Source organism: Acinetobacter modestus, from assembly GCF_014636095.1.
GTDB classification, from domain to species: domain Bacteria; phylum Pseudomonadota; class Gammaproteobacteria; order Pseudomonadales; family Moraxellaceae; genus Acinetobacter; species Acinetobacter modestus.
The window spans coordinates 57672-288357 of the sequence record NZ_BMDV01000003.1 but is presented as its reverse complement, the minus strand read 5'-3'; the positions used below and the strand labels follow the sequence as shown (position 1 = coordinate 288357).

214 protein-coding genes, 8 tRNA genes, 4 pseudogenes and 1 riboswitch (1 of these 227 running past the window's edge) are annotated in these 230686 nt (G+C 39.3%); of the genes and pseudogenes, 74 read left to right on the top strand and 152 right to left on the bottom strand.

Annotation, left to right across the window (positions count from 1 at the left end):
* Positions 1 to 111: 111 nt before the first annotated feature.
* Positions 112 to 1062, bottom strand: a complete 951-nt coding sequence (ispH, locus tag IEV17_RS09525) for a 4-hydroxy-3-methylbut-2-enyl diphosphate reductase (protein WP_004660189.1) — start codon at positions 1060 to 1062, stop codon at positions 112 to 114.
* A 104-nt stretch (positions 1063 to 1166) separates the two neighbouring features.
* On the opposite strand from ispH, the gene gmk reads away from it, so the two are divergent.
* The 6 genes from gmk to bfr all read left to right on the top strand — a co-directional run bounded on the left by gmk (position 1167) and on the right by bfr (position 6115).
* On the top strand, positions 1167 to 1790 hold the full coding sequence (gene gmk / locus IEV17_RS09520) for a guanylate kinase (RefSeq protein WP_004660188.1): 624 nt from the start codon (positions 1167 to 1169) through the stop codon (positions 1788 to 1790).
* 70 nt (positions 1791 to 1860) lie between these two features.
* The gene (gene rpoZ, locus IEV17_RS09515; protein WP_004660187.1) at positions 1861 to 2139 is read left to right on the top strand and encodes a DNA-directed RNA polymerase subunit omega; all 279 of its coding nucleotides are present in this window, start codon (positions 1861 to 1863) and stop codon (positions 2137 to 2139) included.
* A 208-nt stretch (positions 2140 to 2347) separates the two neighbouring features.
* Positions 2348 to 4456 carry a RelA/SpoT family protein gene (locus IEV17_RS09510; protein WP_004660186.1) on the top strand — a complete coding sequence of 703 codons (2109 nt, stop codon included), beginning with the start codon at positions 2348 to 2350 and terminating at the stop codon, positions 4454 to 4456.
* A gap of 172 nt (positions 4457 to 4628) precedes the next feature.
* Entirely contained in the window at positions 4629 to 5018 is a 390-nt protein-coding gene (locus tag IEV17_RS09505; RefSeq protein ID WP_004660185.1) for a RidA family protein, read from the top strand.
* Positions 5019 to 5190: 172 nt separating this feature from the next.
* Positions 5191 to 5385 (top strand): bacterioferritin-associated ferredoxin, encoded by a 195-nt coding sequence (locus IEV17_RS09500; RefSeq protein WP_004660183.1) that lies wholly within the window; start codon positions 5191 to 5193, stop codon positions 5383 to 5385.
* Positions 5386 to 5650: 265 nt separating this feature from the next.
* Positions 5651 to 6115 carry a heteropolymeric bacterioferritin subunit Bfr gene (gene bfr / locus IEV17_RS09495; protein ID WP_004660182.1) on the top strand — a complete coding sequence of 155 codons (465 nt, stop codon included), beginning with the start codon at positions 5651 to 5653 and terminating at the stop codon, positions 6113 to 6115.
* A 62-nt stretch (positions 6116 to 6177) separates the two neighbouring features.
* Here the strand turns inward: bfr and IEV17_RS09490 are convergent, their stop codons facing one another.
* The 18 genes from IEV17_RS09490 to IEV17_RS09405 all read right to left on the bottom strand — a co-directional run bounded on the left by IEV17_RS09490 (position 6178) and on the right by IEV17_RS09405 (position 27988).
* Positions 6178 to 7812 carry a PglL family O-oligosaccharyltransferase gene (locus IEV17_RS09490; protein ID WP_004660180.1) on the bottom strand — a complete coding sequence of 545 codons (1635 nt, stop codon included), beginning with the start codon at positions 7810 to 7812 and terminating at the stop codon, positions 6178 to 6180.
* A 75-nt stretch (positions 7813 to 7887) separates the two neighbouring features.
* Positions 7888 to 8631 carry a TfpX/TfpZ family type IV pilin accessory protein gene (gene tfpZ / locus IEV17_RS09485; protein WP_004660178.1) on the bottom strand — a complete coding sequence of 248 codons (744 nt, stop codon included), beginning with the start codon at positions 8629 to 8631 and terminating at the stop codon, positions 7888 to 7890.
* A gap of 24 nt (positions 8632 to 8655) precedes the next feature.
* A complete protein-coding gene (locus IEV17_RS09480) occupies positions 8656 to 9186 on the bottom strand; it encodes a pilin (protein WP_004660176.1) in 531 nt (176 codons plus the stop codon).
* Between the two features lie 200 nt (positions 9187 to 9386).
* Entirely contained in the window at positions 9387 to 9926 is a 540-nt protein-coding gene (locus IEV17_RS09475) for a pilin (RefSeq protein ID WP_427832714.1), read from the bottom strand.
* A gap of 413 nt (positions 9927 to 10339) precedes the next feature.
* Positions 10340 to 10900, bottom strand: a complete 561-nt coding sequence (locus IEV17_RS09470; RefSeq protein ID WP_004660173.1) for a TPM domain-containing protein — start codon at positions 10898 to 10900, stop codon at positions 10340 to 10342.
* Positions 10894 to 11901, bottom strand: coding sequence for a TPM domain-containing protein (locus IEV17_RS09465; RefSeq protein ID WP_427832713.1), 1008 nt, complete (start codon positions 11899 to 11901; stop codon positions 10894 to 10896). Before IEV17_RS09465 ends, IEV17_RS09470 begins: the two co-directional genes overlap by 7 nt.
* Before the next feature lie 85 nt (positions 11902 to 11986).
* Positions 11987 to 12577 (bottom strand): LemA family protein, encoded by a 591-nt coding sequence (locus tag IEV17_RS09460; RefSeq protein WP_004660169.1) that lies wholly within the window; start codon positions 12575 to 12577, stop codon positions 11987 to 11989.
* A 181-nt stretch (positions 12578 to 12758) separates the two neighbouring features.
* On the bottom strand, positions 12759 to 13649 hold the full coding sequence (locus IEV17_RS09455; protein ID WP_004660167.1) for a metal-dependent hydrolase: 891 nt from the start codon (positions 13647 to 13649) through the stop codon (positions 12759 to 12761).
* Positions 13650 to 13816: 167 nt separating this feature from the next.
* Entirely contained in the window at positions 13817 to 15238 is a 1422-nt protein-coding gene (locus tag IEV17_RS09450; protein ID WP_004660164.1) for an FAD-dependent oxidoreductase, read from the bottom strand.
* A gap of 71 nt (positions 15239 to 15309) precedes the next feature.
* Positions 15310 to 19788 (bottom strand): glutamate synthase large subunit, encoded by a 4479-nt coding sequence (gene gltB, locus IEV17_RS09445; protein WP_171062399.1) that lies wholly within the window; start codon positions 19786 to 19788, stop codon positions 15310 to 15312.
* A 463-nt stretch (positions 19789 to 20251) separates the two neighbouring features.
* On the bottom strand, positions 20252 to 21118 hold the full coding sequence (locus IEV17_RS09440) for a hypothetical protein (RefSeq protein WP_004660161.1): 867 nt from the start codon (positions 21116 to 21118) through the stop codon (positions 20252 to 20254).
* Positions 21119 to 21137: 19 nt separating this feature from the next.
* Complete coding sequence (gene aroB / locus IEV17_RS09435; RefSeq protein ID WP_004660157.1) at positions 21138 to 22220, bottom strand: 3-dehydroquinate synthase; 1083 nt, start codon at positions 22218 to 22220, stop codon at positions 21138 to 21140.
* Between the two features lie 24 nt (positions 22221 to 22244).
* Positions 22245 to 22811, bottom strand: coding sequence for a shikimate kinase AroK (gene aroK / locus IEV17_RS09430; RefSeq protein ID WP_087535970.1), 567 nt, complete (start codon positions 22809 to 22811; stop codon positions 22245 to 22247).
* A gap of 10 nt (positions 22812 to 22821) precedes the next feature.
* The gene (locus IEV17_RS09425) at positions 22822 to 24999 is read right to left on the bottom strand and encodes a type IV pilus secretin PilQ (protein WP_004660153.1); all 2178 of its coding nucleotides are present in this window, start codon (positions 24997 to 24999) and stop codon (positions 22822 to 22824) included.
* A gap of 16 nt (positions 25000 to 25015) precedes the next feature.
* Positions 25016 to 25543 (bottom strand): pilus assembly protein PilP, encoded by a 528-nt coding sequence (locus IEV17_RS09420; RefSeq protein WP_004660150.1) that lies wholly within the window; start codon positions 25541 to 25543, stop codon positions 25016 to 25018.
* The gene (locus tag IEV17_RS09415) at positions 25543 to 26289 is read right to left on the bottom strand and encodes a type IV pilus inner membrane component PilO (RefSeq protein ID WP_004660145.1); all 747 of its coding nucleotides are present in this window, start codon (positions 26287 to 26289) and stop codon (positions 25543 to 25545) included. The genes IEV17_RS09420 and IEV17_RS09415 overlap by 1 nt, the downstream gene beginning before the upstream one ends.
* Positions 26286 to 26930 carry a PilN domain-containing protein gene (locus IEV17_RS09410; RefSeq protein WP_004660140.1) on the bottom strand — a complete coding sequence of 215 codons (645 nt, stop codon included), beginning with the start codon at positions 26928 to 26930 and terminating at the stop codon, positions 26286 to 26288. The genes IEV17_RS09415 and IEV17_RS09410 overlap by 4 nt, the downstream gene beginning before the upstream one ends.
* Positions 26930 to 27988: a pilus assembly protein PilM gene (locus IEV17_RS09405; protein ID WP_004660139.1), complete on the bottom strand. Its 1059-nt coding sequence runs from the start codon at positions 27986 to 27988 to the stop codon at positions 26930 to 26932. The genes IEV17_RS09410 and IEV17_RS09405 overlap by 1 nt, the downstream gene beginning before the upstream one ends.
* A gap of 162 nt (positions 27989 to 28150) precedes the next feature.
* On the opposite strand from IEV17_RS09405, the gene ponA reads away from it, so the two are divergent.
* Positions 28151 to 30721, top strand: a complete 2571-nt coding sequence (gene ponA, locus IEV17_RS09400) for a penicillin-binding protein PBP1a (protein WP_004660138.1) — start codon at positions 28151 to 28153, stop codon at positions 30719 to 30721.
* Between the two features lie 19 nt (positions 30722 to 30740).
* Here the strand turns inward: ponA and IEV17_RS09395 are convergent, their stop codons facing one another.
* From IEV17_RS09395 to IEV17_RS09360, 8 genes and pseudogenes are all read right to left on the bottom strand, one after another.
* Positions 30741 to 31559: a methyltransferase gene (locus IEV17_RS09395; RefSeq protein WP_004660137.1), complete on the bottom strand. Its 819-nt coding sequence runs from the start codon at positions 31557 to 31559 to the stop codon at positions 30741 to 30743.
* Positions 31560 to 31618: 59 nt separating this feature from the next.
* Entirely contained in the window at positions 31619 to 32737 is a 1119-nt protein-coding gene (mraY, locus tag IEV17_RS09390) for a phospho-N-acetylmuramoyl-pentapeptide-transferase (RefSeq protein WP_004660135.1), read from the bottom strand.
* On the bottom strand, positions 32738 to 34147 hold the full coding sequence (locus IEV17_RS09385) for a UDP-N-acetylmuramoyl-tripeptide--D-alanyl-D-alanine ligase (RefSeq protein ID WP_004660132.1): 1410 nt from the start codon (positions 34145 to 34147) through the stop codon (positions 32738 to 32740). It lies immediately after the preceding gene.
* Positions 34148 to 34169: 22 nt separating this feature from the next.
* Entirely contained in the window at positions 34170 to 35669 is a 1500-nt protein-coding gene (locus IEV17_RS09380; RefSeq protein ID WP_004660124.1) for a UDP-N-acetylmuramoyl-L-alanyl-D-glutamate--2,6-diaminopimelate ligase, read from the bottom strand.
* Positions 35670 to 35672: 3 nt separating this feature from the next.
* Positions 35673 to 37506 (bottom strand): annotated as a pseudogene (gene ftsI / locus IEV17_RS09375) (penicillin-binding protein PBP3).
* A gap of 10 nt (positions 37507 to 37516) precedes the next feature.
* Positions 37517 to 37855, bottom strand: a complete 339-nt coding sequence (gene ftsL, locus IEV17_RS09370) for a cell division protein FtsL (protein ID WP_004660120.1) — start codon at positions 37853 to 37855, stop codon at positions 37517 to 37519.
* Positions 37855 to 38778, bottom strand: coding sequence for a 16S rRNA (cytosine(1402)-N(4))-methyltransferase RsmH (rsmH, locus tag IEV17_RS09365; RefSeq protein ID WP_004660118.1), 924 nt, complete (start codon positions 38776 to 38778; stop codon positions 37855 to 37857). The genes ftsL and rsmH overlap by 1 nt, the downstream gene beginning before the upstream one ends.
* Positions 38779 to 38975: 197 nt before the next feature.
* Complete coding sequence (locus IEV17_RS09360) at positions 38976 to 39971, bottom strand: sulfate ABC transporter substrate-binding protein (protein ID WP_004660116.1); 996 nt, start codon at positions 39969 to 39971, stop codon at positions 38976 to 38978.
* A gap of 464 nt (positions 39972 to 40435) precedes the next feature.
* Here IEV17_RS09360 and IEV17_RS09355 point away from each other — a divergent pair, with 464 nt between their 5' ends.
* The 7 genes from IEV17_RS09355 (at position 40436) to IEV17_RS09325 (ending at position 44455) form a co-directional block, all read left to right on the top strand.
* Positions 40436 to 40681 carry a DUF4179 domain-containing protein gene (locus IEV17_RS09355; RefSeq protein WP_413772447.1) on the top strand — a complete coding sequence of 82 codons (246 nt, stop codon included), beginning with the start codon at positions 40436 to 40438 and terminating at the stop codon, positions 40679 to 40681.
* Positions 40682 to 40786: 105 nt separating this feature from the next.
* Positions 40787 to 42295 (top strand): glutamate--tRNA ligase, encoded by a 1509-nt coding sequence (gene gltX / locus IEV17_RS09350; protein WP_004660111.1) that lies wholly within the window; start codon positions 40787 to 40789, stop codon positions 42293 to 42295.
* 58 nt (positions 42296 to 42353) lie between these two features.
* Positions 42354 to 42429, top strand: a tRNA-Ala gene (locus IEV17_RS09345).
* Between the two features lie 26 nt (positions 42430 to 42455).
* Positions 42456 to 42531, top strand: a tRNA-Glu gene (locus IEV17_RS09340).
* A gap of 117 nt (positions 42532 to 42648) precedes the next feature.
* Positions 42649 to 44055 carry an amino acid permease gene (locus IEV17_RS09335; protein WP_004660109.1) on the top strand — a complete coding sequence of 469 codons (1407 nt, stop codon included), beginning with the start codon at positions 42649 to 42651 and terminating at the stop codon, positions 44053 to 44055.
* Positions 44056 to 44266: 211 nt separating this feature from the next.
* Positions 44267 to 44342 (top strand) — tRNA-Glu (locus IEV17_RS09330).
* Positions 44343 to 44379: 37 nt separating this feature from the next.
* A tRNA-Glu gene (locus tag IEV17_RS09325) sits at positions 44380 to 44455 on the top strand.
* A 42-nt stretch (positions 44456 to 44497) separates the two neighbouring features.
* Here the strand turns inward: IEV17_RS09325 and IEV17_RS09320 are convergent.
* From IEV17_RS09320 to IEV17_RS09305, 4 genes are all read right to left on the bottom strand, one after another.
* Entirely contained in the window at positions 44498 to 45433 is a 936-nt protein-coding gene (locus IEV17_RS09320) for a hypothetical protein (protein ID WP_004660107.1), read from the bottom strand.
* Between the two features lie 179 nt (positions 45434 to 45612).
* Positions 45613 to 47223, bottom strand: coding sequence for a hypothetical protein (locus tag IEV17_RS09315; RefSeq protein WP_004660106.1), 1611 nt, complete (start codon positions 47221 to 47223; stop codon positions 45613 to 45615).
* Positions 47224 to 47241: 18 nt separating this feature from the next.
* Positions 47242 to 48042, bottom strand: a complete 801-nt coding sequence (locus IEV17_RS09310) for a J domain-containing protein (protein ID WP_004660103.1) — start codon at positions 48040 to 48042, stop codon at positions 47242 to 47244.
* A 44-nt stretch (positions 48043 to 48086) separates the two neighbouring features.
* Positions 48087 to 48455, bottom strand: a complete 369-nt coding sequence (locus IEV17_RS09305; protein WP_034600873.1) for a hypothetical protein — start codon at positions 48453 to 48455, stop codon at positions 48087 to 48089.
* Between the two features lie 515 nt (positions 48456 to 48970).
* Here IEV17_RS09305 and IEV17_RS09295 point away from each other — a divergent pair.
* Positions 48971 to 49309: a zinc-ribbon domain-containing protein gene (locus IEV17_RS09295; protein WP_004660100.1), complete on the top strand. Its 339-nt coding sequence runs from the start codon at positions 48971 to 48973 to the stop codon at positions 49307 to 49309.
* Between the two features lie 31 nt (positions 49310 to 49340).
* On the opposite strand, the gene IEV17_RS09290 is transcribed toward IEV17_RS09295, so the two are convergent.
* The 7 genes from IEV17_RS09290 to ettA form a co-directional block, all read right to left on the bottom strand.
* A complete protein-coding gene (locus tag IEV17_RS09290) occupies positions 49341 to 50285 on the bottom strand; it encodes a cation diffusion facilitator family transporter (protein ID WP_034600869.1) in 945 nt (314 codons plus the stop codon).
* A gap of 127 nt (positions 50286 to 50412) precedes the next feature.
* Positions 50413 to 53577, bottom strand: a complete 3165-nt coding sequence (locus IEV17_RS09285) for an efflux RND transporter permease subunit (protein WP_004660097.1) — start codon at positions 53575 to 53577, stop codon at positions 50413 to 50415.
* Positions 53567 to 54814, bottom strand: coding sequence for an efflux RND transporter periplasmic adaptor subunit (locus IEV17_RS09280; RefSeq protein ID WP_004660095.1), 1248 nt, complete (start codon positions 54812 to 54814; stop codon positions 53567 to 53569). The genes IEV17_RS09285 and IEV17_RS09280 overlap by 11 nt, the downstream gene beginning before the upstream one ends.
* A gap of 3 nt (positions 54815 to 54817) precedes the next feature.
* Positions 54818 to 56245, bottom strand: a complete 1428-nt coding sequence (locus tag IEV17_RS09275) for a TolC family protein (RefSeq protein WP_004660094.1) — start codon at positions 56243 to 56245, stop codon at positions 54818 to 54820.
* A gap of 54 nt (positions 56246 to 56299) precedes the next feature.
* A complete protein-coding gene (locus IEV17_RS09270) occupies positions 56300 to 56698 on the bottom strand; it encodes a cation efflux protein, CzcI-like (RefSeq protein WP_212749450.1) in 399 nt (132 codons plus the stop codon).
* 210 nt (positions 56699 to 56908) lie between these two features.
* The gene (locus IEV17_RS09265; protein WP_004660089.1) at positions 56909 to 57502 is read right to left on the bottom strand and encodes a hypothetical protein; all 594 of its coding nucleotides are present in this window, start codon (positions 57500 to 57502) and stop codon (positions 56909 to 56911) included.
* Between the two features lie 223 nt (positions 57503 to 57725).
* Positions 57726 to 59387, bottom strand: coding sequence for an energy-dependent translational throttle protein EttA (gene ettA, locus IEV17_RS09260; protein ID WP_004660087.1), 1662 nt, complete (start codon positions 59385 to 59387; stop codon positions 57726 to 57728).
* Positions 59388 to 59684: 297 nt separating this feature from the next.
* On the opposite strand from ettA, the gene IEV17_RS09255 reads away from it, so the two are divergent.
* Positions 59685 to 60962: an O-acetylhomoserine aminocarboxypropyltransferase/cysteine synthase family protein gene (locus IEV17_RS09255; protein WP_004660085.1), complete on the top strand. Its 1278-nt coding sequence runs from the start codon at positions 59685 to 59687 to the stop codon at positions 60960 to 60962.
* 249 nt (positions 60963 to 61211) lie between these two features.
* The gene (locus tag IEV17_RS09250) at positions 61212 to 62099 is read left to right on the top strand and encodes an SDR family NAD(P)-dependent oxidoreductase (protein ID WP_004660083.1); all 888 of its coding nucleotides are present in this window, start codon (positions 61212 to 61214) and stop codon (positions 62097 to 62099) included.
* A gap of 57 nt (positions 62100 to 62156) precedes the next feature.
* Here the strand turns inward: IEV17_RS09250 and IEV17_RS09245 are convergent, their stop codons facing one another.
* On the bottom strand, positions 62157 to 63266 hold the full coding sequence (locus tag IEV17_RS09245) for an SDR family oxidoreductase (RefSeq protein ID WP_004660080.1): 1110 nt from the start codon (positions 63264 to 63266) through the stop codon (positions 62157 to 62159).
* A 103-nt stretch (positions 63267 to 63369) separates the two neighbouring features.
* Between IEV17_RS09245 and IEV17_RS09240 the strand changes: the two genes are divergently transcribed.
* Both IEV17_RS09240 and IEV17_RS09235 read left to right on the top strand, forming a co-directional pair.
* Positions 63370 to 63747, top strand: a complete 378-nt coding sequence (locus IEV17_RS09240; RefSeq protein WP_004660079.1) for a heavy metal-responsive transcriptional regulator — start codon at positions 63370 to 63372, stop codon at positions 63745 to 63747.
* A 202-nt stretch (positions 63748 to 63949) separates the two neighbouring features.
* Positions 63950 to 65242 carry an MFS transporter gene (locus IEV17_RS09235; protein WP_004660078.1) on the top strand — a complete coding sequence of 431 codons (1293 nt, stop codon included), beginning with the start codon at positions 63950 to 63952 and terminating at the stop codon, positions 65240 to 65242.
* Positions 65243 to 65307: 65 nt separating this feature from the next.
* Here the strand turns inward: IEV17_RS09235 and IEV17_RS09230 are convergent, their stop codons facing one another.
* Both IEV17_RS09230 and IEV17_RS09225 read right to left on the bottom strand, forming a co-directional pair.
* The gene (locus IEV17_RS09230) at positions 65308 to 66069 is read right to left on the bottom strand and encodes an HD domain-containing protein (protein WP_004660077.1); all 762 of its coding nucleotides are present in this window, start codon (positions 66067 to 66069) and stop codon (positions 65308 to 65310) included.
* Between the two features lie 100 nt (positions 66070 to 66169).
* Positions 66170 to 67054: a LysR substrate-binding domain-containing protein gene (locus IEV17_RS09225; RefSeq protein ID WP_004660076.1), complete on the bottom strand. Its 885-nt coding sequence runs from the start codon at positions 67052 to 67054 to the stop codon at positions 66170 to 66172.
* Positions 67055 to 67162: 108 nt separating this feature from the next.
* Here IEV17_RS09225 and IEV17_RS09220 point away from each other — a divergent pair, with 108 nt between their 5' ends.
* On the top strand, positions 67163 to 67918 hold the full coding sequence (locus tag IEV17_RS09220) for an SDR family oxidoreductase (RefSeq protein ID WP_004660075.1): 756 nt from the start codon (positions 67163 to 67165) through the stop codon (positions 67916 to 67918).
* A gap of 48 nt (positions 67919 to 67966) precedes the next feature.
* On the opposite strand, the gene IEV17_RS09215 is transcribed toward IEV17_RS09220, so the two are convergent.
* The 5 genes from IEV17_RS09215 to IEV17_RS09195 all read right to left on the bottom strand — a co-directional run bounded on the left by IEV17_RS09215 (position 67967) and on the right by IEV17_RS09195 (position 73076).
* Positions 67967 to 68284 (bottom strand): AzlD domain-containing protein, encoded by a 318-nt coding sequence (locus IEV17_RS09215; RefSeq protein ID WP_004660074.1) that lies wholly within the window; start codon positions 68282 to 68284, stop codon positions 67967 to 67969.
* Positions 68281 to 68991 carry an AzlC family ABC transporter permease gene (locus IEV17_RS09210; RefSeq protein ID WP_004660073.1) on the bottom strand — a complete coding sequence of 237 codons (711 nt, stop codon included), beginning with the start codon at positions 68989 to 68991 and terminating at the stop codon, positions 68281 to 68283. The genes IEV17_RS09215 and IEV17_RS09210 overlap by 4 nt, the downstream gene beginning before the upstream one ends.
* Positions 68992 to 69067: 76 nt before the next feature.
* Positions 69068 to 69898, bottom strand: a complete 831-nt coding sequence (locus IEV17_RS09205; protein ID WP_004660072.1) for an AraC family transcriptional regulator — start codon at positions 69896 to 69898, stop codon at positions 69068 to 69070.
* Between the two features lie 102 nt (positions 69899 to 70000).
* Positions 70001 to 70510, bottom strand: coding sequence for a hypothetical protein (locus IEV17_RS09200; RefSeq protein WP_004660071.1), 510 nt, complete (start codon positions 70508 to 70510; stop codon positions 70001 to 70003).
* A gap of 208 nt (positions 70511 to 70718) precedes the next feature.
* Positions 70719 to 73076 carry a Tex family protein gene (locus IEV17_RS09195; protein ID WP_004660069.1) on the bottom strand — a complete coding sequence of 786 codons (2358 nt, stop codon included), beginning with the start codon at positions 73074 to 73076 and terminating at the stop codon, positions 70719 to 70721.
* 318 nt (positions 73077 to 73394) lie between these two features.
* Between IEV17_RS09195 and ompR the strand changes: the two genes are divergently transcribed.
* The 3 genes from ompR (at position 73395) to scpC (ending at position 77302) form a co-directional block, all read left to right on the top strand.
* Positions 73395 to 74159, top strand: a complete 765-nt coding sequence (ompR, locus tag IEV17_RS09190) for an osmolarity response regulator transcription factor OmpR (RefSeq protein WP_004657337.1) — start codon at positions 73395 to 73397, stop codon at positions 74157 to 74159.
* A gap of 17 nt (positions 74160 to 74176) precedes the next feature.
* The gene (locus tag IEV17_RS09185; RefSeq protein ID WP_004660068.1) at positions 74177 to 75640 is read left to right on the top strand and encodes an ATP-binding protein; all 1464 of its coding nucleotides are present in this window, start codon (positions 74177 to 74179) and stop codon (positions 75638 to 75640) included.
* A gap of 147 nt (positions 75641 to 75787) precedes the next feature.
* A complete protein-coding gene (gene scpC / locus IEV17_RS09180) occupies positions 75788 to 77302 on the top strand; it encodes a succinyl-CoA:acetate CoA-transferase ScpC (RefSeq protein ID WP_004660065.1) in 1515 nt (504 codons plus the stop codon).
* A 60-nt stretch (positions 77303 to 77362) separates the two neighbouring features.
* Here scpC and IEV17_RS09175 read toward each other — a convergent pair whose 3' ends face one another.
* The 16 genes from IEV17_RS09175 to IEV17_RS09100 form a co-directional block, all read right to left on the bottom strand.
* On the bottom strand, positions 77363 to 78622 hold the full coding sequence (locus IEV17_RS09175) for an OmpP1/FadL family transporter (protein WP_034600859.1): 1260 nt from the start codon (positions 78620 to 78622) through the stop codon (positions 77363 to 77365).
* Between the two features lie 496 nt (positions 78623 to 79118).
* Complete coding sequence (locus tag IEV17_RS09170) at positions 79119 to 84026, bottom strand: DEAD/DEAH box helicase (protein WP_004660060.1); 4908 nt, start codon at positions 84024 to 84026, stop codon at positions 79119 to 79121.
* A 133-nt stretch (positions 84027 to 84159) separates the two neighbouring features.
* Positions 84160 to 84387, bottom strand: a complete 228-nt coding sequence (locus tag IEV17_RS09165) for a hypothetical protein (protein WP_004660057.1) — start codon at positions 84385 to 84387, stop codon at positions 84160 to 84162.
* Positions 84388 to 84430: 43 nt separating this feature from the next.
* Positions 84431 to 85057 (bottom strand): hypothetical protein, encoded by a 627-nt coding sequence (locus IEV17_RS09160; protein ID WP_004660055.1) that lies wholly within the window; start codon positions 85055 to 85057, stop codon positions 84431 to 84433.
* Positions 85058 to 85840: 783 nt separating this feature from the next.
* Positions 85841 to 88294 (bottom strand): DUF927 domain-containing protein, encoded by a 2454-nt coding sequence (locus IEV17_RS09155; protein ID WP_004660052.1) that lies wholly within the window; start codon positions 88292 to 88294, stop codon positions 85841 to 85843.
* On the bottom strand, positions 88291 to 88596 hold the full coding sequence (locus IEV17_RS09150; protein WP_004660051.1) for a hypothetical protein: 306 nt from the start codon (positions 88594 to 88596) through the stop codon (positions 88291 to 88293). The genes IEV17_RS09155 and IEV17_RS09150 overlap by 4 nt, the downstream gene beginning before the upstream one ends.
* The gene (locus tag IEV17_RS09145; RefSeq protein WP_004660050.1) at positions 88589 to 88897 is read right to left on the bottom strand and encodes a hypothetical protein; all 309 of its coding nucleotides are present in this window, start codon (positions 88895 to 88897) and stop codon (positions 88589 to 88591) included. Before IEV17_RS09145 ends, IEV17_RS09150 begins: the two co-directional genes overlap by 8 nt.
* A 9-nt stretch (positions 88898 to 88906) precedes the next feature.
* Positions 88907 to 89275, bottom strand: coding sequence for a hypothetical protein (locus IEV17_RS09140; RefSeq protein ID WP_004660047.1), 369 nt, complete (start codon positions 89273 to 89275; stop codon positions 88907 to 88909).
* Positions 89268 to 89822 carry a BRO-N domain-containing protein gene (locus tag IEV17_RS09135; protein ID WP_004660046.1) on the bottom strand — a complete coding sequence of 185 codons (555 nt, stop codon included), beginning with the start codon at positions 89820 to 89822 and terminating at the stop codon, positions 89268 to 89270. Before IEV17_RS09135 ends, IEV17_RS09140 begins: the two co-directional genes overlap by 8 nt.
* Positions 89819 to 90028, bottom strand: coding sequence for a helix-turn-helix domain-containing protein (locus IEV17_RS09130; RefSeq protein WP_171062398.1), 210 nt, complete (start codon positions 90026 to 90028; stop codon positions 89819 to 89821). The genes IEV17_RS09135 and IEV17_RS09130 overlap by 4 nt, the downstream gene beginning before the upstream one ends.
* Before the next feature lie 5 nt (positions 90029 to 90033).
* Complete coding sequence (locus IEV17_RS09125) at positions 90034 to 90327, bottom strand: helix-turn-helix transcriptional regulator (RefSeq protein WP_004660043.1); 294 nt, start codon at positions 90325 to 90327, stop codon at positions 90034 to 90036.
* Between the two features lie 126 nt (positions 90328 to 90453).
* Positions 90454 to 91317, bottom strand: coding sequence for a hypothetical protein (locus IEV17_RS09120; protein WP_004660042.1), 864 nt, complete (start codon positions 91315 to 91317; stop codon positions 90454 to 90456).
* A complete protein-coding gene (locus tag IEV17_RS09115; RefSeq protein ID WP_004660040.1) occupies positions 91301 to 91951 on the bottom strand; it encodes a hypothetical protein in 651 nt (216 codons plus the stop codon). The genes IEV17_RS09120 and IEV17_RS09115 overlap by 17 nt, the downstream gene beginning before the upstream one ends.
* Positions 91952 to 92106: 155 nt before the next feature.
* The gene (locus IEV17_RS09110) at positions 92107 to 93321 is read right to left on the bottom strand and encodes a tyrosine-type recombinase/integrase (protein WP_004660038.1); all 1215 of its coding nucleotides are present in this window, start codon (positions 93319 to 93321) and stop codon (positions 92107 to 92109) included.
* Positions 93322 to 93908: 587 nt separating this feature from the next.
* Positions 93909 to 94466, bottom strand: a complete 558-nt coding sequence (locus IEV17_RS09105) for a hypothetical protein (protein ID WP_004660036.1) — start codon at positions 94464 to 94466, stop codon at positions 93909 to 93911.
* 53 nt (positions 94467 to 94519) lie between these two features.
* Positions 94520 to 94843 carry a hypothetical protein gene (locus tag IEV17_RS09100; protein ID WP_004660034.1) on the bottom strand — a complete coding sequence of 108 codons (324 nt, stop codon included), beginning with the start codon at positions 94841 to 94843 and terminating at the stop codon, positions 94520 to 94522.
* A 280-nt stretch (positions 94844 to 95123) separates the two neighbouring features.
* Between IEV17_RS09100 and IEV17_RS17190 the strand changes: the two genes are divergently transcribed.
* Both IEV17_RS17190 and IEV17_RS09090 read left to right on the top strand, forming a co-directional pair.
* Positions 95124 to 97199 carry a hypothetical protein gene (locus IEV17_RS17190; protein ID WP_004660033.1) on the top strand — a complete coding sequence of 692 codons (2076 nt, stop codon included), beginning with the start codon at positions 95124 to 95126 and terminating at the stop codon, positions 97197 to 97199.
* Positions 97192 to 97596 (top strand): hypothetical protein, encoded by a 405-nt coding sequence (locus IEV17_RS09090; protein ID WP_004660030.1) that lies wholly within the window; start codon positions 97192 to 97194, stop codon positions 97594 to 97596. Before IEV17_RS17190 ends, IEV17_RS09090 begins: the two co-directional genes overlap by 8 nt.
* A gap of 13 nt (positions 97597 to 97609) precedes the next feature.
* Here the strand turns inward: IEV17_RS09090 and IEV17_RS09085 are convergent, their stop codons facing one another.
* Together IEV17_RS09085 and IEV17_RS09080 are read right to left on the bottom strand one after the other, a co-directional pair.
* Positions 97610 to 98470, bottom strand: coding sequence for a hypothetical protein (locus IEV17_RS09085; protein WP_004660028.1), 861 nt, complete (start codon positions 98468 to 98470; stop codon positions 97610 to 97612).
* Positions 98471 to 98563: 93 nt separating this feature from the next.
* Positions 98564 to 99448 (bottom strand): annotated as a pseudogene (locus IEV17_RS09080) (hypothetical protein).
* A 192-nt stretch (positions 99449 to 99640) separates the two neighbouring features.
* On the opposite strand from IEV17_RS09080, the gene IEV17_RS09075 reads away from it, so the two are divergent.
* A complete protein-coding gene (locus IEV17_RS09075) occupies positions 99641 to 100411 on the top strand; it encodes a hypothetical protein (RefSeq protein ID WP_004660021.1) in 771 nt (256 codons plus the stop codon).
* Positions 100412 to 100891: 480 nt separating this feature from the next.
* Here IEV17_RS09075 and IEV17_RS09070 read toward each other — a convergent pair whose 3' ends face one another.
* The 13 genes from IEV17_RS09070 to IEV17_RS09010 all read right to left on the bottom strand — a co-directional run bounded on the left by IEV17_RS09070 (position 100892) and on the right by IEV17_RS09010 (position 108496).
* Positions 100892 to 103045 carry a DUF3987 domain-containing protein gene (locus IEV17_RS09070; RefSeq protein WP_427832712.1) on the bottom strand — a complete coding sequence of 718 codons (2154 nt, stop codon included), beginning with the start codon at positions 103043 to 103045 and terminating at the stop codon, positions 100892 to 100894.
* The gene (locus IEV17_RS09065) at positions 103014 to 103310 is read right to left on the bottom strand and encodes a hypothetical protein (protein WP_004660015.1); all 297 of its coding nucleotides are present in this window, start codon (positions 103308 to 103310) and stop codon (positions 103014 to 103016) included. Before IEV17_RS09065 ends, IEV17_RS09070 begins: the two co-directional genes overlap by 32 nt.
* Before the next feature lie 2 nt (positions 103311 to 103312).
* The gene (locus IEV17_RS09060) at positions 103313 to 103609 is read right to left on the bottom strand and encodes a phospholipase D-like domain-containing protein (protein WP_004660013.1); all 297 of its coding nucleotides are present in this window, start codon (positions 103607 to 103609) and stop codon (positions 103313 to 103315) included.
* A gap of 2 nt (positions 103610 to 103611) precedes the next feature.
* Positions 103612 to 103893, bottom strand: coding sequence for a hypothetical protein (locus IEV17_RS09055; RefSeq protein WP_034601010.1), 282 nt, complete (start codon positions 103891 to 103893; stop codon positions 103612 to 103614).
* A gap of 347 nt (positions 103894 to 104240) precedes the next feature.
* A complete protein-coding gene (locus IEV17_RS09050; protein ID WP_004660009.1) occupies positions 104241 to 104456 on the bottom strand; it encodes a helix-turn-helix domain-containing protein in 216 nt (71 codons plus the stop codon).
* Positions 104457 to 104464: 8 nt separating this feature from the next.
* Entirely contained in the window at positions 104465 to 104845 is a 381-nt protein-coding gene (locus IEV17_RS09045; protein ID WP_004660007.1) for a hypothetical protein, read from the bottom strand.
* On the bottom strand, positions 104829 to 105116 hold the full coding sequence (locus IEV17_RS09040; protein ID WP_004660005.1) for a hypothetical protein: 288 nt from the start codon (positions 105114 to 105116) through the stop codon (positions 104829 to 104831). Before IEV17_RS09040 ends, IEV17_RS09045 begins: the two co-directional genes overlap by 17 nt.
* 2 nt (positions 105117 to 105118) lie before the next feature.
* Positions 105119 to 105325 (bottom strand): hypothetical protein, encoded by a 207-nt coding sequence (locus IEV17_RS09035; RefSeq protein WP_004660004.1) that lies wholly within the window; start codon positions 105323 to 105325, stop codon positions 105119 to 105121.
* A gap of 138 nt (positions 105326 to 105463) precedes the next feature.
* On the bottom strand, positions 105464 to 106105 hold the full coding sequence (locus IEV17_RS09030; protein ID WP_004660001.1) for a hypothetical protein: 642 nt from the start codon (positions 106103 to 106105) through the stop codon (positions 105464 to 105466).
* Positions 106106 to 106259: 154 nt separating this feature from the next.
* A complete protein-coding gene (locus IEV17_RS09025) occupies positions 106260 to 107486 on the bottom strand; it encodes a tyrosine-type recombinase/integrase (protein WP_004660000.1) in 1227 nt (408 codons plus the stop codon).
* A 233-nt stretch (positions 107487 to 107719) separates the two neighbouring features.
* A tRNA-Phe gene (locus IEV17_RS09020) sits at positions 107720 to 107795 on the bottom strand.
* A 138-nt stretch (positions 107796 to 107933) separates the two neighbouring features.
* Positions 107934 to 108009, bottom strand: a tRNA-Phe gene (locus tag IEV17_RS09015).
* Positions 108010 to 108118: 109 nt separating this feature from the next.
* Entirely contained in the window at positions 108119 to 108496 is a 378-nt protein-coding gene (locus IEV17_RS09010) for a GNAT family N-acetyltransferase (protein WP_004659998.1), read from the bottom strand.
* Between the two features lie 103 nt (positions 108497 to 108599).
* Between IEV17_RS09010 and hisB the strand changes: the two genes are divergently transcribed.
* From hisB to hisA, 5 genes are all read left to right on the top strand, one after another.
* Positions 108600 to 109193 carry an imidazoleglycerol-phosphate dehydratase HisB gene (gene hisB / locus IEV17_RS09005; protein ID WP_000194096.1) on the top strand — a complete coding sequence of 198 codons (594 nt, stop codon included), beginning with the start codon at positions 108600 to 108602 and terminating at the stop codon, positions 109191 to 109193.
* Positions 109193 to 109810, top strand: a complete 618-nt coding sequence (gene hisH / locus IEV17_RS09000; RefSeq protein ID WP_004659996.1) for an imidazole glycerol phosphate synthase subunit HisH — start codon at positions 109193 to 109195, stop codon at positions 109808 to 109810. Before hisB ends, hisH begins: the two co-directional genes overlap by 1 nt.
* Before the next feature lie 181 nt (positions 109811 to 109991).
* The gene (locus tag IEV17_RS08995) at positions 109992 to 110531 is read left to right on the top strand and encodes a DUF805 domain-containing protein (protein ID WP_004659994.1); all 540 of its coding nucleotides are present in this window, start codon (positions 109992 to 109994) and stop codon (positions 110529 to 110531) included.
* Positions 110532 to 110626: 95 nt separating this feature from the next.
* Positions 110627 to 111289 (top strand): 3'-5' exonuclease, encoded by a 663-nt coding sequence (locus IEV17_RS08990; protein WP_004659992.1) that lies wholly within the window; start codon positions 110627 to 110629, stop codon positions 111287 to 111289.
* 66 nt (positions 111290 to 111355) lie between these two features.
* Positions 111356 to 112087 carry a 1-(5-phosphoribosyl)-5-[(5-phosphoribosylamino)methylideneamino]imidazole-4-carboxamide isomerase gene (hisA, locus tag IEV17_RS08985; RefSeq protein WP_004659990.1) on the top strand — a complete coding sequence of 244 codons (732 nt, stop codon included), beginning with the start codon at positions 111356 to 111358 and terminating at the stop codon, positions 112085 to 112087.
* A 43-nt stretch (positions 112088 to 112130) separates the two neighbouring features.
* Here hisA and IEV17_RS08980 read toward each other — a convergent pair whose 3' ends face one another.
* On the bottom strand, positions 112131 to 112682 hold the full coding sequence (locus tag IEV17_RS08980) for a helix-turn-helix domain-containing protein (protein WP_004659989.1): 552 nt from the start codon (positions 112680 to 112682) through the stop codon (positions 112131 to 112133).
* 63 nt (positions 112683 to 112745) lie between these two features.
* On the opposite strand from IEV17_RS08980, the gene IEV17_RS08975 reads away from it, so the two are divergent.
* Entirely contained in the window at positions 112746 to 113675 is a 930-nt protein-coding gene (locus tag IEV17_RS08975) for a DMT family transporter (RefSeq protein ID WP_427832711.1), read from the top strand.
* A 22-nt stretch (positions 113676 to 113697) separates the two neighbouring features.
* On the opposite strand, the gene IEV17_RS08970 is transcribed toward IEV17_RS08975, so the two are convergent.
* The 4 genes from IEV17_RS08970 to IEV17_RS08955 are packed head-to-tail and all read right to left on the bottom strand — an operon-like array spanning position 113698 to position 116024.
* The gene (locus IEV17_RS08970; protein ID WP_004659987.1) at positions 113698 to 114009 is read right to left on the bottom strand and encodes an antibiotic biosynthesis monooxygenase family protein; all 312 of its coding nucleotides are present in this window, start codon (positions 114007 to 114009) and stop codon (positions 113698 to 113700) included.
* Positions 114010 to 114021: 12 nt separating this feature from the next.
* On the bottom strand, positions 114022 to 114414 hold the full coding sequence (locus IEV17_RS08965) for a DUF4870 family protein (protein ID WP_004659986.1): 393 nt from the start codon (positions 114412 to 114414) through the stop codon (positions 114022 to 114024).
* Between the two features lie 31 nt (positions 114415 to 114445).
* On the bottom strand, positions 114446 to 115063 hold the full coding sequence (locus IEV17_RS08960) for a DUF1294 domain-containing protein (RefSeq protein WP_004659985.1): 618 nt from the start codon (positions 115061 to 115063) through the stop codon (positions 114446 to 114448).
* A 4-nt stretch (positions 115064 to 115067) separates the two neighbouring features.
* Positions 115068 to 116024, bottom strand: coding sequence for a homoserine kinase (locus tag IEV17_RS08955; RefSeq protein ID WP_004659984.1), 957 nt, complete (start codon positions 116022 to 116024; stop codon positions 115068 to 115070).
* A 101-nt stretch (positions 116025 to 116125) separates the two neighbouring features.
* Here IEV17_RS08955 and hisF point away from each other — a divergent pair, with 101 nt between their 5' ends.
* Together hisF and IEV17_RS08945 are read left to right on the top strand one after the other, a co-directional pair.
* Positions 116126 to 116884, top strand: coding sequence for an imidazole glycerol phosphate synthase subunit HisF (hisF, locus tag IEV17_RS08950; protein ID WP_004659983.1), 759 nt, complete (start codon positions 116126 to 116128; stop codon positions 116882 to 116884).
* Positions 116885 to 116937: 53 nt separating this feature from the next.
* Positions 116938 to 117333: a hypothetical protein gene (locus IEV17_RS08945; RefSeq protein WP_004659982.1), complete on the top strand. Its 396-nt coding sequence runs from the start codon at positions 116938 to 116940 to the stop codon at positions 117331 to 117333.
* A gap of 296 nt (positions 117334 to 117629) precedes the next feature.
* Here the strand turns inward: IEV17_RS08945 and IEV17_RS08940 are convergent, their stop codons facing one another.
* Positions 117630 to 118274 (bottom strand): sterol desaturase family protein, encoded by a 645-nt coding sequence (locus tag IEV17_RS08940; protein WP_004659980.1) that lies wholly within the window; start codon positions 118272 to 118274, stop codon positions 117630 to 117632.
* Between the two features lie 115 nt (positions 118275 to 118389).
* Here IEV17_RS08940 and IEV17_RS08935 point away from each other — a divergent pair, with 115 nt between their 5' ends.
* On the top strand, positions 118390 to 119397 hold the full coding sequence (locus tag IEV17_RS08935) for an AraC family transcriptional regulator (RefSeq protein ID WP_004659979.1): 1008 nt from the start codon (positions 118390 to 118392) through the stop codon (positions 119395 to 119397).
* Between the two features lie 177 nt (positions 119398 to 119574).
* Positions 119575 to 120264, top strand: coding sequence for an aquaporin Z (aqpZ, locus tag IEV17_RS08930; protein ID WP_004659976.1), 690 nt, complete (start codon positions 119575 to 119577; stop codon positions 120262 to 120264).
* Positions 120265 to 120304: 40 nt separating this feature from the next.
* On the opposite strand, the gene IEV17_RS08925 is transcribed toward aqpZ, so the two are convergent.
* From IEV17_RS08925 to IEV17_RS08915, 3 genes are all read right to left on the bottom strand, one after another.
* On the bottom strand, positions 120305 to 120547 hold the full coding sequence (locus IEV17_RS08925; protein ID WP_004659975.1) for a hypothetical protein: 243 nt from the start codon (positions 120545 to 120547) through the stop codon (positions 120305 to 120307).
* A 71-nt stretch (positions 120548 to 120618) separates the two neighbouring features.
* Positions 120619 to 121692: a DNA/RNA non-specific endonuclease gene (locus tag IEV17_RS08920; RefSeq protein WP_034601006.1), complete on the bottom strand. Its 1074-nt coding sequence runs from the start codon at positions 121690 to 121692 to the stop codon at positions 120619 to 120621.
* Positions 121693 to 121855: 163 nt separating this feature from the next.
* Positions 121856 to 123733 (bottom strand): potassium transporter Kup, encoded by a 1878-nt coding sequence (locus IEV17_RS08915; RefSeq protein WP_004659972.1) that lies wholly within the window; start codon positions 123731 to 123733, stop codon positions 121856 to 121858.
* 122 nt (positions 123734 to 123855) lie between these two features.
* Between IEV17_RS08915 and IEV17_RS08910 the strand changes: the two genes are divergently transcribed.
* Together IEV17_RS08910 and IEV17_RS08905 are read left to right on the top strand one after the other, a co-directional pair.
* A tRNA-Ser gene (locus IEV17_RS08910) sits at positions 123856 to 123945 on the top strand.
* A gap of 183 nt (positions 123946 to 124128) precedes the next feature.
* Positions 124129 to 124224: pseudogene (locus IEV17_RS08905) on the top strand (Arm DNA-binding domain-containing protein); the annotation flags it as partial.
* A gap of 28 nt (positions 124225 to 124252) precedes the next feature.
* Here IEV17_RS08905 and IEV17_RS08900 read toward each other — a convergent pair.
* From IEV17_RS08900 to IEV17_RS17330, 3 genes and pseudogenes are all read right to left on the bottom strand, one after another.
* Positions 124253 to 125278 (bottom strand): HNH endonuclease family protein, encoded by a 1026-nt coding sequence (locus IEV17_RS08900; RefSeq protein WP_004659969.1) that lies wholly within the window; start codon positions 125276 to 125278, stop codon positions 124253 to 124255.
* Positions 125279 to 125295: 17 nt separating this feature from the next.
* Complete coding sequence (locus IEV17_RS08895; protein WP_004659966.1) at positions 125296 to 125883, bottom strand: class I SAM-dependent methyltransferase; 588 nt, start codon at positions 125881 to 125883, stop codon at positions 125296 to 125298.
* Between the two features lie 74 nt (positions 125884 to 125957).
* A pseudogene (locus tag IEV17_RS17330) lies at positions 125958 to 126065 on the bottom strand (AlpA family transcriptional regulator); the annotation flags it as partial.
* 122 nt (positions 126066 to 126187) lie between these two features.
* Here IEV17_RS17330 and IEV17_RS08890 point away from each other — a divergent pair.
* Positions 126188 to 126263, top strand: a tRNA-Thr gene (locus tag IEV17_RS08890).
* Between the two features lie 52 nt (positions 126264 to 126315).
* Here IEV17_RS08890 and IEV17_RS08885 read toward each other — a convergent pair.
* The 3 genes from IEV17_RS08885 to IEV17_RS08875 all read right to left on the bottom strand — a co-directional run bounded on the left by IEV17_RS08885 (position 126316) and on the right by IEV17_RS08875 (position 129746).
* Complete coding sequence (locus tag IEV17_RS08885; protein WP_004659964.1) at positions 126316 to 127149, bottom strand: SAM-dependent methyltransferase; 834 nt, start codon at positions 127147 to 127149, stop codon at positions 126316 to 126318.
* Between the two features lie 2 nt (positions 127150 to 127151).
* Positions 127152 to 128450: an FAD-dependent oxidoreductase gene (locus IEV17_RS08880; RefSeq protein ID WP_004659962.1), complete on the bottom strand. Its 1299-nt coding sequence runs from the start codon at positions 128448 to 128450 to the stop codon at positions 127152 to 127154.
* 429 nt (positions 128451 to 128879) lie between these two features.
* Positions 128880 to 129746, bottom strand: a complete 867-nt coding sequence (locus IEV17_RS08875) for a pirin family protein (RefSeq protein WP_004659960.1) — start codon at positions 129744 to 129746, stop codon at positions 128880 to 128882.
* A 288-nt stretch (positions 129747 to 130034) separates the two neighbouring features.
* On the opposite strand from IEV17_RS08875, the gene ycaC reads away from it, so the two are divergent.
* Together ycaC and IEV17_RS08865 are read left to right on the top strand one after the other, a co-directional pair.
* The gene (gene ycaC, locus IEV17_RS08870) at positions 130035 to 130661 is read left to right on the top strand and encodes an isochorismate family cysteine hydrolase YcaC (protein ID WP_004659957.1); all 627 of its coding nucleotides are present in this window, start codon (positions 130035 to 130037) and stop codon (positions 130659 to 130661) included.
* Positions 130662 to 130730: 69 nt separating this feature from the next.
* On the top strand, positions 130731 to 131657 hold the full coding sequence (locus IEV17_RS08865; protein WP_004659955.1) for a LysR substrate-binding domain-containing protein: 927 nt from the start codon (positions 130731 to 130733) through the stop codon (positions 131655 to 131657).
* A gap of 74 nt (positions 131658 to 131731) precedes the next feature.
* Here the strand turns inward: IEV17_RS08865 and ssb are convergent, their stop codons facing one another.
* The 3 genes from ssb to IEV17_RS08850 form a co-directional block, all read right to left on the bottom strand.
* On the bottom strand, positions 131732 to 132316 hold the full coding sequence (gene ssb / locus IEV17_RS08860; protein WP_004659954.1) for a single-stranded DNA-binding protein: 585 nt from the start codon (positions 132314 to 132316) through the stop codon (positions 131732 to 131734).
* A gap of 51 nt (positions 132317 to 132367) precedes the next feature.
* Complete coding sequence (locus IEV17_RS08855) at positions 132368 to 133732, bottom strand: MFS transporter (protein ID WP_034600843.1); 1365 nt, start codon at positions 133730 to 133732, stop codon at positions 132368 to 132370.
* Positions 133733 to 133883: 151 nt separating this feature from the next.
* Entirely contained in the window at positions 133884 to 134966 is a 1083-nt protein-coding gene (locus tag IEV17_RS08850; RefSeq protein WP_004659950.1) for a DUF475 domain-containing protein, read from the bottom strand.
* Positions 134967 to 135137: 171 nt separating this feature from the next.
* Between IEV17_RS08850 and tenA the strand changes: the two genes are divergently transcribed.
* Positions 135138 to 135812, top strand: coding sequence for a thiaminase II (tenA, locus tag IEV17_RS08845; RefSeq protein ID WP_004659948.1), 675 nt, complete (start codon positions 135138 to 135140; stop codon positions 135810 to 135812).
* Positions 135813 to 135968: 156 nt separating this feature from the next.
* Here the strand turns inward: tenA and IEV17_RS08840 are convergent, their stop codons facing one another.
* From IEV17_RS08840 to IEV17_RS08830, 3 genes are all read right to left on the bottom strand, one after another.
* Positions 135969 to 136322 (bottom strand): DUF1304 domain-containing protein, encoded by a 354-nt coding sequence (locus IEV17_RS08840; protein ID WP_004659946.1) that lies wholly within the window; start codon positions 136320 to 136322, stop codon positions 135969 to 135971.
* Between the two features lie 71 nt (positions 136323 to 136393).
* Positions 136394 to 137371 carry a zinc-binding dehydrogenase gene (locus tag IEV17_RS08835; protein ID WP_004659944.1) on the bottom strand — a complete coding sequence of 326 codons (978 nt, stop codon included), beginning with the start codon at positions 137369 to 137371 and terminating at the stop codon, positions 136394 to 136396.
* A gap of 3 nt (positions 137372 to 137374) precedes the next feature.
* A complete protein-coding gene (locus tag IEV17_RS08830; RefSeq protein WP_004659941.1) occupies positions 137375 to 137977 on the bottom strand; it encodes a TetR/AcrR family transcriptional regulator in 603 nt (200 codons plus the stop codon).
* 367 nt (positions 137978 to 138344) lie between these two features.
* On the opposite strand from IEV17_RS08830, the gene uvrA reads away from it, so the two are divergent.
* Positions 138345 to 141176 carry an excinuclease ABC subunit UvrA gene (uvrA, locus tag IEV17_RS08825; protein ID WP_004659939.1) on the top strand — a complete coding sequence of 944 codons (2832 nt, stop codon included), beginning with the start codon at positions 138345 to 138347 and terminating at the stop codon, positions 141174 to 141176.
* Here the strand turns inward: uvrA and IEV17_RS08820 are convergent.
* A complete protein-coding gene (locus IEV17_RS08820; protein WP_004659936.1) occupies positions 141156 to 141863 on the bottom strand; it encodes a hypothetical protein in 708 nt (235 codons plus the stop codon). The two genes, uvrA and IEV17_RS08820, sit on opposite strands and share 21 nt — an antisense overlap.
* A 101-nt stretch (positions 141864 to 141964) precedes the next feature.
* A complete protein-coding gene (locus IEV17_RS08815; RefSeq protein WP_004659934.1) occupies positions 141965 to 143686 on the bottom strand; it encodes a GGDEF domain-containing protein in 1722 nt (573 codons plus the stop codon).
* A gap of 1065 nt (positions 143687 to 144751) precedes the next feature.
* Here IEV17_RS08815 and omp33-36 point away from each other — a divergent pair.
* Positions 144752 to 145621 carry a porin Omp33-36 gene (gene omp33-36, locus IEV17_RS08810; protein WP_004659933.1) on the top strand — a complete coding sequence of 290 codons (870 nt, stop codon included), beginning with the start codon at positions 144752 to 144754 and terminating at the stop codon, positions 145619 to 145621.
* A 118-nt stretch (positions 145622 to 145739) separates the two neighbouring features.
* Here omp33-36 and IEV17_RS08805 read toward each other — a convergent pair whose 3' ends face one another.
* Positions 145740 to 146390: a response regulator transcription factor gene (locus tag IEV17_RS08805; protein ID WP_004659931.1), complete on the bottom strand. Its 651-nt coding sequence runs from the start codon at positions 146388 to 146390 to the stop codon at positions 145740 to 145742.
* A gap of 351 nt (positions 146391 to 146741) precedes the next feature.
* Between IEV17_RS08805 and msuE the strand changes: the two genes are divergently transcribed.
* Together msuE and sfnG are read left to right on the top strand one after the other, a co-directional pair.
* Positions 146742 to 147482 carry an FMN reductase gene (gene msuE / locus IEV17_RS08800; RefSeq protein ID WP_004659930.1) on the top strand — a complete coding sequence of 247 codons (741 nt, stop codon included), beginning with the start codon at positions 146742 to 146744 and terminating at the stop codon, positions 147480 to 147482.
* A gap of 27 nt (positions 147483 to 147509) precedes the next feature.
* Positions 147510 to 148616: a dimethylsulfone monooxygenase SfnG gene (sfnG, locus tag IEV17_RS08795; RefSeq protein ID WP_004659929.1), complete on the top strand. Its 1107-nt coding sequence runs from the start codon at positions 147510 to 147512 to the stop codon at positions 148614 to 148616.
* 75 nt (positions 148617 to 148691) lie between these two features.
* Here the strand turns inward: sfnG and IEV17_RS08790 are convergent, their stop codons facing one another.
* Positions 148692 to 149105 carry an Lrp/AsnC family transcriptional regulator gene (locus tag IEV17_RS08790; protein ID WP_004659927.1) on the bottom strand — a complete coding sequence of 138 codons (414 nt, stop codon included), beginning with the start codon at positions 149103 to 149105 and terminating at the stop codon, positions 148692 to 148694.
* Positions 149106 to 149209: 104 nt separating this feature from the next.
* Here IEV17_RS08790 and IEV17_RS08785 point away from each other — a divergent pair, with 104 nt between their 5' ends.
* Entirely contained in the window at positions 149210 to 149752 is a 543-nt protein-coding gene (locus IEV17_RS08785) for a cysteine hydrolase family protein (RefSeq protein ID WP_004659926.1), read from the top strand.
* 55 nt (positions 149753 to 149807) lie between these two features.
* Here IEV17_RS08785 and acs read toward each other — a convergent pair whose 3' ends face one another.
* Positions 149808 to 151751, bottom strand: a complete 1944-nt coding sequence (gene acs / locus IEV17_RS08780; RefSeq protein ID WP_004659924.1) for an acetate--CoA ligase — start codon at positions 151749 to 151751, stop codon at positions 149808 to 149810.
* 282 nt (positions 151752 to 152033) lie between these two features.
* Between acs and IEV17_RS08775 the strand changes: the two genes are divergently transcribed.
* Both IEV17_RS08775 and IEV17_RS08770 read left to right on the top strand, forming a co-directional pair.
* Complete coding sequence (locus IEV17_RS08775; protein WP_004659921.1) at positions 152034 to 152603, top strand: DUF805 domain-containing protein; 570 nt, start codon at positions 152034 to 152036, stop codon at positions 152601 to 152603.
* 134 nt (positions 152604 to 152737) lie between these two features.
* Positions 152738 to 153709, top strand: a complete 972-nt coding sequence (locus tag IEV17_RS08770; protein ID WP_004659919.1) for a mechanosensitive ion channel family protein — start codon at positions 152738 to 152740, stop codon at positions 153707 to 153709.
* Here the strand turns inward: IEV17_RS08770 and IEV17_RS08765 are convergent.
* Together IEV17_RS08765 and IEV17_RS08760 are read right to left on the bottom strand one after the other, a co-directional pair.
* Complete coding sequence (locus IEV17_RS08765) at positions 153698 to 154411, bottom strand: 16S rRNA (uracil(1498)-N(3))-methyltransferase (protein WP_004659918.1); 714 nt, start codon at positions 154409 to 154411, stop codon at positions 153698 to 153700. The two genes, IEV17_RS08770 and IEV17_RS08765, sit on opposite strands and share 12 nt — an antisense overlap.
* Entirely contained in the window at positions 154408 to 155724 is a 1317-nt protein-coding gene (locus IEV17_RS08760) for a 3-deoxy-D-manno-octulosonic acid transferase (protein ID WP_034600837.1), read from the bottom strand. The genes IEV17_RS08765 and IEV17_RS08760 overlap by 4 nt, the downstream gene beginning before the upstream one ends.
* Before the next feature lie 154 nt (positions 155725 to 155878).
* Between IEV17_RS08760 and IEV17_RS08755 the strand changes: the two genes are divergently transcribed.
* Positions 155879 to 156895: an SRPBCC family protein gene (locus IEV17_RS08755; protein WP_004659914.1), complete on the top strand. Its 1017-nt coding sequence runs from the start codon at positions 155879 to 155881 to the stop codon at positions 156893 to 156895.
* Between the two features lie 52 nt (positions 156896 to 156947).
* Here the strand turns inward: IEV17_RS08755 and IEV17_RS08750 are convergent, their stop codons facing one another.
* From IEV17_RS08750 to prfB, 3 genes are all read right to left on the bottom strand, one after another.
* The gene (locus tag IEV17_RS08750) at positions 156948 to 158012 is read right to left on the bottom strand and encodes an alkene reductase (protein WP_004659912.1); all 1065 of its coding nucleotides are present in this window, start codon (positions 158010 to 158012) and stop codon (positions 156948 to 156950) included.
* 26 nt (positions 158013 to 158038) lie between these two features.
* Positions 158039 to 158341, bottom strand: a complete 303-nt coding sequence (locus tag IEV17_RS08745) for an ArsR/SmtB family transcription factor (protein WP_034601002.1) — start codon at positions 158339 to 158341, stop codon at positions 158039 to 158041.
* A gap of 162 nt (positions 158342 to 158503) precedes the next feature.
* A protein-coding gene (gene prfB, locus IEV17_RS08740) for a peptide chain release factor 2 (protein WP_152630136.1) occupies positions 158504 to 159599 on the bottom strand; the annotation gives its coding sequence in 2 pieces (ribosomal slippage) (positions 158504 to 159526 and positions 159528 to 159599; 1095 coding nt in all).
* Between the two features lie 388 nt (positions 159600 to 159987).
* Between prfB and IEV17_RS08735 the strand changes: the two genes are divergently transcribed.
* On the top strand, positions 159988 to 160755 hold the full coding sequence (locus IEV17_RS08735) for a putative porin (RefSeq protein ID WP_004659907.1): 768 nt from the start codon (positions 159988 to 159990) through the stop codon (positions 160753 to 160755).
* A 45-nt stretch (positions 160756 to 160800) separates the two neighbouring features.
* On the opposite strand, the gene recJ is transcribed toward IEV17_RS08735, so the two are convergent.
* The 11 genes from recJ to IEV17_RS08680 all read right to left on the bottom strand — a co-directional run bounded on the left by recJ (position 160801) and on the right by IEV17_RS08680 (position 174527).
* The gene (gene recJ, locus IEV17_RS08730; RefSeq protein ID WP_004659905.1) at positions 160801 to 162501 is read right to left on the bottom strand and encodes a single-stranded-DNA-specific exonuclease RecJ; all 1701 of its coding nucleotides are present in this window, start codon (positions 162499 to 162501) and stop codon (positions 160801 to 160803) included.
* The gene (gene pdxH / locus IEV17_RS08725; protein ID WP_004659903.1) at positions 162502 to 163155 is read right to left on the bottom strand and encodes a pyridoxamine 5'-phosphate oxidase; all 654 of its coding nucleotides are present in this window, start codon (positions 163153 to 163155) and stop codon (positions 162502 to 162504) included. It abuts the gene before it with no gap.
* A gap of 12 nt (positions 163156 to 163167) precedes the next feature.
* Positions 163168 to 164505, bottom strand: a complete 1338-nt coding sequence (glmM, locus tag IEV17_RS08720; RefSeq protein WP_004659902.1) for a phosphoglucosamine mutase — start codon at positions 164503 to 164505, stop codon at positions 163168 to 163170.
* Positions 164506 to 164631: 126 nt separating this feature from the next.
* A complete protein-coding gene (gene guaB, locus IEV17_RS08715) occupies positions 164632 to 166098 on the bottom strand; it encodes an IMP dehydrogenase (protein ID WP_004659900.1) in 1467 nt (488 codons plus the stop codon).
* Positions 166099 to 166239: 141 nt separating this feature from the next.
* Complete coding sequence (locus IEV17_RS08710; protein WP_004659898.1) at positions 166240 to 166605, bottom strand: YkgJ family cysteine cluster protein; 366 nt, start codon at positions 166603 to 166605, stop codon at positions 166240 to 166242.
* A gap of 104 nt (positions 166606 to 166709) precedes the next feature.
* Positions 166710 to 167507 carry an oxygen-binding di-iron domain-containing protein gene (locus tag IEV17_RS08705; RefSeq protein WP_004659897.1) on the bottom strand — a complete coding sequence of 266 codons (798 nt, stop codon included), beginning with the start codon at positions 167505 to 167507 and terminating at the stop codon, positions 166710 to 166712.
* Positions 167508 to 167664: 157 nt separating this feature from the next.
* Positions 167665 to 168240, bottom strand: a complete 576-nt coding sequence (locus IEV17_RS08700; RefSeq protein ID WP_004659895.1) for a TMEM165/GDT1 family protein — start codon at positions 168238 to 168240, stop codon at positions 167665 to 167667.
* 83 nt (positions 168241 to 168323) lie between these two features.
* Positions 168324 to 168465: riboswitch (yybP-ykoY riboswitch) on the bottom strand.
* A 34-nt stretch (positions 168466 to 168499) separates the two neighbouring features.
* Positions 168500 to 168787 carry a hypothetical protein gene (locus IEV17_RS08695; protein ID WP_004659893.1) on the bottom strand — a complete coding sequence of 96 codons (288 nt, stop codon included), beginning with the start codon at positions 168785 to 168787 and terminating at the stop codon, positions 168500 to 168502.
* Between the two features lie 136 nt (positions 168788 to 168923).
* Positions 168924 to 170891 carry a 2-oxo acid dehydrogenase subunit E2 gene (locus IEV17_RS08690; protein WP_004659890.1) on the bottom strand — a complete coding sequence of 656 codons (1968 nt, stop codon included), beginning with the start codon at positions 170889 to 170891 and terminating at the stop codon, positions 168924 to 168926.
* 2 nt (positions 170892 to 170893) lie between these two features.
* Positions 170894 to 173617 (bottom strand): pyruvate dehydrogenase (acetyl-transferring), homodimeric type, encoded by a 2724-nt coding sequence (gene aceE, locus IEV17_RS08685; RefSeq protein WP_004659889.1) that lies wholly within the window; start codon positions 173615 to 173617, stop codon positions 170894 to 170896.
* Between the two features lie 205 nt (positions 173618 to 173822).
* The gene (locus IEV17_RS08680; RefSeq protein ID WP_004659886.1) at positions 173823 to 174527 is read right to left on the bottom strand and encodes a M23 family metallopeptidase; all 705 of its coding nucleotides are present in this window, start codon (positions 174525 to 174527) and stop codon (positions 173823 to 173825) included.
* Positions 174528 to 174633: 106 nt separating this feature from the next.
* Here IEV17_RS08680 and IEV17_RS08675 point away from each other — a divergent pair, with 106 nt between their 5' ends.
* Positions 174634 to 175074, top strand: a complete 441-nt coding sequence (locus tag IEV17_RS08675; RefSeq protein ID WP_004659883.1) for a hypothetical protein — start codon at positions 174634 to 174636, stop codon at positions 175072 to 175074.
* Positions 175075 to 175172: 98 nt separating this feature from the next.
* Here the strand turns inward: IEV17_RS08675 and lpxC are convergent, their stop codons facing one another.
* The 9 genes from lpxC to IEV17_RS08630 form a co-directional block, all read right to left on the bottom strand.
* Positions 175173 to 176075, bottom strand: coding sequence for a UDP-3-O-acyl-N-acetylglucosamine deacetylase (lpxC, locus tag IEV17_RS08670; RefSeq protein WP_004659882.1), 903 nt, complete (start codon positions 176073 to 176075; stop codon positions 175173 to 175175).
* A 111-nt stretch (positions 176076 to 176186) separates the two neighbouring features.
* A complete protein-coding gene (ftsZ, locus tag IEV17_RS08665; protein ID WP_004659880.1) occupies positions 176187 to 177371 on the bottom strand; it encodes a cell division protein FtsZ in 1185 nt (394 codons plus the stop codon).
* Between the two features lie 167 nt (positions 177372 to 177538).
* Positions 177539 to 178801 carry a cell division protein FtsA gene (gene ftsA, locus IEV17_RS08660; protein WP_004659879.1) on the bottom strand — a complete coding sequence of 421 codons (1263 nt, stop codon included), beginning with the start codon at positions 178799 to 178801 and terminating at the stop codon, positions 177539 to 177541.
* Between the two features lie 65 nt (positions 178802 to 178866).
* The gene (locus tag IEV17_RS08655; protein WP_004659878.1) at positions 178867 to 179724 is read right to left on the bottom strand and encodes a cell division protein FtsQ/DivIB; all 858 of its coding nucleotides are present in this window, start codon (positions 179722 to 179724) and stop codon (positions 178867 to 178869) included.
* 6 nt (positions 179725 to 179730) lie between these two features.
* Positions 179731 to 180657, bottom strand: coding sequence for a D-alanine--D-alanine ligase (locus IEV17_RS08650; RefSeq protein WP_004659877.1), 927 nt, complete (start codon positions 180655 to 180657; stop codon positions 179731 to 179733).
* Positions 180658 to 180703: 46 nt separating this feature from the next.
* Entirely contained in the window at positions 180704 to 182149 is a 1446-nt protein-coding gene (gene murC / locus IEV17_RS08645) for a UDP-N-acetylmuramate--L-alanine ligase (RefSeq protein WP_004659876.1), read from the bottom strand.
* 13 nt (positions 182150 to 182162) lie between these two features.
* A complete protein-coding gene (gene murG / locus IEV17_RS08640) occupies positions 182163 to 183260 on the bottom strand; it encodes an undecaprenyldiphospho-muramoylpentapeptide beta-N-acetylglucosaminyltransferase (protein ID WP_081399778.1) in 1098 nt (365 codons plus the stop codon).
* A gap of 226 nt (positions 183261 to 183486) precedes the next feature.
* A complete protein-coding gene (gshB, locus tag IEV17_RS08635) occupies positions 183487 to 184431 on the bottom strand; it encodes a glutathione synthase (protein WP_004659872.1) in 945 nt (314 codons plus the stop codon).
* A gap of 223 nt (positions 184432 to 184654) precedes the next feature.
* Positions 184655 to 185137, bottom strand: a complete 483-nt coding sequence (locus IEV17_RS08630; protein ID WP_004659870.1) for a glutathione peroxidase — start codon at positions 185135 to 185137, stop codon at positions 184655 to 184657.
* Between the two features lie 177 nt (positions 185138 to 185314).
* Between IEV17_RS08630 and IEV17_RS08625 the strand changes: the two genes are divergently transcribed.
* Together IEV17_RS08625 and IEV17_RS08620 are read left to right on the top strand one after the other, a co-directional pair.
* A complete protein-coding gene (locus IEV17_RS08625; RefSeq protein ID WP_004659869.1) occupies positions 185315 to 185767 on the top strand; it encodes a MarR family winged helix-turn-helix transcriptional regulator in 453 nt (150 codons plus the stop codon).
* Entirely contained in the window at positions 185768 to 185956 is a 189-nt protein-coding gene (locus IEV17_RS08620) for a DUF3565 domain-containing protein (protein WP_004659866.1), read from the top strand.
* A gap of 69 nt (positions 185957 to 186025) precedes the next feature.
* Here the strand turns inward: IEV17_RS08620 and IEV17_RS08615 are convergent, their stop codons facing one another.
* Positions 186026 to 188020 (bottom strand): DNA cytosine methyltransferase, encoded by a 1995-nt coding sequence (locus IEV17_RS08615; protein WP_004659865.1) that lies wholly within the window; start codon positions 188018 to 188020, stop codon positions 186026 to 186028.
* A 333-nt stretch (positions 188021 to 188353) separates the two neighbouring features.
* On the bottom strand, positions 188354 to 189004 hold the full coding sequence (gene pyrE / locus IEV17_RS08610; RefSeq protein ID WP_004659863.1) for an orotate phosphoribosyltransferase: 651 nt from the start codon (positions 189002 to 189004) through the stop codon (positions 188354 to 188356).
* A 41-nt stretch (positions 189005 to 189045) separates the two neighbouring features.
* Between pyrE and IEV17_RS08605 the strand changes: the two genes are divergently transcribed.
* Complete coding sequence (locus tag IEV17_RS08605; RefSeq protein WP_004659860.1) at positions 189046 to 189870, top strand: exodeoxyribonuclease III; 825 nt, start codon at positions 189046 to 189048, stop codon at positions 189868 to 189870.
* A gap of 441 nt (positions 189871 to 190311) precedes the next feature.
* Positions 190312 to 190662, top strand: coding sequence for an arsenate reductase (locus IEV17_RS08600; protein ID WP_034600829.1), 351 nt, complete (start codon positions 190312 to 190314; stop codon positions 190660 to 190662).
* A gap of 71 nt (positions 190663 to 190733) precedes the next feature.
* On the opposite strand, the gene IEV17_RS08595 is transcribed toward IEV17_RS08600, so the two are convergent.
* Positions 190734 to 191171 carry a DUF2147 domain-containing protein gene (locus IEV17_RS08595; RefSeq protein WP_004659856.1) on the bottom strand — a complete coding sequence of 146 codons (438 nt, stop codon included), beginning with the start codon at positions 191169 to 191171 and terminating at the stop codon, positions 190734 to 190736.
* A gap of 187 nt (positions 191172 to 191358) precedes the next feature.
* On the opposite strand from IEV17_RS08595, the gene IEV17_RS08590 reads away from it, so the two are divergent.
* Positions 191359 to 192270: an alpha/beta hydrolase gene (locus IEV17_RS08590; RefSeq protein WP_004659855.1), complete on the top strand. Its 912-nt coding sequence runs from the start codon at positions 191359 to 191361 to the stop codon at positions 192268 to 192270.
* Between the two features lie 289 nt (positions 192271 to 192559).
* Entirely contained in the window at positions 192560 to 193744 is a 1185-nt protein-coding gene (locus tag IEV17_RS08585; protein WP_004659852.1) for a GGDEF domain-containing protein, read from the top strand.
* A gap of 47 nt (positions 193745 to 193791) precedes the next feature.
* Here IEV17_RS08585 and IEV17_RS08580 read toward each other — a convergent pair whose 3' ends face one another.
* From IEV17_RS08580 to IEV17_RS08560, 5 genes are all read right to left on the bottom strand, one after another.
* Positions 193792 to 194487: a glutathione S-transferase family protein gene (locus tag IEV17_RS08580; RefSeq protein ID WP_004659850.1), complete on the bottom strand. Its 696-nt coding sequence runs from the start codon at positions 194485 to 194487 to the stop codon at positions 193792 to 193794.
* Between the two features lie 2 nt (positions 194488 to 194489).
* Positions 194490 to 196337 (bottom strand): protein-disulfide reductase DsbD, encoded by a 1848-nt coding sequence (gene dsbD, locus IEV17_RS08575; RefSeq protein ID WP_004659847.1) that lies wholly within the window; start codon positions 196335 to 196337, stop codon positions 194490 to 194492.
* Positions 196338 to 196419: 82 nt separating this feature from the next.
* Positions 196420 to 197187 carry a transporter gene (locus IEV17_RS08570; protein WP_004659845.1) on the bottom strand — a complete coding sequence of 256 codons (768 nt, stop codon included), beginning with the start codon at positions 197185 to 197187 and terminating at the stop codon, positions 196420 to 196422.
* Between the two features lie 31 nt (positions 197188 to 197218).
* Entirely contained in the window at positions 197219 to 197764 is a 546-nt protein-coding gene (locus tag IEV17_RS08565; protein ID WP_004659843.1) for an ankyrin repeat domain-containing protein, read from the bottom strand.
* Between the two features lie 130 nt (positions 197765 to 197894).
* A complete protein-coding gene (locus IEV17_RS08560; protein ID WP_004659842.1) occupies positions 197895 to 198269 on the bottom strand; it encodes an HPF/RaiA family ribosome-associated protein in 375 nt (124 codons plus the stop codon).
* A 370-nt stretch (positions 198270 to 198639) separates the two neighbouring features.
* Between IEV17_RS08560 and IEV17_RS08555 the strand changes: the two genes are divergently transcribed.
* The 3 genes from IEV17_RS08555 to IEV17_RS08545 all read left to right on the top strand — a co-directional run bounded on the left by IEV17_RS08555 (position 198640) and on the right by IEV17_RS08545 (position 200816).
* Positions 198640 to 199365 carry an outer membrane protein OmpK gene (locus IEV17_RS08555; RefSeq protein ID WP_004659839.1) on the top strand — a complete coding sequence of 242 codons (726 nt, stop codon included), beginning with the start codon at positions 198640 to 198642 and terminating at the stop codon, positions 199363 to 199365.
* Positions 199366 to 199458: 93 nt separating this feature from the next.
* The gene (locus IEV17_RS08550) at positions 199459 to 200004 is read left to right on the top strand and encodes a GNAT family N-acetyltransferase (RefSeq protein ID WP_004659838.1); all 546 of its coding nucleotides are present in this window, start codon (positions 199459 to 199461) and stop codon (positions 200002 to 200004) included.
* 71 nt (positions 200005 to 200075) lie between these two features.
* Positions 200076 to 200816 (top strand): hypothetical protein, encoded by a 741-nt coding sequence (locus IEV17_RS08545; protein WP_034600822.1) that lies wholly within the window; start codon positions 200076 to 200078, stop codon positions 200814 to 200816.
* Between the two features lie 26 nt (positions 200817 to 200842).
* Here the strand turns inward: IEV17_RS08545 and urtE are convergent, their stop codons facing one another.
* The 8 genes from urtE to IEV17_RS08505 form a co-directional block, all read right to left on the bottom strand.
* Positions 200843 to 201541: an urea ABC transporter ATP-binding subunit UrtE gene (gene urtE / locus IEV17_RS08540; protein ID WP_004659834.1), complete on the bottom strand. Its 699-nt coding sequence runs from the start codon at positions 201539 to 201541 to the stop codon at positions 200843 to 200845.
* A 9-nt stretch (positions 201542 to 201550) separates the two neighbouring features.
* Positions 201551 to 202378: an urea ABC transporter ATP-binding protein UrtD gene (urtD, locus tag IEV17_RS08535; RefSeq protein ID WP_004659832.1), complete on the bottom strand. Its 828-nt coding sequence runs from the start codon at positions 202376 to 202378 to the stop codon at positions 201551 to 201553.
* Complete coding sequence (gene urtC, locus IEV17_RS08530; protein ID WP_004659830.1) at positions 202379 to 203449, bottom strand: urea ABC transporter permease subunit UrtC; 1071 nt, start codon at positions 203447 to 203449, stop codon at positions 202379 to 202381. It abuts the gene before it with no gap.
* A gap of 4 nt (positions 203450 to 203453) precedes the next feature.
* Positions 203454 to 205076 (bottom strand): urea ABC transporter permease subunit UrtB, encoded by a 1623-nt coding sequence (gene urtB, locus IEV17_RS08525; protein WP_004659828.1) that lies wholly within the window; start codon positions 205074 to 205076, stop codon positions 203454 to 203456.
* A gap of 91 nt (positions 205077 to 205167) precedes the next feature.
* Positions 205168 to 206448 (bottom strand): urea ABC transporter substrate-binding protein, encoded by a 1281-nt coding sequence (urtA, locus tag IEV17_RS08520; protein ID WP_004659826.1) that lies wholly within the window; start codon positions 206446 to 206448, stop codon positions 205168 to 205170.
* A 200-nt stretch (positions 206449 to 206648) separates the two neighbouring features.
* Entirely contained in the window at positions 206649 to 207221 is a 573-nt protein-coding gene (locus IEV17_RS08515; protein ID WP_004659823.1) for a DUF6714 family protein, read from the bottom strand.
* On the bottom strand, positions 207221 to 209104 hold the full coding sequence (parE, locus tag IEV17_RS08510) for a DNA topoisomerase IV subunit B (RefSeq protein ID WP_004659820.1): 1884 nt from the start codon (positions 209102 to 209104) through the stop codon (positions 207221 to 207223). Before parE ends, IEV17_RS08515 begins: the two co-directional genes overlap by 1 nt.
* Positions 209105 to 209121: 17 nt before the next feature.
* Positions 209122 to 209709, bottom strand: coding sequence for a YqiA/YcfP family alpha/beta fold hydrolase (locus IEV17_RS08505; protein ID WP_034600987.1), 588 nt, complete (start codon positions 209707 to 209709; stop codon positions 209122 to 209124).
* Between the two features lie 261 nt (positions 209710 to 209970).
* On the opposite strand from IEV17_RS08505, the gene IEV17_RS08500 reads away from it, so the two are divergent.
* A complete protein-coding gene (locus tag IEV17_RS08500; protein WP_004659815.1) occupies positions 209971 to 211317 on the top strand; it encodes a PGAP1-like alpha/beta domain-containing protein in 1347 nt (448 codons plus the stop codon).
* 51 nt (positions 211318 to 211368) lie between these two features.
* Here the strand turns inward: IEV17_RS08500 and IEV17_RS08495 are convergent, their stop codons facing one another.
* Together IEV17_RS08495 and gshA are read right to left on the bottom strand one after the other, a co-directional pair.
* The gene (locus tag IEV17_RS08495; RefSeq protein WP_004659814.1) at positions 211369 to 211872 is read right to left on the bottom strand and encodes a disulfide bond formation protein B; all 504 of its coding nucleotides are present in this window, start codon (positions 211870 to 211872) and stop codon (positions 211369 to 211371) included.
* An 18-nt stretch (positions 211873 to 211890) separates the two neighbouring features.
* Positions 211891 to 213468, bottom strand: coding sequence for a glutamate--cysteine ligase (gshA, locus tag IEV17_RS08490; RefSeq protein ID WP_004659811.1), 1578 nt, complete (start codon positions 213466 to 213468; stop codon positions 211891 to 211893).
* A gap of 193 nt (positions 213469 to 213661) precedes the next feature.
* On the opposite strand from gshA, the gene IEV17_RS08485 reads away from it, so the two are divergent.
* From IEV17_RS08485 to IEV17_RS08475, 3 genes are read left to right on the top strand one after another with little or no spacing between them, the layout of a single operon-like run.
* The gene (locus tag IEV17_RS08485; RefSeq protein WP_004659809.1) at positions 213662 to 214201 is read left to right on the top strand and encodes a DUF924 family protein; all 540 of its coding nucleotides are present in this window, start codon (positions 213662 to 213664) and stop codon (positions 214199 to 214201) included.
* A 40-nt stretch (positions 214202 to 214241) separates the two neighbouring features.
* Positions 214242 to 214799, top strand: a complete 558-nt coding sequence (locus IEV17_RS08480; RefSeq protein ID WP_004659808.1) for a CC0125/CC1285 family lipoprotein — start codon at positions 214242 to 214244, stop codon at positions 214797 to 214799.
* A gap of 18 nt (positions 214800 to 214817) precedes the next feature.
* Positions 214818 to 216125 (top strand): DUF445 domain-containing protein, encoded by a 1308-nt coding sequence (locus IEV17_RS08475; RefSeq protein ID WP_004659806.1) that lies wholly within the window; start codon positions 214818 to 214820, stop codon positions 216123 to 216125.
* 130 nt (positions 216126 to 216255) lie between these two features.
* On the opposite strand, the gene IEV17_RS08470 is transcribed toward IEV17_RS08475, so the two are convergent.
* Positions 216256 to 216693, bottom strand: a complete 438-nt coding sequence (locus IEV17_RS08470) for a hypothetical protein (RefSeq protein ID WP_004659805.1) — start codon at positions 216691 to 216693, stop codon at positions 216256 to 216258.
* A gap of 317 nt (positions 216694 to 217010) precedes the next feature.
* On the opposite strand from IEV17_RS08470, the gene IEV17_RS08465 reads away from it, so the two are divergent.
* Together IEV17_RS08465 and IEV17_RS08460 are read left to right on the top strand one after the other, a co-directional pair.
* On the top strand, positions 217011 to 218165 hold the full coding sequence (locus IEV17_RS08465) for a methionine aminotransferase (protein ID WP_004659802.1): 1155 nt from the start codon (positions 217011 to 217013) through the stop codon (positions 218163 to 218165).
* Between the two features lie 99 nt (positions 218166 to 218264).
* Complete coding sequence (locus IEV17_RS08460; RefSeq protein WP_004659800.1) at positions 218265 to 219632, top strand: MATE family efflux transporter; 1368 nt, start codon at positions 218265 to 218267, stop codon at positions 219630 to 219632.
* 62 nt (positions 219633 to 219694) lie between these two features.
* Here IEV17_RS08460 and IEV17_RS08455 read toward each other — a convergent pair whose 3' ends face one another.
* Complete coding sequence (locus tag IEV17_RS08455) at positions 219695 to 220522, bottom strand: SDR family NAD(P)-dependent oxidoreductase (protein ID WP_004659799.1); 828 nt, start codon at positions 220520 to 220522, stop codon at positions 219695 to 219697.
* Positions 220523 to 220827: 305 nt separating this feature from the next.
* Here IEV17_RS08455 and IEV17_RS08450 point away from each other — a divergent pair, with 305 nt between their 5' ends.
* The 4 genes from IEV17_RS08450 to IEV17_RS08435 all read left to right on the top strand — a co-directional run bounded on the left by IEV17_RS08450 (position 220828) and on the right by IEV17_RS08435 (position 224420).
* Positions 220828 to 221505 (top strand): TetR/AcrR family transcriptional regulator, encoded by a 678-nt coding sequence (locus IEV17_RS08450; protein ID WP_004659796.1) that lies wholly within the window; start codon positions 220828 to 220830, stop codon positions 221503 to 221505.
* A gap of 250 nt (positions 221506 to 221755) precedes the next feature.
* A complete protein-coding gene (gene phoB, locus IEV17_RS08445; RefSeq protein WP_004659793.1) occupies positions 221756 to 222466 on the top strand; it encodes a phosphate regulon transcriptional regulator PhoB in 711 nt (236 codons plus the stop codon).
* 8 nt (positions 222467 to 222474) lie between these two features.
* Positions 222475 to 223833, top strand: coding sequence for a phosphate regulon sensor histidine kinase PhoR (gene phoR, locus IEV17_RS08440; protein WP_004659791.1), 1359 nt, complete (start codon positions 222475 to 222477; stop codon positions 223831 to 223833).
* A 122-nt stretch (positions 223834 to 223955) separates the two neighbouring features.
* Positions 223956 to 224420, top strand: coding sequence for a DUF2147 domain-containing protein (locus IEV17_RS08435; RefSeq protein WP_004659789.1), 465 nt, complete (start codon positions 223956 to 223958; stop codon positions 224418 to 224420).
* A 138-nt stretch (positions 224421 to 224558) separates the two neighbouring features.
* On the opposite strand, the gene IEV17_RS08430 is transcribed toward IEV17_RS08435, so the two are convergent.
* Positions 224559 to 224999, bottom strand: coding sequence for a PACE efflux transporter (locus tag IEV17_RS08430; protein ID WP_004659787.1), 441 nt, complete (start codon positions 224997 to 224999; stop codon positions 224559 to 224561).
* 94 nt (positions 225000 to 225093) lie between these two features.
* Here IEV17_RS08430 and IEV17_RS08425 point away from each other — a divergent pair, with 94 nt between their 5' ends.
* The 3 genes from IEV17_RS08425 to IEV17_RS08415 all read left to right on the top strand — a co-directional run bounded on the left by IEV17_RS08425 (position 225094) and on the right by IEV17_RS08415 (position 228209).
* Positions 225094 to 225987: a LysR family transcriptional regulator gene (locus IEV17_RS08425; protein ID WP_004659785.1), complete on the top strand. Its 894-nt coding sequence runs from the start codon at positions 225094 to 225096 to the stop codon at positions 225985 to 225987.
* Positions 225988 to 226474: 487 nt separating this feature from the next.
* Positions 226475 to 227383 (top strand): LysR family transcriptional regulator, encoded by a 909-nt coding sequence (locus tag IEV17_RS08420; protein WP_004659782.1) that lies wholly within the window; start codon positions 226475 to 226477, stop codon positions 227381 to 227383.
* A 466-nt stretch (positions 227384 to 227849) separates the two neighbouring features.
* On the top strand, positions 227850 to 228209 hold the full coding sequence (locus IEV17_RS08415) for a tetratricopeptide repeat protein (protein WP_004659781.1): 360 nt from the start codon (positions 227850 to 227852) through the stop codon (positions 228207 to 228209).
* Positions 228210 to 228301: 92 nt separating this feature from the next.
* Here IEV17_RS08415 and asd read toward each other — a convergent pair whose 3' ends face one another.
* The 3 genes from asd to pncB form a co-directional block, all read right to left on the bottom strand.
* Complete coding sequence (gene asd, locus IEV17_RS08410) at positions 228302 to 229153, bottom strand: archaetidylserine decarboxylase (RefSeq protein WP_004659779.1); 852 nt, start codon at positions 229151 to 229153, stop codon at positions 228302 to 228304.
* Positions 229150 to 229998, bottom strand: a complete 849-nt coding sequence (locus tag IEV17_RS08405) for a sulfurtransferase (protein ID WP_004659777.1) — start codon at positions 229996 to 229998, stop codon at positions 229150 to 229152. The genes asd and IEV17_RS08405 overlap by 4 nt, the downstream gene beginning before the upstream one ends.
* A 375-nt stretch (positions 229999 to 230373) precedes the next feature.
* Positions 230374 to 230686, bottom strand: the 3' end of a protein-coding gene (gene pncB, locus IEV17_RS08400) for a nicotinate phosphoribosyltransferase (protein WP_004659775.1). 902 nt of this gene lie beyond the right edge of the window; the window shows 313 of its 1215 coding nt (coding positions 903–1215); the start codon falls outside the window, past its right edge; its stop codon occupies positions 230374 to 230376.

The window sequence follows — 230686 nt, the reverse complement described above, 5'->3', positions numbered from 1 at the left end:
TACTTTATATTAAATCTTATTTTTACAGAACCAATACAAAGCAGATAAACTCTATAAAAAAACGGATAGGCTGTACCTTATCCGTTTCGAGTTCACATTTTTCTATAGGAATTAGGCTTGTATCACCTGAATACGCAACTCCTTGGGTAAGCTAAACGTAATATTTTCTTCTCGTCCATCCAACTCTTTAGGAGGGGTTGCACCCCAATCTTGTAACCGTTGAATCACTTGTTTGATTAGTATCTCTGGTGCAGATGCACCTGCAGTCACACCGATTTTACTTTCTTGCTTAAACCATTCTTTTTCAAGCTGATCAGCATTATCCACGAGATAAGCAGATTTACCCATCCGCTCTGCCAACTCCCGTAAGCGATTTGAATTCGATGAATTCGGAGAACCTACCACCAATACAACATCACATTGTTCAGCCAAATCACGTACGGCATCTTGACGATTTTGAGTGGCATAACAAATATCATCTTTTCTCGGACCTTGGATCTTAGGAAATTTAGTTCTTAATGCATCGATGACCTTAGCAGTATCATCAATCGAAAGCGTCGTTTGAGTGACAAATGCAACTTTATGAGGATGCTCAACCACTAAAGCCTCAACATCTTCTTCATCTTCAACCAAATAAATCTTTCCACCACCAGATTTATCATATTGCCCCATTGTACCTTCGACCTCAGGATGCCCCTCATGCCCAATTAGGATTGCTTCAGTTCCTTCTCTGGCATATTTCGTGACCTCAATATGTACTTTAGTCACTAAAGGACAAGTTGCGTCAAATACTTTTAAGCCTCGACGATCCGCTTCTTGTTGTACAGCTTTTGAAACGCCATGAGCACTAAAAATTACAATCGAGCCATCTGGCACTTGGTCCAGCTCATCAACAAACACTGCACCACGCTGACGTAGATCATCAACCACAAACTTATTATGCACCACTTCATGACGAACATAAATTGGCGGATTAAAACATTCTAGTGCGCGATTGACGATTGCTATCGCACGGTCAACACCAGCACAGAAACCTCGCGGATTGGCCAATACAATTTCCATAACATCCTCTCTCTTATCACCTGAATATTTATGCCAAACTATTTCGTTTAATGGCACGCTACACTACAATAGCCAAGATATTTTATCATATCAGGAAAAATATCATGTCGGGTCTATTGTTTGTCGTTTCTGCGGCATCAGGAACAGGCAAAACATCTCTCGTTAAAGCCCTACTCGATCGAGTCAGCAATTTACACGTTTCTGTCTCTCATACTACACGCGGTCAACGCCCTGGTGAACTTGATGGTGTTCACTATCATTTTACTGATACTGAAACTTTTTTAGCTCAAGTAGAACAAGGTGGTTTTATTGAGTATGCAGAAGTATTTGGTAATTACTACGGTACATCTCAAGCCAAAGTCAAAGAACAATTACAACAAGGTCATGATGTGTTACTCGAAATTGACTGGCAGGGTGCTGATCAAGTTCGTCGACTTTTTCCTGAATCAAAACAAATTTTTATCTTACCGCCAACTCAATATGATTTAAGACAACGATTATCTAATCGCGGAACAGATTCAGTTGAAGTAATTGAACATCGTTTAAGTTGTGCTGTAGAAGATATGCGTCATTTCGCAAATTTCGATTACATCATCATCAATGATGATTTCAATAAGGCTGTTCATGATTTAGAAGCAATTATTACAGCAAATCGTTTAGTTACCTTACAGCAAAGTGCTCGTCACCAGCAATTAATTGAAAAGTTAATCACCCTTAATCGCGAATAACTTGAGTCTTATTTAAAAGCCTTTTATACTATTTAGTCTTTTCAAATGTAATGTTCAAACGAGACAACTTATGGCACGTGTAACCGTTGAAGATTGTTTAGACCACGTAGATAACCGTTTTGAGTTAGTACTGGTAGCGAGTAAACGTGCACGCCAATTAGCACGTCAAGGTATGGAACCAACTGTAGAATGGGATAATGATAAACCAACAGTCGTTTCATTACGCGAAATTGCGGCAGGTCATGTCACTAAAGAAATTTTAAAACAACGCGATCAAGATTATCAGACTTCAAATCTTGATATGGTGTTGTCTACAAACTCATTAAATTTAGAAGGCTTCTCTTTCTAAATTGGATTTGCTTTGTCTAAAAGCCCATTGTGAATACACTGGGCTTTTTTGTTTGTTGAAAATTTCAGCGCTATATTGGTAAAAACAATATATTTCATTGAAAAAATTTACGAGTTTTTCTAATGAACAAATTGACAAGTTTCACAATATGCTTTTCATTAGAAGCTAGTCTTATTTATTCCTGAATTCATGTTATAAAAGGTGTTTTATGCCAGGCGAAGAGGTCAGCCAAGCCAAGCAACAACTCAAGGTCATTATTGAAGCCTATCTTAAAGATAGTGATATTCAGAGTGTACTTGCTGCCTGTGATTTTGCTGATTTAGCACATAGTGGTATTACGCGAAAAAGCGGTGAACCCTATGTTCTTCATCCTATTGCTGTGAGTTGCATTCTGGCACATATGCGTTTAGATGCTGATACGCTTATGGCAGCGTTATTACATGACGTGATAGAAGATACTGAATTTAGCAAAGATGAGATTGGTGAAAAATTTGGATCTGTGGTTGCCGAACTTGTTGATGGTGTGACTAAACTCAGCCATTCCAGTGATAAAGAATATAACAAGGCAGCATCATTCCGCAAAATTCTACAAGCCACCTTACAAGATCCACGTGTCATTATTATTAAATTAGCAGATCGCTATCATAATATGACGACTTTAGGCGCATTACGTCCAGATAAACGAGCACGCATAGCCCAAGAAACCTTTGATATTTTCGTACCCATGGCACGTCTTGTGGGTATGAATGAGATGGCCGACAACCTAGAACATTTGTGTTATCAAAATCTTGATTTGGATATGTTTAATGATGTGCAAACTGCATTATTAGAAACCAAACCTAAACGTTGTGAATACCAAGCGGTATGGGAGCAAAAATTATCAGATTTGCTTAAAAAATATAATCTACAAGGGCGTATTAAGAAGAAAAATAATAACATCGAACTACTACGTCATTTTGTAAAAAATGAAATTGATTTAAATGAATTAAGTCATAGCCATGCTTTTGAAATTATTCTGCAAAGTATTGCTGATTGCGACCGTCTAGTTGAAGCACTCAAAGATAATTTTCAAGTCTTACAGTATAATGATCATATTCGCCGTCCTTTACCAGGTGGCAATCAATCATTAATGATTAAGCTAAAAGGTGAAAAAACAACATTATCTTTGACGATCCAAACCGAATTAATGCGTAAAGCTGCTCGTTTTGGTGTAGTACTCGGGGAGAATGCACCTCAAGCATGCCGTTCAGCAATTCAAGCTTCGATGCAGAACCTGAATACGCTCATTGATAGTGATTGTGCAAAAACCACTTTTAGTGACTTACTTGATTATTTACATCAGGAAAAAATTTGGGTCTATACGCCACACGGCCAATTACATGAGCTTCCTCAAGGCGCGACTGTTGTTGATTTCGCCTACTCAGCTAGCCTATTTTTAGGCAATCATGCTGTTGGCGCAAAAGTGGATGGTGAAATCCGCCCTCTTTCAACTCCATTGCATAGCGGACAAGTAGTTGAAATTATCACTGACGTATTAGCAACACCGAATCCAGATTGGCTCAGTTTTATTAATACTCAAAAAGCACGTCGTGCATTACAGAATTTGCTAAGAGAACAAGACATTGATGAGCAACGTCTTGTCGGTCAACAAGCTCTTAATCGTGCTTTAAAACTATTTCATCGCTCTATAGATGACCTTTCAGCAGAAGACTGGATTAGTGTACTTGAGTGGCGACATTTAGCTGATAAAGATACGCTATTTGAACAAATTGCAGTTGGGGATTTATTACCTCAATTGGTTGCAAATCATTTATTTGCTCAAGATTATCACTCTCAGCATCATGAAACTTCCGATCGCTTGATTTTAGGAACTGAGGGTGTTGATGTAAAATACGCACACTGTTGTAATCCTGTGCTTGGAGATCCAATTCAAGGGCATTTATCTCGACGTGGTTTAATCGTACACCGTTCACGCTGCCGTAATTTACTGCATGAACAACACCTACATCCCGAAAACATTATGCCTTTACACTGGCAATCAGAAGAAATTGATGATGTTCGCTTTAGTGCATTCTTATGTATTCATATGATGATGAGTGACGAACAAATTTCTGACCTGATTTATCAATGCCGAAAGGCCAAAACAGGCGTAGAAATGGTCTATTCACAAGACCAGAAAACCTATGTGAATATAGTCGTGAGCAATCGAAATCAAATTGCCCAAATTATTCGTGATTTACGCATGCATTTTGGCTTCCCACGGATTGAACGCTTAAATATGCCAACCGCCCAACCAGAGGTTGCAAAAGTTAGTTAATCGTTTAATACACGATGTTCGCCCAGACCTAAAATTGTAAGATTCCATATTCTTAAAGCTAATGAATCATTTGCAAACAATTGCGACTAAACAGTATTCGACCGTTTCCGAGCCAAACTTTTGTGTTAAAGTCACATTGTTTAAGATAGAAACAATGACATAGGAGAGCTTAATGTCACGTCAAGTTATTCATACTGAACACGCCCCTGCTGCTATCGGAACATATTCTCAAGCAATTCTTGTTGGCAATACGCTCTATCTTTCAGGTCAAATTGGCTTAGACCCATACAGTATGGAACTTGTAGAAGGTATTGAGGCTCAGATTCGTCGTGTATTCGACAATCTAAAAGCAGTATGCGCAGCCGCAGGTGGCAGCTTAGCAGATATCGCTAAATTGAATATTTTCCTTACAGATCTTTCTCACTTCCAATTGGTGAACCAAATTATGGGCGAATATTTTGCTCAGCCGTATCCAGCTCGTGCAGCATTGGGTGTAGCAAGCCTACCTAAAGGTGCACTAGTCGAAATGGATGGTATTGTTATTATTCCAACACAGAATTAAATACTATATTTATCAAATAGATAAAATGAAGAAAGAATACTACCGATCAGGTGGTATTTTTTTATTCAAATTCTCAATAAGAATATATTCACTCTAAGAATGAAATTCATTGACAAACGATAACAATTATCAATAATATCAATTATCGCATTAATATTTGTGGATCACTCCCATGTATGTCTGTTTATGCCGTGGAATCACAGATCAAGATATCAAAGACGCTGTTGCAAACGGCGCTGAAAGTTATCGTGAAATTCGTGATTTACTCGACTTAGGCACTTGCTGTGGTCGCTGTGCACCCGAAGCCCGTTCTATTATTAGTGATGAGCTCGCAGAAATAGCTGCTCGTATTTCAGTTGCTGCATAATTTAAAGTAATCCAACACCTCAACAACCTCATTTAACTATCTGTTTACGACTCCACCGCTTCTTGTCGAACTTTAACCATTCCTCAGATAAGCGGTTTTTTTATTTCAGTTATTCACTTTAGTATAAATCCAAAATGCTTTTCGTATTTTGATTGTGATTTTCATTTGCCGTTCTATAATTTACTCGTCAGATTATTATTTGTTGATTAAAATCATATAAATTGCCTTAAAAACTAGGGCATCATGGTGTTATGGAGTAAGTGCAATGAAAGGCAATCGAGACGTGATTAATCAACTGAATCAGGTGCTTTATCACCATTTAACTGCAATTAACCAATATTTTTTACACTCTCGTATGTTTAATGACTGGGGAATTGAAAAACTTGGCTCCGCTGAATATAAAGAATCAATTCGTCAAATGAAACATGCAGATAAGGTGATTGAACGGATCTTATTCTTAGAAGGTCTACCTAATTTACAGCATCTAGGTAAGTTGTATATTGGACAACATACCATTGAAGTCCTCAATTGCGACATTCGTAAAGTAAAAGAAAACATTGAAGCGATTAAACAAGCTGTTGAACTTGCTGAAGTACAACAAGACTACGTTACACGTGATTTAGTTCAAGAAATTTTAGAGAAAGAAGAAGAATATTGGGATTGGCTCGATACACAACTTGATTTAGTTGAAAATGTTGGCATCGAAAACTATATCCAAAGCCAAATTTAAAGCATGTCATCTACTTTATCCCTTATATCCCTTAAAAGATAAAGTAGATGAATTTTACAACTTTATTTATTATTTAATTCCATAATTTCTGCCAAACTTATTTTTTGCTTATACAATTGTTGTAAAACAAATAATTGTTTCTCCGCTTCATCAAGCTTATGATTATAAACAAGTAATTGTGCATATTTTTTTAAATTATAAGGTGTAGCCTTATTTTCAACCATTTCGCCAATTACGCTAAGATCTGAATCAGACAGCAATGTTTGAGGCTTCAAAGCAATCCAATCTAATCTTTGCTGAAATTGAGTAAGTATCAATATTTTAGAACTGCCCAATATCTCTTCTGAAGCTGGTTTTTGCTTAAAAACCAATTTACTATTATCTTGGAACAGTTTGTAATCTCGCCAAATCAACAGTAAGACAATCAGAGAAACGAGCCATACACAACGAATAATATTTCGATGTAAGCTAACACTTTTTAAATTTGGTGTTTGGGCTTGAATTAACCCCAACAAAAAACCCATTGGCAATAAAAAGTAAGCATAGCGTTGTGGAAACTCCAACATTGCATGCATCAAAATTGCGCTGACCATTAATATTGCCACAATCGAAATTGTATCTTTTGCATTTTTACTTAACCAAAACAACCATATCGCAAAGTATGCAATAATTAAAAAGCCTAATGGCAAACCATTCCAAACCAATAGATCTAACAGGATATTATGTGCGCTATTAAACCAAACTTGTACGGTATTAAAATGGATACTTTCCACAACCGCGACACTTGTTTGATTCCAGCCATAACCAAACCACGGACGCTCACCTATGGCATGTATAATTTGCATCCACATCCCAAGACGCTCATGCCCTGAACCTGCCCGTTGTGCTAGTGATGCTGTATGGGTTACCGCCTCTCCAACACTTGTCGTCATGACTTGTGCGATAATAGGCAATAAATAACCCGCAATTAAAAAATAAGTAGCAGCCCAACCAAATAACTTAATAAAATTAAGCCTTGGTTTATTGTTATATTGCTTAATCACCCAATAGATACAAATAAAAATACAGACTAGCCAGGAAGTACGTGACTGCGTTAAGCAAATCGCAAATAAGATAGATAAGCTTGATGGGATAAGTAGCCACAAAGATGCTTTATGCTTTTCATATAAGAACAACGCACCCATTAAACCTACAATCAAAAATGTAGCTAAATTATTGGGTTGACCAAAATTCGCATATGGCCGACTTCCCTTTAGTTGAATAACCCAACTAAAATTTGACTCTAGATTCAACCATTGAACAATCGCAATCAAACTACTTATAAAAGCAAAGCTCAGTACTACATAACTCACTCCTTGCATAGAGCGTTGACGATTTTCAGATGTATAGGACAGGTTATATCCACATATCATCATCAACCAAAACATAAAAACATATGAAAAGCTTAGCAATGCAACACTAAAATCTGGAACGAGTCCAAATAGCCATTGAAATACAGGAATCAAAAGCAAAGGCAACATCAAAAGTTGAGGTTTAGGAATTTTAATATTTTGTTTGAGTAGAGCACCCAGTAACGCCAAAGCAGCTCCGAAGCTTGCAAGCTCACTAGAAAATGTCACCCAAGGATAGGTATGAAATGGCGACAGCCAGGCAAAACTAATCAGCAATGCTGCAACTAAACTACAAAGAATTTGCATATCGACATAAAAAAATGAGCTTCGATAGATTATACATCGAAGCTCATTTAAACAAATTTTCAAAATCGAATAAATTTAATTTAATTTCCAAGGTCGTAAATCTACAATTTCAATTACCTCGGCAGTTTCTTTATGAATTAACACAGTCATATCCACTGCATTTGCTTTTAATGGAACAAAAGCATTTGCTTTTGGATATCTATTTAATATCTTTTTCACAGAATCAGGATCATTATATTGCTGCAATAACGCTAAATTTTGTGCTCGCTTTTGAATCTGCGACTTTGCTTTATCAAGCTCCATATAACGCTCTGGGCGTTGAGAGATCGCAACACCACCCAAAATTTCCTCAAACATATCTTGATTCCGCTGCTTTGGATCTTTCGAAAACTCAATTGCTGCAAACTGTGGTGTTAACCAAGATGTTTGTTGATATTTTTTTTGAGCATGGTGAATATTTTTTGTATAAAGCTCATTATTCCTAACAAGATCAAATCGATCAACACTATACACAATCCATACTGGACGCCCTTGTGCAATATTATAAATTCCATAACCCAGTGCAGCGATTTGGATCAAAATAATAACTACTAAATCAAATACTAAAGTCTTTTTTCCTTCTTTATAAACCAACCAAGTAAAAAAGGGACCTAAAACAATATCTATTGCGAGCATCATTAAAAAAATATGCGTGACTCCAGTCGCTTTATTCAAAGGCAACGGATACCAAAAAACAAAAATAAGCACGACGACGCATAATGCAACACACAATGAAAAAAATAAGTGCGTTATTACAAATTTTGTCTTTGCTGATCGCATTTTTTAATTAAATTCCTTTTAAAATCATCTACATGCTGCTGGAACATATTTTGGCTGAATTGTGCCTAACGTTGCTCCTGGCATGCCTTGCATTATAGCAGATTGTTGTGTTTGCGATGAACAGGCCCAGTCAACTGATCCGCTGCGACCTGCAGTCAAAGCAGCCAATAAAGTTAGTGCATTACCATTGGTTGCCCGAATATAAGGGCTCAGCATCAACGTATTTTCTGTTGCAGCAATACCGACTTGAGTCGGGTTGAATGTTATTTCAATTTCACCTGTCACTTCATCAACTTGTATACTATTCACGTATTTACTATTTGCCCCAGTACCTACAGCTTGTGCATTCCAAGCCTGCGCTACACGCTGTAAATCTGCTGCCGAAATAATCGCTTCAATCGATATTGCCTGTTTTGCTTGATCAGCCAAACCAAGCCCCTCCACGACACGAGTACGAACCGTATAATCCTGATACGCAGGCATTGCGATTGCAGCCAGAATACCCACAATTGCAACAACGATCATCAACTCAATAAGTGTGAATCCCTTTTGCATACTCCACCCCATAATCCCATTTATTATTATTTTATAATCAAAAAGCGTACCACAAATTAAAATTTTATTTTACAACAACTTATGTTTATCAAAAAAAAGGGGGTAACCTAAAACGTCACTTTATTCGTATTTTTATTACATTCAAGCATTTATAATGAATAAAAAAAAGCAGCCCTAAGGCTGCATTTTTTAGGAATGTATTAACGGCAAGCTGCTGGAGCGTATTTAGCACGTACACCAGCATTGCCTAGAGCAACTACAGTAATACCACTTGCTGTTGCTGTTGCATTTGTTTCAGAAGCACAACCCCAGTCAATCGTACCAGTACGACCACCAGCAATCGCAGCTGCTAAAGATTCACCAGCACCTGCAACACCACTACGTACCCATGGCGTTAAAGTAATTGTATTCTCGGTTGTTGCCAAACCAACTTGGGTTGGGTTATAAGTGATCGTAATCAAACCTGTTGTATCACTCATTTGAACAGAGTTTACATATTTAGAGTTTGCACCAGTACCAGCAGCTTGAGCATTCCAAGTGTCAGCTGTACGATCAAGATCCGCTGCTGATGCAGAACCGTCCGTTTGAATCGCTGATTTTGCAGATTCAGCCAAACCTAAACCTTCAGTAATACGCGTACGTACTGTGTAGTCTTGGTATGCAGGAAGTGCAATTGCAGCCAAAATACCAATGATCGCTACAACGATCATCAATTCGATAAGAGTAAAACCCTTTTGCATTGATTTCATAACATTTCTCCAATGTATTAAATTTTTATAAGCCTTTTCAGCTACTTTGTATTTAGCATGTTCTATGCCAATCCTTAGCTTAGCCAATTTTAACTCAAAAAAACAGAGACTTAAAAGAATATTATTGCAGATTAGTTTTAATGCAATTATCACTCTTTATGGCAATAAATGACAAAAAATGTCACCTTTCACAACTTATTTTCAAATCCCGTATGAATTAAGCATGATTTCTATCGAAGAGGCGTAAAATTGAGCGAAACAAATCACATAAAAATTATGAATATTAATATAACCGTTTATCGGAAGATAAAAAGGTTTATTTCTGAAATGGCTCTTTACAGGGCTATTTACAACATAAGTCTACTCTCAATGTGTAAAAAAAGATCATAAAACTATTAAATCGTTCAATTTAGAATGATAGGCTCGTTTGGCAATTCATTTTTGTTATCCGCTTCAGAATGAAGATAATAATGGTCCAATACTTGACCAATCTCTTTAATTCCGTTTTTGATCGCTTCTAGATGTTGTTTTTGAGCAAGTTGATAGACAATACGCTGACAAATCTGATTCCAAATCTCAGTTTGAGTCGCATTTTTAAGACCACGATCAATCACAATCTCAACTTTGCGCTCACAAAGATTCAAATAAAGCAGAACCCCACTATTCAATTCAGTATCCCATACACCTAATTCAGCAAATAGCTGCTGAGCACGTAGCCGTGTGTTCTGATGATAAGCCTGTGAACATGGTATATGCCCTTCTATTACCACTTGAATTTCACCGACATGCCCTTTCTCGGCTTGCTGCACAGCTCGTGCAATATCCAAGCGGTCTTTTTTATTAAAAAAACGATGTGCAGAAGAAATATAGAAAAAATGTTTGAACCAGCGTTTTAAACTAGGTTGTGCATATTCTTCCAGTTTCGATTGCGTAATGATTTCCGTTGTATCCGTCTTTGTCACCATGAACCTGATGCTCCTCCTCCACCAAAACTACCGCCACCGCCACTATATCCGCCACCGCTTCCTCCACCAAAACCACCGCCACCTCGCCCCCCTCCAGATAGAAAAGTTTGAAAAATAAGCTGAGCTAGTGAAGTAATCAGTAAAAAGAAAATACCAAAACCAAGCAATAAGCTCATCAAAATACCAGCGCCATTTAAAAGTCCAGCAGCAGCAGCGGTAACGCCAGCTGTAGCAGCGCTTAAACGATTGCCAACAATGAATGAACCGACAACACCAGCTATAAGGATAAATAGCGCCATAGTTAGCGTATTATCTTTAGCTTGTTGCTCACGTAAAGCTTGTTCATGACGGTCTTTTAATTCTTGGGCAGCCTGTTGTGCAATTTCTGGATCTTGATTCACAACATGGCTTATCTCATCCAAACCTGATGAGATTCCTTGAGCATACCAACCTTGTTTAAAATAAGGTGTTATTTGATTACGAATAATGCGGCTCAGTACCACATCGGGTAAAACACCTTCTAATCCATAGCCTGTTAGAATCTGAATTTTGCGATCATTGACTGCAATTGCCATCAACAAACCATTATCACGTTTAGCAGAACCTAATTGCCATTTTTCACCTGTACGTAAAGCAAAATCAAAAATAGCTTCCTGTCCAGTGGTTGGTACAATAATCACCCCAATCTGGGCTTTACCCTGCTGATACAACGTCAGTATTTTTTGATTGAGTTGCTGTATTTCCGCCTCACTTAATATTTTGGCTTGATCTATGATAGGCTGATTTAAAGTCGGTAAACCACGTATGGATTCACCCTCAGCCATATCATTGGCAACTTGGGGTAAAATAGGTGCTTGTTGTGTTGTAGTGTTTGGCTGTGATTGATTTTGTTGTGGCTGCTGAATCATTTTACCTGCAACAACTAAATCAGTTTCATCTGTTGCAGTCGCAACCTCAGCCCAAACTGTATGTTGAAAAAATAGTGTTACAAAAACAATCATGAGAACAGCCGAAAGCTGCTTAAGTTTTTGTCTAATTTCTTCCAACATATGGCAACTCCAAACCCATCAAGAACAATTTCAAATCTTAATTAAATGAAACTGTTGGCGCTTGTTGCGCAGATTGCTCTGCTTTAAAGTTCTCTTTGGTTTTCATACCAATGACTTTTGCCGTCATTGCTTGTGGAAACTGACGCACATATGAATTATAGTCTTGCACGGTCGTAATATAGCGATTACGAGCAACCGCGATTCGATTTTCTGTACCTTCCAATTGTGCTTGTAAATCACGGAATTGTTCATTAGCTTTTAAATCTGGATAATTTTCAGAAACAGCAATCAAACGAGATAATGCACCAGTCAATTGACTTTGTGCTTGTTGATATTTTTCGAATAGCGCTGGGTCTTCTAAAACTTCTTTATCTACTTTTAAACCCGCAACATTAGAACGAGCTTGCGTAACCTCTGTGAGGACTTGTTCTTCATGTTTAGCATAGCCCTTAACCACATTGACAAGATTAGGAACAAGATCTGCTCGACGCTGATATTGATTTTGCACCTCAGACCATGAAGCACTTACGGCTTCATCTTTCACTTGTAAAGTATTATATCCACAACCTGTGAACAACAAGGTGCTTGTTAATACTGTTGCTAATGCGGTTTTCTTAATAACTTTCATAAAAATTTATCCTCAGGTTTTTCTTTATATTTTTTGCAATAATTCATTGTAATGTGATTTTTTGTTCGCTGTGTAACATTTATTAAAGTTACTTTATACGTATTTAAATAAAAAAAGACATTACTCAATGGCCTTGAGCAATGCCTTGTTAAGCACAACGTTTATGTTTATAAAAAATGGATTAACTATATAATTTTGAAACTTTTTCTTCTTGGAAACTGACCATACTATACTCATCCGCCATACGTGCTTTCCAATAATTCACTAATTTTGTATAGTCGTGCTTTGCAGGATGGAAATCTGTTTGATAATACGATAAGTATTCAGGAATAAGCTGAATTAACATTTTTCCAAGTAAATACATTCCAAATAGATTACCACCAACTTTCGGCAAGCTTTTCCACTTATCTTGCCAAATCAAACGTGATGTTGCATAAAAAGTGAGACTTGCAAATCCAGTGGTCACGCTACGCATCAACAGACGACGAATTCGGTCATCACCATAGACCTCTTGATAGACATCAAAAGCAACCGAGCGATGCTCGATTTCTTCAATTGCATGCCACACCCATAATTTCATTGCATCATCATCTAAAGTACTTAGAATCTCTGGATGCTTCAGAATATAACCACCTAACATCGCTGTAAAATGTTCAAATGCACAGGTCAACGCAAGCTGTAATTTTGGATGAATGTTTCGTAGTGCATCATCACGTTTTGCAAGCCATGCTTGAAAACGATCAAGGTTATAATCCTCTTTACGCCATGCATCATTGAACTCAGTATGGGCTTTAGAATGCATCGCTTCTTGCCCGATAAATGCTGCAATTTGTGCTTGTAACTGTGGCTCTTGGACTTTATCCCTAACATTCCTCACGCTATTTACAAAATATTGTTCACCGATTGGAAATGTTGAAGACAAAGCGGTTAAGAGATGTGACATTAGTGGAGAATTAGCGAAATAATGTCGTTTAATTTTTTTTGGATTAAACTGCAAACGACGTACCGTAATACCCAAAGCTTTTGGTCTATTCAAATAGGTTTTTTCAGCATTCACATTTGCAAGAGCCATTTTTATTGCCTGCACAATTTCCTGATTGGTCTTCGAGTATCATGCTGAAAAATGATCAGGGACAGGGCAAAAAAGCTTACAAGATTTGCTAAAACTACCAAAAAGATAAGATGAAAAAATAAAGCCTGCTTAAGCAGGCTTTATCGCAATCAAACTATAAAGATTAATTAGACACCTAAGTAATCTAAAATACCTTCTGCTGCTTGGCGACCTTCCCAAATTGCAGTAACAACAAGGTCAGAACCACGCACCATATCTCCGCCAGCGAAGATTTTAGGATTAGACGTTTGGAATTTAAATTCTTGTTGTTCTGCCGCAACGACACGACCTGAACCATCTAAACTTACATTTGCAGAACCAAACCAATCAGCAGGACTTGGACGGAAACCAAATGCAAGTAATACCGCATCTGCTGGCAAAATTTCTTCAGAACCTGGAACAGGTTCAGGGCTACGACGACCACGGCTATCAGGCTCACCCATTTGTGTAGTGACAACCTTAACACCAGTCACCTTACCGTTTTCACCAACAACCTCAATTGGCTGACGGTTGAACAGGAATTTCACCCCCTCTTCATAGGCATTCTTCACTTCGCGCGCAGAACCCGGCATGTTGCTTTCGTCACGACGGTAAGCACATGTCACATCATGCGCACCTTGGCGTAATGAAGTACGGTTACAGTCCATTGCAGTGTCACCACCACCAAGAACAATCACCTTCTTACCATCAACACTGATGTATTCGCTTGGATCTTTTTCCCAACCTTGGCAACGATTGACGTTAGCGATTAAGAAATCTAAGGCATCGTAAACACCATCAAGATCTTCGCCAGGGAAACCACCTTTCATGTAGGTATAGGTTCCCATCCCCATAAATACGGCATCGTATTCAGCAAGGAGTTGTTCAATCGTTACATCGACACCGATTTCAGTATTTAAGCGGAATTCGATACCCATCCCCGTGAAGATTTCACGACGACGTTTCATCACATCTTTTTCCATTTTAAATTCTGGAATACCAAATGTAAGTAAACCACCAATTTCAGGGCGTTTATCAAATACAACTGGTTTCACACCGCCACGGGCAAGAATATCAGCACAGCCTAAACCTGCTGGACCCGCACCAATGATGGCAACTTTTTTATTGGTCCATTTAACGCCAGACATATCCGGACGCCAGCCCAAAGCGAACGCTGTATCATTGATATATTTTTCTGCATTACCAATCGTGACCGCACCAAAACCATCATTTAAGGTACATGCACCTTCACACAAACGGTCTTGCGGACAAACACGACCACATACTTCTGGCAAGGTATTGGTTTGATGACAAAGCTCAGCCGCTTGGAAAATTTGACCTTCTGCAATCAGCTTTAACCAGTTTGGAATGTAGTTATGTACTGGGCATTTCCATTCACAATACGGGTTACCACACCCTAAACAACGGTGCGTTTGATTAGCAGCAACTTCCGCAGTAAAGGGTTTATAAATTTCCACAAACTCTGCTTTGCGGACAGTAATATCTTTTTTCTCTGGATCTTGGCGTGCTACATCCAGAAATTGAAAGTCATTATTGAGGCGTTCTGCCATGTCTCTCTCCGTGGGTAGGCGCAGTGGTGTCCTTCACCTCTGCACCTGCCTATGTCTTTGCAGTCGTGGAATTATTGTGGATCAGCTTGGGTTGTTTTCAAAAGCGATTGCAAATTAGCAGCTTTTGGTTTTACAAGCCAGAACTTACGACTATAGAAGTCGAACTCATTACGGATTTTGTATGCCCAAGCACTTCCCGTCTCTTGAATATGTTCATCAAGAATACGAAGGAGGTTTTCTTTATGATCTTCCATCGACTCGGTAGAGATACGATTTAGGTCAATCAGCTCATGGTTGTAGTAGTCAACAAAGTCATTATCAAGGTCAAGTACATAAGCGAAACCGCCTGTCATACCCGCACCAAAGTTATGACCCACTTTACCTAATACAGTTACCACACCACCTGTCATATATTCACAGCAGTGGTCGCCAGCACCTTCAATTACCGCAAAAGCACCCGAGTTACGAACAGCGAAACGCTCACCCGCAGTACCAGCAGCAAATAACTTACCGCCAGTCGCACCATACAAACAAGTGTTACCGATGATTGCAGTATTTTGTGTTTGGAACGGTGAACCTTTTGGTGGGAAGATCGAAACTCGACCACCTGCCATGCCTTTACCAACGTAATCGTTCGCATCACCTTCAAGTTTGATATGCAGACCACCTGCGTTCCAAACACCAAGTGACTGACCAGCTGTACCAACAAGATTCATTACAACTGGGCTGCTTTCCATCCCTAAGTTGCCGTAGCGACGTGCGATCTCACCTGAAATACGTGCACCAATCGAACGATCACAGTTACCAACAGTAAAATTAAACGAACCGCCTGTACCTGCTTCAATCGCTGGTAGCATTTCAGCAACCATTTTCTCAGCCAATACACCTTTATCAAATGGCGCATTACCTTGAACTTGGCAATACTGAGCTTTACCTTCAGCAGATGGATGTGAAGTCAATAACGTGCTGAGATCAAGATGAGCATGCTTTTCAGTTTCACCTGGTAAAACCTCAAGCAAATCAACGCGACCAATCAAATCTTTAAGTGATGCAACACCTAGAGCAGCTAACCATTCACGTGTTTCTTCTGCAATAAACTTGAAGAAGTTAATCAACATTTCTGGTTCGCCAATATAGTGTTCTTGACGTAAATGATCTTGCTGAGTTGCAACACCAGTTGCACAGTTGTTCAGGTGGCAAATACGAAGATATTTACAACCTAATGCGATCATTGGTGTAGAACCGAAACCAAAGCTTTCAGCACCTAAAATTGCTGCTTTGATCACATCCAGACCTGTTTTTAATCCACCATCAGTTTGTACACGAACCTTACCACGCAAATCATTTACACGAAGTGCTTGATGCGCTTCACTTAAACCAAGTTCCCAAGGCGAGCCCGCATGGTGAATCGATGAAAGTGGAGATGCTGCTGTACCACCGTCATAACCTGAAATGGTAATGAAGTCTGCATAGGCTTTTGCAACACCTGCCGCAATCGTTCCAACACCTGGCTCTGATACTAGTTTTACCGATACCATCGCTTGAGGATTGACTTGCTTCAAGTCAAAGATTAATTGTGACAAATCTTCAATTGAGTAAATGTCATGATGTGGAGGTGGAGAAATCAAAGTCACACCCGGTACTGAGTAACGTAAACGTGCAATTAAGCCATTCACTTTACCACCTGGTAACTGACCACCTTCACCTGGTTTTGCACCCTGTGCAACTTTAATCTGCAACACTTCAGCAGAGGTTAAGTACGCAGGAGTTACACCAAAACGACCTGATGCAATCTGTTTGATTTTCGAGTTACGAATAGTGCCGTAACGTGCAGGATCTTCACCGCCCTCACCAGAGTTCGAACGACCACCAATCGTATTCATCGCAATTGCAATTGCTTCATGTGCTTCTGGAGACAACGCACCTAAAGACATTCCCGCAGAGTCAAAACGAGGTAGAATCTCTTCAATCGTTTCAACTTGATCAATCGCAATCGAATCTGTTGTTTTTAACTTGAATAAGTCACGAATCGTAGCAACTGGACGGTTGTTTACTAGCTCAGCGTATTCTTTAAAGTCTTGATATTGACCTGAACGAACAGCTTTATGCAATGAGTTAATCACATCAGGGTTGAACGCATGATACTCTTTACCGAATACGAACTTGAGTAAACCACCTTGATCAATTGGCTTGCGATTTTGCCAAGCAGTTGTCGCCAATTTTTTCTGGTCATTTTCTAAATCAGCAAAAGTCGCACCTTGGATACGGCTTGGTACACCAAGGAAACATTTATCAACCACTTCAGATGATAAACCAACAGCTTCAAACAATTGACCGCCACGATAAGAAGCAACTGTCGAGATCCCCATTTTAGAAAGTACTTTTAATAAGCCTTTCTCAATTCCCTTACGGAAGTTTGCTTGCGCATAAATTGGGTCACCCAACAATTCACCTTTCGCAACCAAATCATTGATCACGTCATAAGCTAAATATGGGTAAATTGCTGTTGCACCAAAACCTAGTAGTACTGCAAATTGATGTGGATCACGTGCGAAACCGGTCTCGACCAAAATATTTGCATCAGTACGTAAACCAACTTGAATCAAGTAATGATGTACTGCACCTGTTACCAATGCTGAGTTTGCTGGCAAGAAACCTTCACGAATATTTTTATCGGTCAAAACGATTAAAGTTTTGCCATCACGAACCGCTTGTGCAGCTTCTTCACAAATACGTGCAACTGCGGCTTGTAAACCTTCGGTTTCTGCATAATTCAGATTGATATCAGCAACAGCATAACCCGCACGTTCTTTTTCAACATCACGAAGCTGCTGCATTTTTGAATGTGACAATACAGGGCTTGAAATAATGATGCGGTCAGCGTGTTCAGGACCCTGTTCAAATACGTTTTGCTCACGACCCAAACATGTTTCCAATGACATTACGATCGATTCACGTAATGGATCGATTGGTGGATTGGTCACTTGCGCAAACTGTTGACGGAAATAGTCTGATACATGGCGAACTTGACGAGACAAGACTGCCATTGGTGTATCATCACCCATTGAACCAACAGCTTCCTGACCACTTTCTGCGATTGGACGCAAAATCTGATCACGCTCTTCAAATGTCACCATAAACATTTTTTGAGCCGCTTTTAATGCATCACCAGTTAAACCTTGATCACTCAATTGTTCTTCAAGCTGAGGATCTGCTTTCAAACGAATCGCATGGTCACGCAACCATTCACGATACGGACGCATGTTTTTAAGGTGATTGCTAACATCTTTCGTATCAAGGACTTTGCCTGTCAAAGTATCTACAACTAAAATTTGACCAGGACCAACACGACCTTTAGACACAACATCTTCTGGTTCATAACCCCATACACCAATCTCTGATGCAAGCGTGATGTAATCATTTTTGGTGATCACCCAACGTGCAGGGCGTAAACCATTACGATCCAACATACAAATCGCGTGACGACCATCTTGAATCACAAGACCCGCTGGACCATCCCAAGCTTCCATATGCTTAGAGTTGAATTCATAGAATGCACGTAGATCAGCATCTAAAGTTTCAACATTTTGCCATGCAGGTGGAACCAACATGCGAAGTGCACGGAATAAGTCCATTCCGCCACCAACAAGAATTTCAAGCATATTGTCTAGGCTTGATGAATCCGAACCAGTACGGTTTACAATCGGATTTAACTCAGTTAAACCCGGCAGTAATGGATTTTCAAACTTTGGCGTACGAGCCAGTGCCCAGTTACGATTTGCCGTAATGGTGTTAATTTCACCATTATGTGCAAGATAACGGAATGGCTGAGCCAATGGCCAACGTGGCAAAGTATTGGTTGAGAAACGCTGATGGAACACCACAATATGCGATTTTAGACGTTCATCAGCTAAGTCTGTATAGAAGTCAGCAATTGCTGCCGGCATCATTAAGCCTTTATATGTGATGACAGTTGTTGCAAGTGTTGTCACATAGAATAATGGGTCGTTTTGTAATTGTTGTTCTGCACGGCGACGAGCTAAAAATAACTTGCGGTTAAATTCAACTTCTGTCAAACCCATTGGGCAGTTAACTAAAATTTGTTCAAATGCTGGGAGTGATTGCAATGCAATTTCACCTAAAGCATCATTATTTGTTGGTACAACACGCCATGCCGCAACCGTTAAACCTTCTGCTGCAATTTCTTTATTTAAAATGTTCTTTGCATTTTGAGCTAAAGCAGGGTCAATATTCAAAAATACTGTGCCTGCAGCAAAAATCTCAGTTAGATTACTGCCTAGCTTCTGAGCTTCTTCACGGAAAAATTGTTTTGGCATTGCCAATAACAATCCGCAACCATCTCCTGTTTTACCATCCGCGGCAATACCACCACGGTGCGTCATGCAACTTAAACTGTGAATCGCAGTTTCGACCAGATGATGGCTTGATTCACCCTTCATATGGGCAATCAGACCAAAACCACAGTTATCCTTAAACTCATCAGGCTGATATAAGCCTTGAGCGGGAGCTACAGTATTAGGCGATGGCATGTGCATAGCGTACCCTTCTTTCAACATGGCTCTTTCGAGCAACAAACAATCAATTCATTTTCTGCGATATTGCCGATCAACTCATATAAAGTTCAATGCTTCGCAAAAACATTTTTCCTGGCGGATTTGCAATATACGCCTTTCTTTAAGAAGAAACAGCGTACTCAAGCATATAAAGTGTTTTCAGTTATTACACCTTCACCAATGTTTGTAAAGCACAAAAACTTTCCATTTCACTAAATTAATTGGGTGTTTAGTGTGAAAAAGTGCAATGAGCAGATAAATTAGCACCACAAGGAAGCAAAAAACATACCAATTAATTATAAATTTACTAAATCATTAAAAAAATTAAAATAACCTTAATTTATAATAGGCTAAAGCTATATCTTATCAGGTTTTTTTGCACCAAAATAAGTCATTTCGCCTTAAAAAAGCGCCAATAATGCTCAAAATTAGTGCAATACTAATTGAATGGATCTACCACATCGCGTTTAGAAGAATCTGAATTTTCTTTCAATTTTTCAGGGTTTTGTGTTGAAGATTGGCTTTGTTTGACGTTTACCACGTTACCTTGAGCATCACGCTGTGTGACTGTTGTCTGAGTTGCTATTGCAGGATCAACTGCTGGCTTTTCTGAACTAACACCCAAACTGCCTTGTGAAACCACCGCCCCTGCAGCCAACAAACTCTCGTCCACTTTAGGTAGCGCTGCGGGTTTTAACTGAATATCATAAAGCTGATTTGTCGCTGTTTTTAATTCATCAAACCCTAAATCATTCACAAACTCTGCATATTTTGATAATTGCTGGGCTTTAGGTTGCACGGATTGAGGAAGTACCAAATTCAATTGAGCAAACTGACGATTTGCTTCCTCCATATTCGGTGACATACCATAAGCAAGAACATATTGTTCTGCCTGATCCTCACCAGTTAAGCGGAAATAAATAAACTTTTTCCGATCTAATCGACTCAACAAAAAATTTTTAACAATTGCTTCATCTGAACTACGAAAAATTTCCATCGTCCATTTTTGCTGATTTTCTTTAATAAATTTAGTGCCACGAAATTCTGGTGCATGCTCATTAGAAACAACAACTCTGGTTGTTAAATCTAGCGGCTTCACCTCATTAGAAAAGGCACCTAGATGAGCAGTTGCAGTCACTTTTTCAGGTTGAATTTGAACCTCAGTTTTAGCTGGTTGATCTACCTCAACCAAAGCATCTCCATCAGTAATTCCCCAAAAGACCAATGCAGCAATCAAGCATACAATTGCAAGCGTGAGCCAGCTGTATTGTTGAATATTTTGCCAGATTGATCTAGAAATAAGCATATTTTTCTCAATATATTGATTATGAAGATTGGTTCGCAAGAATCGTTTGCTTCATTAAATCCACATCAAAATCTTTGGTAATGATGGCCTGGCCTAACTTTTTAAGTAAAACCAAACGTAATTGGCCATTGAGTACTTTTTTATCATGCGACATATAAGCCAAAAATTCGTCGAGTGGAATCTGTGGACATGATATCGGTAAATGGGCACGTAGAATAATTCTTTTTGTACGCTCAACATCTTCAGCAGATATCCAACCTAAGCGATGTGACAAGTCTGCCGCCATGACCATACCTGTTGCAACCGCTTCACCATGTAACCATACCCCATAACCTAGATAGGATTCGATTGCATGCCCAAAAGTATGCCCTAAATTTAGAAGTGCACGCTCACCCTGCTCTTTTTCATCATTAGCCACAATTTTAGCTTTATGTGCGCATGAACGATAGACTGCTTCTGCGAGTAAATTCGCATCACGTGCAACAAGCGCATCCATGTTCTGTTCTAACCATACTAGAAAATCCACATCACCTAGTAATGCATATTTAATCACTTCAGCCAAACCAGCAGAAAGTTCACGGTCTGGTAAAGTATCAAGCTGTGCCATATCCGCTAATACAACTTGAGGTTGCTGAAACGCACCCAACATGTTTTTACCTAATGGATGATTGATTCCTGTCTTCCCACCCACACTTGAATCAACTTGAGATAATAATGTAGTTGGTACTTGAATAAAATTCACTCCGCGCTGGAAACAAGCTGATGCAAAACCAGCCATATCACCAATGACTCCACCACCTAATGCAAGCACTGTGCAATCACGATTAAAACCTGATTCCAAAAGCGCATCAAAAATTAAATTCAAATGTTCAATGTCTTTAAATTGCTCACCGTCGGGTAAAATACATTGTGCAATCTGTTTATCTAACTGGCGCAATCCATCAACATAATGTTGCAAATATAATGGTGCAACGGTTGTATTGGAAACCAACATCACTTGTCGACCATGAATATATGGCGCTAGCAAATCTCTGGGATTTAAATTACTTCCAATAAAAATAGGATAGCGACGATCACCCAATTCAACATGTAGTGTTTGCATAAAATTAGACCAACAAGAAAATTACTAAATTTGTTTAGATAAAATAAGCTGTAGAATTTTTTGCGCTAAGTCTCGCGCTGCACCCTGATTTGTTTCAACAATGAAATGTGCAACCTCACGATAAAGTGGATCTCGCACAGTTAACAAATCTCTTAATTTCTTTTCTGGGTTTTCTACTTGCAACAATGGACGATTCTTATCGCGATGAGTTCGCTGTAGCTGAAGCTCTACAGGAGTATATAGATAAACAACGATACCTCGCTGTTTTAAAAACTTTCGATTTTCCGATTGTGTTACCGCACCACCACCAGTCGCCAAAACAAGGGCAGAACGTGCAGTTAGGTCATTTAACACATTAGTTTCACGTGCTCGAAAACCAGATTCGCCCTCTTTTTCAAAAATCCAAGGGATTGTAGCACCTGTTTTACGCTCAATTTCATGATCACTATCAATGAATTCACGCCCCAACAATTCTGCTAAATGTCGACCAACTGTTGTTTTTCCTGCCCCCATCGGCCCTACCAAATAAATATTTGGTAGGGTTTCAAACGCTTTGCCTTGCAACGCGCCACCTATATTAATTGCGATTATTCAAAATATATTAATGATTTCTCGTCAAAGTGTCATTAACAATTCTTGGTGTCACAAAAATAAGTAGTTCACGTTTATTTTCAGTTTTCGAATCACGACGGAATAATTTGCCCATGAAAGGTAAATCACCTAAAAATGGCACCTTGGTTTGTTTGTTTAGATTTTCTTGTTCAAAAATACCGCCTAATACCACCGTTTCACCATTATTAACCAAGACATTAGTATTCACCATGTTTTTATTAAAATAGAATTGTCCTTGAGGGGTTACACCAGCAATACTATCTTTCTTAATATCAAGATTCATTTGAACCTTTCCATCTGGTGTAATACTCGGCGTTACATCTAAACTTAATACCACATCTTTAAATTCGATTTTCGGCGTTGCATTTGCCCCAGTACCCGTTGAGGATGAAAAAGGAACTTGAGTACCTGACTCAATTTTTGCAGTTTGTTTATCCGCAGTCATAACTTTAGGCGTTGAAATGACTTCACCATAACCATCCGCCTGAACCGCAGACAGTTCTAGATCCAGCATAAAATCTGACAAACTGATTAAACCAAAAGCAATACGACTCGCACCTACTGCTGTTGCCCCCAAATCAACATTTAGGTTACTTGGACGTTCAATTTCATATTTCCACCCCCCTGTATCACTATCTTTAGTAGGCTTTCTTAAGTTCCATAAAGTAGTATTACTACCACCTACTAACAAATCATTATTACTAGTAATACCTTGCGATAGAATACCCCATTTAACACCCATTTCTTTCGTAAAATCGGTACTTGCACTTACAATACGTGCCTCAATCATTACCTGCTTAACTGATACATCTAACAAATCAATCAACTTCCGTATTTTATCAATATTCAGGGCTGTATCATTGATAATTAAAGTATTAGTACGAGTATCTGCTACGGCACTGCCACGAGAACTTAATAGACTTTCTAAAGCTAATGAGTCAGAGTTAGCTGTTCTATTTGATGTTCCACCTTTACCATCACGAGACTCTTCAATTAATTTGAGTACATCTGCAGCTTTTGCATAACTCAACTTAATATATTCTGTTTGTATTGGAGAAAGTTTAATACTTTGTGCAATAGCTTTTGCCTCCTCTTCTTCAGATTTTATTAATTCTGAGACTGGGGCAATCCACATTACATTGCCATTACGACGCTTATCTAAATTCTTGGTTTTAAGAACAATATCTAAAGCTTGATCCCAAGGTACATCTTTCAGACGTAAAGTAATATTGCCTTGAACCGTATCAGCTGCGACCATATTTATACTAGTGAAATCTGCCAGTAACTGCAGAACTCGACGTACTTCGATATCCTGAAAGTCTAAGGATATCTTATTTCCAGTATAGACTTGTGCTTTAGCCTTCGCAGGAGACTTATCTTCAGGGCGTTTTAGGCTAATCGTTAATTTATTTTCCGCTTGGTAAGCCATGTACTCATAACTACCTGCCGATTGAATTGTAATAACACCGTTTCCTTTGTCATTATAAGCATCTACGCTTGCAACAGGTGTTGCAAAATCATTGGTATTTAAACGGCGAGCTAAATGCATAGGAATTTTATTACCCATCGTACGGATAACAATTTTACTACCTTGCTGTTGCACATCTACAGGTGTATTACTGCCTAACAAATCTACAACAACTAGTCCTTCACCTTGTGCACCACGCTGGAACCCAATATTCGACACACCTTGCTGTGGTTGTCTAGCAATAGTTGTATTACGTGAATTATTTATAGGCTGCACAGAATTAATTTTTAGAACAAAAGTATTGCCTTCAATGCGCGTAGTAAAAGCTCCTGCCTCTTTTAAATTGACCACTAAACGTGAACGTTGATCATCTGCTGCAAGGTCTATAGATGATGCTTCAGCAGTTGATACAGGGATCGATTTTTGTTTTAGATTTTGTTGTGCCTTATCAAAATCTAAAATCAATCTTGAGGGTTGCTCTAATTGATATGCCTGCGGTTGTGGTGGCAGACCATCAAACATCACACGGATTTCTGTACCTTGGTCAGCCAAACTCATTGGAACAATATTCGTCATACTCACCTGTGCAGATGCAACTTGCATAATTGCAATCGCGACTGCACCCATTGAAAATTGACGGAATGCATGGCTCATAGTCTTGACTTCCCCAAATAAAGAATTTTTAAACTGTTTTTTCATTGTTATTCCCTTAATCCTAAGATATTGGCCCAATTAAAACGAGCGTCCGTGGTCTTTCAACATAACCCTCTCGCCCATCTGGCACAATCTCTACTAAATCAATTTGAGTCGGGTTGATCTTAATGATTCGCCCTTGGTTCATTCCTAGATAGCTACCAACTTGAACACGTTCAATCTGTCCATCAGGTGTTTGGATCAAGGCAATAGTTTCATTCGCTTTACCACGCATCGTACCTTTCATATTTAAAGCTTCTAATGCATAACTTTCTAATGGTTGAGGTTGACGATTAAGGTTTGGATAAACACGTTTACCTGCCATTATTCTTAATTCTGCAGCTAATGAACTCGGCATAAATGGGCTTTTTAATTGATGAGCTGCATAATTAAATAATGGTACAGGAGTAAATATCGGTGCAGGCTCAATAGGTAACGGAGGTAAATTACGAATATCTGCCATTTGTTGATTTACGGCATCAATACGAGAATCACAACCAACCAAGCTTATGGTAATAAATAGAGCAGATATTATTTTATAATTATTCATCAGTGCTGCCCTCCTTGAACTGCTGGAGTTGTCGTTGTAGCTGGTTGAGTGATAGATTCTTTCTCAACTTGCTCTTCAGGACTAATATAACGATATGTTTTTGCTTTAATTGAGTAATTTACGACAGGAATGTCTGATGCCTTTAACGAATCTGCTTTTCCAGCTTCAACAACAAAATCATGCAACGTTACGATGCGCGGCAATGCAGCAATCCCTGTAACAAAAGCACCAAAGGCGTGATAATCACCCGTAGCTTCGATACTAATTGGCTGCTCAATAAAAAATTCTTGTTTTACTTCACTTTCCAAACGAATATTTTTGAACTTCAACCCAGAGTTAACACCCGTTAAATTAATATCTTCAACCAAGCTTGGAATTTCAGTTTCTTTCGGTAGTTGCTCTAATTGTTGATTGAAATTTGCTTCCATTTCTTGTAATTGAGCTTGGTATTGCTGCAAATTACGTAATTTAGAATCTTTTTCTTTAAATTCATTTAATAAATTTTGCTCTTGTGCTTGCGCGCTGGTTATATTGTCAAGTTGTTTTTTAATGACAACAAAATATCCTAGAGCAATAACTGCTAGAAAAACGAAAATCCAACAAGTGATTTTTACAGATAGAGGCCAGCCACCATAATTATTCATGTCCAACGTATTAAACTGTTGGAAAAATTGCTCGAACGTCATCTTCTTTTTCTTTACAACAGCGACTTCCTGATTTAAATCATCCGATTTCTCTAAGTTCATTTTGTCACCCCTGCTGTCCCTGATGCTGCTGCTTCTAAAGTTGAGTCAGCTTCAGCTGTTGTCCCTATCTCCCCCAAATCGACAGTAACCAGAAAACTACCATAATTTTCTTCAATTCGAGGAACTAAAGAACTTGCTGTTTTATCTTTTTGATCACTTGCTGCCAAAAATGAATTCATAAACGCATTACGATACCAAGGTGAAGCTTCTAGATTTCTTAAAAGCTCAGCAACGGTATTTGGGCTTTCTGCTTTACCCTCAATGGTAAACTTATCACCTGTACGGGTAAATTTTGTCAAGTACATTGTAGGTGGTGTTACTCGCACTAGCTCATCAACTAAACGCACTGTAATAGGACGCTGTCCCTGTAAGCCTTGAATTAACTTCATACGCTCAATAATTGCATTACGTCGTTCTTGCAAACCATCTAATGACTTAAGTTGAGTATCTAAATTCTGATTGGTACTTACAATCAACTGATTTGCCTGCTCCTGATCATTCAATTTATGATCAAAGTACATCCATCCAGAAAAAACCGATACTACGCCTAATGCTGCCACCCCAGCACAAAATGCAACGAACTGTTTCTTTTTTTGTTCTCTTAGCTCATCACGCCAAGGGAGTAAGTTAATCTTTGCCATTAATCAAAACTCCTCAATGCTAAACCACATGCAACCATCAATGAGGAAGCATCATTTTCAATTTTTTTAATATCAATTTGCGGAGAAAAGCCCATTTGTAAGAATGGATTGGCAATCGTGACGCGATAACCTAGTTTTTGCTGTAACAACTTGGCTAAACCAGGAATATTGGCATTACCACCTGCCAATAAAATATGATCAATCTCATTGAATTGTGATGATGAAAAGAAAAATTGAAGTGAGCGAGCTGCCTGTTGAACTACGGCATCTAAAAAGGGTTCAAGTACTTCAGTATCATAGTCATCCGGAAGTGTTCTTTCTTTTTTCGCGCGCCCAGCCTCTTCAAAAGACAAACCATAACGGCTCTGAACATCTTGGGTTAGCTGTCGACCGCCAAATACCTGTTCACGTGTATAGATAATTTTACCTTTCTGCATGACAGATAAGGTGGTCATAGTATGACCAATATCTAAAATACCAACTGTGTTTGCACCCATTGGTAAAGTATCTGCGAATACACTGAAAGCGCGTTCCATGGCATAGCTTTCGACATCAGCAATTTTTGCAGATAAATTAGCCAGTTCAAGAACTTCTACACGCGTGTCAACATTTTCTGTACGCGTTGCCACTAACAATACATTTACACGATTTGGGTTTGCTAGTTTGTCAGATAAGACCTCAAAATCTAGACTTACTTCATCTAATGGGAACGGAATGTATTGCTCAGCATCCATACGAATTTGAACTTCTCGTTCATCGGCTGTCATATCTGCATCCATTTCAATGATTTTATTAATTACCATTGAAGTTGGCACAGCTATAGCCACATTCGTCGTACGCGGATTCGCAAGGTTAACGACTCTTTCAAGCGCGTCACCAACTGCTTCTGGATTGAGAATGCTTTTTTCTACGACACTGTTTTCAGGCAGTGGCATCACAGCATAGCTTTCAACCCAATATCTACCGTTCTTTACAGAGAGCTCCAATAACTTAACAGTTGTCGAACTAATATCGACCCCTACTAACCCCTTATTTGGTTTACGATATAACCTGAGCACAGTACATTCCTATTTATTTTTTTATCCCCAAAAATACAACTCACTAATTTGTTTTGGTCTTTAATTGATACGGATACAATATCTCATCTAACAATCCGTAAGGCTAAAGGATATACTGACCATAATTAGTTTGCCATTCGCTCTTATTAAAACTTACTTATTATGAAAAAGCTATCCAGTTCTGGTATTGTTCGTCCATTTTTTTTGATGCTTATTATTATATTAGTCTCACTTCCGATGGGATTTTATGGCATGTATCTCTATCTAGCACCCTCTTTGCCTGATATGAGTTCATTAAAAAAGGCGCCTTTACTAAAACCATTGCAAGTTTACACGGCAGATAATAAGTTAATTGCAGAATATGGCGGCAAACTTTCCATTCCAGTGAAATATGAACAGATTCCACCAGCGTTTATTCATGCATTTCTAGCAGCAGAAGATTCGTCATTTTTTGAGCATAATGGGATTAGTTTTAAGGGCTTGGGGCGGGCACTAACAGAATCTATTACAGGGTCAGATGTACAAACTGGTGGTTCAACCATTACCATGCAGGTAGCAAAAAATTATTATTTGAGTCCAGAACGAACACTTAAACGCAAACTAACTGAAGTTTTTCTTGCTCGCAAAATCGAGCAAAATCTCACCAAACAAGAAATTCTAAGCTCATACGTCAATAAGATCTTCTTAGGCAAAAATGCTTACGGAATTGCTGCAGCTGCACAAATCTATTACAACAAAAATATTAATCAGCTCACCATTGCGCAAATGGCAATGATTGCAGGATTACCTAAAGCACCATCAAAATACAATCCTGTCGTAAACCCAGAACGAGCACTTGAACGCCGGAATTGGATTTTAGGGCGTATGCTACAACTTGGCTATATTAATCAGAGTCAATACCAAAAAGCTGTTGCTGAGCCAATCAACCTTAATATGATTGATCGCTCTGTCAGTAATGTTTTCCCTTATGTTGGCGAAATGGTTCGTTCAGAATTGGTTGAAAACTTTGGCGAGCAAGCAATTGATTCAGGGTACAAGGTGTATACGACGATTGATAGTAACCGCCAACGTTACGCTGAAGAATCAATTCAAGACGGTTTAGAAGCATATGATCGCCGGCATGGTTGGCGTGGACCAGAAGCACATGACAAACCTCTTAACCAGTTTGTTCCATATGCAAATACCTATCCAGCACAAGTCATAAAAGTTAATAACAATTCTTTTGATGCTTTGATGCAAGATGGCTCAACAGTTACCGTAAATTGGGCAGGAATGTCATGGGTTCGCCCTTATCGGAATGCTAACAGTGTAGGCGGCGCTATGTCGAATGCTTCACAAATCGTTAAAGTGAAAGATATTATTCGATTACGTCCAAATGAAAACAAAACTGTTTGGTCTTTAGTACAGGTTCCTAAAGTTCAAGGTCAATTGATTGCCTTGAATCCAAATGATGGCTCAATAGAAGCTGTTGTTGGCGGCTATAGTTTTTATCAATCTAAGTTTAATCGTGCATTACAAGGGTGGAGACAACCCGGTTCCACTATTAAACCATTTGTTTATGCATTGGCACTTGAACGTGGTATGACACCTTATAGCATGGTCAATGATAGCCCCATCAGTATTGGTAAATGGTCTCCCAAAAACTCAGATGGGCGTTACTTAGGCATGATTCCTCTACGTCGTGCATTATATTTGTCAAGAAATACGGTCTCTGTTCGTTTATTACAAACTGTGGGAATTGAACGCACACGCCAACTATTTATGGATTTTGGATTACAAGAAGATCAAATTCCTCGCAACTACACAATCGCATTAGGGACACCTCAAGTACTCCCTGTTCAAATGGCAACAGGCTATGCCACTTTTGCAAATGGCGGTTATCGCATTCAACCCCATTTTATTAAACGAATAGAAGATGCTTCAGGCAAAGTAATTTATGAAGCAAGTCCAGAATATGCTTGTATCCCATGTATTAGTGATCCAAATGCCTATGCAACAGCCGACGCTGTTCAAGAGCAAGATGCTGTAAATGAAATCACCAATCAAACTTTAGATGATGTATCTGCCGCATCTGAAACTGTAGCATCTGATCCCCAAACAGCCGCAACGACAAATAGTAATTATCGCCAAGCTCAACGCATTTTAAAATCCAGCTCAGCTTATGATATGGCTAACATTTTACGTGATGTGATTCAGCATGGTACGGGACGAGCAGCACTTAAAATCGGTCGTGACGATTTAGGCGGGAAAACAGGAACAACCAATGACGCCAAAGATGCATGGTTTGCAGGTTTTAATGGAAAATTAGTTGCAATCGCTTGGGTTGGTTTCGATCAACCACGCACACTCGGTCGACGTGAATACGGTGGAGTTGCTGCTTTACCAATTTGGACAAATTTCATGGCGAATTCACTTAAAGATACACCATCGGCTTGGGTACATTTCGATAAAGACGCGAAAGATCCAATTTCATTCGACAAGTTACAACTGGAGAAAAATGAAGGGCAAAAAGAATATCGTGCTTCACCACCATTAGCACGCCCACTTTATCGTCCTGCTCCAGTTGCACCAACTCGCTCAGCGCAAACTGACTTCTCAGATTTACCAGATACAACACCATCTGATGAAGAGCAAATTATTGTTCCCGCGAAAAAACAGCCGCCAGCGATGGGAACAGCATCACCTCAAAAAGAACATGATGGTATTGAAAATTTAATTAATAATATTCAATAAGTAAATTCAAAAGAAGCCATCAATTTGATGGCTTCTTTCTTTTTTGGAATACATAAATTTGAAAAGCGGCTGTTACCAAGAAATGCTGTTCTTGTTCTAAAATCATTCTTCGTTCAGGATTCGCTTTATAAGCATAAGGTGTCATAGCAATCAAATTTTTTAGCGCTTGTTGATCTAACTCGATTGCACTCTCTACAAGCTGTTGTTGCTGCAATTCAAATTGACCATCTAGCTGTTCTAAAAATTTTTCTGGTTCGTGTAAGTTTACTTGCTCAAATAAAGCTTCACGCAACCTATAGAGATGTCGAGGTGCAGGTGTCACCACAATCAGATGACCATTCCCTTGAAGAACACGCGTGATCTCTTCTTGTGGAATTGGACTAAATAAACTAGTGCATACGTCGATTGAATGATCCTGTACGGGCAATGTTGCACCCGTCCCAACAACCCACGTGACTTTGGAGTTGAGTTTTGCGGCTCGTTGTACAGCAGTTTTAGCAATATCCACACCTATACAGTGTTGAGTATGCGCTTGCATCGCACTGGTGTAATAACCTTCACCACAACCAATATCTAAAATAGTTTTCGGCTTGAGCCGCTGCAACAGTTCAACAATCGCCTGCTGTAACGGCTGATAAGCACCTGTTTGCAAAAATTCACGACGGGCCAATACCGACTCTGCAGTATCCCCTGGTGTCTTACTATGCTTATGCTGTACCACATGTAGATTGACATAACCTTGTTTGGCGACATCATAATGATGGTCTTTTTCACAACGCCAAGAACGCTCAACCAAATTCAATGATTGGCGACAAACAGGACACATCAATAAATTCATCTATTTTCTCCAAACATAAAAAAAAGCTGGTGATCACCAGCTTCTTTTTGAATCATGGTTTAACGCAACTTTAAGGTCATTAAGCCTAACACAACAAGGAAAATGGTAATAATCCAAAAACGAATAACAACCTGTGTTTCCTTCCAACCTTGTTTTTCATAATGATGGTGTAAAGGTGCCATCAAGAAAACGCGCTTATTTCGCATTCGCAATGAACCAATTTGTAAAAATACAGAAACGGCTTCCATTACGAATACCCCCCCCATAATCGCAAAAACGATTTCTTGGCGGACCATAACAGCAATTGTACCCAGCATCGCACCAAGTGCCAAAGCTCCGACATCACCCATGAATACTTGAGCAGGATGCGCATTATACCAAAGGAAAGCCAGACCTGCGCCAACCATGGCTGAACACACCACAACCAGTTCAGAGGTATATTTTACATAGGAAATATGCAAATAATTGGCAAAACGAATATCACCTGATAAATAGGCAAATACGCCCAAACCTGCTGCAACCATGACAATTGGCATAATTGCCAGTCCATCCAATCCATCCGTCAGATTGACTGCATTTGATGCCCCATTAATCACCAAATAAGTGAAAACAATAAATGCTAGACCAAATGGCACCGCTGAAAGTGGAATGGAGAGATTCTTAAAGAAGGGAATCAGCAAATCTAGCATATTTGCAGTATTCATTGGATTATCTTGTTGTTTTGCAATTAGATATAAAGCAATACCAGCACCTAATGATGCCACAGAAGTCCAAAAGAATTTTTTACGTGCAGGTAAACCAGCATTATCTTTATAACGCACTTTAATCCAGTCATCTGCCCAACCAACAGCACCAAAGACCACCATAACACCCAATACAATCCAAACATAAGGGTTTGATAAATCAGCCCATAATAAGGTACTAATACCGATTGAGAGCAGAATTAAGATCCCACCCATCGTTGGTGTTCCCATCTTCTTCGCATGATTTTCAGGAGCAAATGAGCTTACTGCCTGACCATATTTTAAGGCTTGTAATTTACGGATCATCACAGGTCCTAAAGCCAAGCCAATGGTCAAAGCAGTTAATACACTCAACAAAGAGCGTAATGTTAAATAACGAACCACTTGGAAAGAGCTGTTATAGCCTGCCAATTGTTCAAATAACCATAACAACATTTAAATCTTCTCCATCAAGTCAGCCATCAACGTTTCCATATGGGTATAGCGAGAACCTTTAAATAGGAAACTCATGTGCTGGGGTTGATGTGTCTCTACTAAACTCATTAAAAATGACAAAGCTTGCCCCTGATTCAGAAAAGCTTGTAATTTTTTACCGTATTGTGTGCTTCTTGCACCTTCTTGAGTGGCAGGTGAGAATTCACCCACTGCAACTACAAAATGAATACCTTGCATCGAAACCAAATCTCGACCCAACAAATAATGTTGTTGCGCTGCTGTACTTCCAAGCTCACCAATATCCCCGATTACCATCACTTTAATGCCCGTTTGTTGAGCAAGAACTTCTGCTGCTGCACGCATTGAAGTTGGATTGGCGTTATAAGTATCATCAATGAATAAGTGATTTTGGTGTTGAATAAAATTCAGACGCCCTTTGGCACCCTGTGCTTGTTCTAAGCCTTGTACAATATCATCAAGCGCAATCCCAATTGCCAAGGCAAATGCAGTCGCAGCAGTGGCATTTTGTACGTTATGTGCACCTGCAAACGGTAGATCTACTGTCCTGATGCCCTGTGGAGTATGTAAATTGAATTTTGCTGATTGAGGATGCAATTCAACATCTGTCGCAAACACATCTCCCCCCTGACCAAAACTCAGAATTGAATGAGCTTGAGCATTTTCACGAATGGCCGCTGTAAAATCATCATCAGCGGGAACGACCGATATCCCATTAGACAAAATATGCGAATAGATTTCTGATTTAGCGCGACAAATGCCCTCACGGCCACCAAATTCACCCAAGTGCGCTGTACCAATATTCAAAATCCCCGCCACATGTGGCTGCACCAGATTAGAGGTATAATCAATTTCACCTTGGTGACTGGCACCCAACTCCATCACAGCATATTGATGCTCCTGACGCAGTTCTAGCAACATCATCGGCACACCCAAATCATTATTCAGATTGCCACGCGTGATCAAGGTTGGTGCTAAACGGGATAAAATACTACCCAACATTTCTTTCGTGGTGGTTTTACCACTACTGCCTGTTAAAGCAATCACTTTCAACTGTGGATTTTGTCGGCGACGATAAGCACCTAAATGACCTAAAGCCAAACGCGTATCTTTGACGACGAGTTGTGCAATATCTGCATCAATTGGGCGCTCTACAATTGCAATCTCACACCCTTGCGTCGCCACTTGAGCGATAAAGTTATGAGCATCAAAGCGCTCACCTTTTAAAGCAAGAAATGCATCGCCCGCCTCAGCGTGACGAGAGTCAGTCAAAATACGCTTAATTTCGCTTTGTGGAATCTTATGATTATGCCATTCACCTTGAGTCGCTTGTTGTAATTGCTCTGCTGTCCAAGGTTCTAGTGGAACGGTGCTGGTTGTTGAAGTATGCATACGCTTTATTTACCTTTTAACCTTAGTGTGCAGGATAAGCTGAATCTACAGGATGCGGCTGAGCATTAATCGCAGATTGCACTTCGACTACATCATCAAACCAGTGACGAACTCCATCTACTTCCTGATAGTTTTCATGACCTTTGCCAGCAATCACTACAATATCTCCAGCTTGAGCTTGAGCGACCACAAATTTAATCGCTTCACGACGATCATGAATTTCATGTACGCTGTGTTCTGCAAAATCAATTCCCTGCTTCATATCAGCAAAAATTTGTTCAGGGTTTTCAGTTCGTGGATTATCCGAGGTGAGAACCACAGGATTAGCATGATCAAGCGCAGCCTGAGTCATTAAAGGACGCTTACCGCGATCGCGATCACCACCGCAGCCAAATACCGCCCATAATTGTCCAGTGACATGACGTTTCAATGTGGTTAACACCTGAATCAATGCATCAGGTGTATGTGCATAATCAACGACAAATAGACGATCCGCATCTTGAATGACTTGCATGCGCCCTGGGGCACCCTTAAGTTGCGGAACGAACTGCACTAAATCAGCAAGCGAAAAACCAGCATATTCTGCCGCAATCAAGCTTGCTAATAAATTTTCTACATTAAAATGTCCAAGCAATGGGCTTTGCACAGCAAATGTACCTGTTGGACTAATCAATGTAAAACTTGCACCACTCAAGCGATATTGCAAATGATCAATATGATAATCCGCAGAAGTTTGAGTCAAAGAGTAAGTCAAAACTTTTGGTTTTGATGGATTCTCTTTTGCAGCAGTCAGCATCATGTTTGCATGTGCATCGTCGATGTTAATCACAACGACTTTTAAAGTGGCAAATTTAAATAATAGCGCCTTAGCTTCTGCATAAGCCTCTAAAGTACCGTGATAATCCAAATGATCACGACTTAAATTACTATAAACTGCTATCTCAAGATCGCAACCATTCAGACGACCTTGTTCCAAACCATGGGAACTCGCCTCAAGTGCAACAAAATTAGCCCCTTGTTTAGCGTAATCATGCAATGCCTGCTGTAATTGCAGCGCATCTAAAGTGGTGTGGGTTGAGGGGGTCAAGTTTGGCAAGATACCATTGCCTGTTGTCCCCATCACTGCACAGCCTTTCATTTGTGAACTTATCAGTTCTGCAATCAGACGTGAAATGGTAGTTTTTCCATTGGTACCTGTGACTGCAATACCACGTAATGGCTCTACAGGATCGACCGCTTGTAAATATTGCTTCTGCCATTCACCCATAAGAAAACGCACTTCAGGGCAAACCCACTCGTTCGCAAGCCCCAAACTTGTTTCACTAATAACCGCCAATGCCCCTGCATTCAGCGCATTTTGTGCAAATTGACGGGTTTTTTCAGGTTGGCTATAACTACTTAAAGCAATAAAAATTTGCCCAACTTCAATCTTACGGCTGTCTAGACAAAAGCCTTGAAAAGGCTGAGTGAACCAAGCCGCATCGATATGAATCGGATATATCTGCTGAAAACTAATCGACATAATCTACCTACGGATTGGATTTTATAGAGGTATCAAGTGGTTTATCTAAAGGTACATTCAGTAATCGTAGCGATTCTTGCATAATTCTCGCAAAAACGGGCGCTGCGACGAGACCACCATAATAACGACCTTGAGGATTTTCAACGACGATAATCATCGCCAGACGAGGATCACTCACTGGAGCAACCCCAGCAAATAAAGCACGATATTCATTACTCGAATAACCTTTACGGTCAGCTCGTAATTTATGTGCCGTACCTGTTTTACCACCAACACGATAACCAGGAATATTGGCCTGTGTAGCTGTACCACCAGGCATAGTAACCTGCTCAAGCATCAATAACACTTGATCTGCAATCTTAGGATCAAGAACTTGCTTACCTTGAGGTGCTTGATCTAATTTCCTTAGACTTAATGGCATTTCCACACCATGGTTTGCGAGCATCGCATAACCTTGTGCAACTTGGAGAATGGTTGCGTTTAAGCCATAACCATACGCCATCGTACCCAACTGAGACGGGTTCAACTTATCACCAGAATACAACAAACCTGCGCTCTCGCCTGGGAATTTCACATCAGAACGATGCCCAAAACCAACACGACGGAAGAATGAAGGTACTGCATCCTTTGGTAGTGACAATGCGAGTTTTGCTGAACCCACATTAGATGATTTAACAATAATACCTGTCAGGGTTAATGCACCATAGTTGTGTGTATCACGAATGGTATGCCATCCCAACTTCATTGAACCTGGTGAGGTATTAACGATTGTGTTTGGCGTGTATTTGCCACTTTCTAAGGCAGCCGCAACGGTAAATGGTTTCATGGTCGAACCCGGTTCGAACATATCAATTGCACCACGGTTACGCATTGCATCTTTGTTGGCTAAACCATTTTTATCATTTGGGTTATATGACGGCCAACTGGTCATTGCTAAAATTTCACCAGTTTTTACATCTACAGCAATAGCAGTTGCCGAACGAGCATTATTTGCAACACCAGCAGCTGTCAATTCACGATACATAATATATTGCAAACGTGAGTCGATACTGAGTGTGACATTTTCACCTGACTCGACTTCTTTAATCACTTCTGAAACTTTAAGACGGTTACCTTTTTTATCCCGAATAATTTTTTGTTCACCATCGACGCCTGACAACTGTTTATTCAGTTGCATTTCTAAACCTTCAACCCCAACCCCTTCACTATTGGTTAAACCAATAATTTGTGCATTCGGCTGCGGTTGTGGATAGTAACGTTTATACGTCTTTTCGGCGTAAACCCCTTGAAAGTTTCGCTTGGTAATGAGGTCCGCTTGCTGTGGTGGAATTTCTTTTTGTAGTACCAAATAACGTGAGCGTGGACGAGCTTCCATTTGCTTTTTGAGATCAGCGCGGTCTACACCAACCACATCAGCCAACTCATCTAAATTCAAGTTTTTATCAGGTAATTGACGTTTTAATTTTCGGTTATGTGGATCTTTTTTTAATTCGGCAGTAATTTCATCAAATTGTTGTTTCGTTTCCCAATAATCTCGTGGGTCAATCACAATTTTCATAATCGGTGTACTAATCGCTAAAGGCACTCCGTGGCGATCACTAATCACACCACGCATTGCTTCTAGGCGTTCTGTACGTAAAATATTGGCATTCGCTTTATTTTGTAAAAAGTCTTTATTGACCACTTGCACATAAAATGCACGTGCAATCAACACAATAAAGCACAGTAACACCGTGCCCCAAAGCAAATAAAATCGCCACATGTCTAAAGCAAGTGTTGGTCTTTCAGAAATGGACTGCTGTTTTTTTCGTATTGGTTTACTTCGCTTATCTGCCATACAGCATGCCTTATTTGTCTTGCTTTGAAGTCATAGGTAAAGAAATCACAACCGTTTGTGCTGCGGGTGGTGAAAACATCCGCAATTGTGTAACAGCACGAGAGCCAATCTGCGCAGTTGCACCAAACGTTTGTTGTTCAATCAGCAAGCGCCCCCATTCTGCATTCAGATCGTCTCTTTCACGCATATAAGCACTTAAATCACGATAATCATGACGATATTCAAACACTTGAAAGACCACCATCATTGCGCTTGTGAATACCATCGCAATCAGCACAGCATACACTACAACTTTTTTCAGTCCTTTCTTGCTGCTAGATATGATCTCATCATCATTCTTTTTATTCATTATCTGCCTTTCTGTTCTAAACGCTCTGCTACACGTAACCATGCACTACGTGAACGAGGATTTGCTTTTACTTCTGCTTCACTCGCACGAATACGAGACACTTTCTTTAAACGTCGAGTATCAATCTGTGCTTGAGGCATTCCCCAACCATGATCTTCCGCTAAAGTTGATTCTTTTTGAATAAATTGTTTAATCAAACGATCTTCCAAAGAGTGGAAGCTAATCACAGCCAACTGTCCTTGTACTTTCAACAATTCTACAGCTTGCGGTAAAAACGTTTCAATATCATCAAGCTCTTTGTTAATTGCGATACGAATCGCTTGGAAAGTACGCGTTGCAGGATGTTTATGCTTTTCCCACTTTGGATGTGCAACCTTAACAATTTCAGCTAATTGCGCTGTTGTGGTGATTTCGCCTGCCACTTTAATGGCTTTGGCAATACGGCGACTATAACGCTCTTCACCATATTGAAAAATAATATTGGCTAATTTTTCTTCTTCGATTTCAAGTAACCATTCAGCCGCAGTTAAACCTTGAGAATTATCCATACGCATGTCTAGTGGGCCATCTTGCATAAAGCTGAACCCACGTTCTGCTTGGTCAAGTTGCGGTGAAGACACACCCAAATCGGCCATAATGCCGTCAACTTCGGTAATTCCAATATTTGTTAATTCCGCCTGAATATCGGCAAAACTGGCATGAATAATTTTAAACCGTGGATCTTCTTGTTCTAATTGTGCGGCAACTTCAAGTGCCTGAGGATCTTTATCAAAGGCGTAAACACGTGCATTTTGATCCAATTTGGAAAGTAAGAGCTTGGTATGCCCTCCTCGACCAAACGTTGCATCGACAAAAATACCAGTATCGCGACCTGCCAATACGCCATCAACGGTTTCATGAAGTAAGACAGAAATATGCGACATAACAATAGGATCAATAGCTAAAAATGTAACTGCACATTATCACCTTGTTTTATCCCAGTACCAAACGACTTTTTGTAGAGAATTCTTAACTTTTCATAGATAAAACCGTTTTCTTATCATTTTTTATGCAACAAAAAAGCAAATACTCCATGTATTTGCTTTCTCATATTCAATCACAAATTTTATATATAATTTATTTACTGTTTATCTGCATAAATTTGATCAAAAATCGCACCATTTATAAAGTGAGTTTTTTGCGCTTTTGCCCATCCACCAAATACATCATTAATGCTGAAGAGTTTGATCTTTGGAAATTGTTTCGCATATTTTGCTGCAACTTGCGGATTACGTGGACGGAAATAATGTTTTGCTGCAAGTTCCTGCCCTAATGGTGAATAAAGAAAATTTAAATAACCTCGTGCTAAATTGCGATTACCATCTTTATCCACGGTTTTATCTACAATCGCAACTGAAGGCTCAGCCAAAATCGAAATTGATGGATAAACAATATCGTATTTATCTTTACCTAAACCTTGGGTCGCCAATAAAGCTTCATTTTCCCATGACAGTAACACATCGCCTATACCTCGCTCAGCGAATGTAGTTAAAGAACCTCGCGCTCCCGAATCAAGTACTTTGACATTTTGGTATAATTTTTTCACTAAATCACGGGCTTTAGCATCATTACCACCGGGTTGTTTCAACGCATAGCCCCATGCCGATAAATAAATCCAACGCGGTGCTCCACCTGTTTTCGGATTTGGAGTAATAATTTCGACACCCTCTTTGGTAAGATCATTCCAATCACGAATATTTTTCGGATTTCCTTTGCGGACAAGGAATACTACCGTTGATGTATAAGGTGCAGAATTATTTTTAAATTGTTTTTGCCAATCTTTACGAATGAGACCTGCATTCGCAATTTCATCAATATCATTCGCCAAAGCCAATGTCACAACATCAGCCTGCAAACCATCAATTACCGATCGTGCCTGTTTGCCTGAACCACCATGCGATTGTTTAAAATCGACCTCTTGACCTGTACGCTGTTTCCAATATTGACCAAATGCTTGGTTATATTCTTGATAAAACTCTCGTGTTGGATCATAAGATACATTTAAAAACGTTGTAGCTGCCTGCGCTATGCTATTTAAACCCAAAGCAAGTAATGCTGCGGCGATCACTGTTTTCATTTATTATTCACTCATTTTCTGTATATTTATGATCACTATATTTATTTAAAAATAATTTACAATCATATAGTTATATCAATAATTTAGAAATTATTCTTTTTTTTATATATCGTAATATTAAGGATGTATTGCAGTTAAAATGCTAAGTGTTTATTCATGTTATTTTTATTTTGAGAAAAATTATCATTCTCCACTTTTTCTACACATTTCCTTGTTAGATTTGATTTGTACATATTCTAGCCATCAGGCTTACAATACCCAAAAGTGTGTTTGTTTATTATTTTTTGTAAAAAGTGTGACGTAGTTATACTTTTTTATTAAAATTTATGTTTGAATCGTATGATTAAAGCAATACTATAGTCATTTAGTTAGTCTTGTAGACTCGAAGTCATGAAGGGGATGTTACCGTGCAAGCATCAAAACTTAAAAAAACACTATGCTTAAGCTTATTTTTGGTGTGTTCTATTCAAGTTGGACATGCAGCCGCAATTAAAGAAAACAATAATATTAAAACGATAGACAAATCGTCTTCGTTAATTGTGAAAGCGCTTGATCAACAAAAACGTAATACGGCGATGTTGCCTTCAACAGATGACGAATTAAAAATGTTGAATACGATCCGTACAACACCAACACAAACGTTCTTTGCAAGCCAACACGAACGTTTTTCACGCTTTGTTCAGACTATTTTTCAACCGCATACATCTTGATCTTTTAAATATGTAACGCTCTACATGTTTAAATAAGCCTAGTCATGCTGTGACTAGGCTTTTTCGTTATAATAGTTTCAATTTTAATTTAAGCTTCGATAATTTATGAAAGTTCGTACCCGTATTGCGCCTTCTCCTACAGGTTTCCCTCATGTAGGTACTGCTTATATTGCGTTATTTAATTTATGTTTTGCTAAACAGCACGGCGGTGAATTTATTTTACGTATTGAGGATACAGATCAACTCCGTTCAACACCTGAATCAGAAAAGATGATTTTAGATTCTTTACGTTGGTTAGGATTGAACTGGTCAGAAGGTCCAGATGTGGGTGGCCCTCATGCACCGTATCGTCAATCGGAACGTATGGGTATTTACAAGCAATATGCCTTAGATTTGGTTGAAAAAGGACATGCTTTCTATTGTTTCGCAACAGCTGAAGAGCTAGACCAAATGCGTGCAGAGCAGCAAGCACGTGGTGAAACGCCAAAATATGATGGTCGCGGCTTAAAGCTTTCACAAGAAGAAGTACAACAACGCCTTGCTGCGGGTGAACCACATGTCATTCGAATGAAAGTACCTGAAGATGGTATTTGTAAGATTAATGATTTGCTTCGTGGTGAAGTGGAGATTCCTTGGGCACAAGTTGACATGCAAGTGTTGCTAAAAACGGATGGTTTACCAACTTACCATCTTGCTAATGTCGTGGATGATCATTTGATGGAAATCACTCACGTGTTACGTGGTGAAGAGTGGTTGCCATCGGCACCGAAGCATCAATTGCTTTATCAATACTTCGGTTGGGAAATGCCAACCTTATGTCACATGCCATTGTTACGTAACCCAGATAAATCAAAGCTGTCTAAACGTAAGAACCCAACTTCTATTAACTACTATCGCGACATCGGTGTATTACCAGAAGCATTATTGAATTATTTAGGTCGCATGGGTTGGTCAATGCCTGATGAGCGTGAAGTATTCACATTACAGGACATGGTTGAAAACTTTGATGTACAGCGTGTTTCATTGGGCGGCCCAATCTTTGATGTTGAAAAACTTAATTGGCTGAACGGTCAATGGATCAAAGGCTTAACACCGGGGCAACTTCTAGATCGCCTATTAACATGGAAAAGCGACCGTCAAACACTTGAAGACATTGCAGCTGCGATTCAACCTCGTATCAATCTACTTTCAGAAGCTGTGAATTGGGCTGGTTTCTATTTCAATCACATGCCACAAATCAGTAAAGAACAGTTTGAAAGCAAAAAATTGACCGAAGAACAAGTTCGTCAAAGCTTACAATTTGCAATTTGGCGCTTAGAAAGTCAGTTTACGTGGAATAATGATACTGTCAGCCAAACGCTGATGGATTTAGCCACTCAAATGGAAGTTAAACTTCGTGACTTTATGCCAGCATTCTTTATTGCGATTGCGGGTTCAACGAGTTCAACGCCTGTGATGCAATCTATGGTAACACTCGGTCCTGATTTGACTTTTGCACGTTTACGTCATGCCTTAGAAATCGTAGGTGGACCAAGCAAGAAAGAACTCAAAGTTTGGGAAAAATTAAACGAATCACTAAAACTGCCGAAAAATGATGCAAATAGTGAGAATTAATTCAGTTTAATCATTGACGTGTGAGCGCATTCGCCCTAATATTGCGCTCACACAGACTGGGGTCATAGCTCAGTTGGTAGAGCGCTACAATGGCATTGTAGAGGTCAGCAGTTCGATCCTGCTTGGCTCCACCAAACTTCAATTTGTGTTGCCTCAATAAGTCCCTATCGTCTAGAGGCCTAGGACATCGCCCTTTCACGGCGGTAACCGGGGTTCGAATCCCCGTAGGGACGCCATATTTTATGCAAAATAATTAAAATTATAATTTTCAACTAAACATTCATTCATTCAGATTGCACATTTCAAAATTTTACATAAAATACCCGCTTCTCCACGCTTGGACAAATTGTGGTATGCAATCTTCCAACTCAAATGCTACCTCTGAATCAAAAACATTAAAACGTGCAATGAGCACCCGTCACCTAGTTATGCTTTCATTAGGCGGTGCAATTGGTACAGGTTTATTTTTAGGTTCTGGTGAGGTCATCGCTCAAACGGGTCCTATCGGCGCAATTATTGCCTACTTTTTAGGTGGTTTAATTGCCTATATGGTCATGCTCTGTTTAGGTGAGCTCGCAGTACATATGCCTGTGGCTGGATCTTTTGGCGCATACGCTCAAAAATATATTGGCCCAGGAACGGGTTATATGATTTCTTGGCTGTATTGGCTGACATGGACCGCAACGCTTGGTACAGAATTTACTGCCGCAGCCTTACTCATGCAAGAATGGTTCCCTCATATTTCGATGTGGATTTGGACCATTATTTTTGCAATTACGATTTTAGGATTAAATTTAAGTTCAACCCGCATTTTTGCTGAATCGGAATTTTGGCTTGCATTAGTCAAAGTCATTACCGTTATTGCCTTTATCCTTTTAGGTTTATGCGCAATTTTTGGTTTCATTCCATTCCAAGGCACTGAATCAGCACCGTTATTTCATAACTTAACGGCACATGGTTGGTTTCCACAAGGTCTTTTTCCAATTTTCACCACGATGTTAATTGTTAACTTTGCCTTTTCTGGAACTGAACTCATTGGTGTTGCCGCAGGTGAAACCAAAAATCCAGCTGAAAATGTTCCTAAAGCAATTAATGCAGCAATTTGGCGACTATTAATTTTCTTTGTGGGTACGATTGTTGTTATTAGTGCATTACTTCCATTCCATGTAGCTGGCTTAGGCGGTGACGGAGTGAGTAGCAGTCCTTTCGTAACGGTATTTAAATACATCGGTATTCCATATGCCGACGATATTATTCGCTTCGTGATTATTACTGCCTTATTATCCGCTGCAAACTCAGGTCTCTATGCGGCTTCTCGCATGATGTGGTCTTTATCAGATCAACGCCAACTGCCAAGTATATTCTCAAAATTGTCTAAGAGTGGTACGCCTATCATCGCGCTAGTGGTAACCATGTTTGGCGCAATTCCCGGATTGCTATCTGAGCATTTTGCCCCAGAGACAATTTTCAAAAATTTACTAGGTGTTGCTGCATTTACCATGGTCATCGTGTGGATGAGTATTTGTTGGAGTCAGTTTAACTTTAGACGCCAATGGTACAAGGCTGGACATTCTGCAAAAGATTTAAAATTTGCTGCACCACTTTATCCAATCGTTCCCATCTTAGGTTTTGTTTTCTGTTTAATTACAGGTCTCAGCATGGCATACGATCCTGAGATGCAGGCTGGTTTTATTGGATGCTTACTGTTTATTGCCGCTTGTTATTTAAGTTACTACGTTTTCTACCGTGATCGTACATAAAATTATAATGAATAAAAAATGCAGCTTAGGCTGCATTTTTTATTTAACTTAAATTAACTTGCTTGATAATTTTACTTCAACTTCTTTATTTTGATTATTTATTCTACGATATGTTTTATTTTTAGACACTCATAAGTTTTTTTTAGATTTTCTTTGGAAAAGTGTTTGACACCCTACCTAATTCACCCTAATATACGCCCACCTCTGAAACGTCCCTATCGTCTAGAGGCCTAGGACATCGCCCTTTCACGGCGGTAACCGGGGTTCGAATCCCCGTAGGGACGCCAATATTTATTATTGTTTTCAGATGTATGCCTCATATAAGTCCCTATCGTCTAGAGGCCTAGGACATCGCCCTTTCACGGCGGTAACCGGGGTTCGAATCCCCGTAGGGACGCCAAATTCTAAAAAGCCACTGCATTGACAGTGGCTTTTTTATTGCCTACTCACTTCCAATTCCAACTTGGACTTCTAAACGTCCAGACTGAACACGTAAGCCTCGGATCTCAAATTGATCAACTAATTGTTGAACCAATTCGCGACTCTCTTGCAAAATATTAAGTCCTGGCAAAATACTGAAATCAGTCAAGCTTAATAGTTTATCGACCATCCATGAGCGGTTATTAATGAAATCAATAAAACCCGCTTCTTCAAGGTCGATATACCATAAACGATGCCCTTCTTTTTGAATCCCTGGCACATCACGAATGAGGTGATTGATCAAAAATGGGATCGGTAAGGAATTAATCACTTCAAAGCTGATATTACCTACACGTCTTGCTGCCCAATTTGTTAAAGTACCACCATGACGAATTTGTAAGTCCAGATGCTCATCGACCTGACAAAGACGTAAATATTTTTCCTGCCCAATACGACATTCTAAAACATTGAACTCTAAAGACAGACGATATAGGAAACGGCGATAGTGCCCATCTAATTCGATATGAAAGCGATCATTGCCACATTCAATTTTAATATCATCAATTTCAGAACGATCCATACGTTTCCGAATTTGATTATTGAGCAGCATTTCAGGCAAATATAAGGTGAGACTACTTTTTCCTAACGATGCACGTGCCATTGCTAACGCAACTTGACGCGCTGCTTCACTGGTTTCTGATACCATATCACGAACAGTATTTCGCATCCCTTCAACACCACGTTTGGTATGATGGGTAACTTGATCTAAGGCATCTAAGGCGGCATCTGCAACACCTGCAATATTACGAGAGGTGTCACTCGCAAACTCAACAGCATCTTGTGCGTGCTGTAATGTCTTATTGATTAACCGACGTGATAAAGACGGTTTTTCATCAGATGACTCTATATCTGCAGGCATAATATCGAACATCGCCTTTTTATCATCTTGTCGATTCAAGATGTTCTCCCTCTTCCCTTTCTCAGCAACTCAATTTTGATATGAGCAACAATCTGTTTTATAAACTTATTGGCTGTTTTTATGTAGATTAGCATGCTATTTAGCGCAATTTGCGTCTTTTTGTTGCACACTTTTAAATTAATTTAATCGTCCATTTTCTAAATATGTTTCAGAAAACGTTACATTTCACCTTCTTCGAACTGCACTTTTTCATCCGTATCTACTTTTAATAACATTTGATTCAGACGAAGTTGTTTATACTTTTCTAGCGCAATTTCAATAGAAACAAGTTTTTGCTCTATATCGCCTCGCTCTAAATGACTAACTTCTCGCAATGCCACCCAAGCGGCTTGCATTTTATCAAAATCATTATCCTTCTCTAGCTTTTTTTGCATCCAATCAAATAAAGCTTGTGCACGATGTTCAGCTTCAAATTGATAAGCAAATAAACCACTTGAAAGTGCAACTTCACTCAATTTACCCATCCAATTCAATTGTAATTGTTGCGAGCAAGAACGCTGCTTTACCAAATAAGGTTCTAAAATATTCTTGTGGAACATGTGAGTAAAGCTCACCATTTCATTGACGACAATATCTCGCTGCTCATATAAAGCAGGTCTTTCAGAGTGTTGTTTATCAAGACGAAAGTCACCCAAGAATTGCATCAGCCCTTGCTCTAGGACCAGTTGTATCGGCCCTGAAATAATGGTCGGCTGTTGTTCATATTCAACTTTAGATAAAGCCTGTATAAATTGTTCACGTTGAATCGGCTCGACCAGCCATCTCCAAATATCCAGATCTTGTTGAATAGCCAACCATAACTTTAACAATAGGTTATCAGCCGATTGTTGATCATTTTTCAAAAGACGTAATAGAGCATTTTGTATCGCACTAGATTCTGCAAGACCTGCGAATACGAGCGGATGAGTTAAAAGTTGTGGTGCATTTGCAATCACTTCTTTATTGTAAGGAAGCTGAAAATCCCGTCCGCCCAGCATTCCGCCGATTGACTTGCCCAGTGAATTTAAGCTACGCCCAACATCTGCCAAAATATTCGTTTCTACCGCTTGCGTTTGTAGTATCACTGCTGGCAACAAAGCATTTACCGCAGATTTCAACGTTTTGAGATAGGTTTTTTGATCAACTGGTTTTTCAAATTTAGAGAGTAAATCTATTGCATATTCAACATCGCTTACATTGAGCATGTACTCAGACTGGTTGCGATTTACCAAACACTCTATATATGCATAAAAAGCAATTTCACTCCGCTGTATAGACTGCTGTGAAGCCCATTCATGCTGTTTGATTGCTTCCGTATATTGTTCTGCACCTGCATAGGCTTTTGCTAAAGCCACTGCATGTTTTGCACTTGGATATTGCTGTTGAAAATAAAGCAATAAATCAATCTTAGGTTGTTGATCTAAACATTTATCTAGCTGACGTAAATAAAGATTGATTTGTGGCTGTGTCGGTTGAGGCACAACAAAATTAAGCTGATAAACCAAGCATTGTTCATACCATGCATGTTTTCTGGCATGAGCTTCATAACTTGGAATAAATTCGTTTTCAATTAATTTGATAAGTTGTGATGTATATAGAATATCTTCATCTGTCTCATGCTGGAATTTCCATTGCTTTGGTAATGAGACTTTAAACAATCTTAAAAAGAAATTTGCACTTAAATCAGGACTCTCCATGCTAACCAACATTAGCTTGTCTTGGGTCGAAAGATGACCTTCTCCCTTTTCGATGCGAGCTAATCGTAATTTTAGAAGTTTGGTAGGTAACATGACATCCTGCCACATGCTTTATTTATTGGCTAATAAAATATCACGAGCATCATTAATTAATCGAGCCTGTTCTTGCAACATTTCTTTCACTGCTGGGGTCACATTGATATTACGATCAGGATGAAAATCTTTTATCTTTAAACGATACGCTTTCTGAATTTCTTCTATATTGGCGTGAACAGAGATACCTAAACATTTTGCTGCCTGTTCAAGCATACTTTCAGTATGACCAGATGAGCTTTGCGATTGATTCTCTTGTCGATCTGATAAAATCTCTGATAAAAAAATCTGACAATAGCGATAATCCAAACCAATGATTGTACCAAAATCTAAACTATCTTTTTCAATTAAACCAATATCATTAGAAGTATTCACCAATAAAATAACAACAGCATTAAAAATAATTTTTCGGTCATCTTGAGAGGGATTAAGTTTCAGCCAACTTGAAATAACTTCACTTAAGAATGGTGTTCTCGTTGATTTAAGCTGATTACGCAAATATAATTCATCTGCTGATGTCTTACAAATATCACTAAATAGATTTTTAATATATCTGACTTTTTCCGAGGTCCATTCAGGTTCATATTTCAGGGCAAAATGACGCAAAATACTGATACAGGGTGTGAGCAGTTCAATTTCTGATTTTGTAGTTTCAGTCTGCTGATAACTTTTTTGTTGTTCCTGTTGGGTATTTCCAGAGCTGCCCTGAAATGTTTTTTCCTTTTCAACCTGCATCCAGATAACGATACCCACTGCAACAAAGAATCCGATAGGTCCACCAATTATTGTACCAAAAGCAATAATAGCTATCATCCACATATAAGCACCCCTTTAAGAATAAAGCCTTTGATTTTAATATTTCTTTATTTTTTATGTATAGGGTCCATAAAAGTATCTTTCATGGCAATAATAAAACAATACATAGAAATAATATAAGCAGGTTGGACAACTAATTTCTGACCAACAAAACCATTAAAAATAGGGTATAAATACATCATATAAAATATCGAAAAAAACCAGTTTACTATCTTGATCGCAGGTTTATTCTTCCCAACAAGATAAATATGATTAACAACAGGAATAATCCAAAAGATAAGCCAATTAATCACTCCCCATATATTGACCATTGATAACATTTTATCATTTAAGAAAAACGCCATCCAAACATAAAACATCCAAAGTCCTGTAAAAATTAAAAATCTTTTTATATAAATATTATCCAACGCTTGCATATTAATTTTCAAAACATACGAATATTACAATTATACTAAAAATGTTAGAACCCACAATCTTAAATTTACGATTTTCTTATTTTTATCGTATGACCTGTTGTAATGATTGAAGATGCAAAAACAAAATTTTGTAGAAGACTAAAGCAAACACAGAAATCTAAAAATTAACTCAGGAAGCCTTAAATATTGCTATAGGCTTAGATGAATTTAGTGCCAATATCGTATTAATCGTTATGAAAATGGCGTTCATACTATTGAACCCAATACCGCAGAACTGATTGCCCAAATTTTAGATGTACCTTTGGCTTATTTTTATGCCAATAGTGAAGAACTGGCTGAATTGGCTCAAATGTTTGATCATTTTAGATGGCGAAAAACAGCAACAAATTTTGGACTATGTACAAGGACTGCAATAGCGAGTTTAAAAAATAAAGTTAAGGACCTAAACCTTTCACGCTCATTTGGGCTTTTATACATTTTTCGCTAAAATAAACAAAATACTATAGGAAACCTTTATGCAATATCGTTGCCCTAAATGCCAAAGCGTTAAAATTATGCCTGTCAGTCAGGGTACAAATAGCCCTCGCCCTAATGTGCCTAAAAGCTTGGTACTTTTAGTGCCTGCTATTTTTATTTTACTGGTGCTGGTGCTAATTAGTGTTGCAATGTGGATTTTTGGGCATGGCGCTGGTCAAGGCCTGCAAATTGCGACCGTTGCAGTATTTATTGTCTGTGTAATCGCGGGCATCTTATTTTGGCGAGATTTGCCTGATTTCAAAATTTCAATGCAGGCTTTTATGCAAGCGCAAAAGCATTGGAAATGCCGTGACTGTAATCACGAATGGCAAAACTAACACGTTGCTCTAAATTCCAATTCACATCAGCTTAGTGCTGATGTGAATGAGTATGTTGTTCATCTTCAACATGTTGATGAGTATGCTGACAATTCATTTCAGCATCATCTTCGATCTGCAAAGTCACTTCGGCAATACCATGTTCATGCGATAACATTTCAATTGCAGCACGATGTAGCTGATTACGATCAACATTCGGTGCAAACAAATGTACGGTAAGATGAATATTCTTCGATGTAATCGCCCAAACCTTTAATTGGTGGATACTTTCAACACCATCTAAACCCAACAGATCGGTGCGTAACTTTTCAATATCAACCTCTTCAGGTACACCTTCTAATAAAATATTGATACTTTGCCTGAGCAAAATCCATGTTCTTGGTAAGACCCAAAAACCGATCGCAACTGCAATTATGGTATCAACCCAATACCAGTTGGTGTAATAGATAATCACAGCACCAATAATCACACCCACAGAACCTAATGCATCACTCAGCACTTCTAAATAAGCACCTTTCATGTTCAAACTTTCAGTCGCACTCGACATCAAAATTTTCATTGAAATCAAATTAATGATTAATCCAATTGATGCGACCACCAACATGCCTATACTTTGAATTTCGGGCGGTTGGGTAAAACGTTGATAGGCTTCGTAAAGAATATACATCGCCACAAAAAATAGCATAGATGCATTAAATAATGCCGCCAAAATCTCAAAACGCTGGTAACCAAAGGTACGCTTATCATCAGCAGGGCGTTTGGCAATTTTAATCGCAGCTAAAGCAATCGCTAATGCAGCGGCATCAGTAAACATATGTGCAGCATCGGAAAGTAATGCCAAACTCTGTGTGATGATACCTGCGATAAATTCAATGACTAAAAAAGTCGTGGTCAGTATTAGCGCAATCGTTAGTTTTTTTGCATTGCCTTCTGTAACGGCAGCATGACTATGATCATGCCCTTGATGTCCACTCATGTTGGACTCCTTATCATTATCAAAGTAAGGCTGTTCAGCCCCACAGTCGACCAAAGCATGAATCATGCTTTGATCGGCTCAGATTCTTCTTAATAAAATGCTTAATTAAGAAGATAACATAAATGGATTAGATTGCGGTTTCCTGACTTTTTGCTTCTTTAGCTTCATTCATCCAGCGATAAACTACAGGCAAAATCAGCAATGTCAGTAAAGTAGAAGAAATAATCCCACCTATTACAACTGTCGCCAATGGGCGTTGTACTTCTGCACCTGTGCCTGTAGCAATCGCCATGGGAATAAAACCCAACGATGCCACGAAGGCGGTCATCAGAACGGGCCGTAATCGGAGAATCGCTCCCTGCCATGTCGCTTTATGTACATTAAACTGCTCACGAAGCTCTTTGATGAAACTCAGCATCACTAAACCATTGAGTACTGCAACACCAGAGAGCGCAATGAATCCAACACCTGCTGACATCGACAATGGAATATCTCGCAACCAAAGTGCGACTAATCCACCTGACAACGCAAATGGCACACCACTGAAGACCAACAGGCTTTCCTTAAAGTTATGAAACACTGCCATCAATAAAATAAAGATGGTAATTAATGCCAGTGGGATCACAATTTGCATACGAGCCGCCGCAGAAGCCAGATTTTCAAACTGTCCACCAAACTCTAGCCAATAGCCTGCTGGCAGAGGTTGTTGTTTTAATGTCGCTTGTAACTCCTGCACAAATGAACCCAGATCACGCCCCTCCACATTTGCGGTGACAATGACACGGCGTTTACCATTTTCACGACCGACTTGGCTCATGCCTGAAATCGTTTCCACTTTGGCAACATCTTGCAATTGAATCAAACCACCATTCGGCAATTGAATAGGTAACTGCGCTAAGTTCTGTACTGTGCGTTGTTCATCGGGCAAACGAATTTCAAAATCAAAACGACGATCACCTTGCAAAATCTGTCCAACATTTTGACCACCTACGCTCGCCGCAACCACATCCTGAATTGTTTTTACCGACAGGCCATATTGCGCAGCTAATGCATGATTGATATCCACATTAAGCACTGGCAAACCTGTGGTTTGTTCCACTTTGACCGCAGTTGCACCCGAAATTTTCTGTACTTTTTGTGCAATCGCCTGTGCTTGAGTGTTCAGCACATTCATATCATCACCAAAGACTTTGATCCCGACATCACTACGTACACCTGAGATCAATTCATTAAAACGGAGTTCAATTGGTTGTGAAAATTCACTGTTATTACCCGGGATGGTTTCCAAAAATGCCTGCATACGGCTACGCAATTCATCAATGGTTTCTTTCGGATTTTCCCATTGATCACGCGGTTTTAACAAAATTACGGCATCTGAGATATTCGGCGGCATCACATCGGTCGCAACTTCAGCTGTCCCCGTTCTGGCAAATACCGCTTTGACTTCTGAAAAATTCTTCATAATTAACTTTTCAGTATTTTCCTGCATACGTAAAGACTGCTCCAAGCCTGTGCTTGGCGAACGCATTTGTTGTAAGGCGAAATCTCCTTCACTCAGTTGTGGCGCAAATTCACTGCCAATTTGAGTCGTCAGTACACCTGTTAATACCAAAATGCTCACGGCTAAAGCCACCAACACCATTTTGAATTGATATGCCCCATCCAAAATCTGTTGGTATTTACGTTTTAAGCCTTGCATCCAACGAGATTCTTTTTCTTTGACTTCACCTGTAATAAACAATGCAACCGCAGCGGGTACAAATGTTACCGATAAAATCATCGCACCCAACAATGCCATTACCACCGTCATTGCCATTGGATGGAACATTTTCGCTTCTACACCTGTCAAAGCAAAAATGGGTAAATACACCACCATAATAATGGCCTGACCAAATAGGAGTGGTTTCCGTGCTTGCTTGGCTGCCAAAAAGACTTCTTTAAAGCGTTCCTGTCGTGTGAGTAAGCGTCCAGCATGATGCTGTGCCTCCGCCAGCCGTCGAATACAGTTTTCGACAATAACCACTGCACCATCAACAATGATCCCAAAATCTAATGCACCTAAACTCATTAAATTGGCACTGATATTTTGTTCAGCCATACCCGTTAAGGTGAACAGCATTGACAACGGAATCACACAGGCAGTAATCAAAGCAGCACGGAAGTTGCCCAAGAAAATAAACAGAATCACGATGACTAAAATCGCGCCTTCTATTAAGTTTTTCTGAACCGTTTTGATGGCTTTATTTACTAAGCTCGTACGGTCATACACCGTTTCAATTTCAACGCCTTTGGGTAAAGTCAGCTGAATTTCCTTGATCTTGCTATCAACCGCTTGGGCAACCGTACGGCTATTTTCACCCATCATCATCATAGCGATACCAAGCACGGTTTCCTCGCCATTATATGTGGCAGCACCTGTACGCAAATCATGTCCGATCGCCACTGAAGCCACATCTGCAACACGAATGGGTAGACCATTTTTAACCGAGACAGTAATGTTTTGAATATCTTCAACTGTACTGAGCATACCCGGCACACGTACCGTTAGTTGTTGTCCATTTTCCTCAATAAAACCTGCGCCTCGGTTTTCATTGTTCTCTTGCAACGCAGTTTGGAACGCTGGCAAGGAGATTTGAAGCTGCTGTAAACGCTTTAAATCAGGTGAAACAATATAGGTTTTGTTGTAGCCGCCAATACTATTAATTTCAGCCACACCTTTAACACGCTGTAATTGTGGACGCACAATCCAATCTTGGATTTCTCGTAAGTCCATCGCACTATAGGGCGTTCCATCTTCTTTTTTTGCATCGGGTTTAGCTTTGACCACCCATTGGTAAATCTCTCCAAGCCCCGTAGAGATCGGTGACATCACAGGATCAACCGCATCTGGCAATTGTCCGTCTGCCTCTTGCAAACGTTGATTAATTAACTGTCTTGCCCAGTAAATGTCGGTGCCATCTTTAAAAATAATGGTTACTTGCGATAAGCCATAGCGAGAAATCGAACGGGTTTGTTCTAGATCTGGAATACCTGCCATCGCAGTTTCGATCGGATAGGTAATCCGCTGTTCTACCTCTAAGGCAGTATAACCATTCGCTTGGGTATTAATTTGTACTTGAGTATTGGTAATATCAGGAACTGCATCTATCGGAAGCTTTTGATAGCTCCAAATACCAACTGCAATCCACGTCATCACAAATAGCATCACCCAAATGGCATTACGAATCGAAAATTGAATCAATCGATCAAATAAACCTTCAGGCTTGGGGAATTGAGGAGAGTTAATGCCCATGTTCAGCCTCCCCTTTTTCAAGTTCTGATTTCAACAAGAAACTACCTGTTGCTACATAAGACTGGCCCGCACTCAAACCTTGGGTAATTTCGACCCATTGTCCATCTTGGGTACGTTGACCGATCTGAACAGGAATCGCTTTGAAATCAAAACCCTTTTTCTGATTCGGTTGGGCAACGAAAACGACATCTTTACCGTCCACCTGCTGAATCGCTTCAGAACTTACGCGAATTGCAGATGTTTTTGAACCTGCTTGCAATTCAACATTCACCATCAAGTTTGGACGTAATTCAGTTGCATTTGACAGCACTTTGGCACGAATCTGTAAACGACCTGTTTGTGCATCAGCTTCAGTCGTTAAACTTTGAACTTGGGCATTAAACAGATTGCCTGTTTGCAGTGATTTAAATCGAATCTGCTGATTGGGTTGTACATTGATATTCGCTACGGTTGGTAACACAAATTCCAACCAAAGTTGATCTAACTGATCAATGGTAAATAGTTGATCTGCAAGTTGAACATTCTCACCAATAACAATGTCTTTATTACTAATCACACCACTGATCGGTGCAGTCAGCGTATAGCGACCACTTGAACCAGAAGCTGCACCAAAGGCGCTAAGACGTGAACGTGCTGCTTGGACCTGAATCTGTGCTTGACGATAAGCATTATAAGCACGTTGATAGTCTTGTTTGGCAGAAATGCCTTGCGACCACAAACTACGTTCACGCTCATAATCCTGCTGAGCTAAATCCAAATTTGTCTGAGCAATTTGTAGATTCGCTTGCTGATCCACTAAATCTGGTACTAATAAGTTTGCTAAAGCCTGACCACGTTTCACTTGTTGACCTAATTCAACATAAACTGCTTCAACACGACCAGCAAAACTTGGTGAAACATGCGCTTGGCGATCTGTATTCACCACCAATTTTGCAGGAAAAGTTTGAACCTGATTCACTTCACCCAAAGCCACTTGCGCCAATTTGACACTATGCTGTTGCATCTGCTCTGCTGTTAGGCTAAGGCTTTCGTCAGCCTCATGTTCCTCATCCTTTTCATCGTGTTTAGATTCATCTTTTTCATTTTCTTGATGGGCATGTTCCTGCTCACCTTGTGCGGCAGTTTCAGAAGTCTTGGTTTTGTTATTCCATAATAGTCCTACTGCCAAAACAATTGTGAGTACCGCAATCACAGCGATCCAAAGCCATTGAGAACGTGTTTTTTGTTTCATATCCATCTCTTATTCTCCTACTTGGCTTGGAAAAGCGTTAATTTGTTGCCAAACGCGTTGATTTAATTGCATTAAGGCATCTTTCGCTGTGATCTGCTCTACTGGAAGCCCCATACGTGCACTTTGTACTTCCACATTCAATTGCCAAGCTTGTTTAAGGAGTTGAACTTTACGTAAACGGACATCCTGTAACTGAGTTGTGGCTTGTTGCACATCCGTAACAGCAAATTTACCTAAGCGAAAACCTTGCAAAGTTTTTTGCTGAACCTGTATCGCTAAAGGCACTTGTTGGTCATTTAACTGTTTAAATTGCGTTTGTAATCCACGTAGTTCGGCAAGACGAACATCAATATCCAACTGATTTTGATGACGATAAAAACGTTGTTGTTGTTGAATCAGTGTTTGCTTCGCTTCCGCAATCTGAATACCGTATTTTTGTGAGTTAAAAATATTGAGCGGAATCTCCACCCCTAAACGAATTTGATTTTCAGTATTTTGATCTGCCGAACGTGTCCGATTTACACCTAAAGACATAATCGGTTGAGGACGAGATTTTGCTTTGAGCTGATCAACATTGGCTTGTTGACGCTGAGTTTCTAATTGCAAACCTCGCTCAAATAAATTCTCTATATCTTGTCGGTCAGTTTTTACGACTGTGGCACGAGACCAAAGCTCATTGACACTTGGAGCAATCACAAATTGATTAAGGTCACTGCCCCAAAAACTTGCTAATTGCTGCTGTGCAACTCGAAGTTGTAGATCTGCTTGTTGATAAATACGCTGATTTTCTAAATGTGAAATACGAACTCGCTCAACATCAACTTGAGCTATATTGCCAGCTTGATAACGCTTCATCGTTGCGTCTAAATTTTCTTGGCTGACTTGTAATTGCTCTGCAATCAAAGACTTTTCCAATTGAAATAATGCCACTTGTGACCATGCATATTGCACAATCAATTCAAGTTCAGCATTGTAGCGTTGCTGTTCTAAATCGACTTGAGTTGCTGAAAGCTGAGCAACTTTTTGTGCTGCACGACGTTGACCAAATAAATCTAATGGCTGTGAAATACCAATGGCAAGCTCTTGATCCTGATTACTCTGTAAACCAGTTTGCTCAATTGAAATGCTTGGATTGACACGTAAAGCACTTTGTTTGAGCTGTACATTCGCCATCTGTTGTTGGGTTTGCCAATTGGATTGGTTGGCTTGATAAGCACGAATTTGCTCAAGAATTTGTTCAAAGTTACTATTTCGCTGCGCAACAGTTGCTGGCGATTGATTCACATTGAGTAAGGACTCAGCTGAAGCTACCTGAGCTAAAACTCCCACTGATAAGCCAATACTCAAAATTGACCATTTCAATGATGATAGAAGCAGATGATTTTTAAGCGTACGCTTTTTCAATGCATAGCTACGCTGATTTAAACTTAAAGACATATAAAGCCCCGCAAATAAATAAGGTTGCGGTGGGCTATTTTTCGGCTACCCCACCTATAGCGGGGTGAATACAGGCGGCGGGGTGAGTTGTGATAAATGTGGTGACTGGTACAAATTAGACCAGTAATATTTTTGTTCTATTTCATGCGTTCGTAAAATTGGTTCATTCAACTGCTGTTGAGCTTCGGTCACAACGACATGAAAACAAGATGGCAAATGATCATGATGATCTTGCAAACTTAACGGCATGGGTAAATCAGAAGCATCTTGATCTGCAACTACTGCATTTTTTTCAGAAGCATCTAAATTTTCAGGGATATGATGCCCAAAATGATTCAACGTACGATATTCAGTCGGCTGTTCATGCGCACAAAAAGCTGCCGCCACATTCCAAAAACTTTGGAACATGAACAAACTCAGCAAGAGTGTCATAAATACAGCAGAACGTTGCACGTTACACCAACTGTTCAAAATTTGGGTCACTATAGCAAGTAAAGTATATGTAATAAAATTACATTATTAAAAGATTATTCCGATAAGGATATTCTTCAAATTAAATTGAAAAACTAATTACTCTTTTAAACTCATAGAACAACAATCTTTATCATAAGGTTCCATTTCCCTAAAAAGGCTTCCGGAAAAGCCTTTTTATTTAAAAAATATCTACTGTTGTTTTTGTAGATCATAAGTAAAGCGAATTACAACATCATCAATAACCTTGTTAAATGCCTCATTGATGGTCATTGGTGCAACATTTTCAACTGGTGCTTTTTTGTTTCCAACTGTCGATAAAATCATATGCGGATAACGCTGAGAAATTTCTTTGCCTTGAGCATCGATATATTTAAATTTAAATTCATATTTATCAGTAACTGCATTACCTACTGCACCAAAAGTCAAACCCGTTAACGCCCCTTTCCCAGCCGCTTCGCCTAAATCAGCTACATTGTTTGCTGTTAAATAGATTTTTGCTTGGTTATCATTAGTAGATTGAACTATAGGTGAGAATACACCTGTAGCTCTTAAACTACGATCTACACTAGACTGTAATTCTTTTGCCGCTCTTGGAATAACCACACCATTTCTTTGAAATTCTGTAGTTAATATCACAGGAATGGGTTGATTTGGCCTTTTTATATCAGAATAAGTAAGTCCTTTATATGCTGGATCAACATAAGACTTAACAGAAAGACACCCTGTAAGTTGTGTAGCAGCAGCTACCCCTAAAACAATAGAATAAAGTTTAATTTTTTTCATAATTTTCCAAAAAGTATATTTACCATTTAATAAATTGAATATTAATATTAATAAATTAAAAAAATAAGACTAATTTCGATTATTTTAATAAGTTTGAATCGCTTAACTTCTATGGAGTGAATCGCCTATAAGTTAAATGAGAATAAATTCATTTTTTAATATTTATTAGTTCTCTATAAAATAAAAAAACCAGCTCGAAAGCTGGTTTTATTTAGACGGGAAATTAACCTGTAATCTTTTTATACTTTGTACGTTTAGTTGCTGCTGTATCCCCTAAACGAGACTGACGGTATGCTTCATATTCTGCATAGTTACCTGTGTAGAATTCTGGCTGTTCATTCTCAAATGACAAGATATGGGTTGCAATACGATCAAGGAACCAACGGTCATGCGATACCACCATCACAGTACCTGGGAATACAAGAATTGCATCCTCAAGCGCACGTAGAGTTTCGATATCCAAGTCGTTCGATGGCTCATCCAGTAAGATAACGTTTGCACCTAACTGTAAGATCTTGGCAAGTTGTAAGCGGTTACGCTCACCACCAGACAATTCACCTACACGTTTTTGCTGATCTTGACCTTTAAAGTTAAAGCGACCGATATAAGCACGTGATGCAATTTCATAATCACCAATTTTTAAGATATCTAAACCACCAGAAACTTCTTCCCAAACGGTTTTGTTGTTATCTAAGGTGTCACGGATCTGACCCACATACGCAACTTTAACTGACTCACCTAAAGTCACCGTACCTGTATCAGGTTGCTGTTCGCCAGTCATCATACGGAATAGCGTCGTTTTACCCGCACCGTTTGGACCAACGATACCCACAATCGCTGTAGGAGGTACAGTAAACGTTAAGTTTTCGTAAAGTAAACGACCATCGAATGATTTACTGATACCTTCCACTTCCACAACTTTGTTACCCAAACGTGGGCCAGGTGGAATATAAATTTCAGAAGTTTCGTTACGCTGTTGGAACTCACGAGAGTTAAGTTCTTCAAAACGCTCCATACGCGCTTTGTTTTTCTTCTGCTGACCTTTGGCATTTGAACGAACCCATTCAAGTTCTTTTTTCAATGCTTTGGCAAAAGATTCTTCTTGTTTGTTCTCTTGCTCTAGGCGGGCATTCTTTTGTTCTAACCAAGAAGAGTAGTTACCTTGGTAAGGAATCCCCATGCCACGGTCAAGTTCAAGAATCCACTCAGCCACATTATCCAAGAAATAACGGTCATGCGTAATCGCAACAATCGTACCAGGGAAATCTTTCAAGAAACGCTCTAACCAAGATACTGATTCAGCATCTAAATGGTTCGTCGGTTCATCTAGAAGTAACATGTCTGGCTTAGACAGCAATAAACGACATAATGCAACACGACGGCGCTCACCACCTGAAAGCAATGATACATCTGCATCCCAAGCTGGAAGATTCAATGCATCTGCAGCAATTTCAAGCTGATTATTCAGATTGTGTGCATCCCAAGCATGGATAATCGATTCTAATTTTTCTTGCTCTTTTGCAAGTGCATCAAAATCTGCATCTGGGTCTGCATATTCTGCAAAAACCTGATCAAGACGTTCTAAAGCATCAAGCGCTTCACGTACGCCATCTTCAACGTTTCCACGTACATCTTTACTTGGGTCGAGTGGCGGCTCTTGTTCTAAGTAACCGATTTTGATTCCTGGTTGTGCGCGTGCTTCACCTGAGAAATCTTTATCTACGCCAGCCATAATACGGAGTAAGGTAGATTTACCTGCACCGTTCAAACCAAGCACACCAATTTTTGCGCCTGGGAAAAATGATAAAGAGATGTCTTTTAAGATTTCGCGCTTCGGCGGAACCATTTTCGACACTCGATTCATCGTATAAATATATTGGGCCACGCAGGACTCCTCAATTGAAAAACCAATAAATCGCAAAAAGCGAAAAATAATCGCACGTATTATACGCTGAAAACGGGATTAACATGAAGTTAAGATCATCTTTGTTTCATCCAATCAAAGGATTTTCTTTTTCAAGACATTACACAATTTTGTCTTCACAACAGAATTATCGCCTTCAATCGCTTAATATTTTGTTTATATGAATAAAAACGCAATAAATCGCATAAATTATGCACCATTTTGGATAGCTTTTCGGCTACACTCGATCAGTATTTAACTCACGTAGATGATGTAATCATGACCTATAAAGATGAAACTTTAGCCATTCATGCGGGATATTCACCAGAAGCCACTACAAAGGCTGTCGCTGTACCTATTTATCAAACCACGTCTTACGCATTTGATAATACACAGCATGGTGCTGACTTATTCGATTTAAAAGTTCAGGGCAATATTTACACCCGTATTATGAATCCAACCACTGCCGTGCTTGAACAACGCCTCGCAGCGCTTGAAGGTGGTATTGGTGCATTGGCTCTAGCCTCAGGTATGGCAGCGATCACCTATTCGATTCAAACGATTGCTGAAGCAGGTGACAATATTGCATCTGTATCCACTTTATACGGTGGTACTTATAACCTATTTGCGCATACATTGCCGAAACAAGGGATTGAAGTTCGTTTCTTTGATTATCAGAATCCCGAAGCTTTACGTTCTATTATTGATGATAGGACCAAACTAGTCTTTGTTGAGTCGATCGGAAACCCTCTTGGGAATATCATCGACCTAGAAGCAATCTCCAAAATTGCCCATGAATATGGTGTCCCTGTCATTGTGGATAATACTGTTGCAACTCCTGCTTTATTGAAACCATTTGAGTTTGGTGCGGATATCGTGGTTCATTCTCTGACGAAATACATTGGCGGACATGGCAATAGTATTGGTGGTGTCATTATTGATAGTGGCAAATTCCCTTGGGGCAAATATCCTGAACGTTTTAAAGCGTTGAATACACCAGATCCAAGCTACCACGGCGTGAATTATGTTGAAGTTCTAGGTGAAGCTGCTTATATCGCACGTGCACGCGTTGTTCCGTTACGCAATACAGGGGCTGCGATTAGTCCACTGAGTGTATTTTTGATCTTACAAGGTTTAGAAACTTTAAGCCTTCGTATGGAGCGCCATACGGAGAATGCACTGAAAGTTGCAAATTATTTGAAACAACATCCAAAAGTAAAATGGGTCAATTATGCAGGTTTAAGTGACCATCTACAGCATAATTTGGCACAAAAGTATGTGAAAGGTAAACCTTCAGCAATTCTTTCTTTTGGCGTACAAGATGGCTTAGAGGGCGGTACTCGCTTTATCGATGCATTACAACTCTTTACGCGTTTGGTCAATATTGGTGATGCCAAAAGCTTGGCATGTCACCCTGCTACTACAACCCATCGCCAACTGAATGCTGAAGAACTTAAATCTGCTGGTGTCAGCGAAGATCTAGTTCGCCTTTCGATCGGTATCGAACATATTGATGATTTGCTTGCAGATCTAGATCAAGCCCTCGCTCACGTTTAAACGCCAGTAAATCAAACAGCCTCTCTTGTAGAGGCTGTTTTTTTATTTAATAAACTAAAAACTTATTTCCTTTTCAACTATCCCTATATTTAGTTTTAGAGTTTTTACTCTAAAAAATTTATTATATTTCAAATATTTACACTAGACAAACAAAAAAAATCGGTTAATATTAATACAAAATAAAGTGCAATGTTTAATCGCAATAAAAAAGCATTGCAAACAACAGCTTGATTAATGTAGGTAACTTACATGAACGCAAAACTCAAAAAACTTTTTCAACAAAAAGTCGACGGGAAAACTATTGTTGTCACTGGTGCATCAAGTGGCATTGGTTTAACGGTATCAAAATACCTCGCTCAGGCAGGTGCTCATGTCTTGTTGCTTGCTCGTACTAAAGAAAAATTAGACGAAGTCAAAGCTGAGATTGAAGCTGAGGGTGGAAAGGCTTCTGTTTTTCCATGTGACCTTAACGACATGGAATCAATTGATGCAGTTTCAAAAGAAATTTTAGCTGCTGTTGATCACATTGATATTTTGGTTAATAACGCAGGTCGTTCAATTCGCCGTGCTGTACATGAATCTGTTGATCGTTTCCATGACTTTGAACGTACTATGCAATTGAATTATTTCGGTGCGGTTCGTTTAGTGTTAAATGTGTTGCCACACATGATGCAACGTAAAGATGGCCAAATCATCAATATCAGTTCGATTGGTGTACTTGCAAATGCAACCCGCTTCTCTGCTTATGTTGCATCAAAAGCAGCACTAGATGCATTTAGCCGTTGTTTATCTGCTGAAGTTCACTCGCACAAAATTGCAATCACTTCGATTTATATGCCATTAGTGCGCACACCAATGATTGCACCAACCAAAATCTATAAATATGTACCAACGCTTTCTCCTGAACAAGCAGCGGATTTGATTGCTTATGCGATTGTGAAACGTCCGAAGAAGATTGCAACCAACTTAGGTCGTCTTGCATCGATTACTTATGCGATTGCACCAGATGTAAATAATATTTTGATGTCAATCGGATTCAACTTATTCCCAAGCTCTACAGCATCTATAGGTGAGCAAGAGAAATTAAATCTTGTACAACGTGCCTATGCTCGCTTGTTCCCAGGTGAACACTGGTAATCTGGTGATTTCGATTTTAAAAACAGCGTATCTCTAGATACGCTGTTTTTTTATGATTTAAACAATTTGTGTAGATGTTGTTTGTTTCATCCAATCTGTTGTTTTTGTAATGGCATCCGCTAAATCCCCTGTCTGTATATCCCAACGCTTTCTAAATTGTTTAAGCGGTTCTAAATCCAGTTGTTCAGTCCTCAAAAAACTTAACATCTCAGCCGACATTTCTAATTGATTTGCCAACCATGTCCATTTCAAAATTAATCGTAAAATAGCCAGCGGCACATGTTGTTTCGGTGCGGAGACATTTAATTGTTGAGCAATCATTTGCGTCAATTCAGACAAAGGAATGTTCTGCTCTGAGGCAACTAATAAGGACTGGTCCACTAAACCTGAATCTGTTGCAGCTCGCACCATCACTCGGCATAGATCATCTACTCTCACCAAAGGCAGATAATGTTTTGGTGTTGCAGGAATTGCACTCATTTTACGGCGCTTTAATAAATCAATCATTTGAGCAATTGGTTGATTGTGAGGGATTTCACCCGATAAAGCATCTCCACAGACCGTAGCAGGATGAATAATCGTCCAATCAATCGAGAGCTTTTCAGCACATTGTATCCAAGCGTAATGAGCCTCTATTTTGGAAGCTTCATATGCACCTAATTGTTGATACACTGCTTGCCAATCGGTTCGGTTGGGTTGTTCCAAACGCACGCCTGCTTGCTGTATATGCGATTGTATGGTCAACATATAGCCTGAAACATGTAGAGCACGTTGTAAATGACAATGTTGTGTTACGCAAGTCAGTAAATTTAATGCGCCATCCACATTCACAGCACGAGCTTGTTGCATACTCAGGTTCCATGAAAAAAGCGCGCTACTGTTATACAACGTATTCACTGAGCTTAATTTTTCCCAATCTTGCTCGCTCATTCCGAGCTTAGGCTTAGTCACATCACCTTGAATAAATGTGAGGCTGTGTGTAGGGATGTGTTGAGCACTGAACCATTGTTCTAAACTCGCTTGTTGTACTGACTGACGTCGTAACAACGCAAAAACTTGATGCCCATTCTTTAATAATTCTGCAATTAAAAATCGCCCAACAAATCCAGTTGCTCCAGCAACTAGGGCAATCTGTTTTTGATGAAATTTTATCGGATTATTTTCCATGTTTTAGATCCTATTTATGAAGATAGGAATAGGCTAAAGGATGGAGTACACTCTATAGTCAAGCAATTTTTGATTGTACTTTAAAAATAATAAGGATGAGATCATGTTAATTGGACAACTCGCAAAACAAACTGATTTAAGCCGAGATACCATCCGTTTTTATGAAAAAATGCAGTTAATTCAGTCTATCACCCGCAATAATGGCTATAAGGATTATCCAGAACAAACACTACAACAATTACAATTAATACGAACTGCAAAAAATTTAGGATTTTCTCTCACTGAAATTAAACAAATTTTGGCACTAACAGCGCAAGGAGAAATCCCTGCCATTCAAGTACATAGTATTTTTCAAGACAAACTGAATATGATTGATGAAAAAATTTCACAATTACTGCATATCAAAACTATGTTAAGTCGATTTACACAAGGGGCTGCTTGCCCACTTAGAGCAGATTGCCCTATTCCTGACATAAATTAATTATTTTTCAGAATATTAGAGTCTAAGTTTAATTTTATTTCCTAATTTTAGTTTCATTTCCACCTCCTTAAAATCTCTTTTTATTTAAAATATCGCTATAAAAAGCATACAAAATAGTGTCATTTTCATGTTTTTCAGCGGTATATAACATTGATTAAAAGTTAAATAAAAAATACCTGATGGGATTAAAAAAGGAATAGGAATGAACCAAACATATAGCAAGGAAGAAAGACTCAGCCGTATTAAAGGCATTGTCGGTGCAGCATCAGGGAATCTCGTTGAATGGTTCGATTTTTATATTTATGCTGTTTTTGCTGCTTATTTTACTCATGCATTGACTGCTCCAGATATGGATTCAACCACTAAAGCTATTTATGTCTGGGGAGTATTTGCGGCCAGTTTCTTTATGCGACCAATAGGCAGTTGGTTGTTTGGTCGTATTGCGGATCGACATGGTCGAAAGCAATCTATGGTAATTTCAATTTGCCTTATGGCACTCAGTTCTTTTCTTTTTGCCGCATTACCAACTTATGAACAAGTTGGAATGTTTGCCCCTTTTCTACTGCTGATGGTTCGTTTATTACAAGGTCTATCTGTTGGCGGTGAATATGGCGCTGTCGCCACTTATATGAGTGAGTTAGGGTTAAAAGGGCAACGTGGATTCTTTGCATCATTTCAATATGTCACGCTATCTGGTGGACAACTCCTAGCCAGTTTACTTGGGGTGATTTTGCTTGGTTTTATGACGGAGCAACAATTAAATGATGGCGGTTGGCGTATTCCATTTGTGATCGGTGGTGGAGCTGCTTTGCTTTCTCTTGCTGCGCGAAGTCGCTTAGAAGAAACTCTTTCCCATGAAGATGCTCAACGCGAAGAATCAGGAAGCTTAATTGCTCTATTAAAGCAGCATTGGAAAACCTTTCTCTTAGTGGTCGGTTATACCTCTGCGGGTTCACTCACTTTTTATGTTGTGACAGTATATTCAAAGACCTATCTCACCAATATTGGTATCGATGGTAAAACAGTCGGTTTCATCATGACCACTGCACTCTTTGTCTTTATGTTAGCACAACCATTTTTTGGAATGCTTTCTGACCGAATTGGTCGCCGTACTTCCATGCTCACTTTCAGCTTGTTGAGTGCGATCTTTATTTATCCAGTTATGGTCACGGGTATGCGGAGTTTTGCTGACTCACCTGTCATCATTACCTTATTACTCATTTTCTTGATGATGTTGTTGAGCTTCTACACCTCGATCAGTGGTTTAGTCAAAGCTGAAATGTTCCCTCCCCATGTCCGTGCCCTAGGGGTTGGTTTCTCTTATGCGGTGGGTAATGCCTTATTTGGTGGTTCAGCACCATCAGTTGCCCTGATATTTAAAGATGCAGGCATTGAAAATATCTTCTTCGTTTATGTCATTATTATGCTGATTATTTGTTTTTTCTGTAGTTTGGCATTACCGAAAAAACCTGAATATTTGGAGCATGATCACTAATAAAATCAATGATTCATTTGAACCACTTTTGTTCTCGCAGAAGTGGGTTTTTTATTTCTGATCGTTTAATCAAGATAGGGATTGAGATGAACCAATTGCTTAAACCCACTTTTTACTACCATTGCTGTTCGTGATTTTGGACGAATACGTGCCTCTTTTTGAGTAAATTCAATCATATGCTGGTTAAAGTCTAAACGAGGATATTGCTCAAATAATTGTTGTCTAAATTCAGAAGAAAATTCAAAACCGCGACTGCCAATTACATCGCAACTGGCAGCTTGCTGTAGCAAATGTGCCTCAACGCCCTCATCAACCGCAACATAAGGATTCATGTGCATACTGATAACATCAAATAATTGATCTGCACGTGGTGGTTGCCATCCTTGCGCTAAAGACCAGTCTTGAGCAGCATAAGCGCCCTGTCCTGCAAAACAACGACAATTTTCATGATGCTGATAATGTTGCTCAGTCATGCCCAAATCATGGAGCAAACAAGATACCGCCAATAATTCAGCATCATGTTTTAAATTCTGTGTCTTGGAAAATGCAAAGGCATAATACCAAGTCCTTAAACAATGATTCTGTAAACTCACTGAACTACAAGATTGCATCTTTTCAATTGCCTGTTTGACATCATGACTATCAGGCAAATGTAAATCATCCATACTCAAAAACTCATGTTTTTGCTTAGAGCGACCTGCTAAAGCATACATTTTTATACTTTGTTTGAGCACAGGGAATAGGCTATGACTCAATAAGGTCATACGATCTTTTAAAGACAAATCACCTGAAGTTTGAGCCATCCATGCTTGTCGACCAATCTGCATTTTTATCCACCTATAGAAATTAGAGTAATTACTCTAATTTCTAGTTTTACTGTAAATTTATGCTGATGTCAAAGTGAGCTGAGCTGTTGTTCCTACAAAGCTAAAGCAAATTTTTAAGTCGTTCATCTAACCAGTCGATAAAGTCTTGAAAATATTTTGGGCGATATTGTCGATCCGTCAGCAAAATATTTACAGGCAATTCTGAGCTTGGGATATCAGTAAATAGACGTATTAGCTGGCCTTTATGCACATAAGATTTTGCATCAAATTCAGGAATTTGAATTAAACCTATACCTGCTAAACCTGCTTGGATATAAGCTTCCGTATTTTCAACCAGTAAACGATAAGGCATTTTGACACGGTGATTCTGAAAGCTTAATTCACTTAATTCTCGGTAATGCTTTGCCACATGATAATCCACAGCAAAATGCTGTTCTAATTGATTGAAGTTTTGGGGATGACCAAATTCTGCCAAATATTCAGGCGAAGCTAATGTCCAAATTTGAGTGTTTTTAATGGGTCGAATCAGTAAATATTCATCCTGAACCTGCCCAACGCGCACCACACAGTCCAGTTGTTGTTCAATCAAATTTGAAAAATCATCACTGCCATTAATCAACACTTTGACTCTAGGATAGCGTTGATAAAATGCGGATAGATGAGGGATCAACACTTGTGTTGCCAAGCGTTTCGGCATGCCAATACTGATCCTGCCCTCTTGGCTACGTACCTGCGTTTTAAAACGATTCAACTCCTTAAGTTGAGCCACCAGACGTATTGCTTCCTCATAAAACAAACTACCTTCATGCGTTAATGCAACTTTTCGGGTAGTTCGATAAAACAGTAATACTTCATATTCTTTTTCCAAAGCTTGAATCACATAAGTCACATTGGAACGAGGCAAACCCAATTGCAACGCGGCTTGAGCAAAAGATTGTTTCTCAGCCACCAGACAAAAAATCTTTAACCGCTCAATTTTATCCATTTTATTATTCAACTTTCCTGCACAATCAGTTCAATACTAACAACTATTTCAAACAAATAAATTCAATTAGGATGCTTTTTATGCAAAAACAACATGAGGAATAAAACTATGTCACAACATAATCTAAAAGGAAAAACGGTACTGATTACTGGTGGTGCAAAAAACTTAGGTGGATTAATTTCACGTAAATTTGCTGAACAAGGAGCAAATTTATTGATTCATTACAATAGTGCCGCAACACAATCCGATGCTGAAGAAACCTTACAAGCCGCACAAGCACTGGGTGTTAAAGCAATTTTAGTACAAGCAGATTTAGCCAATATCCAGAACATTGAAGACTTATTTGTTCAAGCTAAAGCAGAATTTGGCGGTGTGGATATCGCGATTAATACCGTCGGGCGTGTGCTCAAAAAACCATTTTTAGACACCACCGAACAAGAGTTTGATGGCATGAATGACATCAATAATAAAATTGCCTATTTCTTTATTCAATCGGCAGGTCGTCATCTCAATCCAAATGGAAAAATCTGTACCATTGTGACCAGTTTACTTGCTGCCTATACAGGACTTTATTCCACTTATGAAGGCTTGAAAGCCCCTGTGGAACACTATACCCGTGCGGCATCCAAGGAATTTGGTGAGCGCGGTATCTCAGTGACTGCCGTTGCACCTGGCCCAATGGACACACCATTTTTCTATGATCAGGAAGCACCAGAAGCTGTGGCTTATCATAAATCAGCATCAGCCTTAGGCGGCTTAACCAAGATCGAAGATATTGAACCCTTAGTACGTTTCTTAGTGACTGATGGTTGGTGGATCACAGGACAAACCATTTTCGCCAATGGTGGATACACCACGCGTTAAAACATTGGCAATAAAAACTGGGAGCATAATCTATATGCTCCCAATCCATTAATTCAACCAAAACACCAATCCATAAAAACACGCCAAACTCAAAATAATCGTTAACAAGGTATGACGGACTTTATACGCAATCAAAATCGTTAAAATCGTGGCAAGAAAATACGGATTCAGTAAAGTCGAACGAAATACACCATGTTCATCCATAAAAACAATCGGTGTTGCAATTGCCGATAACAAACACGGTGCGGAGTACTGCAAAGACTGTTGAAACCATTTGGGTAAACGCAAAGGCAGATTCGGTTCAAGTAGAATATAGCGATTCATAAACACCACAATTGCGAGAATAATCAGGAGAAACCAAGTCATGCTGTGCGCTCCCTAAAATTCTGTAAGCACGTTGCCGCAAACATTCCAATTACACCTGCCATAATCGCAGCACTTTTAAAATCTAAGCTTAGAAAAACAACGGTGAGAATCACTGAAACCAATACCCCAACCAAAGTATTTAAGTTTTTAATAAATGGAACCACGATTGCGATAAATGTCGCAACAATCGAAAAATCGAGATGATATTGATCTAAATTAGGAACTGCGGCAGCAAGAAAGACCCCACAAGCACTAAACAGAACCCAACATAAATAAAAGCAAAGTCCTGCACCTAACAGATAGTGAATATAATGCTGTTGCTTTTTAATACTCACTGCAAACAATTCATCCGTTAATAAAAAGCCCAACATCAACCGATCTTTTAAAGGCTGTTTAGAAATATCTTCACGTAAATACAGCGCATATAAATAATGCTGCGTTGTAATCAAAAAAACTGAAATGATAATGGTGATTGCAGGTGTTCCTGCCATGACTAAACCTAAGGTCATTAATTGTGCTGCACCAGCAAAGACCAATGCAGACATCCCAATCGCTTGTAAAGTCGTTAGCCCTGCTTGAATCGCCATTGAACCCGCGAGTAAACCCCACGGCAACACCGCAAAACACAATGGCAGTATTTTGATCACTCCATTTAAAAATGCCCGTGATTCGGTCATCGGAGTGTCGTCTGTGCTTTCACCTAACATCAACATCACAATTATTCATTAACGAGATTAGACTATGCCAAAAATGCTTCCATGAAGCTTGTATAAAATTGCTGTTTTATTTGAGAGAGGCAGTATAACCACCCGGTGTAATTCCAAAAGTTTGGCGAAAATGTCGATTAAAATGACTTTGATCCGAGAAACCACATTGCTGTGACACCTCGGATAAATTTAGACCTTGTCTTAATAATTTTTGTGATTTCTGCAAACGTGCCTGAATGAGCCATGCATGCGGTGAGAGTCCAACATGCTTTTTAAATTGACGTAAAAAATGCCACTGACTGAGATTTGCCATTTCCGCCAATTCGATAAGTGAAAACTCTTGCTCAGGCATACTCGCCATTAATTCTTTAATATTTAAGATACGTTGTTTGGCATTGCTCAGATCAGTGGCTTGAGGCTTGGTTAGGCTATATTTTGATACCAACCAAACAATTGTCGACAAAAATAATGTTTGTTTAAGCAACTTATTATTCGGTTGTTCAAGTAAATCAAAAAGTAATCGTAATTGCTGCGCTAAACCCTCATCATGTAACACCGCTTCTCTAAACCAAGGTGCTGTGCCGTGTACAGTAGTGAGATCACGGGTTAATTCATGGAAAATTTCAGGAGTCGGATAAATCGCACGATAACGCCAACCTGTTTCCACTGCCGATGAGCCTGTATGCACCTCATCGGCATTCACTAAAATAATATCGCCTTGTGGCGCAACATGATTACCACCTGTTCGATAGAATCGCTGTGCCCCTTCTTCGATCACCCCAATGCAAAAGCCTTCATGAACATGTCGTGAAAACTCCTGTTGAAAGTAACTGGCTTTCAACATTTCCAAACCACCTAATTCTTTTAGGTGTAAGTAATCGACTTGTTCTCGAGGTCTGCGCGACATCACGACCTCCTAAGGCATGTATGCATCATTTTAGGTTAACGCGATTTAGATAGATTTATAGAACAAAATTGCTGTTTTTACCGCATAATTTTTATCAAAACTTTAGGATTCAAGATGAAACTCCAAGAGGATATATTTATCTGATAATTCAAAACAAATTATTTCTGTCATACCTATTGGATTTCTTTCATCAATTGTTTCTTTAATTTCCCAACCTATTTTAGGAATATCCATCGTATTTAATCGTTCTTTTAATTGCTCTATATCATTCATATCTTCTTCAGAATGTTTAAGATCAGCAACGATACTGGAAATTAGTTGTTTAATTTCAATATCACCCACACATTGAGTACTAAGAGAACCTAGCCATGTAGGAATATCTACTCGTTTTTCCCAAGATAATTCTGTTATAAGATGTGATGTAAAAGGATTATTCAAAAAAGCTTTTAAAAGAAAGTGATCAATACCATTAGAATTGATTTTAGAATCTATTACACACCATATATGACTACATTGACATGTAAGCATTGCAACGTCATAGTCTAGTTTTGGTTTCCCCCCTTTTATCTTTTCATTTAAATCAAGTAGTTTATTTAAATCAAAATTTATCACTTCTTCTACTCCATTTTTTATAAAACTCAATAATGAGAGTATTTACTATAAAAAATTAAATACCAATCTTGATAAATTTTATTGAGTGTAGAATCCAACATTCTGATTGCTATCATCTTATACGGAATCATAATTTAATTATGAAGATTGATCTAAATTTAAATCTCAAAATAAAAGCCTCCGAAGAGGCTTTTATTTATTTGATCAGTTACTTAGAACCTTTGATCCCTGCTTGTAATAACAAAGCACCTAAACCACCGATTTTTTGCTCTTGCGGTTTTTCAGTTTTTGGCTTGTTATTTTGTGGACGCTTAAAGTCACCTTCTTTACGCGGTGGACGTTGACCTTGAGGCTTACGCTCTGAACGTTCAGTTCGTTCTTGCTGTGGACGCTGTTGCTGACGTGGCGCTTTAGCAGGAGCAGAACCTTCTGCACGCATACTCAAATTCACACGATTACGTTCCACATCAACTTGCATCACACATACTTGCACAATTTGACCTGGTTTCACCACTTTATGTGGATCAGAAACAAATTCATTTGCAAGTTCAGAGATATGCACTAAACCATCTTGATGTACACCTACATCCACAAACGCGCCGAAATTAGTTACATTGGTCACCACACCTTCGAGCTGCATGCCTTCAGTCAGGTGCGCAACTTCCGTAATATCTTCACGGAACTTGGCAGTACGGAACTCTGGACGTGGATCACGAGCAGGCTTTTCAAGTTCAGCTAAAATATCTTGAATCGTCGGCAAACCAAATTTGTCATCGACAAACTCATCTGCTTTGACTTGGCGGATAATTTCAGTATTACCAATAATGTCTTTTACTGTTGTGGCTTTTGCTGCAACAATCTTTTCAACCACGCCATAACTTTCTGGATGAACTGCTGATGCATCCAATGGCTCAGAACCATTTTGAACACGCAAGAAGCCTGCTGATTGTTCAAAAGTACGCTCACCTAAACGTGGCACTTTTTTCAAGGCTTGACGGTTATCGAAACGACCATGTTCTTTACGATATTCAACGATTTGCTGTGCAATCGATTTATTTAAACCTGCAATATATGCCAAGATCGCTGGAGATGCGGTATTCACATCCACACCCACCGCATTCACACAGTCTTCAACCACAGCATCCAGTGTTTTTGCCAAACCAGTTTGATTCACATCATGCTGATATTGACCCACACCAATTGATTTCGGATCAATTTTAACAAGTTCAGCCAATGGATCTTGTAAACGGCGTGCAATTGAAACTGCACCGCGAATTGAAACATCAAGCTCTGGCAGCTCTTGAGAAGCGAGTTCACTTGCCGAATAAACCGATGCTCCTGCTTCACTGACCGTAATACGCGTGAGTTTTAAATCAGTATTTGCAGCCATCATCTCAGCAACAACTGCTTCGGTTTCACGACTCGCTGTACCATTACCAATCGCAATAAGTTCCACGTGGAACTCTCGACATAAGCGAGCGAGCTCAGCAATTGAACCTTCTTTATCTTCTTTCGGTGCAAACGGGTAAATCGTGCTATGTGCTAGAACATCACCTGCGTCACTCACAACCGCAAGCTTTACGCCTGTACGGATACCAGGATCAACACCTAAAGTAGTACGACCACCTGCCGGTGCAGAAAGAAGTAAATGACGTAGATTTTCAGCAAACACATCCATTGCTTCAGCTTCAGCAGCTAAGCGCTTATCAGTCAATAAGGAATGTTCGATTTGCGGACGAATCTTACCAAGCCAAAATAATTTTGCAGTTTGTTTTAAATAATCTTGACGGCTTTGTGGCTGAATTTGTTCAAGATTATATTCAGTTTCAATACGAGCTAACGGCGTATCATCTTCGCCGTCCACTTTTAAACCCAATACATTTTCTTGACGACCACGTAACATCGCCAATAAACGATGCGAAGGTAATTTATTTAGGTTTTCAGAAAACTCAAAATAATCACGGAATTTTTTACCGACTTCTTTTTTCTCTTCAGAAGCAACTGCGCTCTTAAGAACTGCTGTTTTAGAGAAAATTTGTTTTAATTCAGTGGTTAATCCAATATTTTGTGCCCAGTCATCAATCAAGATGTGCTGAATTGCATCAAGTTGGCTTTCGACATCTGGATAGTCTTCATGACTAAAACCTACCAATGCCTCAGTCGGATCAACTTGATCGGCAATAATTTTTTCAGCTATTGGACCTAAACCAGCTTCTTTTGCCTTAAATGATTTACTGGTACGTTTTGGACGGTACGGTGCATAAATTTCTTCTAGTGCATTTTTAGTTTCTGCTGCATTCACGCGCGCCAATAAATCATCACTTAATTTATCTTGTTCTTGTAAAGATTGAATCACCTTTTCACGACGCTCGTATAAATCACGTAGATAAGTTAAACGTGTGTCGAGTTGGCGTAATTGCGTATCGTCTAAGCCCTGCGTGACTTCTTTACGGTAACGTGCAATAAAAGGAACGCTAGCGCCTTCATCAATTAAACGAATAGCAGCTTCTACTTGGTTTGGACGTACGGCAAGTTCATTTGCCAACTGCTGAACTAAGTCAGTCATCGTGATTGATTCCACAAGGGTTAAGTCTAAAAGCACTGATTATAAAGTCCGTGACTATAAAATCCACTATTGTTTTTTTGAATATTTTTAGAGTAGATTATGCTAATTGATAAATACTTATAAAATACTAAGAATTTTTCGCCTAAATATTGAAAAATAGATCGATTGTCATAATTTTACCTGTATACATTTGGTATCTATCTCTTGATTTTATTGGCAATATTTGTTGCTTTATAACATAGCCAAAACTGTGCAATGAATCGTATACTCCCTAGCATTGCATAAAGACGATGACAATAAACGATAAAGGAGCACATCATGAGTTTAGTTGTACCTGCCGAATCGACGGAAACCGTACATCATGAGACAGATCGCGTCGAACGCATTTTAGTGGTCGATGATGATGTGCGTCTGCGTACCTTATTACAACGCTTTTTAGAAGATAAAGGCTTTGTGGTAAAAACAGCCCATGATGCAACGCAAATGGATCGTTTACTACAACGTGAATTATTTTCGCTTATCGTTTTAGATTTTATGTTGCCTGTTGAAGATGGTTTAAGTATTTGCCGTCGTTTACGTCAGTCTAATATCGACACACCTATTATTATGCTCACTGCACGTGGTAGTGATTCGGATCGTATTGCGGGTCTTGAAGCGGGTGCAGATGATTATTTACCAAAACCATTCAACCCAAATGAGCTATTAGCACGAATTCGTGCCGTTTTACGTCGCCAAGTCCGTGAAGTACCAGGTGCACCAAGTCAACAAGTTGAAGTCGTAAGTTTTGGTCCATGGTCGCTCGACCTTTCTACACGTACTTTAACGCGTGAAGGTCAAGTTGTGACACTCACGACAGGTGAGTTTGCGGTATTAAAAGCCTTGGTTCAACATCCTCGCGAACCTTTAACTCGTGATAAATTGATGAATTTGGCACGTGGTCGTGAATGGGGTGCTATGGAGCGCTCTATTGATGTCCAAGTCTCTCGTCTACGTCGTTTAATCGAAGATAATCCTGCGCGTGCCCGTTATATTCAAACCGTTTGGGGTGTAGGTTACGTATTTGTTCCAGATGGTGCAGAGTAAACTTAGGAAATTCTTCATTGAAACTTGAACCAATTGATCCACAAGCATTTACAGATTTCGCGACTTATTCAGAAAGACCGCGAACAAAATGGGAACGTTTTTTAGATAAAATTAAACCACGTTCTGCGGCCATGCGTACCACAATCTTGGTATTGTTCACGGTCGTTTTTAGCTTGTTTATGTCCTTGTGGTTCTTTTGGCGAACTTTATATTTACCAGAATTACAACAACATGCGCGTTATCTCGCCATTGAGCTTGAATTAGTCAATAATCCAGATATTCGTATTTTACATCGCGATACAGAAGTTGATGTCGATACATGGCTTAAAAACCGTATTGGTATTGAATACATCACTGACCCCAAAGAATTTCCAAAAATTGAAGATAAATTCTTAGCCGAGTTATTTACCAACCAAATCGAAACCAAACTTGCGAAAGAGCTGGGAGTCGATAACGCTGATAACGTTACTGTATATTTTAAATTCAAACCGATACCACGTATTTGGATTCAAACCCCTGAAATGCATGGTAACTGGGTGCGTGAACCATTAAAAACGTATACCAACTACAGCGTGGAACTGATTGCAGCATGGCTATTTGGCGTTCCTATTATTTCTTCAATTATTATTTTAATTCTAGTCCGACAAATGAATCGACCATTACGTCGATTACAGAATGCCGCCAACAATTATAGTAAAACTGGTAAAGCACCTTATCTTGATACCAATCATGGACCACTCGAAATACGTCAAGTAAACCAAGCATTTAACCATATGGTATATACGCTTGAACAAACTGAACGCGATCGACAAATCATGCTAGCAGGAATTTCACATGATTTACGTACGCCACTGACGCGTATTCGCCTGACCGCAGAAATGCTCCCAGATGAGTTTTTCCGCGAAGGTCTAATTTACGATGTAGATGATATGGATGCGATCCTGAATCAATTTATTTCGTATATGCGAGATGGATCTGATGAAGAACTATCACAAACCAATATCAATACATTGCTTCAAGAAGTCGCTGTACAATTTAAGCCCTTAGATATTCGTTTTGAAGCACAAGAGCTCCCCATCATCCCTGCGCGAAGCCTATCCTTAAAACGTTTGATTGCGAATTTAGTCAACAATGCCAAACGTTATGGTGCAGAACCAATTGAATTATCGGCAAGCCATGTTGATGATCATATTCTGATTACCGTCGCTGATCATGGTGAAGGTATTCCACCAGATCAAGTTGAAGAACTCATGCAACCCTTTGTTCGTGGTAATTCAGCACGCACGATTCAAGGAAGTGGCCTCGGCTTAGCCATTGTAAAACGTATTGTTGACATTCATCAGGGACAAATTAGCATTCGCAATCGCGAGCAAGGTGGTTTAGAAGTGGTGATTTCACTTCCACTCAACCATGAAAATCTTGAAGAATCTCAAACGAATGCGATTGATAAAATTAAACAGACCATAACTGGACACTTTTAGAACAATTCGTGATGGAAAAATAACTCTTTTTATCTCTGAAAAAGTATCACGCATTTCACATATTAGACCTTAGCCGTAGTCCAATTCCCTTTTCAAGTTTTAACGCTAAAATCCATATCTAACTAAGAAGTATATTGAGAATGGATCATGTCTTTAAGTCGTATTCGCCTTGCTACCCTACATGACAAAGTGATGAGCGCTGAACAGGCTGCTCGCTTTATTGAAAATGATATGACGGTTGGTATGAGTGGTTTTACTCGTGCTGGAGAAGCTAAAGCTGTGCCACAAGCATTGGTCGAACAAGCTAAAAAAAATCCGTTAAAAATCACATTAATTACAGGTGCAAGCCTAGGGAATGACTTAGACAAACAATTGACAGAAGCAGGTGTACTTGCTCGTCGTATGCCATTCCAAGTTGACAATACTTTACGTCGCGCCATTAATAATGGTGAGGTAATGTTTATCGACCAACATTTGTCTGAAACTGTTGAGCAAATGCGTAATCAACAGCTTAAACGTCCAGATATTGCTGTGATTGAAGCTGTTGCGATTACAGAAGATGGTCATATCGTACCGACAACCTCTGTAGGCAACTCTGCAAGTTTCGCAATTTTTGCTGAAAAAGTGATCGTTGAAATTAATACCTCATTGAGCGAAAACTTTGAGGGCTTACACGATATTTATATTCCAACATATCGTCCAACACGTACCCCACTTCCATTAACTCAAGTCGATGATCGTATTGGTTCAACTGCAATCCAAATTGACCCAGCAAAAATCGTAGGCATCGTTTTTAATAATACGGCCGACTCACCATCAACTGTGACTGCACCTGACGATGAAACTCAAGGGATTGCAAATCACCTCATCGCTTTCTTTGAAAAAGAAGTTGCAGCAGGTCGATTAGCGAAAAACCTAGGTCCTTTACAGGCTGGTATTGGCTCAATTGCAAATGCAGTTTTGACTGGTCTTAAAGATTCTAACTTTGAAGATTTGGTCATGTATTCTGAAGTATTACAAGACTGTACTTTTGAATTGATTGATGCTGGCAAAATGAAATTTGCTTCTGGTAGCTCAATTACGCTATCTGCACAATGTGGTGAGCGCGTATTTGGCAATCTTGAACACTACAAAGATAAATTAGTATTACGCCCACAAGAAATTTCTAACCACCCTGAAATCGTACGTCGTTTGGGTATTATTGGGATTAATACAGCACTCGAATTCGATATTTACGGCAACGTGAATTCTACGCATGTTTGCGGTACAAAAATGATGAATGGTATCGGCGGTTCAGGTGATTTTGCGCGTAATGCTCACCTTGCAATCTTCGTCACCAAGTCAATCGCAAAAGGTGGTGATATTTCATCAATCGTGCCAATGGTAAGCCACGTTGATCATAATGAGCATGATGTTGACATTCTGGTAACTGAAGTTGGTTTAGCAGATTTACGTGGCTTAGCACCTCGTGAGCGTGCACGTGTGATTATTGACAACTGTGTACACCCACTTTATCAAGCTGCCTTAAATGACTATTTTGATCGTGCCTGCGAGCGCGGTGGCCATACACCTCATATTCTTCGTGAAGCACTGTCATGGCATGCGAACTTCGAAGAAACGGGTCATATGTTAGCAAACGAAAAATTAGCAAAAACCGCTTAATTTTTTGCTTCACATCTTGAAAAAGGCTGAATCCATTTGATTCGGCCTTTTTCGTTTTGATCAGAATTTCAGACCATATGAAACACCTAAAATATGCTGATCCATTTCAAGGTTAGCTTCACCACCGCCAAAGTTCAAAGGAATAGATTGACTTCCTTTTACGGTTTCTTTCAAACCATAGGTATATGCAACACTAAGCTCCTGTGCATGATCAATATTCCACGTCGCCCCCACGCTGAGATGATCTTGAATTACACCAGGTGCAAGAATATTCAAGAACGTTTGATCTTGGGGAATTGGCTGATCATTATGGCTATATCCAGCTCTTATCGTCACTTGTGGATTAACTTGATATGCCGCCCCAATCTTGTAAACGTTAATATCTTTCCAACCAAAACCCTGACCTTTTTTTGAACCAAAACCATTACCCGCCATCACCGAAGCTAGACTAAAAGGATTTCCAACTGAATCTACATCAGAATAATTAATACGTGATATATCAGTTAATACACTTAATGCAGGCGTCAATTGAAAAGCTGCTCCTACCCCATAGCTTTCCGGCACATCAAAACCTCCAGCTTGTGCAAATAAACCTCGATATTGATCAAATTTGTCCGATTTAATTTTTGAAGAGTAATTTGCACCAACAGTTACGACATCATTTAGCTTCGCACTCCAGCCAACTTTAACACCTATGCCTGTAGCAGAGTCCTTACCATTATTACTCAGTTTTTGTCCATCAACAGAAAATGGCGCAAAACCTGAAATTCCTTTAGCTTCAAATCGTTGATAAAGAATGTTGGTCGCAATACCGATGGATTGGTTTTCGCTATAACGCCAAGCCACAGATGGAGAAATAAAAATCTGCGCTAAATCTACCCCTGCCTCACCTGTATTCCCAAAAGCTGCATACGGATTTTTCTTGTAGGAGGTATTCATACCACCGTTACCATAAATCGCTAACCCCAAAGCAACCGTATCATTTACTTTCTTATTTACAGCAAATTCAGGTAGAACAAAATATTCACGCCCATTGCCACTGTATTGACCGTTGGCGCCTGCCAAATTCCCCTTAATTTCAGCAGAACGCTTAGGGTTAAATATAGTCGCGCCAATATCGACACGACTGTCTAACCAAGCCAATCCAGAAGGATTATTCGCAATCGTCAAAGCATCATTAAATGCCGCAATAGAGGCCCCAGCAGCTCCTTGAGCTTTAACCCCATAGCCATGCATGAAATAACCTGTTGTCGCGAATGCTGATGACGATAAAGCGGATAAAAATAATGTAGGAAGTGTAAACCCAAGCAACTTTCGCATAACTTATCTTCAGTAAAAATAATATATGTATAAGCATATTGTTTTTCTTTTATTCAGATAACTAAGTTAATTTGAGAAGCATATTCTTTTTATTCATAAACAAATTTTTTGATCAAAACACATCCCATTTTGATTCATGAATAAAAAAAGCCCTAAACTTGAGTTTAGGGCTTTTTGAATATGGTGGGGGACCCTCAACCGAATTAAAGCCTGTAACCATTATGCAGCAAGGCTTTTATGTTTTACGATTTCATTTATACCAACAAAAATACCAACAATACGCAAAAGTACCCTGTTTTTTGGCAGCCTATAGCGGCGGCTATTACAAACGCTTGCGCCGTGCCATTTCGACAAAATCGCAAAAAATCGACATGAGGATGCTAACGTGTCGATGCTATAAATATATGCATGTAGACATGTCGATAAAAAGGCAATTTATAAACATGAGCTTATGCCTGTGCGTTTTGTTATTTAGCATTACTGCCTTTTGCCGTGTTTAAATATCCAACTTCGGCAAACTTCTAACAATCTTCATGGTTTCCAAACTCACGGTAATAACACGCAAGAACAACTCCAGCGGGTATGCCGCGTTGTTCATGGTTTCATTTGCCCAGTCGTTTGCATCGTTTACTATGCCGCTTTCTTTATGAGTAGATACGCCTTGACGCTCCATAACCCACTCTAGTGCAGGCTTACCATTGACCACGTAGTCATACGCTTCCAACGGTATGCCTTTAACGGTAATGCGCTTGTTGTAAACCACCGTGCCTTTCTCGCCTCTTTTGGCAAACTTCATTTTTTCGACATAGAAGTCTTCAGAGGTCAATTGGCTGTACGCAGTGCTGCCTGTGTCCAATGTTGCCTTGTATGGATCAACCGTTTCGTAATTCAAGTGCCAATGTGCTAAGTCACGCCCTGCTTTGGAAAATGCCCAAAAGTCTTCAGCTTTCTTCACACAAGGAATACGTGGCAATTCTTTGGTGAGGTTATCGGCATAGCGTGTACGGTATTCTTCGCTATGGAGTAAACCGTAGGTGTAATAGAAGATGTCTTCTTTGGTGATCTGCTCGCTAGGGTATGCCGTTTGGAAGTGCTGTAAGCCTTCGTCACTAATACCATCTTTGCGTTCGTATTTAGTTTCAGTCACAGTTAAGGCAAGGGATTCATCGAATAAGTCGCCTGAACCTACTTTTTTATCTTGAGTCACTTCTTCGTAAAGGTAGAGTGGGAAGCATTGCGTTCCTCCATCAGGCTGAAGATCAGGAATCATATTTGTAATTAGTGCTAACTGCCCTTCTTTATTCCACCTTTGCTTCAACATAATTACCAAGTTTGATACGCTATTAGAAGGAAAAATTTTAGGTATTTGTCCTTGCAATTCATTTAATTGCTTTGAATAGAAGACCCAAGAAGTTGTGTAAGGTCTATACAAAGCATACCTAGTACTATCAGAGGAGGTATCTATTTTTTTACCCTTTAGAAAGTCACCACGAAGACCTCTAGTCCAGTTGATTAGTTTTGGATCTTGTGTAACGTCATTATCAAAATCAAAAGAAGGTAATGAATTACATTTATCCAACTCTCTATCGTAAATCTTAATCATCGAATCTATGTTTCTTTTCAATGATGATAGAGAAGAATTGTAAACCCATGCATCACGATTAGTTTTCAAACCATGCGTATAATTTAAAAATAATGCGGAATTTAATTTATCTTTTTTATTCCCAATTACAATGTTGTCATTAAAACTATTATCTCTTTGATTAATCCAATCATTATGAATATCAGGAGCGATTTCTTTCCATGTAGTAATGCCATTTATACTTTTCAACTCGGTTAGCTTATCAAGCTTCATTTTTCGATCTAAATACTCACCTATTTCTGCGTAAAAAATCTTATTTTCTCTTATTGTCAATTTATTCTTAACAAATATTGTAATTGCCACACCCGTTAAAATATTAAAAACATTGGTACCTTCCTTCTTCGCCAAATCACCTGATTTACCTCGGATTGCTCCTTTAAGATTAAAGATATATAAATTACCAAACTCTTCGTGCAGACACTTTCTAAGACCACTAGCTACGTTTGAGTCAATAAAACCCGCATTAGTTACGAAACCAACAACCCCCTGTTCACCAATTCTATCTGATGCCCATCTAATTGCACGAATATAGGAGTCGTATAGCGAATTTTTCAACGTTGCATTTGAATGCAGTGCATACGTTTCTGAAATTCTAGAATCTAAAAAACTATATTTCACATTTTGGTTATTATCATTTGCTGAGTCTTGACCTGCCGAATATGGTGGGTTGCCAATAATCACTTGTATATCTAGGGATTTCTGCCGTTTACGTCGGGCACTATTCTCAACAAGCACTTGATCAACCAAATCCTCTTTCTCATACATTTGGAACGTATCGGTTAAACATATCCCTTCAAACGGCGTGTATTCATCAATGATTTGACTGTGGTACACCGCTTCAATATTGATTGCTGCAATATAGTAGGCGAGCAATACAAGCTCATTGGCATGAATTTCATTTTTGTATTTATAGGTCAATTTCTTCGGTGGAATTAAACCACTTTGCAATAGGCGAGAAATGAACGTGCCTGTCCCAGTAAATGCGTCGAGTACATGCACACCTTCATCAGCAAAGCTCTTGCCAAACTCTTGTTGAAGCACATCGTTAACGCTGTGAATAATGAAGTCCACCACTTCAACAGGTGTATATACAATGCCTAGACGTTCAGTCATCCGAGGGAAGGCATTACGGAAGAATTTGTCATATAACTCGACAATGATCTTTTGTTTACCTTCTGCGCTATCAATACCCGACGCACGTAGCTTTACACTGTCATAGAAGCGTTGTAGTGCTTCAGTTTCGCTGTCGAGTTGATGCTGATCTAAAACATCCAAAACCTTTTGCATGGCAATCGCCATTGGGTTATGCGCCGCAAAGCTGTACTCATCAAACAAGGCATCGAAAACAGGCTTGGTGATGAGGTGCTGTGCCAACATCTCAATGATTTCAGCATCCGATACCGCATTGTTGAGGTCGTCACGAATCTCGTGTGCAAACTCCTCAAAGACCGCACGTTCTTTTTCGCATTCAGGACGCTCTAGAATGTCCGTAATGAGCTTGATATGAGTTTGTGCAATCTTGGCAATGTCATTCGCCCAATCTTCCCAGTGGTGGCGGTTACCGACCTTCTGCACCACTTTGGCAACGATCGCGCGTTCGATTTCGCCTGATTCGAAGCTAAAGGAATGCTGAGTATCTTCAACGTCATCCTTTTTAGACTTTTTGCTAGGTGTACCAATCGTCGAGCCACCTTTGCCTGCACCTTTCTTCTTCGCTTTAGCTGCCACCTTGTCGCTAATCGCAATGATTTCCATCTTGGAACGGTCAATGCCCGTTAAGTCCATCTTGTTAATCATGGCATCAAAACGGTCATCGTGCGAACGTAGTGCATTCAACACTTGCCAAACGACTTTATAGGTTTGGTTGTCATCAAGGGCTTTGTTCGCGTCCACATTGGGCGGTATGACCACAGGTAAAATGACATAACCCATTGTTTTGTTGGGTGCAAGGCGCATCACACGACCGACCGATTGCACCACGTCTACTTGCGAATTACGTGGCGTTAAAAACAGCACCGCATCGAGTGCGGGCACGTCCACACCTTCCGATAAACAACGTACATTACTCAATACACGGCAAACAGGACGTTCTGCGCCGTCATCATCGTGCTGTGGTTCAGGCGTGGCTTTGAGCCAATTGAGCCGTTGTTCTTTTTTATCTGCACCCATGCCGCCATCGACATGCTGCGCTTGGCAAAATAACCGATGCGATATTTCATTGCCTTCTTTGGCTTCGGCTTTTTGATAGGCTTCTACCACGGTTTGGAAAATACTAGCTATACGGTTAGAACTAACTTGGTGCTTACGTGCTTTGGCGGTTTGGTCAATCACCTGACAAAATGCCAATGCACGCTGCATCGGGGCGGTGTCTTCTTCTAAGTCGGCATGAATGCCTTGCTTTGATAAAGCCTTCCAACAGCCGACAATACGCGCCGCATCATCGACTACGATTTCGCTATTTTCGGTAATGGTGCTTCCGATCTTATTAATGATCGTATCTGAATCTACCGTCAACACAATGACTTTATAATCGACCAATAAGCCACGCTTCACCGCTTCGGAAAAATTAATGGTATACAGCGTTTCGCCAAATAGCTTTTCGTTATCCATTGAAAATAGCGTGTAGTCGCTGGCGTTGTTTTTTACATCGTCGGAAAAAATACGTGGCGTTGCGGTCATATACAGGCGTTTTTTACCTAAAATAAAACCTGCATCGTGTATTTTTACAAAGTTTGAATCGTTTTCGCTGTCGTGGGTTGAGCCAGTAGTGCGGTGCGCTTCATCACAAATAATTAAATCAAACTCACCCATGCCTTCGTTATTTTGCGCATCACTCACGGTTTGAATGGAATGATAGGTCGAAAATACCACTGTCATGTGGTCAGCATCGTGGTGATGTTCAACATTTTCTGCTAATTTTTCAGGATTGGTGGTGGCAGGATATTGCAACTCATGCTCTAGCGTGGTCACGGCATCTATGGCAGTGGCATCCTTTTTCTTGCCAATTTCAGTATCGGAACAAACTGCATAGCTATGCAACGGCGTGGTCGATTCTTGCGTCCATTCGGTTAGGGTTTGCGACAACAGCGATAAGCTCGGCACAAGGAACAATACACGTTTGCCCGCACCTGCACAGGCTTCGGCAATTTTTAAACTGGTAAAGGTTTTGCCTGTACCACACGCCATAATCAGCTTGCCGCGGTCTAACTTTTGCTCGTACAAACCAATTTTCACGCTGCTTAAAGCGGCTTTTTGGTGGTCACGTAGTTCTTTCTTTGGCTTAAATACAACTTGTTTCTTTTCAGCAAATTTCGACCAATCAATGACGCTCTGTTCTAAGATTTCAAGGTCAATCTTGGTTACAGGCGGGTCTTGGTTTTCTAAAGTCGCTAGGGCATTATCCGACCATGCGTGTGTGGTGCTTACAATATAACGGCGTTTAAAGTAGGTTCTTGAAGCTGCTGACAAAAAACTGTCAATTTCGGCTTTAGATACTTTACGGTCTGCATCGTACAGTTTGCATTGAATGGCATGAAATTCGCCGTCTTTGGTGGTAGCAACAAGGTCTATACCTGTGTCTTTACCCGACAAACCTTGTGCCTTTGCCCAGTCGGTATAGGTCTGAACTTGGGCAAATAAGTCTACATAGTAAGGTTCATTTTCAAAATATTTAATGCACAAGGCTTCAAAGTAAGTGCCTTTTTCGCGTTCGCTTTTCGCCGCTGTTCTATATGTATTTATTAGGTCAAAAAAAACCGACATACCGTAAATCCAAAAGAATGTTTTTATTCAATGGATTCTACTGAAACCACCCTACAAAAACCATAAGTGATAACACATTTGCAGAGGCTTGGGTTTTGAATGTTTAATAAAAATGCCCCACTGGGGCGGCGTTTTAATCTATACGCTTCAATGCTTCCCTTTGCTCTTTAAACATTGCATTAACCTGTTTAACTAACTCATTTATATTTGACACTACACCGCCCTTGTAGGCGTTACGGCTAACTGTTGCCTTGCCTGCTGCCGTTTTCGCACCTGTAGACTTTAACCACGGTTTGACTGCGTTGATTCTGTCTCGTTGTTCTTGGCGGCGTTCTTCTGTCCAGTAGTGTTTATTGCTCATATATGCCTCGCGCGTGAGAAATATTTTAATTTAAACAAACAAACTATATTGCCTTAACCTTTCTAGCGGTGATTTTTGCATCTGTAACCGTTGGTATGGCTTGCTTTGGCTGTTGCTCAATAGCAGATTGTGTCTGTTGTACTGGTTCGCTTGTTTGCTCACTTTGCACCGTACCTTGTGGGCTATTGTTTACCTGTTGGTTATTGATTTGTTGATTGTGGGCAATGTTGGCGTGCTTAGCGAATATGACTGGGGGATTCTTGATATTGGACAAGGTTTCCAGTGTTGCCCTGCATTGGCTTTGTGCTTTGAGTGCCAGCCTTAGAAGTTTGTCCATATTCGCCACATATTCTTGCCTGTTGGCTCTTTTTGCCATATCGCAAAACAAGGCGTTAAGACTTTGCGCCTGTGACATTAAAATACGCTCCGCTAGTAACAAGGGAGTGTCGCTTTGTAGTTGTTCGCTGCTTTGCTGCAATGAGTCAATAATGCCGCCAAGTTCTACACGTTCGCCAAAAAGGTTTCCTTTGAATGAATCAATCACAATGGCGTTGAGTGTTTCGGGATTCTGTAGAAAGTCCTCAATCGCTTTGTCTGAATCACTTTTTTTTGATTTGATTTTGCCGCCTTTATTTATCGCAACTTCGTTTTGATCTGTTTCGTTGGTCATCTCTGTTCACCTTGTTAGATTTTCAGCGTCTAACACAATCTAATTATTATCGTTACCGTGTAACAGTGTCATTTATGGGGCATTTTTTCACTCTACCTTGATGGAATTAAGATATAAAATTATCTATAAATAACCGTTTAAACCTTGTCATATATACGTTATAGCGTGGTTTTAAGTGCGTTTTTTAAAGGGTGTCGTCAGGGTAATAAGTTAGTGATTGTGAGTTGTTTTTCTGTTTTTTCAGCATTTCAAAATGCCCACTACATAAGATTCTTCGTCTATTGGTTGTATTCCTGTTGACCTTAATAGGATTAGGGTCAATAAAGTCAGGAATGTGGATACACATCGCTTTACGGTTCAGCTTATTTAGAGCCTTGATAGACTTCCAGCGAAAATACAAGAATATACTGCCAACCAAAATGGAAAGAGCAGTAACCCCAATTATGATGTGAATGACATTTGTCATGTTGTTCTCTCGTTTAGCTGTATGTATGTGCCTTTTTAGATGGGACGTGTGGGACTTTTGGGACGTGCATAGATAAGATATTGATTATGTATAAAAAACATACGTCCCACTCTCTAATAAATATGTCAAAAATATCAGTATGATACTTGGGACGCAATGGGACGTATATTAAATGACGTCCCACACGTCCCATCTATGTCCCACATTTAAAAACCATATAATTTAATTAATGGGACGTTATAATATTTATATATAACAATGTATTACATTAAAATATATTGATAACGTCCCACACGTCCCATCTTAAAAACGCTATTTTAGGATTCATCATCAAAGCTGTGCATGACATCAGCCTTAAAGTGCATCATTCTCGGGCGGCTGCCATCGGGTAATTTTCCGCCCATGCGCTTCACTACTCGTTCATCTTCACCCAGTACAAGCCATCCATTTGCTTTAAGCACCTTTTTGGCGGTGGCTTCATTGAGTCCTATGCACATTTCCTTTTTAAACATGGTGGACGACACAAGGTAGACACGCTCGTCAGGGTCAAAATAGCCGACACGGTTATGAATACGTGGGCGGATGACTTCGCCGTCAGGTTGTCGGATAACTGTCAGGCTTTCAAAACGGCTTGTCCCGTGTGCTTCAAAGAATGCCCCGACATGCTCTAGTATCTTTGTTTCTTCAATATTTCCGCCGTTGCCTAATGTGCCTAGCCAAGTATTAAAACATTGCCCTACAGCGTCAAAACTTCGCCCTTGCTGCCATCCTGTGATGCCTGCCTGTGTTGCTAATTCACCAGCAACCGCCACAAGTGCAAAACGGCGTAATACTCGCACCGCTTGGCTGTTTTTGGTGGCATGTTTGACTATGAAGTCATCGAGCATGGATTGCGCTTGTAGCATCAAGTCATCTTTATTTGCGGTCAGGTACTCAAGCCATTTAATGCCAGCATGTCCGTAGTGTTTGGCGGATAGCTCATTGATACGATTACCAACATCGCTGGAGCTGCTGCCGTAATTGATACGCTCAAATACGCCGTATCCTTTGCCTGCATCACTGGGAATATGAGCAAAGCGGAGTAATAACCCTGCATCCATTTCGATGCCGCCACGTCTTAAATGGTCCTCAAGGGCAATTTCGCCTGTAGAGGTGTACATCAGATTGAATTGCTTATTTTCTCTATTTCTGCCCGATTTGCTGCCTCTAGCTTTACCCTGTGCACCTGTCAGCATATAAACAATATCTGATACGGCTTTCGGAACTGCCTGCCGTAATTCATCAAGATTGAGATAATTGTCATTGCGGAGTTCGGCATCATTTTCTAAAGCGTTGTCAGTGGTGCGCCATGACTTTGATACGTCTTTTGGTCTGCCCCATACGCTACAAGCTGCCTTTGTAATGGTACTTTTACCATCGGTTGAAGTACCGTAAATATGAAAGCCGCCGCTTTCTATATCCAGTGGTGTCACCAATTGCCCCGAAAATGCACAGGCAAAGGACAATACAGCAAGGGCATGAGGTTCAATCAATCGGCTTAACTCTTGCCATCCCTCGAGCGTTCCCATTGTGCTGTAAGGGTCTTTCATTTCACTATTGAATAATAGCTGCTCATCGTCTTGGCTGCCGTAGGTGCGGTTGGTGGTGACAAAGGTATTGCCATACCATCCAGTACGATCTACACAACGAAAACGCTTCTCGATGGGGTAGTCTTGAATGTAGTTGATGAATACATTTTTCTTGTAGGTCTGACGTGGCGGCATCAATCCATGACTAGCAATTAACTTTAAAGCGTCTTGAGCTTCACCCATGAAATGCTCATAAGGGATAATCAATGTATGCAAAGTACGATCTTTATCGTGGAACTGAATAACACGTTTCCAGTTGTCATTTTTTAGGCTTCGGGCTTCTCCCAAAACAATTAGGGCATTGGAAATTAGGATTTTGCTTTGTTTGGTTTCGCCGTTTTCGTCCTGTTTTTCCTTGATCTGATATAAGCCACTTTCAAGAATATGCAACCACGAACCATCATCCATTTTGAACGGTTTGGCTAAATGCCCCTTTGGGGGTGCTTTGGCTTGTTCTACTGCTGCCTTAATCATGCAATCAACTTCATCCTGTGACATCGCAAAATTAGGCGGTTCGGGAATAAATGCTATTTTGACATCAAGGTCGGTGTAGCGACGTTTTATGTCGTCCTGTTGGTGTACTGGAGCAATGACACATAGATCAGAATGTGCCTGCATCAATGCCTTGAGGGTATAAGCATTGATCTTGTCTGATTGATATGGCGAATAGACTGGATATGTCGTTTTAAAGGCAAGGTGAATGTCATCTGTGACGATCAAAGGAAATTCACTCAACTTTGAGCGATTGAAATACAAGCCACCACGACCAAAAACAATGTCCTTGAATCCCTCAATCGTTGGATTGGTAAATACTGCTCCAATCGGTTGTAAGTTTTCGTCAAAAAGATCAAAAACTGCCAAGCCATATAAAGCATCATCATTAGATTCGCCGTACTGGGTGGCGTTCTCAATCACAGAACGGCGGATTTCTACAGGACAACCGCCCATCATTTCAAGCATTGCGATATGTAGCGGATTATTGTTAAATAATGGGACTGTATATTCTTCAAGTGCTTCAACAATTGAATCGCTTGCATCGTTGCCCACTCGCTCAAGTGGGCTTTGTTGTTTTTGAGGGTTAGCATTTGAAATGCCACCCTCGAACATATCAGCGGTACTATCCCATGAGGGTTTTATATTCATACATCACCCCCTTTTGTATTCTCCCATTCTTGTTCGTATTGTTCTGACATTTCTGCATGGTAGCTATGATGCTCCTCTGCTAGGTAGCTGTACATCTCCAGTGCGGTTTTTAGTTCATCGAAGTGGCATGAATGTATGCCTTGTTGCTGTAAGTCCACACTTAACTTGATGAAGTCACGGTGGACTCGGTTTAGTGCGCTTTGCATCCAGTTCATATCACATGCAGCCAATGAAGCTAGATCGTGCATGTCGCCAGCATCGTATTTTTTAGGTGTATTTGTAGAATTGATTTGATTAGGCATGAGTATGCGCTCCTAGTGTTTTTGGAGCTTCACCACCCATGACCATTTGGGATAGATGAAGCTGAAAGGGATTGGTCAACTGGCTCACTAGGTTACCAGCACACTCGAAAGTGTTCCCCTCCAGCTCCACCATAAAGATATGCGGACGCATAGAGATAGTACGTACAAAAAAAGCCCTTGCGGACTGTACGCCTAGTGAGAATTTATAGCTGACCAAAGCTAACTTTGAGATTTTGCCCAAAGCCCGATTAATATAACCATACTGGGGAGCGTTAGCAATATTGAATAATTTGTTTTTCATTACTGGCCCTCACTGCACACGATTGATGTGAATATCTGAATTAATCAAAACGCCATCATTTGATAAGCCGACCTGCTGGCGGTTATCCATCATCTGCAATAAACGCTGTTCTGCTTCTTCAAAGCTAATACCGAAATGCTTTGCAATGTCCTCTAGGCGGTACATAGGTTCGCAGTCATCCGTGTAACCGCTTACTGGTGGCAACAAGTTCAATTCTTTAGCCTTTTGGTGCATTTCCGCTTTGATATGCTCAGGCGTGTAGTGCATTGTCAAAATAAGGGCCTGCTCAGTGATGGGGTGGTCATCACCGTACTGCTTAACCATGTTTTTGTAATGGTCAAAGGCTTTGAAAAATTCAGGGTTTACTGGTTTAGTCATGGTGTAACCCCTCAAAGGTTAGCTGTAAATTTGTTGTACATGTCGCAATCCGTAGGTTTAAATCTCGCATTGAATAACGATGGTTCACTAATCCAGTGCCATGAAATGAACCTTTAGCCTTTTGGGTCTTTGCTTGCATACATAGGCGGTTTAATTCATCAAAAGCAGTCTGCCTTGCTGAATATGAGCCTGTCTTTCTGAGCGTTGGCAATACCTCTGCAAATACCCAGTTTTGGAAATTGAGAGCTTCGGGTTTGTTTGATCTGAAAATGACACGGTAGAGATTCGGCTCGTTAATAAAAATCAGTTCTTGTTTACCGCCATTGGTTGAAACACTGATTTTGTGTACGCCAATAGGGTCTAATGCGCCATGTCGTTTAGGGGTTTCGTTTTTAACGTACCCCCTTTGAATCTGTAATAGATCAGACGACCTAGAAATATTTAAAACCTTGCACACATCCGCCAAACAAAATAAAGGCTCGCCGTTGTCATCTAAAACAATACGAACGGAACTGGATTTAAAATCAAAATGGGTAACGGCGTTCATACTGTCACCTCTTTTAATTCGTATCGGGCGTGAGTGCCTTTGCTGTTCAGGTTCTTTTCGTTATGAGTCACGATTTCAAAACCTTGCTTTCTTAATCGGTCAATGACAGCCGAAAGGCGGTAGCAGTCGCATAGCTCTATGGCTTCGGCTTGGCTTATGGTTTTGCCTTGTTGGAGGTGGTCTAGGATGACAGTTTGATGGTTGATCATGGTTATGCATCCAGTCCTTGCGCCTGCATCCATGCCTGCACATCAGATAAACGCCATACTGTGACGTTGCCTAATTTAATTGGTTGAGGAAATTCACCTTGTTTCACCCATTGCCATATCGTTTTGTCAGATACGCCTAGAATGCCCCTAGATGCTGGACGTGCGGAGATGCGTTTAGTCTGCCCTTTGCACTTGCCTGCTTTATGGGTTTGGATACGTTCCTTACGTTCAGGGAAATTGGCAAGGTCTTTAATGCGTAGGAAAGCATCAGGGTTTTGTAGAATGGCTATTGTCATAGATTCACCTATCAATTAAACAATTCCCCTGTCAGTTCATGGCAAGGGTTGATAGGTGCAGTATTTATCTTGTTGTTTTTTAATTCATTTCATGCAATGAACATAAAATTGCATTGCAATATTAAATCATTGCATTTTATTTGTTATCAAAGACTTATAAATACCGTTTGCCTTTTTCATTATCTTATCAGTCGTACTTTTTGATAATCCACTCCCAACGCCGTATTCAGTTTCGATAGACTGCAATATAGCATTTTGTGACTTGTGTCTTTTTGTAGTGATTGCACTTTGTAGTTTTTTTAATAGCACCGCAATAAATAGTAGTTCACTGTTTTTCAAAGATATTTCAATATCATTTATTGCATTTTCAGCTACAAGACTGCCATTTTTCTGCTGTAGTTCAGCTATGGTTTGATCTTTACTAACCATTTCCTGCTTTAATCGTGCAATTTCAGCATTTAGACTTTCAATGTTTGGGTCGGTTTGTTGGATGGTTGGATTTCCACAGCCTATAGGCTCTTGTATTGGTAGATTGTCGTTAAAACCTGGAATCACACGAGTACGTTCAAAGAGAAATTTCTGTAATGATTCTCTTGGTATCATGCCATCAGATTCTATATCTAATTTATTTGCTCTAATGGCATTCTCAATTATTTTTACTGCCTGAATATGCTCTGCATAACGCCAAGCATCATAGGTCAAGTCACCGCTATCCACGTATGCTTGTATTTTTTCTGGCTCATCTAACGAAATAAAGCAGGCCGACTCAACAATAGTGAAATAATCATTCATTGCCAAAATTTTAATATGTAAGGGTATTTGATTATCCGATTTTTCTATTTCGATTGCTTCTTGTATAGGTTCACTTGATGCAACAGTATCGAAGCTAAAGTTTTCATCAATAGCTTGAAGTACTGCCAATAGTTCAGACTTTTTAAAAGCAAATTTACTGTAATCCTGTTTATCGAAAGGATTAGAACGGTAAGTCATTATCCAAGTCCTCCGCCTCACGTTTTTCTATTATTTTGTTTACTAAATAATGAATTACTTCTAGTTTTGCTTGGTCACTGGGGTTAGGGGCTTCCATAAAGGCACCATTATATTGATTCTTTAAAATGACTGGCATCCAGCTTTTAAAATCATCTTTTTTATAGATACTTGGTGGTTCGTCCGCCCTGCCAATAGCTAAATTTAATAACTGCACAGCCTTAGATATGTCCTGATTCGCACCTAAGTGATGATGAATAGAATCTATAGCGTCACTGATACTTATGTATTCAGCATCTTCATTTGTTAAGAAATCCAAAAGAGAAATACTACTTTTATTCTTTTTATTAAAACCTTGCTCTTTATTTTCAAACTTAGCTTTCCAGCGATTAAAGGAGCGTTTATTAATTAACAGTAAGCCTCTGCCATATAGTTCCATAACGGGGTCATCGAAGGATTTTCCATCATTACGCGTATATTCTATTTGTTGGTTTTCACACGCGCCTAAGATAGCCAATTCTTTTATTTTCTTGCAGGACTGATCTAGCTTGCACCATTCATTTAAAATATCTGAAAGCCTTAACCATTCAGCAGATTCTAAATACTGCGAACAATCACTATTATTAAAGTTATACATTATGCCTCCCACAGCATTCCCAAAAGATACTAGATCAACATATTGGGTATATGCTTTCGGATGCCTCCTAGACCTAGCTCATCCAGTATATTAAACCGCTTAGGTCATGGCTAGGCGTGGAAAGTATTAGCACGGCGTTATTTGTCGTTTATGTGTTATGCAGTCTTATGCTTAGGGAATGGAATGACATTCTGTTTTAAACTATCGAGATAGTCCGCCCATTGCTGCATCATCTTTTTGCGCTGCTCTAAAAACTTGGTACGGTTATAGGCTGTTCCCAAGCTATCAGGTACTTTATGAGCTAGTTGATGCTCAATAACGCTTACAGGTATGCCCATTTCCTCATTCAGAATGGTTCTAGCCATTGCCCTAAAACCATGCCCCGTGATTTCTTCTTGTGTGTCATAGCCTAAACGGCGTATTGCTGCATTAAGTGCGCCGTCACTCATAGGGATTTTATTGTTTCGGTAGCCAACAAATATATATTCATGCTGACCAGTTAAGCATTGCAGTTCTTTTAAAATCTCGATTGCCTGTTTTGACAAAGGTACAATATGATCTTGCTTGGTTTTGGTAATGAAGTAACGCCACTCTTGTTTATCAAAGTCTATTTCACTCCATTTGGCTTTTCTTAATTCGCCAATTCTCACAAAGAACAAAGGTGCTAATTTAAATGCACTTTTTACAACAAGTGTTGTATTGGGAATGTCATCTATTGCCCTTAAAAATTCGCCCACTTTATTTGGGTCGGTAATCGCTGCAAAGTTCCTTGTTTTTACAGGTAGTAATAAGCCTTGTAATGCTTGGCTTGGGTCATTTTCATTTTTGCCCAATGCTATGCCATATCTAAATATCTGCCCACATTCCTGTAATGCTCTTTTCGCTGTATCAGGTGAACGGTCCTCAATACGTTTAATCACGCTCAATAGATCAGGTGCTTTAATACTGGCAATATCCATTGCACCGATAAACGGAAATATATCCGCCTCTAAACGTGCTTTGGTTTTTACACTGGTGCTTGCTGCCCATGTCTCTACTTTTTTCCTATACCACTCCATCGCCACATACTCAAAGCTATGCTCGCCGTTTAACTGGGTTAGGTTGCTCTTTTTGGCTTGGTTAGGGTCAATGCCCTCATTTAGCGTTTTCTTTGCCTCTGATAGCTTAATCCTTGCATCTGCTAACGATAGGTCGGGATAACTCCCTAAAGTAAGTGAACGCTGCTTGTTTTGGTATCGGTAGGCATATATCCAAGTCTTACGACCAGTCGGAAAAACATGCAGTTGTAGCCCGTTGGTATCGCTGTATTTATCAGGCGTTTTTTTATTGGGATTGGCTTTAATTCGTCTTAGCTGTGCATCAGTCAACACAAGGCTTTCCCCCTTATTTGTTGGTATAAAATCTAGCGGACTGTTGGTATGAAATTAGGGCATTTGTTGGTATAAAATTATTGGTATCGCTTTATACCAACAAAAATACCAACAAAGTATAGGTGATTAAGGGGGATGGATGGTAGTGGCTAGGGGTATAAAAAAAGGCTTAAACCTTTATGATTTAAGCCTTTGGTAGTGTCTAGTAATATCTATTCTTATCAATTTGGTGGCGGGACCCACCATCGAACATAAACATAAGTAACTAATTTAAAATAATAAATATACTTATAAAAACATCATGATACACCACATGATACAAAAATTTGCTTGCTGGAAATATAATCATGCTTAAGCTCTCTGTTCTAGGCCCATGAAATATGTAAATTTGAAGAAAATTATGAATTTATTTGTTTCGCCAAAAATGACGAATCAAAAAGTCTTGGTGGTATCAGGTACTAAATATCTCAATGGAAAAAAAACCACATGAGAAGGTGAAAGTTCTCATGTGGCAAATGCAAACTAAATAATGTTTGGTAGGTTTTAATTATCTACTTTTGCTTAATAACAAAATTTAGGTGGTTCCGTTACTGGTTGTAATAAATTTCTAGTTGAACTTCTTTAGCCTTTGCATAAATTTGACTAACACGCTGTTTAGCTCTGTTAACTTCTGAAACTAGCTCTTGGATTTCAGTTTTAACTATGTGTTCATCAAAAGGTTTATTCATACTCAAGACTTTTTCAATTTGCTCATCAGAGAAATTCTTTTTCTTCAGTTCACTCTTCTGGTCAACCAACAGATTTTTATTCAGAATAATATCTTGTTCTAACTGTACAACCTTATGTTCAGATTGCTTGATTTGTTTATTTAAATGATCAATTTCATCCTTATGTTCAGCAATATGTCTATCATATGCATTTAATGCTGCCTGCTGAGCCTGTGAATGCTTTTTTTCTGATTGGGTAAGGTTATCCATCATTTCAAGATAAGCATCACCTATGCTGATTCCACGATCACGAGCAATGCTTAGCAATTCCCTCGCCGTGTCATTAAACACACCAATACCAGCTAATTGAATCTGTCTAGTAAGTAGGTTCTGACTAAGAGCCAAAGCATTAATTTTATCGTCTACTAAATAAGTCATTAAAAAAACTCTGAACTAAATTTGAGTTCTTATTATTTAATAGTTCGTATTCTTTACTTTTGTTCAGTTCCAGAGCCTCGTATTATTCGTTTTATGCCTGTAATTTCATCTTCTATTTCTTTCATATGTTCTTCCATAGCCACATCACTTCTTAGTAACTGAAGTACCTTTTCTTGTCTTTTCATAATTTTATCTAAAGTTTTTAAAGAAGTCTTCACAAAATGATTTGTCGCATTTTGGCTTGATTTCTTTTTCCCTTCTTCTGTAATTGGACCTGTTGATTTTAGCCATGGTTTATTCTCTAACATCCAATCCCGTTGTTTTCTTTTCCGTTCTGGTGTCCATGACTCGGCATATTTTGCTGATTTTCCGCCCATGAGATACTCCTTAGTTAATTCTGTGATGTAAAAAGCCCGTCATTTCAAATGCCAAACAAACTAAAGAATATCTTCAATCCTAATATTTTTTTTGACTAGTTCCATTCTTCCATAACACTATGAATAAAAATAAATAATTCATCACTTGAACTGGTCAAAAAACTAGTCAAAAGAATCCGATTTACTCGCTTTTTTCTCCCCTCTTATAAGTGGAACTACAAAAAATGATAAGACATGGCCAAGCTAAGATTTAAATAAGACTTTTAATGCAGATTTCACTATGAGCAGCCGTAACAATAATGATGATGAAAAGGAAAAAACCATACTCCAATATGATGCTCTAGGTTTTATTTCTTATCAAAAACAAGCACTCAATCCTTTAGTGAATGAAATGGACTCCGTCAAAAAGATATTGGAGTCTTGCTTAGACGAGATTAAACACCGTAATTCACAGCCTAAACTCAGTGCATTTGAACAAGCTATCCTTGATGCTAACAAACCAGCTATTGATCTAGATGACTTCATTCATTCAAGTAAAAAATCTACAACGGCGCTCAATCGAGCTGCTAAATCAATTGAAGATTTAATAGCTGAGTCCAATAAAACAGCCGAAATCAAGTCACAATCCATAACGCAGCCTAAACGCCGTGCGATTGAAATTAACAGCACTGAAGATGTTATACGTGAGTTCGGGAGCAAGAAAACCGAAGATACTTCTCAACATTCCTTATCTACTGGTCAAACAAAGCAACCTTTCCGCAAAATTGCTGAAACGCTTGTTAATACAATAAGAAACACGGCGGTTAATGCACATGGCACCGACCCTACAGTAGATGCAATGAATGAAGTTGTCACAGCATTGACACCAGTTAAGCGAGCAGCTGGATTTATGCTTCGTCCTTTAACGGGGTGGATGAAATCACGCAAACGTAATGAACCTTTACCAAAAGAACAAAGTGACCACAATCGTAAGCTAATCAAAGTGCTAGAAAAAATTGCTGCCAATAATAATGGAGGAGGCTTGTTTGGGTTATTGAAAATGCTACCAATGGCATTGGCTGGCATAGGTTCAACTGTTGCCACTGCCGTTACAGGCTTAGGACCTGTATTAGCGACTGCCCTTGCTGGCGCAGTTGGTGCTTATCTAGGTACTAAAATTCATGACCAGTTAGATGAAACTGAAACAGGGCAAGCCGTTAATGATTTCATTGGTAACGCAACAGCTCGTACGCTTGCTTTACTTGGCAATGATGCAGCAAAAGAGGTCATAGAGACAAACGACCGCCTTGCCGATGCTGAGCGTTACAAATATCGCAAAGAAAACCCGGCATGGTACTCCAATGACGGCGTATACCGTTTTGCTCGTATGCTTGGGATTGAAGGATTCATGAAGGAGAATAAACCAGGTTCTATTCTTTACCAACAGCGATACGGTGGGCAGGGTGTTAATGGTAAAGGTGCAACGCCGTTTGGGGCTGTAGGGGAAATGCAGTCTAAACAATCGTTGACATATAGTAGTAAAAATTTTACACCAGAAAAAGCTACGAAAATTGCAGAAGTAGCTAATAGAATTGGTGTTGAGCCCAATGATCTTGCAGCAATAATTTCATTTGAGACAGGTGGCACTTTTAGCCCCAAAGCTAAAAATCCAGATTCTTCAGCTACTGGATTAATTCAATTTATGGGTAAAAATGCTTCTAAGAGTCGAAATTATAATAATGGTACATATTATGGGATGACACGAGATCAATTTAGTAATTTGTCTTTCGATGAGCAAATGGTCTATGTTGAAAAATATTACAAAGATCGTGGTTTCGATGGAAAAAGTAAACGTTCAATTGCTGATGCTTACACAGCTGTAACAGGCTATGGCTATAAACAAGGAAGCTCTCAATATGACTTAAACCCTTTATGGGATACAAATAATAATAAAGTTATAGAAAAAGGTGAAATGGTATTGAATCCAGCTTTTAAAGCACATCAGCGCCAATATTTTGAAAATACACCTATAGAAAATCCAGCCATTAAGTCTCCAGATAATATTTCTAACCAACTATTAACCCCAAAAAGTGCTGAAAAAATAATACAAAAAGCAAAAAACAATGTACCTGTTTTGAATATGCAATCCTCAGTTAAACCTGTAGCAGCACGTACAAATAATCTTGCAGCAAATTATAGTCAACCAAAAATTGAAACTAATATACTACCAGCAAAAGAGTTTTTAACTTCACCTACACCACAGGAAGTTGTTGTTACGAATCAAAATAGTGGTACTATCAATCAAAATGTGAGCAACAGATTGTTAGCTCACGCGATTACAGGCGGACTTGGGATGGGGGATAAATGGAATGTTTAAAAGAAATATTGTTTATATGCTTGCAATAGTATCATTTCATCATATTGCCTATGCTGCCCCAACAGGTGAAAAAGTTGCTGTTTGTTATATATTTAAAGGAGATAAGATAATAAACCATTCACCATGTATCTTATCCACTGGATATGGTGCTGGTGGCACTTATGAATCAATGCAGATTGGTAAGAAATCTTATGAAGCTGAAACCCAGATTTGTTACGATAAAAAGAGTGACAATAATATTGAATGTGGAATTAGCTTAAACGGAAAAGATGCGACATATTATCACCGCAATCTTTTCTACAATAAAATTGATGATATTAAGCTTATTAACTCGGACTCATTATCATGTTACATAACAAAAGATAAAACTACCGATATTTGTGTAAAGAGAAACTAAATTCAAATAAGCCCTAATACTGGGCTTGTTTTTTACATATCAGACCATTAAACGGAAAAGTTAAATTTAGGTCACTCATTTCTAATGAAATCGAACGATCTGTTTTAAGCCATTCACTGAAGCTAATCTTATAATCATCTTTCAAGAAAAGCCTTTCCCCTTGCTTTTCTACATCACTCATAATGTACTGAGTATCATTATGGTAGTAATAAATGAACTGCCCTCGAGTAATTAGGTTATTTTCAATCTTAATGATGGCACCTTGACAGCAAATAATTTCATTTAGAGCATATTCACGCCATTCTTGCGCCGAGATACGTGCTTCAGTTAAGGGTATGTTCAATATTTTGTATTTTTGCCATTTCATTTCCATCAAGTAAAAATAAGCGTTATAAAGGCGTGTTTGTAGTTCTAGTTCATATGAAATCTGGAATAATCTATTTATGCTTTTAATCTCGTTTAGCACTCTGGTCTTCAATGGTTCAGGCAAACGTTTAAAAATTAACGGATCTACTGATAAACCATCATCAAAATTGTAAGTAAAGCCATTACTGCCGTATTGGTTCACTTCATTCACTATATTTTGAGCTTCTTTTAACTTACGTGTCATCGTAAATAAGAGACTTTCTTTATAGTTCAAATCTCTAAAATATTTCCTGTCATTTTTCTTAGTTCTGATTTGCGTAGGAGTATTTTTTGCCCTAACTCTATTATTTCCAGATGATACTTTAGAGCCTTTTCTATTAGATTTATACGGCGTGTGGCCATTGATAATTTGACGTTCCCAAATTTTTAGGAGCGTCAAATTTAATTCATTTTTCTTAAAACCCCTGCTTTTTAGATTGAGGCTTATATTTGTATTAATTAAAAACATCTTGAGCATTCCAAGCTATATAACTAATTAAGCCTTACAGTGAATTTAAGCTTAATTAGTTGCCACATTATGAGAATATTTTTAATCAAAACATCACTTAATATTTCTCATGGAAGAATCAGGATCATACAAATCAAAAATATCTTGCGCATCCCAAGCAGTACGACTAATCAGGCTTAAGTTCACAGTAAGACTGAGTCGATTACCCTCACTATCGATAGGAGCTACAATCGGTGCAGATACACTTTCCAAGATAAAAGGCATATATGTCTTTCCATGTGTAGTGACTGATACATATGGAGGAACTTCACCTGAAAATAATCCTTGAGCAGCATTTTTCCAACCACCTTTTGCAACTGCAGCAGATACATCTGTTAGAACAGACTGACTTGATAAGTATTTAGGTAAAGCCTAAGACTCAAGATACATAAGCTTATTTTCGACTTCTTTTTTCGCATCTTTTAATGCAATAAAAAATACAGTTAAATTTAAACGAACACCTGATGTAGAAAGGAATACTTGTGTAGTATTTACTTTATTTAAATTTGTTTTTCCTACAACAGATTTAGCTAAATTTGAAAATGGTGAAATAGCATCCCCTAGTGTACTGGCAGCTTTGCCTAGTAATTTTTGTCCCGTATTCTGCGCAATAAGACCTATTGCTGCAACAGACTCACCAGTTTGTAAACCAGCCATTAACATTGGCATCTTCAACTCTGGATTTGAATTCTCAAATGGTGTTTGCCATTGACTCTCTATTGTTTTATCGCCATCTACCAAAAGAGCTCGTATTGTTGGCTTACTTGTGTCTACTACTACCGTAGGCTCATTCGTATTTTCTTCTCGAATCACTGAGCATAAATTAAATTCTGCAAATTTATGTCTTGATACAGTTCCCCAAAATGGATCCGCACTAAAATCTTCTGGTCTAGTCGTTATTGGCTCATTTGCAGCTCGGACCATTGATAAATCTTTCATTAAAAATTATTCCTAAAAGTATCAGGACATTTTCAATCAAGATTTTTATAGATTTAGCTTCTGTTCCACTTAACTGAAGTGCATAAATAATGCGCCGTACCCAAGGCTGGAACTTAGAATAAATACCAGGTTAATTTTCACTTAATATTTTTTGATAGCCATGATGTCTTGATTAATAATAGGTGTGAAAAAATGTTTGGTTCAGATAACCCTTTTAACCAGAAACCACGACAAAACCTTATACGCGATTTTGATTCCTCAGCTCAAAAGAATCAATCTCATGTACTCCTTAAGCGCGAAATAGACGCTTTCATTGAAGAGGTTCGCCAACAGGCTTTAAATATCATTTATGCCCTAGTAGAGACAATTAGCACTGATAGCCTCGCTGACGATGAGTTACCAACTGATTGCCTTGATGCTTTGATTATTGAAGCTCTGGGTGGTGTTGGTGATGATGAAAATATTTACCATCAACTATTAACTAATTGTGTTATAGATGCATTTCTCTCATTTGGTGTAAGCGAAGACGCTATTCATACTATTTTCGATATCGATATTGAAGCTGCTGACGATGCGATTGAAGCAGCAACAGCTACTATTATTGCAAACATGCCTAATGACGGCGAGCCGTTGGAAACGTTTGAACGTGAATTTATTTATGGTACTCCATCTGAAGCAGATGAAGAGAAAGGTTTTGATGCTGCAACTGGTAAAGAATTATCCAATGGCACATTAACGAAAAAAAATGTTGGTGGTCGTGAAATTCACTACAAAGCGCATTTCGCTATTCGCAACGGTGCTAAAATCTTAGTGAATAAGCGCATAGGTAATCAAAAAATACGCCAATCAGCCGAACAACGCGCTGCAACTAAAAAGGCTCAATTGAAAGCCCATTCCGTAAATGCTTCTCGTAAAAGAATGAAGTCCATAGGCAAAGGTCGTAAGATGGATCTATATTCATAATAAGCTTGTTATGATTCAATCAAAAAGAGCTGGATTTAAAAATCTAACCCTTAAGACTGCCTAGGCGGTCTTTGTTATTGATTTCAACGGTAAATCCAAAATTGGATTGAGCAGATATCCAAAAGCATATTGATATACAGAAATGCGCCTTAATAGACTGGGTGTAAAAAGTATTGATGTAAGAAATATCCTCGTAATGGCGATATTTTTATTCATTCTGTATTTTCTGTGCATCGGTCTATGGCAGCAACTCCTAAATTTCAAGGGTTTGATATTTTTATCTAAATTATGGGAAAGTCGGGAAAGTGGGAAAATCAACCAGTATACTATTGATATTTATAAAATTTATTCTTTCCTCTATAAATCTACTAAAGGGAAAGTGGGAAAGTCTGTCTGTTATAACTTTCCCACTTTCCCTTTTTATAAATTGTTGGGAATATTAAAAGGTGTTTTATATCATAAACTTAATAAATCACTTTCCTACTTTCCCACTTTCCCCTTCTTATTTATTTTTAATAAGATAGGGTTGATTAATACAAGTCGCTTAACATCCTTAGACACTACGATATGGTTTGTAACAATCAATTCATTAGTTGTCATTTCGAATATTTCTTTTTTTCTAAGATATTTAGGTATACAGCGACTTTGAACCAATTGATAAAGCATTTGCGTTTGATTGTCCATCTCACATTTTTTAATAAGCCAATTCAATAAATGCTGTGCATCACTCTCCTTTTTACTCTCAATCTCAGCATAGCGTAACCATTCACCTAATGAGTGTTTGATAATGTCACAAGCGCCCTGCATGGTTTTCTCTGTGATTTCACCCTCACCTTGAAAGAAAGCAAATACTGTAGCTAATCGCCGTGCCAATTGGCTTGCACGACTAGCAAATGGTTGGATATGCTCATACTTACAACCTTTGCCTTGTTGTTGCTCACACTCATTGTAAAAGGCTAAATCAATCTGTTTTGCCTCACTACTTAGCTGTATAACACGGCGCTCTTGCAATGCCTGTGCATTGGTATTAAAAGGCATCGGGCATGGGTCTAACAGTGTTTTACAGCGTTCCCAATAAGCAATTAACCGATGGTCCAGATTTGCCGACTTATCTGCAAAATCGCTATCTTGTAGTCGTGTACCTGCCAAATTTTCAGGAACTGAAAGAATGAATCTAGGCAAAAAGCCTTGTTCTCTCAGTACATCATCTTTAAGTGCATCCGATAAGACCTCATGCTGCCCTTGTAGATTAAATGTCAAACGTACTTCATAGGCCCTACCACTACCGTTTAAATTTGACTTTGATCTAGTCCGCTGAATAGAGCCATCATCGAATAATTTAGTGTAGCTTCCCAATGCTTGAGTCCTGGTATCTCCTTTCATTGTGTGGCCACCAAAGAATTGACCAGCTTCATCACTTGAAATAGAAGCATTTCTTAGCGCACCATCAATAAATAAACCTGCAACAGCTTCAAGCGTGCCATCACTAAATAATGTGCTGGGGTCATGCGGTGGTGGATTTTCAGCTAGGAATGCTTCTCGATCTACTTTAGGTAGCCCTGCCTGTATTGTTTTCCACTCTTGATAAGCATCTTTGTATTCATCATATGCTTCACGTTCAAACTCCATAATAGCCTTGTCAGCTAATCCTTTACTGGTGCTTTTACGGCTACCACTCTGCCCTTCAGTCAGTAAAAATAAACTACATGGTTCGCCGTGGGTATTAAATTGATGTGGTGCATTCACATGACCTTGAGCTATATGAGAAATTGCGCCTATGACACATTGAGCTGTCATTGCAATTGGTGCCTGTACATACTCTGCAATTGCCTTAGCAGCTCCTTGTAACAAAGGTGGTAAGGCGTGCAATGGATAGGGTTGAGCTTTACTGGTTCCTGAACTATCCAAGGGGATAATTTCATCCCAGATAATGCCTTTTTCCTGTTCAATAGCCTGTTTAATCATGTCATCCAGCTCATCCTGAGCCATTTCGATTAATGGAGGTTCAGGAATAAACACCATTTTGACGTTAAAGTCAGTGTAACGGCGTTGAATGTCATCTTTTTGATGAATTGGAGCAACTACACATAGATTAGGATGTACTTTTAGTAATGCATTAAGCTGATATGAATTGATCTTGTCTGCTTGATACGGCGCATAAACTGGATACGCCGTTTTAAATGCGAGTACCGGGTCATCCGTCACAAGTAAAGGTAATTGATTGATCTTACATCGATTGAAGTACATACCACCATGACCAAATACAATATCCTTAAACCCATCGATAGTAGGGTTGGTAAATACTGCCCCAGTTGGTTGTAAATGCTCATTGTATAGATCAAATACTGCCAAACCATAGAGGGCCTCAGGACTTGACTCACCATATAGAGATGCATCCTCAATGACTGAACGGCGTACTTCAGGTGAACAACCACCATGTATTAAAACCATTGCTTTTTTTAACGGATTGCCGTTTAATAAAATTCTAGTTTGATCTTCAAGTGCTTCAATAATTGAATCGCTTGCAACTTCGCCCACTCCCATAAGTGGGCTTTGTTGTTTCTGGGAAATCTGATTATCTTCAGTGATTAATAATGGGGCTTTATTTTTCGCGTTCACGCTTTGCCTCCTCATATTCTTCGTCATACATCTCTTTCAATCGAGCAAAGCTATCCATTCGATTTAAAGCCAAAAAATCAGCCAAATTAAGCAAACTATTTAGTTTCTTGAATTTAGCTTCATGTACGCCGTGTTCGTTACATATAGTTTGTAAAGTCCCAAATTCACTTCCAATCTGATCGATTAGTGTAGAAAGCCATTGCAATGATTCTCGCCCATTTGCATAAGCATCGGCCATGTCACCTGCATCATATGTATTTATCGACTTATTATTTGACATGATTAAGCCTCCTCACGCTGAGTCATAAGGACAACTTGATCTAAATCGAGCATGTACATAGCTGCACTTGCTTGAGATAAAAGATTTTGAATTAACCCGATCTGGATAAACAACCAATCTGTATCAGGATCTTGTTTATTAATTACTGCTAGTACTGAACGTGCTTGATCAACCAACGTCTGAGCGACTTCTTTGCAATCTTGTGGAGTGGCATCTTTAGGTTTATCAAAAAATGTAGCTGGTGAATTACTACGGAATGTCGTAGAAGATGCGGAAACTAAATTATTTGTTTTAGGCATGATTAATGCGCTCCTTTATTTAATGGAGCTTTGCCAGTTACTGCCAAGTAATTTAGGTGGCAAAGCTGAAAAGGGTTGGCAGACAGGCAATAAAGGAAACCTGCACATATAAATATGTCCCTCTCCAGCCTCGCCATAACATGCGAATGCATAGAGATATTACGCACAAAAAAAGCCCGATGCGGACTATGTACGCCTTTATTGGTATAGTCTGCCAAGACTAGCCTTGAGATTTTGCTCAAAGCGAAGTAACTATAACTACGAACTTTTCGTAGTGCAAGTATTAAGCTAGAAATATTTGATAAGCTTTTGTTTTCAAAGCAAAGCTCAAAATTGAGAAAAACCTTAAGAGGGTATGTGAAAAATTTCGGATACCCATGTTTTATAGCTATATTTATAGGAGGCAATAAATACTCAGTTTGTTGACGATTCATACTATCTAAATAGATACCCTCAAATTTGAGTGCATCTATTTCAAGCTCTTTAAACATCACGTCACAGTCACGCTTAACATTAAAATGTTTCTCATGCTTACTACCATTGGTATGGGTATGCCCAAAACTGGACACACCTTTTTCATCTAAGACAACTCGAATGGCATTGAATCTAAAATCAAAGTAGGTTACTGCATTCATGCTGCCACCTCTTTTAATTCATAACGTGCGTGGTTACCTTTATTTTTTAAATTAGGTTCTAATCGGGTCATGATTTCATAACCTTGATTACGCAGCTGCTTAATCACAGCACTAAGCCGATAACAATTAAAATTATTAATGGCCTCAGCTTGGCTAATCGTATTGCCTTGCTTTAAATGAGCAAGAACTTGTTCAATTTGACTGGTACGCATTTCTTTTCTCACTGAGCTCTATTTATTTGATCAGGCGTAATCGCATCTAATCCTTGTAGCTCTCGTCTAATTGCTAAAATCTCGATAAGCTGATTCACAGCTTCTATGGATAAACCTGTATGCTCGGCAGTAACTTTTGCATTAAAAACTGGTGTACCGTCATCCAAGTAACCGTACACTGGAGGAATAAAACCTAAATCTCTTGCCCACTGGTAAAAGCTTTCGAGGCCAGAGTCAGAAGCATGTGTTAGGACCAGTTTTAAAGACTGTTGAACTTCTTTGCTGTAAATACCTTGTGTTCTAAGCTTAAGTAGACAATCACTTGATAGATGCTTGTAGTCTTCAACACTCATTCCTACAGGCAAATCAGCCTTATCTATCACCGTCATTAAGAATCTCTAATAATCGATTAACAATTTCTTCATGTGGGATGTGCTTATCTTTAACATCAGACAAAAGACAGGTAAGCATGCTATGGATGGTGCAAACATCTGTTTGTAAGTCATCATGATTACGCTCTAACTTATGAACTGTTTTAATCGCACGGCGTAAGTAATTGGTTAATGTATCTTGGTCTTTTGGCTCATATTCAGGATGTGAACGATCTAGACCACGAGAGACTTTTGATAATTGGCTTATTGCTTTAGTAATGTATTTCATGATCAAGCCTCTATCGCGGTATTGGTTTTCTGCGCGTTATGCCACGCCATAAGATCGGCATAATCGAAATAGACTGGTGCTTGTTTTGATGTACCGTATTTAATCGGTCTTGGAAATGATGAATCCTGTTGAATCAATAATCGTAAGCCAGCACGTTTGATACTGAGAAGTTCACAGGCTTGATTGTAAGTAATTCGAATTGGTTGCACTTATTTAGCCTCATACAGATGAATATGTATGAGTAAGTATGTGTTTGTTTTATTTTAAGAAAAATAGTTGTTCTAGCATAATACCCATCATGCTAGAACAATGGGCATTATGCTTGTAATTTAGATGACTTTTTAAATTTATGATTTTTTATATTTTTTTGATAACCAAGTTTCTATTGTTTTTGGATTTAAATCGAATTTATCAGAGTATGTCCTAGCACATTTTGAATAACTATGAAAATTCCCTTGCTCCCATTCGGTAAAAATTTCACTTTTATATGCATCATATTTTTTTGCTCTATTTTTCCCACCCAATGATTGTATTGTTTCACTTGAAACAGTACTACAAGATGCTAAAAGAGAATAAATTCTCCCTATTGCACTAAAGATTTCATCAATAGCATTAATAGCATCTTCAATTTCTTCATCAGGAATAATTTTCTCTTCATTGAGAGTATAATGCCATGTAAGATACTTTACATAAGCATCTGATAATAAAATATAAATACTATTATTTAACTTAATCTTGGAGGCTTCTCTAATTTCTTCGATAATTTCATTTTGTTTTTCTTCAAGCTCAACAATTGAAGTTGGAGTAATTTTGCTTCTAAAAATGCCTACCATACACTTATGTATTAGTTTTTCATCGTGCACACCTATGGCATTAAAAAGATTATAAAAATCATTTAACAAATCATCTTCAGAATTATAATGAGCGCTTAGATAGCTAATAGTCCACATATCAATTTCAGCATCTATTCCATCATGATTTATAGTCATTATTCACCGCCCCAGAATCTAAAGAAATGTTAAGTCAATCTGATAAGACTTATTTCACTTGCCTCATTAGACTCAACGAAATCATATTAAATTATATTTATCCATATTTCAGCATATATAGCTTTTAAATAACTCAAGAATGAATTTATGACCATTAATCAGCCTTCTTGAATTGGATAATTTTACCGTCTGTTATTTCTTCAACGTAATCTGCCCACCATTGCATTAGGTCTATACGTTCTTCAAAATGTGTGCCTTTATCGTATACTCCCTTAACTCCCTTTTTTAAATGAGCAAGAGTAGATTCAACGACCTGTTCTCTATCACTAAATTTATTATTCAACGCCGTACTAGCTATATGTCTAAAACCATGAGGATTCTGGCGTCCTCTATACCCCATACGATTTAAGGCTTGGTTAAAAGTATTATCGGATACAGGTTCATTAAGGCTTTCACGGCTAGGAAATAGAAAATCTGATTCTGTTCGGAGTTGCTCTAACTCTCTTAATAAAATAATGACCTGTCTTGACAATGGGACGGCGTGAGCAATCCCTTTCTTCATTATTTGGGCTGGTTTGATCCATACAGCATTATCAAAATCGAAATGCTCCCATTTTGCATAACGCAGCTCTACAGGTCTGGGAAATAATAAAATAAATAACTCCAAACCAATTGCTGTACTACGAATAGGATATTGTCTGATTGTGTGAATCAATTGTGGTAGCTCATGTACTTCAACATATTTCATATTGCTACCATCACTGGAGTTAAGCTGTTTATTGATCCCCTCTAGAGGATTAAACATAATTTTCTTCTGAAATTTTGCTCTATCGTATGCACTTCTGCACCAGCCAATTAATTTATCAACCTGGTTATAGATACCTGTATCTTGTAGGTCCTCAAAAAATGCTAACCATTCGTGAGGCGTGATTGTTGTATAGTCCCTTTCTCCAAAATTACCAATGAGATGCTTATTTATAGACTTAACAGCACGCTCATAGGTACTTTCGCCCCACAATTGTTTTTTTATATCCAACCATTCGCCCATTAAAATTTTGAACAATTTATTTTGTTGTTCTATTTGAGCCTTCTTTATTTCAGCTTGTGATTTTATTTCACCGCCGTTGGCCAGTACTTCTAAAAAGTCACTTGCTTTTTTTCGCGCCAATGAACCACTTACTTGCGGATACGGGCCCAATCCTTTCCACGTCCATGTCCCCTTAGAATTTTTATATCTTAATTGCCAAGACTTGGTACCATTCTTTGTCACGAGAAAATATAAGCCACTACCATCTAATTCTCGATAGTCTTTTTCTTCAGGCTCAAGTCCTGCAAGCGTTGTATCTGAAAGCGGACGTTTCTTTATGGCTGTACGTTTCATAGTAGCCTTGTATCATCAGTTCATTTTTATTTTCACGATACATAAAGAAATACCTCTATTATTTGTATCATGAATTCAATTTTTTAGTCACGATACAATAGATGATACACCGTCACGGCTACTATATGTAATTATATTTAGCTATATACATCCATAAAAAAACCCTGAATCATTATAATTCAGGGCTTTATAAACCATATATCACTATATTAATGCATATGGTTTTATGTGTTTGGTGGCGGGACCCAGGATCGAACTGGGGACACACGGATTTTCAATCCGTTGCTCTACCGACTGAGCTATCGCGCCAATGGGGTGTATTAAGCCGTATCTCAGCTCAATAGTCAATAATTATCATGAGCTTTTGATTTGATTGCCCATTTTTCATGCAATCGATTTTGGGTAAAAAAAATCCCCGATGGGATCGGGGATTGAAAATACAAATTATGGTGGCGGGACCCAGGATCGAACTGGGGACACACGGATTTTCAATCCGTTGCTCTACCGACTGAGCTATCGCGCCAAAGTGGGCGTATTAAACAATGTTTACCCACGTGCGTCAAGCAAATTTGTGGATTTTTCTATCAAACGTCTAATTTTACTGCAAATCGCAAACCAATTAGACTTTAATTCTAGATTTTGCCCAAATGCGATAAACAACGATGAATTGCACCACAACCTGGTTCAAAATGCTTTACACCTTGTTCCTCTTCCATACGGCACACTTCTTCAACCAAACGCTCTGCAACCCCACGTCCGCGGTTAGACGGATGTACGACAATATATTCTAAAACACGGCTTTCACCTTGTCCTGTTGCCCAAATTGCACCTATAATTTTGGTGTTAAATTCAGCGGTATAAACTGTGGTATATTGCTGTAGATTTTGCGCAAGTTGCTCCATTGCATCTTGCCCATCACCAAACTCTGGGCTGGTATCGTAGAGTCGCTCGAGCTGAGTACGAATTCCTAGATTATCTAGTGTACTGTAAGCATGTACGGTAATAGGCATTGATAAACCCTCCTGAGCAAACTATGATGCTGTCACTTTTTCGTCACAGCGAAATATTGGTTTTTAATTCAATCATTTTTGACGTTTTTTGAGGAACGTGTCCATGACGCAACGTATCAGTGAAGTGGTAAGAAATACCAACGAAACCAAAATTCGAGTTCGTCTCAATCTCGATGGTACAGGTCAAGGCACACTCAACACTGGAGTTCCATTTTTAGACCATATGATTGATCAAATCAAGCGTCATGGTTTATTTGATATCGATATTCATTGCGATGGTGACTTAGAAATTGATGATCACCATACTGTTGAAGATTGTGGAATCACCTTGGGACAAGCCTTTGCGCAAGCTTTAGGTGATAAAAAAGGCTTACGTCGTTATGGTCATTTTTATGCACCACTTGATGAAGCACTTTCTCGTGTTGTTGTTGATCTATCTGGTCGTCCGGGTTTATTTATGGATATTCCTTTCACTCGCGCTCGTATCGGCACGTTTGATGTCGATTTGTTCTCTGAGTTTTTCCAAGGTTTTGTCAACCATGCGTTAATGACCCTGCATATTGATAATCTAAAGGGTAAGAATAGCCATCACCAGATCGAAAGTGTGTTTAAGGCATTGGCTCGCGCATTGCGTATGGCATGTGAAATTGATCCACGTGCAGAAAATACAATTGCTTCGACCAAAGGTAGCTTGTAATGACACGTATTGCTTTACTTGATTATGGTATGGGTAATTTACACTCTGCAGCAAAAGCTTTAGAGCATGTGGGTGCAACTGTCGATGTGACCAATGATCCAAAACTGATTGCTAAAGCAGATAAAATTGTATTTCCTGGTGTAGGTGCCATGCGTGATTGTATGCAAGGCATGCATGAAGCAGGGATCGATGAAGTGGTACGTCAAGCCGCGTTTAACAAACCTGTATTAGCCATTTGTGTCGGCATGCAAGCACTACTGCAAAGTTCAGAAGAAAATGGCGGTGTCGATGCCTTGGGTATTTTTGACGGTGTTGTTAAACACTTTCCAGAAATTCCAAACTTGAAAGTACCTCACATGGGGTGGAATCAAGTCCATCAACTTGATCCAAGCCATCCGATGTGGAACAACATTGAACAAGATGCGCGTTTCTATTTTGTGCATAGTTACTATGTAGAACCAAAAGATGCTGCCATTACTGCGGCAACTTGTGATTATGGCGTAAATTTTTGCACGGCGATTCACAAAGACAATTTGTTCGCGACCCAATTCCATCCAGAGAAGAGTCATACCGCTGGTTTACAGCTATTAAAAAACTTTGTGGAATGGAATATTTGATCATCCACACGACTTTAGTTTTTGATAATAAAGCCAATTTTAAGTTGGCTTTATTTTTTTAGTTTTATTTTCTATTTATTTACCTTTATTTTTTGCATATCATGCAAATGTTTTGAATAAAAATCAAACAACACGTTGTTTCAAAATTAATTTTAAAAATCAGTGACTACAGGAAAATAATATGTCATCTAGTTTTCAAGCAAATGATTCTGGTTTGAGTGCAAATGGGCGTTTTGGCAGACTATCCTATCTAGGATGGAACATGTTACTTGGCTTGTCTTTAGTATTGGTCGGTATTATCGCTGCGATATTAATCCCTAGTTTTTATAGCTCCTCAACAGGTACAGGTGCTCTCGTTTACATATTTGCTGGTTTTTTTATTATTCTTTATATTGCTGTCATCTACTATAGCTTTATTTTCTCTATTCGCCGTTTGCATGATAGAAATCAAACAGGTTGGTTATCTCTTTTAATGCTAATACCACTTTTTAATTTATTCTTTTTTATTTATTTAAGTTGTGCAAAAGGTGATGATAATTCAAATGATTATGGCTCACCACGTATAACAAAAGGATGGGAAAAAGTTTTAGCGTGGATTTATATTATTCTCTTCCCAATTAGTATTTTAATACTCGCGGCGACTGCTATTCCAGCGTACCAAAGTTATATACAGAAAAGTCAGCAACTGCAATTTGAACAACAACATTCTTATACAGAATAAATATTTCACTTCATTAAAAAGCCAAGTTGTATCACTTGGCTTTTTCATTGCCACAAAACCGTTTAAGCTCAACCAAAAGTTTTGAGTTTCAAAAAATGGAAATGCAGCAAGCAACAGCTCTTTTAAGTAAAGAACAAATCCGCGCATTACCTGCATTTCAAAATCTAAGTGCTGAAAATATTTTAGTGATTCAAACACTCGAACAATGCATGGCAATTCAAACTGAACTTCACGCCGTTGCTGTGTTCGGATTTGATACCGAATCTAAACCGACCTTCAAAGTCGGTGAGAAATCTACAGGTCCCCATTTAATTCAACTTTCAACACATGAAAAAGCCTATCTGTTCCAAGTAAAGCCTGACATTCTTAATTTCTTAAAGCCTATTTTAGAAAATGAATATCAACTCAAAGTTGGTTTTGGTTTAAAAAATGATGTGAGTAGTTTTCGCCATAAAGGGATTGAACCTAAATCACTGATTGAACTTTCGAAGAGTTTTTCGAGTTTTGGTTATAACGCTCAAGTCGGTGTACAAACTGCGATTGCTCTACTTTTCCAACGCTATTTTGTCAAAAGCAAAAAAATCAGCACTTCAAACTGGTCTGTCAAACAGCTAAGTCCTCAACAAATCAATTATGCTGCCGCCGATGCTTATGCTGCATTGTTGATATACCAACACCTATATCATCAGCAGTTACTACCTCCTCAAATTCGACAACAAATTGCAAGAATACTTCAAGGTTCAGCAGACAAGGCTTAGCGATTGATCAATACTTTGTTAATATGTAGCCAATTTAAACTTTATGATGACGCTAGGAGCGAAAGCATGCTAATCATCCCTGCAATTGACCTGAAAGATGGTAAATGTGTTCGTTTAAAACAAGGTCGTATGGAAGACGATACCGTTTTCTCTGATGATCCTGTCGCAACTGCACAACATTGGGTTGATGAAGGCGCACGTCGTTTACATTTAGTTGATTTAAATGGTGCTTTTGCAGGTACGCCAATTCATAAACCGGTGGTGGAAGCAATTGCACGCGCACAACCAGAACTTCCAATTCAAATTGGTGGTGGTATTCGTTCACTTGAAACCATTGAGCACTATTTGGAAGCAGGCGTATCTTTCGTCATCATTGGCACAAAAGCAGTAAAAGAACCTGAATTTGTTGAAGAGGCATGCAAACGCTTTGCAGGTCATATCATTGTTGGTATTGATGCCATCAATGGTATGGTTGCGACAGATGGCTGGGCAAATGTGACTGACGTGAAGGCAACTGATCTTGCAAAACGTTTTGCAGATGCTGGTGTCTCAAGCATTGTTTATACCGATATCGCACGTGATGGCATGATGCAAGGTGTTAACGTTGAGCAAACGGTTCATTTAGCACAATACTCTGGCTTACCTGTGATCGCTTCAGGTGGTGTAACCAATCTAGATGATGTTCGCAACTTAAAAGGTCAGCAAGGCATTTTAGGTGCAATTACAGGTCGCGCAATTTATGAAGGCACATTAAACCTTCGTGAAGCACAGCTCTTGTTGGATGATAATCGTCTTTAATTCAGTACAAAAGAAGCTATCTTTTCGGTAGCTTCTTTTTTATTTAATACAACACATTACGAATAAATCTTAATACGCTTGTACCACGATTAATATAACGATAGCTCACATCACTTTCAAAAAGCATTGACTGACCTGCGCAAATCACACGAGTTTCATTTTCAAACTCAAGACTTAGCTCACCTTCTAAAACATAAATGAGTTCTCGCCAGCCGATTGGATCTGCATCAGCACAATATTCCTCTCCTACCGCAAGTGACCAGTTCCACAATTCAGTCTGGGTACGTGTTGGTACAGCAGCCAAAAGTGTAGCATGGCTGTCTAGAGCTTTTCCTTGCCATGCAAGCGCATTCACAATTGAGTTTTCACTCACTTCAGGATTACTCACAAGTCTTTTAAAATCGACAGCTAGAACAGCGGCAATTGCATCCAGTTTGGCTAAACTAATATTCACTTGTCCTGTTTCCAAGGCAGCAATAGTCCGTCGACTCACACCTGCCCGATCCGCTAATTCTTGTTGGCTGAGTTGTGATTGATCGCGGAAATAACGAATATTTTTTCCTACATATTGTAGAACAGTTTCAGCTTGGCTCATTTACATCAGCAATTAAATTAATACTAGTGCAATATATTGCACAAAACTCTAAAATAATACAATATGTGCAATATATTGCACTCCCATATTAGGTTTGTTGTTGTGACAACTTTATCTCAATCTCCCAAAGCAGCTCAATTTGCACTTATTTTCATTACCATGATTTGGGGTGGAACTTTTTTAGCGGTGCAATACGCCCTGAATTTTAGTAGTCCCATGTTTTTTGTAGGCTGTCGTTTTGCTGTTGCAGCTTTAACCATCTTGCTCATTTCAATCAAATCAATGCGTGGATTAACTTTAAAAGAAATACTTGCAGGAACGGCGATTGGTATCGTGATTGCGATTGGTTATGGTACACAAACCATTGCGCTACAAACGATTCTAAGTAGTGAATCTGCCTTTTTAACCGCTCTTTACGTCCCTCTCGTCCCTATTCTAATGTGGGTTATTTTCCAAAAAAGACCTTCACTCATGACATGGTTGGGGACAGCTCTCGCTTTTATTGGATTAGTGCTTTTAACTGGAAATGGAATTTCCAATATCAGTTTAAGCTATGGACAAACACTGACCTTAATTTGTGCCTTTGTGATTGCGCTAGAAATTATTTTGATTGGTTATTTTGCAGGGAAAGTCAATTTAAGACGAGTCACTGTCATTCAGCTTGCGGTTGCTTCGTGCTTATCTTTTGTCAGTATGCCCATTATTGGTGAACACAGTATTCCTGATTTTTCATGGCAATTAAGCATTCTAGTATTTAGTCTTGGTTTAGCCAGTGCGCTGATTCAATTTGTAATGAACTGGGCGCAACGAATGGTCGACCCAACCCGTGCTGCAATTATTTATGCAGGTGAACCTGTTTGGGCAGGTGTATTTGGGCGGATTGCAGGCGAGCGATTACCATTATTGGCGTTATTCGGTGGGTGTTTAGTGGTGCTTGGTGTTTTAGTCAGTGAGTTGAAATTTAAGTTATTAGAAAAACAAAAAGAGAGCTAAATAGTGCTCCCTTTTCTATAATCTATGGTGTTTTCTTTTTTAACAACATCTGTGGCTGATAATATTCAACCGTTGGTATCTGTTCATAGAATGGATGCAATAATACTTTCCACTGCTGATATTCAGGCGATTTCCTAAAACCTTCAGTATGATTTTCGATACGATCCCAAAAGACCATCAAAATATAGCGATGATGGTCTTCGACATGTTTAATGAGCTGTACAGCATTCAAACCTTCCATTGGATAAATCATCTCTTTCGCGGTTTGAAATGCGGATTCAAAAGCCTCGCTTTGATCGGGCTTAATATTTAAATGTACATGTTCAATAATCATAGTTGATCCAATTTATTGGTACATGGGTTGATTATCATTGAGTGCGATTAAACCACGAATTGCTCTATATAACCCCCAAATAAAAGTAACAACAATGGTAATAAAACAGAATATCCACCCAAATATCACAACCATCGTAGATGAATCTAGATTACTTCCAGTAAAAATTAATAACAGAAAAGGAGAAAATGCAAAAAGTGTCCAAGCCAAATACCACCAAAAGGTACGAATTTGCCAAGTAAAATGGCTCTCAAAAATTGAACCTTGTACATCAGTACGTTTTACATAATTAATAATTAACGCAATAATCGCGAATAGACCGCCCGTAAAAATTGCAATGATATAAAGTACATAGAGCACCAAAGTTAAGGTGCGATTCGGATCTTGGTCAACAGAATAATTCATTTTTATTTATCTCCAAAACAAACTCCCTCAATCAATAAAACACATTGAGTGGAGAAATTAACCAACATATCAACAATATATGAAAGACTATGGTACAGAAATAAATCTTACGAAATGGTTGTTTTTGTGTTTTATGTCTCAGTTTTTGCTGAGCAAGCCACCCTCCACACCAACCACCCAAAGAATCCACGATATGCAAAGTCTGCTCTGGAATGCGTCGATTCCCCAATTGTGCTGCTTCTTTGTCTTGCGCATACAACCAATAACTAACGACATTCATCAAGCTAACAAACAACAAAGTGTACGGCGGCAATAACTTGCTAAAGCTCGCAATCAGCATAAATACAATATAAATCACAATACCAATCTGCATCGCTGACCAACGCTTAGACGATGAAGGCGTATTCGGTTTCCGACGATGTTCAATCACTTGCGATGCTTTTAAATAAGTTGCTTGCTGAGCGCGATAACGACCACGCTCATCCAAAATGACCACATATTCCAAGGCACACCCCACAATTGGGCGCGGCCCTGTGCGAGCAAAGTCTTTGATATGGATAAAGACACGATCTTTATGTGCATCATTGGGTTGAATAAAGCCATAGCCTTTATCATCGAACCATTCAACTAAACGCCCTTGATCTCGCATATTCCTACCCTAAACCTAAAACTTGTTGTAAACGGTTTTGTAACATCATGCGCATTTCCATGGGGTCTTTTTGCAAAATATCTTCACCTGTGCGCCCTTCTGCTGCATTTTTCTGTGCAACCTGTAAACGCATACTCCAAAAACGACAAGCAGCCATTGCTAGAAAAATATCCAGACAAGCCAATTCATCTTGTGTCAGTGGGCGAATGCTTTGATAAGCACTTAAGAATGCCTCAGCTTTTTCTATATCCAAATGGGCTTGTGGATAAGCGGTACAGAAGTCATTGATACTAATTGCAATATCAAACAGCCATTCATCTTGATTCAGTTCATAAAAATCAAGAATGCCTTGTAATTGATTACCCTCAAACAAGGTATTATCCCGAAATAAATCGGAATGAATAAAGCCTATTGGTCGGTTTGGGTAGGTTTGCGTAATCACTGTAAATAAATGAAAGACCTGATTTAAAAGTTGTTGATCTACTTGAATCAATTGAGGACGTAATTGGCTTGCCACTTCTGACCAGTATTGATGATTGCGATTAAAATCACGTTCCAAAGGAAAGCCCTGCAAAGCCAAATGCAATTTTGCCTGCGCTTGGGCAATCGCCTGTACTTGCTTAATACTGGCTTCTTCAGGATGTTCCCCCATCAAGCGCGGTGCAATCTGAGCAGGTTTATCTGCAATGCTGTGAATTGCCTGACCATCATATTTTAATGGTACAGCCACAGGCACACCCGCCTTCCCTAAACAATCGAGTACTGGGACGAGTTCACCTGCCCCTTCAGCATCTAATTCTTCAAAAACTGTTAAAACATATTGTTTCTGTGATTGATCCACCAAAAAATAGTTGGTGTTTTGAATACCGCCTTGGATTGGAATCAGCTCAATGATCGCTAAACCATAAGGCTCAGCGAATGCTTGAACTTCTTCTAAACTCAACGGGGTATAAACCGACATGGAAAACCTGCAAAAAATAGCTGTGAAGTTTGATAGAATACCTGTTCCCTCCATGAAGGTGTAGCACCCCTTTCTTTATTGGCGATTTTTTGGAAAATTTTATGCTCGCAAAACGTATTATCCCTTGCTTAGATGTTGATAATGGTCGAGTCGTCAAAGGCGTTCAATTCCTTGATATTCGTGACGCAGGTGACCCTGTTGAAGTCGCACGTCGTTATAACGAACAAGGCGCCGATGAAATTACCTTTTTAGATATTACTGCTACCCATCATGGACGCGATACGACTTACCGTACGGTAGAACGTATGGCTGAAAGCGTGTTTGTCCCTTTAACTGTAGGTGGTGGTGTCCGTAAAGTTGAAGATATTCGTTTATTACTAAATGCGGGTGCTGATAAAGTCAGTATCAACTCGGCAGCAGTATTTACGCCTGAGTTTGTTCAAGAAGCTTCTCAACGTTTTGGCGCACAATGTATTGTGGTCGCAATTGATGCGAAAAAAACTGGCGAAAATAAGTGGGAAATCTTTACCCACGGTGGTCGTAAACCCACAGGAATCGATGCGATTGAATGGGCTGTGAAAATGGCTGACTTCGGTGCGGGCGAATTGCTGATTACCAGTATGGATGCCGATGGAACCAAAGCTGGTTATGACATAGCCTTGATGCGTCAAATCAATGATCGTGTCAATATTCCGACCATCGCATCAGGTGGCGTAGGCAATTTACAACATTTGGCTGACGGAATTTTGAAAGGCGGTGCAGATGCGGTACTGGCTGCCTCTATTTTCCATTTTGGTCAACATACCATTCCTGAAGCAAAACAATATCTTGCTGAGCAAGGGATTGAGATGCGTCTCTAAAGTCTATAACGGGCGTAGCTTTCAGTTACGCCTAAATCTTTAGCTGAAAAAATATGAATGAAACTTTAGTTTGGATTATTCTTTTTGGTTGTATAGGTCTGATTATCTATTGGCTCAAACATAAGGAGTCTGTTTTTCTCAGTGTTGTAATTTCTCTTATAAGTGTTCCCAGTATCATTTTTTTATACGTTTATGCTCATCAAATTTACTATTATTTTGCAGTGAATAACGCCAAGCAAGAACACCACTGTGGAATTTTTAATCAACACCAAAGCATTGAGCATTATTCAAAGAATGGTAATTGGACTCAAATACTATATGAGTTTAAAACAGAAGAAGGACAAATTTTTGTTTTTGCACGTAATCGTGCTGTTGCTAAAAATTTGCCAATCATGGCTCAAATTCAACCCAAACAGAAAATCTGTTTTCAATATTCACCAGAATTTTAAGATAGTGATGGACGTTACTTACTCACAGGTTTGAACTTACAAAACTAACAGGCAAAAAAATACCTTGCTGAGCAAGGTATGGAAACTGCGTTTATACAACGCTAGAGGGTAAACGTGAATTTTGTCATTTTGAAAATTCTGTGCATTTCAAATGCTTGAATCAAAATAGCTATAAAATGAACAAAAATATTGACATTAAAAACTCATTTTATTGACAATTCACGACATGACTCATGAAAGCATCGTCACGATTCGTCACAATGCTTATGCTTTATGGTCACATGTCGCATTTCCCTCTAAGCCACTGATTCTTGTTGCTCAGTTTCTGCTACAGGCGCTTTGACTAATTTTGGTTTTTGCTCAACCCATTTCGCTGGAAAAACCGACTCGATCGCTTGGGTCAATGCTTTTGAAAGTGGTGCAGGTAACGGTAGACCAAGTGGATTGGCTTCTTTTAAATCAGCCGAAGATACGACTCGCGTTCCCATCACATAATCAAACCATGGTCGCGTTACACACCAGTTAGCATCTTGATTCGAATTCATATGATGATCGTAATGCCAAGGAATGGTACGCTTTGCCCAATCAGGTTCTAAGTGAGCACGGCGATGTACATAATAATAATTTCCAGCACTATAAACTGCTGCCAACGACATCCCTTTTGAAAAGGGATAAAACACGATACTAGCTACACCTGCCGCAACAGCAAGTGACATTAATTCATTTCGAGTACGCCAGCTATCCAAACCTTCAACATAACAATCATCAGAAAACTCTTGCTTACGAACCTCACGATGATGTGCCCAATGCGATTCCATACTTTTTGGTACAGGACTGTAACGTGGCTGACCCGGACGATGTACACCGTGCAAAATATATTTATGAGCAAACCATTCAAATGCATTTGCAACTGCCAAACCTGCAATAAAACCCTTAATCATGGTTTTCTCCAAATGTTTCCTTATTTTTATTAAAGATATAAATTTTTGTAGGCGAAGTATTGACGATACGATATATTTATATTGACAAAACACGACAGAATAAGGAGTAGACAGGATGTCCCAACTCAAGAACTATACAGGCTCTGTTTATGGCGGATTAGGGCATTTATTAAAGGCTTATTGCGAAACAAAAAATATTGAAATTCCTGAGCAATTACAACAAGTCCAAAATCTTGAACGTTTTGATTACGTCATTTGGCGTGACTTACTTGAAGACCTTAATCGTTTAAATCCCAAGACAGGTTTAGGCTTAGAAATTGCAGAACACGTACAACCCAAACATTTAGGAATTATTGCTTATCTCGCACTGTCATGTGAAAACTTGGGCGAAGCATTGGCGCGTTATCATGATTTTCATCGCTTAATTTATGATGGCAGCCCTCTCGTCGTTGAATTTAACCCACCCTACGCATCAATCCGCTGGGAAGCTCCAGAACCCTACCCAACCCAATTAACAGATGAAATTGCAATTGCGCTGATGGTGCAATTCCTTAAGTTATTTATGTCAGGTGAAGATATCAATCTACACGAAGTGCATTTTGTGAATACCGCACCGAAAAACATTACGGTTTATGAGCAATATTTCCGTTGTAAAGTCCGTTTTGATCAGCCTAAAACTCAGCTACTTCTACCTGTTACCGAAGCCTTTAAGCCACTTCGAACAGGCGATCACACTTTACAGCAATTGTTGTTACAACAAGCTCAAGCTTTATTGGATAAGCTTCCCAATTCCACTCAACTCGATCAACGTCTACAACATGCAATTTTGACTGGATTACAAAAAAACCAATATCAAATCGATTTTATTGCAGAAAAATTAGGATTATCGGTAAGACAATTACAACGCCACTTACAACAGCAAAACACGACCTTTCAAGAACGTGTGCAACAAGTACGTTTTATGCTCGCAACAGAATATTTAAAAGATCCGCATTTAAGCTTACAAGAAATCGCATTATTACTTTGCTATTCTGAACAAAGCGCCTTTCAACGTGCTTTTAAAATTTGGACCAACCAAACACCACAACAATGGCGAAACAACAACATAACTTACAATTCTTAATAAAACTAAAGACACACTAACGGTTTCACAACAGATCATTTTTTTTTTACAGCATTTATACAAGAGCATATGCAGTTTTGTGAATTAATTCACATTTTCTTCACAAGGCTTAAACATATCCATAATAAATTTTGGATGCATACTTTTTTTATTTTTACAAAGATTTGGGTGATAACAATGAACAAATATTTAGCAGAATTTTTGGGAACCTTTTGGCTTGTTTTTGGTGGTTGTGGTAGTGCTGTTTTAGCAGCTGCATTTCCAGAACTTGGGATCGGCTTTTTAGGTGTTGCATTCGCATTTGGCTTAACTGTGCTTACTGGTGCGTATGCTTTTGGTCATATTTCTGGAGCGCATTTTAACCCTGCAGTCAGTGTGGGCTTATGGGTAGGTGGACGTTTAGAAGCAAAAGATTTAGCGCCTTATATTATTTCTCAAGTGATTGGTGCAACCTTTGCGGCATTTGTTTTATACATTATTGTGCAAGGCCAAGCAGGTTTTACAGGAACTAGAGGCTTCGCAACAAATGGCTATGCAGAACTCTCTCCAAACCATTTCTCTATCGCTTCAGCCTTTTTAATCGAAGTCGTTCTTACGGCCATCTTTCTGATCATTATTTTATTATCAACACATAAAAATGCGCCTGCAGGTTTTGCTCCAATTGCAATTGGTTTAACACTTACCGTCATTCATTTAATTAGTATTCCAGTCACGAATACCTCAGTAAACCCCGCACGTAGTACAGGTGTTGCCTTTTTTGCTGAGACAGCAGCGCTGAGTCAATTGTGGCTATTTTGGGTAGCTCCAATTTTAGGTGCGATCATTGGCGCAATTATTTATAAAGTCGTTGCAAGTGAAAAAAGTTAAGGTTTTAGAATAAAAAAACAGCCTTTTTCAGGCTGTTTTTTTATAGAAATGGATTTTCAATTTCTTGTTCTGGCTTACGCTCAATCTGTTCAGGTAAGCTCTGTGCTTCTAACACCATGACCACTTCGTTGATAAAACTTTGTAAAGCTTTCGCTGCCTTTAAACCTACTTGGTCTTTTGTGATTTGCAAATTGCCATATAGACTTACACAATCCGCCTGATTTTCTAGGGTCAAGTCATAAATTGCTGAGGACTCATCACCATGTTCAAAAGGTTTAAACATTGATTCCACTCCTTATCGCTCTCGTATACACCTATTGAGTTAAGCATAATCACATTAGAATAGCTGTGAAATTAGCGCAACAATTGTAAGAAATACTGAACCAATGCATCAATCAATTGCTTGATTAAAGCTTGTTTGGTTTCCTCATCAATCTGCGGCAAATTAGTCTCATCAGTTTGTGTCTTCCCAGAAGAGAATTGCTGCTGTTGCGCTTGAATACTTGCCGTAGTTGCTTCTTCAGCACATTGACTTTGTCTATCCCAACTCACATAGCTAATTTCTTTATTGGCTTTAACTTGTTGTGCTGATGTAGGCAATTGATAAACATTACGCTTTTGTTGTTCTGTAAGTTGTGGAAATAAATTAATTCCTAACTTTTCTTCTAAATAACAGATGCTCACCACTTTAACCTGTAATGAATCATTATTTGGTGCATAGTACGCACCAATAATCCCCTGTTTAGGTAAATACACTGCCTTATATACAGCAGTCGGTACAATCACACCACTACCAATGGTTTTTAAGCGCTTCGCTTCAAAAATTGGTCCAGTCACAACATAAGCATCTTTATGTTGTTTAGTCACAATAGAACGTACTGCTTCTTCGAGTTTACGCCAAACTTCCTGATTATTCTTCGGTGATTGCGGCACCATATTGGCTAAAGAAAAGCTGTCATGTTGTGCCGCAGTATTATTCATATCGCCATTCGGTGCCATATGTCCACGATCGTACCTAGAACCACGGTAGTCCGCTAACAATGCACGATGAGCGAGAGGCACTCGTGTTTCTTCGTGAAAACTATCTTCGCGTTTGATTTTAATACTTAAACGCTCTGGAGTAAGGTATTCCGCTGACCACAATGGTGTTTTTGAAATACCTGAATACATCACATTAAAATCATTAAAGCACAAAGCATAACTATCTTTTTTTAGACTTTCTTTTGTAAGTAAAGGAGGAACATCTCGATAAAATTGTTCTAAACAAGCACCATGACTCGATGGCAGAGGAATTAATTTAGAAATTTTTTCATTACCAAATGCAATCGCGAAACTGCCTGTTGCGATCAAAGCAAGAACAATTTTTCCAAAATTTTGGCTCAAAAAAGCAAATTGTGTTTTACTCTTTTTGGTTGTTTTCTTCGCCATAACTACATCAAAATCAATATGAATGCGAAGCTTAGCAATTCCATATTCAACTGTATATTGAGATAAAGCCAAGAACGACACTTTATGTCGCAAAACTGTTCACTTGATCACCAGATAATAAAAAAGGCACTCTAAAGTGCCTTTTTTGATGATTTTATGTTACCTAAATTTCAATTTGACTGCCCAACTCCACAACACGGTTGGTTGGAATTTGGTAGAAGTCACTCACAGGGCTAGTATTACGTTGCATTGAGATAAATAAGCGTTCACGCCACGGAGACATACCATCTCCCACACTATGGACAATACGATCACGTGAAATAAAGAAGCTAATTTGCATCAAGTCATATTCAAAGCCTAATTCCTCGTAAGCCTGAATCAAGGCTTTTGGCACATTAGGTTCATCTTTAAAACCATAGAAGATTTTGATGCGATAGAAATGTTCATTCAACGTTTCAACACTAATTCGCTCCTCTTGAGGAACAAATGGAACATCTTCAATCACAACAGTGACTAAAATATTACGCTCATGTAGTACTTTATTGTGCTTAATATTATGTAACATCGCATGCGGAACAACGTTAGGTGTTCCTGTTAAAAAGACTGCATCGCCTGGTACTCGATGAACATTGTCCCCAATACTTTTCACAAATAAATCGAGCGATAGAGTGTCATGTTCAAGCTTAGCAAAAGTAAGCTCACGCCCACGTTTCCACGTCATCAGGATCATAACCGCGACTGCACCGATCAATAACGGTACCCAACCACCTGAGAACATTTTTAATGATGCTGCTGCGACCAGTACGGATTCCAAAATAAAGAATGGAATAATCAACAGCATTACCTTTGGTAAGCTCCATTTCCATGCATAGTATATGAATACAGCAACCAAAATCGTGTCACATAACATGGTTAAGGTCACAGCCAAACCATACGCACTTGCAAGGTTTGAGCTGGTTTTAAAAATTAGAATTAAGATGACGATCGCGATCAGCAATAACCAATTCAGAAATGGCACATAAATTTGTCCTTCCTCAGAATCAGAAGTGTGTTTAATGCCTAAACGTGGTAAATAACCCAATTGGATTGCTTGACGTGCTAATGAGAAAACCCCAGAAATAACGGCCTGTGATGCAATCACAGCTGCCATCGTTGCCAAGATGATCATTGGGTATAAAGCCCAACTTGGGACTAATAAATAGAATGGATTTTCAATCGCCTCAGGGTTACGAAGTAACAGGGCACCTTGTCCAGCATAATTTAATACAAGGCAAGGTAACACTACACTAAACCATCCAAAACGAATCGGGCGAGGTCCAAAATGCCCCATATCTGCATATAAGGCTTCACCACCTGTTACTGTGAGTACAACTGCACCCATAATAAAAAATGACATTAAAGGATTGGCAAGAATAAATTGAATTGCCCAATGTGGACTCACCATCCCCAAGACAATCGGGGTCTGTATAACACTAGCAATACCTAAAATTCCTAAAGATAGGAACCAAAGTAAGGTAATTGGACCAAAGAATTTACCAACAAAGGCTGTTCCATGTTTCTGCATTAAAAACAGTGTTGTGACGATCACAATCGCAATCGGTATAATAAAGGGATCTAAAACATTCGTTGCAATAGATAACCCCTCCACTGCCGACAAGACTGAAATTGCAGGGGTAATGATGCCATCGCCAAAAAATAGTGACGCCCCTACAAAACCAATCGCGATCAAATAAATTTTCTTACTATCTGATATTTTGGCTTTACGTAGGTTCAAAGCCAATAAAGCCATGATCCCACCTTCACCGTTATTATCTGCACGCATCACAATAGCGATATATTTAATACTGATAATCAGCATTAAACACCAAAAGATAATGGACAAGATCCCTAATACATTTTCAGGTTGAATCCCTAAACCATGCGCTGCATGGAAGGATTCTTTCAATGCATAGAGAGGGCTGGTTCCAATGTCTCCAAACACTACCCCTAGAGCCGCCAACGCAGTGGCAGGCAATGCTGCTTTTTTTGCAGTACTTTGCATATATTGTCTTCAATATAGAACGTTATATTTCTCAATATTATCATTAGCCAAGAAGTTTTTCTGCAAATCTGTTCGACTACAACTTGGCAGTCTGCTTTTTTTTGGTTACTATCGCACACCTTGGTGAGGTGTCCGAGTGGCTTAAGGAGCACGCCTGGAAAGTGTGTATACGTTTGCGCGTATCGAGGGTTCGAATCCCTCTCTCACCGCCAAGTTTACTTTCTATGATATCTCATAGAGTCCTAAAAGCTTAAATCTAAAGGGTTTAGGCTTTTTTTATTGCCTTATGTTTTCCAATTGACCCTATTGAATCCTGATATAGTTGGGGGTATAACTGGGGGTAAAATAAATTCCCCCCATTTTTATACCCCCAAATTTCTACGGGAATCGTTGCAATGCTTACAGATGCTCAGGTCAGAAAGATCAAACCTGCTGAAAAGAAAACCAAATATTCTGATGAAAAAGGCATGTATTTAGAAGTTATACCTTCTTCAAATGATGTGAAGAGTAAGAATCCATTTAAAAAACACTAATACCTCCCCTCGGTGGCTCCCACTTTTTCCCTCCCCCTAATGTTAGAGTCGCACAATTATAAACATCTTGCAGGAAATTTCTGCGTGATAACTCTGTAAAACCTGTTTGACTAATTAGTGTTTCTCTTAGCGGATGGTGACTAGTAATTAAATATTCATTTCGCTTATGCAATCGCTCTAATAAACTTACTGATGGTAAACGATCAAATTTCCCTCGATGCCCCCTGTTACATTCTGTGCAGGACAACACAAGATTTGCTACACCATTAATAGGCTTTTGAATGTCGCACTCTCGGAGTTTGTGTGGAAAAAAATGATCTACATCTGCTGAGTGCTCAAGCAATTGCTCAATCGTAATTGGTACAAAACAATAAAAACATCTACTCTTTTGGTAGCCATTTAAAGCAGATTTAGCTGACGTGACGTTAACTCTTCTTATTCTATTATCAGCAACCAAAATTCCTTGATCATCATGTTGAATCTGCACTAAATGCTTAGGTAAATTCATATCCCATGCTGTTTCAACTAAACGCCATCTTGATTCAGTTTCATCAATTAGATCTTGAGAATTTTGTATTTCAAATAACTGAAAAATTTCATCTGTTAAAATGATGCCTCCATGGGTTTTTCGAGCATCCACGAAGAATCTTTCTGGAAGTTCCTGTCTGTGTACATTATGAAAAGCATCAATCACATTAACAAAACCATATAGAACTGTTTTTGCTGTAAGTGTTTGCTGATCAATTTCACCAGTATTAAAGTCACGACAAAAATCTAAAAATTTACTTGAGCTTGATGTTGCTTGCTTATCAACTAACTTTAAATGTTCACAGATATGTCGACTAAATGGCTCCGCAAGCTGGTCAAGCGTGACAACTGTGCCACCATCTTCTTTTAATTCATAAAGCGCTTTAGCAAATGCGAATTTATAAGAAGCAACGTTACGACCGAATAAAATAATGGCACGCCAATAGTTTTCAAGAGATGGTTCAATTTCATAAAACTCAGACATAAGACATCCCTGAAAGTTTATAGTTTATTTTTTTGAATTAGAATATTTAACCATTCCTCAGTACGAGAAGGACGCTTGTCTACAGTAATCCACTGTTGGATTAAAGTTAAGTTATTAAACCCATTTAATAATCTGTCAGCTTGAGCTTCATTCAAATCGGTAAAATAACGTCCATCCTTCTCCCGATCCTGATCACCATATTTAAATGACATATAGATCACCCCATAGAGTCTAAGTGCCTTTAGCATTCGTTGAATGACATCTACCAATCGATTTCGATCACAATGTAATAAGGATGCACATGCCCAAATACCATCATAATGTTCAACTTCATTCAGATCATAAAAACTTTGATATTTAACTTTTATTCCCGTTAGTATTATCGCCTTTTTAACAAGCTCTTCCGAATAGTCCATGGCTTCAACCTGATAACCTTTATTTTTAAAACCCAAACTATCTCGCCCAGAACCGCACCCTAAGTCTAATATTCTTGCATTAGGTGATAGTAGTTGTAGAAACGGTTGATACAAACTTTCCATATCGACGTTAAAAGTAGATTCTGCAAAGTGATCTGCATGAGTATTGTAATAATCTATTGTTTTCATTTAAGACAATTATGACCGTAATTTAACTTAGTCTACTAAAAAACAAAAATATAAGGGAGTAAAAGCTCCCATTACTATCGCTTTTCCAACTTAGACTCTATCCACTGATGGATTTCCCAAGCTGACCAACTATCACCCCATACAAGCTGAGGAAATGCAGGGTCGTCATACTTTGATTCCTTTATTTATACGTTGAATACTTGAATCAAAACTGGCAAAAATTCTACAATCAAATTAAATTTATCTATTTGCTCATTTTTTCGCTTGTTTTTTTAATTAGATTCTGTAAAATTCTCGCCACGTTGCCGGCATAGCTCAGTTGGTAGAGCAACTGACTTGTAATCAGTAGGTCCACAGTTCGAATCCGTGTGTCGGCACCATTATTAAACCTCATAACGCTTTATGAGGTTTTTTAGTTTTTATAATTGCATATTAAAATGCGGACTTAACCGCACTCACCTGAACATAATGAACTAAACCATCTTCGAAAAGTTTTCGACACAATCTCGCTGTCATTGCGATTTTTAATTGTGCCAAGTCAACGTGTTTTTTCTCAGTTCCCTTATTTTTAATATATTCAGCAAAGCCATTTAAAACAGGTTCAGAAAAATCCTGAATGACTATCTCAGTAAATCCCTGTTGTATTAAGTTTTGAGTGAGTTGTTGCTCATCCATTAAATTTTGCCAATTCATATCAGCACTTTTAAGCACATAACGATATTGTTGTTTTTTTAAATTTGAACTCTCTCGCCAAGCATCTGACCACATTAAATAATGAAAAGCGATGCGACCTTGTGAATTCAAAATTGGGGACACTGAATTAAGAAATGAATTCAAATCACTGTGGTAAGCCGCATCAATACAGACAATCACATCAAATGAATTTAAAAAATGCTGTTGATTTAAATTCAAAAAATTTTCACAGTAAATTTGAACTTGTGGGAGTTGTTTTCGAATTCGTTTGACGCAATCCGCTTGTAATTCAACTGCACTTAACTGTTCAAGTTGATACTGTTTAAGCCAGTGCAATAGACTTGCACCTTGCCCACAACCAAGATCTAACACTTTATCGTCTTTTTTGAGTTGAACAGAAGTAGCGATTTGATCAGCTAGACTTTGGCAAGCCTGTGGATAATCATGATGCTGGTCTTGCCAATAGCCTAAATTACTCCAAGCAAGTAGAGAATCATCTCCTAGACGTTTTGCATCAATTGCATATTTATGTCCGAAAACTTTCTCAATCAATCTTTGCTTGAAGTAAGCCATATTTAATAACCAAGTTCAGGTGCAACTGTAACTTTTGGTTTAAGCCCAACGAAAGGTAATGGTGCGCCTAAGATTTCAGAAATATGCATTGCAGAAGTGACTGCTGACTCTAAAATTGGCAAACCATCACATGACCATGAACCGCAATAGAACACTTTACGATTTAAATCTAAATGGCGTTCCTGGATTTGTTTATTCAATGCAACCGTTTCAGAGTCGACAACAGCACGTGTGAGTTGCACCTTAGATATAATTTTCTTAGGATCAATATCAATCACAGGACACCATGTTTGGAATACGGCATTTTTGCCAACCAAGCTTGGTTCAATCGAGTTAATCCACACGGTAAATTGCTGGCGACTAAAATTCCGATCCATCATATAGCTCAACACTGCCCAATCTTTACGGCGTTGCGGCATCACGATTGGATCTGTGTGAATAACCAAATCACCCTGTTCAAAACGGAACTTTTTCAATAGTGCGAGATCATCTGCAAATTGTGGTTGCTTCAAGAAATTTTCAATCACAGGCGTTGGTGTTGCGATCACGACTCGATCGAATAATTGGCTTTCGCCTTGCTCATTTTCTACCAAAATTTTATCGCCTTGCTCCTCGACTTTATGAACAGGTGAACCACTATGGATTGCAATACCCTCAATTAAACGATTTACTAAAGCAGGTGTTCCACCTTTCATTCTTAATAAGGCTTCACCTTCTGTGAGTTGGCGAATAAATTCTAATAGGGGCTTGGCTGGCCACTCACCAATCGTCTTTGGATGACATGTACAAATCGTATAAAGAACAGGCATTACTGTCCCATGCCAAAACACTTCTTCAATATGATATTGATTCATGAATTCGGCTAAGGTGATGTCTTGATTCTCTGATTTGAAAAATTGATGTACGGCAGTTTTTAATTGCAACATGCCTTTGACTAAACGCCAACCATATTGCTGTATGCCTTTACGGTTATTAATAATTGGGAAATTACCAATACGGCTGCGAGAAGTGGTCAACCAAGTATCTGTTTTATCTTCAAATAGCCAACTACAGGCCATAAATGTGCGTACTGGAAAAGTTTCTATTCCCAAATAGCTGGCTAAACTTAAGGTATTTTTCCAAAGTTTTGGGTTCATCACACGTAATGGTGCGTCAATTAAGCCCCCATCAAAGTCTATACTGTGACTGTCCATGCCGCGCCCAGCAAGTGCTTCGAATATCGTTACGTTATGTCCTGCATCATGTAGGATTCTGGCTGAGGCAAGTCCTGCCATACCACTGCCGATAATTGCAATATCCAAAATTATGTCCCATCAGTTGATGATTTTTCTTGATTATGACTGATAGTTAACCTAAATACGGTATTAAAAAATACCAGATTCTGCATTTAAGCTAGACTTTTGTCTTAATGTGGCCATTCACTTATTGTTACATTTTAACACACTTCTTATTTTAAGCTTAACTCAATGATAATATTAACTATATTGTCTTACACATTAAATAAATATACAGAACATTCTTTATTTTTCCATTTTTACCCTGTTAGGGGCTTTGCAAAGCAAAAATTTAGCGCTATTCTGATTAAACAATAATCAGAACCGAGTCACATAATAAACTGGATAATAATAAGTGACCTAATATTAAAAAAATCAATAGAGAACCTTATAGCGAAAGCCCATAACTCTAAAGGAGTTATGGGCTTTCTTATATGCAATCAAAATCAGGATAAATTAGCGATCCATCACACCAAATTTACCACGATTGAAATCATTGATTGCATCCATGATTTCAGCCTTATTGTTCATCACAAATGGACCATAACCCTCAATAGGCTCATTTAAAGGTTGGCCTGTTAAAACCAAGAATTTACTGTCCTGCTCTGCTTGGATCTTAAAATCAATCTGTTCACGGCTGAGCACCACCAAGCTTGGAGCCTCTATCGTTTGCTCATCATTTAAAATCAGCTCACCAGAAAGTAGCACCAACAATGTTGTATGACCTTCGGCCACATAAAATGTGTGTGCTTGACCCGCCACAATTTTACCATCCCAAACATTGACCGGACTGAACGTTGTAGCTGCACCAATTGTCTCTTGATATTGCCCAGCAATCACACGTAATTCACTCCCTACATCATCTAAGTGAATACTTTGGATATCTGTTGCTTCAATGGCTTGATATTTTGCAGGCGTCATTTTCGAATGAGCTGGCAAATTTACCCATAATTGCACCATTTCAAACAAACCACCTTGATGAGCAAATTCAGGGGAATGAAATTCTTGATGTAGAACACCACCTCCAGCTGTCATCCATTGCACATCACCAGCTTTAATTGTGCCACCGCCACCACTTGAATCCTTATGTGTCACTTCACCTTGATAGGCAATCGTCACGGTCTCAAAACCGCGGTGCGGATGCGTACCAACTCCTTGTTGAGCAGTTGTTGGTTCAAAACGGTACGGCGCTGCATAATCTAAAAGTAAAAATGGACTAATCGTTTGTCCCAAACGATCATAAGAAAACAAGTTGTACACAGGGAAACCATCACCGACCCAGTGCATGTTTTTATTTTGATAGATGCCAAGAACTTTCTTCATTTAGTTTCTCCTATTCAGGTAGAAATTCTTTTCTAAAGACTCATTTTACGCCTTGATGATCAACGCTTATAGATATGGATTAACAACACATTATTCCATAAACAGGACAATCCTAAATTTAATACACAATTAAGTAATATATTAAAACCATCATCCTATTTTCAGTATTGTTAATCTCAATATTTAGACTTCATCACTCTCTAGAATTTCACTAGCATCATTTCAGGTAATAGGAAAAAGATGCTTTTTTTTCATATTTATTTTTAACAAAAACTTGAGGATGCAAAAATGGGAAAAGGCTATATTCGTTTAGATAAAGACAATGCTGCCGTACTTTTAGTTGACCATCAAACAGGTCTACTTTCACTGGTTCGTGATATTGATCCAGACAAATTTAAAAATAATGTATTAGCGCTGGCTGATGCAGCCAAATACTTCAATCTCCCCACCATTCTCACCACCAGTTTTGAACATGGTCCAAATGGTCCTTTAGTTCCAGAACTCAAAGAAATATTTCCTGATGCACCGTATATTGCTCGTCCTGGTCAAATTAATGCATGGGATAATCCTGACTTTGTTCAAGCTGTAAAAGCAACAGGGAAAAAACAATTGATTATTGCGGGTGTGGTCACAGAAGTATGTGTCGCATTTCCTGCGCTTTCCGCGCTAGCAGAAGAGTTTGAAGTTTTTGTAATTACCGATGCATCTGGAACATTTAATGCATTAACACGCGATGCTGCTTGGGATCGTATGTCCAAAGCCGGCGCGCAACTCATGACATGGTTTGGAATGGCATGTGAACTTCATCGCGACTGGCGTAACGATATTGAAGGTTTAGGCGCTTTATTTTCCAATCATATTCCTGATTACCGCAATTTGATCAACAGCTACGTTCAAAATACGTCACAAAAATAAATCGTTCACTGAAGATTAGAAGTGTTGATGCTATTCTAATCTTCATCTCATTATAGGACTGAATTTGTCTTGATCAATTCATTTGATGACTTTCATTATTTTTACTTGGTCGTGAAACATGGCGGATTTAGTGCTGCCAGTGAAGCAGAAAATATCAGTAAATCCAAACTCAGTCGCCGCATTATTGATTTGGAAAATAAGTTTAATGTCAATCTGATCCAACGAACGACACGCCATTTCAAAGTGACAGAATTAGGGCAAGAGTTTTATGAAGAATGTTGTAAGGTGATTGCACAAGTTGAATGCGCAGAAAATGTGTTGCTAAAACAAAAAAGTGAGCCACAAGGTCTGATTAAGATCAGTTGTCCTCCCCTCATGATGCATTTTCAGATCAGAAAATTACTGAATCAATTTTTAAAAGATTATCCAAAAGTTGAAATTTCTTTAGAGCTGACGAGCCGCCGCGTTGATATTCTACATGATGATATTGATATTGCGATCCGAACAAACTTTGAACCAAATCAAGACTCGAGCTTAATTGTGCGAGATGTAATTCGAACTGAGCATTGTCTGGTTGCTGCTCCAGAATTATTACAAGGTCAACAAATTCGACATTATTCAGAATTACAACATTTTCCAAGCGTAGCTTTAGGGACTCAAAAAAATCAATATTTTTGGCGTCTATGCCATGTAGAAAATGATGAAACCGTTGATATACCTTACCATCCACGCATAAAAAGCAATGATTTGGCAGGCGTTTATTATGCTGTTCGTGATAGTTTAGGTATCGCAGACCTGCCTTATTTAACCGTTCAGGCTGATATTCAAAAAGGACACCTTATCCATATCCTGCCCGAATGGAAATCAAATCGGGGCATCGTTCAATTGGTATACGCATCCCGTAAAGGACAACGTCTTGTGCTTGAAAAACTTATCGAAACGTTAATAGACGGTCTTCGGGAATTGGCAAAAACTGACAATGGTTATGCTTTGTAATATAAAATTAAACATATTTTTAAAAATAAAAAAAGGCATGAAACCAAGTTCATGCCTTTTTTGAATCAGAAGATTTAAAACGGTAAATCATCATCTAAATCAGCAGGGGCTGTCGCAGGCTGAGGTGCTGATTTTGGTGTATTAAAACCATTACCTGCTTGTGGACTACCTGCATAATTACCTTGATTACCGCCAGCAAAACCACCGCCCTGACCATAACTATTTTGGTTGTTGTTATAACCCGTATTTTGGTAACCACCACCTTGATTATTATTGTTATTAAAACGTGGTTGATTAAAGTCACCGCCGCCTTGTTCACTTTGTTGACGCGTATCTAACATCTGCATTTGATCGCCACGAATTTCAGTACTGTAACGCTCTTGACCGTTTTGATCTGTCCATTGACGAGTACGTAATGAACCTTCGATATAAACTTTTGAACCTTTACGCAAATATTGCTGTGCAATTTCGCCTAAACGGTTATGTAACACAATACGATGCCATTCTGTTTGTTCTTTACGCTCGCCTGTATTTTTATCTGTCCAAGACTCACTTGTTGCAATCGAAAATTGAGTCAGGGATCCACCATTTGGAAAAGTTTTTGTTTCAGGATCTTTACCCAAAGTACCTACTAAAATAACTTTATTCACACCACGCATTAGCTGTCTTCATCCTATGTATTTCTATGTTTTACTTTATAAGAGTTATGTTTAAATGGCTACCTCTTTGCCAATCAAGTGCGTTAAATCTTGTCGCCCAGCATCATCTATACACTGTTTATCGACTTTAATATAAGCAACTTGTTGTTCAGGCATCACCACGACTTCTTCAATACCACGAATTGCCAACAATTTTGAAGTCCATTCATCCGTTTGTGTCATTTGAGGTAGAGGCAACACAATTGAAGACAAATAACGAGGTTGAGCCAGCCCAAAACTGACCAACAACCAAAGTATAGCAATCCCAGAGAGGACACTCCAGCCAAGTGCAGTATTCTGTAACATCAAAAGCTGTCCGCCCAAAGTACCACCGAAAAAAGCACCTAAGAATTGGCTACTGGCATTTATTCCCATCGCGGTTGCTTTAGATTGAATAGGTGCAACTTTCGATAACCAAGATGGTAATAACGCTTCCATGACATTGAAGGCAATAAAGAAAATACCAAGCCCTGCGAGCAATACATATTTCGATTCATAACCAAAAATAAGAATCAGTAAACCCACAATAATTCCAGCAATTGCTGACAAGAAAATACCGCGCATTTTGCGATATTTTTCAGCAATAATAATACTTGGAAAAGCAAAGAACAGACTCAAGAGCAATAATGGCAAATAAATCAAACCATGTTTTGCCAGTGGAATTTGTGCATATTCAATCAACTGAGAAGGAATATAAATAAACATTGCCGTGAGCAATAAGTGCAGAGAAAAAACAGAGACATGTAAGCGATTCAAATCGCCCATTTGAATGACTTGTTTCAACTGCGATAAATAACCTTGTTGGAAATTACGATGATGTCGTGTGACTTTAGGCACGAGCAATAACATCAAAATCGCAGCCAATCCCATAATCGTTGTCACGAAAAATAGCCCAGAAATACCGACTAAGCTAGTGAGCCAAGGCCCTAAACTAAATGCCACCACGAAAGACAAGCCAATACTCATCCCCATCGCTGCCATGGCTTTGGTCCGCTGCTCTTCACGAGTCACATCGGCCAGTAAAGCCATTACTACGGCTGAAACTGCACCAGCACCTGCAATTGCACGACCAATAATCACACCATAAATTGTGTCAGATAAACCTGCTATCGCACCACCAATCGCAAATAAGAGCAAACCAAGTACAACCAATGGTTTACGACTAAAACGATCAGCCAACAAACTAAATGGAATCTGCAAAATTGCTTGTGTTAAACCATAGACCCCTACAGCTAAACCAATGAGGGCAGGCGTGGCATATTGATAAGATTGTCCTGCCACTGAAAAGACAGGAATAATCATGAACAAACCCAACATGCGTAAGGCAAAAATGCTGCTTAAGGCAAAAGTTGAACGGCGTTCTAAAGCATTCATTATTGATAAGACACTATAACTGGCTTAGCGAATTATAAGCGATTCGCTTAACAAGGTTGTAAGTAGATTATGAAAAACACAATCTTTAGGAGAAAAAATAAAGGAGCAAATAGTGCTCCTTTATTTAAAATATACCACTTAGCTGAAAATAAGCTTAAGAAGCTTGCTGTTCTCGCTTGCTATATTGAATAGATGCGATCACGGCCCAAACGATAAAGGCAACCCCGATCAGGCCCGTTACAACTTCGGGTACATGTAAACCTGTACCACTTGCGATCATGATAAATGCTAAGGCACCAATCGCATAATGCGCACCATGTTCCAAGAAAATATAAGCATCCAACGTGCCCTTTTCAACAAGATAGATGGTCATTGAACGGACAAACATTGCACCAATCGCAAGACCTAACATGATAATGACAACATCACTGGTAATCGCGAATGCACCGATCACACCATCAAAACTGAACGATGCATCTAGAACTTCAAGATATAAAAAACCACCAAAACCAGCTTTCACGACACCTGAAGCAGCCCCATTTGCATCATGCGTAATCGCATTACCATTTTCATCAATCTCTGGCTCACCACCGAGGAGATGACTAAGCACCTGTACGCCAATATATACGACAATACCCCAGATCCCTGCCATGGTCACAGCCAAACGTACAGACTCTTCAACATTGGCTGCCATAATAATCATGGCAATCAATGCGAGAAAAACAGACATTGCTGGCACACTAGCTAAATTTGCTAATTTTGCTTCTAACCACTTAAACCAATGCGTTTCTTTACCATCATCAAAGAAGAAGTTTAAAAACACCATTAATAGGAAAGCACCACCAAACGCTGAAATTTCAGCATGATGTGCCATTAAACGCTCTGAATAGGTTTTTGGATCATTCAATGCCATTTTAGCGACTTCAATCATGCCCATATCTGCCGTCACAGCAACAATAACGACAGGGAAAATCAAACGCATACCAAACACGGCGATTAGAATACCCACCGTTAAAAAAATCATTTTCCAGAAATGATCCCAATTACGTAATACCGAAGCATTTACCACAGCATTATCAAAGGATAGCGAAACTTCCATTACTGCCAAGATCGCAGTAATCGTTAATGCTTTAAGCATCGTAGCTACGCCTGCTTCAGGGCCATGCGTGTAGCCCCAATAGGCAGATAGTGCTAAGCACACTACCGTAAAGAATATAGAAAAACGAAAATGCTTCATGAACAGCCTTATGCGAAATCGTTGAGTTATAAAAATGTAGCTATTGTAGGCGAGTTTCGACCCAAAAAGAGAAAAGATTGTTGGACTTGTTTGGCAAAAGAAACCATCCAAACCAGACTCTGTTATAGTGCTGAAAGATTTCTTTTATATGTACTTTAATAGGTTCATTTCATGACGTTTTCTCAAGATGTATGGCAACGTAATCACGATTTATATCAAAAAATATTAACTTTACCATTCAATCAAGAACTAGCTACAGGGACGTTGGATCTTAAAGCATTTTGTCATTATGTAATTCAAGATGCTCACTATTTACTAGCTTATGGTCGTGCGCTTGCTGTAGCTGCTGCAAAAGCCTATGAAGCAGATGATGTGATTCAATTTTCTGAAGCAGCAAAAATTGCGATTATTGTAGAACGTAGCCTGCATAGTGATTTTATGCAGGAATTTGATATCAGCAAGGCTGAGTTTGAAAGCACACCATTAACACTTGCCTGCCACCATTATACCTCTTTCCTAACCGCAACGGCTTGGTCAGAAAGTTATCCTGTGATCTTGGCAGCATTGCTTCCCTGTTTTTGGATTTATGCTGAGGTTGGTAAAGACATCGTGAACCAATCTGTCCCGAATAATCCATATCAAGCATGGATTGATACCTATGCAGGTGAAGAGTTTAATACAGCGGTTCGAAATGTAATTACAACTGTAGATAAAGTGGCGGCACGATGTGATCAAGATACCTTAGAAAAAATGCATGCAGCCTATACTATGGGCGCTAAATTAGAATGGTTGTTTTGGGACAGCGCATATCAACAACGTCAATGGTTAGGTTTGGATCAAGCTTAATCGCCTATCAGATCTTCATTTACATTTTTCACAGACATAAAAAAGCCCCTCATGGGGGCTTAGTCGTATATCGTATTGTCCGATATACTGTATGAGGCTCATCTCAAACTGGTTGCATTAAAACATAAATCAGATCGAGTGAATACCTTTAATTGCTTAAAAAAAGTTAACCGCAATTAAGGCAAGCAATGCGGGTACAGATTGGATATAAATAATTTTCTTACTGGCAGTGAGTCCACCATAAATTCCTGCAACCAACACACAAGCTAAAAAGAAATTCGCCAAAGCCACCGCATAGGTTTCAGGTGCAATTAGTGCCCAAAACAAACCTGCTGCAAGAAACCCATTATAAAGACCTTGGTTCTGCGCTAAAACTTTAGTGAGCTGAGCCTTTTCCAAACTATTACCAAAAGCTTTTAAACCATAGGGCTTATCCCACAAAAACATTTCCAGTACTAAAATATACACATGTAAGACAGCAATTAATCCCACAAGCAGTTGTCCAATCATATAATTTTCCTTTTTATTTTATGACTCAATTTAAGTAGACCAGCCTCACGACTGGTCATCTGTTTTCCAAATTAAGGCTTTAACAACACTTTGCCCTGACGCGCACCCTGAGTTGCTTTGAGTGCAGCCGTTTTAATATCATCAAAACTAAAAACACCTTCCACAGGTAAAACTAATTTCTTTTGCGTCGCAAGCGTTAATAACTCAACAAATAATGCCTTTTTGCGCTCTGCTGGCATTTCTTTATTAACCACACTTGCCCAAAAACCTTTCACCGTTGCCTGTTTGAAAATCAAATCGCCCGATGAAATCTGCATAGTTTCGCCCGTCATACTGCCAAATGAAACCAATACACTATTCTCACTCAGTAGATTCAGCATTTCACCACTGGCCGTTCCACCAATTGAGTCCACGCCTGCAATCAATGGCTGATCAGCATGAATCGCTTTGACTTGTTGCTTCCAATCCGCTTGATCCGTGGCAACTACATGTTGAATGCCTAAAGCCTGCATTTCGGCAATTGCATCGGTACGACGCACAAGATTAATCACTTGCAAACCACGCGCCTGAGCAATCATCGCTACGGTTTTACCCACCGCACCATTGGCTGTATTTTGAATCAACCATTGCCCTGCTTGAACATTCACAAAGTCGAGTAACATCAAAGCACTAATTGGCATCCCAATCAATTGCGCTGCTGTTTCATCATCAATTGCATCATTTAGAGGAATAATGCTTTGCGCAGGCGCAATAAAATATTCTGCCCAACTGCCATGTACACCAGCAACAGCAATACGTTGTCCTAATTTGCTGTGATCAACACCTTCACCCACAGCATCGACAATACCTACCGCTTCACTACCGCCAATTGCAGGTAAAGTTGGCTTATAACCATAACTCCCCCGCACCGTCCACACATCGTGATTATGGATTGGGGACATAATCGTTTTAATACGGACTTCACCTACTTTAGGCTCAGGTTTCGGCATATCACCGAATTCTAAAACATCTACGGGCTCGCCAAATTGTTGATGGATAATACTTTGCATGATTTATTCCTGTATTGGTTGTAACAGCTGTTTGGTGGTTTCTAAAGCTAGATGTAGCGGTGCTTTGTCTTGTGCCAATTTGGTCATCAAAGCAGCCCCTAACCAAAGCTGATACATCACTTGAGCTGTTTTAATTGGATCAAGATGTGTTGGAATCGAACCTTGTTGCTGCCCTTCTTGCAATAACAGCGCCACGCGTTTCGTGAGTCGATGCACACCTAAATTTAAAATCTGTCGCATGTCTTCTGATAAATCAGAGACTTCAGCTGCGAGTTTTACAATTAAGCAGTTTTCTGCCCAACTGCCATAAATTGGATCGTCAATCCATGCCTGCCACAAAGCTATTAAACGTGCATACGCACTTTGTTCAGTGTGCTGCCAAAGCTGTTCGACTCGTACTTTATAGTCAGCCATATACTGTTCTAATAAGGCACAACCGAATGCCTCTTTAGACGCAAAATAGTGGTAGAACGAACCTTTTGGCACGTCACAGGCTTTTAAAATTTCTTGTAAGCCAACTCCCACAAAACCTTTACGCAATACCAATTCAAAACTGGTATCCAAGATATGTTGTCGAGTTGCTTCACTCTTGATTGATCGTTTCATAGCCACACTATAAGTTAATATTAGACCAGTCGTCTAGTAAATTTGTGTATTTTTATTCTGCAACAGCTTTACGGTAGTAAAATCAGAAAAGGAATGATAAAAATACAACTCGGTCAGTATGTGATACTCGTTATAAATGTGATTTAACCGTCACAATTTGTCGTTTTAAATATTTTTATACCACTTGAACAATTTTAAGGCGCTATCATATAAGACCCATTCAACAGCAAAATGCTGCTCAGAAATTATTTTAAATTGATTAGTACTGAGCTTTCTTTCAATACATTCAAATTAAATAATGAATGATCTATGAGATTGCTGTTCAATGTATTTTGATCTTCTATTTGCACATTACTGAGATGTTTTCATGAGCCAAAGTCATATCCGTATTCGAGGCGCACGTACCCATAATTTAAAGAATGTGTCACTCGATATTCCACGTGACAAATTTGTGGTGATCACAGGGCTTTCAGGTTCAGGAAAATCATCCCTTGCATTTGACACTTTATATGCTGAAGGTCAGCGTCGCTATGTCGAATCACTTTCAGCTTATGCACGCCAATTCCTTTCGCAAATGGAAAAACCTGAAGTTGACTCAATTGAAGGTTTATCACCTGCAATCGCGATTGAGCAAAAATCAACTAGCCATAATCCACGTTCAACTGTAGGTACAATTACCGAAATTTATGATTATTTGCGTTTGCTTTACGCACGTGTAGGAACGCCTTACTGTCCTGAACATGATCTACCGATGGTGGCACAAACCATTTCAGAAATGGTTGATGCGGTAAAAGGATTAGAAGAAGGTACAGCATTGATGTTACTCGCACCTGTGGTGCGTGAGCGTAAGGGTGAATACACCCAATTATTTGAACAATTACAAGGCCAAGGTTTTGTCCGTGCCCGTGTCGATGGTGAAATCATTGATATTGATACCCCACCTGAACTGGATAAAAAGAAAAAACATACCATCGAAGTCGTGGTCGATCGCTTTAAAGTCCGTGACGATCTTGGCAATCGTATCGCAGAATCGTTTGAAACCGCATTACGTCTAGGTAGTGATATTGCGGTGTTGTCGTGGATGAATGGCGAACATCCTGAACGTGTGTTCTCTGCAAAACATTCATGTCCTGAATGTGACCGTGCCGTAGCTGAACTCGAACCACGTCTGTTCTCATTCAATAATCCATTTGGTGCTTGCCCTGTCTGTGACGGTCTAGGAACACGTAGCCATTTTAGTGCGGAAAAACTCATTCCAAATCCAGAAGTTTCGATCAGCCAAGGGGCGATTCGTGGTTGGGACAGACAACGTCCGTATTACTACACCATGCTGCAAAAAGTAGCGGATCATTTCAGTATTGATCTCGATCAGCCTTGGAATAGTTTAGATAAAGACACCCAAAAGAAATTTTTACAAGGCACAGGCAAAGAGAAAATTGACCTCAGTTATATCGATGAACGAGGTCGTAAACACAGTCGTGTACAAGCCTTTGAAGGTGTGTTGCCACATTTAGAACGGCGCTATCGTGAAACTGAATCAAACTATGTGCGTGATGATCTCGCACAATATTTATCAAATGCAGCATGTGATGCTTGTGGTGGTTCACGTCTCAATGAAATTTCTCGTCATGTGCGTGTTAAAGACAAGACCATTGCACAGATCACCAAAATGTCGATTGGTGATGCTGAAAACTATTATCAAGACCTCAATCTTGAAGGTGCTAAAGGTGAAATCGCCGATAAAATCTTTAAAGAGATTCGTGAGCGTTTACATTTCTTGGTAAGTGTTGGGCTCAATTATTTAAGTCTTGCACGTTCAGCCGAAACATTATCAGGTGGTGAAGCACAACGTATTCGTCTCGCATCGCAAATTGGTGCAGGCTTAATGGGTGTGATGTATGTATTGGATGAGCCATCCATTGGTCTGCATCAACGTGATAATGATCGCCTATTACAAACCTTAATTCGCTTACGCGATCTCGGCAATACCGTGCTTGTGGTTGAGCATGATGAAGATGCAATTCGTGCCGCGGATCATATTATCGATATTGGTCCTGGTGCAGGAATTCACGGTGGGGCAATTATTGCAGAAGGAACGTATGATGAGTTGGCAAGCCATGCTGATTCACTCACTGGTCAATACCTCTCAGGCAAACTCAAAATTGAAGTGCCGAAACAGCGTACACTCTCCCCTCGCCCAAATGAAGTGATCAAACTCTCTGGGGCAAGCGGACATAACTTACAAAATGTCGATTTGACCATTCCATTGGGTATCATGACCTGTGTGACTGGGGTGTCTGGTTCTGGTAAATCAACCTTGATTAACCGTACTTTATTGCCTTTGGCTGCGACTCAGTTGAATGGGGCCACCACGCTCACTGCTGAAAAGTTTGATTCGATCGATGGCTTACAACATTTAGATAAAGTGGTGGATATTGACCAGAGTCCTATTGGTCGTACCCCACGTTCGAATCCTGCGACTTACACGGGTTTATTCACCCCAATTCGCGAATTGTTTGCTCAGACACCTGAAGCCAAAGCACGTGGTTATAGCGCAGGTCGTTTCTCGTTTAACGTGAAAGGCGGTCGCTGTGAAGCCTGTGAAGGCGACGGTATGATCAAGGTGGCCATGCACTTCCTGCCTGATATGTATGTGCCTTGTGATGCTTGTCATGGCAAACGTTATAACCGTGAAACTTTAGAGGTTGGTTATAAAGGCAAGAACATTTCAGACGTGTTAGAAATGACCGTAGAAGATGCTGCTGAATTCTTTAGTGCCATTCCTGTGATTCACCGCCGTTTAGATACCTTAATGCAAGTAGGTCTAGGCTATATTCGTTTGGGTCAAGCGGCAACAACTCTATCAGGCGGTGAAGCACAACGGGTGAAATTAGCGCGTGAGTTAGCAAAACGAGATACAGGTAAAACCTTATATATCTTAGATGAGCCAACCACAGGTTTGCACTTCCATGATATTGCCAAGTTACTCGACATTTTGTATGAGCTACGCAATAAAGGTAATACCATTGTGGTGATTGAGCATAATTTGGATGTAATCAAAACCGCAGATTGGGTAATTGACCTTGGTCCCGAAGGTGGTTCTGGTGGTGGTCAAATTATTGCAGCAGGTACGCCTGAGCAAGTGGCTGAAGTTGAGATTTCACACACAGGTAAGTTCTTAAAACCGATGTTGAAATAAACTTAATTGGTTCTCAAGTACTGGCGTAAATTTAGGTTGATTTCGTCTCTCTAGCTTGAATTTACGCCAACTCCCTAAATGCTGAGTTGGTGCATACTCAATATGATCAAACAAGGAGCGCTGAGTTTTATGAAGTTTATCAGCACGCTTTAAACATTGCCGTAACCATGAATAAGACATTTTCATATAATCAGCGATATTTAAATAAGTATATTTGAACAATTTAGGTTTTAGATTTTCAAATAGCTGAACATAGGCTAAAGCCATCGAAAAACTATTTTCTTGAATTTTCCTTACCTGTTTCTCTTTGCGTATCTGCTGTTCTTCGTCATCAATTATTCCCTGCAATGGTTCAGTTGATGTTGGAGATGATATACCCAAAAGAATTGGATTAATTGCTTCGTCTGGATCATTTCGAGAAGTTTGATCCATACTCAACGCATTTTTCAGCACACGATCGCCGCCATGGCCATAAAGACTCCACATCTTTTGCGTTAACTCAACCCAATGTTCAGGATTGCATAAATCAAATCCCCCTATCCACTGGTCTATAACAAATAGAAAAGCATTTTGGGCAATATCATTCGCATCATATTGTTTAGAGAATTGGGCAATTTTCTGCCAGTTCTTATAATAATCAGGTAAATAAATCATCTTATATAATTTTTCTTGGTCTTTTGGCAGCACAGGCAAGACTCTATTTTTAATATATCTTGTAAGCTAACAATGAGAGATTTAAATTTAATGACAAAGAGTTACTATCGCAAATCAGAATAATAGGGGCATTTCTACCCTTCCACCACATTCTTCCCGTTTGCTTTCGCTTTTAACAAAGACTGATCAGCTTTTTCTAATAACTCTAACCAAGTTTCGGCTCCAATCGCAATTCCTATACTCACTGAAACCTGAATCAATTCACCAACATTTGAAGTCACAATATTCTGTTTTAATATGCCTGAACGAATACTTTCAGCAATCGCTTTTGCTGCTTTCATTTCAATACTTTCGATCACGACTAAAAATTCATCACCACCATAACGAACGATTAAATCAGAAGCTCGCACATTATGCTTGAGTTGGTCTGCAATCATGGTAATCACCTGATCACCCGCAATATGCCCATATTGATCATTCACAAATTTAAAATTATCAATATCAATCACAATGACACAGGTTTCTGATAGACCTTCAGGCTTTGACTCTAAAACATTGATATATTCTTCCAAAGCCAAACGATTTGCGACACCCGTTAATATATCTGAGTTCGCAACTTTCTTAAGCTGTGACTCCATCATGTCACGTTGTTTCAAAATACTTTTTAATCTTTCTATCGCTTCAAATAAAGAAAAGAATTCCTGCCGAGACTGCTTACCAGTAAAAGGTTCAGTTGGACTATTTGATAAACTCAAAATCATATTTCTTGCTCTAATTAAAGGCTGAAATACACGTCTCTTGGCATAGCTCATTGTGAAAATTGCTGTAAGCAATGAAACAATCGAAATACCAAAGTTAAAAATAAACTGCTGCTGAGCTTCTTTATTCTGTTGCTTAACGATTTCATAGCTATAATCTAAAATATAGTTCTGTAAATCCATCACCGTGGTAAATTTATCAACCATCCGCTCGGTCAGTTGCGTCCCTGTTAAAGAATACGGTTCAGCATTTTCACTTTGATCAAGTAATTTAGAAATTAAAGGTAACCCTTGCTCTAAGAACTCCGTTTTTACGCGTTCATGCAAAAGTTTATATTTTAGTGTTTTGGTCTGTTCAGGTTGAATCGTATCAACCAACGACCAAAGATATTCTGCCTGATGCTGAGTCTGTAAAGAACGTGCTCGATTTGCATCAGAAATCGGTTCAGCAAAAGTGATTGGAGCCATAATGTTAGATGCAATACGCCCAGCCTGATCTCGCATATCTGTTAGGATGAGAATTGAAGTAAAATAATTCGACATGTCGCTATCTTTACTTTCTAATTGTGTCATTAATAATTTTAAAAAAAGCCTATTTTCATCCCACACAGAGAAAAGCGCTAAAATTGCATGATCCAGTTGTTGAGAACTTCTTTGTGAATACGGTGTTTCAATATAAACATCAACAACACGACGTGCCTGAGCTAATTTCACTTTGAGATCAGTCTGCAAATGTCCTGCAATAGATTGAAAACCATTCTGCTTTAATACTGAAATGGTTTGATTAATCTGATTATCTACAGCCTGTCGATGACGTTGCAACTTTTCTTTATTTATAAATAACTCATTCGGTTGACTCGACATTGCCTGATTAGATGGTGCTCTTTCTTTAGAAATTTGATTTGCCGTTTGCACCAAAGCCCGTAGACTCGTAATTTCGATGAGAGCTTGTTTTGTTTTGACGTATTCTTGATAACTATGAACAATGAGAGGAATGGAAATATATAAAATAGAGAAAATAATGATGACCATACAGAAAAATAGACGAAGGCTTGTATGTCCTGAACGTAATTTCGTATGTTTTTGACTACGCTCCATGAACATATCCTGCTATTCTCAAAAAGCCATCCTGATTGATTTTTAAACAATGCTGATTTTACCTGAATTTTAAATCTAACTGTCATAATTCAGGGCACTTTTTCATTTAAATAAAGTATAAATTTAAAATATTTTTCAATTAAGCTGTCATTTTTAATCTAATCTATTGTTTTAATAAAGTTAATATTAAAATCCAATTAATTCAATTATTACTTATTTGATAAAAATATAAGAGAAAAATTTGTTTCATAATTTTAAAAATAATTAAGGTCTTCTTTTTAAGTTAAATGGATTTAAATTTTTAATCAAAAAATAAAATAATCAATCTTAATAATTGATTAAAAACATATTTTTAAGTGTTTAGAATTTAAATCACCTTATGATTGTAAATAGAATAAATCTTTGTCACAAATTTCCATGTTATTGAAAGGTCATATCTTAAAAAATGGATAAAGAACGGGGCAAAAAAAAGCTCAACCTTGGGGAAAGTCGAGCTAGTAAAACACAATATATTGAGAAAATGTTACGAGATAATAAAATGCAAATTAAATACCTCTTCACAATCATTATGTGAATTATATCTCAAAAAGTAAAGTCGATTAAATAGATCGGGTTTAAATTTACAATCGTTTTTCCAAATTAAATTAGCTCTTAAAATTGAACTTCCCAAATTTTCTAATTGTCATGCTTCATTTACAAATTAAATTAATCACATAACACAATTTTAATGAGATTAAAATCACATTTTTATTGATGATTTATTACAGTTTTACGACAGATTAAAACGAAAAAAACGATAAATTCAATCGAATTAAACAATTAATAAATATCGTTTCGAAACAAGGTTACTCTCTTAAATAAGTAGATGAAAACAACCTATCTATATATTAATATTATATTTTTTTAAAAGTTGACAACTGACACACTGGTCGAGCAATTTTTAACCGCCATTATTATCTTACACGATCATTTGTCAAAACATATCATTTATTACATTGACTTCATATTTTGTTACAATAGAATGAAATCCAACTTTACTCCTTACTGTAAAAGCTGGAAATTATTATGAAAAAACTCGGTTTAGCCACTGCTTTATTATTAGCCATGACCGGTGCTCAAGCTTACCAATTCGAAATCCAAGGTCAGTCTGAAGCTATAGACTCTAATGATGAAAGCAGAGATTTTAATCATTACACTGTTGGTGGACAAGCAACTTACTACTTCAAAAATGTAGATGCATCTAAAGGTCCTTTAGCAGAAGCAGCTTTTGTTAACCAAGCATCAAATGTAGCTCTTGGATATAACTTTGCTAATCTTGATGATACTAAATCTCAAAATGTAGGTGTTAAAGCTGAAGCCTATGTACCAACACCTTACGCTCCTGCATATGCAAGCTTAAGCTATAGTGCTACTGATAATGACGGCAAATATGGCGAGAATGATGATCGTGGTCAACGTTGGGCTGTCGAATTTGGTTCTGTAATCGCTCCAAACTTCCTCGTAGCGGTAGGTTATACAAATGTTGTAGAACAAACCTCTTATGATACTTTCAAAATCTTAAACAGCGGTTTTGCTAAAGCAGCTAATGAAACAGCAACTATCGCTGACAAGCAAGATGCGATTACTGCACGTACTAAATACGTTGGTGCAATCGATGGCACGCCTATGTCGATTGGTTTCGAAACAGGTATCGTTTACGGTGAAGACACTGCATACGAGTTAAAAACTGATTTGTACCTAAACTCTAAACTTAGCACAGGTGTTTCATACGCTAAATCAAGTTTTGCAGATACACCTGATTCAGCTTGGGGCGTTAATGTAAACTACTTTATTACTCCAGCTGTTGCTGTAGGTGCAAGCTATTTAAATGCTAATGCTGTAGGTACTGATGCAGATATGCAAACTATTGGCTTAAACGCTAAATTACGCTTCTAATCGTGTAATCGATGTTGTAATAAGACATATAAAAATAAAAAAACCAGTTCATAAGAACTGGTTTTTTTATTTTTATCATATTCATTAAATGAAAGGTTGGCTGTCTCATTTAAATATCTTACATCTTTTTATCTTCAATATTTAATGCACTAATTGCTAAAACTGCCTGCGTACGATTTTGTACACCTAGCTTACGGAAAATAGCTGTGACATGCGCTTTGATCGTGGCTTCTGATACATCTAACTCATAAGCAATTTGTTTATTGAGCAGACCTTCTGCCACCATCATCAATACACGGAACTGTTGTGGTGTAAGCGATTGCAGACGTTCTGCCAACGCGGTTTCATCCGCAGCTCTTGGATCGAAACCATGATGCATGGGTAAATTCGGCGGTAGCCAAATTTCACCCTCTAATACATGTTTAATTGCTTCGCCAATATGACTTGGGTGTGATGATTTCGGGATATACCCCATTGCACCATGTGCAATTGCACGTTGGATAATCGAGACTTCTTCATGTGCTGATACAACAATGATTGGAATCGCTGGGTATTGTGCTCGTACGTATACTAAGGCAGAAAAACCAGATGCGCCGGGTAAATTCAGATCAAGTAATACGAGATCAGGTTCTGCACCATGCTCTAAGCGCTCATAGAATTCATCGACATCCGCAGTTTCCTGAATCTGTGCTTGAGGAAGACTATATCGAACCGCTTGAATTAAAGCATGTCTAAATAAAGGGTGGTCGTCTACAATTAAAATATTCATAAGCGCTGAGCTGTCTGCGAGTACGTCACTGTACGGTGTTTATTCAAATTTAATCTATCTTAGCCTATTTTTTAAATGAACTGTTGGTTAGACATCAAAAGTTGTTTATTTCGTCATAAATGCAAAACAATACAAATATTGATATAACTCACACAACATAGACTAATCAATAACTACTATACAGAAATAACCAATAGAAACAGAGTATTAAATTCATTTAATTTTTTCTACTGAATCCTCTATAGGTATATATACAAAACAGATAAGCTTGCAGCATTTCCTTATTTTACAACTTGGCATGCGGTGTAGATAAATAAATAGCAATTCGAAATGATCTTTTAGGCCGCTATTATGTCCAATCACAATACTCTCTCTACTCCCCTTAATATTGTTGCAGTATCTGGTGGTTTAAACAGCCCATCAAAAACAGAAAGTTTAGTTCAGGCGATTCTGGATGAGCTTTCGGAAGCGATTAATATTAAAGTACATTTCGTCAAACTAAGTGAAATTGGGCCATTATTGGGTGGTGCGATTTATCGTAATCAGCTACCACAACGGGTACAAGATGATTTGGCTGCAGTTGAAGCCGCCGATGCATTGATTGTAGGCACCCCTGTTTATCGTGCTTCATTTACAGGTTTATTTAAACATTTCTTCGACTTTGTTGAGCAAACCGCTTTGGTTGATGTACCCGTTTTACTGGCAGCCTCAGGTGGCAGTGATCGCCATGCTTTGGTTCTCGAACATCAATTACGCCCACTATTTAGCTTCTTCCAAGCACAGACCTTGCCTATTGGCGTCTATGCCACCGATCGTGATTTTACGCCTGAGTATACGGTTAAAAGCGAGCAATTATCTGATCGCGTGACCTTAGCCGTGGCACGTGCTTTACCGATTTTGGAATGGGCACCTGCCAAAGGTCAACGTGCTGCTGCCATCAAAGCCAAAACTGAGCAAGCGAATCAGAATCTCGGCATCAACAAACAAATCGAACAAGCAGACGTCTTACCATCTGCGGCAGTACCGAATCTGGATGCAGCTGAATCTCGCTTACACCCGAAGTCAGCCAAGAATTTAACCCACGTCGCATAAACCATATCTGTTATGGAGGATACAACGATGACAATAACAGCATCCGCAATTAAATTTGCCTACTGGGTTCCCAATGTGAGTGGCGGTCTCGTTGTAAGCAACATTGAACAACGTACCGACTGGAGCTACGACTATAATGTGCGCTTAGCACAAGCAGCCGAACGCAGTGGCTTTGAATATGCCCTCACCCAAATCCGTTTTACCGCGGGCTATGGCGCAGACAACCAACATGAATCAGTGAGTTTTAGTCATGCCCTATTGGCAAAAACTGAAAAACTGCGGGTGATTGCCGCTATTCTGCCCGGCCCTTGGAAGCCTGCGTTGGCCGCCAAACAACTGGCCACGATTGACTATCTCACTCAAGGGCGTATTGCGATTAATGTCGTCAGTGGTTGGTTCCGCGGCGAATTTGATGCGATTGGTGAACCTTGGCCTGAACATGATGAACGTTATGTCCGTTCAGAAGAATTTATCCGCACCCTAAAAGGGGTATGGAGCACTGACAATTACAGCTTTGAGGGTAAATATTACCAATTCCAAAATTACACGCTAAAACCGAAACCTTTGCAAAAACCTTATATTGAGGTGTTTCAGGGTGGTAGTTCACGTGCCGCACGTGATATGGCGGCACGAGTATCGGACTGGTATTTTACCAATGGCAACAGTGTCGAAGAAATTAAAAAACAGGTCGATGATGTTCGCGGCAAGGCCAAGCTAGCCAACCGAGACGTCAAAATAGGCGTTAATGCCTTTATCATCGCGCGTGATACTGAGGAAGAAGCCAAAGCCGTACTGAATGACATCATTGCACAAGCCAATGTCGAAGCCGTGAATGCCTTTGGTGATGCGACCCGTGAAGCAGGCGCAGCAGCACCTGAACGCGAAGGTAACTGGGCAAAATCGACCTTTGATGATCTGGTTCAATACAATGATGGTTTTAAAACCAATCTGATTGGTACACCGCAACAAATTGCGGAACGGATTGTGGCTTTGAAGAATGTTGGTGTTGATCTGGTTCTTTCAGGCTTTCTACATTTTATTGAAGAAGTCGAATATTTTGGCGAAAAAGTACTGCCACTGGTTCGTCAGCTTGAACAACAACAGGAAATTCAGTTGGAGGCAAAATCAGCATAAGCTTGGCATTAAATAAGAAGAAAAATAAAAGCGATTGAATATTTCTCCCCAAGGCTCGGCTTGGGGATTTTTAATTTAAGCAGTCTCAATTTCCCGCATGACCGTTTCAACCGAATATCGGCACCACTGCGACAGTTGCTCAATAAACTCATTTAATTGTGATGGATTAAAATGGCTGACAATCATATAACAAGCATTACCGAGAATTTTAAAACATTCATCCACCTGCTCGTATTGTTTAACCAGTAATTCAACCTCGATAAAAGCTTGCTGATCATTCATAAAGAGTTGAATAAACTGCTTATGTTCATACTTAATCGCAACCGTGTAATTTTTGATGATGCCTGCATCCATCAATTGAGCAATCCGCGCTCCAACAGCTTGCCCAGTACGGTGCACTCGCTGTCCTATTTCTTTATGGCTTAAACGCGAATCTTGTTTCAGCAATTCAATAATTTTCAGATCAATCGGATCAAGTTCAATATTCATTTTTCATTACGAAAGAAAACCAGCAACAATGCTTTCATTTGAATATAGCCGATTTCTGCGTTTCACCCTACTCTTGTTTTATCTTAACGCTGGAAGAAAAATTGATGAAACAAGCCTTACTGATTATTGATGTCCAAAACGATTATTTTAAAAATGGCAAAATGGAATTGGTCAATCCAGACCTTGCTCTAGCGCAAACCAATCTATTAGAAGATCATTTTATTCAAAACAATTTACCCATTATTTACATTCAACACATAAACCCTGCCTCTGCCAGTTTCTTTCAGGAAAATACAGTGGGTGTTGAATTACATCCACAACTTAAAGTCACAGATCGCTCACTGATTGTTGAAAAACATTTTCCCAATAGCTTTCTGGAAACCAATCTTCAAGCGTTGTTACAGCAGCATCAAGTTGAGCAGTTAGTGATAACTGGCATGATGACCCATGTATGTATTGATTCAGGGACACGTGCAGCCAAAGAACTTGGCTACCAACCGATTGTGATCGCCGATGCGACTGCAACCCGTGATATTGAACATGATGCTAAGATCGCCAAAGCAGCCGATGTACAAACTGCATTCTTATCTGCACTCGGTTTCTTTGCCACGGTACAAAACACTGCTGATTTTTTAGCGCACAATTAAATCATGCAGAAAAAAAGAGCGTTCCATCGAACGCTCTTTTTAAATTTGAATAGGTTTATCGGTTTGGATAAACCGTGGCAATCAGATGATCAACCACAGCTGGCTCAGCAAGGGTTGAGGTATCGCCTAAACTATCCAGTTCATTGGCTGCAATCTTTCTCAAGATACGGCGCATGATTTTACCTGAACGGGTTTTTGGCAAAGCAGGTGCCCAATGCAGTGCATCAGGGGTAGCCACTGGCCCAAGCACTTTACGTACCCAACTCACCAACTCCTTGCGTAGCTCCTCAGATTCCGCGACATCAGCTTGCAAGGTGACAAAAGTACAAATCCCTTGGCCTTTAATGTCATGTGGCATACCAACAACTGCCGCCTCAGCCACAGCTTCATGTGCGACTAATGCACTTTCAATCTCGGCTGTCCCTAAACGATGACCTGAAACGTTCAGTACATCATCAACACGCCCAGTGATCCAGTAATAGCCATCGGTATCACGGCGTGCACCATCACCAGTAAAATAATAGCCTTTAAAAGTTGAGAAATAAGCTTCAATAAAGCGTTCTGGATCGCCCCAAATCGTTCTCATTTGACCCGGCCATGAGTCTTTAATGACCAAATTACCTTCGGTTGCTCCGTCCAATTCATTTCCTTCGCCATCGACTAACGCAGGTTGTACTCCAAAGAATGGACGTGTTGCTGAACCCGGTTTGAGTGCAGTTGCACCCGGCAATGGTGAAATTAAAATGCCACCTGTTTCAGTTTGCCACCAAGTATCAACAATTGGACAACGACCTTCACCAACGACCTCGTGATACCAATTCCATGCTTCAGGGTTAATTGGTTCACCGACTGAACCCAGCAAACGCAAACTACTCCGATCACTTTCACGCACGTAGGCATCGCCTTCACGCATCATCGCGCGAATTGCAGTTGGTGCAGTATATAAAATCGTGATGTTATGTTTATCAATCACATGACCAATACGTGCCCAAGTTGGATATTGTGGAATTCCCTCGAACATGACCGTAGTAGTGGCATTACTCAACGGACCATAAAGTAAATAACTATGTCCCGTAATCCAGCCCACATCGGCGGTACACCAATATACATCATCTTCTTTGAGATCAAATACTTCTCTAAAGGTGGTGTTGACATAAACCAGATAACCACCTGTAGTATGCAGCACACCTTTTGGTTTGCCTGTTGAACCCGAGGTGTACAAAATGAATAGCGGATCTTCTGCTTTCATCGGTTCTGGTGGGCAGTGTTCGTCTACTTCCATAATCGCAAGGTGATACCAAACATCACGCTCAGCATTGAACTGAATCGGATTCCCTGTACGATGCACCACAATCACATTTTCGACACTACTGGTTCCATCAATTTCTAAGGCTGCATCTACATTTTCTTTCAGTGGAATGAGCTTGCCGCCGCGCATTCCAGCATCCGCAGTAATCACTAATTTTGCTTGGCTATCTTCAATACGACTGGCCAATGAGTCTGGTGAGAACCCACCAAATACTACACAATGCACAGCACCAATTCGTGCGCAGGCCAACATGGCAATTGCCGCTTCAGGCACCATAGGCATATACAGCACCACACGATCACCCTTGCGAATGCCTTGTTTCTTTAACACATTGGCAAAACGACAGACTTCATCGTGTAGTTCAGAAAATGAAATGATTTTATGACGTGAAGGATGATCACCTTCCCAGATAATCGCAGGCTTTAAAGGATTATCTTTAAGATGACGATCTAAACAGTTGGCTGAAACATTCAGTTCACCATCGGCGAACCACTCAATTTTGAAATTATCTGCGTTAAAACTTGTATTTTTAACCTGTGTGAATGGTTTGATCCAATCAATATTCTTTGCTTCCTGCGCCCAAAATACTTCGGGTTGCTCAATTGAATCCTGATAACGTTTGAAATAGTCTGCTTCCGAGATTCTTGCCATTTCTTTGAATTTATCAGGCACTGGGTAGATTTCTTTCATAGCTCACTTCCTTTGTTTTTTATTTCATACCTTAGATATACACATCTATTTTTCGGGTATGTTTTGTTTTCTCTTGCAGTATGGTCACCATTTACAAGAGCAAACAATGCGGCTTTGGTCGTAAGAATGTTATGCTTTAGCGACCAAATTGTTTTCAAAAATTTACTCAAAATAATTTAAATTTGAACTGCTTGTCTATGCTTTTTACTTTTAAAATAAGTGATTATTTTGATCATTGCTAAGACCTTAAAAGATTTAATAATCAAAAAATAGGAATTCATCATGTTCGATCAAACGCTATCTGCCCCCATTCAGCCTCAATACGACCACCCTTTATCTGCTAAAGGACGTTTTAATCGCTTAAGCTATCTAGGTTGGTATGGTTTACTGAGTATCAGTTGGACGGTTCTTTTCATTCTTATTGCCACAATTTCGGCGAGTCTAAGTGTAAATAACGTACAGATTCATGAACCAATCTTATCTGCATTTTCAGGAATCGGAGGAATTGCGCTGATTGCACTATGGTTTGCTGGCTTTTATTTTCAGATCGTTTTTTTAATCCGACGTTTACATGATCTGAATAAAACAGGGTGGCTATGTCTATTATTACTTGTGCCAATCATTCAATTCTTTTTTACACTTTACGTCTTATTTGCAGCAGGCACACCTCATCGCAATGATTATGGTGATGTCCGCCCATCCACCACATGGGAAAAACTATTTGCATGGATCATGATTATATTGAGTTTCATGATGATATTTGGCATGTTTATCTTTAGCTATTATTTTGCTAGCCCTGACTTTTGGGATACACCAACGCAAATCTTACAAAATACAACTGAGTATTTTTAATACTTTATCGAACAGCCAAATTTGAACTACTCAATAAATAAAACCGTTACGGAATTTATCATGCATGATCAGCATAAATTCATTATGATGGCTCCCCTAATAAATTCCTTACGTTGCGAAATAGAGATTTTCCCGTGGCAAATGAGCAAACGACATTAACTGAGGTCGCTAAAGATACTGGTGAATTGATTCATCAAGCAGGTGCAAAAACCACGCAAACGGTATTGGCACATACTGAAAAATATCATGATGCCTATACCACCATCGATAAAATTATGGATAGCTTTTGGGAGCGTGTGCCCTATATCTGTATTGCAATCACAGTATTTGTCATTTTTTGGCTACTGACTAAGCTATTTAAATTCTTTATTCGCAAAACTTTGGAAAACCGTAGCTACACCCGACAAAACTTAGTATTGGTTCTCAATCGTGTCGGAAGTACTTTTATTCTATTCTTTGGTTTTTTAATTGCATTGGTCATCGCTATTCCGGGTTTCACCCCAAGCCAGTTAATAGGAGCATTGGGAATCGGTTCTGTTGCGATCGGTTTTGCTTTCAAAGATATTTTCCAAAACTTGCTATCAGGTATCTTAATTTTACTCAGTGAACCTTTCCGCATTGGCGATGATATTGTTGTGAATGGTTTGGAAGGAAATGTTGAAGACATTCAAATCCGTGCGACTTTCTTACGTTCACCAGATGGTCGTCGCATCGTGATTCCAAATGCCACGGTGTATACCAGTGCAGTTATTGTGAATAACGCCTATCAACGACGTCGTTGTGAATTTGTCGTTGGTATTGGTTATGAAGATGATATGCAGAAAGCAAAAAAAATCATTATGGATATTTTAGACCGTAATCTTAATGTACTGAGCCAACCCGGTTTCTCGGTCAATGTCACCGCACTTGCAGATTTCTCGATTAATTTAACCGTCCGTTGGTGGGTAAATACCACAGAAACCACCACATCTGCATCAATTAGTGAAATTCAAGAATTAGTTGTAACAGCCTTCGATGAGAAAGGAATTTCGATTCCTTACCCAGTACAAGAAGTCAAAGTGTATCGTGGTGATCAATCTGATAATACAGAGAACTCAGATAAATAATCGCCCTAAAATATGTGATACTGCCGTTTCAGTTCGTAAAATTCGGTTGCCTAAGCTCATCGCTTGGCAGCCGTTTTTTATGAGCAGATCGACCTCATATGGAATAAATCCCCCTTCTGGACCAACGAGCAGGCAACATGAATGCTGAATCGCATGTGGCATCTGCTGTTCTGCATAAGGGTGTGCCACATAAGCAGGTTTTTCATCTGAAATAAATGTAGGCAAAACATCTTCAACAAAAGGTTTAAAGCGTTTATACAATTGAATTTCAGGTGCAATCGTGTCTCCTGCCTGCTCTAAACCTAAAGTCACATAATCATCGAGCTGCTGTAAGAATGGGCTTTGCCAATAGCTTTTATCCACGCGATAACTATGAATCAAACTGATCCGTTCCACACCTAAAGTCACAGCATCCATAATGATGCGACGTAATACTTTAGGACGTGGCAAAGCAAGAATTAAATGCACAGGTAACTTTGCTGGGATTGCTTCAACCTGAATCGGTCTTATGCGAATCTGTTGCTCAGAAATAGATACTACTTCCGTAATATAGCGTTGACCATTGCGCACGCCAACTTTTAAGGTATCACCACAATTCAACTGAATATGCTGTTGTAAATGTTGTAGTTGACGTTGATTTTCAATCTGCCAGATATTATCTGTTGTCGTAATTTGATTAGGTTCAAGTAAAACAATATTCATGACAAAGCTTTAAATTCTAGATAATGGTCAATCAATTGAATATGCTTTTGGAGAGAGCCTTTATTTCGTTGCAGAACCAATTCGGCCTGTTCAATCAATTGCTGAGTCTGTATTGGGTCATCTAAACAACTCAAAAGTTGCTGTGCTACTTGCACTGCATCTTTTCCAATCAAAATTCCGTGTTCAGCCACAAACTCATCCACGATACTTTGGAAATTAAAATAGTGTGGACCAATCACCGTTGGTACATCAAGCACCATCGGCTCTAGAATATTATGTCCGCCACCCGGCTCATTCAATGAACCACCAACAAAACAAACTTGACTGAGTGCATACCACAGCCACATTTCGCCCATACTATCGGCCAGAAAAACCTGTGTATCAGTTTGAATTGGCTGTTTAAGACTACGGCGTTGCGTATTTAAATTTAAACTCTGGCAAATTTTATACACCTCATCAAAGCGCTCTGGATGACGCGGTACCACAATACAGAGCAAATTTGGATTTGAATTTAAATGTGGTTGTAATTGTCTTAATAAATTTTCTTCTTCGGGTGAATGGGTACTTGCAAGTACAATCACCTGCCGACCTAGCAATTGCCAATCTTGTTTTAACTGTTCAGCTTTTTCTACATAAGATTGTGGTGCTGTAATATCAAATTTAATATTACCAACCACCTGACTCTTGGCTTGATCTAGCCCCAAATCCACATAACGCTGTTGTGTCGCGATGTCTTGAGCCAATAACCATGTGAGTTGCTGCAACATCGGCTGTGTTAAACGACGAACTTTGCCATAACCTTTCGCTGATTTTGCTGAAAGACGAGCATTCAATAAGATACATGGAATTTGTTGTTGCTTCGCTTGCGCGATCAAATTCGGCCAAATTTCAGTTTCAACTAGAGCAAGAAGTTTCGGTTGATACAAATCAAAAAACTGTTTCAGTAATGGTTTTTGATCAACAGGCAAATAGACTGCCTGAAAAAGTGCAGGATACTTTTGGGAAAATAAACTCTTAGCTCTGGCTTGTCCTGTTTTAGTGGTGTTGGTCACTAAAACTGTGTGTCCAAGTTTTAGATAGTGCTCAATCAAAGGTTGAGCAGCGTTAGTTTCTCCAACCGATACCACATGAAACCAAATCGTATTTAAATTTTTAGGGGGTTGAAACGGCCCAAACCGTTCTAGACATTCTTGCTGAAATAGCGCATCACTTTCAGCCCGTTGTTTAATTTTCCAACGGTATAAAGGCTTGAGACATATCAGTAAAAAGTTATACCAAAATGGTGTTTGCTGTACTGCGTTTTGCTGCGCCATCCTAGACCATAATTTAGAATTTGATTTCAGCTCATTATGCGGAAGTTTGATATGCATTGACAATTGATTATTGTATGTTGCACTTTGATTAAATATTTCTTTATAAGGAAAAATGATATCTTAGGACAGAGAATAATCCATTTTGAGAAAAACAATGCAATCTGATTGGTTCAAACAAATAAAGCAACCTTCTGATGAAACAACACAAGAATATCTACCCCGTCACCCATTTCAAATTATCCTCCCTTTTTTAATTCTAGCGTTACTGTGCTGTTTATGGGCGCTTCTAGCCAGTCACTTAGGCGCATTAATGAAAGCCAGTTTTTTACTTGTGGTTCCGTTTATTATTGGTGCACTGATTGTATATATCCAGAATTACCGAAAGGCTGTTTCCTTTATACAAAGTTTTAAAGTGATTATTATTTTCCTCGTTTTGCTCTTATTGTTCTCGATAGTTGTACTACATGAAGGTGCTATTTGCGTTGTAATTATGACCCCAATTTTATTGGGCGGTATGCTGACTGGCGCTTTATTCATGAAAGGGCTGTGTTACAAAATATGGAAACCCAATAAAGCCATTTACAGTCTCGTATTATTACCATTTATTCTGCTGCCTATCCCTGAGAAAACCCAACTGCATTATGATCATGTTGATCGGAGTATTCTCATCAATGCCCCTGCTAAGGTCATTTGGCAACAACTCAATCATGCCGACAATATTCAACCACATGAATTTAAACCAAGCGTGTTATACAGCATTGGTGTGCCTTATCCTGTTTCTGGGCTGACTAAACCAACGAATGAAGGATTGATCCGATATTCAACATGGCAAAAAAATATTCATTTTGAAGAAATCATTCAACAATCCAAACCTAATCAATATCTCAGTTGGACCTATCGTTTCTCTCCAACCTCCATTCCTCAAGGCGCGCTAGATGATCATGTCAGTATTGGAGGGAAGTATTTTGATCTTCGATATACCTCGTTTGAACTGACACCAATCAATGATCAGCAAACTAAGCTCACACTAAAAATTGATTATCGAATTAGCACCGAAGTCAATTTTTATGCCAATCAGATTGCACAATTGATGGTGCATGATTTTTCGAATGTGATTCTGGATTTCTACAAAAATAGAAGTGAACGCGCTATACAAACACACCAAACTTAAATTGTCAGAAACCTCCTCGCAGATTCAACCTGCTAGGAGGGTTTTGTTTTACTTAAGCTTCTAGCTGTTCAAAGGCTGGATAATCGGTATAACCCGCTGCACCAGCGCCATATAAAGTATCGAATTGAACCTGATTTAAAGGCAAATCATGTTCCAAACGTTCTAATAGATCTGGATTGGCAATATAAGCTAATCCAAAAGCCACGGCATCTGCTTGCTTAGTTTCTAAAATCTGTTTTGCTGAAGCTGGTGTTAATTTCTCGTTAGCAATCCACACCCCTTTGAATTTAGGGCGGAGTTGCGGCTGTAAACTATCTTCCGCTGCATATTCACGTGTGAAAATAAAACCAATATTACGTTGGTCTAACTGCTCAACCACATAACCAAAAGTCGCTAATGGATCTGCATCGCCCATATCATGTGAATCTGCACGTGGTGCAAGGTGAACACCCACACGCCCAGCACCCCAAACCTCAATAAATGCATCGACCACTTGTAATAATAAACGTGCGCGATTTTCAATCGAACCACCGTATTCATCATCACGATGATTGGTCGTACTTTGCAAGAATTGGTCAATCAAATAACCATTGGCTGCATGCAACTCAACACCATCAAAACCTGCTGCTTTCGCTAACTCAGCCGCATGTTTATATTGTGCGACGATTTCTTGGATTTCTTCATGCGATAAAGCACGAGGTGTAACGAAAGGACGTTTTGGACGCAGTAAACTCACTTCACCCGCAGGTTGAATCGCACTTGGTGCAACCGGAATATCACCATCCAATAAGTCAGGATGTGAAATACGACCGACGTGCCATAGCTGAACCACAATCTTTGAACCTTGCGCATGCACTGCTTCAACAATTTTGTTCCACGCTTGAGCTTGTTCTTGTGACCATAAGCCTGGCGTATTGGCATAGCCAACAGCTTTCGGACTAATCACCGTCGCTTCGGTAATAATTAAGCCCGCATTGGCACGTTGTTGATAGTATTCCACCATTAAATCGTTTGGAACACGCTCAACACCACTACGAGCTCTCGTCAAAGGTGCTAAAACCAAACGGTTTTTAATCGTAAAATCACCCACTTGTAACGCAGAATTTAGTCCAGCCATGATCGCCTCAACTTACACTTATTCACTTAAAGTGTTTGTTTTAAATGTTCGATGTATTGCTGAATCAAAGCTTCGTTTCTGGTGAAATAGGACCACTGCCCGTATTTCTCAACTTGAATCAAACCTGCCTGCTGTAACACAGACAAATGATTTGACATGGTTGATTGTGCAACTTTGCCTAGACGTTCAATATGACCTGCACATACGCCTCGTTCAAAACTGCCACCACATTCTTGCACCGGTAAAAATTGCTCAGGCTCTTTCAGCCATTGCAAAATCTGTCGACGTAATGGATTGGCTAAGGCCTTGCTTATAACATCAATATCCATAGACTCACCACGTTTCTCAACAGGCAAAGCTTTGTTCAGCATCTGAAATCATTATATCGATTTTTATAAATATTAATATCTATATTTTTCGATATTAATATCATATTTTTTCGATTAACTATCAAATGCTGAACGAGATTGCCGTTTTAAGTTAATTGAAACTTATAGACCTTGTTTCAAACTTGCTTCAATAAACCGATCTAAATCACCATCTAAGACTGCTTTAGTATTTGAATTTTCAATACCAGTACGCAAATCTTTGATACGCGAATCATCTAAGACATAAGAACGAATCTGACTTCCCCAACCAATATCTGACTTCGAGTCTTCCAATGCTTGAGCTGCTTCATTACGTTTGCTCATTTCTAACTCATAGAGTTTGGCACGTAATTGCTTCCACGCATGATCACGGTTCGCATGCTGTGAACGTTGGTTCTGACATGCCACTACGATACCCGTTGGTGCGTGAGTGAGACGAACTGCCGAATCAGTTTTGTTAATGTGCTGACCACCCGCACCCGAAGCACGATAAGTATCGGTACGGACATCCGATGGATTAATATCAATTTCGATATTGTCATCAATCTCAGGTGAGATAAATACCGCTGAGAATGAAGTATGACGGTTGTTATTACTGTCAAATGGTGACTTACGTACTAAACGGTGTACGCCGCTTTCGGTACGTAACCAGCCATAAGCAAACTCGCCATCGACACGGATAGTTGCAGATTTAATGCCTGCCACGTCACCATCAGACACCTCCATCAATTCAGCTTTAAAGCCATGACGTTCGATCCAACGCAGATACATCCGCAGTAACATCGATGCCCAGTCTTGTGCTTCTGTACCACCAGAACCTGATTGAATTTCAAGGAAACATGGATTTGGATCCATTGGATTACTAAACATGCGGCGGAATTCTAAATTACCTAAAGCCTGTTCAGCGCTATCAAGTTCAGCCTGAACATCTTCTAGTAAAGTTTCATCATCGGCTTCTACAGCCAGATCAAGCATGGCTTTAGCATCATCTAGCTGCTCTGCAAGACGATCAAATACACCTAAAGTATTTTCTAAACTGCCCTTTTCTTTCGCAATGGCTTGCGCACGACTCTGATCATTCCAAATCGTTGGGTCTTCTAGTTCTCTTAAAACTTCTTCTAAACGCTCAGCCTTTAGATCGTAGTCAAAGATACCCCCGTAGTGTTTGGCTACGATCAGATAAATCTTTCAGTTGGACTAAGTACGGATTAATTTCCACGCGTATTTTCTCACAATATTTTTCACTCAATCTAATATTTTAACATAACTGGTTTGTACGACACAGCCATGTCTTTTTAACTAAATTCAGCAGTTCATCAGATACATGGAAATGTGTTTTGCTTATATAATTTCATGTTTAAAATTGGCTCTGATTACACTAAAAATACGAATCAACACAATCTATCCTAAGTTTTAATAAATCAAAACACTAATTTTTTTTGTTTAAAATCAATTATATATTAATTAAAATTTACATTTTATCTACGTTTGTACCGTACAGTTACTTTCTTAAGATTGACGATTAAATAATTTTCTCTAGACTAAAAGTTGTAACAAAACGTGTAATTAATATTCATTTGGTTCATTATCTCAACAGGGGCATAACCATGAAAAAATTAGCAATAGCATCAGCACTTTTATCTGCGATTGCAGTAACAGGCACTGCTCATGCTTATCAAGCTGAAGTCGGTGGTTCATATACTTATACAGATCCGGATCATTATGATAACACTCATAGTTTTGGCGTAGATGGTACTTATTATTTCAATCCAGTCCAAACACGTAATGCACCACTTGCAGAAGCGGCGTTCTTAAACCGTGCTAGCAACGTGAAAGCCAATGTTAACTATGCCGACAATAGTGGCGTAAAAGATACAAAATATGGCGCAGGTGTTGAATATTTCGTACCGAATAGTGATTTCTATTTAAGTGGTAATGTCGGTCGTAGTGAGCTTGAAGTAGACAATACTGCCATCGATCAAAAAGTAACAACCTACGGCGCAGAAGTTGGTTACTTACCTGCTCCAGGCTTATTACTTGCATTAGGTGTGAAAGGCTACGACGAGAAAAATGGTAAAGACGGTGCTGATCCAACTGTACGTGCTAAATATGTCACTCAAGTTGGTGGAAAAGATGTCAACTTAGAAGCGTATGGTGCATTTGGTGATCTAGATGAATACCGTGTTAAAGGTGACTACTATCTAGATAAAACACTGAGTGTTGGTGCAGATTATTACAATAACGACCTAACAAATCGTGATGAATGGGGTATCTCTGCGAAGAAATTCCTGAATCAACAAGTGAGCTTAGAAGGTCGTGTTGGTTTTGGTGATGACTATAATACCTATGGTATCCGTGGTGCATACCGCTTCTAAGCAATTATGCTAGATAAAAAAATCCGCTCTACTGAGCGGATTTTTTTATTGTGCGAGATGTGATATTTGCAATTGCAAACTCGTATTGCCATTAAAAACGTTACGTTCCAATGTATAAACTAGATCAACATAACCAAGCATTGGATTAAATTTAAAACGGTCCATGGCATTAAAAGCGATTGCATCGATAATTTGCTGTCCTAAAGATACTTTCAGTTTTAAATGCTGATCTTTAAGCCAGCGATAATCCATCACTTTAAATCTTCCCTCAAATTGAGGAATTGGAAATTTTTGTCCCCAAGGACCTAGCCGATCAATCCAGTCTAGCGTTTCAAGATGTAAAGTAGCATCTGTTAACTCACCATCTGTCCATAGAGTCGCTTGGAATAAGTTTTCATCCATTTCAGCAATCGATTGAATAAAAACTATTTTAAATTCATCAAAATTGTCTTTTTTTAAGGTCAAACCTGCTGCTGCGGCATGACCACCAAAATGGCTAACTAAATGTGGGTATTGTTCTGCGACTTGCTCAATAGTATCGCGAATATGAATACCTTCAATCGAACGTGCAGAGCCTTTAATATGTATCCCATCTTCATCAGGAGCAAATACTAAACTTGGTCGGTGAAACTGTTCTTTTAGACGCCCAGCTACAATCCCTATTACCCCTTGATGCCACTGTTCATCAAACATCACCAATGCGGCAGGTAAAGAATCTGCTTGTAGCTGTACATGCTGTAATGCACTAATCGCTTGCTGTTTCATCTCAGCTTCAACTTGACGACGTTCTACATTCAGTTGATTGAGCTGCTGTGCAATTGGATAGGCTGTTTCTAGATCTGGAGCTAATAAACTCTCGATCCCAATTCGCATGCTCTCCATACGACCAGCCGCATTGATTCGAGGACCGATCACGAAACCTAAATCTTGAGCGCGTAAACTTGCAGCGTCTCGTTTTGCAATATCCAATAATGCTAAAATTCCTGCGCGACATTGATATTGCTGAATTCGTTTTAAGCCAGCATCTACTAAAATACGGTTATTATAATCAAGCGATGCAACATCAGCATAAGTTCCCAATGCAACCAAATCTAAATACTGAGTGACTTTACTGGTACTTTTTCCCTGCTGAGAGCGGTAACTGGCTAATTTTGCTAGTACATAAAAAGCAACGCCAACACCTGCCAGTGCTTTACTTGGAAAAATGCAACCCAGTTGATTCGGATTGACCACTGCTTCAGCGTTTGGCGTAGGTTTTGTCGTCAAATGATGATCGGTAATGATGACCTGCATCCCTAAAGCTTGAGCAGTCTCCACCCCTGCATGGCTCGATATACCATTGTCCACGGTAATCAAAATATCTGGCTGATGGCTTTGCTTTGCCAACTCAGCAATTTTAGGGGTTAAGCCATAACCATACTTAAAGCGATCAGGCACTAAATATTCAACGTTCGCCCCCATTTCTTTAAGAACTAAGATCATCAATGCAGTACTGGTCGCACCATCCGCATCATAGTCACCAACAATTACGATCTGTTTTTCTTGATCAATGGCTTGATCAATTAATTCAACGGCTTGATCTAATCCTTTGAGATCAGGTGGCAATAAATGCTTGAGTTTTAGCTCAAGCTCTTGTTCCGATTGCACTCCACGTCTCGCCAATATTTCTGCAATAAACGTAGGCACGCCCTGAAATTGTTCAGGGCGTGTCAAAAATGGTCTTTGTTGAATTTGAATCATGGTCATTTATGGCATCAAGCGTTGAATAATCCAAAGTCCATTTTGTTTTTCATAACTTAAACGATCATGTAAACGGTTTGGTCGTCCTTGCCAGAATTCATAATAATCTGCATCTAAGCGATAACCACCCCAAAATTCGGGTTTATCCAACTCAGCTTCGTGCACTTGGTTTTGTAAGTTTTGAAAACGCTGTTGTAATAACTCACGGCTTTCAATGACACCACTTTGTGGCGTACTAATATGTGCTGCAATTTGACTATCACGTGGACGCTTATGGTAATAATCCGTCGATTCCTGTTCTGGAATCTTGGAAACCTGACCACCAATACGCACCTGACGCTCTAAACTCGGCCAGTAAAATAAAAGTTCAGCATAAGGATTTTCCGCAAGGTCTAATCCTTTCTGACTATCATAATTGGTGTAAAAATCATAACCAGCTTCTGTCGCACCACGTAACAGAACAGTTCGCACGTGTGGGCGACCTTGAGCATTTGCTGTCGCCAAAGACATCGCATACGGTTCATGTAATTGAGCAGTGAGTGCATGATTGAACCAATTCAAGAATTGCTCATGGGGATTTACACTAATCTGGGATTCATGTAACTCACCTTGTTCATAACTTAAACGAAGTTCACTCAGGTCTTTAATGACATCATTCATTATTACTCTCCTTTAAGCAGCTTGAGCATGAGCTCTAACTGCATCGGCTAAATGATTTGCGATGGCATCCACTTCCTGCTGTTGATCTCCTTCTACCATAACTCGAATCACAGGTTCAGTACCTGATTTACGAATCAAAATACGTCCACGCCCAGTTAATTGTTGTTCAGCTTTTTCAAATTCAGCAACAAGAGCGGGAACAGCATATGGATCAATCATATGCTGTAAACGAACATTGATTAACACCTGTGGAAATAATTCAAAGTCTGCAACTAATTCATGTAATGCTTTGGCTTGCTCAACCATCACCGTTAACACTTGTAGAGCGGCAATAATCGCATCACCAGTTGTGCTCTTATCCAACGTTAAGATATGACCTGAAGGCTCACCACCTGTGACCCAACCATTTTCTTCTAATGCCTGTAATACATAGCGGTCACCGACTTTTGCGCGTACAAAACCGACATCCGCTTTCTGTAATGCTAACTCAAGTGCCATATTACTCATGACTGTTCCAACAATACCTGCTGGTTTATTTTTAGCCTGAGTAGCAAGGATATACAGAATATGATCACCATCTACCAGTTGACCATTTTTATCTACCATTACGACACGATCTGCATCACCATCAAATGCAATACCTAAATCGGCTTGGTGATCAACCACGGCCTTTTGTAGAAATTCAGGATGGGTTGATCCACAATTTTCATTGATATTTAAACCATCTGGTTCATTAAAAAGCGGGATTACTTTTGCACCTAGCTCTCTAAAAACTGAAGGACCAACGCTATATGCTGCGCCATTAGCACAATCCACTACAATTTTGAGATTACTAAGATCGAAGTGGTATGGAAATGTTGATTTACAGAATTCGATGTATCGGCCATTTGCATCTTTTACGCGAACACTTTTACCTAGGTTAGCCGTATCATCAACCACTAAATCTTTTTCTAATTCTTGATTGATCTCATTTTGTAAGGCATCTGGGAGTTTTTTACCTTCACCTGAGAAAAATTTAATCCCATTATCAAAATAAGGGTTATGTGATGCTGAAATCACAATACCTGCATGTGCATGCAAAGCACGTGTTAAATGCGCTATTGCAGGCGTTGGTAATGGCCCCAACAAATGTACATACACACCTGCCGCATTTAAACCTGCTTGAAGAGCTGCTTCTAGAATATAACCTGATAAACGCGTATCTTTACCCATAACCACAATTGGTTTGTTTTTGGGACTATTTCTTTTTAATACTTTTCCTGCTGCAAATCCTAATTTTAATGCAAATTCAGGGGTAATCGGCATTTGTCCAAATTTGCCACGAATTCCATCAGTTCCAAAATAGCTCATTCTTTACTCGCTTTCTTATCTTTATATGACGTATCGTCATATCATTTTTCATCTGTTTTACTTTACACCAAAACAAAAAAACCGTCAGTGGACTGACGGTTTTTTTATTGCCAAAATTACTAAAGATCAACCTACACGATAGTTTGGTGCTTCTTTAGTGATCGTCACATCATGAACATGTGATTCAGACATGCCTGCCGAAGTAATTTTCACAAATTTTGCATTTTGACGAAGATCTTCAATCACAGATGAACCTGTATAGCCCATAGAAGAACGTAAACCACCCATCATTTGATGGATGATATTCCCCATTGGACCTTTATATGGAACACGACCTTCAATGCCTTCTGGGACCAACTTTTCAGCACCTGCTTTAGAGTCTTGGAAATAACGGTCAGCAGAACCTGTTGCCCCTGCCATCGCGCCCAATGACCCCATACCACGATACGCTTTATAGTAACGACCTTGGAAAAATTCAACTTCACCTGGCGCTTCTTCAGTACCAGCAAGGAGTGAACCAACCATAATCGTGCTAGCACCTGCGCCAATCGCTTTCGCCATATCGCCAGAGAAACGAATACCGCCATCTGCGATCAATGGAATTTGATCTTTTAGTGCATTGGCAACACTATCAATTGCCGAAATTTGCGGCATACCAATACCTGCCACAATACGTGTCGTACAGATCGAACCAGGACCAATACCCACTTTAACGGCATCTGCACCTGCATCTAACAATGCTAAAGCTGCATCACCTGTTGCAATGTTTCCACCAATCACCTGAACTTGTGGATAATTTGTTTTTACCCAACGTACACGTTCAATTACACCCGCTGAGTGACCATGTGCTGTATCTACGACAATCACATCTACACCAGCATCGACTAATGCTTCCACGCGGCTTGGTGTTTCTACACCTGTACCAACTGCAGCACCAACACGTAAACGACCAAGGTCATCTTTACAGCTGCTTGGATAGCTTTCCGCTTTACGGAAGTCAGTGACTGTAATTAAACCTTTGAGTTCATTGTGTTCACCAACAACTAGGACTTTTTCAATACGATGCTTTTGTAGCAATGCTTGAATATTTTCTTTCGACTCACCTTCACGAACAGTCACTAAACGGTCTTGACCCGTCATGATGTTGCTTACTGGTTGTTCAAGATTGGTTTCAAAACGAGTATCACGACCTGTGACAATACCCACAACTTTGCCATCTTTTACAACAGGTACACCGCTAATATTATTAGCTTGGGTAATTGCAATAAGTTCACGTACTGTCGTTTCAGGCGTTACTGTGATTGGGTCTTTCACCATTCCAGCTTCGAATTTTTTTACACGGCGTACTTCCGCAGCTTGTGCAGCGATATCCATGTTTTTATGCAAAATACCAATACCACCATTTTGCGCCATTGCAATCGCCATACGAGACTCAGTCACCGTATCCATTGCAGCAGAAACGAGAGGGATATTAAGTTGAATTCCGCGAGTTAAACGTGTCTTTAAGGAGACATCTTTTGGGAGAACAGTTGAGTAGGCAGGAAGTAATAAGACATCATCGAAGGTTAACGCTTCTTGAACGATGGTCAGCATAACAATCTCACTGGTAATTTCCGTGAGCTATTATAAACAAATTTCGATGTGATTTTCATTTTCTATGATGAAAATAATTTGATAAGCGCGTAGAAACGGTTCACTACGACGCCTTATGTCATTTAAGCAACATCGATACAGTTAACAAACTTGATCATAATTCTCATTATTTTCTGAATCTTGTTGTTCAATATTAATCAGTGGAATGAGATTGTGCGCAAGTCGTGCTTTATTACAATGATCATCGGCAATCTGAACCTCTTTACACGTTGAGCTTCGAATGGCGTAGATCGAACAACTGACTTGCTGTCCTACTTCTCCTTGTAATGCGATGCATTTGACTTGAGCTTGGTTGGTACCTTTCATACAAGAATAAACGGCTGTGAGCGGTTCAACCATGTTTGCAGGCATCCGTTCTGCTTCAGCCCAATAAAAAGAAACACGATAATTTGCACAGCATGCACCACAACTCACGCATGCATCTGAGCTTGCAACTTGAGACAACATTTTTCTTAAAATTCTCGTTATCAAATTAATTTTTTGTAACTTGAATCCTAAGAAAAGTTGTTGATGAACACAATAGATTTATAGAAAAAATATTATGAATTCATTTAGGTAGGACAACTAAACACATATTCATTCATTAAGTCTACGCCACATTCTAGTTGCTCAATCCAATCTAAAAATTGATTGATCATCTCTTTACCGACAAATGCAGTCCCGTGTTGCGGCACGATCATATCAATATCCATTTGACGAACCATATTGACCCACAAACGAATGACTTTATTGGAACACATATAACGTTGATGAAAGCCTTTCATCTTTTTAATATGTGCTTCAAAATCGGTAATAGGCTGACTTGCATCCTCCACTATAGATGCACCCATATCACCTGAAAATAGAATTTTGGCAGTTGGATCGTAGAACTGGAAATTACCCACCGAATGCAAAAAGTGAGCAGGAATCGCTACGATTGCTGATTCACCTAAAGGAATTACTTGTCCCGTATCGGCAAGCTCAATTAAGCGGTCTTCCCAGTTCCCTTTCATTCGATCACTCATAAATGCTGAGTTTAAATGCGGTAAAAAACGTGCCCATAATTTAGACGCCACTACTTTTGCATCGGTATAAACTAACCAACGCGGCATCGAAGTAATAATATCGGGGTCTTGATGGGATGCCATCACATAATCCAAATTTTTCAATTTGGTATATCGATTCAGCTCCATTGTTAACGGAACATACGTCAGATCACCACCTGGATCTAGAACCGCTGCACGATCGTGATCAATAATTAAAAATTGATTGGCTTGAATGCCTTCGCCCTTGACCAAACTGGTAAAACTAATGCATTTATGCGTACCATTATCAAATAGTATTTGCGATGTAGTCCGCTCAAAACTCATATCAACCCCATAAAAATTCTTTAAATATGAAATATTTTAATTCCTTAATAAAATAATGGGATTTTATTATTGTTTCAATCAGATATTGTACTTTTATCATAATTTATAAAAAAAGATCCATACATAAATGATGGATCTTTTTGCGATTTAAATTTAATTAGAAGAAATAATGCTGTACCAAGGTTGAAACACCAACGACTAAGAAAATGGCAGCACCAATTTTATGAATAAGTGAAATTGGTAACTTATCAGCTAACTTATCGCCGATAAATACTGCTGGTGCATTCGCTAACATCATGCCAAGCGTTGTACCACACATGACCCAAAAAATACTGTCAAAACGTGCAGCTAAAGCAACTGTAGCAATTTGGGTTTTATCACCAATTTCAGCCAAGAAAAATAGAATAAAAGTTGCACCAAATACACCGAATTTTTGCCATTTATTAATACTTTCAGTTTCATCCCCTAATTCATCAGGAATGAGCATCCAAATCGCCATACCGATAAAACCAAGTGCCAAAATCCATAATAGAATTTCAGGACTTAGGACAGTCGTAATCCATTGACCTAATACTGCAGAGATACCATGATTAATCGTGGTAGCCAGTAAAATTGCAATTAAAATCGGAACGGGTTTACGGAAACGTGCAGCGAGTAATAATGCCAGCAATTGCGTTTTATCGCCCATTTCAGCAAGGGCAACAATTGATGTGGAGATGAGGAATTCATACATAGTTGAATGCTCTGGCTAGCAAAATATACCGATGACCTACCCCTCCTGCTAGCCAAAATCAAATAGATTGATGCAGAGTGGTAAATCAAAGGTCTTGCCAACAAAAGCACAGCTAAACAGCTGTTCTTGGTTCTTTGCTATGATGACCATGTTCTGTGGAACAATTATGTTGACCATCACCTCTTTACTTTGCGTAAAGAGCGGCTACTCCCCAATGAAGTGATATTAGTTTATCAAACTCTTTAAATTTTTTAAATCACTATGCCCAAAATTTTTGGTAACCCCAAATTAGCAAACGGGCAATTCCCAATAACAAAGCTAAATTCACACTCAAACCCAAAAAACCAAAAATCCCCCAACCACTTGCACCGCCAACATTTTGAGCTTGATATTCCATGCTAACCACAATTGTTGCAACTAACACCTCCAAACCCATGACGATGTACATCACCCAATCTGATGCAAAATGTAGAAAATTGACCCACAAGCCCATTAATACAAAAATAATAAGTAATATCGGTAATACAACTCGATAAATGATTAACATCCTTGATCCTTATTCCAAATAAATATTTCTTTCAACTATATTAATTTTAGACAAAAGCTTGCGTAAATAAAGTCGATTTTTTAATGCTATAAAATAGAAAACCTCGCATATGCGAGGTTTCCATCGTTAAAAAGTACTAGAGCAATAAGCTACGAATGTCTTTTAAAAGCTTGGTCAGCTTATTGGTAAAGCGTGCTGCATCCGCACCATTAATGACACGATGGTCATAAGACAATGACAATGGCAACATCAAACGTGGATCAAAGTCTTTACCATTCCATACAGGCTGCATGGTTGCTGGTGAAATACCTAAAATCGCAACTTGTGGCCAGTTCACCAATGGGGTAAATGCTGTTCCACCAATACTGCCTAGGCTGGTAATGGTAAAATTGGCACCCTGTAAATCTTTCGGTGACAATTTGCGATCACGTGCCTTTTGGCTGAGTTCGGCCAATTCTGTTGCAATCTGCTTAATTGATTTTTGATCAGGGTTACGTAATACCGGAACGGTTAAGCCATCTGGAGTCGCAACTGCAATACCCATATGAATTTCGTTACGCAATAATACTGACTTCTGATCATCGGCCAAATGCCCAGCAAAATACGGCTCTTCTTTCAGCAAGTGCGCAACCGCCTTAGCAATAAAGGCCAAGATGGTTAAGCTCAGACCCTGCTTTTTAAAGCCATCTTTCAGTTCGCCACGCCATGCTTCAAGCTCGGTGATATCCGCCAAGTCAAACTGTGTCACTTGCGGAATAAAGTTATTCAATGATAATTGCGGTACAGACACTTGCTGTAAACGCGTCATTGCTTTCACTTCACCGCCACCAAATGCACCAAAGTCTGGTAACTTCGGTAAGCCTGAAGCCACTGGAGCTGCTTGCGTTGCAGCAGTCGGTTGTGGTGCAGTCAGACGTGTTTTCACATAGGCAAAGACATCGTCCTTCATCACACGACCGTGCTCACCTGATGCTTTCACCTGTCCAAGAACCACACCTAACTCACGTGCCAGTTTACGCACGGCTGGACCCGCATAGACTTTCGCATTGTCAGCTTCTTGCTCTTTGGTCAGTTTCTCGGTTTGCGCTGGTGCACTCGGTGTTGCTGTCGCTGCCGCCTGTGGTTTTGATGGTGCTGCTTGAGTAGTAGGCGTAGCGACTGTTTGAGCTTTTAGTGCAGATGCTGGAACAGCAGCCTGACCACTCACCTCAATCGTTGCCAAAGCCACGCCTTGACGCACTTCTTGATTAGCAGAGACATGAATTGCTTTCACAATCCCTGCAACTGAGCTTGGCACTTCAACAGACGCTTTATCTGACTCAACCACGCATAAGCTTTGTTGGGCTTCGACGCGATCACCAACATTGACCAGAATTTCTGAAACAAGTGCTTTTTCTACACCCAGATCAGGCACTTCAATTTCAACATGACCAGTTGAGGTATTCGTTGCAACTGGTGCTTCTGTTGTTGCGACTGGCGCTTCAGTTTGAGCAAGAGCTGCTTGTGGTTCTGGTGCAGCAGCCGAACTTGCGGTCTTGACCTGAATCAAGACCACGCCTTCCTTAATGCTATCGCCTTCTTTAATCTGGATCGCTTCCACAATCCCCGCAACCGAGCTTGGTACTTCTACAGTCGCCTTGTCCGATTCAACCACAACAATACTTTGTTCAGGTTCAATCTGATCACCCACTTTGACCAGTACTTCTGCAACCAACGCTTTTTCTACACCAATATCTGGAACTTTTACATCCACAACCTGGCTTGCTGTCGCTGTTGGAGCGGCAGCTGGTTGTGCTTTTGTTTCAGCTTCGACAGGTTTCGCTTCTGCTTTTGGCGCTTCTGACTTCGGTGCTTCGTTCGCAGGGGCTTCAGCAGCAGACTCCGACTCTAACTCAATCAATGCGACGCCTTCAGTCACTTCATCGCCCTGTTGAACCAAAATACTTTTCACAATACCTGCCGCAGTGCTTGGTACTTCTACCGTTGCCTTATCTGACTCTAAAACTAGAAGGCTATCGTCAACTGCAACATGGTCGCCGACTTTGACCAAGATTTCTGCAACAAGTGCTTTATCTACGCCAATATCAGGTGCTTGGATTTGCATAATTATTTCCCCTCACCTGTTTGTGTTTCATTGTATTCAGCAACTGCCTGAACTTCTGGATGCGCTTGTGGCGCCCATGCCACTGGACGATCCGTATCTAACTCAAAGTTAGAAATTGCATCTTTCACTAAACGTGCATCTACTTCGCCTTCATCCGCTAGTTTTTTCAAAGTCGCAACAACGATATGTGCAGCATCAACACCAAAGAAACTACGTAAGTTGGCACGAGTATCTGAACGACCATAACCATCTGTACCTAATGCAACAAATGGACGACCATCTGGTAAATATGCACGGATTTGTTCACTGTACGCACGCATATGGTCTGTCGCAGAAACAACAATACCTTCAGTACCGCGTAACTGTTTAGATACCCAAGATTCTTTCACTTCTTCATCAAGCGCAAGCGGGTGTAAGCGGTTATATTCTTCACATGCCATACCATCACGTGACAACTCATTGAAGCTGGTTACACTCCAAACGTTTGAATGAATTTGGTATTCATCACGCAGGATTTTCGCAGCTTTAATCACTTCACGAAGAATGACACCTGAACCCAGTAATTGAACTGTTGCTTTTTCATCTTTTTCGAACAAGTACATACCACGTTTAATGCCTTCCTCAGCGCCTTCTGGCATTGCAGGATGCTCGTAGTTTTCGTTCATTACGGTTAAGTAATAGAACACTCGCTCTTGATTCACATACATGCGTTGTAAACCGTCGTGTACGATCACAGCCAATTCATAACCAAAACATGGATCATAAGATACACAGTTTGGAATGGTGTTCGCCAAAATATGTGAATGACCATCTTGGTGCTGTAAACCTTCACCGTTCAATGTGGTACGGCCAGCGGTCGCACCAAGTAAGAAACCTTGTGCCTGCGCATCACCAGCAGCCCATGCAATGTCACCAATACGTTGGAAACCAAACATTGAGTAGTACATGTACATTGGAATCATCGGCAAGTTATTGGTTGAATAACTGGTTGCCAAAGCAGCCCAAGCGCTCATCGCACCCGCTTCATTAATCCCTTCTTGCAACATGTGACCGTCACTTGCTTCACGATAATGCATTAACTGTTCTTGGTCTTCTGGGGTATATTTTTGACCGTGAGCAGCATAAATACCAAGCTGGCGGAACATCCCTTCTAAACCAAAAGTACGTGCTTCGTCTGGAACAATTGGAACGACACGGTCTTTAATTGCTTTTTCTTTCAGCAAAGCAGCAATCAAACGCACCATCAGCATCGTAGTCGATTGCTCTTTACCACCAGAACCATTTAATACAGCATCAAATACAGATAATTCAGGAATCGCTAAACTTTCACTCTCACGACGACGTGCAGGTAGGTAGCCACCTAATGCTTCACGACGCGCCTTCATGTACTTCATTTCTGGAGAGTTTTCACTTGGACGATAGAATGGAAGCTCTTCTAACTTGTCATCTGTAAATGGCAAGTTAAAACGGTCACGTACATATTTCAAAGAGTCGATCTGCATTTTCTTGATTTGGTGAGTTTTGTTCACCGCTTCAATTTCCTCAGACAGACCGTAACCTTTAACCGTTTTCGCAAGAATAACGGTTGGTTGGCCTTTGGCTTTCATTGCTTCTGCATAGGCAGCAAAAACTTTGTACGGATCATGTCCACCACGGTTAAGATTATCGATATCTTCATCACTTAAATCTTTGACCAGTTCCGCAGCTTCTGGATACTTGCCAAAGAATTTCTCACGTGTATATGCACCACCTTTCACTTGATAGCGTTGGTACTCACCATCCAGTGTTTCTTCCATGACCGCTTTTAAAGCACCTGAAGCATCTTGAGCAAGTAGTGGATCCCAATGACGGCCCCACACCACTTTAATCACACGCCATCCCGCACCACGGAATAAAGATTCTAATTCTTGAATAATTTTACCGTTACCACGTACGGGACCATCGAGACGCTGCAAGTTACAGTTCACCACCCAAATCAGGTTATCCAGCTTTTCACGACCAGCAAGTGAAATTGCACCCGTACTTTCTGGCTCATCCATCTCACCATCGCCAAGATATGCCCAGACTTTACGATTTTCTTCTTTAATCAAACCACGATTCATCAAGTACTTTTGAATGTGGGCTTGGTAAATCGACATAATTGGACCCAAACCCATGGATACAGTTGGAAACTGCCAATAGTCCGGCATTAAATATGGATGTGGGTAACTCGGAAGACCATTACCACCCACTTCACGGCGGAAATTATTCAATTGATCTTCAGTTAAACGTCCTTCCAAGAATGAACGTGCATAGATACCAGGGGCACAGTGACCTTGGTAATAAATCATGTCGCCGCCAAAGTTATTGCTGTTTGCGCGGAAGAAATGATTAAAACCAACATCATATAAGGTTGCAGACGATGCGAAACTCGCAAGGTGACCACCAAGATCATCGCCCGTTTTATTCGCACGTAATACCATCGCCAAGGCATTCCAACGAATCAAAGCACGAATACGACGCTCCATATCTTGGTCGCCTGGCATCGCTGGTTGTTCTTCAACAGAAATCGTATTGAGATAAGGTGTATTTAAGCGTTGGATCGGAACATGTTTTGCAATAGCCTGTTGATAAAGTTTTTCTAATAAGAATGCGGCGCGTTCCGTGCCCATATGTTGTAATACTGAATCAAATGCTTCTTGCCATTCCTGGGTTTCCTGCGCGTCTGAGTCGCCATAAAACGCCATACAATTCACCTTTTCCCTTAAGTTATTTTGACCTTATATATTTATCATGTTTTGGTGCTATGGAGGTATCGCCCCAAATGAATACAAAATCCCTTAATATTTTCTTGCTAAATAGTCATTGACTCAAATGAAACAAAAAACATAAAAAAACGCCAATTAAGGCGCTTTCTTTTTGAACTTAATATACAACTGTTAACAAATTAGCTTAAGGCAACATGGCAAGGTAAGTTGTTGGATTTTTACGTTGACCATCTTTGACAACTTCAAAATGCAAATGTGGTCCTGTACAACGTCCAGTACAGCCTACATTGGCAATATGCTCGCCGGCACTCACGCGATCACCCGCATTCACCATTAAGCGTGAAGCATGTGCGTAACGAGTGATATAACCGTTGCCATGATCGATTTCAACATATTGACCATAACCTGATCCCCAACCTGATTTGGTTACAACACCAGAACCAGTTGAATAAATAGGTGTACCTGATGGTGCCGCTAAATCAACACCCGAATGATGACGTGTCGTTCCTAATAAGGTGCGATTGCCCCATGTTGAACTTACCCGCCCTTCTTGAAGTGGGTGATTAACTAACCACGAATAACCTGTATTTACTGAAAAAGATGGTGCATTATCTTCGGCAGTCGATGAAATCGCTGAACGACCATATTTTCTTTCGATCGTAGCATTATTCAATTCAATGGTTTTTTCGCGCAATTTAACTGATACATTCGATACGGCAGGCAAATCAATATCATCAGGATGGCTATAAGAACCTTGTGCTAAGGTTTTAGATAATTGCTCTAGGCGGTCACCATCTGTTGCTTGACCAATATTTTGATAATCTGCAAAAGCAACCGAAGCGGCTGAAGCAGCGAGTGAGAATGCAAGTAAAATACGACGCGTATGCATAAAAAACCTCTTGAAACCGTCCTTAAATAGTTCCTTTATCATCTCTTCCTTGATAACAGTTAAAATGAACGCTTAAGATGAGCAGATAACCTCGAAGGAAGTTAACATGTCTGAACCTAGCAACGTTTTTCAACAGAAAGGACAACACATAAAAACTGGAAACTTAACGTTTCTGACTACGCAAGTGACTCAATGGAAACAACTTACGAAAATTATTCAACCTATACTGCCCCAACCAGAGCAATGGCAGGTTGTTTGTTATCAACATGGTGTTTTGATCATAACTGGTGAAAATCAAGCGATGATTAGTCAACTCAGCTATTTACAAAGCAACTACGTTGCGCAGTTAGCTCAATTAGAAGGACTCAAAGACTTACGAAAAATCCAAGTTCGTCTAAGAAACAAAATGAATGTTCCTCGTGAACCTTCTCCCCCATCTAAAACACTTTCTTCAGAAACCCAAGAGCAGTTACGCAGCGCCGCTGAATATGTGAGCGACCCTAAGCTTAGCCAAGCTTTACTACGTTTGGCAAGCAATAAAAAGTAAACTACTTATCTTAGGTATTGAAATATACACTTATTTTATGTGAACTAAATCTCAACTTTTATTGTTATAATATAACATAGCCAATAAAAGACAATGACTTATGTCACACTCACATAAGAAATTGGACAATCATTATCGTTATTAAATGTTACAATTTCATAACTGCTCGGATCATTTTGAACATTGCGTAACAGCTGATTATTGAGTGCATGACCTGATTTATAGCCATCAAACTTGGCAATTACCTGATGACCTAATAAATATAAATCACCAACAGCATCTAAAATCTTATGACGCACGAACTCATCAGCAAAGCGCAACCCCTCTTCATTGACCACACCTGTATCATCAACACCAATCGCATTGTCTAGGCTCGCCCCTAAAGCCAGATTATTCGCCTTTAAATAATCAAGATCTTTCATAAAGCCAAAAGTTCGCGCTTCACTGACTTCGTATACAAAAGTTTCTGTTGAAAAATCAATCGATACGGATTGGTATTCTTTAGCAAATGCGGGATGATCAAAATCAATCGTAAAATTGAGTTGAAAACCTGAATGTGGGGTGAAAATTGCACGCTTATCTTCAATAAGTGCTTCAACAGGTTTTAGAATTCTAATAAATTTCTTTGGCGCATCTTGCTCTGCTAACTCACCTTGCATGAGTAAATAAATAAATGGACCTGCACTGCCATCCATAATAGGTACTTCGGAAGCAGAGACCTCGATGATTAAATTATCAATGCCTAATCCCGCTATAGCACTCATCACATGCTCAATCGTACCGACTTTTATATCTTCTCGCACAAGATTGGAACACATAAATGCTTCTTGAATGAGTAAAGCATTCGCAGGAATTTCTACGGGAGGATTGAGGTCAATACGGCGAAAGATAATACCTCCATCAATATGGTGAGGAACAAAATTAATCAGCACCTTTTGACCACTATGCAGACCAATACCGCTCGCTTTCACCACACGCTTGAGAGTACGTTGTTTCACCATACCATGACAACTTCATTTGCAAAAACCGATATAACTTAGCATATTTTGCCATTTTAAAAAAATAAAAAAGGGAGCAATTACTTGCCCCCTTTCTCTAAATATATGATTTTATTATTTACGCTGCTGATTTTTCAGATAGTCTTGAATACTCATTGGCGATGAACGTGGTGTAGAACTTGGCGCTGCTGTAGCAGGTACGTCTACATTTGCACGTTTACTGATCGCTGGAACATCATCTTCATCAACTGGCTGCTGAGCAGCTGCCTGAACAGGTGCATGATGTGCAGTCACTGTACGTTTCTTATGTTCAACTTCAGATGCATTACGGGTCAAACCAGTCGCAATCACAGTGACACGTAGTTCATCACGTGCATCAGGATCAAATACCGTACCATAGAAGATTTCACCTTCATCCAAATCAACGATTTGGTTGACCACGTCGGTAATAATTTCAGTTTCACGCAAGGTGATATCATCACCACCCGTGATATTGATCAGTACACCTTTCGCATTGATAATATTCACATTATCTAATAATGGGCTACGAATCGCTTGTTCAGCAGCTTGGCGTGCACGGTCTTCGCCACGTCCTAAACCAGCACCCATCATTGCATAACCACGAGTACTCATGGCTGTTTTCAAGTCTGCAAAGTCGAGGTTAATATGACCACGATTTACAACCAAGTCAAAGATACTACGAACGGCATTTAATAATACGTCATCTGCCTTTTTATAGGCATCTTTCATTGAAATATCGCCATAAACGCTGAGTAAGCGTTGGTTTGGAATGATAATCAGTGAATCAACATGAGCCTCTAAAGCATCTATCCCTTTTTCAGCTGATTTTTGACGGCGACGACCTTCGAAATTAAACGGGGTTGTTACCACACCTACGGTTAAGATGCCCATTTCTTTAGCAACTTCAGCAACCACTGGCGCAGCACCTGTTCCAGTACCACCACCCATACCCGCGGTTACGAATACCATATCCGTACCTTCAAGGTGTTGGCGAATCACTTCGCGGCTTTCTTCAGCTGCGATTTGTCCAACTTCAGGGTTTGCACCTGCACCTAATCCGCGCGTACTTTGCTCACCTAATTGGATTTTAAAAGGAGCATTCATGCTATCAAGTGCCTGTTTGTCAGTATTGGCACAAACAAATTTTACACCTTGGATATCTGACTGCACCATATGTTGGACAGCATTACCACCACCACCACCGACACCAAATACTGTGAAACGGGCTTGACCGTTGCCATCGTCTAGTTCATCTTCTATAAATTCAAATGAGGCCATGACCTTTAGATTTCCTAATATATTAAGTGGCAGTTACTTCAGCCCGTTACTGCCCTGATTTTTAAAACAACCGATGTTTAGGATGCTGTTCAATAATAGCTAGCTTGTCAAGTACAACGGCTCACTATTACAACTTCCTAACAAATTTTCCCCAAAATACGTACAACTTAAAATATAGCTTTTAATTTGCTATTTAATGCATTCCAACCATTGGTCACTCGATCCATAAAACTTCGATCATTCGATTCTTCTGGTTCTTCTACTGCATCCTGCAAATCACTTTGGCTAAACATCAATAATCCTGACGCTGTCGCATACATCGAACGACGTAATGCGGCAAGATGTTGGTCTTCAGCATAGACCTGTAAAGGTGGATTACCTAAATGTGCAGATACTCCAAGCATACGACGTGCCAAATTCACCATACCTTCAATTTGACAAGCATCACCTGTGAGTACAACCCCATGATATAAACCATGTATTGCCCCACTATGCTCCAACTCTTCACGAATTAATGTAAATATTTCTTCATAGCGCGCAATAATAATTTCTGCAAGTTCAATACGACTAATGGTCTGTTGTCCATCAATCGCTTGCACTTGGATCATATGGTCAGGTTTCACCACACTAAGATCAACACAACCATGTAAAATTTTAATACGTTCAGCTTCTTCAGTGGTCGTCTGTAAAACCGCTGCAATATCGCGGGTTACATTTTCACCACCACGTTGCAAAGTACGTACTAATGCTAAACGACCATCTAAATACACTGCTATATTAGTAATCCCTGCACCAATATCAACTAAGCATACGCCATATTCTTTTTCATCTTTGAGCAAACTAGCTTCAGCCGTAGCTAAACTAGATACCACCATTTTCTCTACCCCGATATTCGCACCTTTCATAGCACGATCAAGATTTTGCATGGTACTAATCGGCATCATCATCAATTGATAATGCCCAGTCATACTATGAGCCGACATATTGACTGGATTCTGCACCCATTCAGCCGAATCACCTAACTCGAAGCCTAATGGAACAGCACTCGCAAGATAATAATCTGGCGATACATGGCTCGCTTTGGCTAACTCTAATGCTCTAACCACTTCATTTGTCGTAATAATATGATCATGATTAGCCACTGGTGTACGGCCTGATGCATAAAAACTTTGCAATTCAGTACTTGGAATTGACACCCATGCGCTATGGATACGACATTCAGCCATATCTTCGGCTTCAGAGACTGCATTTTTAATCGCAGCAATCACCTTATCCAAGCTCACAATTTTGCCTTTAACCATGCCTCGGTTGCGAGCAGTTGCCATGCCAATCACTTGGATCTTATCCGGTGCATGGACCTTACCAATCAAAACTGAGACTTTATGCGTCCCAATATCAATCGCAACAACTGAGGAAACAGCTTCACTCATTACTTCATTACCATATCTTTTGTTGTTTAGTACGGGCAAACTGCCTGTTATTTTCAAGCCACGTATTATGGCTTTGCCTGAATTGCCCCTGCAAGGCTTGTGTCATCAATCGTTACAACTAACTGACCGTTGACAATCTTTGGCGGGATTGCATTTTTCCATTGAATAGCTAGGCCATTCCGATAACGCAAATCAATTGCTGAGATTTTCGACCATACAGGTTTGAGATCCGTTTGTGCCAAATGGCTTAAGCGTTGAAGCTTATTCATGGTTTGATCTTGATCAACAATAATCCGTAGACCTGAATCAAACTGCATAAACCACGTCATTCGCTCTGTTAAATACAATTCTTTTAATCTTAAATTCGCTGGATGAAACAGTTGATTAATTTCATTATAACGACGCATCATCATTTTGGATTGGCTGACCGGCCCATGTAAAAGTGGCAAGTTTGGATGTACTTTTAATACAGCTTCACTAAAGACATCACCATTATCACTGAGCAAACGCCCTGTTCCCCAACGCGCAATTGCGTGACGCGGCATAACTCTTACACGAATCCCATTCGGCCAAGCTCGTGATACCACAACACGGTCAACCCAAGACACTTTTAACGCCTGATCTCGAATTTGCTCTAAATCAGAAGTGAAATAGTTATCTTTGATAATTGGACTTAGATATTGCACTAACTGCTGATTTTCAATATCCGAATTAGTCCCAACCACCTGTAATTGTGCGACTTTTGCATCAGTCATCACTTTATATAAGCCATATAGACCAATTGCCAATACAATAAAAGCAATGATCAACAACGCCCAGCCACCCGCATTCACCATTTTTTGTTTCTGTGAAGGCGGTTTCTCATGAATCGAGCTAATGGCTGGCCGTGTTTTACGGCGCATAGAAGCAGGGAGTTGAGCCATATATCATTAAGCCGATTGGGTTAAAGTTTGCTCTAAAATTGCAACACAGAGCTGATCGAAACTATAACCTACGGCTTGAGCTGCTTTAGGCACTAAAGAATGACTGGTCATTCCCGGTACGGTATTGACTTCTAACAACCAGAAATTGCCTTGCTCATCCTGCATCGCATCAATACGACCCCAACCTTCTGCACCAACTGCTTGGAAAGCACGTAGACACAATGCTTGTAAGCTTTTCTCTTCATCTTCACTTAAACCACAAGGAATGCCATATTCCACGTCATTGCGTTGATACTTTGCCTCATAGTCATAGAAAGCAACGTCTGCAGGTGGCTGTAAACGAATCACAGGCAACGGCTGACCATTCAAGAATGAAATGGTGAATTCACGCCCCGTAATCCATTTTTCAGCCATCACGATAGCATCATGCTGTGTCGCTTTTTCAATTGCAGCCGCAAAATCTTCTGCTTTCTCAACCTTGCTCATCCCGACACTCGAACCTTCGTGCACAGGTTTGATAATCACAGGCAAACCCAAATCTGCAATGACTGCATCCAGATCTGAGTCTTTCGTAATGATGCGGTATGGTGCGGTTGGTAAATCACTGCCCTGCCAAATTTGTTTGGTTTTGACTTTATCCATCCCAATCGCAGAACCCTGTACACCCGTGCCTGTGTATGGAAGGTTTAACCACTCCAACACACCTTGGATCTGACCATCTTCACCACCACGACCATGCAATACGATAAAAGCACGATCATAACCGACCAACTCAGTCACGCTTCGCTCTTGTGGATCAAATGCTTCTGCTTGCACACCTGAGCGCAACAAAGCCTCTAAAACGGCTTGACCACTATCCAATGACACAGCACGTTCAGCTGACTTCCCACCAAACAACACAGCAACTTTGCCGAATTTTGCAGCATTTGACACGTTTATATCCTTAAAACTGTAAAACTTTTATATTCACGAAAATAAATTATTTGGCATACAAACGATGCTGAGCCAATTCTACCGAAATTGCGCCCACGTTACCCGCGCCTTGTGTTAACAACAAGTCATTCGCTTGTAACACTTTTTGTAAAACATTCGGCAAATTGCCATCAACTGGATCAACTAAGATCGGTTCAACTTCACCACGTAAACGAATACTGCGTGCTAAAGCACGGCTATCCGCACCTACAATCGGTTTTTCACCCGCTGGATAGACTTCCAGTAATAACAGTTGATCCACTTGCGATAACACATCGACAAAATCATCAAAACAATCACGAGTACGACTAAAACGGTGTGGTTGAAACAACATCACCAAACGACGGTCTGGATGGCTGGCACGCGCTGCTTTAATGGTGGCTTCTACCTCTTTCGGATGGTGACCATAATCATCAACCAATTTCACCAAGCCTTCGCCCACTACAAATTCACCTTGAACTTGGAAGCGACGCCCCACTCCACTAAAGCCTTCTAAAGCACGGCAAATCGCACCATCAGAAACACCTTCATCAGTTGCCACACCAATCGCAGCCAATGCATTCAAGACATTATGCAGACCTGGTTGATTGATGGTGACGCGTAATGGCTCTCGATCTTTACGCAGTACAGTAAAGTGCGATTGCATACCTTCTTGTACCACATCGACTGCACGAATATCGTTATCTTCACCAAAACCGTAAGTCAAAGTTGGACGACCAATACGAGGAAGAATTTCACGAATATTGGCATCATCACCACAAACTACAGCCAAACCATAGAATGGTAAATTATGTAAGAACTGAATAAAGGTATCTTTTAACTTATCAAAGCTACCTTCATAGGTGTCCATATGATCTGCATCAATATTGGTCACGATCGCAGCCATCGGTTGCAAATACAAGAAAGATGCATCTGACTCATCAGCTTCTGCTACGATAAAACGGCTTTCACCCAGTGCAGCATTGACACCTGTACTATTCAGCAAACCACCAATCACGTAAGTTGGATCTAGATTTTCTTCTGCCAACATCGTCGTTAATAAACTAGTAGTTGTGGTTTTACCATGCGTTCCAGCGACTGCAATACCATGACGGTAGCGCATTAACTCCCCTAGCATTTCTGCACGACGTACAATCGGTGTGCGTTGTTCAATCGCGGCTTTAATTTCTGGATTTTCTGGATCAATCGCAGTTGATACCACTAGCACATTGGCATTTTTAATATTTTCAGCCGAATGCCCAATATAAACTTTAATACCATTACTTTCGAGTTGCGCTGTGGTCTTTGAGGCTTTAATGTCTGAACCAGAAATTTTATAACCTTGATTGGCCAATACCTCGGCGATACCACACATCCCCGCACCACCAATCCCAACAAAGTGGATATGTTTAATACGGCGCATTTCTGGCACTTTGATGAGCTTTTTGGCTTGGTTTGGATTTGTTGGAGACATAGATAAACTCGAATTACAATTTTTTAATCAGATCAACCACATGCTGAGTTGCATTCGGTTGTGCTTGTTGACGTGCTTTAATTGCCATTTCAGACAGTAGTTGGCGATTTAATAATATGGCTAACAACTCATCTAAAACAGCGGGTGTCATGTCTGCTTGTTGACAAATTTTCGCAGCGCCGACATTTGCTAAAAATTTCGCATTTGCAGTCTGGTGATCATCCACTGCGATAGGCAGCGGAACAAACACTGCGGCAAGACCTGCAGTTGCGACTTCTGTAACCGTTAGTGCACCAGCACGGCAAATAATTAAATCAGCGTCACTGTAGGCTTTTGCCATATCATGAATAAAAGGCTCAACTTGAATATTCAAACTCGAAGGCGCGCCTTGGTAACGCTCACGCGTTGTATCTTGCTGATTTTGGCCACATTGATGAAACACATTCAATGGAACATTGACCTTTTTCAAAGCTTCAGGCAAACGTTCATTTAGTGCTTGTGCGCCAAGTGAACCGCCAACAATCAAAATATTCAGTGGTAATTGTTCTTGCTCACGGGTTTGATAACGCCATGATGGGTTCAAAATCGCAGTAATCTCAGCACGTACAGGATTGCCCGTCGTCACCACTTTATCACTAGTTGGGAAAGTATTTGGAAAAGCCTGACACACGGTCTTGGCAATACGCGCCAATTGGGTGTTGGTGAATCCTGCAATCGCATTCTGTTCATGGATTAACACAGGAATACCAAGTAAACGTGCTGCTAAACCACCTGGTCCAGCGACATAACCACCGAAACCCGCCACAGCATCAATGTTTAATTGCTTCATATAGCGCATCGCGCTTAATGTTGCTTTTAGAATTTTAAATGGCGCACTCAGCTTACGTAAAATACCATTACCGCGAACGCCTTGAATATCAATCTGATAAATCGAAATATTTTGATCTTTGAGTAACCGATTTTCCATTCCTGTAGGCGTTGCTAGCCAAGAGACTTGGCAGCCATCCTGTTGCAGTTGTTTGGCAACAGCAAGCGCAGGGAAAACATGTCCACCTGTACCAGCGGCCATCATCATGACATGTTTAGGTTTGTTCTGTGGTGAATTGGTCACGGTCTAATTCTTCAACTCAAAAGAAGGTTATCGTCTATTGTTTTCGGAAGTTATTCTAATCCTAAAGCTTCATTCACGAAAAGCGAATTTCACCTGTTTACAACAGAAAGCTAAGCTTTTTTTAATTCTTTGTTGAAAACAAGGTTCTGCCAATATCCAAACGCCCATTTGCACATAAATTTAATCCAAATACAAACGGGCAGTTTGGTCAAAAAATGGCGTAATCTTAGCTGTTCCGCCCTGCTTCTAGCACATCAAATAAATTATCTGCAATCGAGGTACCAAACTGAGCATCAATCTCACGAATACAGGTTGGACTCGTGACATTTATTTCAGTCACATAATTGCCAATCACATCAAGCCCCACAAAAACTAAACCTTTTTCACGCAAGAAAGGCCCAACTTTTGCCGCAATCATTTTGTCATTTTCAGTGAGTGGGCGCGCTTGACCTAAACCACCTGCCGCCAAATTACCTCGAACTTCACCATTTTGCGGAATACGCGCTAAACAGTATGGAATCGGTTCACCATTGACCATCAAGATACGCTTATCACCTTCAACAATTTCAGGAATATAACGTTGTGCCATGATTGGGCATGTTCCCATTTCAGTGAGCATTTCCAAAGTCGAACCGATATTCACACCATCTTGGTATAAACGGAAAATCCCCATCCCACCCATACCATCCAAAGGTTTCACAATCACATCGCCATGTTCTTTGATGAATTCACGAATCAAGCTTTGTTGTGAAGTCACCAAAGTAGGTACTTGTAACTCGGGGAATTGAGTCGCGAACAACTTTTCATTGCAGTCGCGTAGCGATTGTGGTTTGTTAATAATCCACGCGCCTTCACGTTCAGCTTGTTCCAAAATATAAGTGGTATAGACAAAATTCATGTCAAACGGTGGGTCTTTGCGCATCAATACCACATCGTAGTCAGCCAATGACTCTTTGCGCTTCTCACCCAACTCATAATAATGATCGTAATCTTCAAAGACTTTAAGCGGTGAAATCAAACCAAAAGCTTTGCCTTGATCAATATATAAATCGTGCTGTAATGCATAACCCAATTCATGACCACGACGGCTTGCCGCCCATAACATTGCCATGGTGGAATCTTTCTTGAGATTCACCGTTTCAATTGGATCCATCACTACAAGTACACGCATAATTTAACGCTCATATTTTTAATCTAGGCAAAAAGTATAGCGAAGTTTACTGATGATGTTTAAACAAGTTATGTAATTATTAAATCTAAAAAATTCTAATTTATTCAAATCACTAGATTCGATTTATTTAAATAGACGATTTTCTGAGTGATAAAAATTAAAAAATTACTGGTAGATGATTTCGATACCAGTAATTTCTAAAGCATTCAATTTTATATTCAACTTATGCCAACAGTTTTTGAATATCTTTGCTAATTTTTTCAGGTTTAGTCGTTGGTGAATAGCGTTTGATGACTTCGCCATTTTGATTAATCAAAAACTTGGTGAAATTCCATTTGATGCTTTCACTACCTAAAATGCCTTTGGCTTCTGAAGTAAGATATTTATAAATCGGATGTGCATTTGAACCATTCACATCGACTTTGGCAAACATTGGAAATGATACGCCATAGTTACGCTGACAGAAGCTGCCAATTTCCTCATTGCTTGATGGGTCTTGGTTAGCAAACTGGTTACATGGAAAGCCTAAAATCACTAAACCTTGTTGTTGATAGTCCTGATATAACTTTTCCAAACCTTCAAATTGTGGCGTGAGACCACATTGGCTTGCGGTATTCACCACCAATAAAACTTTGCCTTGGTAGTCCGCGAGGTTCTTTTGTTCGCCTTCTAGCAGTTCAGCCTGAAAATCATAAATCTTGCTCATAAGTGTTCTCTCATCTATCCAATATGGAATTGCTCAAAATCGTTTGCTGAATCATTCAGCTTGTTTATTTAATATTGCACACAATTATCTTGCGTGCAAGTTTATTATGCGCAATGTACTTTTTGAGCAATCCAATTTATACTGAATGTTCAACAACCAAGTCGAGGAAAAAGCATCATGGCTGCCGTTTCATTTTTGGATAACCAAGTGTGTTTTGCCATGTATTCCGCGACCAATGCGATGATTCGCCAGTATCGCCCTTTGCTTCAAGAATATGATCTAACCTATCCGCAATTTATTGTATTGCTGGCTTTGTATGAGCAGGACAATGTGATGTTGTCTGAGATTGGACAAAAGACTTTTTTTGATTCAGGAACGCTGACTCCAATTATTAAAAAACTTGAAGAGAAGCAGTTTTTAAAGCGTGTTGCGGTCAAAGAAGATGAGCGGATGAAGAAAGTGATCTTGCTAGAAAAAGCGCTGGCGTCAAAAGATGAAATCACCCTGATTCCATTTAAACTGGCTTGCTCATTGGGTATGGACCCAAACGATCTGCTGGCGATTCATAACTTATGCCATCGTTTTTTAAAGGGTTTGGAACAATCGAAACTCGAGTCTATGGAAAATTAAATGCAGCAAGCGATTGTCGGTTTTCATCTCGATGAAGAAAAGCATTGGGTTGCTGATCTCGCATGTGGTCATACGCAGCATGTACGCCATGATCCACCGTGGCAAAATCGCCCTTGGGTGTTAACCGAACAGGGGCGAAATGAAAAATTAGGTGTGATGTTGGAATGTAAGAAGTGTGAAGAGAGGTGATTCGTATAAAAGATTTTATATTTAAATAAAAAAGACACCTTTAAAAAGTGTCTAAAATTTAGAATTTATTTAAGCGTTTGGACTTAGCCTAATTTGAAGATTTAATTTGATACAAGGTTTCCCATTTTCAAAATAAACCTGACCAAATCGATTCCGAGATAGTGAAGCTGTTTCAAAGTAGCTTCGTGAAAAGAAATATTCTTTAAGAACATCTTCCTTTGTTATATGGAAAAATACAATTTGTCCACTAGTACCTTCTACTAAAATTACTCCATTTGCAGTACAAGTTCCATCCCATGCTTTATTTGGGAAAATGCCAAACATTGTATATCTAATAAAGTCCTTTAATCGGTTATGCGCTGCTAATTGGGAAATTATGTTACCTTTATATTCGCTAAGCTTTGTTATTTCCCTGTTGTAATAAGAAATTAAAGCATCCGCGAGAATTTCATCCATACGTGAATCAACAGATTCCAATGATGTAGCATAAGTTGGATTTTCACAATGTAAAAACTCTAAACGCCCACCACGTTGAAAAATAGATTGGATTCTATCTTTTATTAAGATTTTATTTTTCCCTTTTTCATCTATGTATTGAGTGCTATTACAGATTTCTTCAAGATCTGATTTACTCAGATTTTCAATTGAATAAACAAAATTTGTAGAGCCAGAAGCATTTAATAGAGTTGGATTAGCACCTAGATGGGATTTGATACTAGTGCCCTGTTTAAAATATGACTCTTTTTCTGGATAACTAATAAAAGACATACTTAGGTCAGCTTTTTTATAACTATCAGCTTTAAAGTGCTTTATACCTAATATATCTTTCTTCATATCCAAAATTTGAGATGAAGATGTTGCTTTAATCCCTTTAATTTCATTCACAATTTGTTCTAATTCAATTTGAGATACAAATTGTGAAATTGGTATCTCATGTAATATACCATCTTTGATAAATGAGATAATGGGTTCGTATTCATCTAATTTTAAGTCTCGTTCTTTGAGATCAATAGTCGTAACACATATGGAATCATTAGATGGTAAACCATTCTTATCTGCATATTTAATGAACTGGTCATGAATGACCTTTAATAGCGTATATGCTTCGCTTAATTCACCTTTATTTTGACCAGCCATTTCACTCTCATTTTTGGTATTTACATTGATATATTTGATAACATTTGTGGCTACAGCTCTAACTACATCAACACAAACACTGTTCCCCAACTGTTTCATTGCTTGCGTATTGGATACTGGAAAATTAAATACTTCCGGTAGCCCCATCATTCTTTTGCCTTCTTTTATACCTATTCTTCTCTCTTGTCCATTAACTAGATAGCAATCCCAGTTTCTACGATCATGTATACCTGAACCTTTTCCTCCAACACGAAGTGTAAAACCAACTTCTCTATGGCATTTACCTTCAAAGATATCCGACATAGTTTTTTTAAGTGGAATTGGCGAAGGAAAGTCAAAAGTTTTAGGATAGTTTATTTGGCTTAAATCAAAACCTACTAAGAAAATTCTTGGCCTATGCTGTGGAACATTGAAATCAGAAGCTTTTAGAATTTTATAATCAATGGAATATCCGAGGTCTTTCAATTCCTGAATAATTGTTTGTAAAGTTCGACCATCGTCGTGTTTTTCTAAGTTTCGTACATTTTCCAAAATAAAAGCTTTGGGTCTTTTAGCTTCTAATATATCTAAAATACTAAAAAATAGATTACCTCGTTCAGAGTTATCTCCATCCTCAAAACCTTTTTGTTTTCCAGCCACAGAGAATGGCTGACATGGAAATCCTGCACATAGAATGTCATGATCAGGTATTTCTAGAGGAGCTACTTTCCTAATATCATCATTAAAAAAATTAGGATCTATCTGGTGATTAGCTAGGTAGGTTTTTTTGGCATATTCATCTTTTTCAGATGCGAATACACACGTTCCTCCTAGTTGTTCTAAAGCTAAATGAAATCCACCAATACCAGCGAATAGATCGATGAACTTGAAGTTCTGTAGAAAAAAGTTTTCACTAAGGTCGAACTCAAGGTTTTGAAATTCAGGCATCTTGCAACAAATAAATTAAATATTGAATAAGTATATCTAATTCTAGTGCTATAGATATCATATCTTATTTAGACTGCGACAATTATGGTCTCCATATGCTAAACACTTTGCATTAATTAAGAATAGTTACAATTAACATAATACGCCTTATGCGAATTGCTTGAAATCTTTCTATAAGTATCAATATCTTAATTAAATTAAAACATCCTAGGATTCAGCGCACTATAACGGCTTTTTTCAGTTTTCACGCTTATTTTTAAACATTATTTACAATAATCTATTAACTCAACAAAAAAAGGAAGCTTTCGCTTCCTTTTCATTTACATCTAAAACTTAGATACCATATTTTTCACGATAAGCCTGCATATTAGCTAAAGCGTCTTTCTCGCCTTTTGCATCCAAATAATCCATCAAATCCTTCATCGTGATTAAAGCATGCACAGGGATTTCGAGTTCTTTTTGCACTTCCTGAATCGCAGAAAGCTCACCTTGACCACGTTCTTGACGATCTAGCGCAACCAACACCCCTGCAATCGTCGCACCTGCATTTTTTAAGATGGTCACCACTTCACGAATCGCAGTCCCAGCAGTGATCACATCATCAATGATCCACACTTTTTGACCTGCAACCGATGCACCCACCAACACACCACCTTCACCATGATCTTTGGCTTCTTTACGGTTAAAACCCCAAGGAACACTCTTGCCATGTACTTGAGACAACGCCACCGCGGTCGCCGCAACAAAAGGAATACCTTTGTACGCAGGGCCGAAAATCACACCAACGTTTTCACACTGAACCAATTTATCGGCATAACCTTGTGCTAATAAAGACAACGCTTCGCCATCATTGAGCAAACCTGCGTTAAAGAAATAAGGACTGACACGACCTGATTTTAAGGTAAACTCACCAAATTTAAGCACACCACGTGATAATGCGAGTTCGATAAAAGCTTGCGGATGAAATGACACAGGCGTTGTCATATAAGGTGCTCCAAATTCTTTAATTGAGGTTAAACAGACGTATGATACCAAAGGATAGCTATCCAAGTGATGTAAAAATTCTTCGAGTGGTTTCAATTAACGTAAATGGTCTACGTTCATCTGTGACCAAAGGTCTGCTTGAGTGGTTAGAACAGTCCGATGCCGATGTGGTGTGTATGCAAGAAAGCCGCATTACCCATGAACAATGGACGCATAAATTTAAACCTGAAGGTTGGTACACGCATCTATTTCCTGCTGAACGTGCAGGCTATGCAGGCACAGCCATTTATAGCCGCTTACCTTTTGTCTCTGTTCAGAATGGCTTAGGCTTTGAATTAGCAGATTCACAAGGACGTTTTATCACGGCGGAATTCGATTTAGGTCTGTCACACCCTGTTCATATTGCCTCGTTATACTTACCATCAGGTTCAAGTGGTGAAGAAGCACAAGCACGTAAAGATTTATTTCTTCAAGAATACGCCCAAATACTCAAACAATGGCGAGATGAAAATAAATCGATCATCATATGTGGTGACTACAATATCGTGCATAAGCGTATTGATATTAAAAACTGGTCAGGCAATCAGAAATCATCAGGCTGCTTGCCACATGAACGCGCATGGCTCGATCATATTTATGATGAACTTGGCTATGTAGATACCTTCCGTGAGGTACGAAAAGAAGCCGAATTGTATTCATGGTGGTCAAATCGTGGGCAAGCACGTGCGAAAAATGTCGGTTGGCGTATCGACTATCAAGCCTGCTCTCCAGATTGGAAAGCACGGACTGCAAATGCTTGGGTGTATAAAGAACAATGGTTTAGTGACCATGCACCTGTGATTATTGATTATAAAATACACGAATAAGTGAACACTTGTTCACTTTGACCGCCTCTTTAGCTTACATATCATGTCGTTTTTTGTGTATTTTTATTTACCAGCTGTAACGGCATTATAGCACCACGGCACAGGGAAGCGGTCAGGATGACCAAAAAGGGATAGGACGCCGTAGGAAGACAAAATAAACTTAGATTAAGTTTATTTGCAAGGATGAGACATTGGACGTTGAAATGAGACCCGCATGATCAGGATGATTAGATGCGGGTTTTCTCTTTTTCAGATATTAAATATTTTTCCTATCCTTTGTATTTAGCAATTTTGTTCAAAAAATAAGAAAGATTTAGTCATTTAATCTACGCTTAATACATAACATCAATTAACTTGATAAAAATTTTCAACTGGTACATTCCCTGTCTTTTACGTTAGGCTTTAAGGCATATCTTTCATTGTGTTGTTATGGTTTTCAGTATGTTTAAAATTTATGGAATTAAAAATTGTAATTCGATGAAAAAAGCTTTTGATGCACTACAAGCAAAAGGAATTTCTTACGAGTTTCATGATTATAAAAAACAAGGGATTGATGCCGACACTTTAGCAATTTGGCTAAAAGAGATTGGCGCAGATAAGGTCCTAAATAAAAAAGGTACGACTTGGCGTAAATTAACCGAAGCAGAGCAGGCACATGCAACCAGTAATCAGGAAAATTTGATTGAAACTTTAATTGCTCAGCCGAGTTTGATTAAACGTCCCATTTTACAAACACCTGAAGGCTTTGTAATTGGCTTTGATGAAGCGAATTATCAAGCTTTATCAGCATAAATGACTTATTCCCATTAATAGAAATAAAAAACCGAGTCATGAGACTCGGTTTTTTTACGTTTAAAATGTAATTAGTTTGCACGAATCCAAGTTTGGTTACGACCAAGCGCCGCTACACCGATATAACCGCGTAATTTAAGCTTTTTACCACCTTCGATGATTTCAGCTTTCAATTTATAAGTTTTGCCATTCTTAGGATCGATAATCGAACCACCATCATAATTTACGCCACCAACATTTTTAAGGCTATGAACAATCGTTACCCCTTTTAATGTCTTGTTATGAAATGTTCCTTCGCATTTTGAACATGCATTCTCTTGGCCTGGAACTAAATATTTTTGAATAGATGCTGTAAGCGTGCCATCCTTCAGCTCCGTAAATTTCACGATCGCTTTTGGCTGTTTTGTTTCATCATCAATGGTTTGCCATACTGAGCCATTTAATGCATCTGCAGCATTGGCAAAAGTTGTTAAACCGAGCAATCCAAATGCTAAAGCAATTTTCTTCATTTTTGTAATATCCTTAAGGGGTCTTTTCAAGACTAAGAGTATTGAGAATTTCTATCAATATTGCAATTCTTGATTATGACTATTGGGTATAGCCTGAGCAACAACAAAACATTGCTGTAATTACAGCGCAAGGCACACGAGTCAAAATTCTCTTAGTTATATACTGACCTAACAATATGGAAAAATTATGAAATTTGGTACTGTTTGGAAATATTATTTTACTGAATCATTACTAAAAGCGACCATTCGTACGCCGAGTCAGTTTAATTTAGCCCCGAATGCTTTGCGACCTTTATTAGACCAACTTTGTCGTCTATTCCCCCAAAATCCAACAGTACAAATTCGACCATTGCGCTTAGCAGGCGTGCGTGGTGAAGAAATCAAAGCACAAGTTTCTGCCACACAACTTATTTTTCATATTCATGGCGGCGCTTTTTTCTTGGGGAGTTTAAATACTCATCGTGCCCTCATGACTGATATTGCTGCGCGCACGCAAATGCAAGTGGTTCATGTGGATTATCCTTTAGCCCCTGAACATGCTTTCCCTGAAGCAATTGATGCAATTTTTGACGTTTATCAAGCACTATTAGTACAAGGTATCCAACCCAAAGATATTATTATTTCGGGGGATTCTTGTGGTGCCAATCTCGCTTTAGCATTGTGCTTACGGTTAAAAGCGCAACCTGACCTCATGCCAAGCGGTTTAATTTTAATGTCACCCTATTTAGACCTGACCCTCACCAGTGAATCATTACGCTTTAACCAAAAACATGATGCTCTGCTCTCTATTGAAGCCTTACAAGCAGGAATTAATCATTACTTAAAAGATGGTATTCAAGCGGATGATCCGCGTGTTTCACCTCTATTTGATGATCTTAAAGGCTTACCGCCAACACTGGTGCAAGTCGGCTCAAAAGAAATTTTACTGGATGATTCAAAACGCTTTAGAGAAAAAGCAGAAAAAGCTGGGGTCAAAGTACACTTTAAACTTTACACAGGCATGTGGCATAACTTCCAAATGTTTAATGCTTGGTTTCCAGAAGCCAAACAAGCTTTAGCAGACATTGCGGATTTTGCTCATGCAATTGATCGTGATTAAAACATAATTTGATGATTGTGCAGAAAATGGTCAGCTATGTCTGACCATTGTCATTCTTAATTCCTTTTTGTCATTATAAGAACAAACTGATCGAATATTTAGATTAAGCTTCCTTTTTCAAAGAATTTTTCCTCTCCTAATTTACATTAAAAAGCACATAGCTAGACTTCCTTCTCATTCTAAAGGTGCTATTGTTATTTTAATAATCGTTTAATAATGTTTTTGATGACGAATTTACACGAATAACGTTTCTTAGGAATCTCATTGCATATAAGGAAGCATGCCAATCATGAAGATTCATTTTAAGAGGTTAGTTGACAGAGAAAAATGGAATTTCTCGCAGTTCTGGGAACATGAACCATTAATTAATTGGAACATGTTAAAGAAATGTATTTTGTTGCTAATCTTAGCCTCACTTATGAGTCTATTTGGAATTATTTGGGACAGTTTTGTCCTGCTCAATCCATTTACATGGCAATGGGTAAATTTACCGTTGGTTCGATCTAAACTTTGGACCAATGTAATCATGCTTTTTGTCTTTTTAAGTTTGATTGTGCCCTGCTTTATTTATAAAGATAAATCTTGGGTACAAGACATCATTCCGATTTTAAGCGTACAGGTCTTTACTGTTTTACTCTGTCATACAGGCTATCTGATTGGAAGTTTTAGTCCTGCAACCATGGTTGCCTATGTCAGTGTCGTGGGAGTAGGTCTCGTTCTGTTTGATCGTAAAATGATTTATTGCGCGCTAGTGCCAGCAACAATCGCACTGCTGTTTTGCAACTTTTTAAGTATGTATGGTGTCCTACAATATGCACCGATATTTAAGCTAGAAGTCCTGAACCAAGCTCAAATGCATCCTTTTTGGGTTGGCAGTATGTTTTTCTTCTTATTGCCAATTTTAATTGCTTGTTTGCTGCTATTTGAAAGTCTGCTCAAACAATGGCGAATTCGAGAAACGGCTATTCAAGTACTCAGTCGTTTAGATCCGCTCACAAATGTGATGAATCGTCGCAGTATTAGCAATCACTTAGAGCGCTTACATCAGCAACCAAATCAACTGTACTCGATTGTATTACTCGATTTAGATCATTTTAAAAATATTAACGATCATTTTGGGCATAGCGTGGGGGATCAAGTATTGGTCAATGTTGCAAAATGTTTGGCGAATAATTTACGTGACCGAGATATGATTGGGCGCTTTGGGGGTGAGGAATTTATTTTATTATTGCCCAATACCACGCCTGCACAAGCACAAAATGTGGCAGAGCGCTGTCGCTTAGCGATTGGTGAGTTAAAATTTACCTCAGAAGATCATCACGAGTTTTCTATCAGTGCCAGTTTTGGCATCAGTAGCACACTCAGTGCCGATGAACCTCACTTAATTATTAGTCAGGCAGATCAAGCATTGTATGCAGTAAAAGCATCTGGTCGAAATCAAGTCAAAATTTTTACTGAACTTTTCTTAAATTAATCCAAAAATAAAGGCATCCAAAGATGCCTTTATTTTTGATCTGTTGTTTAGTCTCTTAAATATTCTTCACGATGATTACGATAAGGCTCATCAAAGGGTACAAACATCTGTTCTTGTTTGGCTTCTGCGATCCACTCTTGAACTGATGCTAAAGACAATATCTTGTGCATATAACTTTGGCTAGAAGCAGAGATGGGTAATTTATAACATTGAAAACGCATAGCCACAGGCGCATAAAATGCATCGGCTAGACTAAACTCATCACATAAAAACTGCTCTTCACTTGGTCTCTCTGACCAAATTTGATCAATTCGGGCCACGTCATTCCTTAGTTGCTCATGGTCAGCCCAAAGCTGTTTTCCAATATGGGACAAATCAGCCTCAACATTCATTGGACACAAATTACGTAAACTTTGAAAACTACTGTGCATTTCTGCACTAATGCATCGTGCTCTGGCTCGTTGCTTTCTATCTTGAGGTAGCACATTCTTCTCAGGATTTTGTTCAGCAATATATTCACAAATCGCCAGACTATCCCAAATAATCAAATCATCATGCATGAGTGTTGGGACTTTGCCCGTTGAATTCAATTTTAAAATCTCAGTTTTAAATTGGCTATTAGGTTCAAAACTATCAAATTGAATTAAATGCTCCTGAAATGGAATGCCAAGTTGTTTTAATAAAATCCACGGTCGCATCGACCAAGTTGAATAATTTTTATTGCCAATAAACAATTGATACATGATTATAATTTCCCTTTCAACAAGGTGAGTTGTTGTAATAGCTCGCTTTTCTTAAATGCACCCGTTAAACGTAATGCACGGATTTCTTGTTGTTGCGAATCTAAAAATAAATAGGTTGGTGGCCCTAAAATATCCCATTGATTGAGCAGTGCCTGATGTGAGGCATCGTAATGACTTAAATCAAGTTTAATCAAATAATAATGAGATAATGCCTGTTGAACTTCTGCATCTTTTAATACACGATGCTCAATCGGCTGACAAGCCACACACCAGTCGGCATAGACATCAATGACAATCTGTCGATCTTTGGGTGCGTTGGCTAGAATCCGCTCAAAATCAGCAGCGGTTGTTGCGACATGCCACTCGGCTAATTTATCTGCCTGAACTGCGCTTAAATTTTGAATATGTTGATATTGGTTAAAAGCTAAAAACGGAACTGAGATCATCAGCAACAATGCATATAACCACTGTAATTGCCCTTTCTTCACAAACAGACGATATATCGCGAAACCAATAAATGCCATGCCCAATACAAGACTAAGTATTTGAATCGCTAATTCAGGCAACAACGGACGGATAAAATAAATGCTCAATGCCAGCATGAGAAAGGCAAAAATAACCTTAATTTGATGCATCCATTCCCCTGCTTTCGGTAGTGCCTTTGCACCTAGAACACTGGCAAGCAGTAATGGAATACCCATACCAAATCCCAAGGTGAATAATAGTAGAGCACCTTGCCACTGATTTTGCGTTTGTGAAATAAAGAGTAATGTACCCGCTAAAGGTGCAGTCATACACGGACCGACTAACAATGCGGAGATCATGCCCATGATACTTGCACCAAGCAAAGTCCCACCTTGTTGCACTGACTGCATTTGGTCGAGGCGATTCACCCATTTCTGCGGCAGTTTCAATTCAAATAAACCAAACAGATTTAAAGCGAATACAACGAACAATAGACTAAATGCAACTAATGTCGCAGGTTGCTGTAACCATCGTTGGAAATTTAGCCCTGCCACAGAGGCAATTAAACCCAATACGGCATAGACCATTGCCATACTAAATACAAAAGTAAGTGCAATCGTCCATGCTTTAACGCCTTTATGTTCACGAACAATCAATGAGGTCAAAATCGGCAACATTGGTAAAGAACACGGCGTAAATGCCAATAAAATTCCTAAGCCTAGAAATAATAACAAGCTATAAGCAAGAGAGTGCTGTGCCAATGTGCTTGACCACTGTTGGTCTTGCGCCATATTGGTTGAATTATTCAGCTTTACATCATTAGATTTTTCAGTTGTAAGTTCATCCCTCTCTGCGGTCTGAGCATTTAAGCTATTCGCAGAACGAGCAACATCTAAAAAACGTTTTTGTGAATTAGAACTGACATTTTCGACACTAACCAACCCATCAGCATCGGTTTGAAATTCAATATTTTGAGGTGGATAGCAAATACGGTCTTTGGCACAACCCTGCCATGTAACACGATAATGTTGAGATGCTTGAGTGCTAATCTCAAACTCTGCTTGCTGATAATAAACTTGGCTATGACCATAGTTTTCATCGTACTGTTCAATTGCTTTGGGTAATTTCAACGTAACAGGTTGATTGCCTTGTTGAACCTCAAATTTGTGTTGATAGAGATAATAATTAGGCTGAATGGTCCAGTGTAACCGCGCTTGATTGGTTTTGGTCGATTCAACTGAAAATGCAAATGCCTGTTCAGGAGTCAGTAACGGTGCTGATAGATTGTCTTGAGCGTAAACCAAAGACGTACATAACAACAATAAAGTAGCCAAAAAGTAGCGCATTAATTGGCTAATGTACCCACCCTGAACAGACATTTTCATGTTCATCTCACTGTAACTCTCCCGATAACTTAAGACCTCATTCTGCCTGCAGAAGGATTTCAAAAGTTAGCGGAGATTTTGACTAGAATAAAACAGATAAACCTAAACCACCGTTATAGCTTTTTTGATCGCCATTCAAATCCACACCTATACTGGCATCAAGTTGAGCTCGATCATTTAAGCTATAGACCAAACCTGTCCCTAAACCATATTCATAGTCTTGGCTTTCTGCTTTACGATAAACAAACTCTGAAAAACCAGATAATTTACCCGCAATTTTATAATCAATGGTTGGAATTGCAGTCACGGCCCAATCACTATTTTGTGCTTCATAACGCATGGTAATTGATGTACCCACCAAATCGCTGAACTTATACGCAACTGCTGAAGTGAGGCTATAAATATCATCTTGATTCGTGAATTCATCATTGCCAGTCGCAATAATCGCTTCTGCTAACACCGCCATCGATAAACGATCATCTTTCAGATCAATCGCTTTCTTTAAACCAATACTGACATCGCCTAAACCATCAGTTTCAGTTTTAAATCCAGCTCGCTTGTGTTGTTGCCATACTTGACCTTGCCAACCCAATTGCAGTTCTAGACCATTTGCTAAACCTGTACGCAACAACATATCGCCATTTAGGGTTAGAGTTTTATCTTTTACACCTTCAATATTTTGTTCTTGATAACTTACTGTTGGTAAGCCCTGTTCCCAAGCAAGTTGACCAACAGGTGTAATCCCTGTTCCGATCCCTGCACGAGGACGGTCAAAAGAAAATTCTGCTGCAAATGTTGCTGTTGTCATGATTGATGCAGCAACCAAGCCTAATACTTGAAACTTTTTCATTGTTCTCCCCTTTATATCTTGTTGGGTAGACTTATGCCGTTAGCTCTTTTGACATTTTCGCGCCATGTTTGCGTAATAATTCGAGTGTTTCACGCTCTTCTACCAAAGATTCTGACCAGTCAATTTCATCAAAATCGCAGTCAAAGAATAACTGGCTAATGGATGACAAAATAGTGAGACCCTCTTCATCTCTTGTGTTTGGATCGACTTTTTCATCGAGTAAGCGTTGAACCACAGGTGCGCATGCTGAACTTGCAGCATCCCAAAGCGGACCATAAAACTCTTCAGCATCCCATAAATGAAGATTTGCTTTGGCTTGAATTAATGCTTCTAAAATGTCTTGATAAACTTGTAATTGTTGTTGTTTGTCTGCTTCAGTCAAGGGCTGACCTGCTTCATAAGCTTCACAGACATTCTCCCACCACACAAATAAGCCATCACATAAAATAGAGACTGGGAAACCATGTTCTGGATCAATAAAGTTCAGGTCGAGTCCTTCAGCAAGTAAAGATTGCACTTGGTCTAAATCGAGTTGTTGTATGGCTTGCACCAAGGCCTGCTGCTGATTGCTTAACATGACCAATTCTCACAATATATTTAATGTTTCTATTATGCCGAATATCCCGACAGGTTTTTATAAAATCACGTATAAATTTGATATACACAAAAAAAAAGCCCAAAACTGGACTTTTTTTTCGCGTTTATCTTTACGCTTCATCATCAACTTTTACATCGTCATCGACGTCAACATATTCTGGTAAACCACCACGATGATGTTCTTTTTTCTCATATAAATGTTCCAAACTACGTTTTAGTTTATCAATCGCACCATGAATAGATGCATCGATATTTGCAGCTTTATGAGTCACGGCTAGTGGCTTCATACCCGCTGGACGAGCTTCGATCATACAACGTTTGTCATGATCGCCCGTTTTCTCCCCATTCTCATCACTAATATGAACCGAAAAATGTGTAATACGCTCGCTATAGCGTTGAAATTCTTGCGTAAGTTCTGCACGGACATAACTAATTAAACGTTCGCTACCTTGAATGTTTTTATCTGTACGGATTTCAATATTCATAAATATCTTCCTCTCTTTTCTGTGAGACGGTTCTACGAAACTTTTTTATTTAGCACGCTTTGAGCATGCATTCATTCAGTGCAGTTGTATATTTTGATTATGTAAATGCTTGTGGTCTCCTTGCTTCACATCTGTTGCTTTTCAGTAGTTAAGAAGATCTTCTATAACTCCAATATCTGACTTTCATAACAAATATGCAAGCTGATTTTTGACATTTTTATTAAAACTTGATCAAAAAGATTTTTAAATTCATTGGCTTTTTTCTTTTGGTCGGCTCTATACAATTCTTTTGAGCATTTGGTCAAATTTGGCTTTATTTTTGCTTAATTCCTTGTATGCTTGACACGCCATTTTTGGGGGGATTTTTTAAATGCAATTGAAGCAACTTGCAGCGACTTGTTTATTGGTATCTACAGCAGCTTTCGTTCAGGCAAAGCCTATTTGGCAAGATTTTAGCCTCACTGGTTTATACGGTGAAAACTATGAAGTTGTCGATGAAAAGCAAACGACTTTAACCATTGAATACGCTGCAAAAGTACAATATGCCGACGTATTTTTCTTTATGGATCGTATGCGTGGTGGTGACGATCATAAAAGTACCTATTTCGAACTTTCTCCTCGCTTAAGCTTAGGCGAAATTTCTGGTCAAAAACTTGCTTTCGGTCCAGTCAAAGATGTGTTGATCTCAACAACATGGGAAAGCAATAACGATGACTTTTCTAGTTTTGACAACTTCTTGTACGGCGTAGGCTTTGATTTAGCAATTCCATATTTCCAATATGCGAATGTAAACTTCTACCGTGCCAATAATGAAAAAACCGCTGATGACTATCAAATGACGATTGCCTATGCATTGCCATTTAAAGTATCAACTGAAGATTTCTTGGTCGATGGTTTCCTTGACTGGTCGACTGGTGAGAAAGATCACGCAAGTGAACTCAACTGGACGACTCAATATAAGTGGAATGTTGGTAAACATATTTCACCTGAAACACGCTTATATTTAGGTATTGAACACTCTGTTTGGAATAACAAATTTGGTATCAAAGGCAGCGACGAAAACAATGTCAGTGCTTTAGTGAAATATCATTTCTAAACAGTCAATTTATTGAAAAACAGCAAGCTTAGTCTTGCTGTTTTTTTTGCAATCACGCATATTCAGAATATGTGAACTTTCATTAATTCATCCATGCCATTCAAACTTAAGCTTGCAGCACATCCTTTGCATTCACCTTATCAAATTCGTTTTGCTACGATGAATGATTTGGAACAGATTCTTACGATTTATAATCATGAAATCCTGACGGGTACAGCCAACTGGAACGATCAAGTTGTTGCTTTAGAACAATATCAACAACATTTTCAAGACATGCAACAGCAGCAATTCCCAATGATTGTGGTTGAAGACCAACACCATAATAAAGTTGCTGGCTATGCCTACTATGCTGCATTTCGTAGTATCAGCGGCTATCGTCAGAGTATCGAACATTCTGTTTTTGTTGATCCAAGCTACGCACGTCAAGGTCTTGGCAAAGCCTTGATGCAACAACTGATCCATCTCGCGATACAACAAAACATGCATATCATGGTGGCTGCAATTGATAGTGAAAATACGGGTTCAATTGTGCTACATGAACAGCTTGGTTTTGTACAAACAGGTTATATGCCACAAGTCGGACAAAAATTTGGACAATGGCGTGACTTGGTTTGGATGCAGCTACAACTTTCAAGCTAACAATTTGCTCACAGCATATATTTTCACTTCTTGTTTAAAATGAGTATCAAGCAGCTTTAGAAATATTGAAAATGATGAGAACAACGCAACTTTGCCTAATGGTTATAACAGCAATTGGCTCAGCTTCAAGTTTTGCTGAAGATTCATTTGAACAAGAGTTACAACAAGGCTGTAGCAAAGTAAAACAATATGCCCAAGCAGGCAAAAAGTTTTACGATCAAAAGCAATATGCCAAAGCAGTAAAACAATTTGAAGATCAAGCTGCATGGGCTCAGTTCTGCCAAATGAATGCTGAGGAAAGTGGTATTCAAGTGACTGACCGAGACATTGAAATTGCCAATAATAATGTGGGATTGAGTTATGCAAAATTAGGCAAACCCCAATGGGCAAGAGTTTGGTTTCTAAGAGATAAAGACTCTAAAACTAGCCAATACAACTTCAAACAGCTAGCAAAGCCCCAAATATCTAAAGACCTACAAGGCACTTATGTTCGAGCCAATGGTTTCGGGCAATGGGATTACATTAAGGTCAGTAAAAAGCAAAATAAATATCAGATCGCTTTTGATGGTTATTACTTTGGGATTCGAGGTCTGATTTATGGTCCAAATATGGGGCAGTTTGAAACGACCATGCCCATCACGGCAAAACAAGCAAACTACCGTTATGAAGACTGTCAGATCAAACTTCAATTTGCTAACGATCCGAATCTAGGTCAAAAAATTGAGGTGGAACAGAAGGATAGTGAATCTTCTTGTGGCTTTGGACACAATGTTTACGCTGGTGGGACGTTCTATAAAGTGGAGAGTAAATAAGTAAAAAGCCTCTTACGAGGCTTTTATTAAATCGCCACCAACTCCTTTATCCCCTTTTCAGGCATTTCCGCACCTTGCCCCTGTGCGATCACTTGTCCACGCGCCATCACGGTATAGTTATCCGCAAGCTCTTCAGCAAAATCATAAAACTGCTCAACTAAAACGATCGCCATTTCACCCTGATCCGCCAATTTACGAATTACCCGACCAATATCTTTAATAATCGAGGGCTGAATTCCCTCAGTTGGCTCATCCAAAATCAAGACACTAGGCTCAGAAGCCAACGCTCGAGCAATCGCAAGCTGCTGCTGCTGACCACCCGATAAATCTCCACCACGACGATGTTTCATTTCATCGAGTACAGGAAAAATTTCGTAGAGATGACTCGGTACTTTCCGCGTTTTTGCACCTGAAAATTTCGCCATACCAATTAAGATATTTTCCTCTACCGTCAAAGTTGAAAAAATATCTCGTCCTTGCGGTACATAGGCTAAGCCAGCACGCACCCGTTGCTCAGGAGACATCTTGGCAATATCTTTGCCATCTAACAAAATCTGTCCTGATTTGATCGGGAGAATCCCCATCAAGCATTTCAGCAACGTGGTTTTACCAACGCCATTCCGTCCTAGAACGACACTGCATTCGCCTACAGGCGCTTGAAAAGACACATCACGCAGAATATGACTACCACCATAAAACTGGTTTACTTCTTTCACTTCTAACATGGCAGTCTCCTAGCGTCCCAAATACTTTTCAATCACATCTTCATTGGCTTGTACCTCTGCCAATGTGCCCTCTGCCAAAATTGCGCCTTGCGCCAATACCGTAACTTTCTCGCTGATGGTGTCAATAAAGCTCATGTCATGCTCGACCACGACTAAGGTGTGATTCTTTTTAAGTTCTAAACACAGTTCAGCCGTGCGTTCTGTTTCCGCATCGGTCATTCCTGCCACAGGCTCATCCAATAAAATCAGCTTCGGACGTTGCATCAACAACATGCCGATTTCTAACCACTGCTTTTGACCATGCGATAATAATCCTGCGGGTTTTTTCACAAATTCCTTTAAGCGAATTTGTTCTAAACTTTCCTCCAGAGCTAACTGCGCTTCTGGATCAAGTCTGTTAAATAAGCTTTTTTTCACTCGCTTATCACGTGGTGCAGCGAGTAGTAAATTTTCCATGACTGTGAAATTTTCAAATACCGTTGGTTTTTGAAATTTGCGCCCAATCCCAGCTTCCGCGATTTCCTCGGTACTCATTTTGGCAAGATCATAGTTTTGTCCAAAAAAAGCAGTGCCCGTGGTTGGACGAGTTTTCCCTGTAATCACATCCATTAGTGTGGTTTTCCCCGCACCATTTGGTCCAATGATGCAGCGTAATTCACCCTCAGCGATGTACAGTGATAAATCATTTAACGCACGAAACGAATCAAACCAGACACTAACTTTTTCTAAATACAAGGCAATCCCATGACTAAAGTCTGCGCCCTCAGTTTTGGCGCGTCCATAACCCTCGCCGAGTTGACCGCCATGTTGAGCTGAGTCTAGGAATAAATCACTCATTTAATTGCTCTCCTTTTTAAAACGGTCAAATAAACCAATCACACCTTTCGGTAAGAAAATCGTCACCACGATAAATAGAGCACCTAAGATCAATAACCATGCTTCTGGTGCTGCTACTGTAAAATAAGTCTTCACAGCATTGATTAAACCTGCACCAAGAATCGGTCCAATCAATGTGCCACGACCACCTGCGGCAACCCACACTGCCATTTCAATCGAGTTGACTGGATTCATTTCACTTGGGTTGATAATACCAACCTGTGGCACATACAACGCCCCTGCGATACCTGCAATCACTGCCGATAGCACCCATGCTGAAAGCTTGTACCACAGTGTGCGATAGCCCAAATATTGCAAACGGTTTTCACTGTCACGAATCGCGCCAAGCACTCGACCATAAGGACGATTCATCAGTTGACGTAAGCCGATAAAACACAGCATTAACACCAAAGCAGTGACAAAACATAAAGTGGCACGCATCGGCGCAGAGGTGATATCAAAACCGAGTAAGGTTTTAAAACCCGTGAAGCCATTATTTCCACCAAAACCTGTCTCATTGCGGAAGAATAATAAGGCTGCGGCAAAAGTCATGGCTTGGGTAATAATTGAGAAATACACACCCTTGATTTTTGAGCGGAAAGCAAAGAAACCAAAAATAAAGGCAACTAAGGCAGGCACAAATAAAACCAAGATCATCGCCCAAGCAAAATGCTCAGTGCCAACCCAATACCAAGGGAGTTCTGTCCAACTGAGGAAACGCATGAAATCAGGTAAGCCATCTCCTGCGGCTTCGCGCATCAAGTACATGCCAAAGGCATAACCACCCAAGGCGAAATACAAACCATGCCCCAAGCTTAAAATCCCTGCATAGCCCCATACTAAATCCAGTGCCAACGCGACCAAAGCCAAGCACATGATTTTGCCAATTAACGTAATCCAATACGCTGACAGATAAAATGCCGAATCAGGGGATAACAGATGTAACCAAGGTAAGCTCAATAACACGGCAAAACAAATGGCAATCGCAATTGCGCTATACGGTTTATCTGCAAATAAAGAAGTGATTTTCATTGGCTTACTCCACGAAACGACCTTTGATGGCAAACAAACCTTGTGGACGCTTTTGGATAAACAAAATCACAAGAACTAAGAGAATAATTTTTGCTAAAACTGCACCTAGACCAATCTCTAGAACTGTACCGCTAATCCCTAGACCTAAGGCTGCAAGTACCGCACCCCACACTTGCCCCACACCACCGACGACAACAACAAGGAAGGCATCAATAATGTAGTTTTGTCCGAGGTCAGGACCCACGTTACCCACTTGTGCTAACGCACAACCTGCAAGACCAGCTAAGCCTGAACCTAAGCCAAATGCCAGCATATCGATACGTGCAGATCGAATTCCCACAGCACGTGCCATTTGACGGTTTTGTGTCACAGCACGGACAAATAATCCAAAACGGGTTTTATTTAATAAGAAAACTAGAAGCAGTAAGACCGCCACAGTAAAACCAATAATCGCAATACGGTTATACGGCAACATCAAGCTTGGTGTCAGGGCAATACCACCACTGAGCCATGCGACATTCGACACTTCAACGTTCTGTGCGCCAAAGATCATCCGAACCGATTGCATCAAGATTAAGCTCACCCCAAAGGTTGCCAATAATGTTTCCAGTTGGCGACCATAAAGCGGGCGAATTACAGTACGTTCAATCAACATGCCGATCAGCGCACTCACCAAAAATGCAGCAGGAATCGCAGCCAATAAATACCAATCGACTAAGCCTGCAAAGTGCGTCTTAAAAAAACTTTGAATGACGTAAGTGGTATAAGCACCGATCATGATGAGTTCACCATGTGCCATATTGATGACACCAAGCAAACCATATGTGATTGCAAGACCAAGCGCTGCTAAAAGTAAAATACTGGCAGTACTGAGACCCGAAAATACATGCCCTGACCATTCACTGATTTGAATACGCGTTTTAATTTTATTTTGTGCTTCAACTAAAGCTGCTTTCAATGCGGGATTATTTTGTGGTTGTTCTAAACTTTGATTGATTAATGCCAATACATCTGGACGATTTGAATCCGCCAAAACTTTTACTGCTTCGATCTTGGTGAATTCATCTGAACTATTAAAATCTAAACGAGCTTTCAGTTGCGCTAAACGGGCTTTAACACCTTCACTTTTTTCATTGAGATAGAGTTGTTTGATCGTTGCTACATCAAGCTCATCCAAGTTATTTTCTAAAATATCAACAGCGGCTAAACGTTGTGATGCATCATCAGAATTCAATTTAACTTTGGCTTGTCCAAAGTTCAGTGCCTTACGCAGCGTATTGACTAGCGTCACTTGAGACAAGTCCGACGGCCAAGTTTCGATCACTTGTTGTTGTGGGTAACTTAATAATTTTTCATCGTTTTTTAGAATATAAGTATTGCCTGCGCTATCAGTATATAACTCATTTTGATCAATATATGCCACCAACTGATCGAGTTGCTCAATACTGGCTGGCCATTGATTCAACATAGCACGACGAGTAGCAAAGTCAGATTTAACAAAAGTTTGGATGGCATCCTGAGAAGTTGTAGACGTCACAGTTGTTGGTGAAGTAACTTCTGCCCATGCAGGATTAAACATGATCTGTGCCATGATGCAGAGCATTGCCAAAACATAGTGTTTCGCCATAAGACTCCCCTTATATTTTCTATTTAAACCAATCAATAAGAAATAAAACTAAGAAAAACCTGCTGCCAAAACAGCAGGTTGCATGGAAAAATTATTTAGGAATATATGGGCTCCAAGGCTCAGCTTTGATGGTTTGTGGTGTTTTATAAACCACATCAAATTGCCCATCACCACGGATTTGCCCAATCATCACAGGCTTATGTAAATGGTGATTGGTTTCATCCATTTTGAGGGTATAACCCGATGGTGCTGCAAAAGTTTGACCCGCCATCGCATCACGAACTTTATCAACGTCCGTTGTACCTGCTTTTTCAACCGCTTGTTTCCACATATTGATACCCACATAGGTCGCTTCCATCGGGTCGTTGGTCACAACTTTGTCGGCATTTGGAAGCTTGTACTCCACCGCATACTGTTTAAATTTATTCACAAACTCGGTATTTTTTGGATTTTTAACTGACATGAAATAGTTCCATGAAGCTAAATGACCCACCAATGGTTTGGTATCAATTCCACGTAATTCTTCTTCGCCAACTGAGAAAGCCATGACTGGAATATCAGAAGCTTTAATACCTTGGTTGCCTAACTCACGATAGAAAGGAACATTGGAATCGCCATTGATAGTGGAGATCACCGCAGTCTTTTTACCCGCAGAAAATTTCTTGATATTGGAAACGATAGTTTGATAGTTGCTATGACCAAATGGCGTGTACTCTTCCATGATGTCTGCATCGGCAATCCCTTTAGACTTCAAGAATGCACGTAAGATTTTATTGGTTGTTCGCGGGTAGACATAATCTGTGCCGAGTAAAACGAAACGTTGTGCTTTACCACCCTCATCTCCCATTAAATATTCAACGGCAGGAATGGCTTGTTGATTCGGCGCTGCACCCGTATAGAAAATATTTTTTGATTGTTCCTGACCTTCATATTGTACTGGATAGAACAATAAACCATTTAACTCTTCTACCACAGGAAGAACCGACTTACGTGATACTGATGTCCAGCAACCGAAAATAACGGCAACTTTGTCCTGAGTAATTAACTGACGTGCTTTTTCCGCAAATAATGGCCAATCTGATGCTGGGTCAACAATAACAGGTTCGAGTTTTTTACCCATCACCCCGCCATTGGCATTGATTTCATTAATTGTCATCAATGCAGTATCTTTCAGAGATGTCTCAGAAATTGCCATCGTGCCTGAGAGTGAATGTAAAATCCCCACCTTAATCGTATCGCCACTTGCTGCAGGTGCCGCTTTCGTTTCAGTTTTTGTTTGTTCTGTTTTTTCTGCTGGTTTTGAACAACCGACCAGTCCTACCCCCATCATCGCTGCCATAAGTACAGACATCGACATCAATTTATTTTGCATCTTTGTTCTCCACAGGTTGATATTGTGATTTTTACTGAGTGGAGTTATTCAATTTCTATGCCAATAATTTAAGCTGTTGTTTTATTTTAATATTTATCAGATCAAATAAATAAGAATTCAATCTTGTATACAACATTGCATACAAAGTGAACGAGGTGAACTAAAATGATGCAGATTTTTTTAATTGATTTGCTAACACATTAATATTCGTTTGTATTAGACCAATAACCTGTAATTAGGGCGCTCTTAATTTCCTGATGATCGTATATGTAATCAGGTTCATCTAACAAAAATTGTAAATAGTCTGCAACAACTGCACGCTGTTCGGCATTAAACAAGCAAAATTTTCTTTCTGTGTGATCATCTACTAGATGTATCAATGTAAAAGTGAGCCTATGTAAATAATCACCATTTAAGCTCGCCAATAAAAATGCAGGTAAATGAAACAACATACCCTGAGCATCAAAGAACGTTAGACTGCTATTACAGCGATTCAAGTCATTGATTGAGATATTATGCCAGTTTAATTTTTCATCTTTGGCACGATACGCCAGACACTCTTCCTGACTGGCATAATCATCTATTCCTTGCGCCTCATATAAGCCAATACCCTCTTGCAAGGTAACTCCAGCAAAAGCTCTCTCAATCTTTTGTCTAAGCTGATCCAGCTGTTGCCAGCGCGGTAATAACTCTTCAGCTTCTGCAATTGTAATGGGATCATAGCCTCTACGACGCATTTCCTGAATATCATCAGGTGAAGGATATTGTTTCATCAGACCACAATATCCGCTAAATTACCTTTCTGCTCTAACCAATGCTTACGATCACTCGAACGTTTTTTTGCAAGCAATTTATCTAATAATCCTGCGGTAAAATGCGCATCATCCAAATCGAGTTGGACTAAACGGCGGGTATTGGGATCCATCGTGGTTTCACGCAATTGACTCGCATTCATCTCACCCAATCCTTTAAATCGAGTGATTTGCGGATTTTTATTACCTTTCACTTTTTTCAAAATGCTTTCGAGTTCACTATCATCCAACGCATAATAAACATCTTTACCAATATCAATACGATACAGTGGTGGCATTGCGACAAACAAATGACCGTCTTCAACTAAAGTCGGGAAATGTTTCACAAACAACGCACAGAGTAATGTCGCGATATGTAGACCATCCGAGTCTGCGTCGGCAAGAATACAGATTTTGCCATAACGTAATTCAGATAGATCATCGCTACCAGGATCAACCCCTATGGCAATCGCAATATCATGTACCTCTTGAGAAGCGAGCACCTCATCCGAAGACACTTCCCATGTATTTAGAATTTTTCCTCGAATCGGCATAATCGCTTGGAAATTCTTGTCACGCGCTTGTTTAGCACTTCCACCTGCGGAATCCCCTTCGACAATAAATAATTCGCTGTCTTCGCGCGTTAAACCCACACAATCAGCCAGTTTTCCGGGTAACGCAGGACCAGAGACGATCTTTTTACGCTCCACTTTTTTCGCTGCTTTTAAGCGACGTCCAGCTTTAGCAATTGCCATTTCAGCTAACTGCGTTGCAATCTCAGCATGTTGATTTAACCATAAAGCAAACGCATCTTTGGCGATATTCAGTACAATATTGGAGGCTTCACGACTCGATAGGCGTTCTTTAGTTTGTCCTGAAAATTGTGGCTCTTGAAATTTTAAAGATAGAATGAAATTGACCCCATCCCAAACATCTTCCGCAGAGAGTTTCATATTACGCGGCAACAAATTACGTAATTCACAGAATTCACGTAACGCCTCCGTGACCCCTGAACGCAATCCATTGACATGCGTACCACCTTGCGCGGTTGGAATCAAATTGACGTAACTTTCTTGTATTTGTTCACCACCCTCAACATTCCAACAGATCGCAAATTCACAAGCTGCTCGCTCTGCTTGTCCACTACTGACAAAGGCAGGATCAGGTAGAATCTCTCGATCCTCGAGTTCATCCATTAAATAGTCGACTAGACCATTTTCAAACTGCCATTCAATTTTTTCATTATTGATTTTATCGTCATAAATAATTTTTAAGCCCGCCGCTAAAACGGCTTTAGCTTTCAAATTATGCTTCAATGCTTTTAGTGCAAATTTTGGACTATCAAAGTATTTTGCTTCTGGCCAAAAGCGAACGGTTGTTCCTGTCGCACGTTTCGCAACTTTACCTTCTAACACCGATAATGGTGCAACAGGTTCACCTTGTTCAAATGCCATTTGATACAAGTTACCTTGGCGTTGTACCGCAACCTCAACGCGTGTTGATAAAGCATTCACGACAGAAATACCAACACCATGTAAACCACCAGAAAATTGATAATTATCGGTACTAAATTTTCCGCCTGCATGTAATTTGGTCAAAATAATTTCGATACCACTTTGTCCATATTCAGGATGAATATCAACTGGCATACCTCGTCCATTATCTTCGACTGACAATGAACCATCTTCATATACGGTGACACAAATTTGATTGGCATGTCCTGCAAGTGCTTCATCCACCGCATTGTCAATCACCTCTTGCGCCAAATGGTTTGGACGTGAGGTATCGGTATACATACCGGGACGACGACGAACAGGATCTAAACCTGAAAGAACTTCAAGGGATTGTGCCGTGTATTGTGTCACTGGGTCTGACTTCCTTATTAGAGGGCTGTCGATAAAAATCGGAGTACGAAAGGTAGTTTTTCTTCAAAATCATCCATTGCATGATTACCATCAGCGTCGGTTAAAATCAATGCAGATGGCTGTGCTGCATTATAATAACGTTGTGCTTGATGATAATCCAAGACTTCGTCACCTCGTTGCAACAGTACAAGAATTTTATCAGCATGCTTTAACTTCGTGTCAGCAATTGATTGTAATTGCTGCAATTGGTCGGCATCAAGTGTCCATGAATCAGTGACTTTGAGCGGGATTTGCTCAATCCCGAATAAATCTTCGAATAACTGCCATGGTTGCATAGCAGGATTAATCAGTACAGCAGGGCATCCATATTTTGCGACAAAATATGTCGCATAGAATCCCCCTAAGCTACTTCCAACCAATGTAACTTGATCGAATGGTAAACTTTCAATCAGCTTAGAAACATCTCTTAAAACGTGTTCAGGCGGTTTATTCAAATCAGGTAAATGCACATCAGTATGCTCAACATTTGTGCAATATTGTTCTAATTGTTGCCCCTTTTTTGACATGGGGCTGCTCTGAAAGCCATGTAAATAAATAATTTGCATACGCACCATAATAGACAACAGCTTGACTTATTGCCAAATAAATCACATTATTTAGGTTAATAGATAAACAAATAACAATATAAATTACATTTAAGCTTGATATTGTCTGACACAAAAAACGATAGTGCACTCCGTTCATCAGTATTCTAAAAAAATTACTTATGAAACACATAAGATGTAAGCGTTTGTTGTAGTTTATCTAAAGAATATTAAGTCAATTACTTCAAACCTTCGGTATATATCAAGGATGGGGAAATCAATATGCCAAGTTTAACGCCTCTGCATGAAACCTACTGCAAATGGGACAGTACACCCCCTAGTCAGGCAGATGTTTTGGAAGGTTTGGCACAAGTTGTGAGCACGAGCTTAAGTGGTGTTCACGAATTAGTGCAATTAGTGCAAACAGAAGTGTTACGGACAACACTTGGTTTAAGCGCACAAAAAGCTAAAAAATTACAGAAACTTCCACAGTTGCAAAAATTTTATCAATTTTCTTATGATACCTTACAGAAGTACGGTAGCAGTTTTCTTGCACCAAGTTTACGTCATATTATTGAAAAATTCCCTGTGCTGCATGATAAGCCCCTGACACCAACACTGCATTTTGTGGTGGGTGCATTAAATGGGATTTTTGGAGACTTTTTCTTAAAACAACACAACCCAATGGCTTTACCTATGGTGCTTTATGATCACTATGGATCATTACAACAAGGTGAATTAACTGGTCGTATTGTCATTCTTACACATGGTCTGTGTATGAATCATCTCAGCTGGTCAAATAGCCGTTATGGTGGAATTGGTGAACGTTTGCTTGCGCAACGGGATAACAACACCATGTTATATCTGAACTACAATACAGGGCGTCGTATTTCTGCAAATGGTCGAAGCTTTGCAAATGTACTTGAAGATTTAGTACAACGAAATCCAAGAATCACCAGCATTGATTTGATCGGACATAGTATGGGTGGCTTGGTTTCACGGAGTGCCCTATTTTATGGCAAACAGAATCTCTATCAATGGGTGCATATGGTTGAGAACTTAGTTTGTATTGGTTCGCCACATCATGGTGCAGTGCTAGAACGTTTTGGCTTTATTTTGCAAGATAAACTTGGCGCTTTCCCTTTTATTAGTTTAATTGGTCAACTGGTCAACATTCGTAGTAATGGTATTTTAGATTTGCGTCATGGCAGTGTTCGAGATGATGATTGGGAACATAATGATGCACGTATTGGCTTTGCTGATGACAATCGTAAACCTGCACCATTACCCTCACATATCAATACCTTCTTAATCGCAGGTACTTTAGAATTTGAGAAATTGCGTAATAAAGCACTTTCTGTCATTGGCGATTACTTGGTCAGTGTAAAAAGTGCGCTAGGTGAACATCAAAATCCACGCTTCCAACTTAAATTACCAGAAACCCATAAAGCCGTATTCTATGGTTTAAACCATTTTGAAATTCAGTACCATTCGAGTGTTGCTGAACAGATTACGCGTTGGTTATATCCTGATGTTGACGAAGTCGTTGAGGAAGGTATCCAAACACATTTAATCAACGTTCCGAATAATTATACTTTTGATGATTTGGATGGTATCGTAGAAACCTGATGTCAGTCTTCTTGATCCAATAAAAAAGCCAACTTATCGTTGGCTTTTTTATTATTTAGCAGCACTATAATGTCTAAACAACTGCCACAAACATACCAATAAGATCAAACTGAAATACAGCAATGACCACACTGGTAGAGATTGTCCTAAGAAAGTCCAATCAATTGCTGCACATTCGCCTGAACCTGAAAGCACTTCTTGAAATACCGCTTTCATTGGCAATGCATCAACTAAATAGTCCAAGCCTGGACCACAACTTGGCACCTTATCAGGTGGTAAATGTTGTAGCCAAACATGACGAGATGCCACACCCACTGACCAACCGATGGATAAGGTTGCTAATAGTGCATAAAAACGTTTAAAACCATTTGAAATCGGATTATGAATAAATGCGACTAACGCAATCAATCCCATTCCAATTAAGCCAATACGTTGGAAAATACACAGTGGGCAAGGCTCTAAACCTTGCACATGTTCTAAATACAACGCAAACGAGATACCAATAATACTCGTTAGTACCAGTAATGCACTAACTAAGCGGTAAGTCCATCGCATGGGAAGTCCTCTAAAATTTTAACGGTATTGTGCAAGATATTGTTCGAAGCTGATGTCGTTATCTTGTTCAAGTTGCGCCTGTTTTTGCAACGATGTTTGCGCTAATTCTGCAAAATATTGTTCTCTTTCTGCACCCAACTGATGTTGTTCATAACGATTGACATGTTGTTGAGCCATGATACTCCCAAAGCTCCATGTCCCACCATTATCCAAAGTATCTTTAATCACATGCGCTGAAAGGGTATTTTCAACATGATCTAAACGCTGCTGCATCACTTGGATTGCCTCAGAATATAATTGTGAATCATCCATTTGATCTAACAAAGTAGCGCAGTCTTGAATCGCATTTAAATGACGCTGTGCCCAATCATGCAGTGAAACTATTGTTTCACCTTCTACAATTTTAGCATCTACTGCACGTCCACGATTGACCACTTCAGTTTGATTATGATCAATTTGTTCTTGCTCTTCTACAAACAAATCAGGACTGTCATTTAATAAACAATACAATGCTAAACTTTCAAGAAAACCCGCTGAAATTTCATCAATTCCAATCGCACTATAAGGGTTCACATCTACGGCACGTAATTCTACATATCCAACACCACGATTCTTCAATGCTTGTGATGGGGTTTCACCTGCTTGTGGTACTTGTTTCGGACGAACTAGACTGTAGTATTCATTTTCGATTTGGAGCACGTGATCATTGATTTGAATCGGCTCACCCTGTTCATCATTTAAACCTAAATCGGTAAATTCAGGATAAGGGGTATGTACCGCTTTTTGTAATCCGTCAAGATAATCATGTAGATCGTTGTAATGAATACCTAATTCTTTTTGTGCTGAGTTTTGATAGCCTAAACGTCCCATACGCAAAGCGGTCGCTTCTGGTAAGTATAGAGTCCCTTTAACCAAAGGCTGTAAATGATGCTCGCGCCCTGTTAAAAAGCAACGACAAACCGATGGACTAGCACCCAACATATACATCACTAAAGGGATCAAACGAATAAAGTTTCGAATCAAACCAAAATAACGGTGGCTACGATAATCCTGCAAACTGAGTTGTTTTAATTCTGGCTTGGTTTCATGTTGTTGCAATACTGCAAACAATTGATCAGGAAAAGATAAATTGTAATGCACACCCGAAATGGTTTGCATACGGCGACCATAACGTACACCTAAACCATGACGGTATAAGGTTTTAAAGCGGCCAATATTAGAAGTGCCGTACTGTGCTAATCGGATATTTTCTTCATTATCATCCAACATACACGGCATGGACAATGGCCATAATCTTTCGCCTTCTTCTAGCTGCTGATGCACAATGCTATGAATATCTCTTAATTCATCTAATGCAGCCGCGATGGTTGTTTTCGGCGTAGTAATAAACTCCATTAATGCTTCTGAATAATCTGTCGTGATATGCGGATGTGTCAGTGCAGAACCTAAAGCTTCTGGATGATTTTTTTGTGATAAAAATCCATTGCTTTGCATACGTAAACTTTCGCGTTCAATGCCGCGTAGCATCCCCTTTAATAGCGAAGCATCTACCCAAGTCGGTATCACAGAGGAAGAATGTATGCTGGGTTGATTCATAATTTATATGCTCGCTTATTTAAGATCAGCCAACCACATAAATGGTCGCGACTTGGTTATTCTGCCAATTATAACGACAATTGTGATCTAGTCATCTGATTTAGTTTGGCAATTTTTATCACAATCTTGTTATATAAGACATGCTGAAATTGTGATTTTATTAAAAAATAAATCTTCCCATGAGCACTGAACTATGCAAGCACAGGACATTCTTAATTTTTGGTTTAATCCTGAACACCGTTCACTTTGGTTTGCCAAAAGTGATGAATTTGATGCAAAAATTCGCGACCAATTTCAAATAATTCACCATCAAGCGATCCAAGCAGAGCTTTGGTCTTGGCGACACACACCAGAGGGTCGCTTAGCCGAGATCATTGTGCTAGATCAATTTTCTCGCAACTTATATCGTGATCAAGCGCAAGCTTTTGCCTATGACAGTATGGCATTGATGCTTGCTCAAGAAGCAATTAGTTTACAACTCGATGCTCAACTTAATCCTGAACAACGCTCATTTTTATATATGCCATTTATGCATAGTGAATCTAAATTAATGCATGAGTTTGCTTTAAAACTGTTCCAACGTTTAGGGAACGAAATTAATTTGAGCTTTGAAAAAAAGCATAAAGTGATTATTGACCGTTTTGGGCGTTATCCACATCGTAATGCCATCTTAGGTCGAAGCTCGACACCTGAAGAACTGACCTTTTTAACAGAACCGAATAGCAGCTTTTAAGTCTCTCGTCTCCTGAGACATTGAACATAGGAATTGCAAAATGAAATCTTTATTCATATGTGCCCCTCTCCTTGTTACATTAACACTGGCAGGATGTGCAACTGTTCCATCAAAACCTAAAACTTTCGATCAACTCGGGCAGTTCACAGCCTATCCACTAAACAATAAAACGTTCCGTGTCGGTTTTCAGGCAGATAATAATTTGAGTTATGGTACGGCAGAAGAAATTACTTTACTCAAAGCTGCACAAACTACAGTCAAAAACGGTTTCCGTTATTTTACCGTTGTCGATGATCCAAGTAATGCACGTCACAAGACACAACGCCAAGCTGTGATTTATCCGACACCCTCTTATTACCCATATGGTTATTATCGCCGACATCCTGCCTTTTGGCCTGATCCATTCTATGATATGCCTCAAGTGGTCAATCTTGATCCAATCCAAGTGTCGTATACTATCGAGTGTTTTCAGACTCAGCAGCAATCACCTGATGCTTTTGATGCGCAACTCATCTTGCAATCATTAGGGCAAAAATATGGATTGAGTCCAACAGGAGACGTGTTGCAGCCCCCTGCGCCACCTCAAAACAAAAAGTAAATTGATAAGGATGACTCAATGAATTCAGTCGAAGAAATTCACGTACCGAGCCTGCAAAGAAGTAAGTACTTCGCCACTATGGCATTGATCATTGCGGTTGTAGCATGGATTGGCTTAATGGTCGCGGCGCATTTTTTACCTGAATATAAATGGGTCATTCATATTTTTATGTTAGGTGCGGAAGCAGGTGTAGTTGGTGGGCTGGCTGATTGGTACGCTGTCACTGTGCTTTTTCGCAATCCTTTTGGAAAAATGCCTTTACCCAAACTATTGCGTGACCATACCGAAATCATTCCACGGAATAAAGCTCGCATTGCAGAATCAATGGGCCGATTTGTACAAGAAAACTTTTTATCTCCTCAAATTGTTGAACGCAGTTTAAAAAATGCCGACCTCAGTTTGGCCGTCGGTCAATGGCTAGCAAACCCTCAAAATAACCAGCAAGTCGTACAGATGATTCAACATACTGTACCGAAAATTTTTGAATTTGTGAGCCAAGATCAAATTGCCCACTTTGTCCAAAACAATAGTGTGCAATGGGTCCGCAGTACTAAAATCAATAAATTGGCCAGTGAAATGTTACGTGCTGTTTTGGAAAATGATTTCCATCAAGACGTATTACAACGCGGTCTTGATCTGGCGCATGAGTGGATGGTCTCTCATCCTGAAGAGGCACGAGATCTATCACGTAAACTATTCCAAGAATTAGGTGTTTGGAAGCTTGCTAAAGGCGCAAGCTGGATTGGGATTGATGTGCAACAACGGACGATTGACTCACTGATTGAAAAAGTTGAATCGATGTTGGCTAACCCTGAACATCCATGGCGACAAGATATTGAAACAACCACACATTCACTCATGTTACAACTCGCTGATACGGAGAGTGAGGCCAGTCAACGTTTGAATAGTGGTAAAGATGCCCTTCTTGATAGCCCTCAAGTTCTGAACTTTATTAGTGGTGCTGTGGCAATTTTATGTGATGCGATTAAAACGGATTTAATGCAGGAAGATTCTGGTATTGCAACGAATTTACAGGCTGCGATACAACAGCTTGGTGAAAGCTTGATTCAGAATGAAAAAGTACGCCAAGTATTGAATGAGAAAATGGTCGGCTTAGCGACGAATTTCAGTGAGCAATACAGCGATAAGATTATTCGCTATATCAGCGAGCGTATTCACGAATGGGATTCACGCGAAATGATCGCCAAAATCGAAAGTGAGGTCGGTGGTGATCTGCATATGATCCGCGTCAACGGCGTGATTGTCGGTGCTTTTATTGGTTTAGCACTCGGTATCATTCGTGCGATTGTTGAAAATGTTTTGTAAATGATATGATTAAGGACGGTAAAACAGTGCTGTTTTGTCGTCTTTTTTTATTCCTTCATTGAAATAAAATAAGCTCCAATCTGAATATAATCAAATTTAGAGATGTGTTATTTCACTCCCTTTTCGTAGATCAAACCATGTATTTACTTTCTTGATAATAACGAATCAAAGTATCTGTATCTTGTTTTAAAAATGCAGTTAGATAGACTTTCACTTGTACCAATGAAAGTTGTTTAAAATGAACTTTTTCTTTCGCCTGTCGTGTAACTAATCCAAACATTTGTTTTTTAGCAACAACAGCTGGAATATCTGTCTTGACGATAAAATTAAGCTCTTGAAATGACCCATAGGTATTTAATACGATTTCGATCGTTTGTTCGGTCTTTTCATCAGTAATGGTAAACGTTGGGCTAGCACCATTAAGCTGCAGCCAACGGCTTAATTGTTTTTTCCAGCCCATTTTATCAAAACGAGTTAATACCCCAATGGTATTCAGTGCCTCAAGCTGCTCCACATCTTTTAAATCAATATGATGTGGGTAGCGTATTTTTAGATCAAAACTGTCCATTACTGAATGCCCTATTTCACAAAAAATAGTATTTATTTTAATCACTATCTGTAAATTATATCGCTTAAAAAATAAAATTTAAACACCATATATATTTGAAAATTAACAATTAAATTTACAATTTTAAATCAAAATTGACCAATTCTGTCAGTATTGTTTTTATTAAGACACAATTCCAATATTTCTCTTGATGTGAAACACATGTTTCAAACCTATAAGAGACATATCTCTTTTTATTTAGAGATCGATAATTTGGAAAAGGCCGCTCTTTCTGGATACAATCAGTCCTAAATAAAACATCAATCAGGTTAAAAACCATGTTGCAGCTTCAGTCAAAACTCCCAAGCCAAGGTGTTACTATTTTTAGCGTGATGACTGAACTCGCACAACGACTGAATGCACTGAATCTGTCTCAAGGCTTCCCCGATTTCCCTGCTCCACCTGCATTGCTTGAAGCGCTGAGCCAAGCCACGCTTTCAGGTTATAACCAATACCCTGCGGGAGATGGTGTTTTAGTACTCAGAGAACAACTGGCCAAACAGTTTTTACGAAGAGATCAACTGCAACTCGATCCTGTCACCGAAATTACCATTACCCCTGGCGCAACCATTGCGATTTTTTGTGCCATTCAAGCCTGTATCCATGCAGATGATGAAGTCATTATTTTTGACCCGAGCTATGACAGTTATGCCCCTGCAGTACAACTGGTAGGGGGAAAATCCGTTCATATTCATTTAGAAGCACCAACATTTCAGGTGAATTGGCAAAAAGTTAAAGATTGTATCAATGCAAAAACTCGCATGATTATCGTCAATACACCGCATAATCCGACTGGTGCGATTTGGTCAGAACAAGACTGGCATCAACTGATTGAACTCATTCAAGATAAAAATATCGTTGTGCTATCTGACGAGGTCTATGAACATCTCGTGTTTGATGGACAAAAACATTTTAGTGCGCTGCAATTCCCCGAATTACGTGAACGCAGTTATGTAATCGGTTCTTTTGGCAAAAGTTATCATGTTACAGGTTGGAAAACGGGGTATTGCGTTGCAGCACCACATTTAATGCGTTTGTTTCGTCAAATTTATCAATTTGCCAATTTTTGCGGAACCACACCTTGCCAAATAGCATTAGCGAACTATATGCAACAACATCCTGAGCACATTCAGGAGCTCCCGAACTTTTATCAGGCAAAACGAGATCTTTTTAATACTCAAATTCAAAGTTCACGTTTCAAATTTATTCCATCACAAGGTACCTACTTCCAAAATTTAGATTACAGTGCGATTCGCCCTGACTTGAATGATGTGGAAATGTGCCAATTCCTCGCAGAGCAACACAAAATTGTCGCGATTCCTATTTCCGTTTTTTATCAACAAGCGCCTGAATCACTACGCCTGATTCGTTTTTGTTTTGCCAAAACAGACCAGACTTTAGAGCGTGCGAGTCAAATCCTCGTACAATGTTGATCTACAAAAATAAACTGAACAATCATGCCTCCAACAGTAACGATAATGTTATGTTGGAAAAAATATAGCCGTTTCAGGATGAAGCGTGAAGGAAACTGAATGACACCACGCCAACCTTTGGTCATGCAACCCAATCTATGGAAAACTTTTTTTGTTTTTCTTGTTCCGTTGATTGCTACCAACATTTTACAGAACTTGTCGGGAACGATTAATACCATCTTTGTAGGTCAAATGATGGGAGTTGATGCGATTGCTGCGGTTTCTGTATTCTTCCCAATTCTTTTCTTTTTATTGGCATTTGTAATCGGGATTTCCGCAGGAACGACTGTACTGATTGGACAGGCATGGGGTGCGCAAAATCTTGAAAAAGTCAGAAGTGTGATTGGCTCAACTCTATTTATGACTTTGATTGGGGGCAGTATTATTGCTGTTTTAGGTTGGAGCTTTGCCGAGCATATTTTGCAATTATTAGGTACAGATCCTAAAGTCATGCATCTTTCTTTACCTTATGTTCGCTGGATGCTAGTGGGTAGTCCATTATTGTTTGTCTACATTATTTATACTTCGATTTTACGCGGTGTCGGTGATAGTGTTACCCCTCTGATTGCATTGAGCCTAACCAGCCTGATTGGTCTGGCAGTAACGCCTGTTTTGCTCAAAGGCTATTTTGGATTCCCTGCTCTAGGCATTGTCGCGCCTGCTGTTGCAACAATCATGGGATATGCTGCTGTACTGATCTTTCTAAGCTTCTACCTCAATTATAAGAATCACCCTCTGAAAATAGATGCGCGACTTTTGCAAAGCATTCGCCATGATGCAACGTTAAGTAAACTGATCCTAAAACTTGGTATCCCAACAGGCATCCAAATGGTGACAACTTCATTGGCAGGCTTAGTCATTATTGGTTTGGTTAATCATTATGGTGCACATGCGACCGCAGCATATGGTGCAGTGAACCAAGTCCTCAATTATATTCAATTTCCAGCCCTCTCTATTTCAATTGCGGCTTCTATTTTTGCCGCTCAAGCGATTGGTGCAGGCAAACCCGAATTATTAGCCAAAGTCACACGAACGGCTTTAGGAATGAATGTCATATTTACTGGCAGTTTGATCACTTTGGCTTACTTATTTTCCAAATATTTAATGGCTCTATTTATTACCGATCATAGCGTCATTGAACTTGGGCAGCAGCTCTTATTTATTGTGTTATGGTCAATTTTATTCTTTGGTGCGAGTGCTATTTTTGCTTCAATAATGCGGGCTAGTGGAACCGTCAATGTTCCAATGATGATTAATATTCTCACTATTATTTTAATTGAAGTTCCTTGTGCGTATTGGTTTAGTTCCTTATGGGGCTTAACGGGCATTTGGACTGCTTATGCACTTTCTTTTGTGTGCTTATGCGTATTACAAGCCTCTTATTATCAGTTCTTTTGGAAGAAAACTAAGATCAAAGTCCTTATTTAAAACTTCTTTGATCCTCAAATAAAAAAGCCATTCACAGAGAATGGCTTTTTTATGCTTGCAACTTACATCATTTTCGTTGCAAGTGCAGCAATACGTTGATAACCCGTCGGGAATAGACGTTGGAAAGAATCCACAATACGAGCATCTGTTCCAATTAACAAACGGCGTTTATCTTTCAACACCGCATTTAAGATTTGACGTGCAGCTTCTTCTGGTGGTGTACGCAAGAATTTATCAAACTGCTTAATCGATTTATTTGGATCCATGCCCAAGCTCTTTAAGCTGTCATTCATTTTGGCAGCTTTTGCGATATTGGTACGGATACCACCTGGGTGTACGCAAAGAGAACTTACGCCACTCTTTTCAATATCAAGTTCTTGACGTAATGATTCAGTAAAACCACGTACTGCAAATTTTGTTGCATTGTATGCAGATTGTGTTGGTTGCGAAGTTAAACCAAAAATACTTGAGATATTGATGATATGACCATCTTTGGTTTGCTTAATGAATGGTAAGAATTCTTTGGTGCCGTAAACCACACCCCAGAAGTTAATGCCTACGATCCACTCCAAATCTTCATAACTTGCGCCTTCAACAGTTGAGCCAAGTGCCACACCTGCGTTATTGAAAATCATATTCACTGAGCCATGATCTTGAACAGTTTCTTGCGCCCATTGCTTCACCGCTTCACGGTTTGAAACATCAAGAACTTTGGTCGTTACTGTGATTGGATTTTGTTTTACCAACTCAACAGTTTGCGCTAATCCTTTCTCATTGATATCACTCAATGACAAATGGCAACCTTGTTTAGCCAATAAAATTGCCAATTGTTGTCCAATCCCAGAACCTGCACCTGTGATCGCTGCGACTTTATTTTTAAAATTTTTCATTGCCTATCCTTTGTATTGCGAATGATATGCACACATTTGTCTTGATCATGTGCAGTTTAAGCTATAACCAATATAATTTTGACAATACGGGTTGTCAATATAGTACACTACAGCTTTAAGACAAATGGCAATAACCAACATATTGCTTGTCATATTAGGTCTATTTACATTTCATGACGTAAGATGTTTAGACACGATGAAATAAGTTTTACGAAATTTAGTTATTCTAAATTCGCAAGACCTGTTTAAAATGCAAATAAATCTTAGACATACGATTTAAAGACTTTTTAGGGAACGGTTTTTCCATGGCAACTGAAGATCTAGCGACACGCAAGAAAAATAATACCGAAGCGAAAGAGCGTCAGTTTAAAGGTCTCTCTTTAACTGAACGTAAAGAAGCTCGCCGCGAAAAGTTGATTGAAGCAGGCATTGCAACCTATGGTACACAGGGTTTTTTTTCGGTCACTGTCAAAGATGTCTGTAATGAGGCGAAGCTGACTGAGCGTTATTTTTATGAATCATTTAAGAAAAGTGAGGAACTTTTCCAAACGGTATTCTTAAAAATGATTGGCAAAATGCAAAATTGTTTAACCCAAGCCGTGCTCATGGCTGCACCTGAACCTAAGAATATGGTCACGGCAGGTTTATCCGCATTGTTGAGTGCGATTAAAGATGACCCTCGTATGGCACGAATTATTTATATCGATGCCATGTTGGTGCAAGATTTACATAATCAGGCGACGATTCAAGAAACCTTGACTCAATTCGACCGAATTATCCAAGCTTTCGTGATGATTACCATGCCGAATGCACCTCAAAGTGGTGAAGAAGTTTCATTAATGGCAACAGGTTTAAATGGTTATGTGACGCATATTATTATTCGTTGGGTTTCCGAAGGTTTTAAACAGCCCTTAGAAGATGTGTTATCTGCTTGTTGTGCTGTGTTTTTATCATTTATTGAAACCACCTCACAAAAAAATTAAAATCCTTTTACAGTTTTGTGACGAACACAATAAAAAGGTTTCAATGGTATTAACCAAATGAATTCATTTGTTTTATTTGCAAACAACTTGTCATCATTTGGTCACTACTCTGCCCTAGAATTGTCACAATTTATTGCTAAATTCGACTTTATTAACTCTTTTGCAATGATATTGTCATAATTAATCTTTGTAATAAGCCTGTCATAACAACAAAACGGTTCACCGTTACAGATTTTAAGGGTATTGCGCAGTGAAAGATGACTATATTTTAATTGTCGATGATGAGCTACCGATCCGCGAAATGATCCATACCTCTTTAGATATGGCAGGCTTCCAATGTTTACAAGCTGAGGATGCCAAACAAGCGCATCAGATTATCGTCGATCAGCGTCCTGCTCTTATTTTGCTGGATTGGATGCTACCAGGTGGTGTCAGTGGTGTAGATCTATGCCGTCGTCTCAAACGTGATGAAAACTTAGCGGAAATTCCTGTCATCATGCTGACAGCACGTGGTGAAGAAGACCATAAAGTGCAAGGGCTAGATGCTGGTGCAGATGATTACATGACCAAACCATTCTCTACACGTGAATTGGTTTCTCGTATCAAAGCTGTATTGCGTCGTGCAAATGCACTCAGTGGCGAAAAAGTCATTGATGCTAATGGCTTAATGCTCGATCCAGTTAGCCAGCGTGTGAGCTTTGGGAACAGTATTCTCGATATGGGTCCAACCGAATATCGTTTATTGGCTTTCTTTATGACACATCCTGAACGTGCATATACACGTGCACAATTACTGGATCAAGTTTGGGGCGGTAATGTTTATATCGAAGATCGTACCATTGATGTACATATCCGACGTTTACGCAAAGTCTTAGAACCTTTCGGCGTAGATCGTTTCGTACAAACAGTACGTGGCACAGGCTATCGTTTTTCTACACGAGCTGATTTAGCAGCAGGTTAAAATCCTTTATGTATGAACCTTATCCCGTCCCTGAATTGGCACGTGAACATCAACGTTTCCGTCACAGCAATTTATGGACGTTTGCAAAACAAGATCTAAGACTGCTACTTTTTTTCTTATTGATTGCGAGCTTAATTGGATTTGGGGTTGGATACTTTTGGAGCTGTATTTTTGTCGCGTTTGTCGTTTTTTTTATACTCCAACTCCGCTCACTGTATTTAGTCAATGAGTGGATCTCAAATCGTCCCTATGATGTTCCCCCAAATCTAAGCGGTATTTGGGGTGCATTATTATTTAATGTCTATCGAGCGCAGCGACAAGAACGTATCGTTCAAGCCGAAATGGTAGGTTTGATTGATCGTGCACAATCATCTCTGGTTGCATTGGCTGAAGCTGTCGTTTTGATTGATGACCAACATCAGATTGAATGGTGGAATCCTGCTGCCGAGAAGTTATTGGGCATCAATCCTTTGGATCGCGGACGTAATTTACTGGCTATTTTGCGTCAACCCAGCTTTATTGAATATTTTAATCATATCGATCAAGCACCTGATGGTATCCGTTTACAGGCTCAAATGGACGAAGACCGATATGTGCAAGTGAAGTTGACTCGTTTTGGTGGCGAAAGCCGCTTATTGGTGGCATATGACACCACTCGCGTACATAATCTTGAACAAATGCGTAAAGACTTCGTGGACAACATTTCTCATGAATTACGTACACCGCTCACCGTATTGAGTGGTTATATCGAAACATTTATCGATCAAGATGACATTACTCCTCGCTGGAAACGCGCTTTCACTCAAATGCAATCACAAACCAAACGTATGAATGCATTGGTGAATGATTTATTGCTTTTATCCAATTTAGAAAACAATAAAAAAGTCGCAAAAAATCAAATTATTGACATGGCAAATTTGATGAATCAATTATTTGATGATGCGCGTGCTTATAATCTCGATTATGGTCATACTTTAAATTTAGATATCGACAGTCATTGTGATTTAATCGGCTCTGATATGGAAATTGCCAGTGCGTTTAGTAATTTAATCACCAATGCAATTAAATACACGCCGAAAGGCGGCATTATTACGATTGGCTGGCATGAAGATGGTGATCACGCTTACTTTACCGTACAAGACAATGGGATTGGCATTAATCCAAAACATCTACCCCGTTTAACTGAGCGTTTTTATCGTGTTGACAGCGCACGTAGCCGTCAGACAGGGGGAACCGGTTTAGGCTTAGCAATTGTCAAACATGTGTTAATGCAACATGGTGCCCATTTAGAAATTAGCTCCAAAGAAAACGAAGGCTCAACCTTTACCGCTGTCTTTCCCAAAGAACGTTTGTATCGTATAGGTTAAAATAGAGGGAGCTAAAATTGCTCCCTAAATATTTGATATTACAATTTAATTACAATAATAATATAATAATATTTTGATTAATTTCACTGCTCACACATTCCTCTTTAGACGTAATATATTTTATGAATTCTCATTTCTTTCGTAGTTTCGCCTTTCTCCTAGGCTTAAGTAGTTCATTTTCAGCGATCGCAATGCCCACTGATCCATTGATCGGCACTTGGAAAGTGGTAGACGAACGGAGTGGTTCTTATCTATCTGATATTGTGATCAGACGTAATTCTAAAACTGAACAATACAGTGCTGTCATTGTGAAAATGTACCCTCAAGGTAAAGAGGCGATTCCTACACTATGCACCCCTTGTACTGGTGCTTTAAAAAATCAGCCGGTTATTGGTATGGAAGTACTGAGTAATCTTAAAATGCTGAATATAAATGAAGAATTTGGACAAGGTGTATGGATAAATCCTTATGATGGATATAAATATAGTTTGAATGCGCGTTTAAGCAAAACAGGTAAAATGCTCACGATAAATGCTAAAAACCCGAATAATAATACGTTTAGAAATATGACGTGGATTCGTCTCTAAATTAGAAATCTCCCTTTCAAAATTAGATTAAAAATCCATCAAAAAGAGCGTATATAAATACGCTCTTTTCTCAAATAATTCTGTGATTTTGAGATAAATAACACATAGATAAAAATACATTTCAAATGAAGGAATGACTTAAACAGATACAGTTTTCGACTCCACCAAATGACTGGGTAAACCAAAAATATGGTCGAAAACATAATTATAAACAAAGGTATAACAAGGTATCAGAACCATCAGGCTGAAATCTAACAAAAATGCTTTTATTAAACTGATCTGCATCCACCATGCAATCAGTGGAATCAAAATCATCACTAAAACAATCTGAAAGCCGATGGCATGTACTACCCGTCTCATTACTGTGCGTTTTTTGGAGATCTGCTTTTTTTCCCACATCTCAAATACATGGTTATAAAAGTAATTGATCGTCACTGCGATCACAGCAATCAAGATCGACAAAGGTCCTGTATGACTTATGCTTGTATCCGAAAGTACAGCCAGCACCATCGCGCAGATGAAAAAGCTAAAAACTTCATAGAAAAATACGTAGGTGACTCTTCTCTTGGTTCCTTGCATGACCACACCTTAAAATCAATAATGAGTGGATTTTACGCTTTCAATTTGATAAAAAAAGTCAATCGTCATCAGATTTACTGACAAGGAAATTGTCATGAAGCTCAGCAGTGATCAGTTAGAGTTGATTCTTGAAATCATTGATCGTGGTAATTTTTCCGCAGCAGCACGTGCCTTGAATCGAGTGCCCTCAGCTGTCAGCATGGCGATAGCGAACCTCGAAGCTGAATTGAATTTAAAATTATTTGAGCGCAGTAAAAATCATCTCGCCCCTACCGAAGTCGCTCTTTCAATTGAACCGCATGCTCGATTGATTGTCACCAAAATGCGCCAACTTGAAATGCATTTAAGCGAGCTTTCGATGGGACTCGAAACTGATATTTCGATTGGGGTTGCGGCAGACGTTAACCAAAAATTTTTATTAGCGGGAATTGAACAACTGATTCAACGTTATCCACTACTCAATATTGAAATGGTTTCAGCGCCTCAACAAGAATTAAAAGAGCGCCTAGAAAAAAATGAAATTGACTTATATGTTGCATATAGTTCTTCAAGTATTGATACCAACCAACGTTTTCGATTATTAGCGATGGAAAAGTTTGTAGCAGCCATTTCACCCCTCAATGCACAGAAATTGAAAGAACAACAGCGCAATGAACTCACTACGCTGTCTGAATTAAGGCAAATTATTGTCGCGAGTAAACATTATGCTTTACCCGATCCACGCATTCTGGTTTCTGAAACCTATTGGACGACTGATAATTTGTCGATGGCAATTCAGATGGTCGAACAAGGATTAGGTTGGGGAAATTTTCCCCTTTCTGTTGTGAAAGAGCATTTTAACCAGCAAAGTTTAACTCGTTTAGCATTTAGTGATACGACTAATGGGTTAGATATGCCGATTCATGCGATTTGGCCAAGCTACAAACCGCTCAGCCAATCTCTGCAATTTCTTATTGAGTTTTGGGCAAAACAAATTCAAATCGAATAAAAAAGCCCGACATCCTGTCGAGCTTTTTTCATATTCCTTTCACTAGGTACAACTCCTGTCATACCTCACATCCTGATGCACAAACTTATCATTCTTGTTTTATGTTTTAGAACTTCCTGTTCTTCATGTGTTCATATTAGACAATTCAATTAAAGCTGCAAATGGGATATTCACCTTAATCACTGTAAGAAAAAGCGTACATGATTAAATCTTAGATCCATTTATCAAATAGATTAAATCTAAGCTTTAACTTAAATGAATGCTGTCAATCACCCAATAAATTCATATGATCTATTGAATTCGTCATTCCCATATAAGCATCATAGCTTTGAGCGAGCAGACAAATGATAACAAAAGCGATCAATATTAATATTTTCTTTGTCATAGTCATCTTCAGTTACTCAAATAAAGAATCTATAAAAAAGGTATAAGATTTTTACCATCTAATCTAATATAGAAAAAACAAGCAATGATCTAATTTTGAGATATGTGGACATTAAAACAATTCAATTATCTAATCACGATCGTTGAAACTGGTGGCTTTATCGCAGCGTCAGAAAAGCTTTTTATTGCCCAATCAGCTCTCAGCAGGCAAATTAAAAATTTAGAAGAAGAACTGGGCTTTGAAATTTTTGATCGCTCAGAGAAAAAAATAAGGCTCACCCCTGCAGGTGAAGCACTATATAAAAGTTTAAAGACCAACCTTGATCATTTAAAAAGCTCGATTGTGAGTGCTCAAAGTATTAGTCGCGGTGAAGGGAGAATTATTAAAATCGCACATTCTAGTAGTATTGTGCTTGATCAAAATAAGCTCGAAATCTTTGAGCAGTTGTGTGATACACATTTGATTGATATTGAAATGAATACTTTATCATCTGAACTACAGCTCGAATATTTATTAAATGGCAGCATTGATTTGGGCTTTATTCGCCCGCCGATTTATCACAATCTAAATGATGTAAATTCAATCAGTTTATACACTGCACCCCTATATGTGGCTACTCATAGCTCAGACTCCTTTTTCTACGAAAAAGAGAGTGTGACGATTCGTGAGTTAGCACAACTTAATTTTGTTTCTGTGCCTCATAAAGGGCGTGGTGGGCTAAGTTATCTGGCTGCTAATTTATGTTTGGTTAATGGTTTTACTCCCAAAAGAACAAGAATCTATTCGAGAAAAAGGTCTCAACTGGAATTAGTCGCCAATGACTTTGGCATTTGTATCGTACCTGAGGAATTTAAAGTGATTCTTCCAAATAATGTCAGACTGATTCCTATTCATGATGAAAATGCATTAAGTGAAGTTAGATTAATCTGGAAAAAGAATGAAGACCCAATCATTAACAGTTGCGCAGATGCTATTCATGCTTATTACAATGCTAAGCAGATGAACTTTTAAGAACTTACTGAGTTTCAGATCAAATGAAAAAGCCCGACATCCTGTCGGGCTTTTTCGTATTTCGCACTTTAGGTATAACTCCTGTCCTACCTCACGTCCTGATGCTCAAACTTATCATTCTTGTTTTATGTTTTGGAACTTCCTGTTCCCGATGAGTTGATATTAGGTGATTTGGATCGGTACGAATATGGGTCATTGACTGGAATTGCTGTAAGAAAAAGCGTACAGGGTTAGTTTTATGCTTGGCAAGAAATATCAGAATTACTTAAAAAGCAGCCAATATGTGTCGAAGTCGGTTTTTTAGTGTTTTTAGGGTGCAGAAAAATTTAAGTTTTTTGATTTTAAATATTTTTTAAATGTGGTTTCGCATAATGACCATTATGTTAAATCACTCTAATTTTTCATCTTAATAAAGTATTATTAATAAAATAACGAATTAAATATAACTTTGATTTGAAGGCATAAAATGAAATTTTTCAAATTTGTATCTGTTGTTCTAGGACTAATCTTCTCTATGGAAACTTTGGCGAATCCAAAATTTTCAAATGATTTATTAAGAAAAGCTGAAAATGGTGATGTGCTAGCACAATATAACTTGGGCTGGGTATATCAAAATAGCCAAGATGTTATACAAAATTATGAAAAAGCATTTGAATGGTATAGCAAGGCGGCTAATCAAGGTAATGCTCAAGCACAGTATAATCTTGGATCGCTATATCAGAATGGTCAAGGTGTAGAAAAAGATGACAAAAAGGCATTTGAGTGGTACAGAAAAGCCGCTAGTAATGGGCATTCACAAGCAAAATTGGTGCTTTCAGGACTGTAATAATTTTTAACTTTATCTAAAATTAACAGAATACGCCTTATACGAAATACGTAAAAAAGCCCCTATCTAGGGGCTTTTTAAAATTTTATTAATTAAACCGAATGGCCTAAACGCTCACCCATCACCACAGTCGAGTTCGCTTTAAACTGCTCTTCCCACACCATTTTATCTTTTTCAAATAAGACCACAGCAGTAGAACCTAAATAGAAACGACCTAACTCGGCCCCTTTATCTAACTGCATTTGGTGATGTTGTAATTCAACACGACCTGTTGGTTTTACTTTACCTGTCGCAACAGTTTCAATACCCGCCACAATCATTGCACCGACCAAAACCACTGCCATACGACCAAGCTCAGTATCAAACAAACACACCATGCGCTCATTACGTGCAAACAAACCTGGTACATTTTCAGCTGTAGTTTGATTGACTGAGAACAACTCACCTGGAATATATAACGTTTCGGTCAACGTGCCAGCCAATGGCATATGTACACGATGATAATCTTTCGGTGACAAATAAACTGTTGCAAACTGACCATCAATAAATGGTTTTGCCAGTTGTGGATCGCCAATTAATTTCTCAACAGAAAAACTTTGACCTTTGGCTTGAAAAATATCACCTGCTTCAATTTTACCCAACTGTGAAATCGCACCATCCGCAGGGCAAACAATACTATCCGCTTGTTCATCTACACCACGTACACCTTGTTTTAATGCACGAGTGAAAAATTCATTAAATGATTTATATTGATTCGGATTAGTTTGTTCGGCAATGCTCATATCAATGCCATATTTTGCTTTGAATGCTTGAATCACAGCAGTTTTCACCAAAACATTTTCACTTGCGGCAACTTTACCAATGACACGGCTCAGTTGATGTTGCGGTACTAAATTTTGTGCTTTGATAAAAAGTTGTTTTTTTAAATCTGCTGAAAAACTCAAGACGGTGACTCCCCTGAAATAATAGGACTATCGAGGCGATTGCCCCATTCACTCCACGCACCATCGTAGGCTCTGACTTGCCAATTGAGCAATCTTGCCAATATATACGCCAAACCCGAACGATGATGTGACTGACAATACACCACCACAGGTTGTTGTAAATTAAAGCCTAATTGTTCTAAACGTTGTTGAGTGCGTTCAAGCGGGTGTAATTTTAGATGATTTTCACGGTTTAGGGCAGTACTCCATTCAAAATGCAATGCATTTGGGATGTGACCACCGCGTCGCGCAGCTAAACGTAGTCCAGTATATTCTTCATGAGTGCGACAATCCCAGAGCTGAATATTTTGTTCTTGAACCTGCTGAAGTAATTCATTGTATTCAACTCTATACTGTTGCACGCTATTCAAATTAACTTGCACAAGCTCATTCACAGGGGTGACTTTATCTATATCGGCTGTGGTTGGTAAGCCTGCCCCCAACCAAGCATGAATCCCTCCATTAATCAAACTGGTGCGGTTAAAACCAAGACAATGTAAATTCCAGATTAAACGCCCTGCCCACGCACCACCTTCATCGTCATAAACGACAATATGATGTTGAGATGAAATATTTAATTTTTCGACGAGAGCTTGTAAACCTGCTAAATCAGGTAATACCCCATTCGCCTGTTCATGCTGTGCAACCAAGAATTTAGGCTGTAAATGAATGGCATGAGGAATATGCAATTGTTCATAAACCGATGCTCGGCTTAAATCAACGACACGAATCAGCTCATGTCCTAAATAAGGTACAAGTTCTTCAGGCTCAATCAGTAAACCCAGTTTAAAATCTACATCAGTCATTTTTATGCTATTTTCTATCCGCATTGAATCAATTTTAACATAGCCGACTTTTTATCTTTGTCTGATTTTTTGCATTCAATTAGCAGAAAAGTAGATATACTGTCTGACGAATATCCATAATGCTTTTGAGATTTAATATAACCTATCCATTAAATTGGATACTCGAAAACGTCATCCACAACCTGCGAAATATCTACAAGATATTGTTTCTGCGAAATATAAAAATAGAAGAAGGAAGTGAACAGGTTTTGTGGATGACAATGGTTTTGCCTACTTTTCCCGAAAGAAAAGTAGGTCGAACCGAAGGTCGAACCTAATATTTAAAAAATGCCCAGTAAGACACCGCCATCACCACCATCCTATCAACTTGTTTGCTTAGACACTAACTTTGTTCTGTTCAATCTCAAACACCTGTCTTAAATATGCAAGGAAAGTTTCATTGTCTGTCATGGTTTTGCCCGAACTATCGGAAATTTTGGCCACCGATTGACCATTACACTCAACTAACTTCAATACAATATTTAAAGGCTTTTGCCCCATATCATTGGTCAGATTTGTCCCAATGCCAAAACTGACTTGAAAACGATCTTTAAAATGTTGATGCAATAGCCATGCTTTTTCTAAATTTAGACCATCACTAAAGGTCAGCATTTTGGTTTTGGTATCAATTTTTAATTTGCGGTAGTGC

Bases quoted from the DNA above. Each gene is read 5' to 3' on its own strand.
- ispH (WP_004660189.1), bottom strand. From the start codon at position 1,062: ATGGAAATTGTATTGGCCAATCCGCGAGGTTTCTGTGCTGGTGTTGAC.
- gmk (WP_004660188.1), top strand. From the start codon at position 1,167: ATGTCGGGTCTATTGTTTGTCGTTTCTGCGGCATCAGGAACAGGCAAA.
- rpoZ (WP_004660187.1), top strand. From the start codon at position 1,861: ATGGCACGTGTAACCGTTGAAGATTGTTTAGACCACGTAGATAACCGT.
- IEV17_RS09510 (WP_004660186.1), top strand. From the start codon at position 2,348: ATGCCAGGCGAAGAGGTCAGCCAAGCCAAGCAACAACTCAAGGTCATT.
- IEV17_RS09505 (WP_004660185.1), top strand. From the start codon at position 4,629: ATGTCACGTCAAGTTATTCATACTGAACACGCCCCTGCTGCTATCGGA.
- IEV17_RS09500 (WP_004660183.1), top strand. From the start codon at position 5,191: ATGTATGTCTGTTTATGCCGTGGAATCACAGATCAAGATATCAAAGAC.
- bfr (WP_004660182.1), top strand. From the start codon at position 5,651: ATGAAAGGCAATCGAGACGTGATTAATCAACTGAATCAGGTGCTTTAT.
- IEV17_RS09490 (WP_004660180.1), bottom strand. From the start codon at position 7,812: ATGCAAATTCTTTGTAGTTTAGTTGCAGCATTGCTGATTAGTTTTGCC.
- tfpZ (WP_004660178.1), bottom strand. From the start codon at position 8,631: ATGCGATCAGCAAAGACAAAATTTGTAATAACGCACTTATTTTTTTCA.
- IEV17_RS09480 (WP_004660176.1), bottom strand. From the start codon at position 9,186: ATGCAAAAGGGATTCACACTTATTGAGTTGATGATCGTTGTTGCAATT.
- IEV17_RS09475 (WP_427832714.1), bottom strand. From the start codon at position 9,926: ATGCAAAAGGGTTTTACTCTTATCGAATTGATGATCGTTGTAGCGATC.
- IEV17_RS09470 (WP_004660173.1), bottom strand. From the start codon at position 10,900: ATGGTGACAAAGACGGATACAACGGAAATCATTACGCAATCGAAACTG.
- IEV17_RS09465 (WP_427832713.1), bottom strand. From the start codon at position 11,901: ATGATTGTTTTTGTAACACTATTTTTTCAACATACAGTTTGGGCTGAG.
- IEV17_RS09460 (WP_004660169.1), bottom strand. From the start codon at position 12,577: ATGAAAGTTATTAAGAAAACCGCATTAGCAACAGTATTAACAAGCACC.
- IEV17_RS09455 (WP_004660167.1), bottom strand. From the start codon at position 13,649: ATGGCTCTTGCAAATGTGAATGCTGAAAAAACCTATTTGAATAGACCA.
- IEV17_RS09450 (WP_004660164.1), bottom strand. From the start codon at position 15,238: ATGGCAGAACGCCTCAATAATGACTTTCAATTTCTGGATGTAGCACGC.
- gltB (WP_171062399.1), bottom strand. From the start codon at position 19,788: ATGCCATCGCCTAATACTGTAGCTCCCGCTCAAGGCTTATATCAGCCT.
- IEV17_RS09440 (WP_004660161.1), bottom strand. From the start codon at position 21,118: ATGCTTATTTCTAGATCAATCTGGCAAAATATTCAACAATACAGCTGG.
- aroB (WP_004660157.1), bottom strand. From the start codon at position 22,220: ATGCAAACACTACATGTTGAATTGGGTGATCGTCGCTATCCTATTTTT.
- IEV17_RS09425 (WP_004660153.1), bottom strand. From the start codon at position 24,999: ATGAAAAAACAGTTTAAAAATTCTTTATTTGGGGAAGTCAAGACTATG.
- IEV17_RS09420 (WP_004660150.1), bottom strand. From the start codon at position 25,543: ATGAATAATTATAAAATAATATCTGCTCTATTTATTACCATAAGCTTG.
- IEV17_RS09415 (WP_004660145.1), bottom strand. From the start codon at position 26,289: ATGAACTTAGAGAAATCGGATGATTTAAATCAGGAAGTCGCTGTTGTA.
- IEV17_RS09410 (WP_004660140.1), bottom strand. From the start codon at position 26,930: ATGGCAAAGATTAACTTACTCCCTTGGCGTGATGAGCTAAGAGAACAA.
- ponA (WP_004660138.1), top strand. From the start codon at position 28,151: ATGAAAAAGCTATCCAGTTCTGGTATTGTTCGTCCATTTTTTTTGATG.
- IEV17_RS09395 (WP_004660137.1), bottom strand. From the start codon at position 31,559: ATGAATTTATTGATGTGTCCTGTTTGTCGCCAATCATTGAATTTGGTT.
- mraY (WP_004660135.1), bottom strand. From the start codon at position 32,737: ATGTTGTTATGGTTATTTGAACAATTGGCAGGCTATAACAGCTCTTTC.
- IEV17_RS09385 (WP_004660132.1), bottom strand. From the start codon at position 34,147: ATGCATACTTCAACAACCAGCACCGTTCCACTAGAACCTTGGACAGCA.
- IEV17_RS09380 (WP_004660124.1), bottom strand. From the start codon at position 35,669: ATGTCGATTAGTTTTCAGCAGATATATCCGATTCATATCGATGCGGCT.
- ftsL (WP_004660120.1), bottom strand. From the start codon at position 37,855: ATGAATAAAAAGAATGATGATGAGATCATATCTAGCAGCAAGAAAGGA.
- rsmH (WP_004660118.1), bottom strand. From the start codon at position 38,778: ATGTCGCATATTTCTGTCTTACTTCATGAAACCGTTGATGGCGTATTG.
- IEV17_RS09360 (WP_004660116.1), bottom strand. From the start codon at position 39,971: ATGAAAACAGTGATCGCCGCAGCATTACTTGCTTTGGGTTTAAATAGC.
- gltX (WP_004660111.1), top strand. From the start codon at position 40,787: ATGAAAGTTCGTACCCGTATTGCGCCTTCTCCTACAGGTTTCCCTCAT.
- IEV17_RS09335 (WP_004660109.1), top strand. From the start codon at position 42,649: ATGCAATCTTCCAACTCAAATGCTACCTCTGAATCAAAAACATTAAAA.
- IEV17_RS09315 (WP_004660106.1), bottom strand. From the start codon at position 47,223: ATGTTACCTACCAAACTTCTAAAATTACGATTAGCTCGCATCGAAAAG.
- IEV17_RS09310 (WP_004660103.1), bottom strand. From the start codon at position 48,042: ATGTGGATGATAGCTATTATTGCTTTTGGTACAATAATTGGTGGACCT.
- IEV17_RS09305 (WP_034600873.1), bottom strand. From the start codon at position 48,455: ATGCAAGCGTTGGATAATATTTATATAAAAAGATTTTTAATTTTTACA.
- IEV17_RS09295 (WP_004660100.1), top strand. From the start codon at position 48,971: ATGCAATATCGTTGCCCTAAATGCCAAAGCGTTAAAATTATGCCTGTC.
- IEV17_RS09290 (WP_034600869.1), bottom strand. From the start codon at position 50,285: ATGAGTGGACATCAAGGGCATGATCATAGTCATGCTGCCGTTACAGAA.
- IEV17_RS09285 (WP_004660097.1), bottom strand. From the start codon at position 53,577: ATGGGCATTAACTCTCCTCAATTCCCCAAGCCTGAAGGTTTATTTGAT.
- IEV17_RS09280 (WP_004660095.1), bottom strand. From the start codon at position 54,814: ATGGATATGAAACAAAAAACACGTTCTCAATGGCTTTGGATCGCTGTG.
- IEV17_RS09275 (WP_004660094.1), bottom strand. From the start codon at position 56,245: ATGTCTTTAAGTTTAAATCAGCGTAGCTATGCATTGAAAAAGCGTACG.
- IEV17_RS09265 (WP_004660089.1), bottom strand. From the start codon at position 57,502: ATGAAAAAAATTAAACTTTATTCTATTGTTTTAGGGGTAGCTGCTGCT.
- IEV17_RS09255 (WP_004660085.1), top strand. From the start codon at position 59,685: ATGACCTATAAAGATGAAACTTTAGCCATTCATGCGGGATATTCACCA.
- IEV17_RS09250 (WP_004660083.1), top strand. From the start codon at position 61,212: ATGAACGCAAAACTCAAAAAACTTTTTCAACAAAAAGTCGACGGGAAA.
- IEV17_RS09245 (WP_004660080.1), bottom strand. From the start codon at position 63,266: ATGGAAAATAATCCGATAAAATTTCATCAAAAACAGATTGCCCTAGTT.
- IEV17_RS09240 (WP_004660079.1), top strand. From the start codon at position 63,370: ATGTTAATTGGACAACTCGCAAAACAAACTGATTTAAGCCGAGATACC.
- IEV17_RS09235 (WP_004660078.1), top strand. From the start codon at position 63,950: ATGAACCAAACATATAGCAAGGAAGAAAGACTCAGCCGTATTAAAGGC.
- IEV17_RS09230 (WP_004660077.1), bottom strand. From the start codon at position 66,069: ATGCAGATTGGTCGACAAGCATGGATGGCTCAAACTTCAGGTGATTTG.
- IEV17_RS09225 (WP_004660076.1), bottom strand. From the start codon at position 67,054: ATGGATAAAATTGAGCGGTTAAAGATTTTTTGTCTGGTGGCTGAGAAA.
- IEV17_RS09220 (WP_004660075.1), top strand. From the start codon at position 67,163: ATGTCACAACATAATCTAAAAGGAAAAACGGTACTGATTACTGGTGGT.
- IEV17_RS09215 (WP_004660074.1), bottom strand. From the start codon at position 68,284: ATGACTTGGTTTCTCCTGATTATTCTCGCAATTGTGGTGTTTATGAAT.
- IEV17_RS09210 (WP_004660073.1), bottom strand. From the start codon at position 68,991: ATGTTAGGTGAAAGCACAGACGACACTCCGATGACCGAATCACGGGCA.
- IEV17_RS09205 (WP_004660072.1), bottom strand. From the start codon at position 69,898: ATGTCGCGCAGACCTCGAGAACAAGTCGATTACTTACACCTAAAAGAA.
- IEV17_RS09195 (WP_004660069.1), bottom strand. From the start codon at position 73,076: ATGACTGACTTAGTTCAGCAGTTGGCAAATGAACTTGCCGTACGTCCA.
- ompR (WP_004657337.1), top strand. From the start codon at position 73,395: ATGAGTTTAGTTGTACCTGCCGAATCGACGGAAACCGTACATCATGAG.
- scpC (WP_004660065.1), top strand. From the start codon at position 75,788: ATGTCTTTAAGTCGTATTCGCCTTGCTACCCTACATGACAAAGTGATG.
- IEV17_RS09175 (WP_034600859.1), bottom strand. From the start codon at position 78,622: ATGCGAAAGTTGCTTGGGTTTACACTTCCTACATTATTTTTATCCGCT.
- IEV17_RS09170 (WP_004660060.1), bottom strand. From the start codon at position 84,026: ATGTCGGTTTTTTTTGACCTAATAAATACATATAGAACAGCGGCGAAA.
- IEV17_RS09165 (WP_004660057.1), bottom strand. From the start codon at position 84,387: ATGAGCAATAAACACTACTGGACAGAAGAACGCCGCCAAGAACAACGA.
- IEV17_RS09160 (WP_004660055.1), bottom strand. From the start codon at position 85,057: ATGACCAACGAAACAGATCAAAACGAAGTTGCGATAAATAAAGGCGGC.
- IEV17_RS09155 (WP_004660052.1), bottom strand. From the start codon at position 88,294: ATGAATATAAAACCCTCATGGGATAGTACCGCTGATATGTTCGAGGGT.
- IEV17_RS09150 (WP_004660051.1), bottom strand. From the start codon at position 88,596: ATGCCTAATCAAATCAATTCTACAAATACACCTAAAAAATACGATGCT.
- IEV17_RS09145 (WP_004660050.1), bottom strand. From the start codon at position 88,897: ATGAAAAACAAATTATTCAATATTGCTAACGCTCCCCAGTATGGTTAT.
- IEV17_RS09140 (WP_004660047.1), bottom strand. From the start codon at position 89,275: ATGACTAAACCAGTAAACCCTGAATTTTTCAAAGCCTTTGACCATTAC.
- IEV17_RS09135 (WP_004660046.1), bottom strand. From the start codon at position 89,822: ATGAACGCCGTTACCCATTTTGATTTTAAATCCAGTTCCGTTCGTATT.
- IEV17_RS09125 (WP_004660043.1), bottom strand. From the start codon at position 90,327: ATGACAATAGCCATTCTACAAAACCCTGATGCTTTCCTACGCATTAAA.
- IEV17_RS09120 (WP_004660042.1), bottom strand. From the start codon at position 91,317: ATGACTTACCGTTCTAATCCTTTCGATAAACAGGATTACAGTAAATTT.
- IEV17_RS09115 (WP_004660040.1), bottom strand. From the start codon at position 91,951: ATGTATAACTTTAATAATAGTGATTGTTCGCAGTATTTAGAATCTGCT.
- IEV17_RS09105 (WP_004660036.1), bottom strand. From the start codon at position 94,466: ATGACTTATTTAGTAGACGATAAAATTAATGCTTTGGCTCTTAGTCAG.
- IEV17_RS09100 (WP_004660034.1), bottom strand. From the start codon at position 94,843: ATGGGCGGAAAATCAGCAAAATATGCCGAGTCATGGACACCAGAACGG.
- IEV17_RS17190 (WP_004660033.1), top strand. From the start codon at position 95,124: ATGAGCAGCCGTAACAATAATGATGATGAAAAGGAAAAAACCATACTC.
- IEV17_RS09090 (WP_004660030.1), top strand. From the start codon at position 97,192: ATGTTTAAAAGAAATATTGTTTATATGCTTGCAATAGTATCATTTCAT.
- IEV17_RS09085 (WP_004660028.1), bottom strand. From the start codon at position 98,470: ATGTTTTTAATTAATACAAATATAAGCCTCAATCTAAAAAGCAGGGGT.
- IEV17_RS09075 (WP_004660021.1), top strand. From the start codon at position 99,641: ATGTTTGGTTCAGATAACCCTTTTAACCAGAAACCACGACAAAACCTT.
- IEV17_RS09070 (WP_427832712.1), bottom strand. From the start codon at position 103,045: ATGAGGAGGCAAAGCGTGAACGCGAAAAATAAAGCCCCATTATTAATC.
- IEV17_RS09065 (WP_004660015.1), bottom strand. From the start codon at position 103,310: ATGTCAAATAATAAGTCGATAAATACATATGATGCAGGTGACATGGCC.
- IEV17_RS09060 (WP_004660013.1), bottom strand. From the start codon at position 103,609: ATGCCTAAAACAAATAATTTAGTTTCCGCATCTTCTACGACATTCCGT.
- IEV17_RS09050 (WP_004660009.1), bottom strand. From the start codon at position 104,456: ATGCGTACCAGTCAAATTGAACAAGTTCTTGCTCATTTAAAGCAAGGC.
- IEV17_RS09045 (WP_004660007.1), bottom strand. From the start codon at position 104,845: ATGACGGTGATAGATAAGGCTGATTTGCCTGTAGGAATGAGTGTTGAA.
- IEV17_RS09040 (WP_004660005.1), bottom strand. From the start codon at position 105,116: ATGAAATACATTACTAAAGCAATAAGCCAATTATCAAAAGTCTCTCGT.
- IEV17_RS09030 (WP_004660001.1), bottom strand. From the start codon at position 106,105: ATGACTATAAATCATGATGGAATAGATGCTGAAATTGATATGTGGACT.
- IEV17_RS09025 (WP_004660000.1), bottom strand. From the start codon at position 107,486: ATGAAACGTACAGCCATAAAGAAACGTCCGCTTTCAGATACAACGCTT.
- IEV17_RS09010 (WP_004659998.1), bottom strand. From the start codon at position 108,496: ATGCCTATTACCGTACATGCTTACAGTACACTAGATAATCTAGGAATT.
- hisB (WP_000194096.1), top strand. From the start codon at position 108,600: ATGACGCAACGTATCAGTGAAGTGGTAAGAAATACCAACGAAACCAAA.
- hisH (WP_004659996.1), top strand. From the start codon at position 109,193: ATGACACGTATTGCTTTACTTGATTATGGTATGGGTAATTTACACTCT.
- IEV17_RS08995 (WP_004659994.1), top strand. From the start codon at position 109,992: ATGTCATCTAGTTTTCAAGCAAATGATTCTGGTTTGAGTGCAAATGGG.
- IEV17_RS08990 (WP_004659992.1), top strand. From the start codon at position 110,627: ATGGAAATGCAGCAAGCAACAGCTCTTTTAAGTAAAGAACAAATCCGC.
- hisA (WP_004659990.1), top strand. From the start codon at position 111,356: ATGCTAATCATCCCTGCAATTGACCTGAAAGATGGTAAATGTGTTCGT.
- IEV17_RS08980 (WP_004659989.1), bottom strand. From the start codon at position 112,682: ATGAGCCAAGCTGAAACTGTTCTACAATATGTAGGAAAAAATATTCGT.
- IEV17_RS08975 (WP_427832711.1), top strand. From the start codon at position 112,746: ATGTGCAATATATTGCACTCCCATATTAGGTTTGTTGTTGTGACAACT.
- IEV17_RS08970 (WP_004659987.1), bottom strand. From the start codon at position 114,009: ATGATTATTGAACATGTACATTTAAATATTAAGCCCGATCAAAGCGAG.
- IEV17_RS08965 (WP_004659986.1), bottom strand. From the start codon at position 114,414: ATGAATTATTCTGTTGACCAAGATCCGAATCGCACCTTAACTTTGGTG.
- IEV17_RS08960 (WP_004659985.1), bottom strand. From the start codon at position 115,063: ATGCGAGATCAAGGGCGTTTAGTTGAATGGTTCGATGATAAAGGCTAT.
- IEV17_RS08955 (WP_004659984.1), bottom strand. From the start codon at position 116,024: ATGTCGGTTTATACCCCGTTGAGTTTAGAAGAAGTTCAAGCATTCGCT.
- hisF (WP_004659983.1), top strand. From the start codon at position 116,126: ATGCTCGCAAAACGTATTATCCCTTGCTTAGATGTTGATAATGGTCGA.
- IEV17_RS08945 (WP_004659982.1), top strand. From the start codon at position 116,938: ATGAATGAAACTTTAGTTTGGATTATTCTTTTTGGTTGTATAGGTCTG.
- IEV17_RS08940 (WP_004659980.1), bottom strand. From the start codon at position 118,274: ATGATTAAGGGTTTTATTGCAGGTTTGGCAGTTGCAAATGCATTTGAA.
- IEV17_RS08935 (WP_004659979.1), top strand. From the start codon at position 118,390: ATGTCCCAACTCAAGAACTATACAGGCTCTGTTTATGGCGGATTAGGG.
- aqpZ (WP_004659976.1), top strand. From the start codon at position 119,575: ATGAACAAATATTTAGCAGAATTTTTGGGAACCTTTTGGCTTGTTTTT.
- IEV17_RS08925 (WP_004659975.1), bottom strand. From the start codon at position 120,547: ATGTTTAAACCTTTTGAACATGGTGATGAGTCCTCAGCAATTTATGAC.
- IEV17_RS08920 (WP_034601006.1), bottom strand. From the start codon at position 121,692: ATGGCGAAGAAAACAACCAAAAAGAGTAAAACACAATTTGCTTTTTTG.
- IEV17_RS08915 (WP_004659972.1), bottom strand. From the start codon at position 123,733: ATGCAAAGTACTGCAAAAAAAGCAGCATTGCCTGCCACTGCGTTGGCG.
- IEV17_RS08900 (WP_004659969.1), bottom strand. From the start codon at position 125,278: ATGTCTGAGTTTTATGAAATTGAACCATCTCTTGAAAACTATTGGCGT.
- IEV17_RS08895 (WP_004659966.1), bottom strand. From the start codon at position 125,883: ATGAAAACAATAGATTATTACAATACTCATGCAGATCACTTTGCAGAA.
- IEV17_RS08885 (WP_004659964.1), bottom strand. From the start codon at position 127,149: ATGGCTTACTTCAAGCAAAGATTGATTGAGAAAGTTTTCGGACATAAA.
- IEV17_RS08875 (WP_004659960.1), bottom strand. From the start codon at position 129,746: ATGAAGAAAGTTCTTGGCATCTATCAAAATAAAAACATGCACTGGGTC.
- ycaC (WP_004659957.1), top strand. From the start codon at position 130,035: ATGGGAAAAGGCTATATTCGTTTAGATAAAGACAATGCTGCCGTACTT.
- ssb (WP_004659954.1), bottom strand. From the start codon at position 132,316: ATGCGTGGTGTGAATAAAGTTATTTTAGTAGGTACTTTGGGTAAAGAT.
- IEV17_RS08850 (WP_004659950.1), bottom strand. From the start codon at position 134,966: ATGAAGCATTTTCGTTTTTCTATATTCTTTACGGTAGTGTGCTTAGCA.
- tenA (WP_004659948.1), top strand. From the start codon at position 135,138: ATGACGTTTTCTCAAGATGTATGGCAACGTAATCACGATTTATATCAA.
- IEV17_RS08840 (WP_004659946.1), bottom strand. From the start codon at position 136,322: ATGATTGGACAACTGCTTGTGGGATTAATTGCTGTCTTACATGTGTAT.
- IEV17_RS08835 (WP_004659944.1), bottom strand. From the start codon at position 137,371: ATGCAAAGTATTATCCATCAACAATTTGGCGAGCCCGTAGATGTTTTA.
- IEV17_RS08830 (WP_004659941.1), bottom strand. From the start codon at position 137,977: ATGAAACGATCAATCAAGAGTGAAGCAACTCGACAACATATCTTGGAT.
- uvrA (WP_004659939.1), top strand. From the start codon at position 138,345: ATGAGCCAAAGTCATATCCGTATTCGAGGCGCACGTACCCATAATTTA.
- IEV17_RS08815 (WP_004659934.1), bottom strand. From the start codon at position 143,686: ATGGAGCGTAGTCAAAAACATACGAAATTACGTTCAGGACATACAAGC.
- omp33-36 (WP_004659933.1), top strand. From the start codon at position 144,752: ATGAAAAAACTCGGTTTAGCCACTGCTTTATTATTAGCCATGACCGGT.
- IEV17_RS08805 (WP_004659931.1), bottom strand. From the start codon at position 146,390: ATGAATATTTTAATTGTAGACGACCACCCTTTATTTAGACATGCTTTA.
- msuE (WP_004659930.1), top strand. From the start codon at position 146,742: ATGTCCAATCACAATACTCTCTCTACTCCCCTTAATATTGTTGCAGTA.
- sfnG (WP_004659929.1), top strand. From the start codon at position 147,510: ATGACAATAACAGCATCCGCAATTAAATTTGCCTACTGGGTTCCCAAT.
- IEV17_RS08790 (WP_004659927.1), bottom strand. From the start codon at position 149,105: ATGAATATTGAACTTGATCCGATTGATCTGAAAATTATTGAATTGCTG.
- IEV17_RS08785 (WP_004659926.1), top strand. From the start codon at position 149,210: ATGAAACAAGCCTTACTGATTATTGATGTCCAAAACGATTATTTTAAA.
- acs (WP_004659924.1), bottom strand. From the start codon at position 151,751: ATGAAAGAAATCTACCCAGTGCCTGATAAATTCAAAGAAATGGCAAGA.
- IEV17_RS08775 (WP_004659921.1), top strand. From the start codon at position 152,034: ATGTTCGATCAAACGCTATCTGCCCCCATTCAGCCTCAATACGACCAC.
- IEV17_RS08765 (WP_004659918.1), bottom strand. From the start codon at position 154,411: ATGAATATTGTTTTACTTGAACCTAATCAAATTACGACAACAGATAAT.
- IEV17_RS08760 (WP_034600837.1), bottom strand. From the start codon at position 155,724: ATGGCGCAGCAAAACGCAGTACAGCAAACACCATTTTGGTATAACTTT.
- IEV17_RS08755 (WP_004659914.1), top strand. From the start codon at position 155,879: ATGCAATCTGATTGGTTCAAACAAATAAAGCAACCTTCTGATGAAACA.
- IEV17_RS08750 (WP_004659912.1), bottom strand. From the start codon at position 158,012: ATGGCTGGACTAAATTCTGCGTTACAAGTGGGTGATTTTACGATTAAA.
- IEV17_RS08745 (WP_034601002.1), bottom strand. From the start codon at position 158,341: ATGGATATTGATGTTATAAGCAAGGCCTTAGCCAATCCATTACGTCGA.
- IEV17_RS08735 (WP_004659907.1), top strand. From the start codon at position 159,988: ATGAAAAAATTAGCAATAGCATCAGCACTTTTATCTGCGATTGCAGTA.
- recJ (WP_004659905.1), bottom strand. From the start codon at position 162,501: ATGACCATGATTCAAATTCAACAAAGACCATTTTTGACACGCCCTGAA.
- pdxH (WP_004659903.1), bottom strand. From the start codon at position 163,155: ATGAATGATGTCATTAAAGACCTGAGTGAACTTCGTTTAAGTTATGAA.
- glmM (WP_004659902.1), bottom strand. From the start codon at position 164,505: ATGAGCTATTTTGGAACTGATGGAATTCGTGGCAAATTTGGACAAATG.
- guaB (WP_004659900.1), bottom strand. From the start codon at position 166,098: ATGCTGACCATCGTTCAAGAAGCGTTAACCTTCGATGATGTCTTATTA.
- IEV17_RS08710 (WP_004659898.1), bottom strand. From the start codon at position 166,605: ATGTTGTCTCAAGTTGCAAGCTCAGATGCATGCGTGAGTTGTGGTGCA.
- IEV17_RS08705 (WP_004659897.1), bottom strand. From the start codon at position 167,507: ATGAGTTTTGAGCGGACTACATCGCAAATACTATTTGATAATGGTACG.
- IEV17_RS08700 (WP_004659895.1), bottom strand. From the start codon at position 168,240: ATGTATGAATTCCTCATCTCCACATCAATTGTTGCCCTTGCTGAAATG.
- IEV17_RS08695 (WP_004659893.1), bottom strand. From the start codon at position 168,787: ATGTTAATCATTTATCGAGTTGTATTACCGATATTACTTATTATTTTT.
- IEV17_RS08690 (WP_004659890.1), bottom strand. From the start codon at position 170,891: ATGCAAATCCAAGCACCTGATATTGGCGTAGATAAAGCACTTGTTGCA.
- aceE (WP_004659889.1), bottom strand. From the start codon at position 173,617: ATGGCGTTTTATGGCGACTCAGACGCGCAGGAAACCCAGGAATGGCAA.
- IEV17_RS08680 (WP_004659886.1), bottom strand. From the start codon at position 174,527: ATGCATACGCGTCGTATTTTACTTGCATTCTCACTCGCTGCTTCAGCC.
- IEV17_RS08675 (WP_004659883.1), top strand. From the start codon at position 174,634: ATGTCTGAACCTAGCAACGTTTTTCAACAGAAAGGACAACACATAAAA.
- lpxC (WP_004659882.1), bottom strand. From the start codon at position 176,075: ATGGTGAAACAACGTACTCTCAAGCGTGTGGTGAAAGCGAGCGGTATT.
- ftsZ (WP_004659880.1), bottom strand. From the start codon at position 177,371: ATGGCCTCATTTGAATTTATAGAAGATGAACTAGACGATGGCAACGGT.
- ftsA (WP_004659879.1), bottom strand. From the start codon at position 178,801: ATGAGTGAAGCTGTTTCCTCAGTTGTTGCGATTGATATTGGGACGCAT.
- IEV17_RS08655 (WP_004659878.1), bottom strand. From the start codon at position 179,724: ATGGCTCAACTCCCTGCTTCTATGCGCCGTAAAACACGGCCAGCCATT.
- murC (WP_004659876.1), bottom strand. From the start codon at position 182,149: ATGTCTCCAACAAATCCAAACCAAGCCAAAAAGCTCATCAAAGTGCCA.
- gshB (WP_004659872.1), bottom strand. From the start codon at position 184,431: ATGCGTGTACTTGTAGTGATGGATCCAATTGAAACGGTGAATCTCAAG.
- IEV17_RS08630 (WP_004659870.1), bottom strand. From the start codon at position 185,137: ATGAGCAAGATTTATGATTTTCAGGCTGAACTGCTAGAAGGCGAACAA.
- IEV17_RS08625 (WP_004659869.1), top strand. From the start codon at position 185,315: ATGGCTGCCGTTTCATTTTTGGATAACCAAGTGTGTTTTGCCATGTAT.
- IEV17_RS08620 (WP_004659866.1), top strand. From the start codon at position 185,768: ATGCAGCAAGCGATTGTCGGTTTTCATCTCGATGAAGAAAAGCATTGG.
- IEV17_RS08615 (WP_004659865.1), bottom strand. From the start codon at position 188,020: ATGCCTGAATTTCAAAACCTTGAGTTCGACCTTAGTGAAAACTTTTTT.
- pyrE (WP_004659863.1), bottom strand. From the start codon at position 189,004: ATGACAACGCCTGTGTCATTTCATCCGCAAGCTTTTATCGAACTCGCA.
- IEV17_RS08605 (WP_004659860.1), top strand. From the start codon at position 189,046: ATGATACCAAAGGATAGCTATCCAAGTGATGTAAAAATTCTTCGAGTG.
- IEV17_RS08600 (WP_034600829.1), top strand. From the start codon at position 190,312: ATGTTTAAAATTTATGGAATTAAAAATTGTAATTCGATGAAAAAAGCT.
- IEV17_RS08595 (WP_004659856.1), bottom strand. From the start codon at position 191,171: ATGAAGAAAATTGCTTTAGCATTTGGATTGCTCGGTTTAACAACTTTT.
- IEV17_RS08590 (WP_004659855.1), top strand. From the start codon at position 191,359: ATGAAATTTGGTACTGTTTGGAAATATTATTTTACTGAATCATTACTA.
- IEV17_RS08585 (WP_004659852.1), top strand. From the start codon at position 192,560: ATGAAGATTCATTTTAAGAGGTTAGTTGACAGAGAAAAATGGAATTTC.
- IEV17_RS08580 (WP_004659850.1), bottom strand. From the start codon at position 194,487: ATGTATCAATTGTTTATTGGCAATAAAAATTATTCAACTTGGTCGATG.
- dsbD (WP_004659847.1), bottom strand. From the start codon at position 196,337: ATGAAAATGTCTGTTCAGGGTGGGTACATTAGCCAATTAATGCGCTAC.
- IEV17_RS08570 (WP_004659845.1), bottom strand. From the start codon at position 197,187: ATGAAAAAGTTTCAAGTATTAGGCTTGGTTGCTGCATCAATCATGACA.
- IEV17_RS08565 (WP_004659843.1), bottom strand. From the start codon at position 197,764: ATGTTAAGCAATCAGCAGCAGGCCTTGGTGCAAGCCATACAACAACTC.
- IEV17_RS08560 (WP_004659842.1), bottom strand. From the start codon at position 198,269: ATGAATATTGAAATCCGTACAGATAAAAACATTCAAGGTAGCGAACGT.
- IEV17_RS08555 (WP_004659839.1), top strand. From the start codon at position 198,640: ATGCAATTGAAGCAACTTGCAGCGACTTGTTTATTGGTATCTACAGCA.
- IEV17_RS08550 (WP_004659838.1), top strand. From the start codon at position 199,459: ATGCCATTCAAACTTAAGCTTGCAGCACATCCTTTGCATTCACCTTAT.
- IEV17_RS08545 (WP_034600822.1), top strand. From the start codon at position 200,076: ATGATGAGAACAACGCAACTTTGCCTAATGGTTATAACAGCAATTGGC.
- urtE (WP_004659834.1), bottom strand. From the start codon at position 201,541: ATGTTAGAAGTGAAAGAAGTAAACCAGTTTTATGGTGGTAGTCATATT.
- urtD (WP_004659832.1), bottom strand. From the start codon at position 202,378: ATGAGTGATTTATTCCTAGACTCAGCTCAACATGGCGGTCAACTCGGC.
- urtC (WP_004659830.1), bottom strand. From the start codon at position 203,449: ATGAAAATCACTTCTTTATTTGCAGATAAACCGTATAGCGCAATTGCG.
- urtB (WP_004659828.1), bottom strand. From the start codon at position 205,076: ATGGCGAAACACTATGTTTTGGCAATGCTCTGCATCATGGCACAGATC.
- urtA (WP_004659826.1), bottom strand. From the start codon at position 206,448: ATGCAAAATAAATTGATGTCGATGTCTGTACTTATGGCAGCGATGATG.
- IEV17_RS08515 (WP_004659823.1), bottom strand. From the start codon at position 207,221: ATGAAACAATATCCTTCACCTGATGATATTCAGGAAATGCGTCGTAGA.
- IEV17_RS08505 (WP_034600987.1), bottom strand. From the start codon at position 209,709: ATGCAAATTATTTATTTACATGGCTTTCAGAGCAGCCCCATGTCAAAA.
- IEV17_RS08500 (WP_004659815.1), top strand. From the start codon at position 209,971: ATGCCAAGTTTAACGCCTCTGCATGAAACCTACTGCAAATGGGACAGT.
- IEV17_RS08495 (WP_004659814.1), bottom strand. From the start codon at position 211,872: ATGCGATGGACTTACCGCTTAGTTAGTGCATTACTGGTACTAACGAGT.
- gshA (WP_004659811.1), bottom strand. From the start codon at position 213,468: ATGAATCAACCCAGCATACATTCTTCCTCTGTGATACCGACTTGGGTA.
- IEV17_RS08485 (WP_004659809.1), top strand. From the start codon at position 213,662: ATGCAAGCACAGGACATTCTTAATTTTTGGTTTAATCCTGAACACCGT.
- IEV17_RS08480 (WP_004659808.1), top strand. From the start codon at position 214,242: ATGAAATCTTTATTCATATGTGCCCCTCTCCTTGTTACATTAACACTG.
- IEV17_RS08475 (WP_004659806.1), top strand. From the start codon at position 214,818: ATGAATTCAGTCGAAGAAATTCACGTACCGAGCCTGCAAAGAAGTAAG.
- IEV17_RS08470 (WP_004659805.1), bottom strand. From the start codon at position 216,693: ATGGACAGTTTTGATCTAAAAATACGCTACCCACATCATATTGATTTA.
- IEV17_RS08465 (WP_004659802.1), top strand. From the start codon at position 217,011: ATGTTGCAGCTTCAGTCAAAACTCCCAAGCCAAGGTGTTACTATTTTT.
- IEV17_RS08460 (WP_004659800.1), top strand. From the start codon at position 218,265: ATGACACCACGCCAACCTTTGGTCATGCAACCCAATCTATGGAAAACT.
- IEV17_RS08455 (WP_004659799.1), bottom strand. From the start codon at position 220,522: ATGAAAAATTTTAAAAATAAAGTCGCAGCGATCACAGGTGCAGGTTCT.
- IEV17_RS08450 (WP_004659796.1), top strand. From the start codon at position 220,828: ATGGCAACTGAAGATCTAGCGACACGCAAGAAAAATAATACCGAAGCG.
- phoR (WP_004659791.1), top strand. From the start codon at position 222,475: ATGTATGAACCTTATCCCGTCCCTGAATTGGCACGTGAACATCAACGT.
- IEV17_RS08435 (WP_004659789.1), top strand. From the start codon at position 223,956: ATGAATTCTCATTTCTTTCGTAGTTTCGCCTTTCTCCTAGGCTTAAGT.
- IEV17_RS08430 (WP_004659787.1), bottom strand. From the start codon at position 224,999: ATGCAAGGAACCAAGAGAAGAGTCACCTACGTATTTTTCTATGAAGTT.
- IEV17_RS08425 (WP_004659785.1), top strand. From the start codon at position 225,094: ATGAAGCTCAGCAGTGATCAGTTAGAGTTGATTCTTGAAATCATTGAT.
- IEV17_RS08420 (WP_004659782.1), top strand. From the start codon at position 226,475: ATGTGGACATTAAAACAATTCAATTATCTAATCACGATCGTTGAAACT.
- IEV17_RS08415 (WP_004659781.1), top strand. From the start codon at position 227,850: ATGAAATTTTTCAAATTTGTATCTGTTGTTCTAGGACTAATCTTCTCT.
- IEV17_RS08405 (WP_004659777.1), bottom strand. From the start codon at position 229,998: ATGACTGATGTAGATTTTAAACTGGGTTTACTGATTGAGCCTGAAGAA.